173 protein-coding genes, 5 tRNA genes, 5 pseudogenes and 1 riboswitch (1 of these 184 cut by a window edge) are annotated in these 187620 nt (G+C 66.6%); of the genes and pseudogenes, 67 read left to right on the plus strand and 116 right to left on the minus strand.

What is annotated here, in order from left to right; genetic code table 11:
• Nucleotides 1-164, plus strand: partial view of a pilus assembly protein TadG-related protein gene (locus SMN802W_RS0107420; protein ID WP_019516274.1) — the end only. 1105 nt of this gene lie to the left of the window's left edge; 164 of the gene's 1269 nt are visible here — the last part of the coding sequence; its start codon lies off the left edge, out of view; the stop codon is at nucleotides 162-164.
• A 411-nt stretch (nucleotides 165-575) separates the two neighbouring features.
• Here SMN802W_RS0107420 and SMN802W_RS0107425 read toward each other — a convergent pair whose 3' ends face one another.
• Both SMN802W_RS0107425 and SMN802W_RS0107430 read right to left on the minus strand, forming a co-directional pair.
• Nucleotides 576-1832: a DUF2254 domain-containing protein gene (locus SMN802W_RS0107425; protein WP_156818773.1), complete on the minus strand. Its 1257-nt coding sequence runs from the start codon at nucleotides 1830-1832 to the stop codon at nucleotides 576-578.
• A gap of 150 nt (nucleotides 1833-1982) precedes the next feature.
• Nucleotides 1983-2768: a serine hydrolase gene (locus SMN802W_RS0107430; RefSeq protein ID WP_037523612.1), complete on the minus strand. Its 786-nt coding sequence runs from the start codon at nucleotides 2766-2768 to the stop codon at nucleotides 1983-1985.
• Nucleotides 2769-2972: 204 nt separating this feature from the next.
• Between SMN802W_RS0107430 and SMN802W_RS0107435 the strand changes: the two genes are divergently transcribed.
• Entirely contained in the window at nucleotides 2973-4361 is a 1389-nt protein-coding gene (locus SMN802W_RS0107435) for a glycoside hydrolase family 47 protein (RefSeq protein ID WP_026325872.1), read from the plus strand.
• A 54-nt stretch (nucleotides 4362-4415) separates the two neighbouring features.
• Here the strand turns inward: SMN802W_RS0107435 and SMN802W_RS18900 are convergent.
• A pseudogene (locus SMN802W_RS18900) lies at nucleotides 4416-4544 on the minus strand (IS6 family transposase); the annotation flags it as partial.
• A gap of 12 nt (nucleotides 4545-4556) precedes the next feature.
• Nucleotides 4557-4832 carry a transposase gene (locus SMN802W_RS17555; protein WP_156818774.1) on the minus strand — a complete coding sequence of 92 codons (276 nt, stop codon included), beginning with the start codon at nucleotides 4830-4832 and terminating at the stop codon, nucleotides 4557-4559.
• 687 nt (nucleotides 4833-5519) lie between these two features.
• On the opposite strand from SMN802W_RS17555, the gene SMN802W_RS18205 reads away from it, so the two are divergent.
• Nucleotides 5520-5705: a hypothetical protein gene (locus SMN802W_RS18205; RefSeq protein ID WP_156818775.1), complete on the plus strand. Its 186-nt coding sequence runs from the start codon at nucleotides 5520-5522 to the stop codon at nucleotides 5703-5705.
• A gap of 312 nt (nucleotides 5706-6017) precedes the next feature.
• Here SMN802W_RS18205 and SMN802W_RS0107455 read toward each other — a convergent pair.
• A tRNA-Ser gene (locus SMN802W_RS0107455) sits at nucleotides 6018-6108 on the minus strand.
• 87 nt (nucleotides 6109-6195) lie between these two features.
• On the opposite strand from SMN802W_RS0107455, the gene SMN802W_RS0107460 reads away from it, so the two are divergent.
• Nucleotides 6196-7152 carry a peptidylprolyl isomerase gene (locus tag SMN802W_RS0107460; RefSeq protein ID WP_019516281.1) on the plus strand — a complete coding sequence of 319 codons (957 nt, stop codon included), beginning with the start codon at nucleotides 6196-6198 and terminating at the stop codon, nucleotides 7150-7152.
• 77 nt (nucleotides 7153-7229) lie between these two features.
• Here the strand turns inward: SMN802W_RS0107460 and SMN802W_RS0107465 are convergent, their stop codons facing one another.
• From SMN802W_RS0107465 to SMN802W_RS0107495, 7 genes are all read right to left on the minus strand, one after another.
• Nucleotides 7230-7823, minus strand: coding sequence for an ABC-type transport auxiliary lipoprotein family protein (locus SMN802W_RS0107465; RefSeq protein ID WP_019516282.1), 594 nt, complete (start codon nucleotides 7821-7823; stop codon nucleotides 7230-7232).
• A 2-nt stretch (nucleotides 7824-7825) separates the two neighbouring features.
• Complete coding sequence (locus tag SMN802W_RS0107470; RefSeq protein ID WP_019516283.1) at nucleotides 7826-8788, minus strand: MlaD family protein; 963 nt, start codon at nucleotides 8786-8788, stop codon at nucleotides 7826-7828.
• On the minus strand, nucleotides 8788-9741 hold the full coding sequence (locus SMN802W_RS16645) for an ABC transporter ATP-binding protein (RefSeq protein WP_019516284.1): 954 nt from the start codon (nucleotides 9739-9741) through the stop codon (nucleotides 8788-8790). Before SMN802W_RS16645 ends, SMN802W_RS0107470 begins: the two co-directional genes overlap by 1 nt.
• Nucleotides 9741-10838: an ABC transporter permease gene (locus SMN802W_RS0107480; RefSeq protein ID WP_026325873.1), complete on the minus strand. Its 1098-nt coding sequence runs from the start codon at nucleotides 10836-10838 to the stop codon at nucleotides 9741-9743. Before SMN802W_RS0107480 ends, SMN802W_RS16645 begins: the two co-directional genes overlap by 1 nt.
• An 80-nt stretch (nucleotides 10839-10918) precedes the next feature.
• Entirely contained in the window at nucleotides 10919-12184 is a 1266-nt protein-coding gene (locus tag SMN802W_RS0107485) for a DUF445 domain-containing protein (RefSeq protein WP_019516286.1), read from the minus strand.
• 57 nt (nucleotides 12185-12241) lie between these two features.
• The gene (locus SMN802W_RS0107490; RefSeq protein WP_019516287.1) at nucleotides 12242-15457 is read right to left on the minus strand and encodes an efflux RND transporter permease subunit; all 3216 of its coding nucleotides are present in this window, start codon (nucleotides 15455-15457) and stop codon (nucleotides 12242-12244) included.
• Nucleotides 15458-15463: 6 nt separating this feature from the next.
• Nucleotides 15464-16633, minus strand: a complete 1170-nt coding sequence (locus SMN802W_RS0107495; protein ID WP_026325875.1) for an efflux RND transporter periplasmic adaptor subunit — start codon at nucleotides 16631-16633, stop codon at nucleotides 15464-15466.
• A gap of 132 nt (nucleotides 16634-16765) precedes the next feature.
• Between SMN802W_RS0107495 and SMN802W_RS0107500 the strand changes: the two genes are divergently transcribed.
• Nucleotides 16766-17509, plus strand: a complete 744-nt coding sequence (locus tag SMN802W_RS0107500; RefSeq protein ID WP_037523561.1) for an SIMPL domain-containing protein — start codon at nucleotides 16766-16768, stop codon at nucleotides 17507-17509.
• Between the two features lie 60 nt (nucleotides 17510-17569).
• Here SMN802W_RS0107500 and SMN802W_RS0107505 read toward each other — a convergent pair whose 3' ends face one another.
• Both SMN802W_RS0107505 and sciP read right to left on the minus strand, forming a co-directional pair.
• Nucleotides 17570-17827: a GlsB/YeaQ/YmgE family stress response membrane protein gene (locus SMN802W_RS0107505; protein ID WP_019516290.1), complete on the minus strand. Its 258-nt coding sequence runs from the start codon at nucleotides 17825-17827 to the stop codon at nucleotides 17570-17572.
• Nucleotides 17828-17918: 91 nt separating this feature from the next.
• Nucleotides 17919-18218 (minus strand): CtrA inhibitor SciP, encoded by a 300-nt coding sequence (sciP, locus tag SMN802W_RS0107510; RefSeq protein WP_019516291.1) that lies wholly within the window; start codon nucleotides 18216-18218, stop codon nucleotides 17919-17921.
• A gap of 265 nt (nucleotides 18219-18483) precedes the next feature.
• On the opposite strand from sciP, the gene mnmA reads away from it, so the two are divergent.
• The gene (gene mnmA / locus SMN802W_RS0107515; protein WP_019516292.1) at nucleotides 18484-19584 is read left to right on the plus strand and encodes a tRNA 2-thiouridine(34) synthase MnmA; all 1101 of its coding nucleotides are present in this window, start codon (nucleotides 18484-18486) and stop codon (nucleotides 19582-19584) included.
• Between the two features lie 125 nt (nucleotides 19585-19709).
• On the opposite strand, the gene nudC is transcribed toward mnmA, so the two are convergent.
• The 3 genes from nudC to SMN802W_RS0107530 are packed head-to-tail and all read right to left on the minus strand — an operon-like array spanning nucleotide 19710 to nucleotide 23100.
• Nucleotides 19710-20585, minus strand: coding sequence for an NAD(+) diphosphatase (gene nudC / locus SMN802W_RS0107520; RefSeq protein ID WP_026325876.1), 876 nt, complete (start codon nucleotides 20583-20585; stop codon nucleotides 19710-19712).
• An 11-nt stretch (nucleotides 20586-20596) separates the two neighbouring features.
• Nucleotides 20597-22006 carry a serine hydrolase domain-containing protein gene (locus tag SMN802W_RS0107525; protein ID WP_238560155.1) on the minus strand — a complete coding sequence of 470 codons (1410 nt, stop codon included), beginning with the start codon at nucleotides 22004-22006 and terminating at the stop codon, nucleotides 20597-20599.
• Complete coding sequence (locus tag SMN802W_RS0107530; RefSeq protein WP_019516295.1) at nucleotides 22006-23100, minus strand: NUDIX domain-containing protein; 1095 nt, start codon at nucleotides 23098-23100, stop codon at nucleotides 22006-22008. Before SMN802W_RS0107530 ends, SMN802W_RS0107525 begins: the two co-directional genes overlap by 1 nt.
• A gap of 26 nt (nucleotides 23101-23126) precedes the next feature.
• On the opposite strand from SMN802W_RS0107530, the gene SMN802W_RS0107535 reads away from it, so the two are divergent.
• From SMN802W_RS0107535 to smc, 4 genes are read left to right on the plus strand one after another with little or no spacing between them, the layout of a single operon-like run.
• Complete coding sequence (locus tag SMN802W_RS0107535) at nucleotides 23127-23639, plus strand: DUF721 domain-containing protein (RefSeq protein WP_238560141.1); 513 nt, start codon at nucleotides 23127-23129, stop codon at nucleotides 23637-23639.
• An 11-nt stretch (nucleotides 23640-23650) separates the two neighbouring features.
• Entirely contained in the window at nucleotides 23651-24319 is a 669-nt protein-coding gene (locus SMN802W_RS0107540) for a DsbA family protein (protein WP_019516297.1), read from the plus strand.
• Nucleotides 24320-24346: 27 nt separating this feature from the next.
• Nucleotides 24347-25075, plus strand: coding sequence for a thioredoxin domain-containing protein (locus SMN802W_RS0107545; RefSeq protein WP_037523620.1), 729 nt, complete (start codon nucleotides 24347-24349; stop codon nucleotides 25073-25075).
• 35 nt (nucleotides 25076-25110) lie between these two features.
• Nucleotides 25111-28530, plus strand: coding sequence for a chromosome segregation protein SMC (gene smc / locus SMN802W_RS0107550; RefSeq protein WP_019516299.1), 3420 nt, complete (start codon nucleotides 25111-25113; stop codon nucleotides 28528-28530).
• On the opposite strand, the gene SMN802W_RS0107555 is transcribed toward smc, so the two are convergent.
• The gene (locus tag SMN802W_RS0107555) at nucleotides 28472-29737 is read right to left on the minus strand and encodes a hypothetical protein (protein WP_019516300.1); all 1266 of its coding nucleotides are present in this window, start codon (nucleotides 29735-29737) and stop codon (nucleotides 28472-28474) included. The two genes, smc and SMN802W_RS0107555, sit on opposite strands and share 59 nt — an antisense overlap.
• Before the next feature lie 87 nt (nucleotides 29738-29824).
• Here SMN802W_RS0107555 and SMN802W_RS0107560 point away from each other — a divergent pair, with 87 nt between their 5' ends.
• Nucleotides 29825-31072 carry a putative DNA modification/repair radical SAM protein gene (locus SMN802W_RS0107560; protein ID WP_019516301.1) on the plus strand — a complete coding sequence of 416 codons (1248 nt, stop codon included), beginning with the start codon at nucleotides 29825-29827 and terminating at the stop codon, nucleotides 31070-31072.
• Nucleotides 31073-31076: 4 nt separating this feature from the next.
• Here SMN802W_RS0107560 and SMN802W_RS0107565 read toward each other — a convergent pair whose 3' ends face one another.
• The gene (locus SMN802W_RS0107565) at nucleotides 31077-31562 is read right to left on the minus strand and encodes a GNAT family N-acetyltransferase (RefSeq protein WP_026325879.1); all 486 of its coding nucleotides are present in this window, start codon (nucleotides 31560-31562) and stop codon (nucleotides 31077-31079) included.
• 91 nt (nucleotides 31563-31653) lie between these two features.
• Between SMN802W_RS0107565 and SMN802W_RS0107570 the strand changes: the two genes are divergently transcribed.
• Together SMN802W_RS0107570 and SMN802W_RS0107575 are read left to right on the plus strand one after the other, a co-directional pair.
• On the plus strand, nucleotides 31654-33057 hold the full coding sequence (locus tag SMN802W_RS0107570; RefSeq protein ID WP_019516303.1) for a UdgX family uracil-DNA binding protein: 1404 nt from the start codon (nucleotides 31654-31656) through the stop codon (nucleotides 33055-33057).
• Between the two features lie 167 nt (nucleotides 33058-33224).
• Entirely contained in the window at nucleotides 33225-33857 is a 633-nt protein-coding gene (locus tag SMN802W_RS0107575; RefSeq protein WP_019516304.1) for a DedA family protein, read from the plus strand.
• A 16-nt stretch (nucleotides 33858-33873) separates the two neighbouring features.
• Here the strand turns inward: SMN802W_RS0107575 and SMN802W_RS0107580 are convergent, their stop codons facing one another.
• The 10 genes and pseudogenes from SMN802W_RS0107580 to SMN802W_RS0107630 all read right to left on the minus strand — a co-directional run bounded on the left by SMN802W_RS0107580 (nucleotide 33874) and on the right by SMN802W_RS0107630 (nucleotide 41766).
• Nucleotides 33874-34560 carry a DJ-1/PfpI family protein gene (locus SMN802W_RS0107580; protein ID WP_019516305.1) on the minus strand — a complete coding sequence of 229 codons (687 nt, stop codon included), beginning with the start codon at nucleotides 34558-34560 and terminating at the stop codon, nucleotides 33874-33876.
• An 18-nt stretch (nucleotides 34561-34578) separates the two neighbouring features.
• A riboswitch (ZMP/ZTP riboswitch) is annotated at nucleotides 34579-34659 on the minus strand.
• Between the two features lie 135 nt (nucleotides 34660-34794).
• Nucleotides 34795-35247, minus strand: a complete 453-nt coding sequence (locus tag SMN802W_RS0107585; protein ID WP_019516306.1) for a hypothetical protein — start codon at nucleotides 35245-35247, stop codon at nucleotides 34795-34797.
• A gap of 9 nt (nucleotides 35248-35256) precedes the next feature.
• Nucleotides 35257-35790: a demethoxyubiquinone hydroxylase family protein gene (locus tag SMN802W_RS0107590; protein WP_019516307.1), complete on the minus strand. Its 534-nt coding sequence runs from the start codon at nucleotides 35788-35790 to the stop codon at nucleotides 35257-35259.
• Complete coding sequence (locus SMN802W_RS0107595; protein ID WP_019516308.1) at nucleotides 35787-36281, minus strand: disulfide bond formation protein B; 495 nt, start codon at nucleotides 36279-36281, stop codon at nucleotides 35787-35789. The genes SMN802W_RS0107590 and SMN802W_RS0107595 overlap by 4 nt, the downstream gene beginning before the upstream one ends.
• Nucleotides 36278-37662 (minus strand): annotated as a pseudogene (locus SMN802W_RS16650) (S41 family peptidase). Before SMN802W_RS16650 ends, SMN802W_RS0107595 begins: the two are co-directional and overlap by 4 nt.
• A 115-nt stretch (nucleotides 37663-37777) precedes the next feature.
• Complete coding sequence (locus SMN802W_RS16655) at nucleotides 37778-38920, minus strand: murein hydrolase activator EnvC family protein (protein WP_051083531.1); 1143 nt, start codon at nucleotides 38918-38920, stop codon at nucleotides 37778-37780.
• Nucleotides 38921-38923: 3 nt separating this feature from the next.
• Nucleotides 38924-39346 carry a 23S rRNA (pseudouridine(1915)-N(3))-methyltransferase RlmH gene (locus SMN802W_RS0107615; RefSeq protein WP_026325881.1) on the minus strand — a complete coding sequence of 141 codons (423 nt, stop codon included), beginning with the start codon at nucleotides 39344-39346 and terminating at the stop codon, nucleotides 38924-38926.
• Nucleotide 39347: 1 nt separating this feature from the next.
• Nucleotides 39348-39719, minus strand: coding sequence for a ribosome silencing factor (rsfS, locus tag SMN802W_RS0107620; protein WP_051083543.1), 372 nt, complete (start codon nucleotides 39717-39719; stop codon nucleotides 39348-39350).
• Between the two features lie 96 nt (nucleotides 39720-39815).
• The gene (locus SMN802W_RS0107625) at nucleotides 39816-40466 is read right to left on the minus strand and encodes a nicotinate-nucleotide adenylyltransferase (protein WP_019516314.1); all 651 of its coding nucleotides are present in this window, start codon (nucleotides 40464-40466) and stop codon (nucleotides 39816-39818) included.
• A gap of 19 nt (nucleotides 40467-40485) precedes the next feature.
• Entirely contained in the window at nucleotides 40486-41766 is a 1281-nt protein-coding gene (locus SMN802W_RS0107630) for a glutamate-5-semialdehyde dehydrogenase (RefSeq protein ID WP_019516315.1), read from the minus strand.
• 74 nt (nucleotides 41767-41840) lie between these two features.
• Between SMN802W_RS0107630 and msrB the strand changes: the two genes are divergently transcribed.
• Nucleotides 41841-42338: a peptide-methionine (R)-S-oxide reductase MsrB gene (gene msrB, locus SMN802W_RS0107635; RefSeq protein WP_037523564.1), complete on the plus strand. Its 498-nt coding sequence runs from the start codon at nucleotides 41841-41843 to the stop codon at nucleotides 42336-42338.
• Between the two features lie 6 nt (nucleotides 42339-42344).
• Here msrB and SMN802W_RS0107640 read toward each other — a convergent pair whose 3' ends face one another.
• The 3 genes from SMN802W_RS0107640 to SMN802W_RS0107650 all read right to left on the minus strand — a co-directional run bounded on the left by SMN802W_RS0107640 (nucleotide 42345) and on the right by SMN802W_RS0107650 (nucleotide 45369).
• Complete coding sequence (locus SMN802W_RS0107640) at nucleotides 42345-42845, minus strand: CHAP domain-containing protein (protein ID WP_156818788.1); 501 nt, start codon at nucleotides 42843-42845, stop codon at nucleotides 42345-42347.
• Nucleotides 42846-43060: 215 nt separating this feature from the next.
• On the minus strand, nucleotides 43061-44545 hold the full coding sequence (locus SMN802W_RS0107645) for an MFS transporter (RefSeq protein WP_019516318.1): 1485 nt from the start codon (nucleotides 44543-44545) through the stop codon (nucleotides 43061-43063).
• Nucleotides 44542-45369: an SDR family NAD(P)-dependent oxidoreductase gene (locus tag SMN802W_RS0107650; RefSeq protein ID WP_019516319.1), complete on the minus strand. Its 828-nt coding sequence runs from the start codon at nucleotides 45367-45369 to the stop codon at nucleotides 44542-44544. Before SMN802W_RS0107650 ends, SMN802W_RS0107645 begins: the two co-directional genes overlap by 4 nt.
• Nucleotides 45370-45526: 157 nt before the next feature.
• Between SMN802W_RS0107650 and SMN802W_RS0107655 the strand changes: the two genes are divergently transcribed.
• Both SMN802W_RS0107655 and SMN802W_RS0107660 read left to right on the plus strand, forming a co-directional pair.
• Entirely contained in the window at nucleotides 45527-46672 is a 1146-nt protein-coding gene (locus SMN802W_RS0107655; protein ID WP_019516320.1) for an acyl-CoA dehydrogenase family protein, read from the plus strand.
• Between the two features lie 36 nt (nucleotides 46673-46708).
• The gene (locus SMN802W_RS0107660; RefSeq protein WP_019516321.1) at nucleotides 46709-47497 is read left to right on the plus strand and encodes an SDR family oxidoreductase; all 789 of its coding nucleotides are present in this window, start codon (nucleotides 46709-46711) and stop codon (nucleotides 47495-47497) included.
• A gap of 152 nt (nucleotides 47498-47649) precedes the next feature.
• Here the strand turns inward: SMN802W_RS0107660 and SMN802W_RS18645 are convergent, their stop codons facing one another.
• The 6 genes from SMN802W_RS18645 to SMN802W_RS18215 all read right to left on the minus strand — a co-directional run bounded on the left by SMN802W_RS18645 (nucleotide 47650) and on the right by SMN802W_RS18215 (nucleotide 52273).
• Nucleotides 47650-48606 (minus strand): winged helix DNA-binding protein, encoded by a 957-nt coding sequence (locus SMN802W_RS18645; protein WP_019516322.1) that lies wholly within the window; start codon nucleotides 48604-48606, stop codon nucleotides 47650-47652.
• A 95-nt stretch (nucleotides 48607-48701) separates the two neighbouring features.
• Entirely contained in the window at nucleotides 48702-50198 is a 1497-nt protein-coding gene (locus tag SMN802W_RS0107670; protein ID WP_019516323.1) for an NAD(P)(+) transhydrogenase (Re/Si-specific) subunit beta, read from the minus strand.
• Between the two features lie 59 nt (nucleotides 50199-50257).
• Nucleotides 50258-50557 (minus strand): NAD(P) transhydrogenase subunit alpha, encoded by a 300-nt coding sequence (locus SMN802W_RS0107675; protein ID WP_019516324.1) that lies wholly within the window; start codon nucleotides 50555-50557, stop codon nucleotides 50258-50260.
• Complete coding sequence (locus SMN802W_RS17900) at nucleotides 50558-51022, minus strand: endonuclease domain-containing protein (protein ID WP_443208587.1); 465 nt, start codon at nucleotides 51020-51022, stop codon at nucleotides 50558-50560.
• Nucleotides 51019-52143, minus strand: a complete 1125-nt coding sequence (locus SMN802W_RS0107685) for an NAD(P) transhydrogenase subunit alpha (protein WP_019516326.1) — start codon at nucleotides 52141-52143, stop codon at nucleotides 51019-51021. Before SMN802W_RS0107685 ends, SMN802W_RS17900 begins: the two co-directional genes overlap by 4 nt.
• A 4-nt stretch (nucleotides 52144-52147) precedes the next feature.
• On the minus strand, nucleotides 52148-52273 hold the full coding sequence (locus SMN802W_RS18215; RefSeq protein ID WP_026325885.1) for a hypothetical protein: 126 nt from the start codon (nucleotides 52271-52273) through the stop codon (nucleotides 52148-52150).
• Between the two features lie 168 nt (nucleotides 52274-52441).
• Here SMN802W_RS18215 and SMN802W_RS16665 point away from each other — a divergent pair.
• Both SMN802W_RS16665 and SMN802W_RS0107700 read left to right on the plus strand, forming a co-directional pair.
• Nucleotides 52442-53859 (plus strand): annotated as a pseudogene (locus SMN802W_RS16665) (sigma-54-dependent transcriptional regulator).
• Between the two features lie 21 nt (nucleotides 53860-53880).
• Nucleotides 53881-54621: an SDR family NAD(P)-dependent oxidoreductase gene (locus tag SMN802W_RS0107700; RefSeq protein WP_019516328.1), complete on the plus strand. Its 741-nt coding sequence runs from the start codon at nucleotides 53881-53883 to the stop codon at nucleotides 54619-54621.
• 1 nt (nucleotide 54622) lies between these two features.
• On the opposite strand, the gene SMN802W_RS0107705 is transcribed toward SMN802W_RS0107700, so the two are convergent.
• From SMN802W_RS0107705 to glmM, 9 genes are all read right to left on the minus strand, one after another.
• Nucleotides 54623-55507: a bestrophin family protein gene (locus SMN802W_RS0107705; RefSeq protein ID WP_019516329.1), complete on the minus strand. Its 885-nt coding sequence runs from the start codon at nucleotides 55505-55507 to the stop codon at nucleotides 54623-54625.
• 135 nt (nucleotides 55508-55642) lie between these two features.
• On the minus strand, nucleotides 55643-56689 hold the full coding sequence (folP, locus tag SMN802W_RS0107710) for a dihydropteroate synthase (protein ID WP_019516330.1): 1047 nt from the start codon (nucleotides 56687-56689) through the stop codon (nucleotides 55643-55645).
• Nucleotides 56690-56699: 10 nt separating this feature from the next.
• A complete protein-coding gene (locus SMN802W_RS0107715) occupies nucleotides 56700-57830 on the minus strand; it encodes a site-specific DNA-methyltransferase (RefSeq protein WP_019516331.1) in 1131 nt (376 codons plus the stop codon).
• 151 nt (nucleotides 57831-57981) lie between these two features.
• Entirely contained in the window at nucleotides 57982-58635 is a 654-nt protein-coding gene (locus SMN802W_RS0107720) for a ribonuclease HII (protein WP_019516332.1), read from the minus strand.
• Complete coding sequence (gene thiD, locus SMN802W_RS0107725) at nucleotides 58635-59804, minus strand: bifunctional hydroxymethylpyrimidine kinase/phosphomethylpyrimidine kinase (RefSeq protein ID WP_019516333.1); 1170 nt, start codon at nucleotides 59802-59804, stop codon at nucleotides 58635-58637. The genes SMN802W_RS0107720 and thiD overlap by 1 nt, the downstream gene beginning before the upstream one ends.
• A 116-nt stretch (nucleotides 59805-59920) precedes the next feature.
• Nucleotides 59921-60148 (minus strand): DUF1272 domain-containing protein, encoded by a 228-nt coding sequence (locus SMN802W_RS0107730; protein WP_019516334.1) that lies wholly within the window; start codon nucleotides 60146-60148, stop codon nucleotides 59921-59923.
• 129 nt (nucleotides 60149-60277) lie between these two features.
• Nucleotides 60278-60937 carry an SdpI family protein gene (locus SMN802W_RS0107735; RefSeq protein ID WP_026325886.1) on the minus strand — a complete coding sequence of 220 codons (660 nt, stop codon included), beginning with the start codon at nucleotides 60935-60937 and terminating at the stop codon, nucleotides 60278-60280.
• The gene (locus SMN802W_RS0107740) at nucleotides 60916-61215 is read right to left on the minus strand and encodes a metalloregulator ArsR/SmtB family transcription factor (protein ID WP_019516336.1); all 300 of its coding nucleotides are present in this window, start codon (nucleotides 61213-61215) and stop codon (nucleotides 60916-60918) included. The genes SMN802W_RS0107735 and SMN802W_RS0107740 overlap by 22 nt, the downstream gene beginning before the upstream one ends.
• Nucleotides 61216-61373: 158 nt before the next feature.
• Entirely contained in the window at nucleotides 61374-62714 is a 1341-nt protein-coding gene (glmM, locus tag SMN802W_RS0107745; RefSeq protein ID WP_026325887.1) for a phosphoglucosamine mutase, read from the minus strand.
• Between the two features lie 61 nt (nucleotides 62715-62775).
• Between glmM and SMN802W_RS0107750 the strand changes: the two genes are divergently transcribed.
• The 8 genes from SMN802W_RS0107750 to SMN802W_RS0107785 all read left to right on the plus strand — a co-directional run bounded on the left by SMN802W_RS0107750 (nucleotide 62776) and on the right by SMN802W_RS0107785 (nucleotide 72947).
• On the plus strand, nucleotides 62776-64038 hold the full coding sequence (locus SMN802W_RS0107750; RefSeq protein WP_019516338.1) for a dicarboxylate/amino acid:cation symporter: 1263 nt from the start codon (nucleotides 62776-62778) through the stop codon (nucleotides 64036-64038).
• Nucleotides 64039-64093: 55 nt separating this feature from the next.
• Entirely contained in the window at nucleotides 64094-64891 is a 798-nt protein-coding gene (locus tag SMN802W_RS0107755) for a Coq4 family protein (RefSeq protein WP_019516339.1), read from the plus strand.
• A 77-nt stretch (nucleotides 64892-64968) separates the two neighbouring features.
• Nucleotides 64969-66006 (plus strand): DNA replication/repair protein RecF, encoded by a 1038-nt coding sequence (recF, locus tag SMN802W_RS0107760; protein ID WP_026325888.1) that lies wholly within the window; start codon nucleotides 64969-64971, stop codon nucleotides 66004-66006.
• A gap of 275 nt (nucleotides 66007-66281) precedes the next feature.
• The gene (locus tag SMN802W_RS0107765) at nucleotides 66282-67463 is read left to right on the plus strand and encodes an MFS transporter (protein WP_019516341.1); all 1182 of its coding nucleotides are present in this window, start codon (nucleotides 66282-66284) and stop codon (nucleotides 67461-67463) included.
• Nucleotides 67464-67540: 77 nt separating this feature from the next.
• Nucleotides 67541-68302 (plus strand): OmpA family protein, encoded by a 762-nt coding sequence (locus SMN802W_RS0107770; protein WP_019516342.1) that lies wholly within the window; start codon nucleotides 67541-67543, stop codon nucleotides 68300-68302.
• Nucleotides 68303-68378: 76 nt separating this feature from the next.
• Nucleotides 68379-70901: a DNA topoisomerase (ATP-hydrolyzing) subunit B gene (gene gyrB, locus SMN802W_RS0107775; RefSeq protein ID WP_443208590.1), complete on the plus strand. Its 2523-nt coding sequence runs from the start codon at nucleotides 68379-68381 to the stop codon at nucleotides 70899-70901.
• A 43-nt stretch (nucleotides 70902-70944) separates the two neighbouring features.
• The gene (locus SMN802W_RS16670) at nucleotides 70945-72027 is read left to right on the plus strand and encodes an FUSC family protein (protein ID WP_019516344.1); all 1083 of its coding nucleotides are present in this window, start codon (nucleotides 70945-70947) and stop codon (nucleotides 72025-72027) included.
• A 59-nt stretch (nucleotides 72028-72086) separates the two neighbouring features.
• On the plus strand, nucleotides 72087-72947 hold the full coding sequence (locus SMN802W_RS0107785; RefSeq protein ID WP_019516345.1) for an NAD(P)-dependent oxidoreductase: 861 nt from the start codon (nucleotides 72087-72089) through the stop codon (nucleotides 72945-72947).
• On the opposite strand, the gene SMN802W_RS0107790 is transcribed toward SMN802W_RS0107785, so the two are convergent.
• The 4 genes from SMN802W_RS0107790 to queF form a co-directional block, all read right to left on the minus strand.
• Nucleotides 72944-73333, minus strand: coding sequence for a hypothetical protein (locus SMN802W_RS0107790; RefSeq protein ID WP_019516346.1), 390 nt, complete (start codon nucleotides 73331-73333; stop codon nucleotides 72944-72946). The two genes, SMN802W_RS0107785 and SMN802W_RS0107790, sit on opposite strands and share 4 nt — an antisense overlap.
• A 99-nt stretch (nucleotides 73334-73432) precedes the next feature.
• The gene (locus tag SMN802W_RS0107795) at nucleotides 73433-74713 is read right to left on the minus strand and encodes a glycoside hydrolase family 130 protein (protein WP_019516347.1); all 1281 of its coding nucleotides are present in this window, start codon (nucleotides 74711-74713) and stop codon (nucleotides 73433-73435) included.
• A 54-nt stretch (nucleotides 74714-74767) separates the two neighbouring features.
• Complete coding sequence (locus tag SMN802W_RS0107800; protein ID WP_019516348.1) at nucleotides 74768-77041, minus strand: glycosyltransferase family 4 protein; 2274 nt, start codon at nucleotides 77039-77041, stop codon at nucleotides 74768-74770.
• 129 nt (nucleotides 77042-77170) lie between these two features.
• Nucleotides 77171-77623, minus strand: coding sequence for a preQ(1) synthase (queF, locus tag SMN802W_RS0107805; protein ID WP_026325890.1), 453 nt, complete (start codon nucleotides 77621-77623; stop codon nucleotides 77171-77173).
• 83 nt (nucleotides 77624-77706) lie between these two features.
• Here queF and ileS point away from each other — a divergent pair, with 83 nt between their 5' ends.
• Genes ileS through SMN802W_RS16675 form a run of 3 tightly spaced genes read left to right on the plus strand, consistent with a single transcriptional unit; the run spans nucleotide 77707 to nucleotide 81639 of the window.
• Nucleotides 77707-80640, plus strand: coding sequence for an isoleucine--tRNA ligase (ileS, locus tag SMN802W_RS0107810; protein WP_019516350.1), 2934 nt, complete (start codon nucleotides 77707-77709; stop codon nucleotides 80638-80640).
• The gene (gene lspA / locus SMN802W_RS0107815; protein WP_019516351.1) at nucleotides 80637-81161 is read left to right on the plus strand and encodes a signal peptidase II; all 525 of its coding nucleotides are present in this window, start codon (nucleotides 80637-80639) and stop codon (nucleotides 81159-81161) included. Before ileS ends, lspA begins: the two co-directional genes overlap by 4 nt.
• Nucleotides 81154-81639, plus strand: a complete 486-nt coding sequence (locus SMN802W_RS16675; RefSeq protein ID WP_019516352.1) for a DUF3035 domain-containing protein — start codon at nucleotides 81154-81156, stop codon at nucleotides 81637-81639. Before lspA ends, SMN802W_RS16675 begins: the two co-directional genes overlap by 8 nt.
• A gap of 181 nt (nucleotides 81640-81820) precedes the next feature.
• Here the strand turns inward: SMN802W_RS16675 and metC are convergent, their stop codons facing one another.
• Genes metC through SMN802W_RS0107865 form a run of 9 tightly spaced genes read right to left on the minus strand, consistent with a single transcriptional unit; the run spans nucleotide 81821 to nucleotide 89179 of the window.
• The gene (gene metC / locus SMN802W_RS0107825) at nucleotides 81821-83026 is read right to left on the minus strand and encodes a cystathionine beta-lyase (protein WP_019516353.1); all 1206 of its coding nucleotides are present in this window, start codon (nucleotides 83024-83026) and stop codon (nucleotides 81821-81823) included.
• The gene (locus SMN802W_RS0107830; RefSeq protein ID WP_019516354.1) at nucleotides 83023-83868 is read right to left on the minus strand and encodes a sulfurtransferase; all 846 of its coding nucleotides are present in this window, start codon (nucleotides 83866-83868) and stop codon (nucleotides 83023-83025) included. The genes metC and SMN802W_RS0107830 overlap by 4 nt, the downstream gene beginning before the upstream one ends.
• A gap of 45 nt (nucleotides 83869-83913) precedes the next feature.
• Nucleotides 83914-85455: a cryptochrome/photolyase family protein gene (locus tag SMN802W_RS0107835; protein WP_019516355.1), complete on the minus strand. Its 1542-nt coding sequence runs from the start codon at nucleotides 85453-85455 to the stop codon at nucleotides 83914-83916.
• Nucleotides 85456-85480: 25 nt separating this feature from the next.
• Entirely contained in the window at nucleotides 85481-86407 is a 927-nt protein-coding gene (locus tag SMN802W_RS0107840) for a bifunctional riboflavin kinase/FAD synthetase (protein WP_019516356.1), read from the minus strand.
• Nucleotides 86408-86456: 49 nt separating this feature from the next.
• On the minus strand, nucleotides 86457-86924 hold the full coding sequence (locus SMN802W_RS0107845; protein ID WP_019516357.1) for a dihydrofolate reductase: 468 nt from the start codon (nucleotides 86922-86924) through the stop codon (nucleotides 86457-86459).
• A 2-nt stretch (nucleotides 86925-86926) separates the two neighbouring features.
• Nucleotides 86927-87853, minus strand: a complete 927-nt coding sequence (thyA, locus tag SMN802W_RS0107850) for a thymidylate synthase (protein ID WP_026325891.1) — start codon at nucleotides 87851-87853, stop codon at nucleotides 86927-86929.
• A gap of 10 nt (nucleotides 87854-87863) precedes the next feature.
• On the minus strand, nucleotides 87864-88607 hold the full coding sequence (locus tag SMN802W_RS0107855; protein ID WP_019516359.1) for a 16S rRNA (uracil(1498)-N(3))-methyltransferase: 744 nt from the start codon (nucleotides 88605-88607) through the stop codon (nucleotides 87864-87866).
• Nucleotides 88607-88771, minus strand: a complete 165-nt coding sequence (locus SMN802W_RS18575) for a hypothetical protein (protein ID WP_019516360.1) — start codon at nucleotides 88769-88771, stop codon at nucleotides 88607-88609. The genes SMN802W_RS0107855 and SMN802W_RS18575 overlap by 1 nt, the downstream gene beginning before the upstream one ends.
• Before the next feature lie 3 nt (nucleotides 88772-88774).
• Nucleotides 88775-89179, minus strand: a complete 405-nt coding sequence (locus SMN802W_RS0107865) for a DUF2147 domain-containing protein (protein ID WP_026325892.1) — start codon at nucleotides 89177-89179, stop codon at nucleotides 88775-88777.
• Nucleotides 89180-89341: 162 nt separating this feature from the next.
• Between SMN802W_RS0107865 and ubiA the strand changes: the two genes are divergently transcribed.
• Genes ubiA through SMN802W_RS0107880 form a run of 3 tightly spaced genes read left to right on the plus strand, consistent with a single transcriptional unit; the run spans nucleotide 89342 to nucleotide 92398 of the window.
• Nucleotides 89342-90202, plus strand: coding sequence for a 4-hydroxybenzoate octaprenyltransferase (gene ubiA / locus SMN802W_RS0107870; RefSeq protein WP_019516362.1), 861 nt, complete (start codon nucleotides 89342-89344; stop codon nucleotides 90200-90202).
• Nucleotides 90203-90258: 56 nt separating this feature from the next.
• Nucleotides 90259-91605: a TldD/PmbA family protein gene (locus SMN802W_RS0107875; protein WP_019516363.1), complete on the plus strand. Its 1347-nt coding sequence runs from the start codon at nucleotides 90259-90261 to the stop codon at nucleotides 91603-91605.
• Nucleotides 91598-92398, plus strand: coding sequence for a 3'(2'),5'-bisphosphate nucleotidase CysQ (locus tag SMN802W_RS0107880; RefSeq protein WP_019516364.1), 801 nt, complete (start codon nucleotides 91598-91600; stop codon nucleotides 92396-92398). The genes SMN802W_RS0107875 and SMN802W_RS0107880 overlap by 8 nt, the downstream gene beginning before the upstream one ends.
• A 96-nt stretch (nucleotides 92399-92494) precedes the next feature.
• Here the strand turns inward: SMN802W_RS0107880 and SMN802W_RS0107885 are convergent, their stop codons facing one another.
• The 5 genes from SMN802W_RS0107885 to SMN802W_RS0107905 all read right to left on the minus strand — a co-directional run bounded on the left by SMN802W_RS0107885 (nucleotide 92495) and on the right by SMN802W_RS0107905 (nucleotide 97872).
• Nucleotides 92495-92860 carry a hypothetical protein gene (locus SMN802W_RS0107885; RefSeq protein ID WP_019516365.1) on the minus strand — a complete coding sequence of 122 codons (366 nt, stop codon included), beginning with the start codon at nucleotides 92858-92860 and terminating at the stop codon, nucleotides 92495-92497.
• Nucleotides 92861-92872: 12 nt separating this feature from the next.
• Nucleotides 92873-93619 (minus strand): HAD-IIB family hydrolase, encoded by a 747-nt coding sequence (locus SMN802W_RS0107890; RefSeq protein ID WP_019516366.1) that lies wholly within the window; start codon nucleotides 93617-93619, stop codon nucleotides 92873-92875.
• Nucleotides 93616-94452, minus strand: a complete 837-nt coding sequence (locus SMN802W_RS0107895) for a Cof-type HAD-IIB family hydrolase (RefSeq protein WP_019516367.1) — start codon at nucleotides 94450-94452, stop codon at nucleotides 93616-93618. The genes SMN802W_RS0107890 and SMN802W_RS0107895 overlap by 4 nt, the downstream gene beginning before the upstream one ends.
• On the minus strand, nucleotides 94452-95435 hold the full coding sequence (gnd, locus tag SMN802W_RS0107900) for a phosphogluconate dehydrogenase (NAD(+)-dependent, decarboxylating) (RefSeq protein ID WP_019516368.1): 984 nt from the start codon (nucleotides 95433-95435) through the stop codon (nucleotides 94452-94454). The genes SMN802W_RS0107895 and gnd overlap by 1 nt, the downstream gene beginning before the upstream one ends.
• Before the next feature lie 91 nt (nucleotides 95436-95526).
• Entirely contained in the window at nucleotides 95527-97872 is a 2346-nt protein-coding gene (locus SMN802W_RS0107905; protein WP_019516369.1) for a GH92 family glycosyl hydrolase, read from the minus strand.
• Between the two features lie 115 nt (nucleotides 97873-97987).
• Here SMN802W_RS0107905 and uvsE point away from each other — a divergent pair, with 115 nt between their 5' ends.
• Entirely contained in the window at nucleotides 97988-99145 is a 1158-nt protein-coding gene (gene uvsE, locus SMN802W_RS0107910; protein WP_026325895.1) for a UV DNA damage repair endonuclease UvsE, read from the plus strand.
• A 46-nt stretch (nucleotides 99146-99191) separates the two neighbouring features.
• On the opposite strand, the gene SMN802W_RS0107915 is transcribed toward uvsE, so the two are convergent.
• Genes SMN802W_RS0107915 through SMN802W_RS0107945 form a run of 7 tightly spaced genes read right to left on the minus strand, consistent with a single transcriptional unit; the run spans nucleotide 99192 to nucleotide 106727 of the window.
• Nucleotides 99192-100175 carry a UDP-glucuronic acid decarboxylase family protein gene (locus tag SMN802W_RS0107915; protein ID WP_019516371.1) on the minus strand — a complete coding sequence of 328 codons (984 nt, stop codon included), beginning with the start codon at nucleotides 100173-100175 and terminating at the stop codon, nucleotides 99192-99194.
• An 11-nt stretch (nucleotides 100176-100186) separates the two neighbouring features.
• Complete coding sequence (locus SMN802W_RS0107920; protein WP_019516372.1) at nucleotides 100187-101269, minus strand: CgeB family protein; 1083 nt, start codon at nucleotides 101267-101269, stop codon at nucleotides 100187-100189.
• A complete protein-coding gene (locus SMN802W_RS0107925; RefSeq protein WP_019516373.1) occupies nucleotides 101266-102354 on the minus strand; it encodes a CgeB family protein in 1089 nt (362 codons plus the stop codon). The genes SMN802W_RS0107920 and SMN802W_RS0107925 overlap by 4 nt, the downstream gene beginning before the upstream one ends.
• On the minus strand, nucleotides 102351-103460 hold the full coding sequence (locus SMN802W_RS0107930) for a CgeB family protein (RefSeq protein WP_019516374.1): 1110 nt from the start codon (nucleotides 103458-103460) through the stop codon (nucleotides 102351-102353). Before SMN802W_RS0107930 ends, SMN802W_RS0107925 begins: the two co-directional genes overlap by 4 nt.
• Complete coding sequence (locus SMN802W_RS0107935; protein WP_019516375.1) at nucleotides 103457-104539, minus strand: glycosyltransferase family 4 protein; 1083 nt, start codon at nucleotides 104537-104539, stop codon at nucleotides 103457-103459. The genes SMN802W_RS0107930 and SMN802W_RS0107935 overlap by 4 nt, the downstream gene beginning before the upstream one ends.
• Complete coding sequence (locus SMN802W_RS0107940; protein ID WP_019516376.1) at nucleotides 104536-105618, minus strand: SDR family NAD(P)-dependent oxidoreductase; 1083 nt, start codon at nucleotides 105616-105618, stop codon at nucleotides 104536-104538. Before SMN802W_RS0107940 ends, SMN802W_RS0107935 begins: the two co-directional genes overlap by 4 nt.
• Nucleotides 105615-106727 (minus strand): NAD-dependent epimerase/dehydratase family protein, encoded by a 1113-nt coding sequence (locus tag SMN802W_RS0107945; protein ID WP_019516377.1) that lies wholly within the window; start codon nucleotides 106725-106727, stop codon nucleotides 105615-105617. Before SMN802W_RS0107945 ends, SMN802W_RS0107940 begins: the two co-directional genes overlap by 4 nt.
• 194 nt (nucleotides 106728-106921) lie before the next feature.
• On the opposite strand from SMN802W_RS0107945, the gene SMN802W_RS0107950 reads away from it, so the two are divergent.
• Nucleotides 106922-107506, plus strand: a complete 585-nt coding sequence (locus SMN802W_RS0107950; RefSeq protein ID WP_019516378.1) for a histidine phosphatase family protein — start codon at nucleotides 106922-106924, stop codon at nucleotides 107504-107506.
• Here the strand turns inward: SMN802W_RS0107950 and SMN802W_RS0107955 are convergent.
• A complete protein-coding gene (locus SMN802W_RS0107955) occupies nucleotides 107490-107936 on the minus strand; it encodes a DUF6165 family protein (protein ID WP_051083533.1) in 447 nt (148 codons plus the stop codon). The genes SMN802W_RS0107950 and SMN802W_RS0107955 overlap by 17 nt on opposite strands.
• Nucleotides 107920-108846 (minus strand): glycosyltransferase family 9 protein, encoded by a 927-nt coding sequence (locus SMN802W_RS0107960; RefSeq protein WP_156818776.1) that lies wholly within the window; start codon nucleotides 108844-108846, stop codon nucleotides 107920-107922. Before SMN802W_RS0107960 ends, SMN802W_RS0107955 begins: the two co-directional genes overlap by 17 nt.
• 153 nt (nucleotides 108847-108999) lie before the next feature.
• Between SMN802W_RS0107960 and SMN802W_RS0107965 the strand changes: the two genes are divergently transcribed.
• Together SMN802W_RS0107965 and SMN802W_RS0107970 are read left to right on the plus strand one after the other, a co-directional pair.
• A complete protein-coding gene (locus SMN802W_RS0107965; RefSeq protein WP_019516381.1) occupies nucleotides 109000-109815 on the plus strand; it encodes a TIGR04290 family methyltransferase in 816 nt (271 codons plus the stop codon).
• Nucleotides 109812-110735: a glycosyl hydrolase gene (locus SMN802W_RS0107970; protein ID WP_019516382.1), complete on the plus strand. Its 924-nt coding sequence runs from the start codon at nucleotides 109812-109814 to the stop codon at nucleotides 110733-110735. The genes SMN802W_RS0107965 and SMN802W_RS0107970 overlap by 4 nt, the downstream gene beginning before the upstream one ends.
• A 3-nt stretch (nucleotides 110736-110738) precedes the next feature.
• On the opposite strand, the gene ygfZ is transcribed toward SMN802W_RS0107970, so the two are convergent.
• Nucleotides 110739-111461 carry a CAF17-like 4Fe-4S cluster assembly/insertion protein YgfZ gene (gene ygfZ / locus SMN802W_RS0107975; RefSeq protein ID WP_019516383.1) on the minus strand — a complete coding sequence of 241 codons (723 nt, stop codon included), beginning with the start codon at nucleotides 111459-111461 and terminating at the stop codon, nucleotides 110739-110741.
• Nucleotides 111462-111505: 44 nt separating this feature from the next.
• Between ygfZ and SMN802W_RS0107980 the strand changes: the two genes are divergently transcribed.
• The gene (locus SMN802W_RS0107980; protein WP_026325898.1) at nucleotides 111506-112834 is read left to right on the plus strand and encodes a dihydroorotase; all 1329 of its coding nucleotides are present in this window, start codon (nucleotides 111506-111508) and stop codon (nucleotides 112832-112834) included.
• 51 nt (nucleotides 112835-112885) lie between these two features.
• On the opposite strand, the gene SMN802W_RS0107985 is transcribed toward SMN802W_RS0107980, so the two are convergent.
• A complete protein-coding gene (locus tag SMN802W_RS0107985) occupies nucleotides 112886-113641 on the minus strand; it encodes a DUF1134 domain-containing protein (RefSeq protein WP_156818777.1) in 756 nt (251 codons plus the stop codon).
• A gap of 160 nt (nucleotides 113642-113801) precedes the next feature.
• Between SMN802W_RS0107985 and SMN802W_RS0107990 the strand changes: the two genes are divergently transcribed.
• The 3 genes from SMN802W_RS0107990 to SMN802W_RS0108000 all read left to right on the plus strand — a co-directional run bounded on the left by SMN802W_RS0107990 (nucleotide 113802) and on the right by SMN802W_RS0108000 (nucleotide 115558).
• Nucleotides 113802-113891, plus strand: a tRNA-Ser gene (locus tag SMN802W_RS0107990).
• A 140-nt stretch (nucleotides 113892-114031) separates the two neighbouring features.
• Nucleotides 114032-114748, plus strand: a complete 717-nt coding sequence (locus SMN802W_RS0107995) for a hypothetical protein (RefSeq protein ID WP_019516386.1) — start codon at nucleotides 114032-114034, stop codon at nucleotides 114746-114748.
• A gap of 294 nt (nucleotides 114749-115042) precedes the next feature.
• Nucleotides 115043-115558, plus strand: a complete 516-nt coding sequence (locus SMN802W_RS0108000; RefSeq protein ID WP_156818778.1) for a hypothetical protein — start codon at nucleotides 115043-115045, stop codon at nucleotides 115556-115558.
• A 126-nt stretch (nucleotides 115559-115684) separates the two neighbouring features.
• Here the strand turns inward: SMN802W_RS0108000 and SMN802W_RS0108005 are convergent, their stop codons facing one another.
• Nucleotides 115685-116410, minus strand: coding sequence for an SDR family oxidoreductase (locus SMN802W_RS0108005; RefSeq protein WP_019516388.1), 726 nt, complete (start codon nucleotides 116408-116410; stop codon nucleotides 115685-115687).
• A gap of 148 nt (nucleotides 116411-116558) precedes the next feature.
• Between SMN802W_RS0108005 and SMN802W_RS0108010 the strand changes: the two genes are divergently transcribed.
• Complete coding sequence (locus tag SMN802W_RS0108010; RefSeq protein WP_019516389.1) at nucleotides 116559-117455, plus strand: AraC family transcriptional regulator; 897 nt, start codon at nucleotides 116559-116561, stop codon at nucleotides 117453-117455.
• 470 nt (nucleotides 117456-117925) lie between these two features.
• On the opposite strand, the gene SMN802W_RS16680 is transcribed toward SMN802W_RS0108010, so the two are convergent.
• Nucleotides 117926-118621, minus strand: coding sequence for a zinc-binding dehydrogenase (locus SMN802W_RS16680; protein WP_443208627.1), 696 nt, complete (start codon nucleotides 118619-118621; stop codon nucleotides 117926-117928).
• Here SMN802W_RS16680 and SMN802W_RS18740 point away from each other — a divergent pair.
• Complete coding sequence (locus tag SMN802W_RS18740) at nucleotides 118511-118789, plus strand: hypothetical protein (RefSeq protein ID WP_238560145.1); 279 nt, start codon at nucleotides 118511-118513, stop codon at nucleotides 118787-118789. The genes SMN802W_RS16680 and SMN802W_RS18740 overlap by 111 nt on opposite strands.
• A 208-nt stretch (nucleotides 118790-118997) precedes the next feature.
• Here SMN802W_RS18740 and SMN802W_RS0108020 read toward each other — a convergent pair whose 3' ends face one another.
• The 4 genes from SMN802W_RS0108020 to SMN802W_RS0108035 are packed head-to-tail and all read right to left on the minus strand — an operon-like array spanning nucleotide 118998 to nucleotide 121239.
• On the minus strand, nucleotides 118998-119462 hold the full coding sequence (locus SMN802W_RS0108020; RefSeq protein WP_019516392.1) for a hypothetical protein: 465 nt from the start codon (nucleotides 119460-119462) through the stop codon (nucleotides 118998-119000).
• 23 nt (nucleotides 119463-119485) lie between these two features.
• Nucleotides 119486-120358 carry an SDR family NAD(P)-dependent oxidoreductase gene (locus tag SMN802W_RS0108025; protein ID WP_019516393.1) on the minus strand — a complete coding sequence of 291 codons (873 nt, stop codon included), beginning with the start codon at nucleotides 120356-120358 and terminating at the stop codon, nucleotides 119486-119488.
• Entirely contained in the window at nucleotides 120351-120986 is a 636-nt protein-coding gene (locus SMN802W_RS0108030) for a cupin domain-containing protein (RefSeq protein WP_083925663.1), read from the minus strand. The genes SMN802W_RS0108025 and SMN802W_RS0108030 overlap by 8 nt, the downstream gene beginning before the upstream one ends.
• A gap of 4 nt (nucleotides 120987-120990) precedes the next feature.
• Nucleotides 120991-121239 carry a hypothetical protein gene (locus SMN802W_RS0108035; RefSeq protein ID WP_019516394.1) on the minus strand — a complete coding sequence of 83 codons (249 nt, stop codon included), beginning with the start codon at nucleotides 121237-121239 and terminating at the stop codon, nucleotides 120991-120993.
• 293 nt (nucleotides 121240-121532) lie between these two features.
• Between SMN802W_RS0108035 and SMN802W_RS0108045 the strand changes: the two genes are divergently transcribed.
• Both SMN802W_RS0108045 and SMN802W_RS0108050 read left to right on the plus strand, forming a co-directional pair.
• Nucleotides 121533-123323, plus strand: coding sequence for a thiamine pyrophosphate-requiring protein (locus tag SMN802W_RS0108045; RefSeq protein ID WP_019516396.1), 1791 nt, complete (start codon nucleotides 121533-121535; stop codon nucleotides 123321-123323).
• Nucleotides 123324-123346: 23 nt separating this feature from the next.
• Nucleotides 123347-123790: a DUF2721 domain-containing protein gene (locus SMN802W_RS0108050; RefSeq protein ID WP_019516397.1), complete on the plus strand. Its 444-nt coding sequence runs from the start codon at nucleotides 123347-123349 to the stop codon at nucleotides 123788-123790.
• 526 nt (nucleotides 123791-124316) lie between these two features.
• Here the strand turns inward: SMN802W_RS0108050 and SMN802W_RS18655 are convergent.
• The 5 genes from SMN802W_RS18655 to SMN802W_RS0108070 all read right to left on the minus strand — a co-directional run bounded on the left by SMN802W_RS18655 (nucleotide 124317) and on the right by SMN802W_RS0108070 (nucleotide 130194).
• Entirely contained in the window at nucleotides 124317-124763 is a 447-nt protein-coding gene (locus SMN802W_RS18655) for a YncE family protein (protein WP_019516398.1), read from the minus strand.
• Between the two features lie 99 nt (nucleotides 124764-124862).
• The gene (locus tag SMN802W_RS18660; RefSeq protein ID WP_202951015.1) at nucleotides 124863-125339 is read right to left on the minus strand and encodes a YncE family protein; all 477 of its coding nucleotides are present in this window, start codon (nucleotides 125337-125339) and stop codon (nucleotides 124863-124865) included.
• 21 nt (nucleotides 125340-125360) lie between these two features.
• The gene (locus tag SMN802W_RS0108060; protein WP_026325900.1) at nucleotides 125361-126464 is read right to left on the minus strand and encodes an alkene reductase; all 1104 of its coding nucleotides are present in this window, start codon (nucleotides 126462-126464) and stop codon (nucleotides 125361-125363) included.
• Nucleotides 126465-126615: 151 nt separating this feature from the next.
• On the minus strand, nucleotides 126616-127251 hold the full coding sequence (locus SMN802W_RS0108065) for an alpha-ketoglutarate-dependent dioxygenase AlkB (protein WP_019516401.1): 636 nt from the start codon (nucleotides 127249-127251) through the stop codon (nucleotides 126616-126618).
• Between the two features lie 576 nt (nucleotides 127252-127827).
• On the minus strand, nucleotides 127828-130194 hold the full coding sequence (locus SMN802W_RS0108070) for a membrane-bound PQQ-dependent dehydrogenase, glucose/quinate/shikimate family (protein WP_019516402.1): 2367 nt from the start codon (nucleotides 130192-130194) through the stop codon (nucleotides 127828-127830).
• Nucleotides 130195-130397: 203 nt separating this feature from the next.
• Here SMN802W_RS0108070 and SMN802W_RS16690 point away from each other — a divergent pair, with 203 nt between their 5' ends.
• The 5 genes from SMN802W_RS16690 to SMN802W_RS18490 are packed head-to-tail and all read left to right on the plus strand — an operon-like array spanning nucleotide 130398 to nucleotide 134574.
• Nucleotides 130398-131279, plus strand: a complete 882-nt coding sequence (locus SMN802W_RS16690; RefSeq protein ID WP_019516403.1) for a hypothetical protein — start codon at nucleotides 130398-130400, stop codon at nucleotides 131277-131279.
• A 4-nt stretch (nucleotides 131280-131283) separates the two neighbouring features.
• On the plus strand, nucleotides 131284-133374 hold the full coding sequence (locus tag SMN802W_RS16695; RefSeq protein WP_156818779.1) for a cbb3-type cytochrome c oxidase subunit I: 2091 nt from the start codon (nucleotides 131284-131286) through the stop codon (nucleotides 133372-133374).
• Complete coding sequence (locus tag SMN802W_RS0108085) at nucleotides 133371-133997, plus strand: cytochrome c oxidase subunit 3 (RefSeq protein ID WP_019516405.1); 627 nt, start codon at nucleotides 133371-133373, stop codon at nucleotides 133995-133997. Before SMN802W_RS16695 ends, SMN802W_RS0108085 begins: the two co-directional genes overlap by 4 nt.
• Complete coding sequence (locus SMN802W_RS0108090) at nucleotides 133994-134296, plus strand: cytochrome o ubiquinol oxidase subunit IV (RefSeq protein ID WP_019516406.1); 303 nt, start codon at nucleotides 133994-133996, stop codon at nucleotides 134294-134296. The genes SMN802W_RS0108085 and SMN802W_RS0108090 overlap by 4 nt, the downstream gene beginning before the upstream one ends.
• Nucleotides 134297-134316: 20 nt before the next feature.
• Nucleotides 134317-134574 carry a hypothetical protein gene (locus SMN802W_RS18490; protein ID WP_162140007.1) on the plus strand — a complete coding sequence of 86 codons (258 nt, stop codon included), beginning with the start codon at nucleotides 134317-134319 and terminating at the stop codon, nucleotides 134572-134574.
• 43 nt (nucleotides 134575-134617) lie between these two features.
• On the opposite strand, the gene SMN802W_RS0108095 is transcribed toward SMN802W_RS18490, so the two are convergent.
• The 5 genes from SMN802W_RS0108095 to SMN802W_RS0108115 are packed head-to-tail and all read right to left on the minus strand — an operon-like array spanning nucleotide 134618 to nucleotide 143185.
• A complete protein-coding gene (locus SMN802W_RS0108095) occupies nucleotides 134618-136147 on the minus strand; it encodes an MFS transporter (protein WP_019516407.1) in 1530 nt (509 codons plus the stop codon).
• A 13-nt stretch (nucleotides 136148-136160) separates the two neighbouring features.
• A complete protein-coding gene (locus SMN802W_RS0108100) occupies nucleotides 136161-137654 on the minus strand; it encodes a tryptophan halogenase family protein (RefSeq protein ID WP_037523653.1) in 1494 nt (497 codons plus the stop codon).
• 8 nt (nucleotides 137655-137662) lie between these two features.
• Nucleotides 137663-139750 (minus strand): glycoside hydrolase family 97 catalytic domain-containing protein, encoded by a 2088-nt coding sequence (locus tag SMN802W_RS0108105; protein WP_019516409.1) that lies wholly within the window; start codon nucleotides 139748-139750, stop codon nucleotides 137663-137665.
• Nucleotides 139751-139754: 4 nt separating this feature from the next.
• Nucleotides 139755-141356: an alpha-glucosidase gene (locus SMN802W_RS0108110; protein ID WP_037523659.1), complete on the minus strand. Its 1602-nt coding sequence runs from the start codon at nucleotides 141354-141356 to the stop codon at nucleotides 139755-139757.
• Between the two features lie 8 nt (nucleotides 141357-141364).
• Nucleotides 141365-143185 (minus strand): alpha-amylase family glycosyl hydrolase, encoded by a 1821-nt coding sequence (locus SMN802W_RS0108115; RefSeq protein WP_019516411.1) that lies wholly within the window; start codon nucleotides 143183-143185, stop codon nucleotides 141365-141367.
• A gap of 164 nt (nucleotides 143186-143349) precedes the next feature.
• Between SMN802W_RS0108115 and SMN802W_RS0108120 the strand changes: the two genes are divergently transcribed.
• Entirely contained in the window at nucleotides 143350-144381 is a 1032-nt protein-coding gene (locus SMN802W_RS0108120) for a LacI family DNA-binding transcriptional regulator (protein WP_026325902.1), read from the plus strand.
• Here the strand turns inward: SMN802W_RS0108120 and SMN802W_RS0108125 are convergent.
• From SMN802W_RS0108125 to folK, 12 genes and pseudogenes are all read right to left on the minus strand, one after another.
• Entirely contained in the window at nucleotides 144378-145886 is a 1509-nt protein-coding gene (locus tag SMN802W_RS0108125) for a tryptophan halogenase family protein (protein WP_019516413.1), read from the minus strand. The two genes, SMN802W_RS0108120 and SMN802W_RS0108125, sit on opposite strands and share 4 nt — an antisense overlap.
• A 119-nt stretch (nucleotides 145887-146005) precedes the next feature.
• Nucleotides 146006-148882: a TonB-dependent receptor gene (locus tag SMN802W_RS0108130; protein ID WP_083925673.1), complete on the minus strand. Its 2877-nt coding sequence runs from the start codon at nucleotides 148880-148882 to the stop codon at nucleotides 146006-146008.
• Between the two features lie 264 nt (nucleotides 148883-149146).
• Nucleotides 149147-149854 (minus strand): DUF6445 family protein, encoded by a 708-nt coding sequence (locus SMN802W_RS0108135; protein WP_019516415.1) that lies wholly within the window; start codon nucleotides 149852-149854, stop codon nucleotides 149147-149149.
• 98 nt (nucleotides 149855-149952) lie between these two features.
• Complete coding sequence (locus SMN802W_RS17905; RefSeq protein ID WP_083925664.1) at nucleotides 149953-151137, minus strand: tyrosine-type recombinase/integrase; 1185 nt, start codon at nucleotides 151135-151137, stop codon at nucleotides 149953-149955.
• A gap of 625 nt (nucleotides 151138-151762) precedes the next feature.
• A pseudogene (locus SMN802W_RS16700) lies at nucleotides 151763-153291 on the minus strand (MFS transporter).
• A 254-nt stretch (nucleotides 153292-153545) separates the two neighbouring features.
• Nucleotides 153546-153818, minus strand: coding sequence for a tryptophan 7-halogenase (locus tag SMN802W_RS18495; protein WP_162140002.1), 273 nt, complete (start codon nucleotides 153816-153818; stop codon nucleotides 153546-153548).
• A gap of 138 nt (nucleotides 153819-153956) precedes the next feature.
• Nucleotides 153957-154310: a glycoside hydrolase family 97 N-terminal domain-containing protein gene (locus SMN802W_RS18960; RefSeq protein ID WP_083925666.1), complete on the minus strand. Its 354-nt coding sequence runs from the start codon at nucleotides 154308-154310 to the stop codon at nucleotides 153957-153959.
• Nucleotides 154311-154460 (minus strand): hypothetical protein, encoded by a 150-nt coding sequence (locus tag SMN802W_RS18965; RefSeq protein ID WP_019516418.1) that lies wholly within the window; start codon nucleotides 154458-154460, stop codon nucleotides 154311-154313.
• Complete coding sequence (locus SMN802W_RS0108155) at nucleotides 154453-156045, minus strand: alpha-glucosidase (protein ID WP_037523662.1); 1593 nt, start codon at nucleotides 156043-156045, stop codon at nucleotides 154453-154455. The genes SMN802W_RS18965 and SMN802W_RS0108155 overlap by 8 nt, the downstream gene beginning before the upstream one ends.
• Before the next feature lie 8 nt (nucleotides 156046-156053).
• A pseudogene (locus SMN802W_RS18970) lies at nucleotides 156054-157654 on the minus strand (alpha-amylase family glycosyl hydrolase).
• An 86-nt stretch (nucleotides 157655-157740) separates the two neighbouring features.
• Nucleotides 157741-157816: transfer RNA gene (locus SMN802W_RS0108185), tRNA-Lys, on the minus strand.
• Nucleotides 157807-158304, minus strand: a complete 498-nt coding sequence (gene folK / locus SMN802W_RS17560; protein WP_026325909.1) for a 2-amino-4-hydroxy-6-hydroxymethyldihydropteridine diphosphokinase — start codon at nucleotides 158302-158304, stop codon at nucleotides 157807-157809. Before folK ends, SMN802W_RS0108185 begins: the two co-directional genes overlap by 10 nt.
• Before the next feature lie 23 nt (nucleotides 158305-158327).
• Between folK and SMN802W_RS0108195 the strand changes: the two genes are divergently transcribed.
• Together SMN802W_RS0108195 and SMN802W_RS0108200 are read left to right on the plus strand one after the other, a co-directional pair.
• Complete coding sequence (locus SMN802W_RS0108195; protein WP_019516421.1) at nucleotides 158328-158996, plus strand: uracil-DNA glycosylase; 669 nt, start codon at nucleotides 158328-158330, stop codon at nucleotides 158994-158996.
• Between the two features lie 34 nt (nucleotides 158997-159030).
• Nucleotides 159031-159267 carry a hypothetical protein gene (locus SMN802W_RS0108200; RefSeq protein ID WP_019516422.1) on the plus strand — a complete coding sequence of 79 codons (237 nt, stop codon included), beginning with the start codon at nucleotides 159031-159033 and terminating at the stop codon, nucleotides 159265-159267.
• 9 nt (nucleotides 159268-159276) lie between these two features.
• Here SMN802W_RS0108200 and aguB read toward each other — a convergent pair whose 3' ends face one another.
• The 3 genes from aguB to SMN802W_RS0108215 form a co-directional block, all read right to left on the minus strand.
• Nucleotides 159277-160137 carry an N-carbamoylputrescine amidase gene (gene aguB / locus SMN802W_RS0108205; protein WP_019516423.1) on the minus strand — a complete coding sequence of 287 codons (861 nt, stop codon included), beginning with the start codon at nucleotides 160135-160137 and terminating at the stop codon, nucleotides 159277-159279.
• A gap of 6 nt (nucleotides 160138-160143) precedes the next feature.
• The gene (locus tag SMN802W_RS16715) at nucleotides 160144-161589 is read right to left on the minus strand and encodes a hypothetical protein (protein ID WP_019516424.1); all 1446 of its coding nucleotides are present in this window, start codon (nucleotides 161587-161589) and stop codon (nucleotides 160144-160146) included.
• A gap of 92 nt (nucleotides 161590-161681) precedes the next feature.
• Nucleotides 161682-163025 carry a NupC/NupG family nucleoside CNT transporter gene (locus tag SMN802W_RS0108215; protein ID WP_019516425.1) on the minus strand — a complete coding sequence of 448 codons (1344 nt, stop codon included), beginning with the start codon at nucleotides 163023-163025 and terminating at the stop codon, nucleotides 161682-161684.
• 210 nt (nucleotides 163026-163235) lie between these two features.
• Between SMN802W_RS0108215 and SMN802W_RS0108220 the strand changes: the two genes are divergently transcribed.
• The 3 genes from SMN802W_RS0108220 to SMN802W_RS0108230 all read left to right on the plus strand — a co-directional run bounded on the left by SMN802W_RS0108220 (nucleotide 163236) and on the right by SMN802W_RS0108230 (nucleotide 165084).
• The gene (locus SMN802W_RS0108220) at nucleotides 163236-163874 is read left to right on the plus strand and encodes a hypothetical protein (protein WP_019516426.1); all 639 of its coding nucleotides are present in this window, start codon (nucleotides 163236-163238) and stop codon (nucleotides 163872-163874) included.
• Nucleotides 163875-163945: 71 nt separating this feature from the next.
• On the plus strand, nucleotides 163946-164392 hold the full coding sequence (locus SMN802W_RS0108225) for a hypothetical protein (RefSeq protein ID WP_019516427.1): 447 nt from the start codon (nucleotides 163946-163948) through the stop codon (nucleotides 164390-164392).
• Between the two features lie 35 nt (nucleotides 164393-164427).
• Nucleotides 164428-165084 carry a queuosine precursor transporter gene (locus SMN802W_RS0108230; protein ID WP_019516428.1) on the plus strand — a complete coding sequence of 219 codons (657 nt, stop codon included), beginning with the start codon at nucleotides 164428-164430 and terminating at the stop codon, nucleotides 165082-165084.
• A gap of 12 nt (nucleotides 165085-165096) precedes the next feature.
• Here SMN802W_RS0108230 and SMN802W_RS0108235 read toward each other — a convergent pair whose 3' ends face one another.
• The gene (locus tag SMN802W_RS0108235; protein WP_019516429.1) at nucleotides 165097-166398 is read right to left on the minus strand and encodes a UDP-glucose dehydrogenase family protein; all 1302 of its coding nucleotides are present in this window, start codon (nucleotides 166396-166398) and stop codon (nucleotides 165097-165099) included.
• A gap of 192 nt (nucleotides 166399-166590) precedes the next feature.
• Nucleotides 166591-168666 carry a catalase gene (locus SMN802W_RS0108240; protein ID WP_026325910.1) on the minus strand — a complete coding sequence of 692 codons (2076 nt, stop codon included), beginning with the start codon at nucleotides 168664-168666 and terminating at the stop codon, nucleotides 166591-166593.
• 54 nt (nucleotides 168667-168720) lie between these two features.
• On the opposite strand from SMN802W_RS0108240, the gene SMN802W_RS0108245 reads away from it, so the two are divergent.
• From SMN802W_RS0108245 to SMN802W_RS0108255, 3 genes are all read left to right on the plus strand, one after another.
• Complete coding sequence (locus SMN802W_RS0108245) at nucleotides 168721-169251, plus strand: MaoC family dehydratase (protein WP_338010603.1); 531 nt, start codon at nucleotides 168721-168723, stop codon at nucleotides 169249-169251.
• Nucleotides 169252-169424: 173 nt separating this feature from the next.
• Nucleotides 169425-169610, plus strand: a complete 186-nt coding sequence (locus SMN802W_RS0108250) for a hypothetical protein (RefSeq protein ID WP_019516432.1) — start codon at nucleotides 169425-169427, stop codon at nucleotides 169608-169610.
• Nucleotides 169607-170152 carry a DUF924 family protein gene (locus tag SMN802W_RS0108255; RefSeq protein WP_019516433.1) on the plus strand — a complete coding sequence of 182 codons (546 nt, stop codon included), beginning with the start codon at nucleotides 169607-169609 and terminating at the stop codon, nucleotides 170150-170152. Before SMN802W_RS0108250 ends, SMN802W_RS0108255 begins: the two co-directional genes overlap by 4 nt.
• Before the next feature lie 31 nt (nucleotides 170153-170183).
• On the opposite strand, the gene SMN802W_RS0108260 is transcribed toward SMN802W_RS0108255, so the two are convergent.
• The 3 genes from SMN802W_RS0108260 to SMN802W_RS0108270 form a co-directional block, all read right to left on the minus strand.
• Nucleotides 170184-170259 (minus strand) — tRNA-Ala (locus tag SMN802W_RS0108260).
• Nucleotides 170260-170377: 118 nt separating this feature from the next.
• On the minus strand, nucleotides 170378-175021 hold the full coding sequence (locus SMN802W_RS0108265) for an NAD-glutamate dehydrogenase (RefSeq protein WP_019516434.1): 4644 nt from the start codon (nucleotides 175019-175021) through the stop codon (nucleotides 170378-170380).
• A gap of 86 nt (nucleotides 175022-175107) precedes the next feature.
• Nucleotides 175108-176349, minus strand: coding sequence for a PAS domain-containing protein (locus tag SMN802W_RS0108270; RefSeq protein ID WP_019516435.1), 1242 nt, complete (start codon nucleotides 176347-176349; stop codon nucleotides 175108-175110).
• A gap of 202 nt (nucleotides 176350-176551) precedes the next feature.
• Between SMN802W_RS0108270 and SMN802W_RS0108275 the strand changes: the two genes are divergently transcribed.
• Nucleotides 176552-176627 (plus strand) — tRNA-Thr (locus SMN802W_RS0108275).
• A gap of 377 nt (nucleotides 176628-177004) precedes the next feature.
• Here SMN802W_RS0108275 and SMN802W_RS0108280 read toward each other — a convergent pair.
• From SMN802W_RS0108280 to SMN802W_RS0108295, 3 genes are all read right to left on the minus strand, one after another.
• Nucleotides 177005-178681, minus strand: coding sequence for an AIPR family protein (locus SMN802W_RS0108280; protein WP_019516436.1), 1677 nt, complete (start codon nucleotides 178679-178681; stop codon nucleotides 177005-177007).
• Between the two features lie 437 nt (nucleotides 178682-179118).
• Entirely contained in the window at nucleotides 179119-180324 is a 1206-nt protein-coding gene (locus SMN802W_RS0108285) for a PIN domain-containing protein (protein WP_019516437.1), read from the minus strand.
• Nucleotides 180325-181126: 802 nt separating this feature from the next.
• A complete protein-coding gene (locus SMN802W_RS0108295) occupies nucleotides 181127-181333 on the minus strand; it encodes a helix-turn-helix domain-containing protein (protein ID WP_019516439.1) in 207 nt (68 codons plus the stop codon).
• Between the two features lie 167 nt (nucleotides 181334-181500).
• On the opposite strand from SMN802W_RS0108295, the gene SMN802W_RS17565 reads away from it, so the two are divergent.
• From SMN802W_RS17565 to SMN802W_RS0108315, 4 genes are all read left to right on the plus strand, one after another.
• Nucleotides 181501-181821: a hypothetical protein gene (locus SMN802W_RS17565; protein WP_019516440.1), complete on the plus strand. Its 321-nt coding sequence runs from the start codon at nucleotides 181501-181503 to the stop codon at nucleotides 181819-181821.
• A gap of 4 nt (nucleotides 181822-181825) precedes the next feature.
• A complete protein-coding gene (locus tag SMN802W_RS0108305) occupies nucleotides 181826-182092 on the plus strand; it encodes a hypothetical protein (protein WP_019516441.1) in 267 nt (88 codons plus the stop codon).
• 85 nt (nucleotides 182093-182177) lie between these two features.
• Nucleotides 182178-182591 (plus strand): hypothetical protein, encoded by a 414-nt coding sequence (locus SMN802W_RS0108310; RefSeq protein WP_019516442.1) that lies wholly within the window; start codon nucleotides 182178-182180, stop codon nucleotides 182589-182591.
• A gap of 126 nt (nucleotides 182592-182717) precedes the next feature.
• Nucleotides 182718-183083 (plus strand): hypothetical protein, encoded by a 366-nt coding sequence (locus SMN802W_RS0108315; RefSeq protein WP_019516443.1) that lies wholly within the window; start codon nucleotides 182718-182720, stop codon nucleotides 183081-183083.
• Between the two features lie 3 nt (nucleotides 183084-183086).
• Here SMN802W_RS0108315 and SMN802W_RS0108320 read toward each other — a convergent pair whose 3' ends face one another.
• Nucleotides 183087-184100 (minus strand): LysR family transcriptional regulator, encoded by a 1014-nt coding sequence (locus tag SMN802W_RS0108320; RefSeq protein ID WP_019516444.1) that lies wholly within the window; start codon nucleotides 184098-184100, stop codon nucleotides 183087-183089.
• A 224-nt stretch (nucleotides 184101-184324) separates the two neighbouring features.
• On the opposite strand from SMN802W_RS0108320, the gene SMN802W_RS0108325 reads away from it, so the two are divergent.
• The 4 genes from SMN802W_RS0108325 (at nucleotide 184325) to SMN802W_RS17570 (ending at nucleotide 187501) form a co-directional block, all read left to right on the plus strand.
• Nucleotides 184325-184711 (plus strand): hypothetical protein, encoded by a 387-nt coding sequence (locus tag SMN802W_RS0108325; protein WP_019516445.1) that lies wholly within the window; start codon nucleotides 184325-184327, stop codon nucleotides 184709-184711.
• Between the two features lie 249 nt (nucleotides 184712-184960).
• Complete coding sequence (locus SMN802W_RS0108335) at nucleotides 184961-185326, plus strand: hypothetical protein (protein WP_019516447.1); 366 nt, start codon at nucleotides 184961-184963, stop codon at nucleotides 185324-185326.
• A gap of 81 nt (nucleotides 185327-185407) precedes the next feature.
• On the plus strand, nucleotides 185408-185767 hold the full coding sequence (locus SMN802W_RS18230; RefSeq protein WP_156818783.1) for a hypothetical protein: 360 nt from the start codon (nucleotides 185408-185410) through the stop codon (nucleotides 185765-185767).
• Between the two features lie 240 nt (nucleotides 185768-186007).
• The gene (locus tag SMN802W_RS17570) at nucleotides 186008-187501 is read left to right on the plus strand and encodes an AAA family ATPase (RefSeq protein ID WP_019516448.1); all 1494 of its coding nucleotides are present in this window, start codon (nucleotides 186008-186010) and stop codon (nucleotides 187499-187501) included.
• Nucleotides 187502-187620: the final 119 nt, after the last annotated feature.

Below are 187620 nucleotides of genomic sequence, written 5' to 3' on the forward strand. Positions count from 1 at the left end.
GTGTCCGCGACCCGTTCCTGACACCTAAAGACGTCATCAGTCCGGCACTGACGGCTTGTGCCTCCCCCGGGCTGTTCCATGAAGTGAAAGTGCATGACGATCTCGCATCGTCGGCATCCCAGCTATTTCAGCGCGCTCTGAAAACGGCGCGGCTGGTTAATTAAAGACTGACGTATCAGAGAAGCAAGCGAGCTCTTCCGACTAAACGTCACGCCTGACTCAGACGTATTTTTAGTGTGTTATAAGAATGACTGCTGTCGGAAATAGGTGTTCAAACCTCTAAGCTTGGTTCCCAATAGTTTTCCTCGTAACCGACTCGCCTGGCCGCCCATACAGTGCCGCACGATCGTACCCTGCACTTTGATGCGTTATACAACTCCCGACTTCGCGCTGCCGAACGCACTTTCGGCATTTTAGATCTTGGCAAGAATGACAACACAGCGGCGAGCGTAGACCTCTTCGTCAGGGCCGGCATGGACCCGATTGCGGTCGCTCACGCCTCTATTCGCCTTTTCAGCAACCAACCGGTTATTACTGAGCACGAGACACATCGCTCAATGGTTACGGCCTCGACCTCAATGGATAGCGAGAGTTCTGGCAATGGCAGCCTTGCCACGCATCGCGCATTCCACATTGTCCTGCAGCTCGCTGGCCAACGCCTGCGTGATCTCACGAGCATGAGGCAACGCGTCACCAAGGGCCGCCAACACCTTGAAGGTGCGTATCGCAACCTCTTCTTCACCCGCACCTTCGCGCACGATCGGGGCAAAACCTGCGCGAACCAGCTCTTCGATGGAGGGACGGGGCACGTAGACCGGCGGCAGATCACCGATCGTTTTGGCTGCGTCCGCAGGCAGTTCGCTCAACGTGCGCAGCAGGGCATTCAAGACCTCGATCGCGGTGCCTGGGTCGTTGGTCGCCGGTGCAAGCGCGCGCCCCGCGATCTCCCCCAGAGCAACAAGGCCAAGCCGGGGGTCATGATCAAAGTCGCGGTGCCGCTCGATCGTGAACGCCCCAGCGAGTTCGCGATCGTATTGGTTGTCGCTTCCGACCACGTGAAATAACGCACGTCCTTTGTGCACCAACGTACCCGGGATGGCCGCGACATGAACGGCGATGCCATGGCGCTGTGACCATGACGACAGATGACCGACGTCGATGTGCGTCACGTAACCGATTGTCTCGGACAAGACCGGTCGCGCGTCGGCAGGAAGCGGCTCCGCTGGCCTGCCGCCACCATGAGGGTCTTTCGCGAAGACCAGCATCGCCGAACGCGCGGCATCCTCTACCCGGTCGATCACGTCCGACATACGTCCGAACGCGGCCAAATGCGCGATCCAGCGCAGCAAGGTCACCACAACCAACGCGACAAGGAACACGGTGGCAATCAGCAGCAGCACACGCCCTTGTCCGCCATATAACCGCGTCTGCAGCCCGATAATGCCGACGATGGCGAAGATGAACGCCCCCAGAAACGTCGACAGCGCGTTCTGCGACATGCGATCGGAGATGAGCAATTGCGTTGCTCGGGGCGTCGCCAGCTGGGTGGCGGACGAATATGCGCTGACCATCGCCGTCAGCGAGAAGGTGGTAACCGCCAGCATCGACGAGGCGATGATCTCCAGCACCGTGCCGACCGCGTCCTGGCCGATGTCGCCGGTAAAATGATAAGGCACCGCGCGTGCGACGATGCCGGCAAAGGCGGCAACAATCACGCTGGCTGCACTGATGAGCGCGGCACGGAACCAGATTTTCCGAGCGACACGACGGACGAGCCAAACGACGCGAGCTTGGGAAATCATCCCGACTTTTGCTCCCTTTTCCTGCCGCATGTCACCTTAGCAGGCTCCGCTTGAAGCCGCGGGGCCGCAAAGGCTACAGCCCAAGTGGATGGGTGGGTTCGGCTGGCTTGCATGACCAGCCGCTCGTCCAACAGGTTCTGTTCTTGCCATGTTCAAACTATCCGAGCGGAAGATGGCCGATCAACGCAAATCCATGAAAACCGCGAGTGCGTTACGCGTGGTGTCGGCGAAACGGTCGTAGACCAGCCGCGCGATGGCGGCGATGCCGGGCTGGCGGTCACGCCCCCCGCGCGCGAAGATCGCGATTGCGACGCGGTGGCCGTCTGGCATGGTGATGAACCCGACGTCGTTGGTGACGCCGTCAAGCGTGCCGGTCTTGTCCTCGACCGTAGTGCCCGGCGGCAGCAGCGCCCGGATGCGGCGCGTGCCCGTCGAACAACGGCGCATAAGACCAAACAGGAACCCGCTGCTGCGCGCTGTCAGTACCGTGGCATCCTCTAGCCTGCTCAACAGCGCAACCATCGCAATCGGCGTCGCGACATCCTTCACATCGGCCAGGTGACCGCGTTCACGCAGCAGCTGCGCAATGGTCCGGTCGACGCGAATGCCGGCAAAACCGTGCGCGTCCAGCCATTGTTGAACGACACCCGGCCCACCCACAGCGGCGAGAAGCTGATCGGCCGCCTGATTATCGCTTCGCACGATCATCAGCTCCATGACGCCGCTCGCCGGACGCCCGGCGACATGGTCGTCGAGGCTGCGGCGGCCCGCATCGACATCCGCCAAGAAGACGGCGGCGATCGCGAGCTTGACGGTACTTGCCATCGCGAAGGCAATGTCGCCGTTCACCGCAACACTTGCCCCATCGCGAAGATCGAGCGCGGCGACGCCATATTCGCCCGATCGGCCGCCCACCAACGTCCTGAGCTCGTTCTCCAGCGTGACGAGATCGGACGAGGTAGCCATCGCCGGCGTCGACAAAAGGCCGATGCCCACGCCAGCAAGGAGGAATCGGAACGGCAAGATGATGCGCATGATCGGCTTGGCTCTACGGTCTCGGCGGACGCCAGACAAATCGGCGCTCGCACGTCTATACCGGGGTCGGGCCCGCACACGATAGACACTTCAGGCCGACGCCGTCATGTGGGAACGTAGGCGGAGGGCGATCACATGAACGTGAACAGGCGAACGTTGCTGGGCGTCACTGCCGGACTCGCAGCCGCAGGCCGATCGGACATGGCGGGCGCATGGACGAGTCCAAACTGGCACGCGCTCGCCAATGACGTCAGAACGCAGATGGCGTGGGCCTGGGATCATTACCGGCAGCGCGCCTGGGGCAAGGACGAAATCAAGCCGGTCAGCGGCACCTTTTCCAGCTTTCCGCTCAAGACGCGTCATCTGGGTCTCAGCCTGATCGAGGCGCTGGACACGCTGTGGCTAATGGGCCTGGACACGCAATTCCAGGACGGTGTGGATTGGGTAAAAACCAGCTTCGACCCGAACGTCGATGGCGAGGTGTCGGTGTTCGAGACGTCGATCCGGCTTGTCGGCGGTTTGCTGTCCGCGCATCTGGCCTGCGGCGATGCCGTCCTTCTCGCCAAGGCACGCGATCTCGCGGACCGGCTGCTGCCAGCGTTCGCAACGCCGACCGGAATGCCGTACCGCTTCGTCAACCTGAAGACCGGCTCGGTGCGCGAACCCGTCACCAGCCCCGCGGACATCGCCACCTACCTACCTGAATGGGGTACGCTGAGTCGCCTGACCGGCGACCCGAGATACGCCGCCGCGGCCCGCCGGGCGATCGTGGCGGTGTTCGATCGCCGATCACGGCTAGATCTGGTGGCGACGAAGATCGACGTGCTGACCGGAGAATGGCAGTCGCGTACCGCGACCGTCGGGTCCTATTGCGACAGCTTCTTCGAATATTTGTGGGATAGCTGGCAGCTGTTCGGCGATGCCGATTGCAAGCGCATGTACGACGTGTGCACCGCCGCCATTCTGAAGCACCAGCAGGTCTGGAAGGATGGCAACTTCTGGATCGCCGATGTCGATTTCGAGACTGGCGCGATTGTAAGCACGGAGCAGGACGAACTCGCCTCCTTCTACGGTGGCTTGCTTGCGCAGGGTGGCGCCATTCAGCAAGGCGCTGCGTATACCGAAAGCTGGGCCAAGGTGCAGGCTCGATACGGGGTTCTGCCCGAAGGCTACGACTATGCGGCCTCGAAGCCGACGCAGGTCACCAACGCCTTGCGTCCCGAGCTGATCGACGCAGCGTTCAATCTGTGGCTCATCAATCGTGATCCACGTTGGCGTGAGATCGGGCGCCTGCATTTCGAAGCGATGAAGCGGTGGAACAAGGCGCAATTCGGCTACACCGACCTTGCCGACGTGACCGCCTCGCCCAAGCGTCAGGCAGATCACTGTCCGGGTTATTGGTGGTCCGAGCAAATGAAATATTATTATCTGATGTTCTCGGACACGGTGCGATTCGACTATCACGACAATTACCTGTCGACCGAGGGTAACGTGCTGAAAGGCTTCAAACGCGAGCTTGGTTGACGTTTGTTTGAGTGAGCAATCACGCAGCACGCGCTCAAAGCGCGTGCTGCGGCTGATGCGCAGGCCGTCGGTGGTGATCGATCGGGCCGAGTCGGGGTGCTTCATTGCCTTCGTCGCGAAAGCGAGCGCCGCACCCTTGTCGCGCGTTTTGGCGACATAGCTCTCCGGCACCTCGCCCTCGCGGTCGACCGCTCGTCACGGACAGACCTTTCCGCCGTTCAGCTTCGCGCCCTTCGCGTCCAGGTGCCAGCGCCAGCGACGACAACCACGCATGCGGCTGATCCGCTGGCGCCGGATGTCACCTGCGAACAACGAACTGAACTTGTTGCGCCACGGCCGTACCGTCTCATGGCAGATGTCGATCCCACACTCAAACAGCAGGTCCTGTATGTTGCTCAGGCTCGGCGGACAGCGCATGTACATGAGCACGGCCAGCCGAATCTCCGCAGATGATGAGTTGACGTAGCGCAACGGCGAAGCTGGTTTGCGACCACGGAGCATGCCGTTGCCCGACCCGCCCAGTTACTAGTGGGTGCGTCTGGTGGGACGATGCCTCCATTGTGTGTTCATCCCTCGTACTTGGACGAGGCGAGCTCGGCGATGATCTTCTGCGCCTCGGCGAATGCCATGTTCGCCGCCGGCACGCTGGCATCAAATCGCGGCCTGCATCAGCACTTCCTTCAGTTCGTCCTGCATGAACCCGCCCTGCGACAGCCCGACGCGGACGTGCAGCGCGAACTCCTCCCAGCGCCAGCGCACTGGTGATCGTCAGCACGATCAACGGACGCGTGCGATCGTCCAGCGGCACCCCCGCCACCGCCGCCCGCACGACGCCCACGTCCGCTATTACCGCGGCGACATCGTCCGCCGGTATCGCAAGGTGGTAGTCCTCCACCGGCGTGTCCGACCCGCCATGCTCGCGCGTCGATCCTGAGCAATCGGAACGCAGGGATCAACAACGGCACCGCCGCATCCCACAGCGCCGTATCGGTGCCGGTCGAGTTGAGCAGCACCAGCACAGGCCGCTCCACCGCGCTGTCCAGCCGCACACCGCTACGCGTCGTGAATGCCATGCCGTCAGTCCATCGTCTCCAGCAGCGCCGCGATAATAGCTCCGCTCTCGCCGATGTCGCCCATTCCGCATCGTGTAGGTTGCGCGTGATCGCGTCCTCATCGATCTCCAGCCCTTTGGTCACCTCCGCCAGCGCCACCGCGCTGCCCGAGGCGAGCAGGAACAGTTCCGCCAGCACCGGTGCCTCCACCTGCCAGCCGCCCAGCCCGCGCTCCTGCTCCTACGCCTGCGGCAATCGCGCCAGTGCGATCGTGGAGGAGACCGCCGCCTGATGCGCTGTCCTCTGCCGAGCTTCGGCTGCGCTCGGGGGCACTCACGGACGCGCCGGTGCCGCGCGTCAGCTTGGCGCTACTGCGCATCGCGCTCGCCTGAGCGCCGCGGGCGCGTGTCCGGGCAGCCTGTCGCTTGAGACGACGCGCACGCCTGACCAGCTTGCATGCGAAGCACCCAGCACACATCCGCAGTCAGCCCGCATGCGGCTGACACGCAAGCGGCAGGGCTGCGTGCATGCTTAGAGGTGAGATGAAGCTGCTAGCCCGCGTGGCACGCGGAAGCTGCAGAAACGACGCGCTATGAGCGCAGCGTGGCGGAGCGGGAGGGATTCGAACCCTCGATACGGTTTTGCCGTATACTCACTTTCCAGGCGAGCGCCTTCGACCACTCGGCCACCGCTCCGCATATCGCTGGGTGGTGTCGCCTACCGGGCGGCGCGCGGTTGTGCAAGCTGTTGCGTGCTCTGGGGCGCGGGGGCAAGATGCGCCGATGTTGCTCCCCGCCCTTCTCGCACTGTTCGGCGCCGCTTCGGTTGACGCGCCGCCGCCCAGCCCCGGACAGATCGCGGCGGCAGCGCCCGCGGTCGAGTGGATACCGATCCTGTCAGATGAACTGTTGGTGATGACGCTCGCACCGGCGGCGGGGCAGAAGGTCGTACGACGTGTCGTCATCCAGTTGATCCCGAGCCCACTGTCCGCCGGATGGGTCGCGAACATCCGACAACTGGTGGCGGCGCACTGGTGGGATGGCACCAGCGTCAATCGCGTGCAGGACAATTACGTCGCGCAATGGGGTGATGCGACGGAGAAGAAGCCGCTTCCGCCGGGACTGCGGACGATGACCTCCATCGACTATCCAACGCCGTGGCGGTCGCTCGCGTCTGACACCAACGGCCTTGCCAAGCCGATCGCACGTTGGGCCGCGGGAGGACAGTCGCCCGACGTCTATGCACCCGCGATCCTGTGGTATCGCGGCTTCCCGCTGGCGAGCGACGCGAAACGCGTGAGCGAGGGGCGACGCGTCTGGCCGGTTCACTGCTACGGCAGTGTCGGGGTGGGTCGAAATCTGGCGCCCGACACCGGATCGGGTGCCGAACTCTACGCCGTAATCGGGCACGCGCCGCGTCACCTCGATCGCAACATCGCCGTTGTCGGTCGCGTGATTGCGGGCATGGAGTTCCTGTCAAGCCTCCCGCGTGGCACCGGCGATCTCGGCTTCTACGAGCAGCCGAGCGAGCGTCTTGCGATCACCAGCGTCCGGTTGGCAAGCGAGCTACCCGCGGCCGAGCGCCCGCATTACGCGTATCTGTCCACCACCGGAGCCACCTGGCCACGCTACGTCGCGGCACGTCGAAATCGCGAACCGCCGTTCTTCGAGCAGCCGGCGGGTGCGGCGGACGTGTGCAACATTCCCGTGCCGATCAGGACAGAGCGGGCGGAAAAGTAACGTCGCCTAGCAGCGATCGACGGCGAGCATCCTTAGCGCGCCCGACGCTTGGGTCGCCAATTAGTCATGCTGTGCGACTAACGCGCCGCCACCCAGCTCGCCACCTCTGCTGCGACCTGATTAGCCGCCTGATTGAGCGACGCGCCCGCTGAGGCCGCATCGATCGCCGACACCGGCACGCGCGCCTCGAAGCGGCGCTTTTCCACCGCGGTCGCGTTCACGCGCGTCAGCGCGGCGTCGTAGATCACCACTGCCTGCCGCGTCGGCGCATCGAGCCCGAACGAACGGAGCTCGCCCGCCAAATTGCCGCTGGGATCGCTGACCGACTGCGCGGGGCTCAGCACGACGATGTTGGCGCGTGCCGTCAGCGTGTCCGATAGCAGCCGCGCGAACAGGCGGGCGGGCGGCTCGGTCCATTGCGCATCCTTGACGTAGGCGACGGTGCCCGCGGTCGCCTGCACCGGGACGCGCGCGGTGGCGAGCGCGGTGGAGACCGCCGGCGTCTGCACCACGATCGAGCGTGCATCGGCGGAGGATTGCGTCCGACCCGGTTGCGGCTGCGCCGTTGCGTTCAGTGTAAGCAGCGAGGGCGGCGGCTTCGCACCGAAGCTGATGCAGCCCGACAGCGCCAGCGCAGCGGCAATCGGAAATAATCGGAGAGAGTGCTGCACGCTTATTTCCCCTTATAGTCCGGCAGCTTCTGCTGGCCGATCAGCGAACTTGCTCCGCCCTGCTCAACCCGTTCGGAGATCGCCGACAAGGACGCGGAGGTGACGCGCAGGTCGCGAACCAGCTGGTTGATCTGCGGGATCGTCTGTTTCGAGAAAGTGGTGAGGCCCGGCCGCGCGTCGCCGATCGCACTGTTGAGCGTGTCCGCGCTCGCCTGCGCCGATTTGATCGCGCCGTTCAGGTTCTGGATCGTTGGCTGAATGTCATTGGCGAGCACGCCGTTGGTTGTCTGCGCCAGATTGCCGATCTGTTCCGCCGCAACACCCGCCTGCGCGATCGCAACGCGCGTCTGCGCCAGCGTGGCGGCGATCTCGGGCCCGCGATCGGCGAGCGCGGCCGACAGCCGGTTGGTGTTGTCGAGGATGCCCGCGATCGACGCCTGGTTGCGGTCGGACAACATGCCGGTCAGCCGCTCGGTCAGCGTCGACAACCGCTCGAGCAGCTGCGGCGCGGAATTGAGGATCGCGCCCAGACCGCCGGTCTTGGTCGGAATCACCGGCTTGCCGAGCGGGCAAACCTTGTTGGGGTCGGGATCTGGGCAGGTGATCGGCGGCTGACCCTTGACCGCGCCATCGAGGCTGACCGTGCTGGTGCCGGTGAAGCTGCCCTGGATCGTCGCGGTCGTGCCACGCAGCACCGGAATATCCTGTTTCAGGCTGACGCGGACGCGGACATATTGCGGATCGGGCTGCCACAGCGAGATCGATTTCACCTGCCCCGCCGGTACGCCAGAGAAGGTCACCGACGATCCCGTCGCCAGCCCATCGACCGACTGACGGAAGAAGATATCATACTCATGCTCCTCCGTGCCGCCGAAGCGCGCGATCCACACGGTGAAGATCGCCAGCATCGCCAGCAGGATCAGCACGACGGCACCGACGAGGACGTGGTTCGATCGCGTTTCCATCACTTGGTCCCTGTTGTGCGCGCGGCGTCGACGGACACGCCGCCGCCAGACGCCCCGCGTGCGGCATTGTCGGCGAGCGACCCTTGCGTGCGCTGCCCATCGACGCGGCGCATCACCTCGGTCGGATGCGCGCGTGCGTCGCCCTCAGCCGAGTGAGGTTGTCCATCCTCGGCACGACCTTGCGCGTCCACCGCGGCGCGCCCGCGCGGACCGTTGAAATATTCCTGGATCCACGGATGGTCGGTGGCGAGCAGTTCGGGGATCGTGCCGACCGCAATCACTTTCTTGTCGGCGAGCACCGCAACGCGGTCGCAGATCGCGTAAAGCGTATCGAGATCGTGCGTGATCAGGAACACGGTCAGCCCCAGCGTGCGCTGCAACCCTTGCGTCAGCTGGTCAAACGCCGCCGCGCCAATCGGATCGAGCCCGGCAGTCGGCTCGTCGAGGAACAGGAGCTCGGGATCGAGCGCCAGCGCCCGCGCGAGCCCGGCACGCTTGCGCATCCCGCCCGACAATTCGGCCGGATACTTGGGTCCCGCATCGGCGGGCAGCCCGGTCATCACCACCTTGTACGACGCGATTTCATCGAGCAGCGCGAGGTCGAGGTCGGGATAGAATTCGCGCAAGGGCACCTGCACGTTCTCCGCCACCGTCAGCGTCGAGAACAATGCCCCGCCCTGGAACAGCACGCCCCAGCGGCGCCGGATGTCGAGCGTCTCGGTTTCGTCGCGGCCGAGCGTGGGTTCGCCGAACACCTCGACCTCGCCCGCCTCCGGCGTCTGCAACCCGATGATCGAGCGCATCAGCACCGACTTGCCCGTCCCCGATCCGCCGACCACGCCCAAGATCTCACCACGGCGTACGTCTAGGTCGAGCCCGTCGTGGACGGTCTGGTCGCCGAAGCGGTTGACCAGCCCCTTGATGCGGATGATGTGATCGTCGGCGTCCGCCATCACAGCCACCCGATCTGTTCAAAGAAGACGGCGAAGAATGCGTCGAGCACGATCACCATGAAGATCGCCTGCACCACCGCGGAGGTGGTGCGCAGGCCGACCTGCTCGGCATCGCCCTTCACCTGCATTCCTTGGAAGCAGCCGGCGATCGCGATGATCGCACCAAACACGGGCGCCTTGATCAGCCCGACAAACAGATCGGTGATCGGCACCACCTCGCGAATGCGCGTGACATAGGCGGCGGGCGGGATGTCGAGCGACAGCCAGCACAACACGCCGCCGCCGATGATCGAGATGACCGACGCGTAGAAGCCGAGCAGCGGCATCAGCACGATCGACGCAATCGTGCGCGGTAGCACCAGCGCCTCCATCGGCGAGACGCCGATGACGCGTAGCGCGTCGACCTCCTCCGTCAGCTTCATGGTGCCGAGCTGCGCCGCGAACGCCGAGCCGGATCGCCCCGCGACCATGATCGCGGTCATCAGCACGCCCAGTTCGCGCAAGGTGATGCGCCCGACCAGATTGATCGTGAACGCCTCCGCGCCGAACTGCCGCAGCTGCACCGCGCCCTGTTGCGCGATGACGATGCCGATCAGGAAGCTCATCAGCCCGATGATGCCGAGCGCGGATACGCCGACCACCTCGAAGCGCTGCACCACCGCGTTGAAGCGGAAGCGACTGGGATGGCGGATCACGGTGCCAAGCGAGACGACCGTCGCGCCCATGAAGCCGAGCAGCCCGATCGCGGTTTGCCCCGCCAGCACCACCGCGTCGCCGATCTCGCCCATAACGCGGCGAAACGGCGCGACGCGGGTCGGTCGCATCTGCACCGGCTGGTCGGCGGCCTCGACATGTTCGAAGAGCGTGCGACTGTCGCCGCTCAATCCGTGAACCTGCGCATCCTTGTCACGCGCGAAGCGATGGATGACCCAGGCACCGATCGTGTCGATGCGGTTGATCTCGGACAGATCGATCGCCTTCACCGCGCCATCGTGCTGCGACAGGCGGTCGGGCAAAGTGCCGAGACGCGCCAGCGACAGGTCGCCGGAGAAGCGGATCACCCCCGCATCGTCGGTGAAATCGGCTGCCGCGCTCATGCGTCGATCCATGCGGCAAAGCTCATCATGTCACAAGCGTTTCAAGAGAACGATCGTTCCGCTTATGGAATCATCGCAGCTTACAACAACACGTCGACCGTGTGGATCAACACACCGACAAGACCGCCGACCAGCGTGCCGTTGACGCGGATGAATTGCAGATCCTTGCCGACCGCATTCTCCAGCCGCTCGGTGATGGTGCGCGTGTCCCAGCCGCGCACCGTCTCCGACACCAGCCGGACGATCGTGTCGCCGTAATCGGCCGCGGCGCCGACGACGGCGCGGCGCACGAACCGGTTGATCGTGCGCCCGAGTCGGGGATCGCGCTCCAACGTGTGGCCGAGCTGCTGCAACGCCTCGCCGAACTTGCCCGACAAGAGCGCCTGCGGATCGCGCGCCATCCTGAGCATCGCGGCACGCGCCTGCTCCCACAGGCCGTTGATCCAGTCCTGCATCGCCGGGTTCTCGAGCAGCTCGATCTTCAGCCGTTCGACCTTGTCGCGCATCTCCGGCGTGTGTTGGAGGTCGTGCGCCAGTTGCGCGAGACCTTCCTCGGCCTTCCGTCGCAGCGGATGTTCGCGGTTCTCAGCGATGTCGCCGATCAGCTTGTCGAGCCCATCGATCAGTTTGTTGGCAAGCGTCTCGTCGAGGCCGGTCCAGCGCAGGATCGAGCCCGCGCGGTCGTGCACCATCGCACGGATCAGATCCTCATTGCTGCGCAGCGCATCGCGGCCCCAGCCGATCAGGCTGTCGAGCACGGGGAGGTGCCGATCCTCCGCCACTGCGGCGGACAGCGCGCGCCCGATCATCGGCGACAGCTCGGTCTCGCGCACGCGCGACACCAGCATCGCGCGGACCATGCCGCCCAGCCGCTCTTGGTCGAGCTCCTGCAATATCTCAACCGCCAGCCGCGAGGTCCCGCGCGCCAGCCGCCCGCCCGATCCTTGCGGATTGGCGAGCCAGCGCCCGGCTGCCGACGCGACGTCGATCCGCGCCATCCGCCTCGCGACGACCGAGGGGATCAGGAAATAATCTCGCAGGAAGGTCGCCAACTGATCGCCGATCCGATCCTTGTTGCGCGGGATGATCGCGGTGTGCGGGATCGGCAGCGCCAGCGGGTGGCGGAACAATGCGGTGACCGCAAACCAATCGGCGAGGCCGCCGACCATCGCCGCCTCGCTGAACGCGCGCACGAAGCCCCAGGCGGGGTGGAGCGGCTGTAGCGACCTTGTGACGACAAAGGTCACTGCCATGACGACGAGCAGACCGGTCGCGATCAACCGCATCCGGCGCAGGCCCGGTGGTACCGGCGGGCGCGGTAGTCGGCGGCGGCTGGCGATCGTCATCCGTTGATCAAAGCGTGAGCGTAACGAAGGTTCATGCCCCTCCGCTCGGGCGTTCGGTCATTCAGCCGGATGCGTGCCCTCGCCGCCATAGCCGATCCGCCCCGCGGCGCCGGGCAGCGCGCCCGCAGGCGCGTCATGCTCGATCACCGGCTGGCGATCGTCGCCGGAGCGGTAGGTGAGCAGGCGACGCCCGATCCACGGACCGATCCGCCGTTCCGCGCCGATCGCGAGGCTGAACGCGGCGGGTACGATCAACAGCGTCAGCAACGTCGAAAGCGACAGGCCGCCGATCACGACAATGCCCATCGGCGCGCGGAACGAATTGTCGCCCGACAAGGACAAGGCAGTCGGCACCATGCCCGCGACCATCGCGATCGTGGTCATCAGAATCGGCTGCGCGCGCTTGTGCCCGGCATCGATGATCGCGGCGCGAAGCGGCACGCCCGCCTGCATCTCCTCCAGCGCGAAATCGATCAGCAGGATCGAGTTCTTGGCAACGATGCCGAGCAGCATCAGCAGACCGATGAACACCGGCAGCGACAAGGGCTGACCTGCGATCATCAGCGCGATCAGCCCGCCCAAGGGTGCCAGCAGCAGCGAGCCCATGTTGACGACCGGCGGCAGCAGCCGGCGGTAGAGCAGGATCAGCACCGCGAAGACGAGGAACACGCCCGCCAGCACCGCAAAGACGAAATTGACCAGCATCTCCATCTGCCACTTCGCCTGCCCGACCTGCAGTTCCTGCACGCCGATCGGCAGGTTCTTCATCACCGGCAGCGCCTTGATCTTCGCCATCACCTCACTGGCGACGAGGCCGGGCGACAGGTCCGCACCGACGGTCAGCTGACGCTGCTGGTTCAGGCGTGTGATGCGCGTCGGGCCCGAGCCGAAGCCGATCTCGGCGACGAGGCCGAGCGGCACCGATCCGCCGTTCGCGGTCGGCACCGGCAGATTCTGGATCGTGTCGAGCCGCGAGCGAGACGATTGCGCCAAAGCGACGCGGATCGGGATCTGGCGATCGGACAGCGAGAAGCGCGCGCTGTTCTGATCGAGGTCGCCCAAGGTCGCGATGCGGATCGCGCTGGACAGCGCCGCGGTCGTCACCCCCAAGTTGGCGGCGAGATCGAGCCGCGGCCTGATCTGGATTTCGGGCCGGTTGAGGTCGCCCGCGACGCGCGGGGCGACCACGCCGCGCACGCCCGCCATCTGTTTGACGAGGGTGTTGGCGGTCTGCGCCAGCTGCGCGGGATCATCCCCCGCGAGCGTCACCGACAGGTCGCGATTGTTGTCGCCCCAACCGAACTGCGATTCGAAATTGACGCGCGCGTCGGCGACCTTGGCAAGCAGCGGCGTCAGCTCGCGCTCGAACTCGGTCGAGGTCTTGTCACGCGGCTTCTTCAACTGCAGCACGAGACGACCCGACCCGACGCTAGTCGTCGCATAGACGCTTTCCACCAGCGGCTGGCGGTGCATCAGCTGATCGACCTGCTCGACCACGGCCTGAGTCGCCTCCAGCGTCGAGCCCGGCGGCATGGTCACGGTGACGACGCTACGGTCGCGGTCCTGCGCCGGCTGGAATGTCATCGGGATTTGCGTGAACAGGAACAAGGTCAGCGCAAAGGCGAGCGCGCCGATGCCGACCGTCCAGACGCGGTGATCGCGCAGGTACGCGGCCGCGCGACGCAGACGGCCGCGGGAGCGCACCGCCGGCGACTTGCCCTCCTGCAACGTCCAGACGAGCACGCGCTGATAAACGTCGAGCCAGCGACCGCCGCCATGCTCGGCATGGCCGGACGACTTCAGGAAATAGGCCGCGATCATCGGTGTGATCAGGCGCGCGACTGCGAGGCTCATCAGCACCGCGACGACGACCGTCAGACCGAAATTCTTGAAGAACTGCCCCGAGATGCCGGGCATCAGTCCAACGGGAAAGAACACCGCAACGATCGCCATCGTGGTCGCGAGCACGGCGAGCCCGATCTCGTCCGCGGCATCGATCGACGCCTGGAACGCCGATTTGCCCATCCGCATGTGGCGCACGATGTTCTCGATCTCGACGATCGCGTCATCGACGAGCACGCCCGCCACCAGGCTGAGCGCCAACATGGTCATGTTGTTGAGCGTGAAGCCCAGCATGTCCATGAACCAGAACGCGGGGATCGCCGACAAGGGGATCGCGAGCGCGGCGATAAAGGTCGCGCGCCAGTCGCGCAGGAACAGGAACACGACCAGCACCGCGAGCAGCGCACCCTCGATCATCGAGTGGATCGCCGCCTTGTACTGGACCAGGGCATATTCGGAGCCATCGACGCGCAGGCGGAACTTGACCTTGGGATTGCGCTTCTCAAGCGCTTCGAGCTTCGCCTTCGCCTCGCGAAAGACGGTAACGTCGGAGGCGCCCTTCGCGCGCTTGAAGTCGAACGAGATCACCGAGCGGCCATCAACCGCGGCGGCGGTGCGACGCTCGCCGTACAGGTCGCGCACCACCGCGATGTCGGCCAACCGGATGGTGCGGCCGCCGCCGACGTTGATCTGCGTCTGGCTCAGTTGATACGCTGTGTCGGCGTTGCCGATCACACGCACCGATTGTTCGGCACCCGCGATCTCGGCGCGGCCGCCCGGTGCGTTCAAATTCACCTGCCGCAATTGCTGGTTGATCTGGCTGGCGGTCAGTCCCTGCGCGGCGAGTTTCGCGGGATCGAGGATGACGCGGATTTCGCGGTCGACGCCGCCATTCCTCGTCACGCTGCCCATGCCCGACACCGACAGCAGCTCCTTCGCCACCGTATTGTCGATGTACCAGCTCAAATCCTCGATCGACATGTCGGTGCCGGTCGCGGTGTAGCTGCCCAGATTGAAGTCGTTGGCCTTGATCCGGCTGACCTGCGGCTCGGTGATGCCGTCGGGCAGGTCGGCACGGATCTGCGTGATCGCATCGCGCGCCTCGTTCACCGCACGGTCGACCGGCGTGCCGATCGCAAGCTGCACCACCGTGGTCGAATCGCCTTCGCTGACGTAGGAGTTGATCTCGTCGATCCCCTCCAGGCTGCGCACCGCCGCCTCGACCCGCTGCGTCACCTGGGTCTCCAGCTCGCTCGGCGCGGCACCCGGCTGGTTGATCGAGATAACCACGCCGGGAAAGTCGATGTCCGGCTGCTGGTTGATGTCCATGCGGATGAAACTGACCACGCCCATCACGGTCAGGATCAGGAACAGGACGATCGACGGCACCGGGTTGCGGATCGACCAGGCCGAGATGTTGCGGAAACCCATCGGTCGTCAGCTCCCCTGACGCCGCAGGATCGGCGTCACCTTCTGCCCCGGATTGAGGAAGGCACCGGCGGAGAGCACGACGCGCTCGTTGCCATTGAGCCCCGTGGCGATCGCGACCTGGTTGTTGTCGACCGGACCCAGCGTCACGTTGCGGCGCTGCGCCTTGTTGGCGGCATCGACGATGTAGACGTAATTGCCCTGCTCGTCGCTTTGCAGCGCGGACTGCGGCAGCTCGGGCGCGTTGCCCGCATTGGCGATGATCGATGTGGAGGCGAAACCGCCGGGGCGCAGCGCAGGATTGTACGCAAGCGCGATGCGCGCGATCCCCTGCCGCGTCTGCGGATCGATGATCGGCGCCACCTGCCACACTTGTCCTGCAAACTGGCGCGTGTCGCCGACCGGGGTCACGGTCGCGCGCGAACCGACGTGGATCGCCTGCAAGTCGCCTTCCGACAATTGCGCCCGCATCTCCATCTCGCCGCCCTTGGCCATGCGGAACAACACGCCCGACGCTGAACTGACGATCTGTCCCGGCTCCACGCCGCGGGTCAGCACCAGTCCCTCGGCGGGCGCGCGAATGTCGAGCCGGGCGTTGCGCGCGCGCTGTTCGGACAAGGCGGCGCGCGACACCTGCAACCGCGCGGCGGCGGCGTCGCGCGTCGCGATACGACGCTGCACGTCGGCTTTCGAGATGAAGCCGCGATCGACGAGGCTTTTCGCGCGCTGAAGTTCGGCCTGCGCGAGCGTCAGGTCGGATTGCGCGACGCTGATCTGCGCGGCCAAGCTGGCGGCGGTCTGCGCCTGGACCGAGCGGTCGACGGTGGCGAGCACCTGCCCTGCCTTCACCCACTGCCCCGGCTCGACCAGCACGCGCGACACCATGCCGCCCTCGCCCGCGACGCCCACCGGCATCTCGCGCCGCGCGGCGAGCGTGCCGGTCGCGCTGACGGTACGGTCGACCACCTGGCGGCCGGGCACGACCACGGTGACGTTGGGGGCGCCCGCGTCCGCCGACGCAGCGGCAGGCGGCGCTGCTTTTTCGTGCCTGAACACGAACCAGCCACCGACGAGCGCGAGCACGACCAGCGCGGCGATGATCCAGCGCCGCCGCCGCCGCGGCCGCTCGTCGGTCAGCAACAGCCGTTCGCCCTCCAAACTCCCCGGCTCGTACGTCATGCGCGCTTGTTATCCCTCGATTAGGCGCTGTATTATCCAGCTACGTCACCACGCGCAAGCCCGTGGATCATTCAGCTTGCGTTGGTTTTGGCGAACCTAGACGATCAAGCGTTAATGAACGGGAGGTCTTTCATGCGATCAACTTCACACTCAACCTTGTGGCTCGCGGGCGCGGCGGCACTCATGCTACCGACCGGCGCGATGGCACAGATGAACGCGACGCAAGCGACGCCGATCGACGGCACCGTGCTGGAGGTGAGCGCAACCGGCCGCGTGTCGCGCACGCCCGATCAGGCGGTGATCCGCGCCGGCGTGGTGACGCAGGCGGCGACTGCGGCGGCGGCGACGCAGGAGAATGCGGCGCGCATGGCGCAAGTGATCGCAAGCCTGAAATCCGCCGGGATCGCGCCGCGCGACCTGTCGACCAGCAACGTCTCGCTCCAGCCGCAATATCGCTATGCCGACAACCAGCCACCGGTCGTCACCGGCTATCAGGCGAACAACAGCGTGTCGGTCAAGTTCCGCGATATCGCGCGCAGCGGCGCGGTGCTCGACGCATTGGTAAAGGCCGGCGCGAACCAGATTGACGGCCCGTCGCTCTCGCTGTCGCAGCCCGACGCGGCGCTCGACGCAGCGCGGACCGACGCGGTGACGCGCGCCAAGGCACGCGCTGCGCTTTATGCGCAGGCAGCGGGTCTGCGGGTCGATCGCATCCTGTCGATCAACGAAGCGGGTGAGAATGACGGTGGGCAGCCGCAGCCGCCGGTCATGTTCCGCGCGCGCGCAATGGCGGCGGACAGCGGCCCAGCGACACAGGTACTTCCCGGTGAAACCGAGGTAACAGCGACGATCAACGTGCGCTTCGTCCTGAAATAACGCGAAACGGCCGCCCGATCGCTCGGGCGGCCGTTCTGCTTGTACCGGACGGCAGTGCGATTACCGCACGCGACCGCGACGGAACAGGTTGACGATCGCGAGCAGGACAACGGCGCCCAGCAACGAAATCAGGAACGAGTAAAGGTTAAGCGGGGCGTTGTTGATCGAACCGCCGGTGAAGATCAGACCACCGACGAATGCGCCGACGATGCCAACGATGATATTCAGGAAGATGCCCTGCTGTGCATCGGTGCGCATGATAATGCTGGCCAGCCAGCCAATGACACCGCCAACAATAAGCCAGATAATGAGGTTCATCGCAAACACTCCCCGTGGTTACTCGCCCAAGCCGGACGCTGGGGGTGAGACGCTTGACCACCAAATGTTGTTCCGCAGCCGAAACCTCGTCTCAGAATTTCTGCTGGCGTTCGTACAACGACTTGTAATGCTGGATCCGCGTCACGCGCAGCCCCGGCATACCGGAGCGATCGATCGCGCGCTGCCAGCCGGCGAATTCCTCGACCGTCAGGCCGTAGCGCGCGCAGACGTCATCGACCGACAACAGCCCGCCGTTCACCGCGGCGACCACCTCGGCCTTGCGCCGCACCACCCAGCGCGTCGTATCGGCCGGCGGCAGCGTGTCCAGCGTCAGCGGCTCGCCGAGCGGGCCGATGACTTTCGCGGGACGTATCTTCTGATTCTCGATCATTCCTAAACCTCGGCTGAGGGATTTGTGCCCCCGTTCCATCGTGCGGCCCTTGTAGGCGATGGCCTTGAACGGTGTTTAAAGCGGCGCGGTAAACAGGGTCTTCACAGCTTTGCCCGGTCTTCTGTTGCGATGTTCACACGTGGCCACCCCGTACCGTCGTTTGTTACAATCCCGCTTAGGTCCGAGAAGCTGAAGGAGCAGTAAAGCGCGGCGGTACGTGCGCCGACGAGTGGCGGGCGAACGACGAAATGCCTATAGTAGCGCCATGCACGACCTCGCCGATTTCCAATTGCCGCCGAGCGCGCGCCGGATCGTGGTCGCGATGTCGGGCGGCGTCGATAGTTCGGTAGTGGCGGCGCTGGCCGCGCGGACGGGCGTCGAGACGATCGGCGTGACGCTGCAATTGTACGATCACGGCGAGGCGACCAGCCGCGCGGGCGCGTGCTGCGCCGGGCGCGACATTCGCGACGCGCGCGCGGTGTGCGACCGGCTAGGCATCGCGCATTACGTGTTCGACCACGAGACGAGCTTTCGCGAACAGGTGGTCGACCGCTTCGCCGACGAGTATCTGGCGGGGCGGACGCCTATCCCGTGCGTCCAGTGCAACATGGGGCCGAAGTTCACCGACCTGTTCGCGCTCGCGCGTGACCTGGGCGCCGATGCGCTCGCGACCGGGCATTATGTCCGCCGGGTAGAGGGGACGGATGGCGCGGAGCTGCACCGCGGCGCCGATCCGGCGCGCGACCAAAGTTACTTCCTGTTTGCAACCACGACCGCGCAACTCGACTTCCTGCGCTTTCCGCTCGGCAATTTGCCCAAGGCGCGGGTGCGCGAGATCGCGGCCGAACTGGAACTGCTGGTCGCGGCCAAGCCTGACAGCCAGGACATCTGCTTCGTGCCCGACGGCGATTATGCCGGATTGGTGAAGAAGCTGCGGCCAGAGGCCGCGCAGGGCGGCGAGATCGTCGATCTCGATGGCCGTAAGCTCGGCGAACACCGCGGCATCATCCACTACACCGTGGGGCAGCGCCGCGGGCTCGAGATCGGCGGCAGTCCCGAGCCGCTCTACGTCGTGCGCGTGGAGCCCGAGGCGCAGCGCGTCGTCGTCGGTCCGCGCCGAGCGCTGGCGGTCAACGCGGCAAGGCTGGAGGACATGAACGTGCTCGTACCGCTGACGAGCGCGCTGACTGCCAAGGTGCGGTCGATGGCAAAGCCGGTGCCGGCGCGGATGCTGGGCGACCGGCTGGTGTTCGACGCGCCCGAATATGGCGTCGCGCCGGGACAGGCGGCGGTGCTGTATGACGGCGACCGCGTGCTGGGCGGCGGCTGGATCGCTGAGACGGAAGCGGCGATGGCGGCGGCGTGAGCCGTGGCGGGTATCGCCGCAACTCCGCCTATCGCCCGCTTCCTTCGTTTTGCCCGGCTTGAACCTTGTCCGGTCATCACCCGCATCTCCGGAGCGCAGGCGAACGCTTGCCCGCCTGGTGCGCGCTACGCCAGTTCGTGCGCCCAGGCGTGGAGCAATGTGTGCGCGATCGCATAAGGCGGCGGCGCGATGAACGCGTCGCCCGTGCCGGCAAGCACCGCCAGCACGTCGCCGCGGCTGATCCATTTCGCGTCCTCAAGCTCGTTGGTGTCGAGCGTGATCTGGTCGGTCACCGCCTGACCGATGCAGGCGATCATCAGCTGCGACGGGAACGGCCATGGCTGGCTGGCGACGTAGCGAACCGCACCGACCTCGACCCCGGCCTCCTCGCCGATTTCGCGCCGCACCGCTTCCTCGATGCTCTCGCCCGGTTCCAGAAAACCGGCGAGTGCGGAATAGCGACCGGCGGGGAAGCTCGGCTGCCGACCGATCAGCGCGCGGCCGTCATGCTCCGCAATCATGATGACGACAGGGTCGGTGCGTGGAAAATGCTCGGCATCGCAATTGGGGCATTTGCGGCCCCAGCCGGCGCGGAAGATCGCCGTGGCGGTGCCGCATCTCGCGCAGAAGCCATGCCGCGCATGCCAGTCGAGCAGCGAGCGCGCGGTGGCGAACGTCGCTGCCTCACCGGGCCGTAGCCGGTCAAGCGTGTGAAACAGGGTCGGAGAGCGGAACGGCGGCGGCGCACCCTGGCCGGCCAAGATCGCCGCAAAGCGTGGCCGGCCGTTGTCGAGGCCGAGCAGCACGAACTCGGCATCGTCGGGTGCTTCGGTCAGCATGGTCCAGCCGAGCCGACCGTCGTCGGTGACCTCGGGCTCCCAATGATGCAGGCTGAGCAGTCGCGCCTGCCAATTGCCCATCGCGGTGGCGAGTGCGGAGTCGTCGTGGCGCATCGCGTCGGCACGGTCGAGCAGGCCGCCGGTGAAGCCGGGCGTCAGGATCTCACCCACGCCTAACGGCGACCCTGCTGTTCGGCACGGCGCTCGGCATCGCGGCGCAGCGTGGCGCCGACCTGCTTGGCAAGGTCGAGGCTGCCGGGCGGGAAGATGTTGACCATCGCAGTGCCGCGCGTCCGGTCGACCGTGTTGACGAACGCGATCGTGTTGGCAGCGCCGCTCCACGCATAGGTGCCGCGCGGTGCGCCGCCGGGTACGTCCTCAAGCTGCACGTAGCCGCCCGCGCCGAACCCTGCGCCCGGCTGCGTGCCGGGCGTGTAGCCGGTGTAGCTGACGCCGGCGGGAAGCAGGTTTGAGGTCGCGAGCCGTACCGTCTCGGGCTTCATCACCTCGACGCCGTCGAGCGTGCCGCCATCCTGGATCATGTGCAGGAAGCGATCATAATCGCGTGCCGACGACACCAGCCCCGCACCACCATAGGGGAAGCTCGGCGGGTTGAGATAAGGCGAGGTCGCGGCCGGATCGAACGGCATCAGCCGGCCCGCTGCGGCAACGTAGAGCGTCACGAAGCGCCGCTGCTGCCCGGCGGGCACCTGCCACCCGGTCGAGGTCATGCGCAGCGGGGTGAGCAGCCGCGTCTGCACGAACCGCTCGAACGACATGCCGCTCGCGCGCTCGATCACCGCGCCCATCACGTCGAGCCCGATCGAATAGCTCCACTTCGTGCCCGGCTGCGCGATCAGCGGCAGCTGTGCCGCGCGGGTCGCAAATGCCTGGAGGCTGGTCGGGCGCGTGCGTCGCGCCTCGTGCTCCACCTCGGCATTGACCTGCGCCGGCACGACACCCAACCGCTCGGTTTCCTTGAGCAGCGGGCCTTTGGCGAGGATGTTGTAACTCAGCCCTGCCGAATGCGTCAGCAACATGCGGATTGTGATCGGCCTGACCGCCGGCACCGTGTCGAGCGAGGTGTCGGGATTGGTCAGCACGCGCATCTTCGCAAACGTCGGGATGTATTTCGACACCGGATCGTCGAGTCTGATGCGGCCGTCCTGCACCAGCAGCATCGCCGCCATGCCGGTGATCGGCTTGGTCATCGAATACACGCGCCACAGACTGTCGGGACCAGCGGCGGACGCGTCGGCATCGGTGGCGATCCGCCCGGCGGACAGATAGAGCGTCGGACCATCGCCGTGCCCGAACGCGCCGGCGATCCCGGGGGCGCGCCCGTCCGCGACGATGCGATCGAATAGCGCCTGTGTGGCTGGCAAAAAGATGCGGCCGAGCGTCTCGCCGGTCGGGATCGGCATGCGCGGACGCGGCATGGCCGATTGACGAGGTGGAGCCGCTGGTCGCGGGTTCGCCTGCGACGCCGCCTCGCGCGCGACCGTCAGCCCCGCGACGAGCGCAATCGCCGCGCCACCTGCCGCCATTACGGCGCGTCGTCCGCGCGACCAACGAACCAGCATCACCCTGCCTCCATCCCCATCGCCGCGCGCGCCGCCTTGGCGAAAACGGTCGGCAGACCGGCCTCGCCCAGCGTCGCGATCGGCCACCATTCGCCGGTGGCTTCCACTTTGCCATGCGCCTCGCCCGTGACCAGCGCAAGATCGAGCGTGAAGTGGGTGAAGCCGTGGCTCACCTGTACGTTGAGCGCGCACCAGTCCGCGTCGACAGGCGCGCCCGCGACGCCGGGTTGCGTGTCCTGCCACGGCCCGGTCGGCAGCGCACGCATGCCGCCGAGCAGGCCGGTGTCGGGGCGGCGGACGAGCAGCACCTCGCGCCCGTTCACGCCATCGCGCGTCAGCCAGAAGATCGTGCCGTGACGATGCGGACGCTCCGGCTTGGGCTTCTTGATCGGGTATCGTTCGGCCTCTCCGCTTGCCTGCGCGGCGCAGTGGGCGTTGAGTGGGCACAGCAGGCACTTGGGGCGTCGCACCGTGCAGACCGCTTGACCCAGATCCATCATCGCCTGCGCGAAGTCGCCGGCGCGATGCTCGGGAGTGATGGCATCGGTCGCGGCGCGGACTGCCGGGCGCGCGGCAGGAAGCGGCGTGGCGATCGCGAACAGCCGCGCGACCACGCGCTCGACATTGGCGTCGACCACCACCGCGCGCGCACCGAACGCGATCGCGGCGACCGCGGCAGCGGTATAGGCGCCGAAGCCCGGAAGGCCACGCAACGCCGCCTCGGTCCGCGGCAGTTCGCCGCCATGCTCCGCGGCGATGACGCGCGCCGCGGCGAGCAGGTTGCGCGCACGGGCGTAATAGCCGAGCCCGGCCCAGGCGGCCATCACGTCCGCCTCATCGGCAGCAGCAAGATCGGCAAAGGTCGGCCAGCGTTGCGTCCAGGCGATGAAGCGCGGCCGGACGGTCACGACGGTGGTCTGCTGGAGCATCACCTCCGACAGCCAGACACGATATGGTTCGGGCGTCTCACCCGGCTTTGCGCGCCATGGCAGGTCGCGGCGGTGGCGATCGTACCAGTCAAGCAGTGCCGGCGCGATCGCGCTTGGATCGGCAGGCTCATGCAACGAAGGTGCGATCGAATCCTTGGCGTCCACAGCCTCGCTATGGCATGGGCGAGCGGATGAGCAAGCGCCCGCGCGCCCCCCTGCCCCCGCCGGAGCGTCAGAACCGGTCACGTGCCGTGTCCGAACTGCTGCCCGCGATCGGCGGCGCGGCATTCCGGCGCTTCGGCTTCGTGCAGTCGGCGGTGGTGTCGCGCTGGCCCGAGATCGTCGGCGAGCGGCTGGCGGCGGTCAGTTCGCCCGAATCGATCCGCTTCCCGATGGGCAAGAAGCAGGACGGCACGCTGACGCTGACCTGCCGCGGCGCGCATGCGGTGATGATGCAGCACGTGCTGCCGGAAATCACCGAGCGGGTGAACCGCTTCTTCGGCTATCAGGCGGTGGCGCGGATCACGATCCGCCAGGGCGAGATCACCAAGCGCGCGCCACGCCGCGTGATGCCCGAACTCGCGCCCGCGCCGAGCGAGCTGGGTGCCAGTTTGAAGACGATCGTCGACCCCGAGCTGAAGGCGGTGCTGGAGGCGCTCGCCTCCGGCGTCGCCAACCGCCCGAGCCTGCCCCAGATCAAGTGAAAGCGGCTGCCATGAAGACGCTCTTGCCCATCCTTGTCGCGGCGATGCTCGCTGCCTCCACCGCCGGCGCGGCGCCACGATCGTGGACCGCGGTGGCGGCACCGGTCGCGGCCGGCAGCTACCTGATCGGCAACCCCAAGGCCAAGGTGCGGCTGGTCGAGATCCTGAGCTACACTTGCCCGCATTGCGCCCATTTCGCCGCCGAGTCGGAGCCTAGCATCAAGGCGATGGTGCGATCGGGCTCGCTCGCGGTCGAGGTACGCAACCAGCTGCACGACAAGATCGACCTCGCCGCCGCGACGCTGGCGCGGTGCGCTGGGGCGAAGGCGTTTCCGGCGGTCCATGCGGCCTTTTTCGCGCAACAGAAGGCGTGGATCGAACGCGCGTTAGAGTGGGACGGCGCCAATGCGGCGCGGATCGCGAGCTACCCGCAGACCGCGCAGTTGCGCGCGCTGGCGGACGGGGCCGGGCTAACCGCCATCGCGCGCACCGCGGGTGTCTCTCCGGCGGCGATCGACGCGTGCTTCGCCAACGAGACCGCGCTCAACGCCGCATTGAAGGTGTCGCAATCGACCGAAGTGGCGGCGGGCACGCCCGCGTTCATCCTGAACGGCAAGTTGATCCAGACGGTGACCTGGACGCAATTGCAGCCGATGCTGCGCGCCGCCGGTGCCCGTTGAGCAAGAAATAAACACATGGAGCTGTCTATGAAGCGTATCGCACTTCTCGCCGGCGCGCTGGCGCTGATGACTGGCTGCGGCGGCAGCAACGACGCGCCGAGCGCACCCGCCGGTTCGGTCAAGGCAGCAGCGGCGCCGACCGGGCAGGACTGGACGCAGACGGTGTCGCAAACGCCCGAGGGGGGCTTCGTCGCGGGCAATCCGAATGCACCGCTCAAGCTGGTCGAATATGGCTCGCGGCTGTGTCCGACATGCGGCGCGTTCGCCAACACCGGCATGCGTCCCCTGATGGATAAGTACGTAAAGACCGGAAAGGTCTCCTACGAATTCCGCGAGTTCCTCGTCCACGGCGCACCCGATTTCCCGCCGGCGTTGCTGGGCCGCTGCGGCGGGACACAGCCGTTCTTCCCGCTGCTGGAGGAGATGTTCGCGGCGCAACCGACCGTGCTGCCGAAGATGGAGGATGCGGGCGCATTCCAGCAGGCGCAGCAGGGCAAGAAGCCAGGGCAGATTTTCACTGCATGGGCCGAGAAGCTGGGCTTCATCGACTTCGTCAAGCAGCGCGGCATCCCCGAGGCGCAGGCACGCGCGTGCCTGACCGACGAGAAGCAGATCGAAGCGCTGACCAAGTACATGGATGCAGGCACCGAAAAGGGCGTGCAGGGAACGCCGACGTTCTTCCTGAACGGCAACAAGCTCGACAACGTCGTGACGTGGGACGGAGTCGAGGGCGCGTTGAAGACCGCGGGCGCCTGATGCCTACCTCACGCGCGTAAGGGGAGCGTCCGCGCGTGCAGATCAAGCGGCTGCGGTTGACGGGGTTCAAGAGCTTCGTCGACCCCGCCGACCTGGTGATCGAGCCCGGGCTGACCGGCGTGGTGGGCCCGAACGGGTGCGGCAAGTCGAACCTGCTCGAAGCGCTGCGCTGGACGATGGGCGAGAATTCTGCCCGGTCGATGCGCGGTGCCGGCATGGAGGACGTGATCTTCGCCGGCACGGCGACGCGGCCGCCGCGCGATTTCGCCGAGGTGTCGATCCTGCTGGAGCAGGAGGACGGCGAGGAGAGCGAGGTCGTACGGCGGATCGAGCGCGGCGCGGGCTCGGCCTATCGGATCGACGGGCGCGACGTGCGCGCGAAGGATGTGCAGCTGCTGTTCGCCGACGCCGCCACCGGCGCGCACAGCCCCGCACTCGTCAGCCAGAACCGGATCGGGGCGGTGATCGCGGCCAAGCCGGCCGATCGCCGCGCGATGCTGGAAGAGGCCGCGGGGATTGCCGGACTCCACGTCCGCCGCCGTGACGCGGAGGCTCGGCTGCGCGCGACCGAGGCGAACCTTGAACGGCTCGACGCCGTGATCGCCGAGAGCGACGCGCGGGCGGGCGCGCTCAGGCGGCAGGCGCGGGTTGCGGAACGCTATCGCACGCTCTCCGATGCGATCCGCACGGCCGAGGCGCGCGTGATCTTCGCGCGGTGGCGCGACGCGGATCGCGCCGCGGTTGCCGCACGCGGTGAGGCGAGTGACGCACAAGCCGCGGTAGCGGCGGCGCAAACCGCGTACTACGCGGCGGCGGCGGCGCAGGAAGACGCGATCGCGGCGCTGTCACAGGCGCGCACCGCCGCACTAGCGGCACGCGATGACGCGGCGGCGGCGGCGCAGGGGCTTGCGGCATTGCGCGCCGATGCAACCGCCGCCGAGCGGCGTGCCGGCGAACTCGAGCAGGCCGGCGCCCGGATCGCGACCGATCGCGAGCGCGAGGGTGACCTCGCGAACGAAGCGACGGCGGCACTCGCCACGCTCAGCCGCGACAGCAAGGCGCTGGAGCGCGCCGCTGCGGAGGCCGAAGCGAGTCTGCCCGGCCTGGAAGCCGCGCTGAGCGCAGCGGAGCGACTGGGACGCGATGCCGAGATCGCACTGGCGCATGCGCTCGCGGCGCAGGCGAGCGCACAGGCGGAGGCCCGGATTGCGCATGCCGCTCTCACGCAGGCGCGCGCTCGGCTGACCCGCGCCGAGCGGGAGCGTGCGGATGCGGCCACGGCGTGTAACGCGATTGCGCAAGCGGCCCCGATTGCGCAAGAACGCGAGGCAGCGACCGCTGCGCAGGCGGCGGCGCGTGGAAGTGCGGAGGAGGCGCGGACACGCCTGACCGCGGTCGAGGCGGCAGAGCATGCCGCGATCGCCCAGCGCGACGCAGCCGAGCAGGCGCGCGCGTCGACGCGGGCCGAACAGGCGGCGCTGGAGGCGGAGCAGGGGACGCTGACGCGCGCGCTACGGCGTAACGGTCGCACGCGGTTGCTCGACCACATCACGGTGGTGCCTGGGTATGAGCGCGCGCTGGCGGCGGCGCTGGGTGACGATCTGGAAGTCGGCCTCGATATCGGCGACGTGGCGCATTGGTCAGATGCGGCCGCGCGCGAAAACGATCCCGCTCCGCTCGCGGGTGCCAAGCCGCTGGGCTTGCATGTTCAGGCGCCGACGGTGCTGGGGCGGCGGCTGGCGCAGGTGTTCGTGGTGGAGGCGGATGACGGCGCGCCGCTCGCAGCGGGGCAGCGTGTGGTGACGCGCGCCGGTGTGATGCGGCGCTGGGACGGGCTTATCGTCACCGCCGGCGGCCTCGCCGCGGCCGAGCGGCTTGAGCGGCAGAACCGGCTGGTGACGATCGAGGCGGCGTTGCCGGCGGCACGTGACGCGGTAAGCGACGCGGCGGCGTCGCTCCGCGCGGTCAGCGACGCAATCGCCGCAGCGCAAGGCGACGCCAGCGCCGCGCGCGGTGAGATCGCGCGGGCGGAAGCGGCAAACCGCGAGGCGCAGGCGCGCCAAGCACGCGCGGAGACGATGCTCGAGCGGATCGAGGGGCAGCGAGCCGACGCCGATGCGCGCGAACGCCGCGCCATACGCGACAGTGACGAAGCGGCGGCGGACGTGGTGCGCGCCGAGGCAGCAAGCGCGGCGCTGCCGGACATGAGTGCCACGGCCGACACGATCGCGGCGTTGCGGCAGGAGGATGCGGCACGACGCCACTCGGTCGATGCCGCGCGGGGCAATAGGCAGGCCGGCGAGCGGCAGGCGGCGGTGCTGCGTGAGCGACTGGCAGGCATGCTGGGCGACGCGAAGAGCTGGCGCGCGCGCGCGGGCGATGCTGCGCGGCGGATCGCCGACATGGCGAAGCGCGAGGGCGAGATCGCGCGCGAGCTGGCTGCGATCACGCCGAGGCTGCCCGAACTTGCGCGCGCCGTGACGCAGGCGGACGCGGCATCGGATATGCTGCGTGCGGCGGTGACCCGCGCCGCGGCGGACGAACAGGCGTGCGAGCGCATGTTGCGGGAGGCGGAGGGCAACGCGCGGCGCGCGGGCGAGACGCTGGCCGCGATGCGCGAGCAGCGCGCAGGGGCAAGCGCGCGCGCCGATCACCACGAGGCGCACCGGATCGATCTCGGCCGTCGCGCCGGGGAGCGGTTCGAGTGCCCGGCGCCGGTTCTGCCCGAGCGGATCGGCTTCGCGCCCGACCAAGTCGGATCGGCGGACACGGAAACGGCGGCGTTCGAGCGGATGTTGCGCGAGCGCGAGCGGATCGGCCCGGTCAACCTCGTCGCGGCGCAGGAACTCGCCGAGCTGGAAGCGTCAGGCGCGGGCAACGCCGCCGAGCGCGCCGAACTGGGTCAGGCGGTCAATCGCCTGCGTGGATCGATCGGCACGCTCAACCGCGAGGGGCGGCAGCGCTTGCTCGCCGCGTTCGAGGCGGTCGACGGGCATTTCCGCCGGCTGTTCGCGACGCTGTTCGATGCCGGGGACGGTGTCGGCGGCCAGGCTCATCTGGAACTGGTCGACTCGGACGATCCTCTTGAAGCCGGGTTGGAGATCATGGCGCAGCCACCGGGCAAGCGGCTGCAATCGCTGACATTGCTGTCGGGGGGCGAGCAGGCGCTGACCGCGGTGGCGCTGATCTTCGGCCTGTTCCTGACCAACCCGGCGCCGATCTGCGTGCTCGACGAGGTCGACGCGCCATTGGACGATGCCAACATCGACCGCTTTTGCGCACTGCTCGACCGGATGACGCGCGAGACACGGACGCGCTACCTGATCGTCACGCACAATGCGGTGACGATGAGCCGGATGCACCGCCTGTTCGGCGTGACGATGGTCGAGCGCGGGGTCAGCCGGCTGGTATCGGTCGATCTCGGTCGCGCGGAACGGTTGCTCGCGGCGGAGTGACACGCGTGATCCATGCGGGAGCCTGATCGCGCACTGCCGCCCAGATGATCCACAGTACCGCGACCCCACGGATCGCCGCCGCGGTCGCGACATCGACCTGAGTGGCGGAAGGCCATGCGCCCTCCATGCCGGCGAATAGCCAGAATTCGGCGAAATAGGCGAACAGGTCGCCAAGCAGGAACAGCGCCAGCGGTCGCGCACGCGTTCCCGTCAGCACTAGGAGCGGCCACAGCCACAGGTCGAATTGCGGCGACCACACCTTGTTGGTGAGCAGGAACCAGGCGAGGACGGGCGTGAACAGCACCCATAAGTGCGCTGTGTGCCGCCTCCATCCTGCAATCACGACAGCGGCGGCACCGACGAAGAAGGCGATCAGCGCCAGCTCGTTACGCGCGGGAATGTCGGTCGGGTACCAGTTGAAGGTGTTGGCAAGCTCCCACACGCTTGCCGCGGTGCCGCTACGCTCCTGCGAGAAGGCGTAGAACTCGCTCCAGTTGGTGAAGGCGCTTGCCGCGACAGGCACGTTGACCACGCCCCAGGTGGCGACTGCAACCGAAACGAGCAGTGCGGCGCGCATGACGTTGGCGCCGATCTTACCACTGCGGTGCAACAGCGCGGCGAGGCCAAGCAGCGGAAGCAACAGCAACGGAAACAGCTTCGCCGCGCCGCCGAGTGCCGCGAGTGCTGTCGCGCGCACGTCCTGCCCGCGCGATGCGGCGATCACCGCCGCGACCGCCAGGCTGGCGGCGAGCAGGTCCCAATTGTGCGCGACGTACAGCACCAACGGCGGCGCGAGCGCCCAGCCATATTGCCGCAACCGGCCGACGCCTGCGCGTCGCATCAGGTGGAGGATCAGATAGGCGAAGGCGGTGTTGCCGAGCCACGTGGCAGTCAGGAAGTCGGCCGCATCGGCTCGCCCGAACCCGAGTACGCGCGCAACCAGCCCCTCCACCCAGATCAGCGCGCCGGTCAGCACCGGATATTCCATCCGTGCCTGAACATACGGCACCTGCCCCGCCGCTACCCCGCGCACCCCCCAGAACGGCACCGCGTCGCTGTAGCAGCCGGTGGTGTATTGCTCAGCCCCGACCCAGTAAGCACCGCAGTGAAGCTTGAACGCGAGCCCGGCGAGACAGGTCAGCGCAAGCGCCCAATAAGGCGCTTCGTCCCCCAGCCCGCGGGCCCAACGATCGATCGTTTCACGCATCACCGCACGTCTTGGCGAAGCATGGTGCGGGCGACAAGCGGACGCGTGCACCTCGACATTTCGCAGTAGCGAACATATATCGAACGGATGGCGCAGCTCGATGTCAAACAGAAGCTGGCGATCCTCGCCGACGCGGCGAAGTACGACGCGTCATGCGCCTCGTCGGGCACGTCGAAGCGCGACAGCCGCGACGGCAAGGGGCTGGGATCGACCGAGGGGATGGGCATTTGCCACGCCTATGCACCCGACGGACGCTGTATCTCGTTGCTCAAAATTTTGCTGACCAACAGCTGTATCTTTGATTGCCATTATTGCATCAATCGCAAAAGCTCGAACGTGCGGCGCGCACGATTTACCGCGGCCGAGGTCGTCAATCTCACGCTGTCCTTCTACCGGCGCAACTACATTGAGGGGCTGTTCCTGTCGTCGGGGATCATCTCGTCGCCCGATTACACGATGGAGCAGATCGTCGAGGTGGCGCGGTCTCTGCGCGAGGATCATCATTTCCGCGGCTACATCCACCTCAAGACGATTCCCGATGCCGACCCGGAGCTGGTGCATCAGGCCGGGCTCTACGCCGACCGCGTGTCGATCAACGTCGAGCTGCCGACCTCGTCGGGGCTGAAGCGGCTCGCGCCCGAGAAGGACGAGGCACGGATTGAGGGCGCGATGCGCGGGGTCAAGGCATCGATCGCCGACCTGACCGATGCGAAGGCGAAGTACAAATCCGCACCGCGCTTCGCGCCTGCCGGTCAGTCGACGCAGATGATTGTCGGCGCCGACGCGGCGACCGACGGCGATATCGTCGGTAAGGCATCGCAATTGTACGATCGCTTCAACCTGCGACGCGTCTATTATTCGGCGTTCAGCCCGATCCCGGATGCGAGTGCGGTGCTGCCACTACAGCGCCCGCCGTTGATGCGCGAGCATCGATTGTACCAGTCCGACTGGCTGATGCGCTTCTACGAGTTCCAGCCGCACGAGGTCGTCGCCGCCACCGACTCAGCGACGGGCATGCTGCCGCTCGACATTGATCCCAAGCTCGCCTGGGCGCTGAAGTTTCGCGAGCATTTCCCGGTCGACGTCAACCGGGCGCCGCGCGAGGCGCTGCTACGCGTGCCGGGACTGGGCACGAAGGCGGTAAAGAACATCCTAGCCTCGCGTCGTTGGCGGCGGTTGCGGCTCGACGATGTCGCGCGGCTGACCGTCTCGATCGCGAAGATCAGGCCCTTCATCGTCACCGACGACTGGCGACCGGTGTCGCTCACCGACCGCGCCGAGCTGAAGCCGCTGGTCGCGCCCAAAAAGCAGCAGCTGGAGCTGTTCGCGGCCTGAGCCGTCAGCGAAGTAAGCGCGTCATCAGATAATTGTGGATCGGCACGCCATTCAGGGCGACGTCGCGCCGCTGCACCAACGTGAAGTCGTGCCGCTCGAACAGGCTGCGCGCCAGTTCGCTCGCCTCGACATGCAGGTCGGTGATGCCCGCGGTGCGCGCATGGTCGAGCAGCGCTTCGACGATCCGCGATGCGACGCCGGTGCCGACCGCGTCGGGGTGGCAGTAAAGCAGGTCGATATGACCATTCGCCTCCAGATCGCCGAAGCCGAGCACGCAACCGTCAGTGTCGACCGCAACCAGCGTACGGCGGCCATCGCCAGCGCGCACGACGAACCGTTCGGGATCGGGCTCCTCGGGTGCCCAGGCCGCAACCTGCGCTCGTGTGTACCGGCGTGGACCCAGGTCACGGACCGCGAGAAAGTAGACCCGCGCCATCGCCGACGCGTCACCGGCCCGGTAATCGCGAAGAATGAAGGGCAAGGTGGTCATCCGGGCTGACTTGATCGCAACCGAGCCGCTTGTCACCACATGTTGATCGCTCCCCGCAACCGAGGCGTGCGGTTGCGGGTTGTTCGGATGCATGCGCGTCGTCACCCTGCCCGCCCCCGATGATTTCGACGCCTGGCGCGATGCGGCGCGCGGGCTGGCGGCCGACAACATGCCGCCGGATGAAGTCGTCTGGCAAATCGGCGATGTGCCGGGCGACCTGTTCGCCGCGGCGGGAAGTGATGCGCCCGCGCCGCGGCACGATCCGACCGAGCCGGCGCTCAAGGTGTCGCGGGCGTTCCTCGACCTCGCGCGCAGTGCCGCGCTCCACCACGATCCCGAGCGGTTTGCCCTTCTCTACACCGCGCTTTACCGCCTGCGGCGCGAGCCCAAGCTGGTCGAGGATCAGGCCGATCCGCTGGTCAGGCGACTTGACGGGCTCGCCAAGCATGTGCGGCGCGACATCCACAAGATGCGCGCATTCCTGCGCTTTCGCGAGGTGGAAGAGGACGGCGCCACGCGCTTTGTCGCCTGGTGGGAGCCCGATCACCATATCGTGCGCGCGAATGCCGCCTTCTTCGTCAACCGCTTCGCGTCGATGCGCTGGTCGATCCTGACCCCCGAGGTGTCGCTCCACTGGGACGGGGCGGCGCTGTCGCAAGGGCCGGGGGCGCAGCGCGGCGATGCGCCCGAGGGAGACCCGATCGAAGACGTATGGAAAACCTATTACGCCAGCATCTTCAATCCCGCGCGGGTCAAGGTCGGCGCGATGTTGAAGGAGATGCCACGCAAATATTGGAAGAACATGCCGGAAACCGCGCTCGTCCCTGAGCTGCTGGCGACTGCGCAGGCACGGGAGAGCGGAATGATCGCGCAGGCACGCACGGCAGTCGGCGGCAATGCGCAGGCGGCATGGGCAGCATTGCGTGAGGAGGCGATGAGCTGCACGCGCTGTCACCTGTACAAACACGCGACGCAGACCGTGTTCGGCGAGGGACCGATCGCGGCATCGATGATGTTCGTCGGCGAGCAGCCGGGCGATCAGGAGGATTTGGCCGGACACCCCTTCGTCGGCCCCGCGGGACAGGTGTTCAACCGTGCCCTCGCCGAGGCCGGGATCACACGCGAGGAAACTTACGTCACCAACGCGGTCAAGCATTTCAAATTCGAGCCGCGCGGCAAGCGGCGCATCCACGCCAAGCCCGACGCGGGCGAGATCACCGCGTGCCGCTGGTGGATTGAGCAGGAGCAGATGCTGCTCCGCCCCAAAGTGACGGTGGCACTGGGCGCGACCGCGGCGCGCAGCCTGTTCGGCAAGACGATGACGATCGGGCGCGAGCGCGGTCGCGCGCTGACGCTGCCGAGCGAGGGCGGCGGCATCGCATGGATCACGGTGCACCCGAGCTACCTCCTCCGGCTGCCCGACGAGGCGGCGCGCGAAACCGAATATGCAAAGTTCGTCGAGGACCTGCGCGCGGCGCACGCGCTTACCGGATGATGGTGACGGGGATGGTGTAGGAATGCCGGCGGCGTCGCGCTCGTCTACGATCAGCGCGGCGATCTTGCCCAACCACGCGCGTCGAAACGTTGCCGCCCGGCATGACCGGCAGACGTGCTCAGAAAAGCGGCTTCCTTTCGGCCGCCGTTTCGCGCAAGCGCGCGGCTATGGTCGAGAAGCTCCTAGCAACGCTTGCCGCATTCGCCATCGCCGTCATCTCCGGCATGGGCTATTTCGGCATCGTGCTGCTGATGGCGATTGAGAGCGCGTGCATTCCACTGCCCTCAGAAATCATCATGCCGTTCGCTGGCTATCTAGTGTCGACCGGGCGGTTCGAGCTGTTCGCCGCCGCGACCGCGGGCGCGATCGGGTGCAATTTGGGCTCGATCGTCGCCTATGAGATCGGCAAGCGTGGCGGGCGACCGCTGGCGGAGAAGTTCGGGCGCTACGTGTTGATCGGTCCGGGCGAGCTCGACCTCGCCGATCGGTTCTTCAACAAATGGGGTGGCTTCGCGATCCTGATCGGACGGATGCTGCCAGTGATCCGCACCTTTATCGCCTTTCCCGCAGGCGTCGCGCGAATGAAGCTGATCCCGTTCCACGTCTACACCTTCATCGGGTCATGGCCGTTTTGCCTGCTGCTCGCATGGATCGGCATGAAGCTGGGCGACCAGTGGAACAGCGATCCGCGGCTGAAAGCGTTCTTCCACCGCGCCGACGCAGTGATCGGCGTCGTGCTGGTGGCGGCAATCGCCCTCTACGTCTGGCACCGCATGCGCGGCATGAAGAAGCACGGCTGAGATAGCGGGCGCGCAATCAGGCGAAGTTGCGGCGTGCCGCCAGCGCGCGCAATTCGGCGTCGCGCTCTCCCGCCGCTGCCGCCGCTCGCCGGTGGTAGGCGGCGAGCAGCGCCGGATCGACCCGCTCAGGTGAACCGGCGTCGAACGGCGGCGCTGGGTCGTATTCGAGGCTGAGCTGCACCAATTCGGCGTGACGCTGCCCGCGAATCAGTGCGGTGAGCGTCAGCGCGAAGTCAATGCCGGCGGTCACGCCGCCGCCGGTCACGCGGTTGCGGTCGCACACGACGCGTTCGGCGACCGGCTCCGCGCCGAACAACGGCAGCATGTGGCGCTGCGCCCAGTGGCTCGTCGCGCGATGCCCGCACAGCAGCCCCGCCGCGCCGAGGATGAGCGAGCCGGTGCAGACGCTGGTCACCCACTCTGCCCCTTCACCAACCTGCGCGACCCACGCCATCGTCGCATCGTCGGCGATCGCGCCGTTCACACCCATGCCGCCGGGCACGCACAGGATATCGGCGCCTGGCACCTGGTCGAAGGCTGCCGTCGGCAGGATCGCGAAGCCGGCATCGGTCAGCACCGGATCGCGCGTCGCGGCGACTAAGTCGACCTGCGCGTCGCCAAGCCGCGACAGCACCTGTGCGGGGCCGGTCAGGTCCAGCTGCGTCACGTTCGAAAACAGCAGAAAGGCGATGCGGATCGGCATGGCGAGGGGCTCCTATCTAACGAGTGCCCAGGCGCGCGGCGGTAGCGACGTCGCGCTTCCCCGCGGTGCTCCGCGAATGCGCCAGTTACGCGAGTCTTGTCCAAGCGTAGAATAGGATGTGATCCGGCTCAACCCGCCGGTTGGGTTGGGTAAGGTGGCAACGCTACCACCATCGCACGGCAAAGAAACGTCACCGCGGATTGCGCGCAGGAGGACGAGGAACCCGCGGGTCGATCACGGCAGGTCGGGCGTCTCCGCCTTTCGCGTCGCCTGACGCTCGCGCTTCCATGCCGACAGGTCCTGCACGTTGCACCCGGTGGCGCCCGCCGCGCCGACTGCGGAGCAGGTGCCGACACCGGTGTTGCCGACGGTACGGTTCGCCTGCTCCTTCACCGCCCAGCTCGCATTCTCGGGCGTTACCTCGAAGTTGCGTAGTTCCTTGGGAATACGGAACTGCTCCTCGGCGGAGCGGCGGACGCAGACCACGATTTCCTCGTTGTTCGCGTTGGTCGGGCAGCGTTCGTTGCCGTAGAGGACAAGCACGCCGTTGACGGGCGCGCTCTTCGACACGCCGTCAGCCGCAGTCACCTTGGCAATGCGCGGCGTCGTCGGCGCGGGTGGGCCGGAGCCTTGCGCCATCGCAGTGTTCGCCGCGAGCATCAGTGGCAGGGCAATCAGAGCACGCATAGGCCTTCCTCAGATACGTTTCGCCGCGGCGATCGCGACGCGGCAGCCGAGCCGGATCGCGGCCGACATGATCGGATAGCCGAACGCCTGCTCGGCCCCGTGCGCGAGCGCGGTGTCGCGGTGCTCGAGTTCCTCGGCCTGGAATTCGCGGATCGCGTCGGACAGCTCGGGATCGCTGTCGCCCAATTCGGCGAGTTGCTCCTCATAATGCTTGTCGATCTCGGTCTCGACCGCGGCGGTGCACGCCATCGCGGCATTGGGGCCGATCGCGGCGGTGACTGCGCCGAGCGCGAAGCCCGCCGCGTCCCAGAACGGCGCGAGCAACGTCGGGCGAACGCCGCGCTCGGCGATCATGCGGTCGAAGAAGGCGCGGTGCTTTTCCTCCTGCAACGCCATGCCCGCGATCTCGCGCGCCACTGCGGTGCGGTGGCCCATGACCGCAAGTTGCCCCGCGTAGATGCGCGTCGCGCCGAACTCACCCGCCTGGTCGACGCGGATCATCGACTGGCTCTTGACCGGACGGTCACCCGGTTTCCACGTCATGCACGCCTCCTGAGCAGCCAGCCGATCACGCCCGCACCGACAAGCGACACCGCGGCATTCCATCCTGCGAGCGAGACGCCGAACAGCGTCCACTGCGCCGAATCGCAACGAACGATGGGGGCGGCGAGCAGATCCTTCAACATCGCATCAGTCGATCGGCCTGCGCCGCTGATCGTCATCGTGCAGGCGGTGATCCCCTGCCACCAGTGATATTCGACACCGGCATGGAAGATGCCGATCAGCCCGGAGATCGCGATCAGCGCCGCGGCACCCGCCACCAGCGTCGCCTTCGTCCGCGCACCGCCCGCAACGAACGACAGGACGGCGAGCACCAGCGCGCCGTAATGCGGCCAGCGTTGCCAGTGACACATCTCGCACGGGTAGAGATGCCCGATCAGCTGAAAGCTCCACGCGCCCGCCAGCAGCGCGGCAGGCACGAGGAGCGCGAGGATGCGCGCGCGCCGCTGCGATGCGTTGAGGATCGCGGTCACTTGCGCGGGGTTCCGGGCGCGCGGGTGGGGGTGGCGCCAGTGACGGGCTTCGCCATCGCGGCGGTGACCGCGGCGACCTGTTGCGCGCCGCCCAGCCGCGCGATGGTCTTGAGCGCATACCAGAGCTGGAAGTCCTTGATCCCCTGCTTCTCAAGGCTCGCGGGCGTGGCGGTGAAGCGCGGGTCCTCCTTGGTATCCTCCTCCAGCACCGCATTATCCGGCGACTTGATCTCGTTGATCAGGTGGCGGCGCAGATCGGCCTCGCGGAAGACGGGGCGCGTCTTGTAATCGGGGTCGGACAGCTGCGGCACGCGGATGTCGGGCTCGATCCCGCCCTCCTGCACGCTGCGCCCCGACGGCGTGAAATAGCGCGCGGTGGTGAGGCGGAGCGCGGTGCGTGGCCCGAGCGGCAGCAGCGTCTGCACCGACCCCTTGCCGAACGTCTTCTCACCCATGATCAGCGCACGGTGATGATCCTGCAGTGCGCCGGCGACGATCTCGCTGGCCGACGCGGTGCCGGAGTCGGTAAGCACGACGACTGGCAGCCCCTTGGCATCGTCGCCGGGCTTGGCGAAGTAACGTTCGATGTCTGCCTTGTCGCGGCCGCGCTGCGAAACGATCTCGCCGTGATCGAGGAACGCGTCCGACACCGCGATCGCCTGCGTCAGCAGGCCGCCGCCGTTCTCGCGCAGGTCGACGACATAGCCGAGCGGCTTGTGCCCCAGCGCCTTGTCGATCGCCATGATCGCCGCGCGCGTGTCGGCGCCGGTATTCTCGGAAAAGGTGTTGATGTTGACGTAGCCGACATCGCCCTTCACCTCCCATTTTACCGGGCGCTGGACGATCACCTCGCGCACGAGGGTCACGGCGATCGGCTTGTCGCGGCCGGGGCGGATCAGCGTCAGCGTGACCTTGCTGCCCGGCTTTCCGCGCATCTGCGACGTCGCCTCGTCGAGCGTGCCGCCGTAGATCAGCTTGCCGTTGATGTGAGTGATATAGTCGCCCGACTTGATCCCGGCACGGCCGGCAGGCGTATCCTCTTGCGGCGCGACGACCTTCACCGCACCGTCCTCCATCGAGACGGTGAGACCCAGGCCGCCGTAATTACCCTCCGTCATGATGCGGAGATTGTCGAAATCGGACGCGTCGACGTAGCTGGAATGCGGGTCTAGCGCGGCGAGCATGCCGTCGATCGCGCCCTTCACCAGTTGCTCGTCGGTAACCTTGTCGACGTAATCCGCCTTTACGCGGTTGTAGACGTCGAGGAACTTGTCGAGTTCGCGGTAGGTGCTTGTATCGGCGCGGCCATCGCGCCGGTGGCGACGGGCACGAGCGCGACCGTGGCGACGAGTGCGGTGGCCTGGAGCAGTTTCGACTTCATGCGGTGGGCGCTTGATCCTCGAGGGCGTAGGGCATGCGTGTAGCGGAAAACCGAGGTGTATCAAAGCAGCAGCGGGCTTAACCGCGGCTGAGCGGCGTGGCCGGACGCGCGCCGGTCAGATCAGCATCGTCAGGTCGACCGGACGGCCGCGGCGGCGGAGCTCGACGGTGACCTGCGGCGGCTCGCCGCCTCGGCCGACGGACGCGGCGGCACCGATCAGATCGCCCGCGGCGACCTGCGCATCGCGCGCAACGGCTAGCCTGCCGAGCCCGGTCAGCAGCGTGACCCAGCCTTGCCCATGATCGATGATGACGATCGTGCCGAAGCCGCGGAACGGCTGCGCGAAGACGATCCGCCCGGCGGCGGGCGCGACGACGCGCACGGCAGGCGCAACCGCGAAGGTCAGTCCGCGTGCGCGGACGCCATTGTCGGACAGCTCGCCTAAACCGGTGACGAGTTGCCCGCTGACCGGCAGCCGGTACGGCGCGCCCAACTGGCCCGCGGCTGCCGCGATCGGCGGGCCGGGCAGCGCGAGCAGGTTGGCGAGCGTCGCTTGCGCGTCGCCCGCACCGCGCAGCCGATCGACGATATCGCGCGCGCGCTCACCGAGCGCCACCGCGCGATCGGACGCACTACCCGCATCAAGCGGTTCGTCGCGCAGGGTCGCCAGCGCATGCCGTGCCGCCAGCAACTGCGCGCGCCCTGCCCCCAGTTCCGCCCCGGTCGCCGTGGCGCTGGCGTGCAGCGCGCGCGTCTGCGCCAACTCGCCGCGGATCGCCGCCGTGCGCTGCCGCACGATCGGCAGCGACGCGCCGAGCACCGCGCGGACATGGACCAGATCATCGAGGCTGCCGGGCTGGACGATCGCAATCGCGGCGGGGCGGCGCGCCAGCGCGGTCAGGCCGGTAAGCAACCGCGCGATCGGCCCCTGTTGCGCGGCGAGTTGTCGGCGCTGTTGTGCGAGCGCCTGGTCAGTCGCAGCCGCACGCAGGGCCGCGATCGTTATCTCCGCCTCCGCCATCTCGACCCGCGCCTCCAGCGCCGCCTCACGCAGACGGGCGCGGCGGGTGACGTTGCCCGAGGCGGCGGCCGCACGGTCGGCGCGGGCGGCTCGTCCTTGCGCGGCTGCGCGGTTCGCCGCGGCCGTGCGGATCGCCGGGGAAGCGACGTCCTTCGGCGCGGCGGTCGCCTGCGCGACGATGCCGAGCAATGAAGCACTGAACGCAAGCGCTGCACCGGCGGAGACAAGGCGACGCACCCGCTACCCCTCGCGGTGGTAGGGATGGTTGGCGAGGATGCTGGTGGCGCGGAACAGCTGTTCGGCCAGCATTGCCCGCGCGAGCAGGTGCGGCCAGGTCGCGCGGCCGAACGACACCAGCAGGTCGGCCTCCGCACGTTCGGTATCGCCGAACCCGTCGGCGGCACCCAGCAGGAAGCGCGCCTCGCGCACGCCGTCGTCGCGCCAGCGACCGAGCGTCTGCGCAAACGCGGTCGAGCCGAGCACCTCACCCTTCTCGTCAAGCAGCACGCGGCGGCTGTGCGCGACACGGTCGGGCTCGCGCCCGCCGCTATCGGGCAGTTCGGTCATCCGCGTCGGCCAGGCAATCCGCTTCAGGTAGCGATCGACCAGCTCCGCCTCGGGCGAGCGGCCGATCCGACCCCGCGCGACGATGTGGAGCAGCAGGTCAGGCGTTCCCCGGGGTCGATGCGGCGGAGGGCGTGGCGGTGTCGGCGGGCACCGCGGGCGCGTCGCCGAACGACCACATGCGCTCAAGGTTGTAGAAGGTCCGCACCTCGGGCCGGAACAGGTGGACGATCACGTCACCGCCATCGATCAGCACCCAATCGGCGGTCGGCAGCCCTTCGATCCGTGCGGAACGCCCGGTCTCGGCCTTGATCTTCTCGGCGATCTTCGCCGCCATCGAGGCGACCTGACGCGTCGACCGGCCCGAGGCGATCACCATGTAATCGGCGATCGACGACTTGCCCGCAAGCGGGATCGAGATCGTGTCGACCGCCTGATCATCGTCGAGCGATTGCAGAACAAGCCGATGCAGCGCCTCGACATGGTCGGGATCGAGCGTTCGGTTCGCGACGCTCGCCGATGAAACGGACGGGGCCGCGGAAACGGGGGTGGCGGGCAAGATTGCTCCTCAGTTTGCCGGTTCAGATGGGGATATGGGGGCACGAACCGTTGGTGCCACATGGTTGGCGGGCATGAAGCGTTCATACCACAAGGGATCGGCGGCGCGCTTCAGCGTCGCGGAGGTCGGGTCCGGGCGGAAACGCAGCAGCACCAGTGCCGGCACACTCCAGTCGGTCCATTCATCGGCACGGCGCGTCGGGTGAGCGAAGCGTCGAAGCCAAGCCATTGCGGGCGCCGCAACAGCACGCGCATCATATCCGGGCCGCGCGACAACCGCAATCGGCATCGTGCGCGCGATCTCGCGCCAGCGGTGCCAGGCGGAAAACTGCGCCAGATTATCCGCCCCCATGATCCAGACAAAGCGGTCACGCGGGTAGCGGCGCGTGAGGAGGCGAAGCGTATCGACGGTGTAGCGCGTGCCGAGCCGCGCCTCCACGTCGGTCGCGCGGATACGGCTGCGTCGCGCCATCGCCCGCGCCGAGGCGAGCCGGGCCGCGAACGCCGCCATCCCGGCTGCGGGCTTGAGCGGATTGCCGGGCGAGACGAGCCACCACAATTCATCAAGCGCGAGCGCCTCAATTGCGGCAAGCGAGATGCGGCGATGCCCGGCATGCGCCGGATTGAACGACCCGCCGAGAAGGCCGATGCGGCGCGTCATCGCCGCGGGTACCGGTCGCTCAACCGCGGACCTGCCCGCTGCCGCGCCCGAGCCATTTGTAGGTCGTCAGCCCTTCGAGCGCGACTGGCCCGCGCGCGTGCAGCCGACCGGTCGCGATGCCGATCTCAGCGCCCAACCCAAACTCGCCACCGTCGGCGAATTGCGTCGAGGCATTCCACAGCACGATTGCGCTGTCGCATCGCGCAAGGAAATGTTCGGCGATGGCCGCGTCAGCCGCCACGATCGCATCGGTATGGCCCGAGCCGTGACGCGCGATATGCGCCAGCGCCGCGTCGACGCCATCGACCAGCGCGACCGAGCAGATCGCGTCGAGATATTCGGTGTCCCAGTCGGCTGGCTCGACGGGCGTCACGATCTCACCGATCGACGCCTCAAAGGAATCGCCACGCACTTCGCATCCCGCCTGCTGCAATGCCTCAACCAACATCACGGGATCGACAAAATCGCGGTCGATCAGCAGCGTCTCCATCGCACCGCAGATGCCCGTGCGGCGCATCTTGGCATCGAGCACGATGCTGCGCGCCATGTCGGGGGCGGCGGAGGCGTGAACGAACACGTGGTTGATCCCGTCGAGGTGTGCCAACACCGGCACCCGCGCCTCGGCCTGGACGCGCGCGACCAGGCTCTTGCCGCCGCGCGGGACGATCAGGTCGATCAACCCGTCGGCGGCGAGCATCGCGCCGACCGCAGCACGGTCGGTGGTCGACACCAGTTGCACCGCCTCCGCAGGCAGCCCGGCCGCGGTGATCCCCTTCGTCATAGCGGCGTGGATCGCGCCGTTGCTCTCGATCGCTTCCGAGCCGCCGCGCAGAATCACCGCGTTGCCGGCGCGCACGCACAAGGCAGCCGCGTCGGCGGTGACGTTCGGGCGGCTCTCGTAGATGATGCCGATGACGCCGATCGGCACGCGCACACGTGACAGCGTCAGCCCGTTTGGACGCGTGGCGTAGTCGATCACCTGTCCGACCGGATCGGCGAGGTCGGCGACCGCGGCGACGCCGGCGGCGATCGCCTCGAATCGCGCTGGATCGAGCCGCAGCCGGTCGAGCATTGCGTCCGACAAGCCGGCCTCGTGCCCGCGCGCCACGTCGATTGCGTTTGCCGCGAGAATCATCGCGCCGTCAGCCCGCAGCGCATCGGCCGCGCGCCGCAACGCGTCTGCCTTGAGCGCGTCAGGCGCGGTCGCGAGAACCGCGGCCGCCTGCCGCGCGGCCCCGCCCATGCGCGCGATCAGCGTTGTCGAGGCGTCCGGGTCGAGCATCGCGGCCTGCGCTAGCATGAAATACGACGCCGCGCACGACGCGAACGCCGTGCTCCACTGGTGCCGCGCACGACGCTTCTTACATCGGGCCGATGACACAGCAGCTCGTTGATCGCCGCCGTTTCCTGACCCTCGCCGGGCTAGGCACGGCCGCCACTTCCTTAATGGCGTGCGGTGCGCACTCGGCATCGGCGGCGGAGCACTTTCCCCTGACGAAGACCGACGCGCAGTGGCGCGCGCAGCTGGGACCGGCCGCTTATCAGGTGTTGCGAGAGGAAGGGACCGAGCGGCCCTACTCCAGCCCGCTCAACGGCGAGCATCGCGCCGGCGTGTTCGCATGCAAGGGCTGCGCGCGGCCACTGTATTCAAGCAAGACCAAGTTCGAGAGCGGCACCGGCTGGCCGAGCTTCTGGGCACCGTTGAAGGGGGCAGTGGCGACGCGTCGCGATTCGACGTTGGGAATGGTCAGGACCGAGGTGCATTGCCCACGCTGCGGCGGGCATCTGGGTCACGTGTTCGACGATGGTCCGAAGCCCACCGGGCTTCGTTATTGCATGAACGGCGTGGCGATGACGTTCCGCCCCGCCTGAGCGAGATCAGTTGATCGCGACGCCGCCCGAGACATGGACCGGGGCGTTGGTGGCGATGGTAACGGTCGGCATCGCAGGCTCGGCAACCGCAGGCTCGACGCTGCGCGAACCGTGCGCGTAGATGAAGCCGGACACCGGGTTCACCGAGGTGCCGAGGTCGTGGTTGGCGGCATACCAGACGCGGACCTGGCTCCAGTCGCCGGCGGGCGACACGTCGACCGCGCGGACATCGCGCTCGATCCCGCCGCGCGTCGACCAATTGGCGTGGGTCAACAGGACCTCGCGGTCGCTGACGACCCGGCTGACCATCGCGACATGGCCGACCCGCATCCGCGACGTCGCCTTGAACGCCATCACCGCGCCGACCTGCGGCGTGCTGCCACGATCGTAGCGACCCGCGGCCTGGCCCCACCAGGTGTTGGCGTTGCCGCGCAGGTCGATGCCCGACACCTCGCGTGCGAACGGCACGCATTGCAGGACGCGAGCCGAGGCGGGAACCGCCGTCATCACGGCGCACGACAACACCAGCGCAAAACGCGCTGCGAAATTCTTCACGTTCAAGGGATGACCCCCCGGTCAGATGAGTAACTTGAGGTTCAGCTAGCGGGGTGTTTCCGAAAGAACAAACGCGCCTGGAACCTTTTCCGACGAAGTGAGTAGCCGCGACGACGAGCCGCATCCGGGCGCATTAAACGCGCAGAAACACTGTCCTTTTTACGCGGTCAGGCGACGGGTTCGCGCAGGCCGGAATCGATCACGACAGCGCCGCTCAGCCGCTCCATCCGGAGCGCGTGTTCGGCACGGCCGAACGGAAAGCGCGTGTAGAAGAACGCGGCAAGACAGCCGAGCAGCACGTAGCAGCCGGCGTAGATCAGCGTCAGCCGGTCGAGCACCGCCACCGGCACCTGTCCCGGCTGCGCCTTGGCCGGGAAGCCGGCCGCGGTCAGGATCAGCCCGCCGAGGAAGATGCCGACCCCGCTGGTGCACTTCTGGATGAAAAAGCCGCCGGAGAAGAACACGCCTTCGGAGCGACGCCCGGTCGTGACCTCCGAATCCTCCACCACGTCGGCGAGCATCGAGGCGCCGAGGATGAAGGCCGTCACCCCGCAGGCGGTGGCGCTGGCGGCGAAGGCGAACAACAGCGGCAGCGCGACCGACGCATCGATCGCGGGAAAGAGGCCGGCGAGGCGAAGCCAGTAGGGCGTGGTCCCGATCGCCATGCCGAGCAGCGCCGCGAGCGCCGCGCCGCGCGGCTTGCTGCCGATCGCGCCGATCCGCGGCGCCGCGACGAAGGCGACCGCCACACCGGCGAACAGCGACACGCTTAGCCACACGAACGAGAAGCCGCGCAGACCCCAGACGTAGCTGTATAGGTAGTTGGTCATCGCATAGGTGATGCCTTGCGAGGTATAGGCGAACAGTCCTGCGAGCATCAGGATCGCGAAGGCGCGGTTCTTCACCGTTTCGCGCATCTCGCGGAAATTGTCGGCGAGCGACTGGCGCGTGGCCGGCGGCCTGGGCAGGTTGAGGATCTCCTTGTGCGTGCCCCACGCGGAGATCAGGATCGTTGCGCCCATGAAGAGTGCGCCCGCGATCGCGAAACCGGTGTAGCCGGCGCGGCTTAGCAAGCCGTTGGGGAAAGCGGGTGTCGGCGCGAGGAAATACACATAGGCGCCGACCAGCATCAGCAACCCGCCCGCCCAGCCGAACAGGTAGCGATACGCCATGATGCGCGTGCGCTCGTCGTAATCGCCCGACAATTCGGCGGCGAGCGCCTGGCTCGGCACCTCATAGGCGCTGACCGCGGAGCGGACGAGCACCGCGACTGCGAACAGCCAGCCGAGAATCACCTGCTCGGACGCGTGCGGCGGGTTCCACAGCATCAGCCAGCCGAGCATGATCGGCAGCGCGGCACCGTACATCCATGGATGACGCCGCCCCCAACGCGTACGCGTCCGGTCGGAGAAGAAGCCCACGGTCGGGTCGACGAACGCGTCGATGATGAGCGCGCACATAATGACAAGTCCGACCGTCGCCGCGGGCACGCCCACCACCTGATTGTAGAACAACAGCAGGAAGGTGCCGAAGCCTGAGTCCTTCACGCCGTAAGCCGCGGCACCGATGCCGTAGCTCGCCATCGTCGCAGGAGACAGCCGACGCTGCCGGGGCGCGCTGCTTGCCGTGGCGGGCGGTGCGGCATCGCTCACTGGAAAGCCTCCAGCGCCGCGAAGAGCGACGGCTGCGTCGCATCCCAGCTCGCGCGCGTACCGATCGTCAGGCCGCCGTCGACGACGATTGAGGTCCCGGTGACGAAGCTGGCGTCGTCGCTGGCGAGATAGGCGACCGCAGCGGCGATATCCTCCGCACGACCCGCGCGCCTGACCGGCTGCGCATGCGCCGCCATGCCGGCAATCGCCTCGTTCGCCTGCGCCCGCTTCTCCTCGGACACATCAAGGTGGCGCGTGAAGATGTTGGTCGTGATGAAGCCTGGGATCACCGCGTTGACGCGAATGTCGTGCTGCGCGAGATCGGCGGCGGCCAGCCTAGTCAGGTGGAGCACACCCGCCTTCGCGGTCGAGTAGGCAGTGGGCGCGTAGCCCGAACCCAGCGCCGAGACGCTGGACGTGTTGATGATCGCGCCGCCGCCGCGCTTCGCCATCATCGGCGCGGCGTAGCGGATGCCGAGCGCGACCGAGCGCAGCAGCAGCGCCTGCGTGTAGTCCCAATCCTCGGGCGCAATCGCGTCGATCGCCGCGCGAGCACCGCCCGCGCCTGCGTTGTTGAACAGGATGTCGAGCCCGCCTGCGTCTTCGGCCATGTGCAGCAAGGCGGCGATCGCGTCGGCGCTGGTCACGTCGGTGTGCTGAAAGTGGATGCGCCCATTCCAGGTTGCGGCGACCTCCTCGCCCGCGACCGCGTCGATGTCGCCGATCCACACCTCGGCGCCTTCCTCGACCAACCGGATTGCAGTTGCGCGACCGATGCCCGATGCGCCGCCCGTCACGACCGCACGCTTGCCCTGCAACCGCATCACACTCTCCTCTTGTCCGATCGCGCCGGCGTTTTCAGCATCATAGTATGGGGCATTTGCCCGTCAACACGCTACGGTTCGAATGTTCGGTTTGCCGGCCTTGTCTCTGCCGACATCGCACGATAGAGCGCGAAAGCTTCTTTACGGCGGACAGGACATGGCTCTCGACACCGAAACCTTCGACGCGCTGATCGACCATCTGCGCCGCTTCGTCGCCGACCGGCTGCGCCCGCTCGAGGGTGAGGTAGAGGAGAACGACGCCATCCCAGACAGCGTCGTGCAGGAAATGCGCGACATGGGGCTGTTCGGGCTCTCGATCGCGGAGGAATATGGCGGACTTGGGCTCACCATGCTGGAGGAAGCCAAGGTCGCCATCGAAATGGGTCGCACGACGCCCGCGTTCCGGTCGACCTTCGGCACCAACGTCGGGATCGGTAGCCAGGGGTTGGTGATGGCGGGAACCCCGGCGCAAAAGGCCGAGTGGCTGCCGCGGATCGCGAGCGGGGAGATCGTCACCAGCTTTGCGCTGACCGAACCCGATGTCGGCTCCGATTCGGGAGCTGTGAAGACGCGAGCGGTACGCGACGGTGACGTGTACCGGCTGTCGGGCACCAAGCGCTACATCACCAACGCCGACAAGGCCGACCTGTTGACCGTCATGGCACGCACCGGCGACGATCCCGGCGCACGCGGCGTCTCGGCGTTCCTTGTGCCCAAGTCGCTCTCCGGCATTACGATCGGCGAGCCGGAAAAGAAGATGGGGCAAAAGGGCGCCAAGGTCGCCGACGTCAATTTCGACGATGTCGCGGTGCCGGTCGCTAATCGGTTGGGCGCGGAGGGAGAGGGCTTCAAGATCGCGATGCGCGTGCTCGACCGCGGGCGGTTGCACATCAGCGCGGTCTGCGTCGGGGTCGCCGAGCGGTTGATTGCCGACTGCGTCGCCTATGCCGCGGAGCGCAAACAGTTCGGCAAGCCGCTTGCTGACCATCAACTGATCCAGGCGATGATCGCCGACAGCAAGACCGAGGCGCTCGCCGCGCGCGCACTGGTGCTGGAAACCGCCAAGTCGAAGGACGCCGGCAAGGACGTGGTCATGGAAAGCGCGGCGGCAAAGTATTTCGCCTCCGAGATGGTTGGCCGCGTCGCCGACCGCGCGGTGCAGATCTACGGTGGCGCCGGTTACATCGCGGATTACGGGATCGAGCGGCTGTACCGCGACGTGCGGCTGTTCCGCATCTACGAAGGGACGAGCCAAATCCAGCAGATCATCATCGCGCGCGAGACGATGAAGCGCGGCGGCTGACCGCGTTCCGGTTGATCAGAAAAAGGGGAGTAGGTGATGGATACGAGCAAGCTTTTCCGTTTGGATGGCCGCGTCGCGCTGGTGACCGGGGGTAGCCGCGGCATCGGCAAGATGATCGCCGCCGGCTTCATCGCGCAGGGCGCGACCGTCTACGTATCGAGCCGCAAGGCGCCTGCGTGCGACGAGACCGCGGCGGAACTAGGCGACAAGTGCATCAGCCTGCCCGCCGACGTGTCGACCGTCGATGGCTGCCGCGACCTGGCGGCGAAGCTGGCCGAGCGCGAGCAGCGGCTAGACATCCTCGTCAACAATGCAGGCGCCGCCTGGGGGGCACCCTTCACCGAGTTTCCCGAAAGCGGATGGGACAAGGTGATGGACCTGAACGTCAAATCGCCGTTCTTCCTGACGCAGGCGCTGCATCCCTTGCTGAAGGCGGCGGCTAGTCCCGAACGGCCGGCCAAGGTCATCAACATCACCTCGATCGACGGGCTGCGGCTCAACCCCTGGGACACGTACAGCTATCACGCATCCAAGTCGGCGCTGATCTACCTGACCAAGCGGATGGCGGCCGAACTGGTCAAGGACGCGATCAACGTCACCTCGATCGCACCGGGGGCGTTCGCGAGCGAAATGAACCGCGCCGCCCGCGACCACGGCGATGCGGTGGCGAAGCGCATCCCGGCGCAGCGGATCGGTGTCGACCAAGACATGGCAGGAACCGCGATCTTCCTCGCCAGCCGCGCGGGCGATTACGTCGTTGGCGAGACGATCGCGGTCGACGGCGGCGTCGTCAACGCCAGCCTGCACAGCTCGATCGACGCCTGACCCGGCGCGTGGCGGCGGCAGGACGGCCTGTAATCAGGTGCCTGCCGCCCGCTCAAGGCACATGCACGAGGCCGATCGGTCACCAGCGTGATCGTGTCCCCCAGCCCGAAGCCGCAGTGCAGGACCGCGCCGATCGCCCTCGTTCGCTTGCTTCAGACGAACGGGATCTTCGCCTCGCGCACCGCGGCGACGTAGCGGTGCATCGCGTTGCCGCCGTCTGGTGACAGCCGCAGAAAGGCGCGACGCCGGTCGAACGGATCGGCTTCGCGCTCCACCAGGCCAGCGTCGGTCAGCCGGGTGATCCAGCGCAGCGCGGTTGTCGGCGGCACCGCGGAGGCGATGCACAGGCTCGATACCGAGACCTGCCCACGCTCCATCTGCGCCGCAAGCAGGTCGAGCAGCATGTCCCATGCAGGGTCCTCGAACAGCCCGCCTTCGAAGAAGCGATCGCGCATCCGTCGCGCGCGGATCACCTCGCGCACCTGCGCGGCGGAAATGTCGTAATCGGGCGTCGGTGGCGTGAACGCCTGAACGCGCGCCTCGTTCTGCCGACGCTTGGTGGCCTCGCTCTGCCGGCTGAGCCGTGCGACGACCTCCGCGATGCGAGCGACCTCGCTATTCAACCGCTGGAGCCGCGCCACTTCGCTTTCGCCGACGCGCTCGGCCAAGCCGACGTCGTTACCCTCCGCCGCGATCGCGAAGGTCGCGATCCACTCGGCCACTTCCGGCTCGCACAGGAGGTGCGTGCCCGAGCGGGTGCAGATGGCGGCGACCGGATCGATGTGTCGGGTCGGAAAAGCGACAACGAGCGGCCAGTCGCGTGAAGCCGCAAGCGCGTCGGCACGCTCGAGCAGGTCGATCGACGGGTCGTCCTGGCCGATCAGGTCCACGATCATCACCCCCCGGCCCATCCCCTCGGCGAGCGCGGTCAGATCCGCATCGAGCGGCAGTTCACGCACGACCTCGGCATCCAGCGCGTCGAGTGCAGCCGAGCGGGTGTCGGCGTCGTGCGCGTCGCGACCCATGACGATCGCGCGGAAACGAGCCGGCGGCTCGATAGCGGAGCCGACGTGCCACCCTGTCGTGGCACCAATCGGGTTAGCGCCCATGCTCACGTCCTGTTCTCCCGTGATCCGTGATGAGACAGCAGCGTAACGCAACAACACTCGCTATGTGGAGAAAACAGCCAAAATGGAGCAGATGCTCAGTCGAGCGACTTCACGATCTCCTCGACCATCTTCTTCGCGTCGGCGAGCAGCATCATGGTGTTGTCCATGTAGAAGACGTCGTTGTCGACGCCGGCGTAGCCGACGCCGCCCATGCTGCGCTTGACGAACAGCACGGTTTTGGCCTTCTCCACGTCGAGCACGGGCATGCCGTAGATCGGGGAGGTCGTGTCGGTCTTCGCCGCCGGGTTGGTCACGTCGTTGGCGCCGATCACGAAGGCGACATCGGTCTGCGCGAATTCGGAGTTGATGTCCTCGAGCTCGAACACCTCGTCGTACGGCACGTTCGCCTCGGCGAGCAGGACGTTCATGTGGCCGGGCATGCGGCCTGCGACCGGGTGGATCGCGTATTTGACGCGGACGCCGTGTTCCTTGAGCTTGTCGCCCATCTCGCGCAGCACGTGCTGCGCCTGCGCCACCGCCATGCCGTAGCCGGGCACGATGATGACCTGTTCGGCCTGGCTCATCAGGAACGCCGCGTCCTCGGCCGAGCCGCGCTTCCACGGACGATCGACCTTGGCGCCGCCACCGCTGCCACTTTCCGCCGACTGACCGAAGCCGCCCGCGATCACGCTGATGAAGCTGCGGTTCATCGCGCGGCACATGATGTAGCTGAGGATCCCGCCCGAGCTGCCCACCAGCGCGCCGGTGATGATCATCGCGGTGTTGTGGAGCGTGAAGCCCATCGCCGCCGCGGCCCAGCCGGAGTAGCTGTTGAGCATCGAGACGACGACCGGCATGTCCGCGCCGCCGATCGGCACGATCAGCAGGAAACCGATCGCAAAGGAGAGGAGCACGACGAGCCAGAAATCGAACGGCGACTGCGTCAGCCAGAAGTGGAAGGCGAACCACGCGATGGCGAGCGCCACGCCCAAATTGATCGCGTGGCGCGCGGGCAGCAGGATCGGCGCGCCGCCCATGTTGCCGTTGAGCTTGAGGAAGGCGATCACGCTCCCTGAGAAGGTGATAGCGCCGATCGCTACCCCTAAGATCATCTCGATCCGGCTGACCGCGTGGATGACGGCGAACGGCTGGCCGATCAACGGGGTAACGACATCGGCGATGCCGAACGCGACCGGGTTGAGATAGGCGGCAACCGCAACCAGCACCGCGGCGAGCCCCACGAGCGAGTGGAACGCGGCGACGAGCTGCGGCATCGCGGTCATCGCGATCCGCCGCGCGGTGATGATGCCGATCGCGGCGCCGACGCCGATCGCGAGAAGGATCTCGAACACCGCAGACTTGTCGACGCGCGAGAAGATTGCGGCGTAATCGTCACCCTCGACGATCAGCGACACGGTGGGAATGTGCGTCAGCAGCGTGGTCACGACCGCCAACCCCATGCCGATCATGCCGTAGCGGTTGCCCTGCTGGCTGGTCGTCGGGCTGGAGAGGCCACGCAGCGCCAGGATGAAGCACACGCCGGAGACGAGGTAGGCGAGCGCCACCCAGGGATTGACCGCGACCTGTTCCACTTGCCCTTGCTCCCCCCGATAAGTCCGTCACCCGTCCGCGTGGTCGCGAACGGCGCGCGTCAGTGCTTCGCGACCGCTGGTCGCTCCTTCTTCTTGTACATCGCCAGCATCCGGCTGGTGACCGCGAAGCCGCCGAAGATGTTGATGCTGGCAAGCACGACGCCGAGCAGCCCCAGCCACTTCGACCCCGTGCTTCCGGCCGCCGCGCTGGCGATCAATGCGCCGACGATGATGACGGAGGAGATCGCGTTGGTCACTGCCATCAACGGCGTATGCAGCGCGGGCGTCACCGACCAGACGACATAATAGCCGACGAAACACGCCAGCACGAAGATCGACAGGATCGCAACGAAGTCCATTTAAGCAGCTCCGGCAAGATCCTCCCCATGCGGCGCATGGGGAGGGGAACCGCCCATAGGGCGGTGGAGGGGCGATGCGGCACGCATCATTGCGTCTGCCACCGCGTCTGGATCGCGCAGGACGTCGACGGCGGCGAGGTGCAGGACGGTCAGTCCGTTCGCGTCCAAGATTGCGTCGCGGCGTGTGTCGCGCTGCGGACGGTCGCCGCGGTCGTGCGCCTCACCGCCCACTTCAACCGCCAAGCGCAACGCGGGACAGTAGAAGTCGAGAACATAGCCCGCGATCGGATGCTGGCGGCGAAACTTTACGCCGGCCGCACGGCGGCGCAGACGCTGCCACAACCGCACTTCAGGCAGGGTCATCGATCGGCGCAGCGCGCGTGCATGGCGGACGGGCGATATCCCTCCACCGTGCTGCGCACGGTCCCCCTCCCCATGCGGGGCATGGGGAGGATTTAAAGTCACGCGCTGAGCAGCCGCTGGTTGACGATCTGTCCACCCTTGGTCAGCCGCACCGCGTCGCCGATCTCCTCGTCGAGCACCGGCCTGCCCTGCTCCTTGTCCCAGAAGGTCGACAGGAAATTGTACAGGTTGCGCGCGAACAGCGCCGAGGCATCGGTCGCCAGCCGGCCGGCGACGTTCCTGTGGCCAATGATCTTCACGCCGTGACGCTCGACGATTTCGCCCGCGACCGCGCCCTCGACGTTGCCGCCCTGCTCGACCGCCAGGTCGACCAGCACGCTGCCGGCGCGCATCGTCGCCAGCTGCGCATCGCTGACGAGCCGCGGCGCCGGGCGGCCGGGGATCAGTGCCGTCGTGATGACGATGTCCTGCTTGGCGATGTGCGCGGAAACGAGCTCGGCCTGCGCGGCCTGATATTCCGGCGACATCTCCCCGGCGTAACCGCCCGAGCCCTCGCCCTCGATGCCCTTCACATGCTCGACGAAGATCGGCTTGGCGCCGAGCGACTGGATCTGCTCGCGCGTGGCGGAGCGCACGTCGGTCGCCGATACCTGCGCACCCAGCCGCCTAGCGGTCGCGATCGCCTGTAGCCCGGCGACGCCGACGCCCATCACGAACACCTTGGCGGCACTGACCGTGCCCGCTGCGGTCATCATCATCGGGAACGCACGACCATATTCCGCCGCGGCGTCGAGCACCGCCTTGTACCCCGCCAGGTTCGACTGCGACGACAGGATGTCCATCGACTGCGCGCGCGTGATGCGCGGCATGAACTCCATCGCCAGCGCCTCGAACCCCGCATCGGCGTAAGCCTCGACCCGCGCACGCTCGCCGAAGGGATTGAGCCCCGCGACGATCCACGCGCCTGGCGCCGCGCCCGCGATCGTCGCGACGTTGGGCCCCTGCACGCCGAGCAGGATGTCTGCGCCCGCCACCGTGGCCGTGCGGTCGCCAATGCTCGCACCCGCGGCGGCATAATCGGCATCGGCATAGGACGCCTGCGCACCCGCCCCTGCCTCCACCGCGACCTCGGCACCGAGCGCGGCGAACTTCTTCACCGTCTCCGGCGTTGCAGCAACGCGACGCTCTCCGTCGGCTCCCTCCGCGAGGACCGCGATCTTCATCGCGTCAGGCGATCAGCCAGATGACGAAGAAGGCGAGGATGAAACATGCGACAGCACCCCATTTGAGCATCCCGATCATGCGATCGTAGGTGGAGACGCGCGCCTTCATCTCCGAGGGTAGGGCAGCCATGACGGTCCTCTCTGGCATTGTCGTTTCACCTGCGACCCTATGCACGCGCGTGCGTGCTGGCAACGGGCGATCTGCGCGAACCCGCATGTCTAATCATGGGACGGTTTAAGCTCAGCTTTACTCCGTTACGCTATTTACATGCTCGAAAGACCGGTCGGGGACGAGAGAATGACGCGCAACGGGCAGCGCTTATTGATGCTGATCGACGAGGAACCGGCGCAGCGGCGGCTGGTCGCGGCCTTAGCCGCGCGCGGCGGATGGCGCACCTTGTTCGCGAACGACGGCGAGATGGCGCTGGCGATGCTGGGCACGCACGAGGGGATGCAGCTCGACGCGATCCTGCTCGACCACTGGTCGGACGATCCCGCCGCCGCCGACCTGATCGCGGAGCTGCGCGCCAATCGCCCGTCGTTGCCGATTCTGATGCTGACCGCGAACGGGTCGGTCGCGCATGCGGTGTCGGCGATGCGCGCGGGCGCAACCGATTTCCTGGTCAAGCCGCTGGCACCCGAGCGGCTGCTCCAAGCGCTCGACGCCGCGGTTGCGGGGAGTGCGGCAGGGGAACTGCGCCCGTTGACCGAGAAGATCCCGGCGATGCTCGGCTTTGACGAGATCGTCGGCTCCGCGCCCGAGTTCCGCGCCGCGCTCGCCATCGCGGCAAAGGCGGCGCGCGCGCGCGTCTGCGTGCTGATCGAGGGCGAGGCAGGCGTCGGCAAGGAAGTGGTGGCGGAGGCGATCCACAATGCTTCCCCCGCGCGCGCGCGCAGATGGTGACGATCGACTGCGGCGCGCTGCCCGCCAATCTGATCGAAAGCGAATTGTTTGGGCACGAGAAGGGCGCGTTCACCGGCGCATTCGAGCGCAAGGTCGGCAAGTTGGTGGAGGCGGATGGCGGCACGGTGTTCCTCGACCATGTCGATGCGATCCCGCTTGATGCGCAGGCGAAGCTGCTTCACGTGCTGCAGACCGGGGAGGTTCACCCGATCGGCGCGCGCCACCCGCGTGAGGTCGACGTGCGCGTGCTGGCGGCGAGCGACAAGAACCTGACCGAGCATGTCGCCGCCGAGCAGATGCGCGAGGACCTGTTCTACCGCCTGAACGCGGTGCAGGTCGCGATCCCGCCGCTACGGGCACGACCGGGCGACATCCCCGCGTTGTCGCGCCACCTGCTTGCGCGGATCGCGGGGCAGCCGGGCTTGCGTGAGCTCGGCATCACCGACGATGCGCTGGCGCTGCTGGTGGATTATCACTGGCCCGGCAACGTGCGGCAGTTGCAGGACGCGTTGTTCCGCGCCGCGGTGCTGTGTGAGGGCGACGCGCTGACCCGCGCCGACTTTCCGCAGATCGCGCAATTGGGTGGCCGGGCGATGCGCGGAACGAGCAAGCCGGTCGCACAATCGGGCGGTGTGACGCTGTTTCTGGCCGACGGCAACCTGCGCCCGCTCGAGCAGATCGAGGCCGACGTGATCCGGCTGGCGATCGGGCATTATCGCGGGCGGATGACCGAGGTCGCGCGGCGATTGGGGATCGGGCGTTCGACATTATACCGCAAGCTGAGCGAATTGGGGATCGACAGCGCCGCCTGACCGGCTGCTAGAACAAGCGGCATGGTCAGGCACATTCTTATCACCGGCGCAGGCTCCGGCATCGGGCTCGCCTGCGCGCAGCATTTCGCTTCGCATGGCGCCGAGCGGCTGGTGTTGGTCGACCGCGATGACGATGCGCTGACGCGGGTCGATTTGCCTGTTGTGATCGATCGCATCGCCGGCGACGTACGTGACGAGGCACTGTGGGACAGCGCGGTGCCGCTGCTCGCCGGGATCGATGCAGCGGTGGTCAATGCGGGCGTCGCGGGCGCGGGTGCGATCACCGACCTGTCGCTTGCCGAGTGGCAGCGGATCGTCTCGGTCAATCTCGACGGCGCATTCCTGACGATCCGCGCCGCGATGCGCGCGATGAAGCACGGCGGCGGCACGATCGTCGCGACCAGCTCGGCGGCAGGGATCAAGCCGGAGGCAGGCGTGTCGGCATATGGAGCATCGAAGGCAGCATTGATCCATTTGGTGAAGGTCGCCGCGAAGGAAGGTGCCGCCGACCGCATCCGCGTCAACGCGATTGCCCCGGCGGGCGTCGAGACACCCGTATGGGATGCTGTGCCGATGTTCGCCGACCGTGCGGCCGAGATCGGGCACGATGCCGCTTTCGCGGAACTGGCGGCAATGGCGACACCACTCGGCCGCTATGCAAAGCCCGGGGAGATCGCTGCGCAGGTCGCCTTCCTGCTATCCGACGCAGCGGCGCTGATCACCGGCGCGACCCTCGTGTGCGACGGCGGCTACACGCTCTAGCCTACCAGAGCACGCCCTTCTCCGGTTGGAGCGGCTTGGGTGCCTCGTCGCCGATCGATTGCAGCAGGTCGATCTCGATCGTGCGGCACATGCCCGTAAGCGGCACGTCGTGGACGGTGTTGGCGAACGGATCGACCAGATCCTCGCCGATCGCGAGCACAGCGAGGAACATGAGGCTAGCAACCGTCGAGCCGAGTGGGGTCGCGTAGCCGAGCGTCTCGACCAGCCCGATCGGCAGCAGGATCGCGAACACGTGCGTGAACAGCGTCGGCAGGAAGCGGTACTGGTTGGGCAGTGGCGTGTTCTTGATCCGCTCCATGCCGCCCTGCGCATTGGCGATGTCGACCAGCACCGCCTCCATTTGCGTCTGCTGAATGGTGTCGATCCAGCCGTTGCGCCGCGCGATGTCAATGCGGCGACCGGTCCCGTCGAGCAGCCCGTTAGCGACGTTGGTGCGCGCAAGCGAGGGATGCGCCTCATCCTCCGATAGATATTTCAGCACGACCTCATCAACCGGCTGCTTGCGCAATTGGCAACGCAGCGCGTTCACGTAGGCGATCTGGCGCAGGACGATCGTGCGGATCATGTCGCGCGCATCCGGATCGGGCAGGAAGTTGCGCGCGGCACGCGCGATGCTGCGCGATGCGTTGATCATCGCACCCCACAAGGTGCGCGCCTCCCACCAGCGATCATAGGCCGAATTGACGCGAAAGCCGAGGAACAGTGCCAGCACCGAGCCGAACAGCGTCAGCGGCAGCGACGGCGCGCGGAACGGGAAGCGCATGTAGATGATCGTGACGATCACGTCCCAGATGAACAGGACGGTGAGCGGCTTCCATACTTCACGGAAGATCTGCTTGGCGCGGGGAACGGAAGTGACGATCATGGTGCGCCCATAACCGGTCGGGTGCGAAACGGATGCATGGTTATTGCCGTCGGATGCCTGCAGAAACGTATTGAAACGGCCCGATCGGAAAGCGACAATCAGGCGGCAAGGTCGCAGCCAACTTGTCGCGGCTGGCTAACTGACCAGCGCGCGGTCGCGCAGGCCCCGCCAGACGCGGAGTGCCTGCATCGTTTCCGCCACGTCGTGGACACGCAACAACTGCACGCCCGCCTCCGCGCCCTTGAGCGCGAGCGCGACCGATCCACCAAGCCGTTCGGACGCCGGCGCCTCGTTCGACAACGCGCCGATCAGGCGCTTGCGGCTGGCACCCAGCATGACCGGACAGCCGAGCGCGTGGAAGATGGTCAGGTTATTGAGGAGCGCGAGATTGTCCGACAGCGATTTGCCGAAGCCGATGCCAGGATCGACCATGATCCGCGCGCGATCGACCTCGCCTGCCGCCACCGCGTCGATGCGCGCCTCCAGCCAGTCGAACACCTCCGTCACGACGTTGGCATAACCCTGCCCGCCGTGCGGCCCCGATTTCGGGTCGGGCGAGTGCATCAGGGTGACCGGTGCGCCGCTGCGTGCGACCACCTCAAGCGCGCGATCGTCCCACAGCAATGCGGCGACATCGTTGACGATCGCGGCACCTGCCTCAAGCGCGGCTTCCATCACCACCGCCTTGCGCGTGTCGATCGAGACGAGCGCACCCGCCGCGGCCAGACGCTCGACCACCGGCCTGACGCGGCGCGCTTCGTCCTCTTCCCACACCAGTGCCGCGCCCGGACGGGTTGATTCACCTCCAACATCGATCAGCGCGGCACCCTGACCTGCCATCACAACCCCGGCGGCTGCGGCCCCTGCCGGATCGTCGGCGCGCGCGCCGCCGTCGGAGAAGCTGTCGGGCGTGACGTTCAGGATGCCGGCGACCTGCGGCTGGTCGAAGCGAAGCGTGCGCGCGCCGAGTTGCCACGCGGGCCGCGGAGAAATGACGCGCGCATGGAGCGTTGCGGCACGCTCTCCCAGGTTGGCGACCTGCGCCACCGGCACGGTGAAGCGACGGCCGGCGTCGAGCACCTCATAGGCGGCGAACCACTGCATCCCGCCCGCTAGCCGCGCCACGGCGCCATCCTCGTGCGCGGCGGGGGTGTCGACGAACTGGACCGGGCGCAGGTGCATCTAATATCCGTTACGGCTGCGTGGCGAGCAGGTAGGTCTGCCGCACCGCGTCGATCGGGCGGAGCGCGCCGTCGATCTCCTGATGCCAGAAGGTCCAGCCGTTGCACGCCGGCGCATTTTGCACCGCGGAGCCGAGCTTGTGGATCGATCCGCTGGCGCCGCACGCCGACAGCAGGCTCCCGTCGGCGCGGACGGTGGCGGTGAAGCGACGCTTGGCGTCGAACAGCATTGTGCCGGGTTCGAAATAGCCGTTCTCCACCAGCACGCCGAACGCGACCTTGGGCGCGCTGCGCGAGCTTTGCATGGTGGCGAGCGCGGATTCGTCGAGCGGCAGCGCGGCGGCGATCCGCTCCATCGCGGCATCGACGTAGCCCAGTTCACGCTCGATCCCGATCCAGCGCCGCCCAAGCCGCCGCGCGACCGCGCCGGTGGTGCCGGTGCCGAAGAAGGGGTCGAGCACGACATCGCCCGGCTTCGTGCTGGCGAGCAGGATGCGGTACAGCAGCGCCTCGGGCTTCTGCGTCGGGTGGACCTTGACCCCACCCTTCTTCAACCGCTCCTGTCCGCCGCAGATCGGGAACTCCCAGTCGGAGCGCATCTGCAATTCGTCGTTTAGCGTCTTCATGCTGCGATAGTTGAACGTGTATTTCGCCTTCTCGCCCTTCGACGCCCAGATCAGCGTTTCATGCGCGTTGGTGAAGCGGGTGCCACGAAAGTTCGGCATCGGATTGGCCTTGCGCCAGACGATGTCGTTGAGGATCCAGTAGCCGAGATCCTGCACCGCCGCGCCGACGCGAAAGATGTTGTGGTAGCTGCCGATCACCCACAGCGTCCCGTCGTCCTTCAGGATACGCCGCGCCTCGGTCAGCCAGGCGCGGGTGAACGCGTCATAGGAGGCGAAGCTGTCAAACTTGTCCCACTCGTCGGTGACCGCGTCGACGTGACTGCCGTCCGGACGGTTGAGGTCGCCGCCGAGTTGCAGATTGTAGGGCGGATCGGCGAAGATCATGTCGACCGACTTCGCGGGCAGCGCACGCATTGCGGCGACGCAATCGCCCATTACGATCTGATCGAGCGGGAGCGTCGACTCCGCATCGCCAGCCGCACACCCGGCCGGCGCGACCTTTGTTAACACACCCATCACCCAGGCCCCCTTGAACGACCCCTATCGTGCGGGAAAGCAGGACTCCGTCAAGCACACTTTGTTGACGAAGGTGGTTGAGATTGCGTCAACGCGGCGGAACGGAAGCGGACCGCGGCCAGATGTTGAGTCAAGCCGCTGCGCGCAGGCTCTAGCTATTGTGGTGTGTCGCGAAAGACTCAGTCGCGTCGCCACGTGCGAACGGCAGCTCGGCCTGCGTGACGGGGGCGAAGCTGCGGCGATGAATCGGCGCAGGGCCATGTTCGCGCAGCGCGCGCAGGTGCGCCGCACAGCCATAGCCCTTGTTCGAATGCCAGCCGTAATGCGGGTAAGCCTCCGCGTGCGCGATCATGATGCGGTCGCGCGTGTGCTTGGCGACGATCGAGGCGGCGGCGATCGAGGTGCTGACCGCGTCGCCGCCGACGATCGGCGTCGCGGCGTAGCTCCAGCGCGGCAGGCGGTTGCCGTCGACCAGCACGTGGCCGGGCGCGCGGCCGAGCAGCGCCGTCACCTGATCGACCGCGAGCGTCATCGCCTTCATCGTCGCCCAGTAGATGTTCAACCGGTCGATCTCGTCCGCCTCGACCACGCCGATACCGACCACCGCGCAGCCGAGCAGCCGATCGTGAAGCCGCTGGCGTTCGGCCGCGGGCAGCTTCTTCGAATCGTTGATGCCGCGTGGGATGCCCTTCGCCGGCAGCACAACCGCGGCAGCGACGACGGGACCGGCAAGCGGCCCCCTGCCCGCCTCGTCGACACCCGCGACCGGCGGCAGGCAGAGTTTCTCGTGTTTCAACCCCGGCATCAGAGCCGCCACGGCGGAAAGCGGCGCTGCTCGCCCGCGGTGTAGAGGCGCAGCGCGTTGCCAGCCGGGTCGGTAAGCGACGCCTCGCGCCAGCCCCACGGCTGATCGATCGGATCAGTGACCACGATCCCCTCTGCGCGCGCATCGGCGACCGCGGCGTCGAGGTCGGCGATTTCGAGATAGACGATCGCGCGCCCGCCGATCTCGGCCGCGGCCTCGACCGACAAAGTGGTGCCGCCCGCGGTTTCGAACCGCGCATAGCGTCCGCCGCTGTCGACGATCCGGGTCAGCCCGACCGACTGGTAGAAGGCGACGCTGGCGGCATGGTCGGTCGTGGGCAACGTGACGTGGTTGAACGTCGGGCGCGCGCCCGGCACATCGCGGACCTGCGCGTGACCCATCGGGCCATGGCCGCGGCCAAGCCCGGGTGCTTGCCGCAACGCCAGGCGAACGAGCAGACGCGCGCGCGCGATCGCATCGTTGAGCGCCAGCCCGCGCCCAAGCCCTTCCGCGATCGCACTCGCCAGCGTGCAGCCGGTACCGTGCGTGTGGATCGTGTCGATGCGCGCGCCCGACCAACGTGTGATCGCACCGTCGGGCGAGAACAGGCGGTCGACAATCGTGTCGCCCTCGGCGTGGCCACCCTTGACCAGCAGGTGCGTGTTGACGCGCGCGGCGTAGGCGGACGCTTCGGACTCCCATGCCGCGTCGCTCAGGTCGGGGAGGCCGCACAGCACGCGAAATTCGGGCAGGTTCGGTGTGACGAGTGTAGCCAATCTCGCCAGCCGCTGCATCGCGGCGGTCGTGTCCGCATCGGCGAGCACCGCGCCGCTTGTCGCGACCATGACGGGATCGAGCACGATGTGCGTGCCGTAGCGGCCGCTCTCCAGCTCGTCGGCGACCGCGTGCGCGACCTCTACACCGCCCAGCATGCCGATCTTGACCGCGTCGACGCCGATGTCGCTGGCGACGCACGCCATCTGTTGCACGACGAAGGCGGGCGGGACCGGGTGGACGCCCTCGACCCCCAGCGTGTTCTGCACCGTGAGCGCGGTGATGGCCGTCATCGCGTGCCCGCCGAGCATCGTCACGGTCTTGATGTCGGCCTGGATACCGGCACCGCCGCCTGAATCCGAGCCGGCGACAACGAGGATGCGCGGGATCGTCATGCGGCGAAGTTGAGAAAGTTGACAGTCACGCGCGCACTCTCAACTTCGCGGGAACAGGGGTTGATGGTCATGTGGGTGCGATAGCGGCAAGGGTGTGGGTAGGACAGCGCCCGACCTCAATGTGCGCGGGCGTGGCGGGTGGTGGAGGCGGGGTGCTGCGTCAACGCCTTGCCGACACGCGCCGGGCGATCGAGCAGCTCGCCGCCGCAATCAGGGCAGCGTTCATCGAGCGCGTCGGCGCAATCGGCGCAGAAGGTATTCTCCAGCGAACAGATGAACGCGCCGCCTTCATCGGCGGGCAGGTCAACGCCGCAGCGTTCGCAATCTGGGCGCATCTCGAGCATGGGGGCGAGATAGCGACAGGAGGGTACGGGGGAAAGTGGAAGCGACGTGCGCTACCCGAGCGGCGGTACCTCGATCATGGTGCGCGCGTTAGCAGCCGTCGTCCTGCCAGGATCACCGCACTTTCCGGGTTATGACGAAACCTGGGCGCGGCGCCAGTGCAGGTAGGAGTAAAGAACCGGCGGTACAACAACCGTCGCTATCGCCAACCAGAACAGGAGCGCGCGCGTGGTGGGCGGCAACGGCAGCAGCGTGCCCAAAACAATCATTCCGCCCGCCGCCATCATCGTTCTAGAGCCGAGGCGGTGAGTTGCTATCCAATTATCCTCATCGATCAGCGCCCACGGCGTACGGATGCCGATGAAGAAGCCGGGGCGAGATTTCGGAAGTGCGTTACCGATTGCGACCAATAGCAAGCCCACGCCGACGATTGGCAGGCCGGTGGGTAGCGACAGGCCGAAGGCGGGTGCCGCGACGCAGAGCTCGATCAACGCCATCAACCCGAGCAGGCTCGCCCATGTGGTGCGAAGCAGTGAAACGCTGCGGTCCAACCCTGGTTGTAGTGGTTCAAGTTTCGGGACTGCGAACAGCAGACCGGAGAAAAGTACGCACAGCAGCACCGGCAGCGCCAGCGCGAGCGATGCGTCGGCCATGCGGTCCGGCTCGCCTGTTACCCCCCAGTGCACCGGCAGCAGCGTTCCCGCCGGCAGACGCTCATACGCGCGCGTCGCGACATACGAGAGCCCGAGGATTGTCCCGGCTGATGCGATCAGCAACTCTCGGTTGCGCATGCCTGCTCCCCTTTATCTTCCCCGACACCGAGCCGCCCCATGAAGCCCATGACGACCTCTTCAATTGCCGACAGGTTGAGTGAATAGATGATGCTGCCCTGGCGGCTTTCGCTTTGGATCAGCCCTGCTCCCTTGAGCTTCGCGAAGTGCGCCGACATCGTCGGCTTCGACACCGGGAACGCCTGGGCCAATGCGCCAGCGCTCATGCTACCGCCGCGCAGCATTTCCAGCACCTTGCGGCGGATCGGGTGCGCCAACGCGTCAAAAACCTCGTTCATCCAAGCCTCACTAATTAGCCTATTAGCTAATAGGCTATGACGCCTGATTCAAGCTTAGATGCCGACCGTCACTCGCAGGTTCGCGGGTACGCGCCCGCAGAGCTTCGCTCTTGCTCGCGTGCTTGCCCCGACCCCGCAACGTGGCCGAGGCGCGTCCCTTATCCCGCGCGCCTGACGGCGTCGCAGATCGTGTCGACGATCTGTTCGACCTGGGCGCGGTCGTCGCCTTCGGCCATGACGCGGATGACGGGTTCGGTGCCGGAGGGACGGATGACGAGGCGGCCGGTGCCGGCAAGTTCGGCCTCGGCGCGCGCGATCTCGGCCTTGACCGCGTCGTGCTCGAGCGGCTTGCCGCCGGCGAAGCGGACGTTCTTGAGGATCTGCGGCACCGCCTCGAAGCGGTGGAGCACCCGGCTGGCGGGCGCGCTCGCGCGCTTGACCTCGGCGAGCACCTGAAGTGCGGCGACGAGGCCATCGCCGGTGGTGGCGTAGTCGGACAGGATGATGTGCCCCGACTGCTCGCCGCCGACATTGTAGCCGCTGCTGCGCATGCGTTCGAGCACGTGGCGGTCGCCGACCTTGGTGCGGACGAGGCCGAGGCCGTGCTCCGCCAGGTGGCGTTCGAGGCCGAGGTTGGACATGACCGTGGCGACGAGGCCGTCGCCCTTCAGCCGCCCGGTGCGCGCCCAGCCCTCCGCGATCGTCGCCATCAACTGGTCGCCGTCGATCACGCGGCCGCGCTCGTCGACGACGATCAGGCGGTCGGCGTCACCGTCGAGCGCGATGCCGATGTCGGCGCGGGTTTCCAGCACCTTGGCCGAGAGCGCGGCGGGGTGGGTCGAGCCGATCTTGTCGTTAATGTTGAGGCCGTTGGGGGTGACGCCGATCGAGATCACCTCCGCGCCAAGTTCCCACAATGCCTCGGGCGCGACGTTATAGGCGGCACCGTTGGCGCAATCGACGACGACGCGCAGGCCATCGAGGCGCAGGTCGGCGGGGAAGGTCGTCTTGGCGAAGTGGATATAGCGCCCGCGCGCGTCGTCGATCCGCTTGGCACGGCCGATCTCGGCGGGCTGCGCAAGTTCGGCGTCACCCGCGTCGATCAGCGCCTCGATCGCTTCCTCGTCCTCGTCCGACAATTTGAACCCGTCCGGGCCGAACAGCTTGATGCCGTTGTCGCCAAACGGATTATGGCTGGCGGAGATCATCACGCCCATGTCGGCGCGCATCGACGCGGTCAGCATCGCGACCGCGGGCGTCGGGATCGGGCCGACGAGCGTCACATCCATGCCCACGGACGTGAAGCCCGCCTGCAATGCGCTTTCCAGCATATAGCCCGACAGGCGCGTGTCCTTGCCGATCACGACGCGGTGACGGTGCTGCCCGCGCAGGAAGTGGCGGCCCGCTGCCATGCCGACGCGCATCGCCATCTCGGCGGTCATCGCACCCGCATTGGTAAGCCCGCGTATGCCGTCGGTGCCGAAATACTTTCTTGCCATCACGCCTTCCATCCGCTTGCGCTGTTCGGCTCCATAACGAACGTCGGTGAAAAGGGCGATAATGTCGCAGGCGACCCGAATATTACTATCGCTGATCGTCGGACTGTCGGCGGGGATCGCGCTTGCCGCCTTCGCCCCCGCTTTCGTGCCGGGCGTGGCGAGCGTGGCCGAACCGATCGGCTCGGCGTGGCTGCACGGGTTGCAGATGACGATCGTGCCGCTGGTCGTGTCGCTGCTGGTGACCGGCGTTGCCGCGACCGCGGAGGCGGCGAAGGCAGGGCGGCTCGCCGCGCGCGCGATCGCGCTCTACGTCGTTCTGCTGTTCTGCTCGGCCGCGGCGGCGGCAGTGCTGACGCCGTTGTTCCTCGAACTGGTGCCGCTGCCCGCGGCATCGGCGGCGGCGCTGCGCAGCGCGCTGACGGGGGCGCAGGCGATCCCGGAGGTGCCGCCCTTGGGCGAGTTCCTGGCGGGCGTGGTGCCGTCGAACGTCGTCAAGGCGGCGGGCGACAATGCGTTTCTGTCGCTGATCATCTTCACGCTCGTCTTCGCGTTCGCGCTGGGGCGGATCGAGCCCGAGTTGCGCGTGCTGCTGACGAAGTTCTTCACCGCGCTGCGCGACACGATGCTGGTGGTGATCGACTGGGTGCTGTGGATCGCGCCGGTCGGCGTGTTCGCGCTGGCGCTGGTGGTCGGCGCGCGCGCAGGCACGGGCGCGTTCGGGGCGCTGGTGCATTACATCCTGACCGTGGTCGCGGTCGGCGTGGTCGTATCGCTGTTCGCCTATCCGCTCGCGCTGCTGGGTGCGCGATTGCCGCTGGGGCGGTTCGTGCGTGCCGCGCTGCCGGCGCAGGTGGTCGCGATCAGCACGCAATCCTCGCTCGCGTCATTGCCGGCGATGCTGGAGGGCACGCGCGTGGCGGGGGTGCCGGTGCGCGTCGGGGGCGTGACCTTGCCGCTGGCGGTCGCGGTGTTCCGTGCCACGGGGCCGGCGATGAACCTGGCGGTGGCGATCTATGTCGCGCGCTGGTTCGGGGTCGAGCTGACGTTCGGCACGATCGCGACGGCGACCGTAGTCGCGACGCTGACCTCGCTCGGTTCGGTCAGCCTGCCGGGTACGGTCAGCTACGTCAGCGCGATCGCGCCGGTGGCCGCGACGCTGGGCGCGCCCGTCGCGCCGCTCGGCCTGCTGGTGGCGGTGGAGACGATCCCCGACATCATCCGCACCGTCGGCAACGTGACGATGGATATCGCCACGACCGCATTGCTGGGACGCGGCGCCGAACCGGTGGAGGACGACGAACTGGTCGAGCTGCCCGCCGCTTGATTGACGGCGCGACGGAAACAACTTATTGACACTGGTGTCAGTAAGGAGTCGACTCATGGCTACCCTCCCCCCGTTTCCGGGCACCAACGGCAAGCGCGACTGGCGCAGCGCGATCGATGCGATCAGGAAGCTGATGAACAACGGTGACGACACGCAGCAGGTGTTCCGCATCATGCGCGCGCTGAACGTCGGCAACGCGCCGGAGAATTACGCACGGCTGATCGCGACCGAGAAAGGTGGCCGGATCGCGCAGGAACATGTCGAACTGGCCGAGCGCTTCACCGACGCTGCCTTTGTCGCGAGCTTCGCGCCGGGCACGGTGGGTGCGGCGTACCGGCACTTTCTCGAGAGCACCGGCTATTCCGCCGACGGGCTGGTCGCGGTGAGCAAGCTCGCGCCCGATGAGGACGACATGGCGCACCCCTACGCCTGGATGGGGCGACGCATCCGCGACACGCACGACATCTGGCACGTGCTGACGGGTTATCAGGCGGACGAGAGCCTGGGCGAGGCGGCGCTGGTCGCGTTCAGTTATGCGCAGGTCGGCGGGCTCGGCTGGGCGTTCATCGCCACGGCGGCGTCGTTGAAGAGCCTGAACGTGACCAAGGGCACGCTGTTCGCAAAGGCAGTGATCGAGGGTTATCGCCATGGCCGCACGGCGAAGTGGATCTCGGGCGAGGACTATCTCGAGCTGCTGCACGAGCCGATAGACGCGGCGCGCCGACGGCTGAACATCAAGAAGCCGGTGGCGTACCGACACGCGCAGGCCGAGCTTGGCCCGGCGTTGGCATCGTACCTGAGCGCGCAAAAGGAACGCGCCGGTGCGACAGAAGCGGAGCGGCTGGCGGCGTAAAGGCGTAGCGCGCGGGGCGGGTCGATGACGCGCGCCGGGGTGTCGTGACGCCCGAAAGCGCGCTAGGCACGCCCGCGATGCTGTCGCGGCTGGTGCTCACCGACTTTCGCAACCATGCCGACCTGGGCGTGACGCCGGGCGACGGCTTCGTCGTGCTGACCGGGCATAACGGCGCGGGCAAGACCAACGTGCTGGAGGCGGTGTCGCTGCTGGCGCCCGGCCGCGGCCTGCGCCGTGCGAGCCTGTCGCAGATGGCGCGGAACGACGGGCCGGGCGGGTTCGGGGTGGCGGCGACGCTCACCGATGGGGTCGAGGTCGCGACCGGCACGCTTGCCGCCTCGCCCGAGCGGCGCGTGGTGCGCGTGAGCGGCGCGAATGCGAACGCGGGCGCGCTGGCGGAACGATTGTCGCTGTTGTGGCTGACGCCCGCGATGGACCGGCTGTTCGTCGAGCCGGCGGGCGAGCGGCGGCGCTTCCTAGATCGGCTGACACTGGCGCTGCTGCCGGGACACGCGGCCGAGACGCAGCGCTACGACCGCGCGATGCGCGACCGCAACCGGCTGCTGGCGGAAGATGCGCCCGAGCCCGCCTGGCTCGACGCGGTCGAGGCGCAGATGGTGCGACACGGGCTGGCGCTCGATGCGGCGCGGCGGACCAGTGTGGCGGCGCTGGAGGAGCGGCTGCGCGATGCGCCGGCGCTCGACTTCCCGCGCGCGTCGATCGCGCTCGATGGGTGGGAGGATGACGCCGACGCGTTCGCCGCCGCGCTGCGCCAGGGTCGTGCGCGCGACGCCGCGGCGGGCCGCGCGCTTACCGGACCGCACCGCGTCGACCTGAACGTCACCCACGTCGACAAGCGTGCGCCCGCCGCGCTTGCCTCTACGGGCGAGCAGAAGGCCCTGCTGCTCGGCATGGTGCTGGCGCACGCCGATCTGGTGGCGGAGCGGCGTGGGAGCCCACCGGTGCTGCTGCTGGATGAGGTGGCGGCGCACCTCGACCCGGCGCGGCGCGCGGCGCTGTTCATGCGGCTGGCGGGGCGCGGACAGGTGTGGATGACGGGGACCGAGCGCGCGTTGTTCGACGCCGCGGCGGACGCGATGCACATCGCGCTATGACCGGCGCAAGGTGCCCCTTCCTCAAGATAATCGCGGAACGTAGCCTTGGCCAAGCCGGTTGGATGATCGGGCGTCGGTGGCGAGCCGGTGATATCGGAAAGGTGGATGCGTGGCGATGATCGATCAGGCTATGATCCCGGCGATCGCACCGCGGCCGGCAGAGGTCATTCAGCATCGAACCTGATCCCGCTCCATCCCCCAGGATCGCGCACGACCGCGCGTCTGCGCCGCCGCAGGCGGAGTGGCGGCGCGGTTGGCGGGTCGTCGTCGCGGCCTTGCTGGGTGCAGGGTTCGGGCCGGGACTGTACCAGAATCTGTCGAGCCTCTTCACGCCGGGGCTGGAGCGCGAGTTCGGCTGGTCGCGCGGTGACATTTCGACTGCGGCTGGCCTGGCGCTCGTCGGCGTGCTGATCGCGCCGTTCGTCGGGCGTATCGCGGACCGCGTCGGCGTGCGCCCGGTGATCGTCGCCTCGTCGGCGGTGATGGTCGCGGCCTATCTGCTGCTGGCGAGCATCGGCGGTGCGATCTGGCATTATCAGGCGTGCATCGTCGTGCTGGTGCTGGCGGTGCCGGGCACGAGCAGCCTGGTCTATGGCAAGATGATCGCGCTGCGTTTTCGCGAGCATCGCGGCACCGCGCTGGCGATCGCGACGTCGGGACTGGCTGTCATGACGATCATCGCCGCACCCGCGCTCGGCTGGGTGATCGACGGTTGGGGCTGGCGGCGCGGCTTCGTCGCGCTGGCACTGGCGAGCGCGGCGGCATTGCCCGTCATCCTGCTGGTGATCCGCGCATCGTCCTCGGTCGTGCAGCCGACGATCGTCGAGGACGGCACGCCCTCCGTCATCGTCGCCGGCCTGACCGCAGCCGAGGCGCGGCGCGATCCCCGGTTCTGGCGCATCGTCGTCGGCGCGATGCTGGTCAATCTGGCGACCACCGGGCTTGTCACGCAGATCGTACCGCTGGGGCTGGAGATGGGGCTGAACAGTAGCGAAGCGGCGGTGCTGTTGACCGCGTTCGGCGCGAGCGCGATCGCGGGACGATTGCTGATCGGCGCGCTGATCGACCGATACCGTCCGCAGCCTGCCGCCGCCGCCTTCGCGCTCGTCTCCGCATTCGCCTTCGCGGCGCTCGCATGGGGATCATCAAATATAGCGGTCGCACTCGCGCTGGTGTTCCTTGCCGGGTTGATGAACGGGGCGGAGAACGACCTGCTGCCGTTCCTTGCCGCGCGGTTGTTCGGGTTGCGCGCGTTCGGCGAAATCTACGGCAGCGCGATGCCGCTGACGTTGGTCGGAACCGCGATCGGAATCATCGGCTTCGGTCGGCTGCACGATCTGTTCGGCGACTATGACGCGGCGCTGATCGCGGGTGCGGTGGCGCTCGTGGGTGCGGGAGTGTGCTTCCTGTCGCTGCGCGATCGCGCGCTGCCGGCCGATCCGGTGAACGTCGCCTGACAAGTTCGGCCAAGCGCGGTTAAACCGAATCAAGCGATAAGCGTTCGCCTGCGGGGGTTTTGCAGGAGTAATATTGCGTGAAGCATCTGTCTTTCCTGGTCGCTACGGCCGCAACACTCGCCGCGGCCCTTCCTGCCGGCGCGCAGGGACGCTGGGACTATCGCCCCGGTGACTACCGACTGGTGGGCGCGGGCGTGCCGCTGCTGTTTCCCGAGTTGCGCAACAGCGCGCGCGGGCAGGCGTTCGTGATGCGCAATTTCGACTACAACCGCGATGGTCGGGTCCAGCCGCGGGAGGCGGAGGCCGCCAATGACGCGTTCGTCGCGATCGCAGGGCCGAACCGCGCGCGTTATGCCTGGCCCGCCGCCGAGCGCGTGACGGTCATCGAGGAAACGCGCGTGGTGCCGGGGCGCGGTGGCTGGGATCGCCGCGCGATGCACGATTATGGCTTCCGCCAGACGCCGCGCGGCGCGACGCTGACGCTGCAGGAGGATGTGCTGTTCGCGACCGACAGCGACCGGCTGCGTCCCGGCGCGGTTCAGAAGCTGCAGCCGCTCGCCGGCTATCTGCGCGACAATCCGGGCGTACGCGTCGCGATCGACGGTTTCACCGATTCGCGCGGCACCGATGCGCACAACCAGGACCTGTCGGAGCGCCGCGCAGGCAGCGTGCGCGCGGCGTTCGACCAGATGGGCGTGACCCGCGCGCGCTTCTCGGTCGTCGGGCACGGCGAGCGCGATCCGGTCGCAACCAACGCGATCGCGGCGGGGATGCGGCAGAACCGCCGCGTCGAGGTGACGCTGCTCGGCCGCCGCGCAAGCGAGTTCGCGCGCTACTGACCAGAAGGTATGCTCCTGCCCTCGGACGAGGGCGGGAGCGCCCATTTCGCTTCCGTTCCGGGCGCGAAATCCCTACATGCTTGATATGGCAAGCGAACCGCAGAACAGTAATTCCAACGAATATGGCGCCTCCTCGATCAAGGTGCTCAAGGGCCTGGACGCGGTGCGCAAGCGGCCGGGCATGTACATCGGCGACACCGACGATGGATCGGGCCTTCACCACATGGTGTTCGAGGTCAGCGACAATGCGATCGACGAGGCGCTGGCCGGGCATTGCGACCGGATCGACATCCAGCTGAACGCCGACGGATCGGTCAGCGTGACCGACAACGGCCGCGGCATCCCGACCGGCATCCACCCCGAGGAGGGCGTGTCGGCGGCCGAGGTCATCATGACGCAGCTGCACGCCGGCGGTAAGTTCGAGAACACCAGCGATACGAACGCCTACAAGGTGTCGGGCGGGCTGCACGGCGTCGGCGTGAGCGTGGTCAATGCGCTGTCCGAGTTCCTTGACCTGACGATCTGGCGCGATGGCCAGGAGCACTACATGCGCTTCGCGCACGGCGATGCGGTAGCACCCTTGAAGGTCGTCGGTCCGGCGGAGGAAGGGCAGAAGGGGACGCGCGTCACCTTCCTGCCCTCGCCTTCCACCTTCAAGATCACCGAGTTTGACTTCGAGAAGCTGGAGCACCGCTACCGCGAGCTCGCCTTCCTCAACTCGGGCGTGCGGCTGTTCCTGACCGATGCGCGGCATGAGGAGCCGAAGTCGGTCGAATTGTTCTACGAGGGCGGGATCGCCGCGTTCGTGAAATACCTCGACCGCAACAAGGCGGCGTTGATGCCCGAGCCGATCGCGATCAACGGCAGCCGCGACGATGTCGGCATCGACGTCGCGCTGGAGTGGAACGACTCTTATTACGAGAACGTACTGGCGTTCACCAACAACATCCCCCAGCGCGACGGCGGCACGCATATCGCCGCGTTCCGTGCCGCGCTGACGCGCACGCTCAACAATTACGCCGACAAGACCGGGCTCCTGAAGAAGGAGAAGGTCACGCTGACCGGCGACGACATGCGCGAAGGGTTGACCGCGATCGTCTCGGTGAAATTGCCCGATCCGAAATTCTCGTCGCAGACCAAGGACAAGTTGGTGTCGTCCGAGGTGCGCCAGCCGCTGGAAAGCCTGATGGCGGACAAGCTCGCCGAGTGGCTGGAGGAGAACCCGGCGCATGGCCGCGCGATCATCGGCAAGGTGATCGACGCCGCAGCAGCGCGCGAGGCGGCGAAGAAGGCGCGCGAGCTGACGCGGCGCAAGGGCGTGATGGACATCGCCAGCCTGCCCGGCAAGCTGGCCGACTGTCAGGAGCGCGATCCGGCCAAGTCCGAGCTGTTCCTGGTCGAGGGAGACTCCGCCGGTGGTTCGGCCAAGCAGGGTCGTGACCGGCATTTTCAGGCGATCCTGCCGCTCCGGGGCAAGATCCTGAACGTCGAGCGCGCGCGCTTCGACCGGATGCTCGCCAGCCGCGAGATCGGCACGCTCATTCAGGCGATGGGGACGGGCATCGGCCGCGACGACTTCAACCTCGCCAAGCTGCGCTACCACAAGGTCGTCATCATGACCGACGCCGACGTCGATGGCGCGCATATCCGCACGCTGCTGCTGACGTTCTTCTACCGCCAAATGCCCGAGATCATCGAGGCCGGGCATCTCTACATCGCGCAGCCGCCGCTCTACAAGGCGACCAAGGCGCGCAGCGAAGTGTATCTGAAGGACGATGCCGCGCTCGACGAATATCTGGTCGAGGCGGGCGTCGGTGCGACCATGCTGGAGACGGCGGGCGGCACGCGCTTCGACGCCGACCTGCGTGCGTTGGTCGACCATGCGCGGCGGATGCGGACGCTGATGCGCTACGTGCCCAGGCGCTACGATCCCGCGATCATCGAGACGCTCGCGTTGGGCGGCGCGCTCGATCCCGAGGGGTCGCGTGAGGACCGGGTTTGCGCCGTCGCCGAAGTGACACGCCGATTGGATCAGGGCGATACGGAGGCGACGTGGAGCGCGCAGGTGACCGAGGAAGGCGGCATTCACTTCCAGCGGCTGTGGCGCGGGGTCACTGACCACCACATCGTCGAGGCGGCGTTCCTGTCCTCGGCCGAGGCGCGCAAGCTCCACACGCTCGCCGCCGAGCAGGCCGAGGCTTACACCCATGCGGCCAAGCTGGTCCGCTCGAAGGCGGCAGCGACGGAGGTAGTGGAGACATCGACCGATGCCGAGCCGACCGACGAGAACGGCGAGGAAACCGTCACGATCGCGAAAGGCGAGACACTCGTTGCGCGACCGTCGCAGTTGCTCGACGCGATCCTGCTGTCAGGGCGGCGCGGGCTGTCGATCCAGCGCTACAAGGGGCTGGGCGAAATGAACGCCGAGCAGCTCTGGGAAACCACGCTCGATCCGTCGAACCGCTCGATGCTGCGCGTCGAGATCGCGGCGGCGGATGCGGCGGACGACATCTTCACGCGCCTGATGGGCGACGTGGTCGAGCCGCGGCGCGAGTTCATCCAGGACAATGCGCTGTCGGTCGCCAACCTGGACGTGTGAGCGCGAGAGGGCCGCTACCCGTCCCTGACCCTAGCGGGCGTAGGTGACCGCGCTGCGCATTCGCGTGCCGCTCGACGCACGGCGGGTCGATGCGATCGAGTGCGTCGTGTCGGTGCTGCTCGCGATCGCGCTGGCGCATTGGACGGGCGCGCGCAACATCAGCTGGGCGGCGTTCTCCGGCTATATGGTCATGCGCGGGCACGTGTCGGAGACGATGCTGCGCGGGCTGCTGCGGATCGTCGGAACGGTGACGGGGGCGGCGCTTGCGCTGCTGCTAGTGCCGTGGACGGCGCATGGGCCGGTGGCGATGTCGCTGCTGCTGGCGTTGGTGACGCTGCCGACGCTTTACGCCGCGCTGACCGCCAGGCGCGCCTATGCATGGCTGTTCGTCGCGCTGACCTTTGCGATGGTCGTCCTCGACGCCGCCGAGCATCCCGGCGCGGACGTGCATGCGCTGGTCGCGACGCGAGTGCTGGAGGTGGCGGTCGGCACGCTCGCCTGCGTTATGGTGAGCCTTGCCTCGACGCTGACGCTGCGGCGCTGGTGGCCGGCGGCGAAGGCCGGGCGCGCGACGCGACAGCCGTGGCACCCCGACGCGCTGCGCCACGCCGCGCAAGGAACGCTCGCGGTGGCGTTGCTGCCATGGATCGCGCGCGCCATCGACGTGCCCGAGATCGCGCAAGGCGCGGTGACGATCCTGGCGGTGATGATGGTGCCGCTCAAAGGGTTGGAAGCGGGCGGATTGCGGCTCGTATCCGCGCGGCTGGGGCAGCGCGTGGTCGGCTGCGTCGCCGGGGCCGGCTACGCGGGTGTGGTGCTGCTGCTCCACGTCTCAGCCGGCGTGCTGCTGCTGGCGGTGGCGATCGGTGTCGCGATCGGGCGGATGGCGGAGAACGGCTGGCGCGCGCGCAGCTATGTCGGCACGCAGTTCGTTCTGGCGGTGCTGGTCACGCTGGTGCCCGACCGCGTCGAGGATGTCGCGGTCGCGCCGGCGCTGGCGCGGCTGGAGGGCATCGCGGTCGGTCTGGCGATCCTGGAGCCGGTGGTGGTGGCGTGGCACCTGATCGCGCGACCGCGTGTCTCGACCGCACACGGCGCGGTGTTGAGCGAGCCGGGCGGTCCGTAGAACCCGCCGGGCGCCTGCGCGTTCACGCACGCGCATCAGAAAGCGCAGGGATAACGGACATGGATATCGGTTGCGTCGGGCTCGGTCGCATGGGGATCGGCATGGCGCGCAACCTTGCCGCGGCGGGGCATCATGTGCGCGCCTGGAATCGCTCGCCGGTCGATGCGGCCGAGCTGCCGGGCGTGGAACTGCTCGAGCAGGCAGCGGACGCGTTCGAGAGCGAGGTCGTGTTCACGATGGTGGCCGACGACGCCGCGATCCGGCAGGTGGTGCTGGAGCCTGACCTGCTGTCGCGCGCGCGGGCGGGACTGGTGCATGTGGTGAGCGCGACGATCGCGGTCGACTTCGCGCGCGAGCTGGCCGCGGCGCATGAGGCGGCTGGGATCGGCTATGTCTCGGCACCCGTATTCGGGCGACCGGACGCGGCGGCAGCGGCGAAGCTCAACGTCGTCGCCGCGGGCAAGCATGATGCAGTCGCGCGCGTGCGCCCGCTGCTCGACACGATCGGGCAGCGCACCTTCGTGCTGGGTGACGAGCCGCACCAGGCGAACGCCGCCAAAGTCGCGGGCAACATGCTGATCGCGATGACGATCGAGGCGCTGGGCGAGGCCATGACGCTGACCGAGGCGCATGGACTGTCGCGCGCCGACTTCCTTCAGATCGCGACGGATACGTTGTTTGGTTGCCCGGCCTATCACACCTATGGCGGGAAGATCGTGGCGGAGGATTACGAACCTGGTTTCGTGATGCAGCTGGGATTGAAGGACCTGCGGCTGGCGACTGCGGCCGGCGAAGCGTCGGGGCGCACGCTGCCGATGCTGGATGCGGTGCGCGGGCAGATGGAGCGGGCGGTCGATGCTGGCATGGCGGCTCGCGACTGGAGCGCAGTGGCGGATTATACGATCAATGGCGAGCGCTAGCGATCAGGGCTGAGCGCCTCAGCGCCGCCGGTACGCCGATCCTTTGACCGCCGCAGCAATGCGCCGGCCGCCCCGGCCACCCCGGCCGCCCCGGCCGCGACCGCGCCATAATAGAGGACGATCGAACCGAGCAACATCGCGATCGCGGGTACGAGTGCGAGCCCGAGACCTGGCGGACCCTCGCCATCGTCGTGCGCGGCGAAGAAGAGCATGTTGCCCGACGCCCAAGCGAGCAGCAGCGCCAAAGGGAGGTAGAGCAGGTGCGCAAGCCAGCGCGGAATACGCTGGCCGGCCTGATGCCAGAACCATAACCCCAGCAGGGACGGTCCGAAGAGCGCGGTGACATATGCGCCAGCGCCAAGCATGAAGAACGCTAAACCAACCATCAGGAGAGCTTGTCACGCCGGTAACGCTCGATCGAGGGGGCGGGCATCGTCACCGCCGTCCTGACATTGCAGCGGTGCCCGAGAGCACCGCCGCGCGTCTCACATCGCTTTCAGCAGCTCCGCGATCTCGACGAAGGCGAAGCCGACCGAGCTATCGGCAATGCCATAGGGCATGAACAACTTGTCGCCGTGCCGCATCGCGCCGCAGGTATAGACGACGTTCGGAACGTAGCCTTCGCGGTCCTGATCGGCGGCGGCGAGGATCGGTTGCTGCGTGCGGCCGATCACCTTCGACGGGTCGTCCTTGTCGAGAAGCGCCGCGCCGATCGAATATTTGCGCATCGCGCCGACGCCGTGCGTCAGCAGCAACCAGCCCTCGTCGAGCTCGATCGGCGGACCGCAATTGCCGATCTGGACGAACTCCCATGGGTATTCGGGCTTGAGGATCAGCTGCCCGTCGTCCCAGTGCGTTAGGTCGTCGGTCGAGAGCAGGTACAGATTCTCGCCGTCCTGCCGGCCGATCGACAGATAGCGTCCGCCGACCTTGCGCGGGAACAGCGCGATCCCCTTGTTGCGCGCCGCGGTGCCCGTCATCGGCACTAGGTCGAACGCGCGGAAGTCGCGCGTGCGCAGCAGCTCCGACTGGATCGTCGCGCCGTTATACGCAGTATAGGTGCCGAGCCACTCGACCTCGCCGTCGTCGTGCGTGAAGTGAACGAGGCGCAGGTCCTCCAGCCCCTTCGACTGCGCGTCGGTGATCGGGAAGATGACGGTGCCCGACAACGTGCTGTCGCGGTGACGGTAGACGGTGACGGGGCCGACCGGCGGCGCTTCCTCGTCGTTGCCAATCGCGTCGGCGGCGGTGGCGAACGGCGGCTCGGGCGCGAGCTTCAGCTCGTTGTCCTCGCCGATGATACCTTCGCGGAAGGCGACGGAGGAGATGTGCCCTTCCCCCACCGAGCGGAGCGACATCAGTATCCGCTGAGAACCCGGCGACATGCCCGACTGATCGGGATGCGGCACGGCGCTCGGGTTCATCAGCGCGGCGGCGGCGTAGCTGTATTCGTGGCAGAAATAGGCGCCGATCAGCTGGCGCTTTTCGTCATCGATCGCGCTGCCGTCGAGACCGTGGGCGGAGGCAATCTCGTCGTAGCGCGTCATGAAGACACGCCGCGTCTGCCAATGGCGCGCCTCGAAATCCTTGAGCACCAGCGTCAGTTGATCGCGCGCCTGCTCAGTGCTCATCTCGAGCACTTCGTTGATCAGCCGCTCCGAACGGCTGATGCCGCTGCCGTTGGCAAGCCAGCCGATGTGGAACGGACGAACCACGACGCGCGAAGGGTCGGCATGCAGACGCAGCCGGTGATTGAACAAATCCAAGGGAACGACGCCTCGCGAAGTAACTCGTCTGTGCGATGCGCGCCGCGTAGGGGTCTACGCGGCGACGCGTTCCTTCCCTGCCACGCCTGCGGCCCGTTTTGAAAGCCCTGAAATCGCGCACGACGCCAATTGCAGCGCAAGGATGCTTTCCGCGCCCTGGTTGCGGTTGAGCCCGGCGGGCATCAGGCCGTCGAAACAGCCGCCGTCCTTCGCGGTGGCGAGCGGCAGGTCGAGGTCGTTGACGCCCAGGAACCAGTTATATCCGCGCGTCGCCTCGGCGAGCCAGTGGCGGTCGCCGGTGGCGTCGAACGCCGCCGCACATGCCTCGACCGTCGCCTGTGCCTCGAGCGGCTGCTGATCGTGCGGTAGCGGCTCGGCATATTCGCGACCGAAACTCTCCGAGCCGACGGCGCGGAAGTGACCCTCGGGCGAGGTCTGCTTCGACATGATCCACGTCAGCGTCTCGATCCCGCAATCGACCAGATCCTGACGGCCGAGCGCATGGCCGGCGCGGATCAGCGCCTCGGGCAGGCGCGCATTGTCGTAGGCCAGCACGATCTCGAACCAGCCCCATTCTGGACGGCGCGCGGCATCGAGCAGCGCGAGGTGCTGGTCGGGAAAGCGCTCAAGGATCTCGAGCGCGAGCGGGTGGTTGGGCGACGCCTGCAACATCGCTGCTGCGCCGAGCATCGCGAACGACTGCGCGCGCGGGCTGCCGAGTTCGAACGCGAGGCTGGCCGTCATGTCGAACATCGCGGTCGCCCAGTCGCGGTGCTTGAGCTCGGCGGCATCGCGCGCGGTGACGCCGAGTGCCCAGAGCGTGCGGCCGTTCGAATCCTCCGATCCCACGTCCTCGCACCATGTCCGGTCGAAGTTCATGAAATTACGGAAGCGGCGCTGGTCGGGGTTCCAGGCGTATTGCACGAACGACGCGTAGATCGTGGTCCACTTGTCCCGCGTCACCGTGTCGACATCGGCCATCTGGCTCATGAGGATCAACGCACGGGCATTGTCGTCGATGCAGTAACCGTGACGACGATCGGGAATCGAAAAGATCGAATGCTGGAGCATGCCGGTCGAATCGCTCATCCGTTCTACCGCGGCGAGATCGGGAGGTAACACCTTTGGCGTCGGCATCGTGCCCGATGACAGGCGCTTGGGCTGCGCCTCGATGCTGCGTGCGACTTCGATCATGGCCTTCTCCGCCACGGCGGGCCAGATCATCGTGCGCCCCCGTGCATAGGCGCGCTGCGAGAGCCGGCCCAGGTTGCGCTCGCTGCCGAGCAGGTCGTTGATCTCGCGCGCGAAGGCGGCGACATCCTTGAAATCGACGAGGACGCCGTGTCCGTCGGCGAGGATTTCGGTCGCGTGGACATAGGGCGTGGATACCACCGCCTTGCCGACGCCGACCGCGTAGGAGAGCGTGCCGCTCGTGATCTGCGCGGGGTTGAGATACGGCGTCGCGTAGATGTCGGCGGCCTGAAGATAGTCGATCAGGTCGTCGTGATCGACGAAGGCGTCGATGAAGGCGACGTTGGTGTCAACGCCGAGGTCGCGCGCCTGCGCCTTCAGCCGGTCGCGATAAAGCTCGCCTTCGTGCGCGACGAGGCTGGGGTGGGTCGCGCCGAGCACGACATAGACCGCATCGGGGTGCTGCGCGACGACCGCGGGCATCGCCTCGATCACGGTTTCGATACCCTTGCCCGGGCTCAGCAGGCCGAAGGTCAGGATGATGCGCTTGCCCTGCCATCCGAAGCGCGCCTTGAACGTGTCCGGCGACACGAACACGCGGTCGGGCACGCCGTGCGGGATCACTGCAATCGACGCCGGGTTGGCGCCGTAGACGCGCTGCAGGATGTCGCGGCCACGCTCCGCCATCACGATCACCTTGGCGGCGCGGCGCAACAACCCCTCGAGCACGTCGCGTTCCTGCGTGCTCGGCTTTTCCAGCACGGTATGCAGCGTGACGATCAGCGGCACGGTGGTGCGGTCGAGCAGGTCGAAGATATGCGCGCCGGCGTCACCGCCGAAAATGCCGTATTCGTGCTGAAGCCACAAAGCCTGCGCGCCGCTTGCCTCGATCGCGCGCGCGGTGGCGATATAGGCGGCGCGGTCGTGCTGCGGGATCGCGCCGGTCACCGCTTCGGGATAATCGTAGCGGCCGGGATGGTCGTCCATCGCGTAGACGTCGACGCGAAGATCAGGGTAACGCTTTCGCAGGGCCTCATACGTGTCGGTCGTGAACGTGGCGATGCCGCACTTGCGCGGCAGGAAATTACCGATCAGGGCAATATGCTTGATCGCGCCCGGTTCGACCGACTGCTTCATCCTTCAACCTTTACTGGCTTGGCTCTTGGTCGTGACAGACCCTCGCTTGTCTACCCAACGGGCATGTGAAGGTTTGGTTGCACTGCCGCATGCCGCAGTGCAACAAAGCTTTCCTACAAGGCTGACTGCTCAACCGCGGCCACGGTAGCCGGGGACGCCCTGATCGGGGAGCCAAAGTCCCTCGGGCGGCGCGCCCGATTGCCAGAACACGTCGATTGGCATTCCGCCGCGCGGATACCAGTAACCGCCGATCCGCAGCCAGCGCGGGCGCATCTCGCGGAACAGCCGCTCGCCGATGCCGACGGTGCAATCCTCGTGAAAGGCATTGTGGTTGCGGAACGAGCCGAGGAACAGCTTCAACGACTTCGACTCGACGATCGTCTCGGCCGGCACATAGTCGATGACGAGATGCGCGAAATCGGGCTGGCTCGTCACCGGGCAGAGCGAGGTGAACTCGGGCTGGGTGAAGCGGATCAGATAGGTCTGGTTCGGACGCGGATTGGGCACGTAGTCGAGCACCGCTTCTTGCGGAGAAGTGGGCAGCGGCACGGACTGGCCGAGATGGGTCGGGGCGAGTGTCATGCGCGGCGAGATAGGTGCACGTGTGGTCCGCGTCACCTGCCGTTTGTTTCGCGCTTCCTCCCGCGCTAAGGCGCGACCCGATCATGGCCGACCAACCCGACACCAAGCGCGACTGGCGCGACACCGTCTTCCTGCCGAAGACCGACTTCCCGATGAAGGCAGGCCTCGCGCAGAAGGAGCCCGCGATCCTGGAGCGGTGGCAGCAGATGGGGCTGTACGACCGGTTGCGGCGCGAGCGTGCCGGGCGCGAGCGTTGGATCCTGCACGACGGCCCGCCCTACGCCAACGGCGACATCCACATGGGCCACGCGATGAACAAGGTGCTGAAGGACGTGATCGTCCGCAGCCGCTCGCTGATGGGCTATGACGCGCCCTACGTGCCGGGCTGGGACTGCCACGGCCTGCCGATCGAATGGAAGGTCGAGGAAGCCTATCGCGCCAAGAAGCTCGACAAGGATCAGGTGCCGGTCGACCAGTTCCGTGCCGAGTGCCGCGCGTATGCCGACAAATGGGTTGCGGTGCAGGCGGACGAGTTCCAGCGGCTGGGCGTGATGGGCGACTGGGCCGACCCGTACCTCACCATGAAGTACGAGGCCGAAGCGACGATCGCGGGCGAATTGCTCAAGTTCGCCGAGAGCGGCCAGCTCTACCGCGGCGCCAAGCCGGTGATGTGGAGCCCGGTCGAGAAGACCGCGCTCGCCGAGGCCGAGGTCGAATATGAGGACGTCGTGTCGACGCAGATCGACGTGGCGTTCGAGATCACCGAGGCGCCCAACGCACCCGAGCTGGTCGGCGCGCACGCGGTCATCTGGACGACGACGCCGTGGACGATCCCGGTGAACCAGGCGTTGGCGTACGGGGAGGATGTTGAGTACGTCCTATTGCCTTATGAGGGCCGCAAATACTTAGTTGCCCAGCGACTAGCACAGCAGTTTGCAGATCGAGCAGGTCTCGGCTTTGCCGATGTAACAGAAACCTTCGACGCATTTATCGCCGATCGCGGCAGCTTCATCACAGCTAACGACCTCGCCGGTGCGCTCGCCCGCCATCCGATGGATCACCTCGGCGGATTCTTCGCCAAGCCGCGGCCGTTGCTGCCCGGCGACTTCGTGACCACCGATGCGGGCACCGGCCTCGTCCACATGGCGCCCGATCACGGCGAGGACGATTTCCTCCTATGCAAGCAATACGGAATCGAGCCGGTGTTCGCGGTCGACGGCGCGGGCTTCTACCGCGCGGATTGGGCGTGGCTGGGCGGCCAGGGCAGCGTCATCAACAAGAAGTTCGTGTCCGCCGAAGGGCCGATCTGCGCCGACCTGCGTGAGGCGGACGCGCTCTTGGCGGCGTCGGACGATTTTAAGCACTCTTATCCGCATTCGTGGCGGTCGAAGGCGAAGGTGATCCAGCGCGCGACGCCGCAGTGGTTTATTCCAATGGATCTGCCGGCGGGACAAGCACGCGCGGCGGGTGTCGCAGGGGAACAGGGTCAGGCGGACCGTGCGCAACAGCCCCTCTCTCAACCCTCTCTCCAGCGGGGTGGGAGCGTTGGCGGCGACAACGCTCCGACGCTACGCAACCTCGCGCTCGACGCGATCGCGCGGACGCGGTGGGTGCCGGCGCGTGCCGAGAACCGGATCACCGCGATGGTCGAGGGACGACCCGACTGGGTGATCTCGCGCCAGCGCGCCTGGGGCGTTCCGATCGCGCTCTACGTGCACCGCGCGACAGGTCAGTATCTCGCTGATCCGGCGGTGAACGCGCGCATTCTGAGCGCCTTCAAGGCGGGTGGCGCGGACGCATGGTTCACGGCGGACCACCAGACGCTGCTCGGCAACGGCTACGACCTCGCCGACTACGAACCGGTCAACGACATCCTCGACGTATGGTTCGATAGCGGCTCGACGCACGCCTTCGTGGTCGAGGCGCGCTACGGCGCCAAAGATAATCCTGGGGGCACGCGCGCGAACCTGTACGTCGAGGGGTCGGACCAGCATCGCGGCTGGTTCCAATCGTCGCTGCTGGAGAGCTGCGGCACACGCGGGCGGGCACCATACGACGCGGTGCTGACGCACGGCTTCGCGCTCGACGGAAAAGGACGCAAGATGTCCAAGTCGCTCGGCAACGTCGTCGATCCGCTGAAGATCATCGGCGAGAGCGGCGCGGACATCCTGCGGCTGTGGGCGGTGTCGACCGATTATTTCGACGACATCCGCATCGGCAAGGAAGTGCTGGCGACCGCGTCGGACGCGTATCGCAAGCTGCGCAACACGTTCCGCTACCTGCTCGGCGCGCTCGACGGCTTCACCGACGGCGAGCGCGTCGCGGTGGCGGACATGCCCGAACTGGAGCGCTACGTGCTCCACCTGCTGCACAAGCTTGACCTGGAGCTGCGCAGCGCGGCGGAGGGGTTCGAGTTCAACCGCTACACCCGCGCGCTGACCGACTTCTGCAACGAGGACCTGTCGGCGTTCTTCTTCGACGTGCGCAAGGACTCGCTCTACTGCGACGCACCCGGCGATCTGAAGCGGCGGGCGTATCGGACGATGCTCGACACGCTGTTCCACGCACTGGTCCGCTACGCCGCGCCGGTGCTGGTGTTCACCGCCGAGGAGGTGTGGCAGGCGCGCTTCCCGGACGCGGACGCGTCGGTCCACCTGCTCGAATGGCCCGAGCTGCCCGAGCAGGCGTCGGAGGACATCGCGCAACGCTGGCACGAGGTTCGGCGCCTGCGCGAGCGCGTGACCGAGGCGATCGAGCCGCTGCGGCGCGAGAAGACGGTGCGATCGAGCCTGGAGGCCGAGGTAACGGTGCCGGAGACGCCGCTGCCTACCGACGCGCTGGCCGAGGTGTTCATTGTCGCGAAGGTGAGCGAGGCGGGCACGGTCGACGTGACGCGCACCGACTACCACAAGTGCGGGCGCTGCTGGCGGCACCTGCCCGAGGTCGACGAGGACGGCGATCTGTGCGCGCGGTGCGAGGATGTGGTGGCGACGGTATCAGACGGGGTGTCGGCATGACGCGGGTGACGCCGCGCGCCGGGCTGGCGCTTGCCGCAATCGTGCTGGTGGTGGATCAGCTGGTGAAGTGGCTCGTCACCGGGCCGCTCGGACTCGACTTTCTCGGCGCGTCGCGCAACCTGCTGCCGATCTTCGACCTGCGTTTCGTGCAGAACAATGGCGTGTCGCTGGGCATGTTGCGCGCGGAAACGGCGACGATGCGCTGGGTGCTGGTCGCCTTCACGGCTGCGATCGCGGCGGCGGTGCTGGTGTGGATGTGGCGTGAGCCCAAGCGCGGCGACCAGCTGGCGCTCGGCCTCGTGCTGGGCGGGGCGATCGGCAACATCCTCGATCGCGTTCGGTTGGGCTATGTGGTCGATTTCGCCGACCTGCATTTCGGCGAATGGCGACCGTTCCTCGTCTTCAACATCGCGGACGCGGCGATTACGATCGGCGTGCTGATTCTGCTGGTGCGCGCGCTCGTGATCCGCGACAAGCCGGACGAGATCGCGAAGAATTCCTCGGAGAACGTACATGCGTAAGTTGTTGGTCGTGGGCGTCGCACTCGCCGCGATGACGTCGCTGTCGGCGTGCGGCAAGAGCGGCTACGACCGTGCGCGCCCCGACGAGTTCGCGGTGGCGCGCCAGGCGCCGCTGGTGATCCCGCCCGACTTCTCGCTGGTCCCGCCGCAGCCGGGCGCTGCGCGGACGCAAGGGACGAACACGCAGGGCCAGACGCTGGAGGCGCTGTTCGGCACCCCCGCACCGCGCAGCCAGGCAGAGGCGGGCGTCGTCGATCAGGCGGGCGGCGACGTCGCGCAGCCCGGCATCCGGAGCGCCGTCGGCGATCCGCAGACCAACGTGATCGACAAGGGCCAGACGACGCGCGACATCATCGCGGCACCGCAGGGCGACGGCCAGGGCGCGCGCGCAGTCACGGGCGGCGCTGCCGGTGCGACGCAGGCGACCGCTCCCTCGCCCGCCGCAACGCCGACTCCCGCCGCCACGCCGCAGCCGTAAGCGGGGTCGCCGCGCGGCCGGTCGCGCGATATCGTTCTGGCCCAGCCGTGCTTGTCATTCCGGCACAATTTCGGGGTGACGGATGGATGGGCATTCCCTTGCTTCCTGCGCGTGGCGGCTACGGCACGCTCAGCTGTCGAGGCTGACGCCCCCTCCTGCGGGGAAGGGGAAGGTTTGGGCCTCACCCCCGCGCCGCGCGGAACGCGGCCAACCCGCGGGCGAGGTCCGCGATCAGGTCGGCCGGGTCCTCCAATCCGATCTGCAGGCGGACGAGCGGGCCGGCGAAGTCGGCCGTTGTCGCGGTGCGATGGCGTGCGGGGTCGATCGGCAGCGCCAGGCTCTCATACCCGCCCCAGCTGTAGCCGATGCCGAAATGGTCGAGCGCGTCGATCAGCGCGGCGCGCGACCGCTCATCGCCGCCGTTCAGCGCGAACGAGAACAGGCCAGACGAGCCGAGGAAGTCGCGCGCGAACGTCTCGTGGCCGCGGCATGACGGCAGTGCGGGGTGCAACACACGCGATACCTCGGGCTGGTCGGCCAGCCAGCGCGCGACGCGGAGCGCGCTCGCCTGATGCTGGCGCAGGCGAACCGACATGGTGCGCAGGCCGCGGCTGCCAAGCCAGGCGTCGTCGGGGCTGGTGACCTGCCCGAGCTGGAAGCTCGTCTCGCGCAAGCGCGCAAAGCGGTCGGGGCCGGCGGTGACCGAGCCGAGCATCACGTCGGAGTGGCCGACGACATATTTGGTGCAGGCAAGGACCGAGTAATCGACGCCCCTCTGTATCGCGGGGAAGAACAAGGGCGTCGCCCAAGTGTTGTCTAGGATCGTCACGATCCCGCGTGCCTTTGCCGCCGCGACGATCGCGGGCACATCCTGCACTTCGAAGGTCAGGCTGCCGGGCGACTCGATGAAGATCGCCTTCGTGTCGGGTCCGATCAGTTCGGCGATCCCTGCGCCGACCAGCGGATCGTAGAAACGCGCGGCGATACCGAAGCGCTTGAGCAGCCCGGTCGCCATCGACCGCGTCGGATCATAGGCGCTGTCGGGCACGAGCAGTTCGTCGCCGGGCGACAGCACCGCCAACAGGCAAGCGGCGATCGCGGCGACACCGGACGGATAAAGGAACGTGCCCTCCGCGCCGGGCTCCAGGCTGGTCAGCGCATCGGCGAGGCTCCACTGCGTGGGGGTGCCGCGGCGGCCGTAGAACAGGCGGTGGTGCGTGTCCGCCGCGCCGCTCGCGCGCAAATGCGCGACATCGTCGTAGAGGATCGTCGAGGCGCGCCAGACGGGGGTGTTGACGACGCCCGCGGTCCATTCCGGGCGGCGGCCGGCGGTGACGACCTGCGTGTCGGGGCGCGCGTCGGAACGGGGGTCCTGATCGTCGCTCATGCCTCACCTGTCGCTTTGGGGGTGGAAGGGTCGGCGCCCCACTCGCTCCAGCTGCCGTCATAGACCGCGGCCTCGGGTCCTAACAGGTGCGCGGCAAAGGCGAGCACGCTGGCGGTAATGCCCGAGCCGCAGGTTATCATCATCGGCCGCGATGGATCCACGCCGGCGTCGGCAAAGGCGGCGCGCAGCGCGTCGCCGCGCTTCCACGTGCCGTCGGGGTTGAAGACATGCTTGTACGGCAGGTTCCGCGCGCCGGGGATGTGACCGGCGGCGACGCCCGGCCGCGGGTCGGCCCCCGCACCGGTGAAGCGAGCCGCCCCGCGTGCATCGACGATCTGCGTGTCGGTGTTCATCGCGGTGCGGACCTGCGCCATGTCGACGATGCCCCGGCCCTGCTCGCGCGGGGTCGCATGGCGGGGGCGCACGACGTGCTCGCCCGCGTCCAGCGCGCGTCCCTCCGCGCGCCACTTGGCCACGCCGCCGTCAAGGATCGCGACATCGGTGAAGCCGAACGCGCGTAGCATCACCCAGGCGCGTGCGGCGGTGAAATGCGATGCGTCGTCGTAGAGCACGATCCGCACCCCGTCGCCAAGCCCCACCCGCGTCATCCGGCTGGCAAAGCGCGCAGCGCCCGGCATGGTCGAGGGAAGCGGGCTGTCAGGATCGGAGAAGGCCGCCAGGTCCATGAACACGGCGCCCGGCACGTGCGCCACCGCGAATTCTGCAGCGGCATCGCGCTTCGGCTCGCCCGGCAGGTCGATATGGTAGCTGGCATCGGCGACGCGCAGATCGCGATCGTTCAGGTGGTCGGCGAGCCATTGGGTGGAGACGAGTGGGTCCATGTCCGCAGCATAACGCGTGGCAGCGAACGCGTCAGCAGGTCCAACCTAATATGGCGGACCGCTCGCGTCGAGCTCGTCAAGGAACGCCGCCGCCTGCGCGCGCGTCTCGGCGCGGGTCTCAGGCTTCATGCGGTCCCAGGTGCGATACGGCATCGCCATGCGGCGGTTGGGACGCAGCTTGTCCTCGTTGCGGGCGAGGAAGTCCCAGTAGAGCGCGTTGAACGGGCAGGCGTCCTCGCCCACACGCTTCGTCACACCGTAGCGGCAGTGGCCGCAATAGTCCGACATGCGGTTGATGTACGCGCCCGAGCCTGCATAGGGTTTCGAGCCGAGCAGCCCGCCGTCGCCGAACTGGCTCATGCCGAGCGTGTTGGGCAGTTCGACCCATTCATAGGCGTCGATATAGACCTCCAGGTACCACAGGTGGACCGCCTTCGGATCGGCGCCGATCAGCAGCGCGAAATTACCGGTGACCATGAGGCGCTGGATATGATGTGCGTGCGCGGTGGCGAGCGTCTGGCCGAGCGCCTGCGCCAAGCAATGCATGTCGGTGTCGCCGGTCCAGTACCAGTCGGGCAACTGCCGGGTGTTTCCGAAGTAATTGCGATCGACGTAGTCCGGCCCCTCACGCCAGTAGATGCCGCGCATATATTCGCGCCAGCCGAGGATTTGGCGGACATAGCCCTCGACCGAATTGATCGGTGCCTTGCCGGCGCGGTACGCCGCCTCGGCGCGGCGGCAGAGGTCGAGGGGCAAGAGCAGCCCGGCGTTCAGATACGGCGACAGGATCGAATGCCATAAATGGCGCTCGCCGGTCAGCATCGCGTCCTCATAATCGCCGAATTTCTCCAGCGCGTGCGCGAAGAAGGTATCGGCCTGCCGCTCCGCGTCCTTCGCCGTCGTGGCATAGTCGAAGCCGTCGAGATCGCCTGGATGATCGGCGAAGCGTGCCGCGACAAGGTCGATCACCTCGCACGTCACCTTGTCGGGTTTGAAGGCGAGCGGTTGCGGCATGAACAGGTCCTTGTTCGCCGGCTTGCGATTGTCCTTGTCGTAGTTCCACTGGCCGCCGGCCGGCTCCTTGCCGTCCATCAGCACGCCGGTCCGCTGACGCATGGCGCGATAGAAATACTCCATCGTGAGCACCTTGCGCGACGCCGCCCATTGCTCAAAATCGCTGTGCGTGGCGATGAAGCGATCGTCGCTCAGGATATCGACGGGCACGCCGAACAGCGTTTCCCAAGCGTCGAGCATCGCACGGACGCGCCACTCGCCCGCCTCGGTCACGATGATGCGATCGGGCGCGTGGCGTTCGACCGCACGCGCGACCTCGCCGGTGAAGCTGCCGCTGTTGTCCGGGTCGTCGAGACGGACGTAGTCGACCGTCCATCCGGCCGTGTTGAGGGCGGCGGCGTGGTGGCGCATTGCGGACAGGATGAAGGCGATCTTCTGCTTGTGATGACGGACATAGGTCGTCTCGTCGGCAACCTCCATCATCAGCACGACGGTGTCCGCCTTGTCTGCGGCAGCAAGCGACGAGATCGTCGGGGTGAGTTGATCGCCGAGGACGGGTACGAGCGTGGTCATGCCCGTGTTAACGCATGTTGGTACGTCAGCGCTCCAGGATCGCGCGTGCGCGCGCGCAATCGGCGTCCATCTGCGCCATCAACGCGTCGAGGCTGTCGAACTTCGCCTCGGGCCGTAGGAACTCGATCAACTCGACCTCGATCGCCTGCCCATAGAGGTCACCCGAGAAGTCGAAGAAATAGGGCTCGAGCAACTCCTTCGGCGGCTCGAACTGCGGGCGGATGCCGAGGTTCGCCGCGCCGTTCAGCAGGCGTCCGTCCGCTAGCCGCCCGCGCACCGCGTAGATGCCATAGGCCGGGCGCAGGTAGCGGCCCATGTCGAGGTTGGCGGTCGGATAGCCGATGGTGCGGCCGACCTTGTCGCCGTGCTGCACCACGCCTTCAATCGCGAACGGGCGCGTAAGCAGGCGCGCGGCACCGGCGGGATCGCCGGCGCGCAGCAGATCGCGGATGCGGGTGGAGGACACCGGCTCGCCCCCCAGAGTCACCGCGTCGACCGTCTCGGCGGTGAAGCCGTGCGCCTTGCCGAACGCCCGCAGCCCGGCGGTGTCGCCCGCCTTGCCCTTGCCGAAGGTGAAATCAGCGCCGGTGACGACGCCTGCGACGCGCAGGCAATCTACCAGCCGCTCGGTCACGAATGCTTCCGCGGTCAGCGCGGCGAAGGCGGCGTCGAAGGAAAAGACCACGGTCGCGTCGATTCCTGCGGCGGCGAACAGGCGCTCGCGCTGATCTAGCGTCGACAGACGGAACGGTGGAGCGTCGGGGCGGAAGAAGCGCACCGGGTGCGGATCGAAGGTCGCGACCAGCACAGGGCGTCCTTCCACCCGCGCGCGCTCGACCGCGCACGCGACCACAGCCTGATGCCCGAGGTGAAATCCGTCGAAATTGCCGAGCGCGACGATTCCGCCGGCGAGATGCGGCGGCACCGCGGCGCTGCCGTCGAGGCGCTCCATGGTTGTGCGCTCTACGGCCGGGCGCGCGGGGCGACAAGTATGCGCGCGCTCACCGCTCGAGCCGGACGAAGCTGTAGGCGGGGCGTCCAGCTTCCGCGGCGTGATCCTCGCGCGCTACCTCGCGCCAGCCGGTGAAGGACGGGACAATCGCATCGCCAACGGGTGCGGCGTGCACCTCGGTCAGCTCGACCGCGTCGGCGTAGGGCAGCAGCAGCGCGAAGATCTCCGCGCCGCCGATCACCGCAACGCGTGCGCCGGCGATGCGAAGCGCGGCGGCGGGATCGTGGACGACCTCCGCTCCCGCCGACTGCCAATGCGGGTCACGCGTCAGCACGATGTGGCGGCGACCGGGCAAGGGTGAAGGGAAACTCTCGAACGTCTTGCGCCCCATCACCATCGCGCAGCCGGTGGTCAGCGCCTTGAAATGGCGCAGGTCGGCCGGCAGGTGCCACGGCAGCTTGCCGTCGACGCCGATCACACCATTCTCCGCACGCGCGAGAACGAAGGTAACACTCATGCTCAGACCGCGACCGGTGCTGCGATATGCGGATGCGGATCGTAGTCGACAACGCGGAAATCATCGATGGTGTAGTCAAAGATCGAGGCGGGCCGGCGCAGCAGTTCGAGTCGCGGATGGCCGCGGGGTTCGCGTGCCAATTGCTCGCGCACCAGATGCTCGTGGTTCAAATAGACGTGCGCGTCGCCGCCGCTCCACACCAGTTCGCCGGGCAACAGGTCGCATTGCTGCGCGAGCATGTGGACCAGCATCGCAGCGGAGAAGGCGTTGAACGCGAAGCCGAGGCCGAGATCGCACGAGCGCTGCCACAGCAGCCCCGAGAGGCAGCCGTCGTTCACGAAGAACTGGTAGGTCATGTGGCACGGCGGCAACGCCATGCGGTTCAGCTCCGCGACGTTCCAGCCGGTGAACAACAGCCGGCGCGAGGTCGGGTTGGTGCGGATCGCCTCGACCAGCTCCGCAATCTGGTTGATGCCCGCGCCGCGGCGATAAAGGTCGTCGCCTGCGGGTTCGTAGGTCGGCCAGTCGACCCATTGCTTGCCATAGACTGGGCCTAGGTCACCCCATTCGGCCGCGAACGCAGCGTCGGAAAGGATGCGCGCCTCGAACACGTCGCGGTCGATCGCCTTGCCGGTCGCGCGGCGGTAACGGTCGAGCGGCCAGTCGGTCCAGATATGCACCTTCTGTTCGACCAGCGAACGAATGTTGGTGTCGCCCGACAGGAACCAGAGCATCTCGCGCGCGGCGGTCTTCCACGCCACGCGCTTGGTGGTGAGGAGCGGCACCGCGCCGCCCTCAAGCGAGAAACGCAGCTGCGGGCCGAAGACCGCGCGGGTGCCGATGCCGGTGCGGTCGCGGCGCTCGTCGCCATGCTCCCACACGCGGCGGAGCAGATCGAGATACTGGTGTTCGTAATGCGAGTCGGTCACGGCGGCCGTGCTACCGCCAGTCACCCGCGGACGCCATCCACAGCGCGATCGCCGCCGCGGCGGCGGTGTCGGCGCGCAGGATGCGGGGGCCGAGCGCGATCGGCACCGCCTCAGGCAGCGCGCGGATCGCGGCGCGCTCGTCGTCGTCGAAGCCGCCCTCGGGTCCGATCAGGATCGCCGCAGGGCCGGGTGTCGCGCGCATCGCCTCGGCCGCGGGCGCGCCGCCAAGCTCGTCGGCGAAGAACAGGTGACGCTCTGCCGGCCAGTCGCGCAACAGGGCGGTGAGCTTCACCGGCTCGGCGACCTGCGGCACCGCGGTGCGGCCGCATTGCTCGGCCGCCTCGATCATGTGCGCCAACAACCGCTCGGTGTTGGGCTTGTCGACCACGGTTCGTCTGGTGACGACGGGAACGAGCCGCGCGACGCCGAGCTCGCACGCCTTTTCCGCCATCCAGTCGACACGGCCCTTCTTCAGCGGCGCGGCGCAGAGCCACAGGTCGGGGACGTGTTCGAGCGGGGCGAGCTGCTGCTGCACGTCGAGCGTCACGTTCCGGCGCGCGACGTCGGTCGCGACCGCGAGCCATTCGCCGCTTCTCCCGTCGAATAGCTTGACCGGATCGCCTGGCTTCATCCGCATGACCGAGCCGAGGTAGTGCGCCTGCGGTCCAGACAATGTCAGCGCGCCGGCGCCAAGGGCTGCGTCAACGAACAGCCGCGGGGTCGAGCGCGGTGGCCAGGCAGGGGTTGCTCCCATCATTTCCTCCGTCCGCGCACGATCAGCCAGCGCGCGGTGAGAAACAGGATGGCGCCCGCGAGCACAACCCCCAGCACGACGCCGGTGACGACGCCAGCGACGCGAACGATCGCGAAGAACAACGCCTCAAAGAAGCGGCCGATCGCAACCGAGATATGAACCACGCGCTATTTGGCCGCGACGCGGGTCCAAGTCTGCGACTTGCACAATCCCGGCAGCACGCAGCCGGTGCCGACCAGCGTGTTCGCGCCTTGCAGCGACAGCGTACCGTCGAACTCCTGTCCCAGATCGGGGACGAACACGGTGCCTTGCCACGCGCCATCCGCGCCGCGGCGGAAATCGCGGAACAGCTGCGTGCCGATCAGCCGCTCGGTCCCGCCCGCTGCGGCGTCGTCGCGCGCGCGCTGGTCGGCAGCGACGACGGTACCGCACAGGCCGGCGCCGCAGGGAGCGACGCGGATGCGCACGCTGTCGCGCGCGTTGCGCCACGTACCCGCGGGCGTGGCGGCGGGAGCAGCGGAGGCAGGCGCTGCGACGGCGACCGCAAGGGCGGCAAGGATCAGGCGCTTCATGTGGACGAACATAGGCAGGCAATCGGACCGATTTAAGGCCGCAAACGCGCGCGCTGCCGTTGGCTTGGCGCGAACGTCCGATTGACGATAAGGGCTGACCGGGTGACCGCCTCCCCTGCCCCCGACCTTACCCCCGACAGCGAGCATCGCGGGCTTGTCGCCATGCTGCCGCCACGCTTGCGCGGGTTCGCGTTGCTGGCGCGGTTTGATCGGCCGATCGGCTGGTGGCTGCTGTTCTGGCCCGGTGCATGGGCGGTGGCGCTCGCGGGCGGCGCAGTGCAACGCTGGTCGCTGATCCTGTGGCTGCTCGTCGGCGCGATCGCGATGCGCGGCGCAGGCTGCGTCTACAACGATATCGTCGACCGCGACCTTGATGCGAGCGTGGAACGGACGCGCAACCGGCCGCTGGCGTCGGGGGCGGTGTCGATGCGCGCGGCATGGGCGTGGTTGCTGCTCTTGTGCCTTATCGGGCTGGTCGTGCTGTTGCAACTGCACTGGCCTGCGGCGATCGCCTCGATCGCGGCGATCCTGCCGGTCGCGGCCTATCCGTTCATGAAACGGATTACGTGGTGGCCGCAGGTGTGGCTCGGGCTGGTGTTTTCCTGGGCGGCGCTGGTGGGGTGGAGCGAGGCTTGGGAAACGCTGAGCGCGGGCGGCGTGCTGCTGTACGCCGGCGGTATCTGCTGGGTTGTCGGCTACGACACGATCTACGCGTTGCAGGACCGCGAGGACGATGCGCTGGTCGGCATCCGCTCATCGGCGTTGCGGATGGGGCGGCACGTCCGCGGTGGCGTCACACTGTGCTACGCGGGCGCGGTGGTGCTGTGGGCGACCGCCTTCTGGCAAGTGCGCGCCGATCCACTCGCGCTCGCGGCACTGCTGCCGGTCGCGGCGCATCTGGCGTGGCAAGTCGCGACGCTCGTGCCCGATGATGGTGCGAGCGCACTGGCACGGTTCCGGTCAAATCGCACCGCGGGACTGCTGATGTTCCTTGCCTGCGTGGTGGTCGGCACGCCGCTCTAGCACCGCGGTTCACGCGGGGAGTGGTAATCGCCCCCCCTGCCACCTAAGTCGCCGGCATGCTTACCCCCGATCAGGCGCAGGAGCGCGCCCACGACATCGTCCGCCGTGCCACCGCCGCCGGGGGCGATGCCGCCGACGCGGTCTTCGCCGCCGATGCGTCGACCGAAGTGTCGGTGCGGCTCGGCAAGCTGGAGGATGTCGGCCGGTCGGAGGCGGAGGAGCTGGGCCTGCGCGTCTTTGTCGGGCAACGTTCGGCGAGCGTGTCGACCTCCGACTTGTCGTCGCAGGCGATGGATGCGCTGGTCGAACGCGCGGTTGCGATGGCGCGCGAGGCGCCGGAGGATCAATGGGCCGGGCTCGCGCCCAACGAGCGATTGATGCACGGCGCCGCGCCGCTGCTCGACCTGGCCGACGACGGCGCGGTGACGCCGGCGGAATTGCGCGAGCTGGCGTCGCAGGCGGAGGAAGCCGCGCGCGCGGTGCCGGGCGTGACCAACAGCGAGGGCGGCGGCGCGGGTGCCTCGTCAAGCGTCTGGGCGCTGGCCACCAGCCACGGCTTCGCGGGCGCTTATGCGACGACCGGTTACAGCGTGTCGGCGAGCGTGATCGCGGGCGAAGGCGGGGGCATGCAGCGTGACTATGCGTTCCACTCCGCACGGCATCGCCAGCGGCTCGACGCGCCGCACGAGATCGGACAGCGCGCGGGCGAGCGCGCGGTGGCACGGCTCAATCCCGGACGGGTGGCGAGCGGCGCGGTGCCGGTGGTGTTCGATCCGCGCGTCGGATCGAGCCTGCTCGGCCACCTGACCGGCGCGATCTCGGGTCAGGCGATCACGCGCAAGACCAGCTTCCTGCTCGATGCGATGGGCACCGAGGTGTTCGCGCCCGGCGTCACGATCTGCGACGATCCGCATCGCCCGCATGGTCTGCGCTCACGCCCGTTCGATGGCGAGGGTCTGCCGGTGTCGCCGTGCTCGATCATCGAGAACGGGATGCTGGAGACGTGGCTGCTCGACTCGGCGTCGGCGCGGCAGTTGGGGCTGGCGCCGACCGGCCACGCCGCGCGCGGGGTGAACGGCGCGCCGGGTGTCACGACGAGCAACCTGTTCATGCAGGCGGGCCACGTGCCGGTCGCGACGCTGATCGAGGATATCACGCTCGGCATCTACGTGACCGAGTTGATCGGACAGGGCGTCAACCCGGTGACGGGCGACTATAGCCGCGGCGCGGCGGGCTTCCTGATCGAGCATGGCGAGATCACGCGGCCGGTCGCCGAGTTCACGATCGCGGGCAACCTGCGCGACATGTTCCGCAGCCTCGTGCCGGCGAAAGACCTCGAGTTCCGCCACGGCATCAACGTGCCGACGATCCGCGTCGACGGGATGACGGTCGCGGGTGGCTGACGCGGGCGGCGCCCCCGATCTGTACGCGCTGGCGGAGGCGGTCGCCGCCGCCGCTCGCGAGGCCGCGGCGATGGCGATGGCGCGCTGGCGCACCGATTTCGCGCGGACCGAGAAGAGCGACGGGAGCCCGGTGTGCGAGGTCGATCTCGACGTCGACCGGATGCTCCACGCGCGACTGTCGGCGCTGTTACCGCAGGCGGGATGGCTGTCTGAGGAGACGGCGGACAATCCCGAGCGGCTGTCCGCCCGCTACGTCTGGGTGGTCGATCCGATCGACGGCACGCGCGATTACGTGCGCGGGCGGAGTGGCTGGTGCGTGTCGGTCGCGCTGGTCGAGGAAGGGCGCGTGGTCATCGCGGTACTCGATGCGCCGGCACGCGGTGAGGTGTGGCGCGCGATGGCGGGCGGCGGCGCGACGCTGAACGGTGCGCCGACACGGGCCGGCGAGCGCGGCGAGATCACCGGCGCGCGCGTGCCCGCGGACGCACTGCCCAAGGTCGACCGCGACCTGACCGCGGTGGAGAAGCCCAATTCGATCGCGCTGCGCATGGCGATGGTCGCCGCCGACCGTGCCGATCTGGTCGCCACGCTGCGCTGGGGCAACGAATGGGACATCGCCGCCGCCGCGCTGGTCGCGGAGGAAGCCGGTGCCAGCATCACCGACGCGCTGGGTCGGCCGCTCAGGTTCAACAAGCCCGCGCCGCGCGCGTTCGGCGTGCTGACCAGCACGCGCGGCATCCACGCGGCCGCGGTTGAGCGGCTGTCTGCGCGAGCGCGAGCGGCGATCCACTAAGGTTCAGGCTGGTCCGCTCGCCCGTGTGCGCCGTCTCGGGCTTGGTCCGGCCCGTTCGGTACCCAGCCGCACCTGATCGCGCAGCGTTCGGGCGCGTTATCTGGCCTGCACGTCAGCAACGGCAGCGGGTTCCTGACTGTGCCGTACCGCGTCGCGCGACGCCATCGGGCGCAGGCGTACCGCGAGGCAGATGACCGCGGGCCAGAACAAGGTGTTGCCGATGTCGCTGAGCGTGTCGGCCCAGCGCCATGATCCGTAGTGCAGCCGGTCGAGGATCTCGTTCCCCGCCTCTGCCGCGATGACGACCGACAACGGGATCAGCGTGCCGAGCGAGCGCCCGGTCGCGAGCCGAGCGAGCAGCAGCACCGCCATGCCGGCGTGGATGTGCAGGATCGTGTCGGGCAGCCCGGTACCGTCACCGATCCACCCGATGAACCGCGCCCATAATGCGGGAACATCCACGCCCGCCTCGCCTTATTTCTGGCAGGCGACGATCGTCGCGATCACCGACAGCGTGTCGTGCGGATCGCGCACGCGGACGGTGTCGAGCCCCAGTTCCTTCGCCGGATAGTCGTTGCCGCCGGGGAAGATCGCGTCGCCGATGAACATCATCTTGTCGAGCGCGATGCCGCTCTCGTCACGCAGCCGCTTCAGGCCGTACGCCTTGTCGACGCCCTTCTGCGTGATGTCGATCGAGGTGGCGCCACCCATGTTGATCGACAGGTCGGGCAGCCGCTTCTTCAGGTCGGCCTGGATCACTTTGCGCTTGGCGAAATCGGGATCCCACTTCTCCTTCGCCTCGACGGGCGCCTGCTGACCGAGCGCGGAGAAGGTGATCTGCGAGCCACGATCCTCGATCCGCTCGCCCCAGGTCTGCTCGGGCTTGAACCCGGTATCCTCGAGGCTCCTGTTGAACGAGTCGATGATGTTCTTCTTGGTCTCGTCATCGAACAGCTCGGCGTAGACCGCCTTCCACTCGCCCGACTGGTGCGTGTAGAGCTTGGTGCCAGTCGTCGGCATCAGCCACAGCTTCGACAGGTCGGCGCGCGCGGGCAGACGGCTCGCGACCTGCTTGTCGAACTGCGGCCAGTCACCGCCGGAGATGACCGCGACGTGCGCGACCTGCAGCAGATCGGCCAGCGCCTCGCCCATATCCTCCTTGATCGCCTGCTTGCTCTCGGCGAGCGTTCCGTCGAGGTCGAAGGCGACGAGTTCTTTCACTTGGCATTCTCCGTGGAGGGAAGGATGATCGTATCGATGGCGTGCGCTACGCCATCCTCGTCGTTTGATCGAGTGACTTTGCTTGCCTGCGCCTTCACGTCGTCGGGCGCGTTGCCCATCGCGATCGGCAGCCCGGCGCGGCGCAGCATCGGCAGGTCGTTGCGCTGATCGCCGATCACTGCCGTGTCGGACAGATCGACGCCGTTCGACCTGGCGAGCGCGGCGACGCCGTCGCCCTTGTTCGCCGCAAGCGCGGTGACGTCGAGATAATAGGTCTGCGACTGCGCGATCGTCGCCTGCTCACCGTATCTGCCGTGCGCGCGTTCGTAGAGCGCGCGAAGCCGGTCCTCGTCGTCGCTGACGAAGGTGATCTTGTCGGCGCGATCGAGCAGATCGTCGAAGTCGGCGCGGATTACCGGTTCCTGGTTCGAGCTGACGCGCTCGCTCTTGGTATGTGGCCCCTCGCCGTCGGTCGCGAACCATTGGTCGTCGGCGAAGACCCAGGTGTCGACCTGTTCGTCGGCCACCATCTCGATCACGCCGCGCGCCACGTCCGCGTCGATCGTGTGATGGCTGACGATCGTGCCATCGCGGCGAAAGACGATGCCGCCGTTGAACGCGCCGACGTCCTCGTCGAGCTTGAGCGGTTCGAGCAACGGCTGGATGCCCGACATCGGCCGCGCGCTGATGACGGTGAAGGCAATGCCCCTGTCGCGCAACCGCTTCACCGCCGCGATCGTCGCGTCGGTCAGCTTCTTGTCCTTGTCGACGAGCGTGCCGTCGATGTCGGACACCACCAACCTGACGGCCTTTGCGGCTTTCTCTGCCGCCATTACTGCGGCATCTCGACGTGACCGCCGAAGCCGAAGCGCATTGCGGAGAGTACCTTGTCGCCGAAGGTATGGTCGACGCGGCTGCGGTAGCGCGCGAACAGGGCCGCGCTCAGCACGTTGAGCGGCACCGCCTCCTCCATTGCGGCATCGATGGTCCAGCGGCCCTCGCCCGAATCGGCGACGTTGCCCGAGAAATGCTCGAGTTTCCCGTCCTTGGCGAGCGCGAGCGCGGTCAGGTCGAGCAGCCACGACGAGATCACGCTGCCACGACGCCACACCTCGGCAATGTCGGTCAGGTTGAGGTCATAGCGCTGATCCTCGGGCAGTTTGTCCGACGCCTTGCCCTTCAGCACGTCGAACCCCTCGGCATAGGCCTGCATCAGCCCGTATTCGATGCCGTTGTGGACCATCTTGACGAAGTGCCCCGCGCCAGCGGGGCCGGCGTGGATGTAGCCGTTCTCCGCGCGCGGATCGGTCACATCGCCGAGCCGACCCTCGGTCCGCTCGATCGTGCCCATGCCGGGCGCGAGCGTCGAGAAGATCGGGTCGAGTTGACGCACGATCTCGTCGGGGCCGCCGATCATCATGCAGTATCCACGCTCGCGCCCCCAGACCCCGCCCGAGGTGCCGACGTCGACATAGTGGACGCCCTTCTCCGCCAGAGTTTTCGCGCGGCGGATGTCGTCCTTGTAGAAGGAATTGCCGCCGTCGATGACGATCTCCCCCTCTGCCGCCTTCTCGCAGATGCTGCTGATGACGCTCTCGGTGACCTCGCCCGCGGGCACCATCACCCACCACACGACCGGCGAGCCCGCCTTGGCGCGTGCGTCGTCGACCGAGGTCGCGGCCTCGGCGCCCGCCTCGACCAGCTTGGCGACCGCATCGGCATCGCGGTCGAAGGCGACGATCTCGTGCCCCTTTTCCATCAACCGGCGCGCCATGTTGCCGCCCATCCGGCCGAGGCCGATCATCACCATCTTCATCGCGAAACGCTCCTGCTCGATGCCGCGGTAAATCGGCGGGATGGGGCAATGTTCCCGCCCTAGCCCGCGCGCTGCGGCCGGATGCGGGCGCTCAGCGCTTGACCGAGGCGGAGAAGGGACGCGCGTGTTTGTCGGTCGCCCATTTGTAATTGGGCTCGGCCGACATGGCGAAGCGGAGTTCGCCGCCCGCCACGATCTCGGCGTGGGTCAGATAGCTCCGCTCGAGCGGGCGGCCGTTGAGCATGACGGCGCCGATGTACGGGCGCGACTGGCCGAAATTGTCGGCGACGATCGTGAAGCGCTTGCCGTTCGGCAGGTCGAGCGCGGCGCGGCGCACGAACGGGCGACCGATTGCATACTCCAGGCTGCCCGGCGTCACCGGATAGAAACCGAGCGCGGTGAAGACGAGCCACGCCGACATCTGTCCCAGATCGTCGTTGCCGGCGAGCCCGTCGGGCGTCGGCTTGTATTGCGAATTGACGATCTGCGTCAGCCGGTATTGCGTGCGCCATGGTTGCCCTGCGTGATCGTAGAGATAGGCGACGTGATGGCTCGGTTCGTTGCCGTGGATGTATTGGCCGATCAGCCCGGCGATGTCCTCCGCGTGGGAATAGTCGAGCTTGGAATTGTCATAGTCGAACATCTGGTCGAGCTTGGCGACGGCTGCCTGATCGCCGCCCATCGCCTCGAACAAGGCGGCCTGATCCTGCGGCACGAACCACGAGTACTGCCACGCATTCCCCTCGGTATAGTCGGAGCCGTAGTTGATCGCGGTTGGATCGAACGGCTCGCGAAACGATCCGTCGGCCTTGCGCGCGCGGACGAAGCCGGTCTTTGAGTCAAAGGTGTTGCGCCAGTAACCGCTGCGCGCGTCGAACCACGTCGCCACGTCGTCACGCCCCATCGCGCGCGCCATTTGCGCGATCGTCCAGTCGTCATAGGCGTATTCGACCGTCTTCGACGCCGCCTCGGGCTCGTGATCGATCGGGATGTAGTGGAGCACCGGCAGGTCGGCGAGCCCGCCGTAGGGCGCGTAGGTCGCGCTCTTGATCATCGCGGCGAGCGCCTGCGTCGCGTCGAACCCGCGTATGCCTTTCAGATAGGCGTCGGCGATGACGGGTACCGCGTGATAGCCGATCATCGTCCAGGTCTCGCGTCCCTGGAACTGCCACACCGGCAGGATACCGTCCGGGCTAACCTGCTGGCTGGCGATCAGCGAGCGGATGATCTCAGAATTGACCGCGGCCGGCTGTATGAGCGTGAGGAGCGGATGTTCGGCGCGGAACGTGTCCCATAGCGAGAAGGTCGAGCGCTGCATGTACCCTTCCGCGCGGTGGACCTGATTGTCGGGGCCGCGCCAGCGCCCGTCGACATCGCTCGTCACCGACGGCGCGATCAGGCTGTGATATAGCGCGGTCATGACGTTCTTGCGCATCGACACGTCGCCATCGACGTCGAGCACGCCGAGCGCCTGTCTCCACGCCGCCGTCGTGGATTTGCGCACTGCATCGAAGCCGACGCTCTCCGCCTTCAAGTTCGCGATCGCGCCTTCCTCGTCGACGCTCGAGATCGCGACGGTGACTTCGAGCGGCTTGTCGAGCTTGCCGAAGTCTAAGCGCCCGACCAGCGCGCGCCCGCTCCGCTCGGCGAGCCGGTCGCTGCCGCGCCCCGGCCCTTGAAACCCCTTGTAGGTCACGTCGGTCTCGGTGCTGACGAAGGCGTGACTGGTGAGCGGCCGCGAGAAGCGCATCGCGAAGAACAACTGCCGGTCGGGTGCCCAGCCGCGTGTCTGACGGCTACCGGTGATCGTGCCGTCGGGGCGCAGGCGGATCGACGACCAGAGCGTCTTGCCGGGGTAATTGTAGAGGCCGGAGCGCAGGTCGAGGATTAGATGCGCCTCGTCGCCGCTGCGAAAGGTGTAGCGGTGGACGCCGACGCGCGTGCCCGCGGTCAGCTCGGCGCGAACGTGCGCGTCGTCGAGCTGGACCGAGTAATAGCCGGGGGTCGCCTGCTCGTTCCGGTGCGAGAAGCGCGAGCGATAGCCCGAGCCCGGCTGTTTCGCGTCTCCGGGTTCCAGCTTTACCGCGTCGGCCGCACCAATTGCGGGCATCAGCAGGAAGTCGCCCAAGTCGCTGTGCCCCGCGCCCGAGAAATGCGTGTGCGAGAAGCCCTGGATCGTCGGGTCCTCGTAGCGATAGCCCGCCGCGTGCGAATAGCAGTCGCGGATGATGCAGGTCGTGTCGGTGTCGGGCGACAGCTGCACCATGCCGAACGGCGCCACCGCGCCCGGAAAGGTATGCCCCTCCCCGCCCGTACCGATGAACGGGTCGACCGCGGCGAGCGGATCGGCCTCACGTTGCGCGAGGGCCGGCGTGGAGAACGATGTCGTCAACGACAGGGCGAGAAGCGCGGACAGGCAGCGGCGGGCGAGGGTCATGCCGCCCCTTGTGCCTTGCGCGACGCACGCGGGAAAGATGTTGTCGCACCTGGGTGCGCGCAACATGCGGGCGCGGCGGCGCGTTAGCTGGTTCAATCAGCACGAGTAGATCACGATGACCGACCCTGCCCGCCCGATGCGCCTCGGCTTTCCCGTCAAGGTGATGGGCAAGCCCGGCTTCAAAAGCAACGACACGCGGCGCTGGCAGAAGAATCCGCATCTGAAATGCTCGCTGGAAGAGGTGTCGAAGATCCTCGACTATCTCGCCAAGGAAAAGCTCGACATGTACCGGCTGTCGTCGGACTTGGCGCCCTACGCGACGCACCCCGACATGCCGCAGTTCCACAACATGGTGGCGGAGAGCGACGCCGATCTCGCCGCGTTCGGGAAGAAGGCGCGCGAACTCGACATACGGCTGTCGTTCCACCCGTCGCAGTACGTGCTGCTCAACAGCCCCGACGCGGCGTTGACGGAGAAGAGCATCTGGGACCTATCGAGCCAGGCGGAAATGCTCGACCGTATGGGGCTGGACGACGAGGCGGTGATGATCACGCACGTCGGCGGCGTCTACGACGACCACGACGCGAGCCGCGCGCGCTGGATCGAGGGGTGGGAGAAATGTCCCGAGCACGTCCAGCGCCGGCTGGTGCTGGAGAACGACGACATCCGCTTCTCGGCCGCCGACGCCTTGTGGATTCACGAGCGGACCGGCGTGCGACTGGTGTTCGATTACCAGCACTTCTGGTGCCTGAACCCCGAGCGGCTCGACATGCGCGACACGTTCGAAAAGTTTCTAGCGACCTGGCCCGAGGGCGTGCGCCCGAAGATGCATTTCTCCTCACCCCGCACCGAGATGCGCGAGGTGAAGCAGAAAATCACCGCGAAACAGCGCGCAAGCGGCAAGACCACGAAGAAGGGCGAGCTCACCAAGGCGCCGGTGAAGGCCAACGCGCGGGTGAAAACGGTGCTGCGCCCGCCGATCTGGACCGGACACGCCGACTTCACCAACCCGTTCGAGTTCGCGACCTTCATGCGAATGGCCGAGGGGCTGGTCTTCGACGTGATGATGGAGGGTAAGTCGAAGGACGTGAGCCTGCTGAAGCTGCGCCCCGACCTGCTGCGTTTCGCCCCCGACGTGGCGGCGCGCTTCGGCATCTATCCCGAGGACGCCGACGCGCTGGCGGCGGATGAGGCGGAACTCGACGACGGCGTCGACGCGGACGAGACGCCCGACGTAGATGAGGGGGACGCGATGCTTGAGGCGGCGGAGTAACCCGCTGCCGGGCGAGAGGCGGCGGAGTGATCCGCCACCCGCGCAATCATTCCGCTGCTTCGCGCACCGCCATTTCCGCACCGACTTCCTCCGCGAACCATTCGGCGGTCATCGGCAGCCCCTCGCTCAAGGGCACGCGCGGTGACCAGTCGAGCACGTCTCGCGCGCGGCTGATGTCGGGTCGCCGTCGGCGGGGGTCGTCCTGCGGCAGCGGCGTGTTCACGACCTTGCCCGCGTGCGGCACCAGTTCCAGCACCATGTCGAGCAGTTCGTTGATCGTGAACTCGTCCGGATTGCCGATGTTGACCGGCTCCGTTCCGTCGATGTCGCTCTCCATCAGCGCCATCAACCCGCGTACCATGTCGGACACGTAGCAGAAGCTGCGCGTCTGCGTGCCGTCGCCGTGGACGGTGATGTCGCGGCCCGTGAGCGCCTGGCAGATCAGGTTGGAGACGACGCGCCCGTCATCGGGGTGCATGTGCGGACCATAGGTGTTGAAGATGCGCGCCACGCGCACCTGGGCGCGACCCATCCGCGCGAAGTCGAACGTCATCGCCTCCGCCGCGCGCTTGCCCTCATCGTAGCAGGCGCGAGGACCGGTGCAGCTGACCCAGCCGCGATAACCCTCGACCTGCGGATGCACCTCGGGGTCGCCGTAGACCTCGCTGGTGGAGGTCAGCAGGAAACGTGCGCCGGTCTTTTCGGCTAGGCGCAGCAAGTGGTTGGTGCCGACCACGTTGGTCAGCATCGTGTGTTCAGGATCAGCCTGATACTGCGGCGGCGACGCGGCGCAGGCGCAATTATAGATGCGCGTCAGGTTGGGCGCTTCCGTCACGCTCGCGGGCAGCGCGTTGACGATGTCCGCCTCGACGAAGGTGAAGTTCGGCAGGTCCTCGAGCAGCTTCAGGTTCGAGGGCCGTGCGGTCTGCAGATTGTCGAGGCAGATGACGCGGTTGCCGGCGTCGCTCAGCGCGCGGCACAGATGCGACCCGATGAAGCCCGCGCCCCCGGCGACCAGAATGGTGTCCATGTTCTTCTCCCTCATGCCGTTACGCGCTCGCGGATGCGCGCATGTTCGGCGGCTTCGTTCAGGTGGCGCTCGAGCTCTGCGGCCCGGTGCGCGGCGGTATGTTCGGCGAGCACGCGCGCGCGTCCCGCCTGTCCGATCTGTTCGAGATCGCGGCGGCCGAGCGCGGCGAGCATGTCGGCGCAGGTATCGACCAGCAGGATTTCGCGTCCGTCGCCCAGCAGCTCCGTCAGCCCGTCCCAGCGATCGGAGATGATCGGCGTGCCGCACGCTGCCGCCTCGAAGATCCGCACCGAGGGCGACCAGCCCGCCGCGATCATGTCGGCGCGAGTTACGTTCAGCGTCGCACGGCTTGCGCCGTAGAAGGCGGCGTGCTCGGCAGGTGGCAGATGCTCGATCCGCTCGACATTGTTGGGCCACTGGATCGTGTCGGGGTATTGCGGACCCGCGACCGCAAAGCGGCGGCTGGGCGCGGCGCGCGCGACGTAGAGCAGCAGGCGTTCGAGCGTCGGCTGGCGATCGTCGCTGTAGGTGCCGAGATAGGTCAGGTCCCACTTCTTCGGCACGTCGAGCGGCACGTAGGCGTCTGCGTCGACCGAGCAGTAGAGCGCGCGCGCCATCGGCGAGCCGTAATGCTCCTCCAAATGGGTGAGCGTCGGGCCGCCGGTGAACGACAAATAGACGTCGTAGCCGGGGATGACGGCGGGGGAGAGATACTCGAAATCGCCGCGCGCCAGCTTGGCGAGCGTGACGGGCGTGTCGATGTCGTAGAAGGCGGTGGTGCCTTCCGCCCATCCCTGCACGAGCCTGCCGACCGCTACCCCGTCGGGAACGTAGCTGCCGACGATCACCGCGTCGGCCTGCGCGATCTCGTCCCGCCAGTCGGCCAGATGATCGAGATCGCGGTAGTAATTGAGCCGGCACCAGTCGGGATCGACGAGGTCGCGGTGCGCGCCGGCGTACCACGGCACCTCGCGTTCGAGGAACACGACCTCGTGCCCGCGCGCAGCATAAGCCTTCAACAGCGCGCGGAAGGTGGTGGCGTGGCCGTTGCCCCAGGACGAGCCGAGGCTGAGGCCGAGAACGACGAGCTTCATGCCGGCGTCACCTCACGCGCCGCGTGGACCTTGAACAGCGCGTCAACCTGTTCGCCGCGCAAATCGTAGGTGTGTTCGGCGAGGACGCGCTTGAGCGCTGCCTGCCCGATCGCTGCCGCGCGCTCTGTCGTGAGCGCCGACAGGTGATCCGCCACGTCCTGCCCGTCGCGCGCGACCAGCACTTCCTCGTCGGGCTTGAGGAAAAGCTCGATCCCTTCCCACGCGTCGGTGATGAGGCAGGCAGCGGCGCCCGCGGCCTCGAACACGCGCGTGGCGGGGGAGAAACCGATGTGCGCCATCGAGTCGCGCGCCACGTTCAGCACCGCGCGCGGCGTGCAGTTGAACGCGTTGTGCTCGGCGGTGAAGACGTGGCCGCGGTGACGCACGTTGCCGGGCATCGCCTTCGTGTCCCAGCCGTTGCCGCCGATCAGGAACTGCTGGTCTGCGAGGAGCGACGCGGGGCGCAGGAAGAACTCCTCCACGCGCGCCTCACGATCGGGCAGGCGATTGCCGAGGAATGCAAGGTCGCAGGCGAAGCGCGGGTCGGGGTCGACCGGGTAATGCGTCTGCGGATCGAGCGCGTTGTAGACCGGCACGCAGTCCTTCGCGCCGAACCCGGTGTAAGCGTCGACGACGGGTGCGCCGCCGCCGTAGGTCAGCACCATGTCGAGGCCCGGGAGCGCGGCGCGTACCGGATGACTCGCGTCGGCGCGCATCTCGTCGAGCGTCGCGGCGGCGTCGACGTCCCAGAAGATCTTGAGCGCGTGCGGGTTCGCATTCGCGATCACGCCTTCGAGCAGCTCGGCGTCGAACACGCCAACGCCGTTCGCCTTGACGACGATGTCCGCAGCCCCAGCCTCCGCCAGCACGCCGCGCATCGCATCGACGGTGGCCGGGTAGACGACGACCTTGGCGTATTCGGGCGGGTCGATGTCGCGGTGCTGCTGGCGATCGAACGCGTCGGGTTCGTAGAAGGTGATGTCGTAGCCGCGCTCGCCGAGCGCACGCAGGATGCCGCGATAATAGGTCGCCGCGCCGTTCCAGTAAGACGACAACAGGCTCGATCCGTAGAAAGCGATCTTCATGCGGCAACTCCCACGCCAGGGTTGGTGCCCAACGTGTCCAGGATGGTCATCAATTCGTCGACGCGGTGCGCGCAGGTGTGGCGGGCGCGGATCGTCTCGATCCCCGAGGCGATCAGCGATTGCCGCAGGTCGGCGTCGTCGCGGATGCTACGCAGCACGTCCGCCATCTGCTCGCCGTCGGTGGCGTAGAGGAAGTCCTGCCCCGGGCGAAACAGCCCTTCCGCGTCGTCCCACGGCGCGCTGGCGAGCGGAATGCCGCAGGCGAGCGCCTCGAACACGCGGATCGTCGGGATGCCGGGCAGGATCGTACGGTAGTAATTGCGCGGCACGTGGACGGTAGCGAGCGCCCGCGCAAAGATCTCGGGTGCGCGCGCATTGGGTGCCCACCCGTGATAGCCGGCACCGTAGCGCGCGAGCATCGCCTTTGCCTCGTCCGGGTAGCGGACGCCGTAGATGTCGAGTGGCAGCCGTCCGACCTGCGCGGGGCGGAGGAGGTAATCCTCGATCTCGCGCGTGCGCTCGCCGTCGCCCCAGTTGCCGATCCATACGACGCCTTCACGGGCATCGCTGTCGAGTGGATGGAAGCGGCGCGTGTCGGCGGCCTCGTGCCACGTCCACACGCGCTTGCCCCAGCCGCGTGCGCGATACTGTTCCGACAGCGTCTCGCCGAACGCGAGGACGCCGTCGTAACCCGACAGGTCGTACGCATCCATCTCATGGGCCGCACTGACGATGCGGTGGTGCGTGTCGTGGAACAGCAATGTCCACGGCGCGCCCCCTTTGCGCAGGCGACCTACCTCGGCGACCAGATCGTGCGCGTTCCACTCGTGGACGATGACGAGGTCGGCGCCGTCGACCATCGCCGCTACATCATCGCCGGGCGCGTAGCTCGCGGACGACAATTCGGGATAGGCGCGGGTATAGGGCGCGAGTGCGTCCTCGCCGCCATCGGCGAGAAGGTTCTGCAGGCTCCAGCTGTCCGCCGGCTCCCACGCACGAACGTCGTGACCGCGCGCGATCAGTTCGGACAGCACGCCGCGGACGAAATGCGCGTTGCCGTGGTTCCAGCATGAGGCGAGACTGTGGGTGAAATAGACGATCCTCATGCCGCCGCCCGCTTCTCGGGTGCAGCCGCGCGCGCGTAGATCGCCGCCATGCCGCGCGCGTTGGCGGCAGGGGTGTAGCGCGCGGCGCGGACGCGGGCGCGCTCGCCCGCCTCGTGGCGTCCAACCGGGTCGGCGGCGAGCGCTTCGATCGCGAGCGCGAAGCCAGCGTCGTCGCCGGCCGCGACGAAACGCGCCGCGCCGTCCCACAATTCGCGAAACGTCGGAATGTCGGACAGCACCAGCGCGCAGCCCGCCGACGCGGCCTCAAGCACCGCGAGCCCGAACGGTTCGTAGCGCGCGGCCGACGCGAAGATCGGGCGCGACGACAGCTGTCCGGCGACGCCCTCATCCGACAGCGCGCCGAGCGTGTGCAGGTGCGCGAACGCGACCTGCTCGCCGTTCGGTCCGGCAAGCGGTCCGGCAGCCTTGAACGGCAGCGACATGCGCGCGGCGGCGCGGTCGAGCGTTGCCACATCCTTGCCGCGATCCCACAGACGCCCGGCGGTGAACGCGAAACCCGCCATCTCGCCCGACGCCGTTATCGCACTGCGGCCGTTATGCACGACGTGCGGGCGACGCGGCAGCGCATAGAGGCGCGCAAGCGTGTCGGCGAGTGCGGCCGAGGGGCAGACGCTCACGTCGGAGCGGGCAAGGCCATCGCCGGTCAGCGCCGCCTGCCACGCGAGATCGGCCGGCAGCGGGCCGTGCTCGACCGCGTCCCACCATGACGCGACGCAAGAGTGCGCGACCGCGACGACCGGCATCGCATAGTCGGCAAGCGCGAAGGCGGGCTGGTTCACCTGCACCACGTCGGCGCCGTGCAGCGCGGCGATGCGGGCGAGCGCGTCGGCGGTGCGTCGCACCTCGCCCGCGTGACGCGCAAGCCAGTCGAGCGGCAGGCCCGTCTCGGTCACGTCGATGCCGAGCGCGGCGGCACGGTCGCGTTGCGCCGATGACAGCGCAGGCCCGAGCACCGCCAGATGCGCCTCGACCCCCATCGGGCTGAGCGCAGCGGCCAGTTCGAGCGCGTATTGCCACACGCCGCCGACCGCATCCGCCGTCATCAGCAGACGCGTCACGCAGCGACCTCGACCGGGGCGGCGGCATGTTCCGTGCTCAACCAATCGGCAAGACGTGCGACCCCGTCGCGCCAATCAACGCGGCGCTTGAGCCCGAGCGCTTCCTCCGCCGCGCGCGTGTCGGCGACGAAGTAGCGCTGGTCGCCCGCGCGCCAATCGTCGTGGCGCACGTCGACCGAGCGGCCGGTCACCTCGGCGATATGATCGAGCAGGACACGCAGGCTGACGGCATTGTCGGGCCCGCCGCCCAGGTTGAACGCGCGGCCCTTGACCTCGTCGATCCGCGCCCAGGCGGCGAGATAGGCGTCGACCGCGTCCGACACGTCGAGGATGTCGCGTACCTGGCAGCCGTCGCCGTAAAGCGTGATCGGCCGGCCCTTCAGCGCACTGATCAGGAAATGCGCGACCCAGCCCTGATCCTCGGTCCCCATCTGGCGCTGGCCGTAGATGCAGCTCATCCGCATCACCGCGCTGCGCAAACCGTAGCTGCGCGCATAGTCGAGCACGTACTGGTCGGCCGCACCCTTCGACACGCCGTAGGGGGTGTGGAAATCGAGCGGCCGCGCTTCAGAAATGCCGTGTGCGCGCACATCGGCGTCGACGGGCACGTACCGATCGCCCTCCAGCGCGAAATCGAGGTCGGTCAGGTCGCCGTAGACCTTGTTGGTCGACGCGAAGATGACGGGCGCTTGCGGAGCGTGATGGCGCACCGCCTCCAGCACGTTGAGGGTTCCTGCAATGTTGGTCGCAAAATCGTCCATCGGGTCGGCGAGGCTGGTGGTGACCGCGACCTGTGCGGCGAAGTGGAACACCGCTGATGCGCCCTTGACCGCCTCCGTGACCCGCTCCGCGTCGCGTACGTCGGCCTCGACGAAGCGGACGCGATTGCCGTGGCGGCTGCGCAGCCAGTCGAGGTTGCGGCGCACGCCCGCGCGCGCGAGCGCATCGTACACGATCACGTCGCGTCCGCTCTCCGCCAGTCGCCACGCGAGATTGGCGCCGATGAACCCCGCGCCGCCGGTGACGAGGACCGGCCCCGCTCCTGTCTCGCTCGCGTCAGCCGCCCCCCCGGACGTCACGCGACCAGCCCGCGCTTGTCGAGTTCGGCGCGCATCTTCTCGACCTTGTCCTCGGCGGTCTGCTGCGCGACCCAGTCGGCGAGCACGGCGAGACCGGCCTGGAAGTCCTGCGTCGCCTCGAATCCGAGCTGCTCGCGCGCAAGCGACGTGTCGCAGAAGCAGTGGCGGATGTCGCCGATCCGCGCCTTGCCGACCACCTGCGGCGAGATGTCGTTCTTGCCCATCGCCTGCGCCAGTTCAGTCGCAACCTCGCGCACCGAGCGGTGGTGGCCCGAACCGATATTGAACGTGCCGCCGGCCGCTTGCGGCAGCGTCAGCGCATCGGCGAAGGCGCGCGCCACGTCGGAGACGTGGACGAAGTCACGCCGCTGCTCGCCATCCTCGAAGATCATCGGCTGCTGGCCGTTCAGCAGCCGCGAGGCAAAGATCGCGAGCACGCCGGTGTACGGGTTCGACAGCGCTTGTCCGGGGCCATAAACGTTGAACAGCCGTAGACAGACGCCCTCCATGCCGTAGGGCGCGGCCATGATGTGGGTGGTGCGCTCCTGCACGTATTTGTTGAGCGCGTAGATCGATGACAGATTGGGACGCTTCCACTCCGGCGTCGCGACGGCTTCGAGCGGTCGGCCCTCCGCGTCGACGGGCTCCCAGTTGGTCAGGCCATCACGCAGGCCTTTGCGCTCCGCATCCTGCACCAGCTTGCCATCCGCGTCGCGGTACAGCCCCTCGCCGTAGATCGACATCGACGAGGCGGTGACGACGCGGCGCACCGGTTGGTCGATCAGCTTTTCAAACAGCACCGCGGTGCCGACATCGTTGGTCGAGGTGTAGCGCTCGACCTCGTACATCGACTGACCCACGCCGACCTCGGCCGCGAGATGGACGACGCTGTCGACGCCCTGCAATGCCTTTGCCACCACGTCGCCGTTACGCACGTCGCCGCGGATCAGCTCGACCTCGTCGTTGAGGAGCGGCGGCCGCTCAACATCGCCGTGAACCTGCTCGATCAAACTGTCGAGCACGCGCACCTTGTTGCCGCGCGCGAGCAGTTCATCCGCGACGAAGCGCCCGATGAACCCCGCGCCCCCCGTGATCAGCACCGTTTCCATATATTCTCCCACCCCGGTCAGTGTCGGTGGGCGAAAACGACATTGATCTGGATCAACGACGCGGCACGGCCACCAACGCCATACAAGAAGAAGAACATCTTCTACTTAGCTTTGTTCCGAAAAATTGTTGCATGCTCGCAACTTTTTTCCTCGATCGTGGTTGCAGCCGGCTTGCCGCTCGCCGACGAGGGATAATGACCCGTACGATATTGCTCGCCCGTCACGGTGTCCACGCCGAGGTCGGCCATATCCTGAGCGGTCGCTCGGAGATCGCATTGTCGCCCGATGGTCACGCGCAGGCCGAGCGACTGGCCGCGTGGCTCGATCGCACGCCGCTCGCCTCGATCCACGTCAGCCCACGGGCGCGGACGCGCCAGACTGCCGAGCCGGTCGCTCGCCGACGCGGCCTCACGCCGGTGATCGCCCCCGCGCTCGACGAGATCGACTTTGGTACGTTTACGGGTCAGTCCTTTGCGGCGCTTGGAGACGATCCTGCATGGACCCGGTGGAATGCGGAGCGAGACACAGCGCGCTGTCCGGATGGGGAGACGATGTCGCAGGCGGTGGAGCGCGCGTGGCGCCACATCCATACCATTCCGGCAAGCGACGCTCCTGCATTGTGCGTCACCCACTGCGACGTGATCCGCGGGGTGATCGCATGGCATTTCGGCCTGCCGTTCACCGCCATCTACGGCGTCGACTGCGATCCGGGCTCGGTCACGACGCTCGAGCTGAGCGACACGGGCACGCGGCTGGTGGCGCTCAACGAGCGGCCATGAACATCGGCACCTGCTGCACGGCGGCCGGCACCGCGTGCATGTCGGCGTAGCTCTTTTCCTCGATCAATTCCGAGCCGAGTTGCAGGTTGATCGCACGCTTGATGCCGGCGCGTTCGTCGTTCTTGTGATAGACCGCGCGGGCGAGATGGACGAACTCGGCACCGAACGTGCCCGCGGCCTCCTGCTCACGGATCGCGTCCTCGATCTCCCACAGATCCTCGTTAACCGCCTTCAGCGTCGCATAGAGCGGTGCAATGCCGTCGCTGCGAAGCGCCATGTCGCCGAATTCGCTCAGCAGCCGGTGCTCGTTCGCGACATTCGCGCGTGCGTCGGCGCGGACGATCCGCTCGCACTTGATCTCGAGGATGCTGATCTTGTCGAGCAGCTCGCCCCAGGAAACGGGAACCATCGGGCTAACCTTGGACGCCATATACCGCTCCTTCGTTGATTTGGTGGGTTCGTGTGTCGAGCGCGTCCGCGATCCTCGCGACAACGCCGGTCCAGTCGCCGGCGCGTGGCTGCACGAACAGGCGCATCGTCGGGTACCACGGCGTGTCGGTGCGATCGGGTGACCAGCGCCAGTCGGGTTCGGCCTTGAGCATCAGCCACGTCGGACGCCCGAGGGCGCCCGCCAGATGCGCGATCATCGTGTCGACGGTGATGACGAGCGAGCACGCGGCGATCAGCGAGGCGGTGGCATTGATGTCGAACCGGCAACCGGCGGAATTGAGGACTGGGAGGTCGGTCGGCTCGGCGACGAGCGACAGGCAGCGGCGACCGGCGCATAAAGGCGCCAGCAACGTCGCGGGCACGCGGCGATCGTGGTCCCAGTCGCCGGCGGAATAGCACAAGCCGATCGTGTTCGCGGGCAGCGCGGCGGGGCTGGCGTGCAGATAGGGCGCGCGCGCGTCTTCCGGCGTCACGCGCAGCGCCTGCGGCAGTTCGGTGATCTCAATGTCGCACGCGGACGGTTTCGCCGGGCGGGCGTGGTCGAAGGCGAGCAGCCGGTCGACGCCTGCGATCCCGCCGAGCAGGCCATGCAGCCGCACCGGTGCCTCGACCGTCACCGATCGTGCCCGGCGGGCAAGCAGCGGCAGGAAACGCGCGAACTGGATCGTATCGCCCAGCCCGTGATAGCAGCGCACCAGCACGTCCTGGTCGTCGAACGCGCGCCCGTCCCATACCCAGCGGCGGTGGTAATCGACACGTGGATCGTCGCGCTCGGCCAAACTGCGCCCGGCGATCACCGCCTCGCCGATCGCGAACGCTGCCGCGTAATCGCCGCGCCGCATCGCCGCGGTCCACGGGTCGACATCGGATCGAGGGGCGGCTTCTACCATCCATCGCTCAATCCTCAGCTGTCTGCACGAGTTCCGTCGTTGCGCATGCGTAATGCAATAAGCTTTGTTGCTTACCGCCCGGAACGCGGCCAAACGACGATTGTTGGCGCAAGGATTACCAAAGCGCGATCACGCGTCATCAAGGGGGCTCGATTGACCGATATCGAACAACGCGACGATGCGCGTGCGGCATTACGCGAGGAGGTGCGCGCGCTGGCGCCGTGGTTCCACAACATCGATCTGGGGGGCGGGCTCCACACCGCGCCCGAGCATTTTCTGGGCGACTATCCCAATTTCAAGTTCGCGATGTTCCGCGACTGCGTGCCCGCCGACCTGACCGGGAAAACCGTGCTCGACATCGGCTGCAACGCCGGCTTCTACTCGATGGAAATGAAGCGTCGTGGAGCGGCACGCGTCGTCGGGATCGATTCGGACCAGCGTTATCTGGCGCAGGCGCGCGTCGCGGCGCGCGCGCTCGGGTTTCAGGATTCGGTCGAGTTCCGCAACCTGTCGGTCTACGATGTCGCGAAGCTGGGCGAGCGGTTCGACCTCGTGATCTTCATGGGCGTGCTCTACCACCTGCGCCACCCGCTCTTGGCGCTCGACCTGATCCGTGAGCATGTCGCGCGCGACCTGATGCTGTTCCAGACGATGCAGCAGGGCTCCACGCAAGTGTCCGACGTGCCGGAGGATCACCCTTTCTTCTTGCCCGACAGCTATACGCCGCCCCCGTACTTCGACGAGCCGGGTTATCCCAAAATGCATTTCATCGAACGCAGGTTCGCGGGCGACTGGACCAATTGGTGGGCGCCCAACCGTGCGGGATCGATGGCAATGCTGCGCGCGGCGGGGTTCGAGATCGTGGAAAGCCCACAGGACGACGTGTTTCTTTGCCGCGCCACCGACGTGCCTTATGCGCAATTCGGTCCGGCTGCGGTCTATCCGGCCAATGAAGGGGTGAATGCGTGATCGAAGCGGCGATGATCTGGAACGAGCCGAACAACAAGTCGCACTGGGACCCCGAGGTCGATCCCGACTGGTCGAAGTTCGCCGACACCGTCAGCCGCACCGGCGCCGCGATCCACGCGGTCAATCCGGGCGTGACGCGTGTATTGGGCGGCATGTCGCCGATCGATCCGATGTGGGTGAAGCGGCTTGAGGGGCACGGCTGCCTGGACGCCGTCGACGTGCTGGCGGTGCACGGCTTCCCGCTCGACTGGAACCTGTGGTCGATCCACGAATGGCCCAACAAGATCGCGGAGATAGAGGCGGTTACGACCAAGCCCGTCTGGGTGACCGAGGTCGGCGTCGGATCGTTCGGCGCGGAGGAAGTGCAGGTGTTCGGGGTCGAGAAGACCGCCGAGCTGCTGATTGGCCGCGTGCCGCGCATCTATTGGTATTCGCTGTTCGACCTGCCGCAGGAATGGGGCGCGACGACGCGCCACCGCGAAGCGGAAGGATCGAGCTACTACCGCCATTTCTACATGGGGCTGATCCGCGCCGACGGCACGCCCAAGCCGTCGCTCGACTCCTATGCCAAGGTGGCGGGCGAGATGGGACTGATGCAGTGGTTCCATTATCACGATCCGCGGCTGGACGACGCGGTCGAGTGGATGAAGCGGCTGGGCACCAAGAAACTGCGCACCGGTTTGTCATGGGCCGACAGCTTCCGCCCCGACGCGATCGGCTGGTTCGACCGGCAGATGGAGGCGCTGCAGGATTTCGACACCACCGTCACCTTCTGCTTCACGCCCGAGCATTTGGGCATCCAGCCGCACCATTCGAGCGCCGCGCGCGAGCCGCAGGCATTCGCCGATTTCTGCGCGCAGATGATCGAACGCTACGCACCCAAGATGGCGACGCCGGTGAGCGAAACGGTCGCGGCTTGACGATCAGGCGGTGGTGTCGGGCGGCACCACCGCATTGCCGAGGTCCTCGGCGCGGCGAACGGTGACCATGACGCCTAGTTCCGGGTAAGCGATGCGCCGCTTCGGATCGGTCACGTCGTCGGGGGCGACCGCCAGGCGTCGGCTCACCTTGCTGCGGTGGTGCATCCGCGCGGTGTTCTCCTGACCGACATAGCAGCCCTTGGTGAAGCTGAGGCCGTTCAGCTCGCGCGCATTGGCCTCCAGCCACAACGTCTCACCCGAGCCGAGTTCGGCCAGCCCTTCCGTCACGCCGAGCGACAGGCGATGCGCGTGCCAGCCGGTCGCGGGCGCGTTCGGCGGCGCGATCCAGCGGTTGCCGAGCGTGGGCGACCGCGGATCGGGCGACGCGCCGGCCACGGGCTCGCGCGACCAGTGCACCGCCAACGCTTCGTCGCGCGCGATCGATATCACACGACGCAGGCGATAGATCGACAGGCGTCGTGCCAGCGCGTCGGCCTGTTCGGCCTCGACATCGAGCAGCACGTCCTCGCCGTCCGGCCACATGATGAAGTCGAACAACGCCTTTCCCTGCGGCGTCAGCAGCGCGGCATAGGCGGGTAAGTGCCCCGTATCGTTCGTGACCAGCCCTTGCAGAAAGCCGCGCACGTCCTCGCCGGACACGCGCAACACCGCGCGGTCGGTCAGGGTGGTGCCAGCTGGCGCGGTCGTCGGGGTGGCATCGCTCATGCCCCCGAGTTAGGGAGGCGCCTCACGTGACGAAAGGGCTGGCGATGGCGACCTGTGACCTGAAACTGACGGGCGGCACCGTTCACACGCCGGGTGGTCCCGTGCGCGCCGATTTAGGCGTGTCAGGCGGACGCATCGTCGCGATCGGGAGCATCGGCGACGCCGGCCGCACGATCGACTGCACCGGGCTCGACATCCTGCCGGGTGTCATCGACACGCAGGTCCACTTCCGTGAACCGGGCCTCGTCCACAAGGAGGATCTGGAAAGCGGCAGCGTCGCCGCCGTCATGGGCGGCGTGACGGGCGTGTTCGAGATGCCCAACACCAAGCCCAACACCGACAGCGCGGAGGCGATCGCCGACAAGCTCGCGCGCGCGAAGGACCGGATGTGGTGCGACCACGCCTTCTACGTCGGCGCGACGCACCACAATCCACAGGCGCTCGCCGAACTGGAGCGGATGCCGGGCACCGCAGGCGTCAAGATTTTCATGGGTGCGTCGACCGGCGACCTGCTGGTCAGTGACGACGCCACCTTGTCGCAGGTGCTGGCGCACGGCACCCGCCGCGTCGCGATCCACGCCGAGGACGAGGACCGGATGAACGCACGCGAAGGCGAGCGCGTGACCGGCGATGCGTCCTCGCACCCCGTCTGGCGCGACGACGAGAGCGCGATCCTCGCCACGCGCCGAATCCTTGGGCTGGCGCGTGCGGCGGGACGGCGCATTCACGTGCTCCACGTGACGACCCCGGCCGAGCTCGAACTGCTGGGGCAGAACAAGGACATCGCCACCTGCGAGGTGACGCCGCAGCACCTGACGCTGGCGGGCGAGGAAGCCTATCCGCGGCTCGGCACGCTGGCGCAGATGAACCCGCCGATTCGCTCGGGCGCGCACCGCGATGGCTTGTGGCACTGGCTCAACCAGGGCGTGCCCGACGTGATCGGCTCCGACCATGCGCCGCACACGCTGGAGGAGAAGTCGAAGCCCTACCCCGCTTCGCCCAGCGGGATGCCGGGGGTGCAGACGCTGCTGCCGCTGCTGCTCGACCATGCGGCGAACGGGCGATTGACGCTCCAGCGCGTGATCGAGCTGACCAGCGCAGGCGCGCAGCGCATCTTCGGGATCGTCGGCAAGGGGCGCATCGTCGCCGGCTACGACGCCGACTTCACGGTGGTTGACCTCAAGAAGCGCTGGACAATCGAGGACCGCTGGCTCGCCTCGCGCAGCGGCTGGTCGCCGTTCACGGGCATGGAGCTGACCGGCAAGCCGATCGGCACGATCGTGCGCGGTCAGGTCGCGATGTGGGAGGACCAGCTCGGCGAGCGTGCGCAGGGCGCGCCGATCCGCTTCGAGGCCACCGCGTTCGGGCGCTGAGCCTCCGTCACCGTCAACCGGCGCGGCACCTGTTGCGCCGCGCCGTCTGCCTCAGAACGGCATCCACTTCGACTTCTCGCTGAACTTCATCCAGCCGACGTTGACGCCCGCGCGCCACCCGACGCCGAGCCGCACCGGGATCAGCACCACATTGCCCCGACGCAGGTAGGTCGCAGCGAACCCGCCGACGAAATAAAGCCGCCCCTCTGCACCCGGAAAGCGCTTGAACAGCTCCTGCGTGTCATAGAGGTTGTAGACCAGCACGAAGACCTTGTTGGCGTCGCCACCGACGTCGAAGCCGACCGACGGACCGGTCCAGTAAACCGGGCGCTGCCCCTCGACCTTGTGCGTCATGATCCCCGAGCCATAACGAAGCCCCAGGATGAACGCGCCCGACGCCTCGCGCCCGGCGATATAAGCGTTGGGCTCGCCCTGTTCCTTCAGGATCTTCTCGATGATCGACGCAAAGCCTTCCGCGCCCTTGCCGAACACATCCTCGCCCGCGCCGATCAGGTCGTCGCGCTTGAACGTGTCGGCAGCCGCAGTCGTCTGTGTCGGATCAACCGGCGCGCCGCTGCGTGCGGTGTTGCCCGTCACCGTCGCGCTGGAGGCAGGCGGCGGCGTCGCCGGCGCATCGGGATAACGTGGCGAGGTGTCGCGCGGCGCTTCCTGTGGGCCGCGAACATCGGCGTCGATCGCGGCGTTCGGATCGATCGAGCGCACCTGCGCTAGCGCCGGTCCGACCTGCATCCCTGTGATCGCCACCACGGCGATGAGGTTTCCGAACCCACGCATCCACTTACCCATGACACTCTCGCCCCATCGCCCGTTATCGCAGTGTATCCGCGGCGCGCCTGTCCCGGCAATGAACGTTCGACGGTGCGGCACGATTTCACGTCTGATCGATACGCAACGCCGGTTGATCACGCCCCCATGCCTCGCTATAGCCCGCCTTCGCGCCGCATCCGGAGACGTGGGTGAGTGGCTGAAACCAACGCTTTGCTAAAGCGTCGTACGGGAAACTGTACCGAGGGTTCGAATCCCTCCGTCTCCGCCATTCCATAGATGTAGCTGTTTCAGATCGTGCTATTTTTCTAGTTTAGGTGTGCCCGGCCCCACCTGTTCGATCACCTGAAAGCTGATCCAGCCGTACGTGTTTTCTTTTTCACGTACAGCCCAACTGTCGGCTTCAGCGACGTGCTCGCGCCCGTTGTGAACGCAGCAGCGCTCGAGCGCAAAACACGTCGTTTGCTGAAGAAGGCCGACCTCGAGGGCTTATGTGCGATCGAGTTCGACGTGCTAGCGAAAAAGTTGGACGGTGAGGACGTACGGCGCCTCATCATGCACGTGCACGGCATTGTGTGGACGCGCGATCATGCCTTCAAGCCCACAGTCATGAGCCAAGCGCTGTCAGAGCTGTCTGCAAACGCCAATCCGCTCGGCATGCCGGGCGTGTTGTTTCAATCCCGTGCGATGGCCAGAACGCACGCGAAGCCCGACGCCGCGCACTGGGAGGCGGTGAACAAGCACCCTGAGCGCGATCAGACAGCGCGGTCGATGGCGTGGATGGCGCAGTATATGCTCAAGTCACCTACTTACGCAAAAAACGTGTATGTGGGTCACGACGGCCGCTTGAGAAGCCGCTCGGACAAGGGGCATTTTAGTTTGAAGTTGGTGTTGCGCCTGTACGAACTTTGGACGCACTTTCATCCTGAACGAGCTGTGTTTGCAATCGGTGAAGAAGCTAATCGCTTCCGCATCGCTTATCGCTCGATCATTCGCGCGGCGTACGGCAGCCAAGGAGACGCTCAACAGCGTAAGCGTGACCGGGTTCGTTGGAGCAACGCGTGGCACAGCTACTTCGCGCAATATTCTGAGCTGAAGATGCAACCATCAACCGTGAAATTCGACTGAGAACCGGTTTGATGCACCACGCGGCTCATCAGGCGGCGTGGTGACCTTTTCCGCCTTTTACAACGAGTGCGCGTAATAAGCATCTACGCTTGAGCTCCGACAATTGGATCATACGCAGCAGACCTGAGCCTTCGCTTTGATGCTGTTTGCAGGTGCGAGCCAGTGAGACCCAAAGTCAGTCACTCAAGGTGCCCTTCCCGCGTTCAGATTTCTGCCGTACGCTCACCTTGCCAAAGGCATATCGTCCACGGCGGATCTGCACGAGGGAACGGTTGGCATAGGAGGGAGATCCGCTTGCAACATTCCGTGTCGCAGCGGGTGCTCTCTGTACGGCCGCGCCCACTGAGCGTACCCTTCGAGATCATCAGCTTCAGCGGAAGTATATTCATGCGTCTAGCTATCGTTGTCGGCCTGTCGGCTACCCTTCTCTCCGCGCCTATAATGGCCGCGTCCAAGGTCGAGCGGTGGACGGCGACTAGCAGCACCGCAATGGGGATCACCGGCGACATCGCGCTTTCCCCAACTCGGCTGGTCGCAGCCGGTAAGGCATTCTCGCTCGCTGTCGCGGCTGACATCACGAACTTCGCCACCAACGAAGGGCCGCAAGCGGCAAGGATCCTGCGTGTCACGCGGCCGATCAATCCAATCCTGAAAAATGGCAACAAGCTGTGCGGTACGGCGGTGAGATGGATCGCGGTCTATCATAGCGATCGCGGCAAAAGCCTGAACATGGTGGCGTTCACAGGCAAATCGCGGCCAAATGGCGAGAGGGGTTCAGACCTTTGTGGAACGTTCCTCTACACGCGTTGATCGGTACCACTGACCCAGAAGCCGTCAAATCAGCCTCTCTTCTAGGTGCCTCATAGCTGCCGCTCGTTCATCGGAAAGAACTAAGGGTTTGGGCGCGCCGGTTACAGCACCAGCACGCCCAAGCGCTCACATGTCCGCGGCCGTGGGTCGGATGATCACCTCGTTGATGTCAACGCCCTCGGGCTGTTCGAGCGCGTAGCGGACGGCTCGCGCAATGGCGTCTGGGGTCAGCGACTTCTTGCGCCATCCGGTCAGCGCCGTTGCGACGTCGGGATCGGTGATGTCGTGTCCCAGTTCGGTCGCAACCACACCCGGCGAGATCAGGGTGGAGCAAATTTCGTCATGCTCCTGCCGCAGTCCCTCGGTGATCGCGCGCACCGCATGTTTGGTGCCGCAATAGACGGCCGCAGTCGGCACCACCATGTGCGCGGCTACCGAGGCGACGTTGACGACGTGCCCGCTGCCTTGCGCCAAGAACCGCGGCAGCACCGCCGCGATGCCGTTCAGGACGCCGTGAATGTTGACGTCGATCATCCTCTTCCACTCGTCACGCTTGACCGCAGCCAGTGGCGAGAGCGGCATGACGCCAGCGTTGTTGATCAGCACGTCGATGCGCCCGAACCGCGCTTCGGCAGCCTCGACGAACGCGTCGAAGTCGGCGCCGTCGGTGACGTCGAGTTCGCGCCAGGCAACGGTTTCTCCCAATTGCTCCGCCAGCGCCCTTAACCGCTCTCCGCGGCGCGCGCCGATGAACAGCCGGGCACCGGCTTTCGCGAGTTCGCGCGCGGTTGCCTCGCCGATCCCGCTCGAGGCACCGGTGATGAGGACGACCTTGTTGATGCTTCCTGCCATGATGCGATCCTTTCGTTGCGGTGACGGCAGACAGATGGTCCAATGCCCGTGGCGTGCGGTAGAGCGATCGTCCGAATGGCTTGCACGATCCTCCAAGGTCGAGGCCGAGTGCTTGCCCCTGCCCTTCGATTGGGAAAGAAAGGTCGGCATGAACCGGATCGCGGAACTCGCCACCGTCATCGATCGGCACATCGTGGGCACCGGTATCTGCACCACGGCGATACCGCATGTTTCGCTGATCCGCGCCGACGCGCCGAGCACCCCCACGCCCGCGGTCTACGAGGCCTCGATTTGCCTGATCGCCCAGGGGTCGAAGCGTGTGTCGATCGGGGAACACAGCGTCGTCTATGACGCCGCCCATTATCTTCTCGTCTCGGTTGACCTGCCCCTGGTCGGCCATGTCCTCGATGCGAGCCCAGAGCAACCTTATCTCTGCTGCAAGGTCGATCTCGATCGCGCGATGCTGGCTGATCTCATGGTCAGTGAGGGTGGCGCGGTGCCTCGGACAGACTTGCCCGTGCTCGGCGTCTATCCAAGCGATCCGGATCTGGTCGACGCGGCGTGCCGGCTGGTTGCGCTGCTAGACCGGCCCGAAACGATCCGCCCGCTCGCACCGCTCATCGAGCGCGAGATCCTGTATCGACTACTCACCGGTCCGCACGGCCCGATGCTCCGACACGTCGCGACCGCCGGCAGCCACCTTAATCAGGTCAGCCGCGCGATCGCCACCATCCGTCATCGTTTCGATGCGCCGATCCGGATCGACGACGTTGCCGCCGAGGCGGGCATGAGCCCGTCATCGCTCCACGCGCACTTCAAGGCGATCACGCGCATGACGCCGTTGGAATTCCAGAAGCAGTTGCGGTTGCAGGAGGCAAGGCGATTGATGCTAGCGCAGGGCGCTACGGCGAGCGCGGCAGGCTTTGCCGTTGGCTACGAGAGCCCGTCGCAATTCAACCGTGAATATAGGCGTCTTTTTGGCGCGCCTCCCCGTACGGACATCGAACGCCTTCACGCCACGCCCGAGGCAGCTATGGCGCTCTAACGAGAGCCGAGCTGCGTGCGACCCTTAGCTTTTCTTGTCGAGCCTTAGCTACGCTAAGACCCACTTCCGGCCGTTCGAAAGGCAAGTTTGCCGCTCCAGCTTCGGACATTCGATCATCGGTTGCAGTATGCTCTTACTCCTTCCTCTGACACTCTCCGGCATCGTGCGCCGAAACATTGAGATCCTAAGCTCTTTCGCTTCTGTGGCTCGACGGGAAGCATGACGATGTTGGGATTGATGTAGGCGAGGAAATGGCGGCAAGGGGAAGCGCTCGCATATGAGCACGATCAGCCGGATGACGAAGGGTGAGGAGCTGAAGCGCCGCAGGAAGTAGGCGGCTTGGCTCCGGATAAGGCATTTGGCCATGCTATCAGCCGGAATAGGCGCCTGCCACCTTGGTTCAATAGCACCCCGATCAGAAGGTGCCTGTTTCCTCTCCCGTTGGTGATCAGGATGGTCAGCCGATGGATCTAGATTGTCAGCACAACTTTCCCGCCCCCGCCGTTCTCTAGAAGCTCATGCGCCGCTCGAGCCTCACTAAGCGGCATGCGCCGGTTGATCGGCAGCACGAACTTGCCGTCGCGAAGATCGTCGGCGAACTCACGAAGCTTTGCGGGGTCTGGCTGCGCAAAGACCCGACTGATCTCGATCAAAGCATGCTTGGCGGCGTCCTCTGGCAGCACCGAGGTATAGCCGAACCGACCTCCTGCCTTGACCTTCCTGAGGAGCCTCGCCGCCGTGTCACCGCCCACTGTGTCGGCAACGCCGTCGACTTGAGAGAGCGCAGCCAGCGCGTCCTCGTCGTCAATCGCGACGGTCGCCGACGCGCCGAGGCTGTCCGCTTCCGCGATCTGACGCCCTCGGACGCCAGCGATAACGGTGGCGCCGAGCTTCATCGCCGAATGAACGGCCGCCCGCCCGACGCTGCCAAGCGCACCACTGACCAGGATCGTCTGGCCCGCCATGGCCTGCGTCGCGACCCGCACGAGCTGGTCGCCCGTCATCGATACCAGCGGCAGTGCCGCCGCATCGATCGGATCGACGTCGTCAGGCAGATGGGTCACGAGCTTACCCGGCACCGCCACCTGCTCGGCATAGGTCGCATCGGTGAGTGCGATCGTGCGATCGCCGACGACGACGTGGCGAACGTCGCGTCCGACCGCCAGTACCGTGCCACTGACGTCCTTGCCGAGAATGGCGGGCAGCTTGAGCGGAAGTCTTTCTGCCGCTTACCCGAGCGGATCTTCCAGTCGATCGGGTTCACACTGGTTGCAACCGCAGCGATCAGCACGTCGTCGGCGCCAATGACGGGATCGGCGACGTTTTCATCATAGTCGAGGACCTCAGGACCACCGTATCGGTGAATACGTACCGCTCTCATCGCCTGCCCTCAAAAAGCTTAGCCTATCGCCTAACGCGCACCGCCGTATGGCGATGCGCGCTAGGCGGGTTTACCGTCATCTATCTTGTCGGAGGCGCACCGCTTCGCCCGCACCGATCACCCTCGCGGCAGGGTCGTCCTTACCGTTTGATCCACCGCGATCACGCCTTGGCAGCGAGCTTCGCGCCCGCTGCCGTCGCGATACCGAAGGCAACATGGTTGGCGGCGTGCATGCCGATGGTGCCGGCGTCCGCCTGCCACTCAGGCTTCTTCACGCCCAGGAGTGGTCCGGCGATCCAATGCATGGCGGCGTAGAAGGCGAGTCCAAAGGTCACGCCGGACGGGATCACGCCGGCGTCCTCATCTACCGTCGCCGCGAACACCGCGCCTGCTGCCGCGGAGAGCAGCAGATGGCCGCCCTGGATGAATGCCTGCTCGGCTGCATCGGGCAGGCGCTCCGCCCGAGGCACAGGGTGAACTCCGAACCGGCGTGCGCTTGTGCGCTCAAGATCGGCAAGTTCAGACGGCTTGCCGCTCTTTCGCTCGCCTGCGATCATCAGCGCGGTGATCCTAAGTCCGGCGACGAGCCCGCCCGCGATCGCGCCGGCCATGCGCATTCCGTTCATCTCGCTCTCTTTCTCTCTCACCATCAGGCCACGCCGTGCGCGCTGTCGCCGCCGGTCACCGAGTAGGTGCCGCCGCTCGCCATTCGCGCCGCGTCGGAGGCGAGGAAGACGACCATCGGCGCGACGTCCGCTGGGTCAATCCACGGCACGCCGAGCGGCGTCTTGGCAATCATCGCCTGCCTAGCTAGTTGCTCATCCTTCGCCTCGTCCCCGGTCGGCTGCTTGCCGCCGTCCTCTATTGCCTGAGCGTATCGGTCCTCGTGCCGGGTCAGCGCGGTGTCGATCAGCCCGGGGATCAGGGCATTGACGGTGATGCCATACTCGCCGAACTCCAGCGCGGCGGATTTCATGAGCCCGATGATCCCCCATTTCGACGCAGAATAGGCCGCGCCGTGCTTGGTGCCGTGCTGCCCCTGCGTCGAGCTGGTGACGATGATCCGGCCGTGGCCTGTCACCTTCGCGCGGTCGCGGATCGATGGAGCGAAAGCGCGCACGGCATTCATCGTGCCGGTCAGGTTCACATCGATCTGGTCGTGCCAATCCTGGTCCTCCATCTCCAGAATCGGCTTGAACGCCTGGATGCCGGCGTTGGCGAACAGAATGTCGATCGTCCCGAAGGTCTCGACGACCTTGCTAGCGGCCTCGCGGAGCACCGGCAGATCGCGCTGATCGAGCGTGATTGCCAGCCAGCGCCGCCCCGTCGCTTCGATCACGCGGCCGGTCGCGCAGAGTTCCTCGGGCGTAGCGGCCGCCAAGTCGAGAATGGGGCTGACCGGCCCCGCGATGTCGATCCCGACAACGTCGGCACCAGCCTTTGCGAGCGCTTCGGCTGCGGCCCGGCCAATCCCTCTCGCCGCGCCCGTCACCACGGCTACCTTGCCTGACAGATCAGCCATTCGCCGGCTCCTTGTTCTTGGATGCGATCACAACGCGATCGGGGTTTTTAGGGATGGCCTTGAACGTGTCGGCCGGCACGCCGAAGATCGCGCCAAGTACGTCGGGCGGGATCGCTGACAGCGATTCCACCAGTCCAATGTCGTCGTCGGGCTCGGCCACGCTGGTGTTGAAAACGATTAGAACAACGAGGTCATCGGTTTCGCTGGCGTTCTCAAAATAGTGGAGATGACCCTGCGGCGCGAAGACAAGATCGCCCGCCTTGCCCTCGAACGCGTCGCCGGTGCCGCCCGGCCCAACCAGGCTCCAGCGAACCTTACCCGAGACGACGAAATTCATTTCCCAGGCAGACGGGTGCCAGTGCGGCTCGCGCACGCCACCGGGCGCGAGACGCGCGAGATATACCGACCCCTGCTGCCCCTTCAGGACCGACCAGTTATCCGCCACAGCACCGCGCAGGTCGCCACCGTCGAAGCGGCTCGGCGCTGCCCCCGCAAGGTGGAACAGGTGCTGATGTGTGGGGTCAGCTCCGCCACCATCCGTCATTGCGAAGCTCGGCTTGCCGCCGGGTTTGCTGGCGGCGTGATGCACCGCGGCGTTGTCGGCCGCCTGCGTGTCGAGATCGTCCATCTGCTCAGCGCCGCCCGATGCGGACGGCCGCGAACGCGACCGGCAGCGGCTGCCCGTTCTCGACCTTGCCGGGCCAGGAAGCGGCATTGGCGAGCGTCGAGGCGATCGCATGCTCCTCATCGGGGCTGTCGACCGGAAGCACGAACTCCTGCCCGCTCGCCGGCCCCTGCGCCGGGTCAAAGCGGCAAATGGTGACGTCGAATTTCGACAGTTCGTCCGCGCTCCGGATGGGCTGTAGTGCCGAGGGCGTCATGCAGCCTCCACCATCTCGCGTGTCGTTGAGGCCTTGTCGATGGCGCAAACGGTGTCCACCCCAAAACTCATTACATCGGTCGCCATCGATCTCTCCTGTTCCAGCGGCGCTCCGCCGTCCCCTGCACAAACCCTTGGAACTGTGGCGGGTTCACGGGTTTGGTAGAATTGCGAGACGACGAACCGCATGCACCGCCGATCAGGATGGCATCGTCGAAGGCACACGCGCGCCGACCGCGAAGAACCCGTAGGCTCGTCACGCGTTTACCACGTGCTGCCCATAAAGGATTTTCCATGACCCGCCTCACCAGCGACTTCTTCGTAGAACGGCTCAAGGCGTGGGGCGTGACCCGCATCTATGGCTACTCGGGCGACGGCATCAACGGTGTGCTCGGTGCGCTCCAGCGCGCGGAGGGCACCGAGGGCGAAATCGAATTCATTCAGGTGCGGCACGAGGAAATGGCCGCGTTCATGGCGACCGCGCACGCGAAGTTCACCGGCGAGCTCGGCGTCTGCCTTTCGACCGGCGGGCCAGGGGCGACACACCTCATCACCGGTCTATACGACGCCAAGAGCGACCACATGCCCGTCCTCGCCATCGCGGGGCAGGCGGAGACGACGGTGCGCGGCGCGAGCTACCAGCAGGAGCTGAACCTCGACCGGATGTTCGCCGACGTGGCCGACTTCGTGCAGGAGGCCGCCGCCCCCGCGCAGCTGCGCCATCTCGTCGACCGCGGGCTGCGCGTCGCCAAGGCACGTAACGGCGTAACCGTACTGATCCTGCCCAAGGACGTGCAGGACATGGTTTGGAAGGAGCCCAAGCGCGCGCACGGCTTCACCCGTTCGGGTCCGGGCTACTCGGCTCCCCGCATCGTGCCGCACGAGGCCGATCTTCGCCGGGCGGCCGAGGTGCTGAATGCCGGCCGCAAGGTCGCGATCGTCATCGGTGCGGGCGCACGCGACGCCGCCGACGAAGTCGTCGCCGTCGCCGAGCGGCTGGGCGCGGGCGTCGCCAAAGCGCTGCTCGGCAAGGACGTGCTGCCCGACGACCTGCCATTAGTCACCGGGTCGATTGGACTGCTCGGCACCAAGCCGTCGTCCGACATGATGGAGGGATGCGACACGCTGCTGATGATCGGCACCGGCTTTCCCTGGGCGGAGTTCCTGCCCGCCGACGGACAGGTGCGCGCCGTCCAGATCGACATCGCACCCGAGATGCTGGGCCTGCGCTACCCGGTCGAGGTCAACCTCCACGGCGATGCCGGCGAGACGTTGCGGGCGCTGTTGCCGCTGCTCACGCAGCAGCAGGATCGCGACTGGCAGGAGGGCATCGTCGCCGGCATGGATGAATGGCGCGAGACGCTGAAGGGCCGCGCCATGGCCGATGCCTCGCCAGTCAATCCGCAGCGCGTGGTATACGAGATGTCGCCGCGCCTACCCGCCGACGCGATCGTCACCTCGGACTCGGGGTCGTGCGCCAACTGGTACGCACGCGACTGGCAGGTGAAGCGCGGTCAGCGCGGCTCGCTGTCGGGCGGGCTTGCCTCGATGGGCGCAGCCGTCCCCTACGCGATCGCCGCCAAGTTCGCGCACCCGACGCGGCCGGTCGTCGCGCTGGTCGGCGATGGCGCGATGCAGATGAACAACATGGCCGAGCTCATCACCGTCCAGAAATACTGGCAGCGCTGGACCGACCCGCGGCTGATCGTCTGCGTCTTCAACAACGAGGACCTCAACGAAGTGACGTGGGAGCAGCGGATCATGGAAGGCAATCCACGCTTCCCGACGACGCAGTCGCTGCCAGACGTGCGCTACTCGCGCTTCGCCGAGATGCTGGGACTGACCGGCATCTTCGTCGACGATCCCGCGCAGCTCGGCGCTGCCTGGGACCGGGCGCTCGCCGCCGACCGGCCGGTAGTGCTGGAGGTGAAGACCGATCCCAACGTCGCCCCGCTGCCGCCGCACGTCACGATCGAGCAGGCCAAGGCGTTCATGTCTTCGATGGCCAAGGGCGATCGGAGCGCGGCGCAGGTCGTCGCCGACACCGCGCGGCAGATCATCGGCGGCGTGCGCGAGCGGCTCTGACCGGCGTCGTTCGGAGAGCGCCCATGTCGCCCAACGCCGACAGCGCCGCGCACGTGGTCCAGCTCGCGCTGACGCCGGCGTTCCTGCTCACGGGCATCGCCTCGCTGCTGAACGTCTTCACGCAGCGGCTCGCACGGATCTCCGACCAAGTGAGCCGGCTCGCTGCCGAGCCGACGCAGCGGCCCCGGCGGCTCGTCCGTTTGCGGCTGCGGTCACGATTGCTCGATGCGGCGGTCCTGCTCGCGGCGATCGCGGGGGCGCTCACCTGCTGCGCGGCGCTGACCCTGTTCCTGCGCGCGCTCCGCAGCGGTGGCAGAGACACCGTCCTGTTCGCGCTGTTCGGCGGAGCGCTGGTGTGCGCGGTCGCGGGGTTGGCAGTGTTCGCGATGGAAATGGTGCTCGCCGGCCGCACCGTGCGCGAGATGGTCGACTCCGAAGATCCCGCTGCGCCGCCACCAGCTTTGTGAGCAGAGGATGGCTGCAATATCGACACCCCGAGCCGTCGCGAAAGCATCTCGAGCGGTTGGCGGCTGTGCGGCCGGGGAAATGCCGTGTCGAGCGTCGCGAGGTCAGCGTCGGCGAGAACGATGTTCGCGGCCGCACGGTTCTCTAGCATATGGTCGCAGCCGTTGTCGTGACATCGAGCTACGTGGTTCCAGCCGCAAGACCTATGTACAAAGCCGCACAGTCGTTCGTGATTTCTCATGCTTCGGTGAACGGCAGCTCAGCTGGCCAGTATGTCGTTCCCAAAAAGCGCGGCCACGGCTCACTGACCGACCCGTTAGCTGACAACCGGCTGCTGTTAGGCCCCGCCAAGCTGAGATCGTTCGTTCACTCGCTTCATCAGCTGTCTAATCATTGCTGACCATCTTACTCAATCACGAAGAATTGCACTCCCCTGCCGTTCGGCACTGTTCCAGGATCGTCCGGTTACGTTGTCGTCGTCATCCGCTAGTTGATCCGAGGAGCGACAAGCTCCCATGTCGCAGGCAGTCACAAGACCACTCCGGCATCCGGTGCTGCACCGGCTGCGAACTGGCCAGTGATTGCCCAGGTGCGAAGGTCTATAATCGCTACATGGTCGTTTTCGAGCGAGGCGTAGAGCATGTCGCCCGCGAGATTGAGGCCCGGCGCGCCGGTGCCGAGCGGCAGCCGCGCGTCCTCGGCGAGCGTGACGGGATCGAGGCGCGACAGGCTCTTGTCCGCTAGGTTCGACACAATCAACCGGCCGTCCGCCTGCGTAATCACGCGCACCGCCTCACCGCGCATCGTCCGTCGTGCGCGTTCCTCGAGCGTCGCGGCGTCGAGCGCGTGGATCGTGCCGTTCGGTCGGTCGATGACGTAGAGCGTCCGCTCGTCGCGGCCAAGGGTCATGCCCTCGGGCGCGGTGCCGATCCGCCGGCGCAGCGGTGCGACGCCCATATCCTCGGGATCGACCATGATGACCGCGCCGCTCAGCGTGTCGGCGACATAGGCGCGCGCGCCGTCGCGGCGGACAACGAGGTAGTGGCTGCGCGCGCCCTCGACCGGGATCAGCCGCTAGGGCGCGTTGTCCTGCACCGGATCGTCGAAGCGGATCAGCATGCTGTCCTTCTCCGACAGGACGTACAGTCGGCCGGCATCGTCGACGCGGACGGCGTGCAGTCGCCCGAACGGTGCCAGATCGATCGTCCGGGCGAGCGTGCGCTGCGCGAGATCGATGACCCACAGCTCGCTCCCGCCCGCGCCCGGTGCCTTCCAGCTCTCGACCCCGTAGTGGCCGATGAAGGCGTAGCGCCCGCTGCGATCCGCGACGATCTCGTGCGGCTGGGTGCCGAGCGCCACGGTGCCGGTGCGGTTGCCGCCGGGCAACGCGTAGAAGGCGACGCGTCCCGCGCCTTTCTCGACCAGCGCCAGCGTGCCGCCAATCGGTGAGGAGGACCCGGCCCTCGCCACCGCCCGTGCGCCGACCGCCGTTGCCGCGACGAGGCCGCCGGCCAGTATCCACAATCCCTGACGGCGATCAACCCGTGGCATCCGCCTGCTCTCCCCCAAGGTTCAGTCGCGATCGTCGGGCATCGTCGGCCAGTCAGAATAACCGACCGATCCGCCACCGTACCAATATTGCTTGGGCGCCTCGGCGAGCGGCGCGCCGGTGCGCAGGCGGTCGATGAGGTCGGGGTTGGCGATGAACGGCCGCCCCATGCTGAACAGGTCGGCATCGCCCTTCTCCAGCACCGTCTCCGCAAGGTCGAGCGTGTACTGGTTGTTTGCAATATACGCGCCGTTGAACCGCTGGCGGAGCGCCGGAAAGTCGACGCCGTCCGCCTCGCGCGTCTGCTGCGTCACGCCCTCGATATCGTGAACATACAGCAGGCCGCGCTGCGACAGCGCATCGACGTAGGTGCCGAAGGTTTCCATGACCTGGCTGTCGAGCGGCGTCTCTCCGGGCATCGTCGTGGCCGGCGACAGGCGGATGCCGACGCGCCCCGCGCCCCAGACGCCGACGACCGCGTCGACCACCTCGAGCGGGAAGCGCAGCCGGTTCTCGATCGATCCGCCGTAGCGATCGGTGCGCTGGTTAGTGCTGTCGCGGATGAATTGTTCGAGCAGGTAATTGTTGGCTGAATGGACCTCAACCCCGTCGAAACCTGCCGCCTTGGCGTTGGCGGCGGCGCGGCGATAATCCTCGACGATCGCGGGGATCTCGTCCGTCTCGAGCGCGCGCGGGGTGACGTGGTCCTTCATCCCGTCCTTGGTGAACGCCTGCCCCACCGGCTTGATAGCCGAGGGAGCAACAGGCAGCTCGCCGCCCTGCAAGTCGGGATGCGAGATGCGGCCGGTATGCCAGAGCTGAAGGAAGATCAGGCCGCCACGATCGTGCACGGCCTGAACGATCGGCCGCCATGCCTCGACCTGTCGATCATTCCAGATGCCCGGCGTCAGCGCGTAGCCGATCGCCTGCGGCGAGATGTTCGTTGCCTCACTGATGATGAGCCCAGCCCCCGCGCGCTGCCCGTAATAGTCCGCGGCGAAGGCGGGAGGAATACCCTCGTCGTCGGATCGGCTGCGGGTGAGCGGCGCCATGACGATACGGTTGCGCAGCGAGAGGTCGCCGATCTTAACGGGCTGCAATACAGGGGACGACGAGTGGTCGGGCATGTCTGGTATGTCCATCTGACGTAAAAGAGTCGCCGGCTAAACGGTCGAGAAGTCGCATCGGTCCGGCGTTCGCCCGTGATCGCGATCGGCGACTGGCGCAAACCCTTGCTGACCGGCTGACGTAGGGACAGGCGGTCGATCGGTGACTTGTTTACGTCGTTTCGTCGGAAGGGCGGTCGATCCGTCGCAAAGTCAGATTGATGCGGACTCCGTCGGCAAGTTCTTCGTCCGTCAGCAACGATGAAGAACCGGGCACGATGCCCTCCACGCCGTGATAGATAAGCCGGGCCGGACCACCGAACCAGACGACATCGCCGCTGTGCAGACGCAGTCGGCGCACGGGATCCTTCCTGCTCATACCGCCGACGAGAAACGTCGCATCGTCTCCGAGCGACACAGACACGACCGGCGCATCAAGGCTGGACTGACCCTTGTCCTGATGAAGCCCAAGCCGAGCCTCAGTGTCGTAGAAGTTAATAAGGCAGAGATTAGGCGGGATCACCTCCCCAGTCAGCTCCTGCCATAGTTCCAGCAGGCTTGAGGGGATTGCTGGCCACTGTTTTCCGGTTGTAGGATGACGAGATTGGTAGCGATAGCCGCCCTCGCGATCCGTCACCCACCCGAACGTGCCGGCGTTGCTCATCTTCACACTGAGCGGCGCCCCGGTTTTCGGCATGGCCTGTTGAAAGAGCGGTGCCTCCGCGAGTACCGTGCGGATGTCCGCCAGAATAGCGCGCTGTCCGGCCGCATCGTAGAAGCCAGGCAGGTGGTGGAAACCCGGCGGCAAATCGGCTGCCTCGCTGTCGAAAAGAGTAGGATGCCGGCTTCGCGATCTGTGGGCCATAGCGGGGAACTCCTGGGCGTCGCCGTCACTGTTCTACACTTGAATATGTAGGGCGCTCGGGGTTGACGCGCCACATCGGTGACAGACAGCATGCCTGCACCAATTACGCTTAATGATCACGCAGGTCGCAAACAGATCCGGTGATTGCTTTTTTGACACTTCTCGATTGGTGAGCTGCTATTGTATTAGTTACTCACCTGAAGACCCCCAATTAACCGTTATAACAAGTAGCGCTGCTCCGGAGATCGAACATTCGTTCATCTATACGGTCTGATCAAGACAATGACAGACGCTCCGTTGAGCCACTTCGCTGCGGATGCTGCAACAGGCGCATCGAAAAGGTGCGTAGCCGCCTATTTGCCCAATGCTTCACCTCGCCAAGCTATGTCGGGCGTCGAAATGTGTGTCATTCTGACAAGATACCTTAAGGTGCCGCAAACAGAGATTTGATCACTCTGTCGAGCCATACTTTTTCTGTTTAAGGGCATGTGGGCAGTGAAAGCGGCACGGCAACGTGCTTCAGCTTTTCGGTAACGCGTATGCGAGCGTGTAGTCGCCGTAGCGCGTGCCCAGTGCGCCGTGGCCGCCCGCGGTGATGACGACGTACTGCCGCCCGTCACGCCCGCGATAGGTCATCGGCGTCGCCTGCGCACCAGCGGGCAGCCGCGCCTTCCACACGACCCGTCCGGTGTTGAGGTCAAACGCGCGCAGGTACTGGTCGGTCGTCGCGCCGATGAAGGCGAGCCCACCCGCAGTGATGATCGACCCGCCCAGATTGGGCACGCCCGTCTTGATCGGCACCCCCAGGTGCGAGCCGAACAACCCGGTGTCGCGCGCGGTGCCTAGCACTTTCTTCCACAGCACCTTGCGGGTGCCGAGGTCGACCGCGGTCAGGTGACCCCAAGGCGGCGCAACGCAGGGTGCACCGAAGATGCCGACCCACGCCTTCACTACCGCGACATAGGGCGTGTTGTACTGCGTCTGCAGCTGCGCCTGCATCGCGTTCTCGCCGCCCTGCTTCTGCTTCATCAGTTCGGCGACGCGCGGATCGTCGCGGCGCATCAGCCACAGCTTGAACGGCATCTCCATCGTGTTGACCGTCATCACGCCGCGCACCGGATCGACCGCCGCGCCGCCCCAATCGGTGACACCGTCGAAGGCGGGATGGCCGATGATCGGCTTCAGCCCCATCGGCTGGTAGATGCCGGTGCCCTGCGCACGGCGGATGTCGATGCGGCAGAACAGCTGGTCGATCGGCGTTGCCCCCCAGGTCGCGACCTCGGTCGGGGCCGCCGGCGTGAAGCTCGGCATTCCGGTGGAAAAAGGCTGCGTCGGCGACACGCGCACGCCTGGCGTCGCGCCATCGGTGCGCACCGGGCGCTCGGTGATCGCCGCGAGCGGCGCGCCGGTCAGCCGGTTTAGGAAGAACACCTGGCCCATCTTGGTCGTCTGGATCAGTGCCGGGATCACCTGCCCGTTCGGCGCGCGATAGTCGAACAGCGACGGGCCGATCGGCAGGTCCATGTCCCACATGTCGCGGTGGACGAGCTGCCGCGTCCAGCGCAGCTTGCCGGTTGCTATGTCGAGCGCGACGATCGAGGAGCCGAACCGGTCGTCGAACGGCCGGCGGTAACCGATCCAGTAATCGGGCGATGCATTGCCGGTGCCCAGATAGACAAGGCCGTTGGCCGCGTCAGCGGTGATCGCACCCCAGACATTGGGCGTGCCACGCGTGTAGGTCTGTCCCGCCGGCAGCGGCGCGATCGCGTCGGGCGAACGACCGACGTCCCAGGCCCAGATCGGCGCGCCCGACACCGGATCGTAGGCGCGCACGACGCCCGACGGGATGTTGCGATTGACGTTGTCGATAATCCGCTCACCGATGATCAGCCGGTTGTTGACGACCACAGGCGGCGTGGTGCCGATCTGATCGGACGGCTTCGACGTGCCCATGTTGGTGCGCAAATCGATCGCGCCGTTGTTGGCGAAACTGGAACACGGGCGTCCTGTGTCGGCGTCGAGCGCGATCATCCGCGCGTTGAACGTCGGCGCGAAGATGCGACGCGGACACGGCGTTCCGGCGGGCGCTTCGAAATAGGTCACCCCGCGGCAGACCAGATAGTTGTTGCCGGCGATCGGTGCGTCCTCGTGCCAGCTCCACTTCGTCTTGCCGGTGGTCGCGTCGATCGCCTGAACGAACGAGTGCGGCGTGCAGGTGTAAAGCGTGTCGCCGATGTGGATCGGCGTCGCCTCCGAATGATACTCTCGCTTATGCTCGTCCGATTCCGCCGCCATTGGCAAGTCGCCGGTGCGCTGCGTCCAGGCCAGCTGCAACCGGCCGACGTTCTGCGGCGTGAGGTCGGCCAGCGCTGAATAGCGGCGTCCCGACAACGTCCCGCCGTAGTCACGCCAGTCGGCGTCAGCCTCGCCGGTCGGCGCGGCGGGAAGTAGGGCGGTAGCGGACGCATCCTGCGCGCGCGCCCCGTCGCCGTGGAGTGCGACGCCGCCGATACCGAGTCCGAGCAGCACCGCCGCCGCTGCGGGCACCGCGTGTGCGTGCGACCGCCACGAGCGCGTCCGCCACCCGGTCAGCAGGACGAGCGCCAGCAGAACGGTGGGCGCGACCAACCGTGGGACGAGTTGCAGGCCATCGAAGCCGACTTCCCACAGTGCCCAGATCAGCGTGCCGACCCAGATCGCGACAAACAGCAAGCGTCCGATCCGAGCGTTGCGGCCGAGCAACGCACCGCTGACCACCATCGCAATGCCGGCGACCAGATAGTAGAGCGATCCCCCTAGCGCCACGAGAACGCCACCCGCGACCGCGAAGAAACCGCCAAGAATGGCCACGCACCACGCGACGATCAGCCGGTACAGCCGAGCCATTGCGGTTTCCTTTCAGAATATTGCTGGCTAGACGCTAGGGCGGGATGACGCTTCACGCAAGCTCCTCAACTCGTGCCAAGTCGTTCTGGCAACAATGCCAGATACGATCCATTTTCGACCTGGTTAGGTGGCAAAGAAGAAGCGTTGTGACTTTCCCACCCACACAGCGACCAACAACGCCGCTCCGCCATCCGCCACTCGCAATGAAGAGCGTTCGAGCCGTTCTTTCCGTCGCAGCGCTTGCGGTCCTGCCCGGTTGTGCCGCACTGGATCGGGGCATCCTGAACGCGCAAGGCCCGGTCGCCGGGCACGAGCGGCACCTGCTGCTGGTCGTGTCGGCCATCCTGCTGTTCGTCTGGGTGCCGGTCGTGATCCTGGTTCCGCTGATGGCGTGGCATTACCGACGGTCCAACACCAACGATGCCTATCGGCCCAAATGGGCGTTCTCCTGGCCGCTCGAAGGATTCATCTGGATACCGCCGATCGGCATCGTCATCCTGCTCGCCTTCCTGCTGTGGCCGGCGACGCAGCGCGACGATCCGTACACGCGCCGCGCCGGACAAGGCGAGCCCGTGCGCGTCCAGGCGATCGCGCTCGATTGGAAATGGGTATTCATCTACCCCGACGAAGGCGTCGCAACCGTGAACCAGCTCGCAGTACCGGCGGGGCGTCCGGTCCAGCTCTCGCTGACCAGCGGTACCGTGATGCAGTCGTTGCTGCTGCCGCAATTGGCGGGCCAGGTCTACGCGATGGCGGGCATGCGCACGCGAATGAACTTTGCCGCCGACCGCCCTGGCACGTTTCGCGGCGAGAACACCCAGTTCAGCGGCCGGGGGTTCGCGCATCAGAAATTTTCGATCGTCAGCATGACGCCCGGTGCTTATGCCGCGTGGCTGGCGCGGGCGCACTCGGTCGGGCGCCCGCTCGACGTAGAGGCCTGGGCCACCTTGTCGAGGCCCGACACCACTGGTCCGCAGACCTTCTCTGCCGTGCCTCCGCGCTTCTTCGACCGCGTCATCGCCGCGACTAACGGTGCTTCCCACCCGCACGCCGACCACCAACCAGCCACGCGAAAGGCGCCCTGAGCCCGTGCAGACCGCGCATCCTCCGATCTGGCCCGAGCTACTCGGTCGCTTCACCTGGCACGACCTGCCGTTCGTGCGCGCGTGGGAGAACCCGAGTGCGAGCGAGATCATCGGCGCGGCTGCCGGCGCACTGGTGATCGTCGGCTTCCTCGCCACTGTCACGCTGCTGACCCATTATCGCCGCTGGCGCACGTTGCTGAACTGGGTGACCAGCCTCGACCACAAGAAGATCGGCATCATGTACGTTGTCATCGCGCTGATCATGCTGTCGCGCGCGGTAGTGGAAGCAATCCTGATGCGGATGCAGCAGGCTGCGGCGATCGGCGAACCGGGCTTTCTGTCGTCCGATCACTTTGCGCAGCTGTTCTCCACTCACGGCTCGATAATGGTGTTCTTCATGGCCATGCCGTTCCTGACCGGCGTCATCAACTACGTCATGCCGCTGCAGATCGGCGCGCGCGACATGGCGTTTCCGTGGACGAATTCGGTCGCGCTGTCGCTGACGGGCGGCGGCGCAGTACTGATGATGGTTAGCCTGGTGGTTGGACAATTCTCGACCGGTGGCTGGAGCGGCTATCCACCGTATACTGGGCTCGCCTTTAGCCCCGACGTCGGACCGGATTACTGGATCTGGACGGTGACGCTCGGCTCGATCGGGTCGACGCTCGGCGGCATCAACATCGCCTGCACCATTTTCAAGCTGCGCGCGCCCGGCATGTCCTTCATGCGCATGCCGTTGTTCTGCTGGACCAGCCTGTGCACCAGTATCCTGATGATCTTCGCGATGCCGCCGCTGACGGTCGCGACCGCGCTGCTGGCACTCGATCGCTACCTGGGATTTCACTTCTTCACCAACGACCTCGGCGGCAACATGATGAACTACGCCAACCTGTTCTGGCTGTTCGGTCACCCCGAGGTCTACATCCTGATCCTGCCAGCGTTCGGCATCTACTCGGAAGTCGTCTCGACCTTCTCGTCGAAGGAGCTGTACGGTTACGTCTCGCTCGTGTGGGCGACGATGGCGATCGCGGTGCTAAGCTTCACCGTCTGGGTCCACCATTTCTTCACGATGGGACAATCAGCCAACATCAACGCGGTGTTCGGCATCGCGACGATGACCATCGGCGTGCCGACGGGAGTGAAGATCTACGACTGGATCTGGACCATGTTCCGTGGCGAAGTGCGCTTCGCGGTGCCGATGCTCTACTCGCTGGCGTTTATGGTGACCTTCGTCATTGGCGGGTTTACCGGGATCATCCTCGCCATTCCACCGCTCGACTACGTGTTCCACAACACGCTATTCCTCGTCGCGCATTTTCATAACATGCTGATCCCCGGCCTGCTCTACGGCCTGCTCGCGGGCTATACCTTCTGGTTTCCCAAGGCGTTCGGCTTCCGGCTGAATGAGCGCTGGGGACGCATTGCCTTCACCTGCTGGGTGATCGGCTTCTATCTCGCCTTTATGCCGCTCTACGTGCTGGGCGCGAGCGGCATGGCGCGGCGAACCAGCGAAATCTACGAGCCCGATTTCCGTCCCTGGCTCTACGTCGCGGGCGTCGGCGCACTGGTCGTCCTGTGTGCGCTCGCCTCACTGGTCGTGCAACTGGTGGTCAGCATCCGTGAGCGCGACGCCAACCGCGTGTTCGGGGGCGATCCATGGGACGCGCGCGGGCTCGAATGGTCGACCTCGGCCCCGCCGCCCGAGTATAATTTCGCGGTCATCCCGCACGTCGACGGACGCGACCCGTTCTACGACGGCAAGCGCGACGACGGTTACTATCGTCGGCACGCGCACTATGACCCGATCAGCGTGCCGCGCAACAGCGTGACCGGGACGACCATCGGTATCGCCGCGACGGCAGCGGCGTTCGCGCTCGTCTGGCACATGTGGTGGCTGGCGATCGTCGCCAGCCTAGGCATCGTCGCTGCGCTGGTCCTGCGCAGCTTCGTGCGCGACACGGACCGCACCATTTCGGCGTCGGAGGTCACGGCTACCGAGCACCGCTGGCATGACGCACTCGACGCCGCGACGCCTATCGAGCGCGCATGCGAGCTGACGCCGTGCAATCAGGGGCTGGCGGAGACCACGGCATGAGCGAGCCGTCGCTGCAACACGCCGGGATCAACCTGGGCGGAACCGAAAATCACCCGGACGCCTATGCCGAGAGCGGCATCTTCGGCTTCTGGGTGTTCCTGATGAGCGACGCGGTGATCTTCGCACTGCTGTTCGCTGTCTACGGCACGGCCCTCGCCGCCACCGCGGGTGGACCGACGCCTGCGAGCGAGTTCAAGCTAGACGCCGCGCTCGCCGAAACGCTTCTGCTGCTCACCAGCAGCTTGACGATCGGGCTCACCGTGCTGGCAATGAAGTACGACAGGACCAGACGGCCCGTGTTGGCATGGATGGGTGTCACCCTCCTCTTAGGTGTCACCTTTCTCGCGATGGAAGGGCACGATTTCGCGACCATGTTCGCTCACGGCGCCTATCCGACGCGTAGCGCGTTCCTGTCCGCGTTCTTCGCGCTCGTGCCCCTGCACGGTATCCACGTCCTCGCGGGCTGCGTGTGGATGCTGGTAGCGGCGGCGCAGATCCTCGCCTACGGCTTCGACGCGCGCGTGCGCATCAACATACTCCGTTTGAGCCTATTCTGGCACTTTCTCGACGTGATCTGGGTCGCGATCCTGAGCGTCGTCTACCTGCAGGCGCATCTGCCATGAACGACCGCCGGCATGAGACGCTGACCTATCTGACCGGCTTCATGCTCGCGCTAGCGCTGACGCTTGCCGCCTTCACCGCAGTGCACTGGCCGGTCGCGTCTGCGGGCACCACGCTCGCGCTCATTCTCGGGCTCGGTTTGGTGCAGGTGGTCGTGCAGTTCCGCTGCTTTCTTCACATCAGTCTCGCCAGATCGTCCCGCGACGACCTGCTGCTGGTGTTGTTCTCGACGTTGATTGTCACGCTGATGGTGTCGGGTACGCTCGTCATCCTGTTCAACCTGCGCGGACGCATGATGTAACAACCCACCTATGCGTGAATGTGCACACCATCGGTACGGGCGGTAACGGCCGGTCCGGCAAAACGGCGCGCAATGGCGAGACGCTGTTCCGCGCCAGTCGAACGAGCTTCCTGCCAGTGCTCGAGCGCTGCCTAAAAACGGACAGGCAAATCACTCCCATCGGCGGGCGTTTGCAGTCATTATCCTACGAGCTGAACGAACGTACGCTTCTTCGCTATGCCCGCTTGAAAGCTGATGGGCCGCTCACCACCCACTATCGCTTGTGCGCAACGTGGTGACCTTTCACGTCTTTTGTAACGAGTGACCCCACGATACTCGAACTCAAACCGCCTTTACCCGCGTCATCGCCGCGGCAGCGACCAGCATCGTCGCGGCGGCGAACGCCATTGTCCAGATCGGCTCGCTTGGAAAGAAGTGCTTGGTGATAGACCCCATCACGGTCGCGATCAGCAATTGCGGCACCACCACAAACACATTGAACAGTCCCATGTAGACGCCCAGCTTGCGCTGCGGCAGCGCGGAGGCGAGGATCGCGTAGGGCATGGCGAGGATCGTCGACCAGGCGATTCCAATCCCAACCTCGCTTAAGAGCAGCCAACGGTAATTGGGCACGAGGAAGATGCTTGCGAAGCCCGCCGCCCCGCAGACCAGCCCGACGATGTGCGTGCGCGCCTGCCCGATGCGCCGCGCGAGCAGCGGGATCAGCACCAGCGCCGACACTGCCGCGACCCCGTTGTACGTCGCGAACAGCACGTCGACCCAGCTCGCGCCCTCCTGATAGGCCGCACTACCCGCATCCGCCGCGCCGAAGAAGCGCCGGGTCACCACCGGCGTCGTGTTGATCCACATGATGAACAGCGCAGACCAGCTGAAGAACTGCACCAGCGCTAGCCGCTTCATCAGCGTCGGCATGCCTGAGAAATCGCCGACGATATGCCCCAGCATGCCCGCAGTCTGCCCACCGCGCGCGCGCCGGACCGCAACCAGGCTGGCGAGGCCGTAAGCGGCAAGCAGCCCGCCCAGCAGATACACTTCCTTCTCCAGTCCGCTTGCCGCGACCAGCACGATCACCGCGGCACCAGCGGCAATCCACGCAACGCACGCCGCATCGCTGCGCGCCGCGAGCACGCGCAGCACGTGCGCCTCCTCGCCCGCGTCGGCCGCGCCGTCGAACCGTGCCAGCTCGTCGGGTGAATATTCACGTGTCGACACGACGGTCCAGATCACGCTCGCCAGCAATGCCGCGCCGCCGAACCAGAAGGCGTAGCGCACCGAATCGGGGATTGTCCCCGCCGCAGCGACGTTCGACACGCCCAGCCGCTCAAGCATCCAGGGGAAGATCGAGCCCACCACCGCGCCCGCACCGATGAACGCGGTCTGCACGCCGTACCCGGCGGCGTGCTGATCCTTGTCGAGCATGTCGCCGACGAAGGCGCGGAACGGCTCCATCGACACGTTGAGCGACGCATCGAGCACCCACAGCATGACAGCGGCGACCAGCAGCACCGGGCTCTCGGGCATGACCAGCAGCGCGATTGCAGCAAGCAGCGCGCCGGCGAGGAAATACGGCCGCCGCCGCCCCAGCCGCCCCAGCCACGTGCGGTCGCTCAAATGCCCGATCACCGGCTGCACCAACAGTCCGGTCAGCGGCGCCGCCACCCAGAGCGCGGGCAGGTCATCGAGGCTGGTGCCGAGCGACTGGAAGATCCGGCTCATGTTCGCGTTCTGGAGCGCAAAGCCGATCTGGATGCCGAAGAAGCCGAACGAGATGTTGAGCAAGCCGAGCAGACTTTGTCGCTTGCGCCGCTGCAGCGCACCCTCCGCTTGAACCGCTGCCGCTACGCTGACCATCCCGTGTTCTCCGTTACGTGCGCGCGAGCGCGGCGGCGTGATCGCCGAAATTGAGCAAACAGCCGTCCAGCAGCCGGTCGATCGCAGCCGTATTGGTCGGCGCGGGCGCGGGCCTGAGCCGCGCGTCGTCGGGGAACGTACCGTACCCTGCGAACAGCACCTCCCACGACAGGGCCGAGTAGAAACCTGCTAAGTCGCGCCGTGTCACCTCCGCGGCGACGTCGCGCCCGGTGAACCACGCGGTCATGATCGCCTTCAGATCATCCGACAGGTGATCGTTGGCGGCGTTGCAGCGCCAGAAGTCGGTGTCGCCGCGACTGTTCAGCCGGTAATGCGCGACGATGTAATCACGTACGCCTTCGAACCGCCGCGCGATCTCGGCGTTGAACGCGTCGCGTCGCGCGGGCGTGCCCTGCCCCTTCTCGTACGCGTCGATGAACCGCTCGACCATCGTCTGCGTCAGGTGCAGCGCCGTTGCCTCCAGCGGCTCGATGAAGCCTTGCGCGAGGCCGATGGCGAGGCAGTTGGCGTGCCACGCGTGCTCGACGCGCCCGACCTTCAAAGCCAGGTGCCGCGCGCTCACATCAGCGTCTAGCAGTCGCAGATGCCGCCTAAGTTCGGTTTCGGCCGCGTCCGCCGACAGGTAATCGGACGCATAGACGTAGCCGTTGCCCGTCCGCGACGTGAGCGGAATTGCCCACGCCCAGCCGCTCGACAGCGCGGTCGCGGTGGTGTGCGCGTTAATCGGCGCACCAGCCTCGCGCGGCGTCGGCAGCGTCACCGCGCGGTCGCAGAACAGGTTACTCGCGAACGGCACGAAACGCACGCCGAGCGCGCCTTGCGCGATCACCGAGCGGAACCCGCTCGCATCGACGAAGGTGTCGGCCGTCACCCGCGCGCCGTCCCCGAGCACCAGCGCCGCAACCTCGCCGCTGGAATTTACGTCCACCATATCGACGCGCGCCGCGACGTGCGCGACACCGTGCGCCAGCGCGTGATTGCGCAGCACCGCGCCGACCTTGTGCGCGTCGAAGTGATAGCCGTAGCCGACCTCGAACGGGAAATTGTCCGGCGCGACCGGCGCGCGCTGCGCCTCGGCAAGCCGCGTGTTGAGGAAGAACCGGTCAGGACGCGCCGCTACGTCGAGGCCGGTCCGCCGCGCCAGCGCGTGCGCATGGAACGCGCCCGCGGTATGCAGGTCGATCGCGCTCGCGAACGGGTGAAAATAGCTGGTGTAGCCGGCGCGCGTCGACCAGCCATCGAAGCGGATCCCGGTCTTGTAGGTCGCGTCTGCCGCGGGCATCCAGTCCGCCTCGGCGATACCGAGACGCGCGAACAGCGCGCGCAGCTGCGGGGTCGATCCCTCGCCGACCCCGACAATGCCGATCTCGGGCGCCTCGATCACTGTCACGCGCGCCTGCGGCCAGGCGCTCGCGAACAGGCACGCCGCCATCCACCCCGCAGTACCGCCGCCGAGTACGACGACGCGCGGGGAGAGAGGCGGCATGTTGCTCATCAGCGGCGAATACGCCCGCCCGGCGCGACGAAGCGGATCGCCTGCCCGCCGCCCGGCGCGAGCTTGATCGTCAGCGGGTCGCCCCCGCGCACCTTGATCGTCTCAATCTTGATCGAGTGGCGCGCCTCCGTCTTGTAGTCGGCATCGTCACCGTCGCGGTACACCTGCGCGGTGTAGGTCTTGCCCTTGTCCAGGAAGTCGGTCGCGACGGTCAGCGTGCGCGCATTCTCGTCGGTGATGCTCCCCAGGTACCAGTCGTTCGACGCGCGGTCCTTGCGCGCGACGGTCACGTAATCGCCGACCTCGCCGTTCAGCACGCGCGTGTCCGACCAGTCGACCGGCACGTCGCGGATGAACTGGAACGCGTCCATGTGCTTGGCATAATTCTCCGGCGTATCCGCCGCCATCGCGACGGGCGAGTAGATCACGACATAGAGCGCCAGCTGCTTCGCCTCGGTCGACTGGAGCGGGCTGCCCTCCGATCCCGTCAGGCTCAGCACGCCCGGCGTGAAGTCCATCGGCCCGCCCAGCCACTGGGTGAAGAACATGTTCGCCTCGTGCTCGGGCGGGTTCTTGCCCGGCCAGGCGTTGTACTCCATGCCCCGACCGCCCTCGCGGCTCAGCCAGTTCGGGTAGGTGCGGCGCAGCCCGGTATCCTTGACCGGCTCGTGGCTGTCGATCCCGATGCGGTATTTGGCGGCGGTCTCGACCACGCGGGAATAGTGGTTCACCATCCACTGCCCCTCGTGCCACTCGCGGTGCTTCGACCCGTCAGGGTCGACGCGCTCGATCTCGCCCGCGTCGGTGACGTAGCCGGTCTTGATCGCGGGGATGCCGTGGTCGCGCGCGAACTTGAACGCGCGGTCGAGCTGGCTGTCATAGTGACTCGCCGACCCGCCCGTTTCATTGTGTCCGATTAGATACACGCCCTTCGACTTGGCATAGCGCGCCAGCTCGTCCGCGTTGAAATCGGGCGTCGGCTGGTCGAACTGCATCGCGTTGCCATCGCCAAACCAGTCGCCGTTCCAGCCGACGTTCCACCCCTCGACCAGCACGCCCGGTATCCGGTTCGCCGCAGCAAAATCGATGTAGCGTTTGACGTTCGCGGTGGTGGCGCCGTGTTTGGGCCCGGTCGCCCAGGTCCAGTCGCCCTTGATCATGTTCCACCACACGCCGACGAACTTGCCCGGCTTGATCCATGACACGTCGCCCAGCTTATTGGGCTCATTCAGATTGAGCTCGATGTGGCTCATGTAGAGGCCCGGCGCGTCGTCGGCGATGATGATCGTGCGCCACGGCGTCGCGAACGGCGCGTCGCGACTGACCTTGGGCGCGCCCGAGCCCGGCGTCAGCACCGCCTTCAGCGTCGTGGTGCCCGCCACCTGCGCCAGGTTCATCGCCGAATAATCGACCAGCGCCGCTTCATGGATCGCTACGTGCGTGCCGCTCGCGAGCTTGGCGGTGAACACCGTCTGCGCGGTGCCGACCGCACTGATCGGGGTCTTGTTGTAGAGGTACTCCTCGCGGTTCCACTCGAACGCGGGCTTCCACCACGCGGTGCCGTCTTCTGCGAGCGCGAACTGCGTCAGCTCCTCCGCGATGTTGGCGTGGTGCAGATTGGGCTGGTCGGGGAAGGAGTAACGGAAACCGACGCCATCGTCGAAGATGCGGAAGGTGACCACCATCTCGCGGTTCAGGTTCTTGGTCTCGCGCAGGCGCACGACCAGCTCGTTGTGATTATCGCGGATCGTCTTCCACTCGCCGAACGGCTGCGTCCACGACGTGTCGCTCTTGCTCTGCGAGGTGGAGACGAGCGCCAGCGCACGGTCGATCTTGCGTGCATCGGTGAACAGGAAGCCCAGCGCGCTGGGGCGGATCACCGGCTTGCCGCGCCGCGCGATCGCGTAGGTCGCGCGCCCGTCGCCGTCGATCGCGACCGACACGGTGATCGACCCGTCGGGCGAGGCACCGCGCGCGACGACGTTGTCGCCCGGCGATGGCACGACCGCGCGCGTATCCTGCGCGAGCGCGATCGCGGGGGTCATCGCGGAGGTGGCGGCGGCGAGCGCCAGCAGAAGGGTCTTCATGTGGTTAGTCCTTTCGCGCGACCAGCGCGCCGTAGGGGGCAAAGTCGGCGCCGTTGACGCCAATCGAAATGAGGCGGGAGAGGTCGGCCGCGCCCGCCCACACCTGCGGCTCGGGCGACAGGTTGAAGACGCAGACGACGCGGTCGTTGCGATACGGCCGCGCGAACACCAGCAGCGCGTCGTCGGCGTGGAGCACCTCGAACCCGCCCAGCCTGAGCGCCGCCTCGTCGCGCCTGAGTGCCAGCACGGCCCTCGTCCAGTGGAGCAGCGAGTCCGCGTCCGCTTCCTGCACGTCAACCGCGAGCGTGCCGTGATCCCCGCCGAGCGGCAGCCATGGTTGGACGGTGGAGAAGCCGAGCTGCGCGGCATCGTGCTTCCACGGCATCGGCGTGCGGGCGCCGTCGCGTGACAGCGTCAGCGGCCAGTTGGCGATCGCCTCGGGGTCCTGCAGCAGCTCGAACGGCACGTCGACCTGCGTCAGCCCCAGTTCCTCGCCGTAATAGAGGATCGGATTGCCGCGAAGCGCGCCCAGCAGCAGCATCTTCATCCGCGCGAAGGCGCCGCGAACCTCAGGCGCGTGTTCGGGTGCTACCCAACGCGAGATCGCGCGCGGCGCGTCGTGGTTCTCGAACGCCCAGCTCGGCCACCCCACACCCGCTTCATCGGGCCATTTCGTCACCGCCTCCGCCACCACCGCGGGCGTCAGCGCGGGCGCGTAGAGGAAGTCGAACCCGTAGGAGCTGTTCAAGCGCCGGTCGTCGGCGGTGAACAGCTTGCGCTCGCGGTCGCTGTCGGTGCCGCCCACCTCGGCCACCGTGAAGCGATCGTCATATTCGTCGAACACCGCGCGGATGCGTTCGATGAACACCGGGATGTCGGCGTGGCTCTGGTTGTAGCGGTGCTCCTGGAAATCGAACGGTCGCGTGCGCGGACCGTCGTCGGTCGCGGGCGGATTGTCCGGGAACGCGGGGTCGTACATCAGGAAGTTGAGCGCATCGAGGCGGTAGCCGTCCGCGCCGCGATCGAGCCAGAACCGCGCGACGTCTAGCAGCGCGGCCTGCACGTCGGCGTTGTGGCCGTTGATCTGCGGCTGTTCCTTCAGGAAATTGTGCAGGTAATATTGCCCGCGCCGCGCGTCCCACGTCCACGCCGGGCCGCCGAACACCGACTGCCAGTTGTTGGGCGGGCTGCCGTCCGGCTTCGCGTCACGCCACACGTACCAGTCGGCGTGCGCGCTCGTCCGGCTGGCGCGGCTGTCCTTGAACCACGGATGCTGGTCGGAGGTATGCGCCCACACCTGATCGAGCAGCACCTTCAATCCCAGCGCATGCGCGCGCGCGACCAGCGCGTCGAAGTCGGCGAGCGTGCCGAACACCGGATCGACGTCGCAGTAATCCGACACGTCATAGCCGAAATCGGCCATCGGCGAGGTGAAGAAGGGCGAGATCCACACCGCGTCGACGCCCAGCGACGCGACATAATCCAAGTGCGCGGTGATCCCGGCGAGGTCGCCCACCCCGTCGCCGTTCGCGTCGGCGAAGCTGCGCGGGTAGATCTGGTAGATCACCGCGCCCTTCCACCAGGCGCCGTCGCTCTTGTTCGTCATCGCATCGCTCACTTTGTTCCCCCAAGCGCGCACACCGCGTAGCCGAACGCGGGCAGCGTGACACGCAGCGATCCGGGCGCGGCGACCGCGGCGGCGCACCCGCTTCCCGCCAGCACGCGCGCGCTGGCGGCACCGGGCTCGACCTCGATCAACCGTTCGATCGGCGTCGCGCCCGTGTTGAAGGCGAGCAGCACCTCGGCGTTCGTCACGGGATCGAAGCGCGAGATCGCGAGCAGCCCCGGCTTCTCCTCGCGCGCGCGCAAGCGCTGCCGCCCGCGCGTCAGCGCCGGCGTCGCGACGCGCACCCGTGCGAGCGCGGCGGTCTGCCTGAACAGCGGATTGTCCTGCCCGAAATGCGCGGTCGCGGTGGTCGTCGTCGTGCCGAGCAGGCGGTTGTCGTTGTAGCTCGCCACTTTGCTCGCGAACATGTCCTCGCGCGCGTCCTGGTCATTGCCGTCGCCGGTGAAGCCCTGCTCGTCGCCCGAATAGACCGTCGGCACGCCGCGCAGGCTCAGCAGCATGGCGTTGCCCAGCATCACGCGGCGCATGACCTCGTCATCGCTCGCCTTCGGGAACGCCTGCCGGACGTAATAAGCGAAACGGCCGTTGTCGTGATTGCTGATGAAGGTCGGCAATTGCTGCGCAGCATCCGCGCCGCCCTCGTATAACGCGTCGCCGCGGAACAGTCGCTCGAACGCGTCGGTGCCGCGCGTGCCCGCGACCGTCAGCAGCACCGCCTCGCGGAACGAGAAGTCGAGCACCGCGGGGAATTGGTCGACGCGGGTATGGATTGCCTGCGGGCCGGGATCGAGGTTGGTGTTCGACACCTCGCCGAAGATGTGGAAGTTCGGAATGCCCTTGGCGTGCGCGCGCGCCAGCATCGCGGGGACGAACGCTTGCCAGAACTCCGGATTGACGTGGCGCGCGGTGTCGATGCGATACCCGTCGACGCCGAACCGGTCGATCCAGCCGCCAAAGATGTCGATCATCCCCGACACCACGCGCGGGTTCTCTGTCATCAGATCGTCGAGTCCGACGAAATCGCCCATCGTCGCGCTCTCGTTCTCGAACGTGGTGTTGCCGCGATTATGGTACAGGCGGATGTCGTTGAGCCAATCGGGCGACTTGGCGTGCTCGTCGCCTTTCGCCAGGAACGGCGTATAGGCGTAAGTCGGATCGTTGAGCTTGGCGAAATTTGCCGCGGTCTGCACGTCGTCGCCCGCGAAACCCGCATTGATCGCGGGGCCGTTCACCCCGCCGCGGCGCTGGTAGGGATAGTCCGCGCGGCTGCGGTACGTGCACGCGCCGCACTCGCGATACTGGATCACGTCGGCGGTGTGGTTGACGATGATGTCCATATACACCTTGATCCCGCGCGCGTGCGCGGCATCGACCAGGGCCTTGAACTCGGCATCGGTCCCCAGATGCGGGTCGACGTGGTTAAAGTCGGTGATCCAGTAGCCGTGATAACCCGCGCTTTCCTGCCCCGGCGCGCCCTGAACGGGCTTGTTCCTGAACACCGGCCCGACCCAAATCGCGGTCGCGCCGAGCGACTGGATGTAGGGCAGCCGCCGCATCAATCCGGTCAGGTCGCCGCCGTGATAGAAGCCTTTCGAGGTCGGATCATAGCCGGTGCGCAACCGGTCGCCGGTCAACCCGCCGCGGTCGTTGGAAGGGTCGGCATTGTCGAACCGGTCGGGCAGCGCGAAATAGATCACCTCGTCCTGCGGCAACCGCGCGCGCAGCGCTTTGAGCGTCGCATCGACATTTTGCGCCGAACCAGCCGCGGGCGCGCCCAGCAGCAGCGCTGCCGACATCGCCGCGAGCATCGCCCGCCTCATCCTGCTCCGCGTCATCGTCTAACCCCTCCCGGCTTGGCGCGCGGTTTGCGGCGCGAGGGCGTGCTTGCCAAGCGCGCAGCATACGTATTCACACGCGGCACAGACCCGCCTACACTGCCGGCAACATATTGAGAGGAAAGACCGCCGCCGTCATGGCGCGTACCCCCCGCCCTTCCAGTGACCGCCCGACCTCGTTCGACATCGCCGAGTTGGCCGGCGTGTCGCAGCCGACCGTGTCGCGCGCGCTGCGCGGCGACAAGACGGTCAGCGAACGCACGCGGATGCGGATCGAGGCGATCGCGCAGCAGCTCAATTACCGTGTCGACCGCGCCGCCTCGTCGCTCCGCCGCGGTGAGGTGAAGACGCTGGCACTGCTGTTTTTCGAGGACCCGCTGCCCGACGGTTCGAACATCAACCCGTTCTTCCTCGCGATGCTCGGCTCGATCCTGAAGACGTGCAGCCAGCGCGGCTACGACCTGCTCACCTCGTTCCAGCGCTGGTCGGCCGACTGGCACATCGATTACGAGGACGCGCGCCGCGCCGACGGCGTCATCCTGCTCGGCTACGGCGACTGGGAGGATTACCGCGCCCGCGTCGAGCAACTCGTCGCGCAGCGCACGCGCTTCGTGCGCTGGGGCGCGCCGAGCGAGGTGGGTACGACGATCGGATGCGACAACATTGCCGGCGGGCGCATGGCCGGCGAGCATCTGATCGCCCGCGGGTGCCGCCGCATTGCCTATATCGGCGCGGCGAGCCACCACTACCCCGAGTTCCGCGACCGCTACGCCGGACTTGCCGAGGCGCTGCGCCACGCCGGGCTGCCGGTCGATCCTGCGCTTCACGTCGACGCGCTGTCGGTCGAGCAGAAGGGCTACGAGGCAGTGCAGCGGCTGATCGCGCGCGGGATCGCGTTCGACTCCGTCTTCTGCGCCTCCGACCTGATCGCACTGGGTGCCTTGCGCGCGCTTGCCGAGGCCGGGCGGTCGGTTCCTGCCGACGTCGCGCTTATTGGATTTGATGACATTCCCGCCGCCAGCCACACGCACCCGCCGCTGACCACCGTGGCGCAGGATTACGGCCGCGGCGGCGCCGCGCTGGTCGACACGCTGATCCGCCAGGTCGCGGGCGAGCCGACCGAGGACCTGCTGCTGCCCTCGCGCCTGGTGGTACGCGCCTCCGCCTAGACGCTGGCGCGCGCTGCGCAATGCTGCGCAACAAAGGCGTCGTGCCGCGGCATCTGCGCCGCCTCGCGCGCGATTAGCTGCCGCATCAGCTCCAGATACTCGTCATTCTCCGCACGCGTTTCCGCGTCCGCGATCGGGTGATAGCCGCGCGGGATCACGCCCTGCCCGATCAGCACCTGAATCCACGCGACCTCGGTGAACAATTCCTCGTGCTCGCGCGTCACGTGCGCCTGCTCCTGCCAGACCTCGACCTTGTGGCGGAGCGTGTCGGGCAGGTCGGCGGCGCGGCGTTCCTGCCAGAACGGCTCGTCGCGCGCGTTTGCCCAGTAATGCAGGATCAGGAAGTCGCGAACACGCTCGTATTCGAAATCAGCCTGTCGGTTGTACTCGTCGCGCTGTACCTGGCCTGTGGCACGCCCCGGCAGCATCTTGAGCAGCCGCGCGATCGCGGTCTGGACGAGGTGCAGGCTGGTCGACTCGAGCGGCTCCATGAAGCCCGACGCGAGGCCCACCGCGACGACATTGCCGCGCCACATCTCTCGCCGCTTGCCGGTCGTGAAGCGGATCGGCTGCGGATTGCCCTCGGCCACACCGTCGAGATTGGCGAGCAACTGCGCCGCCGCCGCATCGTCGGAGAGATGCGCAGAGGAGTAGACGATGCCGTTGCCGGTGCGATGCTGCAGCGGGATGCGCCACTGCCAACCCGCACCGTGCGCGGTCGCGCGCGTGTAGGGCGTGAAGTCGGCCGCTCGCGCCGACGGCACCGCCAGCGCACGGTCGCACGGCAGCCAGCGCGTCCAGTCATCCAACCCGACGCCCACCGCCTCGCCGATCAACAGCCCGCGAAACCCGGTGCAGTCGACGAACAGCGCACCCTCGACGCGCGCGCCGCCGTCCAGCACCAGCGCGGCGACATCGCCCGTCTCGCCGTTCCGCTCGACCGAGACGATCCGCCCCTCGATCCGCTCCACCCCGCGCGCTTCCGCGAAGCGCCGCAACAGCCGCGCGTAGAGTGCGGCGTCAAAGTGAAACGCGTAGGGCATCGCCGGCAGCATCGCGGCGGTGCGCGCCGGTCCGCGCTGCATCCGGCTCGCGCGCGCCGCCACCTCGTTGAGCGAATAATCACCCAGAGCTGCGATCTCGTCGCCGCGCTCGGCGTGTGCGCGCAACCAGCGGTGGTGAAAGCCCAGCAGCCCTGACTCGCGCCCGACATCGCCGAACGCGTGCATGTAGCGGTCACCCGGGCGCGTCCAGCCGGCAAACTCGATGCCCAGCTTGAACGTGCCGCTGGTTGCCCGCAGGAACGCGTCCTCGTCCAGTCCCAGCGCCTGGTTGAACAGCTGGATCTGCGGGATCGTCGCCTCGCCGACGCCGATCGTGCCGATCGCCTCCGATTCAACCAGCCGTATGCGGTAGGCGTTAGGCGGCAGGAAATGCGCGAACGCGGCGGCGACCATCCAGCCCGCGCTGCCGCCGCCGGCGATGACGATATCGGTCGGGGTCATGCCATTCTCCTAGCCGAGCGCTTGGCCGGCTTCAAAGAAAAGGCCGCCGACATCGGGGGGCGATGCCGACGGCCAATGTCCGGATCAGTACGATCGAACGCGGATCAGAGCCGGACGGCTCAGAACTTATACGTCACCCCGACGTAGTAATCGCGGCCGTAGCGCTGGTAATCGATCACCTGACGCTCGTCGCCGTTCTGATAGGTGACGAACGGGCGATCGGTCAGGTTCTTGCCCTGCACCATCACCGACAGGCCGCTCAGCGGACCGTCCTTGAACTCGTACCCGATCTGCGCGTCGAGGATCGCTTCCTCCTTCGCGGTGCGGAACGTCGGGCTCGCCGACAGGCCTGCGACCTCCGCCAGGAACGACGAGCGGTAGCGATAGTTGGCGCGCGCCTGGAAACCCCACTTCTCGAAATAGATCGTGCCGCTTCCGGTCCAGTCGGACAGGCCCGGCAGCGTGATCGGGCTGGGGTTGTTGGCGTAACGGATCGTCGAGTCGGTGTAGTTGCCAGTTACGAACGCGCCGAACCCGTCGAGCGCCGGCGTGATCATGCGGAACGGCAGCGACAGCGTCGCCTCGACGCCCAGCACCTCGCCGCGGCCCGAATTGTCCGGGCGGCTGACGGTGCCGATCTGCTGCCCCGCCGCGATCGCCTGCGCCTGCTGCGCCGGCGTCAGTGCGCCGAGCAGGTCGGAGAAGTCGAACGCGATCGTGGTCGCCGGATTTACGAAATCGTCGAGCTTCTTGAAATAGCCCGACAGCGCTACGTAGCCGCCGCCGCTGCCGAAATATTTCTCCAGCGACACGTCGATGTTGGTCGACTGATACGGACGCAGCGACGTGTTGCCGCCGTTCGAGCTGAACACCGGATTGAGGGCGATCGGCAGCACGCCGACGTTCGCCGGATTGACCGTCACGTCCTGCGTCACGCGCTCCTGGTCCAGACGTGGGCGCACCATCGTGCGCGACGCGCCGAGCTTGACGTAGCCGCCCTCAATCAGCTCGACCGAGAAGGTGGCGGACGGCAGCACGCGCCAGAACTTCGCGCCTTCGTTCGCCGGCGCGATCGTGACGACGCCGTTCGTCAGCCCCGCGATCTGCCCGTCCGAACTCTGGTCGGTATAGACCGCCTGCACGCCCAATGCGCCCTTCAGCGCCTTGCCGCTCACCTCGCCGTCGATGTTGAGCTTGGCGTAACCGGTGTACACGTTCTCGGTCACCGTGTTGTCGCGCACCAGCGACCCCGGGCGCCCGTCGAACGCGGCGTTGAGCGAATTGTTGTACAGGTACAAGGGGTTAAGCGTCAGCATCGCCGGGATGCCGAGGTAGCTGAGCGGGATGTTGTTCCCCAGCTGCGCCTCCGCCGGCACGTCGGCGCTGCGCGGCGTGCCGCTCGCCACGGTGCAGCCCGTGCCCGTGCCCTTGGGGCACAGGAAGAACGAGGTATACTCGCTGGTCTTCTTGCGACGGCTGTAGTTGGCGCCGACTTCCCAGCCCTTGATGACGCTGTCCTCGAACTCGCCATTCAGGCTCGCGCGCAGCGACTTCAGGTCGTCCTTGAACTTAGGCCGGTTAAGAAAGCCTGACTGGACCACCTGCTGCGTGCCGTTGTTGCCCCAGCCTTGCGGGTCAGTCAGCTTGAAGATGCTGGTGTCGGTGTAGTCGAGCGTCGGCGAGAAGGAATAGGTGCCATCGCCGTTCTGGCTGACGCCGACCGTGTCGGGACGACCGCTCTTCTGGAACCCGGTCCCGGTGTTCGTTTCCAGCAGGAAGTCGGTGCGCGTCGCGCGGCTCCAGCTCGCGTCGACGTTGAAGTGCGTCGTCTCGCCGATCTTGAAATCGTTGTTCCAGCCGAGCGACAGGTTGTCGGCCTTGCGCTGATTGTAGTCGTTGCGCTGCACCGCGAACACGTTGGAGAACGTGCCCGAGGTCAGGAAGCCATTCGACACCGTGGTGTTGCTCAGCACCGTGCCATTGTCGGTCGGGTTGGTGGGATCGTCGGCCGCGCCGTTGAGCGGGAATTCGATGCCACGCAGGTACTGCGTTTCTTGGAAGTGCGAGTAGAGTGCGTCGAAGGTAGAGTGGAAATTATCGCTCGGCTGCCATTCCAGCGTCGCGACCGCGCCGTAGCGCTTCAGCTCGTTTGACTGAACGTAAGGCTTGGCGCCGTTCAGCCGGTACGGGTCCGTCGCGGTACCGGTGCCGTTATAGCCCCACGCATTGTAGCGCTCGTTCTGCGACGGCGTCTGCGTTGCCGATACGCCCAGCGCGACGCCGAACGTGTCGTCGGCGAACTTGTCGACGTAGGTCGCCGAGGCACGATAACCGTAGCGCGACATTTCCGGGTTGAGGTTGTCGATGCCGTTCATCTGCCCGCGCGCATTGATTGCGAACACGCGCTGTGACTGGTCGAGCGGGCGCAGCATGCGCAGGTCGACCGTGCCCGAGATACCGGCGGCGATCAGCGACGCGTCGGCCGACTTGTAGACGTTCACGTTGCGGAAGAACTCGGACGGATATTGGTCATACTCGACGCCGCGGTTGTCGCCGACCGTCACCTGCTCGCGCCCGTTCAATAGCGTGGTGGAGAAATCCGGGCCCAGGCCGCGGATCGACAGCCGCTGGTCGCGCCCTTCCAGACGCTGCGCGGTGACGCCCGGAATACGCGCGAGCGAGTCGGCGATCGACACGTCGGGCAGCTTGCCCACGTCCTCCGCCGACACCGAGTCGACGATCAGCGTCGAGCGGCGCTTGATGTCCGCCGATTTGGCGAGGCCGGCGCGGATGCCGGTGACGACGATGTCGGTGCCCTCGCCCACGTCGCTCGCGTCGCTGGTCGGCGTCGCTTCGGCGGTCGGATCGGGGTTGGCGCTCGCGTCAGGCGTGGGATCGGCGGGCTGGGCCGGCTGCGTTTCGGTGATCGCGCCCGTCGGGTTGGCGGTCGCGGTGCCCGCCTGCTGCGCCCAGGCATTGCCGCTGGCGAGCAGCATGACGCCCGCGATGGTCAGCGCGCTGGCACGCAGGCCCAACTGGGCACGAACGGACGATGATTGAAGCGAAACGGTCAAGAGAACCTCCCCCAGGCCACACCTCTGCGCGATCTTGCGCGAGGTGCTTATGCGGCGTGATGACGGCGGATTAGGCCCGCCCAGGGCTTAGTCACAACAAAGCCACATACGTATTCAGGGGTATGCGAGCGCGCTCTGCCCGCCTGCTGTGGCAGCGATGTCACAGCGCAGCGCTCCCTTAGCGCCTCACAGCGCCACCGCATCCAGGAACGTGTTGACCGTCAACCGTCCGTTGAACGGGTCGGCGCTCAGCGGCATGCCGGCGGGAATGTCGGCGCAGTGCAGCGTATTCGACCGGTACAGGATCGCGCGGTTGAACCGCCCGGTGTGTCGCGCGACGCGTTCGAACATGGGTGAGTCTCCGCCGATATACCCCGCGTTCGGAATGCCGTGCGCCGCGAGATCATCGGCCAGCGCGGCGCGGTACGCCGGCAGTCGCGCGGCGTCGACCGACTCATACCCGGTCGAGCGCTGGCGAAAGAAGGCGGTGCCGCCGATATCCTCGTCCGACCGCTCGCCGTCGTCGGCCAGATAGTGCAGCAGCGCGAGCCGCGTCGGCGAAACCTCGTCAAAATGCGGCAATCGCTGGATCGGCGCCAGCGCGTCCGGCGGCGTGGTGACCAGCGAGTAGAAACTGTCGACGACGCTCAAGTCGCCCAGCCCGAACACATCGCGAACAACAGGCGCCAGCGCGGCGACGATCGGGCGCAGCATCGCTTCAGGCACCACGGCGCGGATGCCCGGATAATGTTCGCCTATTTGAGAGAACGACAGGAACGACGCATCCTCGCGCAGGCCGTGCGGGTCAGACACGAACGCGTCGATCACGACAACGGGTTGATTCTCAGACCCATGATTCATGACTTGAAGCTGCCAGCAGTCCTTGCCGCTCATTCTCAGTCTCGCCGTTTGCCAGAGGAGCGGTTACAAAATGATGCTTTTTACTCTACACATAGTAACACATAGCACCATGTGACGATGAACATTCTAGACTACGCCCTTTCTAAATCAAAATATTGCGCCCAAGCTTCCATAAGTTTGCGGCGTTTATCAAATAGATCACCTCGCCGATAAGCTGCTTCGGCTCTGTTTGCGATCGTATGCGCTAGTGCTATTTCGCACACCTCGTGAGGAAAGTCCGTCGTTTCACTAGCCCAGTCTCGAAACGCTGACCTAAAGCCGTGAACCGTAACATCTACCCGCATACGTCGCATCAGCATAGCCATTGCCATTCCCGATAGCGGCTTGCCGGTCGCGGCACTAGCAAACACTGCGTCTGCTGGAGACGCTCGCTCGACGTCTCGCGCGGCATCAAGCCGTTGTAGCAGGTCTACAGCAGCCTGGGACAATGGGACCCTGTGTTCACGTCCTGCCTTCATGCGGGTTGCAGGCACGGTCCACGCGGCACCGCTCAGATCGATTTCAGCCCAACTGGCGCCAAGCACTTCCCCTGAACGGGCAGCTGTCAGAATGGTAAATTCCAGCGCTCTTGCCGCTGTCGCATCACGTTCGCGTAGGTCATTCATGAATTTGGGCATAGCCGCGTACGGCAATGCTGCGTGGTGGCCGCGGGTCAGCCGCTGCCGTTTCGGTAGCAATTGATCTAGGTGGCCACGCCAGCGGGCTGGATTATCGCCCGTCCGCAGCCCCTTGGCCTTTGCTGCATCCAAGACGTTCTCGATACGACCACGCAGGCGCTCGGCCGTTTCTGGCGTTCGCTGCCAGAGCGGCTGCAGCACTTCCAGAACATCGCGAGTGCTGACACTCTCAACGCTTTTAGGCCTGAGAGGAGCGGCGTATTTCGTTAGGGTCATGGCCCACTGCGCGGCATGCTTCGCGTTGCGCCACGAGGGTCGCATCGTCTCAACATACGCGTCAGCACATTCGCCGAAGGTCTGTCGCTCCTGCTTCTCGCGCGATGATCGAGGATCACCTCCGCTTGTCAGCACAGCTCTAAGAGTTCCTGCTTCTTTACGGGCATTCGCTAGCGAGAGGTTACGCCCGCCCCCCAAGCCCAGCTCGGTCCGCTTGCCATTCCGCGTGTACATGAACACCCAGCGTCGACGCCCTTGCGGATCGATAGACAGGTAGAGCCCACCACCGTCGGAATGACGGCCTGGCGTCTTGATGGTTGCCGCTGTGCGAGCATCCAGCTTGTTCAGCGTTCGCGATGTCATACCGGTCCTACGTCGGCCCCATTTACGGCCCCACTTTATAGGCCGACTTCAGACGAACGTCTACATTCACCAGCGAACACGCCTAAGTGCTACATGGCTGTGAGAGAGCATTTTTGCGCACCCCCACGGTCCTCGACGAACACTAGTGAACAGGGAGTTTGGCGGCCTCCGTCTCCGCCATACTGTAGCCGTCGCACGTTGTTGCGCGTTGCTTTTGGGGCTCCGCTTAAAGGAGCCGATTACGGTTTCCGCTCTTATCGACCTGCAAACGCCGTTTATGACAGCGATGGTGAGCGGCGAGTCCAGTACCGTTCATTCATTCACGCAGGCTCTTATGACAGCAAAGCGCCTTTGTTTCGGCAAATTCGGAGGGCAAGCCTGGCTTCCTGAATGCGAACGTCCTCTTGCATACGCTATGCCGCGCAAGTGCTGGCATCTTCAACTTAGCTCGATCAAGCTTTTCCGCGACACGTAGAGCGGCACACCGGATCGAAGAAGCCGAGGTTCGTATTGCACTTATTCGGTGCATGCGCCGTGGCTGTCACCGGCAATCGCAAGGACATGTACCACGCTGCTCACCTTGCAGCACGGTGACCTTCCCCGTCGTTTGTGACATGTGATGCAATCAGATCCCAGCCCAAGGCCCTTCTACCCGCAGCATCGCCGCGGCGGCGGCTAGCATCGTCCAGATCGGCTCACCGGAGAAGAAATGCTTGGTGATCGATCCCATCACGGTCGCTACCAGCAAGCGTGACACCACCACGAACACGTTGAACAGCACCATGTAGACGCCCAGCTTGCGCTGCGGCAGCGCGGAGGCAAGGATTGCGTAGGGCATGGCGAGCATCGTCGACCACGCGTTGCCGATCCCGACCTCGCTCAACAGCAGCCAGCAGCCAGCAGTCAGCAGTCAGCGGTAGTTGGGCACCAGAAAGATGCTCGCGAACCCAGCCGCCCCGCACGCCAGCCCGACGATGTGCGTGCGCGCCGACCCCACGCGACGGGCGAGGAACGGGATCAGCACCAGAGCCGATACCGCCGCGACACCGTTGTCGGTCGCGAACAGGACGTCGACCCGGCTCGCTCCCTCCTGGTATGCCGCACTGCCCGCATCCGACGCCGCGAAGAAGCGCCCGTTACGATGGGCTTGTTGTTGATCCACATGATGAACAACGGCGACCAGCTGAAGAACTGCACCAGCGTCAACCGCTTCATCAGGACCGGCATTCCTGAGGAATTGCCGACGATATGACCCAGCATGCCCGCGCCCTGCCCGCCGCGTGCGCGCTTGACCGCGATCAGGCTGGCAACATCCTAGGCGGCGAGCAGCGCGCCCAGCAGATACACTTCCTTCTTCAGCTACGTCAGCGCCACGAGCGCGATCACCACCGCACCCGCGCCGATCCAGCCGAGGTACGCCGCGTTTCTCCATGCAGCGAGTACGCTGAGCACGCGCTCGCCTCTGCTACACCCTCGAAACATGCCAGCTCGTCGGGCGAATATTCGCGCGTCAAGACGACGGTCCAGAGCACACTCGCCAGCAGAGCCGCGCCGCCGAACCAGAAGGCGTAGCGCACCGAACCGAGGATCATCCCCGCCGCCGCCACATTCGATACGCCCGGCCGCTCAAGCACCCAGGGAAAGATCGATCCCACTACCACGCCCGCGCCGATGAACGCGGTCCGCACGCCGTAGCCCGCGGCGTGCTGGTCTTTGTCGAGCATGTCGCCGACGAAGGCGCGGAACGGCTTCATCGACAGGTTCAGCGACGCATGGAGCACCCACAGCATGACGGCAGCGACCAGCAGCACCGGGCTTTCGGGCATGACCAACAGCGCGATTGCGGCCAGCAGCGTGCCGGCGAGGGAGTACGGCCGCCGCCGTCCCAGTCGACCAAGCCACATGCGGTCGCTCAAATGCCCGATCACCGGCTGGACCAGCAATCGCGTCAGCGGCGCGGCCACCCACAAGGCGGACAGGTGGTCGAGGCTGGTGCCGAGCGACTGGAAAATCCGGCTCATGTTCACATGCTTCAGTGCGAGGCCGATCTGGATGCCGAAGAAGCCCAAGGATGTCGAGCAGCCAAGCAAGGCTCTGCCGCTTGCGCCGCTGGAGCGCACCTTCGGCGTCGATTGCTGCCGCTACGCTGGCCATCCGCTCTCTCCGTTTACGTTCGCGCGAGCGCGGCGGCGTGACCGCCGAAACTGAGCAAACACCCGTTCAGCAGCCGATCGATCGCGGCCGTGTCGGCAGGTAATCGCGCAGGCTTGAGCCACGTGTCGTCGGAGAAGGTGCCGTAGCCTGCGAGTAATATCTTTCACAACAGGGCCGAGGAGAAGCCGCCCAGGTCGCGCCGCGCCACTTACCGACGACGTCGTGGCCGGTGAACCACGCGGTCATGGTCGCCTTCAAGTCGGGTGATGTTGGCGGCGTTGGCGCATCACAAGTCGGTGTCGCCGCGCTGGTTGAATAGATGATGCGCGACGATGTAATCGCGCACCTGCCTCTCGCGGCGACGGCAACGTCACCGCGCGATCGCAGAACAGCTTGTCGGCGAACGGCACAAAGCGCACGCCGAGCGCGGCTTGTGCGATCACCGACCCGAAGCCGCACGCATCGACAAATACGTCAGCCACTACGCGTTCAATCCCTGTGAGCACCAGCGCCGCCACATCGACCACGTCGTTCAGTTCGACCGGGTCGACGCGCGCTGCCTCGGCCGTTCGCGCATTGAGGAAGAACCGGTGCGTGCCGCTCGCCAGCTTGGCGGTAAAGACGGTCTGCGCGGTGCCGTCCTCAGCGAGCGCGAACTGCGTCAGCTACTCCGCGATGTTAGCGTGGTGCAGATCGGGCTGGTCGGGGAAGGAGTAGCGCAAACCCACGCCGTCGTCGAAGATGCGGAAAGTGACCGCCATCTCGCGGTTCAGGTTCTTGGTCTCGCGCAGCCGCACGATTAGCTCGTTGTAGTTGTCGCGGATCGTCTTCCACTCCCCGAACGGCTGCGTCCACGACGTGTCGCTCTTCGCCTGCGAGGTGGAGACGAGCGCCAGCGCACGGTCGATCTTGCGCGAGTCGGTGAACAGGAAGCCCAGCGCGCTTGGGCGGATCACCGGCTTGCCGCGCCGCGCGATCGCGTAGGTCGCGCGCCCGTCGCCGTCGATCGCGACGGTGATCTACCCATCGGGCGATGCGCCTCGCGCGACGACATTGTCGCCCGGCGATGGCACGCCCGCGCACGTGTCCTGCGCGCACGCGATGGTGGGCGTGAGCGCGGAAGTAGCGGCGGCAAGCGCCAGCAGCAGGGTCTTTACGTCGTCAGTCATGTCGCGCGATCAGCGCGGCATAAGGGGCAAAGTCGGCGCCCGTGACGCCGATCGAAAGCAAGGGTGTAAGGTCGGCCGCATCCGCCCACAGCTGTGCCGCGGCCGACAGGTTGAAGGCGCAGATGACGCGGTCGTTGTGGTGGTTGCGCGCGAACACCAGCAACGCGGCGTCGGCGTGGAGCACCTCGAAATCGCCGAGCCTAAGCACCGGCTCGTCACGGCGGAGCGCCAGCACGCCGCGCGTCCAGTGGAGCAGCGAGCCCGCGTCGGCTTCCTGCACATCGACCGCCAGGCCCGCGTGATCGTCGCCCGGCGGCAACCACGGCTGCGCGGTCGAGAAACCGAGCTGCGGCGCGTGCCGTTTCCACGGCATCGGCGTGCGCGCGCCGTCACGGCTCAGCGTCTGCGGCCAGTTGGCGATCGCCTCCGGGTCCTGCAGCAGCTCGAACGGCACGTCGACCTGCGTCAGCCCAAGCTCCTCGCCGTAATAAAGGATCGGATTGCCGCGCAAGGTACCCAGCAGCAGCATCTTCATTCGCGCGAAGGCAGGGGCATGCTCGGGCGCGCACCAGCGCGAGATCGCGCGCGGCGCGTCATGGTTCTCGAACGCCCAGCTAGGCCAGCCCACGCCTGCCTCGTCGGGCCATTTCGTCACCGCGTCGACCACGACGTGCGGGGTCAGCGCGGGCGCATAGAGGAAGTCGAAACCGTAGGAGCTGTTGAGCCGGCGATCCCCCGCGGTGAACTGCTGCCGCTCGCGGTCGCTGTCGGGGCCGCCGACCTCGGCTACGGTGAAGCGGTCGTCATAGTCGTCGAACACCGCGCGGACGCGCTCGATGAAAACCGGAATGTCGGCGTGGCTCTGGTTGTAGCGGTGCTCCTGGAAGTCGAACGGCCGCGTACGGGGACCATCGTCGGTCGCGGGCGGATTGTCGGTGAACGCGGGATCGTACATCAGGAAGTTGAGCGCATCGAGGCGGTAGCCGTCCGCGCCGCGATCCAGCCAGAACCGCGCCACGTCGAGCAGCGCGGCCTGTACATCGGGGTTGTGCCCGTTGATCTGCGGCTGTTCCTTCAGGAAATTGTGCAGGTAATATTGCCCGCGCCGCGCGTCCCACGTCCATGCCGGGCCGCCGAACACCGACTGCCAGTTGTTGGGTGGGTTGCCGTCCGCTTTTGCATCGCGCCACACGTACCAGTCGCCGTGCACGCCGTCGCGGCCCCTGCGGCTGTCCTTGAACCACGGGTGCTGGTCGGACGTGTGCGCCCACACCTGATCAAGCAGCACCTTCAATCCCAGCGCATGCGCACGCGCGACCAGCGCGTCGAAGTCGGCGAGCGTCCCGAACACCGGATCGACGTCGCAGTAATCCGACACGTCATAGCCGAAATCGGCCATCGGCGAGGTGAAGAAGGGTGAAATCCACACCGCATCGACGCCGAGCGAAGCGACGTAATCCAGATGCGCGGTGATCCCGGCGAGATCGCCCACCCCGTCGCCGTTCGCATCGGCGAAGCTGCGCGGGTAGATCTGGTACACCACCGCGCCCTTCCACCAGGGCTGGCCTTCGCTGTTCCTGTTCATCGTATCGATCACTTCGTTCCCCCAAGCGTGCGCACCGCGTAGCCGAACGCGGGCAGCGTGACACGCAGCGATCCAAGCGCGGCGACGCGCGCGGCGCACCCGCTGCCGGTCAAAACGCGCGCGGTGGCGGCACCCGGCTCGCCCTCGATCAGCCGCTCGTATTGAAGGCCAGCAGCACCTCGGCATTGCTGGTCAGATCGAAGCACGAGATCGCGAGCAAGCCCGGCTTCTCCTCGCGTGCGCGCAACACCCGGGCGCCAGCGCCGCGTTTTGCTTGAACAACAGATTTGCCTGTCCGAAGTGCGCCACCGTGCCCGTCGTCGTCGTGCCGAGCAGGCTCCCGATGTTCGCGACCGGCACCTCGCTGGCGAACATGTCCTGACGCGAATCCTGGTCGTTGCCGTCGCCGATGAAGCCCTGTTCGTCGCCCGAATAGATCGTCGGCACTCCACGCCCACCCCGGCAGGCTCAGCAGCGTCGCGTTGCGCAGCATCACGCGCCGCATGCCCTTGTCGTCGCACGCCTGCGGAAATGCCTTGCGACGTAACAAGCGAAGCGGCAGTTGTCGTGATTGCTGACGAACGTCGGCAATTGCTGCGCAGCATCCATGCCGCCCTCATACAGCGCGTCGCCCTTGAACAGCACCTCGAACGCGTCGGTGCCGCGCGTGCCCGCGACCGTTTCAATCACCGCCTGACGGAACGCGAAGTCGAGCACCGCAGGCAGCTTGTCGACGCGGGTGTGCCCGGCCAGCGCGCCCGGGTCGACCGAACCGTGCGACACCGCGCCGGAGCCGTGAAAGTTGAAAACACACTTCGCCTTTGCGCGTGCCAGCATCGCGGGCACGAATGCCGCCAGAACTCCGGGTTGACGTGACGCGCGATGTCGCTGCCATATCCATCGACGCCTAACCGGCCGATCCAGCCGCCGAAGATATCGATCATGCCCGCCACCATGCGCGGGTTCTCCATCGTCCGATCGTCGAGCCCGCCGAAGTCGCCCATCGTCGAACTCTCGTTCTCGAACGTGGTGTTGCCGCGGTTGCGGTACAGGCGATGTCGTTCAGCCGGTCGGGCGATTTCGCATGCTCGTCACCCTTCGTCAGGAACGGCGATTTGGCGTAGGTCGGGTCGGTCAGCTTCGCGAAATTGGTCGCGATCCGCACGTCATCGCCTGCGAAGCCGGGGTTGATCGCCGCACCCTGCACCCCGCCGCGGCGCTGGTACGGATAATCTGCGCGGGCACGATAATCACACGCGCCGCAATGGCGGTACTGGATCACGTCGGCGGTGTGGTTGGACTAGGTTACCCGATAGCCGTGATACCCCGCGCGCTCGTGTCCGGGCGCGCCCTGCACGGGCTTGTTCTTGAACACCGGCCCGACCCGGATCGCGGTCGCGCCGAGCGAATGGATGTAGGGCAAGCGCCGCCTCAATCCTTTCAGGTCGCCGCCGTGATAGAAGCCCCTGGCGGTGGGATTATAACCGATGCGCAGGCGGTCGCCGGTCAACCCGCCGCGATCGTTGGTCGGATCGGCATTGTCGAACACCTCGGGCAGCGCGAAATAGATCACCTCGCTTCGCAACAACCGCACGCGTATCGCCTGCACCGAAAACCCAGCGGCAGAGAAAACAGCGTGGCGCTCCGTTGATCCGAGGCGATCGACCGATCAGCATGGCGACGTCGCCGATACACTGGTGGGTCCGCCGGGGCTCGAACCCGGGACCTCTCGATTAAAAGTCGCTTGCTCTACCGACTGAGCTACGGACCCCAACAGCGTTTGCGCGACCTAGGGGCGGGGCGACGCCTGGTCAACCGCGCGTGAAGCTGGCGGAGCGTCAACCCGCTTACCGGATCGCGCCAGCCGGGCACGAGATCGAGCGCCGGGACCAGCACAAACGCGCGCTCACGGAACGCACGATGCGGCACGGTGAGCAGCCGTGTCTCGATGCCCCCCAGCGACCACAGGATAATGTCGAGGTCAATCACCCGCGCGCCCCAGCGTTGCCCGCGCTGACGCCCGAACGCGCGCTCGATCGCCTTCAACCGCGCAAGTAGCGCCGCGGGTGCCTCATCGCTCTCTATCAGCACCGCGGCGTTGGCGAAGGTCCGGGTCGATGGCCCGACCGGCGCGCTCGCGATGATCGGCGACCCGACCCCGCCCAGCAGTCGCAGCGCCGCCGCCACCTCGTCGCGTGGGCCACCATGGCGTCCGGCGCGATTCGATCCCACTGCGATGAGATAGGTTGAGCGACGCATGGCGATGCGCCTATCGCACGCGCATGTATTTCGCACCCTCCCCGCTGCCTGAAACCGAGCCGCCGCGCGACTGCCCGCGTTGCCCGCGCCTTGTCGCCTTTCGCGAAGAACTGCGGCTAGAATATCCCGATTGGTGGAACGCGCCGGTCAACGCGTTCGGGGATCCCAGCGCCTGGCTTGCGATCATCGGTCTTGCACCCGGCAAGCACGGCGCCAATCGCACCGGACGACCGTTCACGGGCGATTACGCGGGTGAGTTGCTCTACAGCACGCTTGGCAAATACGGCCTTGCCACCGGCCAGTTCGAGGCGCGCGCCGACGACACGCTGCACCTTCACGGCGCGGTCATCATCAATGCGGTCAAATGCCTGCCGCCCGCGAACAAGCCGACGCCGGAGGAAATCCGCACCTGCCGTAGCTTTCTCGAGGCGCAGGCGACCGATTTGCCGGGCGCCCGCGTGTTCGTGGCGCTAGGACAAATTGCGCATCAATCCGCGGTCAAGATGCTCGGCGGACGGCTGCCCAAGGCGAAGTTCGGGCATCTGGCGGAACACGTTATGCCCGACGGGCGCATCCTGCTCGATAGCTACCATTGCTCGCGCTACAACCAGAACACCGGGCGGCTGACGACGGAAATGTTCGAGGCGGTGTTCGCCCGCGCGCTCGAACTTCGTGACGCGGCGAAGGCGTGATAGGCTAGCGCTGACGCAACGAAAGGACCCGACCATGTCGCTTCTCCTGCTCGCCGCGCTGGCCGCCGCTGCCGCGCCCGCCGAGACCCCCGATGCGCAGCCGGTGTGTCAGGACAAGCACGCGCGCCTCGTCGCGTCCACGCGCCGCGGCACGATCCACCCGCTCGCGCAGGAGCCGAACGCCGACGCGGTGCTGACCGTGCTGCGCAGCGAGAACGGCTGCTCGCGCCCGGTCAAGGTGCGCGAGGATATCGGCGCGCGGCAGCGCTAGGCCGACTCCTCAGACGTCGGCGACAAGCCGCCCGTACAATTCCGGGCGGCGATCGCGGAAGAACCCGAACGCCGCGCGGTGACGCTTGACCCGCGCGAGGTCGAGCGTCGCGGTAATCACCCCTTCCTCTTCACGATCAAGCTCGGCCAGGATGTCGCCGCGCTCGTCGGTGATGAACGACGTGCCGTAGAACGTCTGACCGTGTTCCTCGCCAACGCGGTTGGCCGCGATCACCGGCACGACGTTCGACACCGCATGCCCCACCATCGCGCGCCGCCACAGCCGCGCGGTGTCGAGGCTGGTGTCATGCGGCTCGCTGCCGATCGCGGTGGGATAGAACAGCAGCTCCGCCCCCATCAGCATCATCGCGCGCGCGGTCTCGGGATACCATTGGTCCCAGCATACGCCGACGCCAAGCTTCCACCCCGGCGCGGCCGGCGGTGCGGGCCACACCTTGAATCCGCTGTTGCCGGGACGAAAATAGAACTTCTCCTCGTAACCCGGCCCGTCGGGAATATGGCTCTTGCGGTACACGCCCTGCACCTCGCCGTCAGGCCCGATCATTGCGAGCGAGTTATAGTAGTGCGGGCCATCGGCTTCGAAGAAGCTGGTCGGGATCGTGACCTTCAACGCCTCGGCCAGTGCCTGCATCGCCAGCACCGCCTTGTGCTCACCGACCGGCGCGGCGTTGGCGAACAGCCCCTCGTCCTCGACGCGGCAGAAATATTCGCCCTCGAACAATTCGGGCGGCAGGATCACCTGCGCCCCGCGCGCATGCGCCTCACGCACGGCTTGCGACACCTTGGCGATGTTGGCGTCGATGTCAGCGGAGAAGGACAGCTGGAGCGCGGCGACGGTGATCTCGGTCATGCCGCGTCAGATAGTCGCTCGGGCTCCACTGCGCAAAGGCATTGCCGGCCGCCTCGTCGGTACGCGCGCACCACCCCGCTCGCGTGCGAGCGCAACCGCGAGCAGCAGGAACGGCACCACGAACGCGCGATGCCGCTCGCCGAACTCGAACGGCGCGCCCAGCAGCAGCAATTGCGCGAAGCACATCGCCACCAGCCCGATCGCGACGCGCCCGCTCGTGCCGCACCCGCGCAGCCGCATCGTCGCCGCGCCCGCCAGCGCGAGCAGCAGCACGTACGACCCGTGCAGCGTTGGCAGCAGCAGCGCGCCCGTCTCTGGTGCGAGCCCCGGCCGCATCGCCGCCAGCCGCTTCAGTCCCGCCTGACCGATCGCGGCGGCGCGCACGAACTTGGCGAGCGTCAACCGTATGGCGTCGACGGGATGCGCCGCGATCCAGTCGAGCGCGAGGCCACCCGCCGCGCGCGAAAACGCGAGCTCGGGCAATCCATAGAGCGCGTGCGGCGGCGGCATCCAATTGCCCGTCGCGGCCGGATTGTTGCCGATCCACAGGCTGTAGCCACCCGCGCTCGTCAGCGGCACGAACGCGTGGAGCAACGCGTCATTGCGCCACCACCATGGCAGCATCGCGAGCAACGCGACGCTCCCCGCCGCCGCACCGATCCGCATCACGCGCGCGAAGCCCAGCCGCCGCCATTGCAGCAACGCGAACAACAGGCTCAGCAACGCCTCGCCCGGCTGCGTCAACGCCAGCGCAGCCGATCCGACGCCGATCAGCACCACCTCACGCATGCGCCCCGTCGTCACAATCCATCCATAGGCGAGCAGCAGCACCAGCAGCGTCGCCAGGCTCTCCTTCTGCGCCAGCGGCGCGTCGAGCAGCTGCGAGGGCCAGACGAGAAACAGGCACGCCGCCGCCACGCCTGCGCGCGGCGCACCCAGCCGCCTTGCCAGCAGCACGATCACGCTCGCCGATGCGAGATCGAGCAGGCTCGACAGCACCAGCAGTGCCGCGGTCGATAGCCCGAACATCGCGCCCCAGCCTGCCAGCAGCAGCGGATACACCGGGGGGAACAGCGCCACCGCGCGCGTCCCCATGTACGGCTCGACCAGCCCAAGTCCGTGCCCGTCGAGCAACCCTTGCGCGAGCACCAGATACCAGTGCGGATCCCCCGGCGACACGCGCCCGTCGCTCAACACCGCCGCCGCGATGCGCAAGGCGATTGCGCCCGCAGCGAACACGCCCCACGCACGCGCGTCAGTCGTCTGCGGCAACCGCGTGACCGACCAGCCCGCGAACGCCAGCCACACGCCGAACAGCGCCATGCCGGCCAGATCGGCCGACAAGCCCGCGCGCCAGTGCGCCGCCAGCCCTGGCGCACTTAGCACGCCGTACGCCGCCAGCATCAACAGCAGCGCTGCCACGCCGACATTCAGGACTCGTCCGCTCGTCATCGCAAGCTGAACGCTACGCCCCGTTCACCGTCGCACAAGCGTGCGGATCGGCGAGAAGCGGCCGATCCGTCCCCGATCAGGGCAGCTTGTGGTTAACCGATCAACAATCCCGCCAGTGCCGCGCTCATCAGATTGGCGAGGCTCCCCGCCAGCAGCGCGCGCAGGCCAAGCTTCGCGATCGTCGGTCGCTGGTTGGGCGCGAGCCCGCCGGTCACCGCCATCTGGATCGCGATCGAGGAAAAGTTGGCGAACCCGCACAACGCGAACGTGATGACGGCCACCGTTCGCGGCGACAGCTGCGCAGCCTGCTTACCTAGATCGATATAGGCGACGAATTCGTTCAGCACGATCTTCTCGCCGAACAGCCCACCCGCGATGCCCGCCTCGCCCCAAGGCACGTTGAGCAGGAACATGACCGGCTGGAAGACCTTACCCAGCAGCCCCTGGAAGCTCAGCCCCGGCAGGCCGACCAGATTGCCCAGACCCCCAAGGATACCGTTGGCGAGCGCCACCAGCGCCACAAACGCCAGCACCATCGCGCCGACCGCGACCGCCAGCTTGACGCCCGTCTGCGCACCCTGCGCCGCCGCCATGATGAGGTTGGCGGGCTTTTCCTCGTCGTGCGTCGCGTCCGGCAGCGGCTCGCCCGGCGTCTCTGACGGCAGGACGGCTGGGCCGCGCGCGTCCAACCGCCCTTCCGCGATCGCGATCTGTCGGCCCTCAATGCTCAAGGGGTCGTTGGGATCGTCGAGCGGCAGTTCGCCGGCGCGCGGGGCGAGCCGGTCGGGCATGATGATCTTCGCCATCAGGATGCCGCCCGGCGCCGCCATGAAACTCGCCGCCAGCAGATAGTCGATGCTGATCCCCATCGACGCATAGGCCGCCAGGATCGTCCCCGCGACGCCGGCCATCCCGCTGGTCATCACCGTGAACACCTGCGGCGGGGTGAGGCCCGCCAGGTACGGGCGGATCACCAGCGGCGATTCGCTCTGCCCGACGAAGATGTTCGCCGCCGCGCATAGGCTTTCGACCTTGCTGACGCCGATGACCTTCTCGATCGCGCCGCCCAGCCAGCGCACCACGAGCTGCATGATTCCCAGATGGTACAGGATCGAGACCAGCGCGGCGAAGAAGATGATCACCGGCAGCGCCGCGATCGCGAAGCTGGTGCCGCCGATCTCGGGCTTGGCGAGCGGCCCGAACAGGAACTCGACTCCTGCGTGCGCGTAGCCGAGCAGCGCCGCGACCCCGCCCGACGCGCCGGCCAGCGCGGCGCGTCCCGGCGACCAGTACAGCACGATCACCGCGATCGCGGCCTGCAACGCGAACGCGGAGCCGACCACGCGCAACCGGATCGCGCGGCGGTCGGTGGACAGCAGCAGCGCGATCCCTAGGATCACGGCGACGCCGGCAAGGCCGATGAGGATACGCTGCATGAAACTTCCGCGTCAGTGGTGAGTGGAACGCGGCCCCCCGCGCCAACCGGCATCATACACGCCGGCCGGGGCGGTGTCATACATGCTTGCCCGGCTCGACAAAAGCATTGTCGATGACGGTGCTTGCCGGCCGCGCCCCTTTGCCCGGTTGGTCCTGCGGCGGTAAGGAAGCCGCGGCACGGCCGCGCGACGACGGAGTTTTTGCGTCCAATGAACGAACAATATCGGAGCGAGGGCTACGCCCACCTGCCCGCGCTCTTCGCGCGCGAGGTGCTGCTCGCGCTCTACGCGCGGATGCAGGCCGATCTGAAGTCTGCGGGTCGCCCGCTCAGCAGCTTCGCCGCGCAGGGGCCGTTGCTCAAGCGCCCGGCGCTGGAGGTCTATGGCTACCAATATGCCCCGCTGCTCGGGTTCCTGTGGGGACTCACCCCGCGGATCGCGGCCGAGGTCGGGGCCGAGCTGCTGCCGACCTATGCTTACTTCCGCGCCTATCAGCAGGGCGATGTCTGCCGCATCCACCATGATCGCCCGGCGTGCGAGCACAGCGTGTCGCTCACGATCGCCTACGGCGATGACCGGCCCTGGGCGCTCAGCGTGCAGACCACGCCGACCTTGACGCCCAAGCCGGAAGTGACCGAGGATTTCGGCGCCGAACCCTACGGTTCGGTCGCGATGCAGCCGGGCGACGGCGTCCTCTACCAGGGCACGCACCACCGCCACGGTCGGCTCGACGCCAATCCCAATAGCTGGTCGGCGCACCTCTTCCTTCACTGGGTCGAAAAGGATGGCCGCTACGCCGACCACGCCTTCGACCGCCCGGCGATGGAGCGCGCGGCGCGAGCACGCTAGCCGACGCCCCCTTCCTTGCGCGGCACGTCGTGGCCGTGCTCAATGCGCTTTGATTGGAGGATCAAGCGACAATGACGATTTGGACGCGCGCCACGTTGGTTTCGGGGCTGCTGCTGCTGACGGCGCAGGCGGGCCCTGCCGCGTTTGATGGTGACTTCTGCACGCGCCTCGCCGCGAACGCCGGGATCGAGCGACCCGTGCCGCCGCCCGCCGGACCGACCGAGTGGACCGTCAACGCGCTCAACTTCGGTCAGCGTTTCCTTTTCGGCGGTGCGGTCGCCACCGGCGTCGGCGTGACGCCCGCCGAGCCTGCGACCGCGGAGGAATATCGCCGCATGGAGGATAGCTGCATGCCCGAGGACAAGGGCGCGACCTGCAACCTCGTCGGCCCGCTCAACTTCAAGTTCATCTGGAAGGGCAAAAAGGTCATCACGTCGATGCGGCCGGGCGAGCGCGCGACGATCATCGTCGCCGGCACGCGCACCACCTGCCGCTCCGGACCGCCTGCAACGGCGTAGATTGACCCGCCGTCGTTTCGCGCTAGCAGTCGACCATGCCGATCCCGCCGACCCCCGTCGCCCATCCTACCCCTGCGATTCCGCGCTCGCTGTTCGTCTTCTCGATCTTCTACGGCGGGATGACGTGCATCGCGGGTGTGCTCGGCAACAAGCAGGTGGCGCTCGGCCCCCTGGCGGTGGAGGCGGGCATCTTCGCCTTCCTGCTGCTCGTCGTCACCTCCAGCGCAGTGGCGGAACTGCACGGCCGCGCGATCGCTGGCCGGCTGGTACTCTTCGGCTTCGTGCCGCTGCTCGTCTCGATCCTCTTGTCGGGGATCGTCCACGCGCTCCCCGCCTCGCCCGAGATGCAGCCCGCCAACCGCGACGCGATCCAGCTCGTGCTCGGCTCGACGTGGCGGATCTGGCTCGGCGGCATCATCGCCTACGGCATCTCGCAAACGCTCAACATCACCATCTTCTCGTGGCTGAAGGGTCGCGAGGGGTCGAGCCTGTTGTGGCTGCGCGCGGGGCTCGCCAGCATGCTGTCGCAGGTCGTCGACACGCTCCTGTTCGTCACCATCGCGTTCGGCGGCGTGTTCCCGATCGCCGAGCTGCTCGCCGGGCAGATGATCTCGAAGGTTGTGCTCTCGGCGGTGCTGGTACCGCCGCTCATCTACCTCGCGGTCGCGATCGGGCGCCGGCTCGACGCCTGATCGCTTGAGTGCTCACCGCCCGACTGCGGTATATTCGAACCCTGCCTCCTCGACCTGCTCGCGGTTGTAGATGTTGCGTAGGTCAACCAGCACGGGTGCGTTCAGCAGCGACTTGACGCGTTTGAGGTCGAGCGCACGGAACGCGTTCCACTCGGTCAGGATGACGAGCGCGTCGGCGCCCTCCATCGTCTGGTACGCGCCGTCGCAGTAGGTGACGTTCTCCAGCACCTTCTTCGCCTGCTCGTGGCCTTCTGGGTCGAACGCACGCACGCTCGCGCCCGCGTCCTGCAACGCCTGGATCACCGCGATCGCGGGTGAGTCGCGCATGTCGTCGGTGTTGGGCTTGAACGTGAGCCCCAGGATCGCGACCGTCTTGCCACGCACGTCGCCGCCCATCGCCGCGATCACCTTGCGCCCCATCGCGCGCTTGCGGTTGTCGTTGACCGCGACCACCGCCTCGACGATCCGCTGCGGCGCTTCGTAATCCTGCGCGGTCTTGAGCAGCGCGAGCGTGTCCTTCGGGAAGCACGACCCGCCGTAGCCCGGCCCGGCGTGCAGGAACTTGTCGCCGATCCGCCCGTCGAGCCCGATGCCGCGCGCAACGTCCTGCACGTTCGCGCCGACCTTCTCGCACAGGTCCGCGATTTCGTTGATGAAAGTGATCTTGGTCGCGAGGAACGCGTTGCCGGCGTACTTGGTCAGCTCGGCTGCGCGCCGGCTCATCTCCACGATCGGCGACTTGTTGAGGTAAAGCGGGCGATAAACATCGCGCAGCACGGCGAGCGCGCGCGGGTCGTCCGACCCGATGACGATGCGGTCGGGGCGCTTGAAGTCGTCGATCGCCGCGCCCTCGCGCAGGAACTCGGGATTGGAGGCGACCGCGAAGTCCGCGTCCGCGTTTGCCTCGCGGATGATCCGCTCGACCTCGTCGCCGGTGCCCACCGGCACGGTGGACTTGTCAACGATGACGGTGAAGCCCGTCAGCGCGCGGCCTATCTCCTCGGCGGCGGCGTGGACGTACGACAAATCGGCATGCCCGTCGCCGCGACGCGAGGGCGTGCCGACCGCGATGAACACCGCGTCGGCGTCCTTCACCCCCGCCGCCAGATCGGTCGTGAAGCGCAGCCGTCCCGCCTCCACGTTGCGCGCGACCAAACCTTCCAGCCCCGGCTCGAAGATCGGCATCACGCCCGCCAGCAGCTTGTCGATCTTGCCCTGGTCCTTGTCGACGCAGCACACGTCGTGGCCGAAATCGGCGAAACAGGCGCCCGAGACGAGGCCGACATAGCCCGAGCCGATCATGGTGACGCGCATGATGGTGATGTTACCCCCGTTTGAACGCAGCGCCGCATCGATGCGACGGATCAGCGCGGCTGCTTAGCTTTGTAGCAGGCCAAGCGCCAGACACGACCCGCTCTATCCGCTTGATCCCAATGATGTGCTAACGTCAGACGCCGGGCACACATGCGCCCGGCGTCCGATCGTCAACGTCGACACGCGATCGTGTCAGGCGAGCATGCGCACCTTCGGCTCGCGATCGTAGAAGCGGTGCTTGGCCGCCTCGATGAAGGTCGAGCCCGCGTCGGTGACGCCTGCGTCCGGCTCGACACCGGCCTTGTCGAGCAACGGCTTGGCCCCGGCATTTGCGCCGATCGCCTTCAGATGCCCGAACGCGTCCATCGCGAACTGCACCGCGGCGGCTTCCTTCACCAATGCCGCTGCGCCGTCGTCCGACAGCAGGATCGCGACCGCGTCGAAGATCTGGCTCGGCGATCCGGCGAGTTGCCCATCCGCCTTGCGCATCGATCCGTCCGACAGCTTCGCGCCGCCGACCTTAGGCGCGACGATCACGGCCTTGCCCTGTTCCGCCTCGACGGCCTTGACCAGCTCGTCCAGCGCGCTCGCGTCGGTGCCGTCGTGGATCAGGATGCCGACACTCCGGCCCTCCAGCGTCGGCTTCATGTTCTTGTGGATCGACAGCGCGTCGGATGGCGCCATGTCGACCGGCTCCTTCGCCGCTTTCGCCTTGTCGGGTAGCGGGATGCCGAGGCCATCGGCGACACGCTGCGCCAAATCCTCGTCGACGTTGCGAAGGTTTGCGACCATGCGCGGGGGCACCTGTTCCAACACGCCGACCTTGGACAGCTCAAACACGAACGATGATGCGATATGCGCCTGCTCATGCGCGTCCTGCGAGCGGTAGAACAGCCGCGCCTGGCTGTAATGGTCGGCGAACGTTTCCGAGCGCACGCGCAGCTTGTTGCCCTGCTCGTGCGCACCAGTCGCGGCATTGACGGTCGCGAACCCCGCCTTGCTCTCGCGCGGCCCACCATCCTCGCCATGCTCGGCGAGACTGTTGGGCTCGTAGTTCGCACGCCCCTTTGGCACGTGGACCTGCATTTTCCCGTCGCGCTGGAAATTGTGCATCGGGCAACGCGGGGCGTTGATCGGGATCTGGTGGAAGTTGGTCGTCCCCAGCCGCGAGTTCTGCGTGTCAAGGTAACTGAACAGCCGCCCCTGCAAAAGCGGATCGTTCGAGAAATCGATGCCGGGCACGATGTTCGTCGGCAGGAACGCGACCTGCTCGGTTTCGGCGAAGAAATTGTCGGGATTGCGGTTGAGCGTCATCGTGCCGATCACGCGGACAGGCACGTCGTCTTCCGGGATCAGCTTGGTCGAATCGAGCACGTCATACGGCTGCGCGTCGGCGAACGCCTGATCGAACACCTGGATGCCCAGGTCCCATTGCGGGAACGCGCCGGTGTCGATCGCCTCCCACAGGTCGCGGCGATGGTAGTCATTGTCGGCGGCCTGCAGCTTCAGCGCTTCGTCCCAGATCGTCGACTGCAACCCCAGCCGCGGCTTCCAGTGGAACTTGACGAAGCTGCCCTTGCCCTCATCGTTGACGAGTTTGAAGGTGTGAACGCCGAACCCTTCCATCATGCGAAGCGAGCGCGGCAGCGTGCGGTCGGACATCGCCCACATCAGCATGTGCGTCGCCTCCGGCATCAGCGACGCCCAGTCCCAGAAGGTGTCATGCGCGCTGCCGGCCTGCGGATAGGCGCGGTCGGCCTCCATCTTCACCGCGTGGATCAGGTCGGGAAACTTGATCGCATCCTGGATGAAGAAGACGGGAATATTGTTGCCGACAAGATCCCAATTGCCCTCGGTCGTGTAGAATTTCACTGCAAAGCCGCGTACGTCGCGCGGCGTGTCGACCGAGCCCGCACCGCCTGCCACGGTGGAGAAGCGCACAAACACCTCGGTCTGCGTGCCCTTCTCGAATACTTTCGCCTTCGACAGCTCGGAGATGTCGGCGGTCGCCTTGAACACGCCGTGCGCCCCCGATCCGCGCGCGTGGACGATCCGTTCGGGGATACGTTCGTGATCGAAGTGGAATATCTTTTCGCGCAGCACGAAATCCTCGAGCAGCGTTGGGCCGCGCTTGCCCGATTTGAGGCTGTTCTGATTGTCGCTGATCGGCACGCCGTGGTTGGTGGTCAGCACCGCGTCGGCCTGCTCGCCGGACACCTGCTGGTGCGTCTCGCCGCCGGTGCCGGGCGAGGTCGTGAAATCGGTCATGGTGGTGCGCACTCCGTTGAGTTTGCTTAACTCCTCCACGCGCGTCTTCGTTGCGTGCCGCGCCGGAAGCACTGGCGCGCGGCGACATGGCGGGGCACAGCCGCGTCGAAGCGACAAGGAGGCGAAACGATGGGTTTGTGGTTCGAGGAGTTTTCAGTCGGTCAGACCTTCACGCATCCGCTGCGCCGCACGGTGACCGAATATGACAACATGAGCTTCAGCCTGCTGACGATGAACCCGCAGCCGCTGCACATCGATTTCGACTTCGCGGAGAAGAGCGAGTGGGGCAAGCCGCTGGTCAACAGCCTGTTCACGCTCGGGCTGATGATCGGGATGTCGGTACAGGACACGACGCTTGGCACCACGGTCGGCAATCTCGGCATGAGCGACACGCGCTTTCCCAAACCGGTTTTCCACGGCGACACGTTGCAGGCCGCAAGCGAGGTCGTGTCGATCCGCGAGAGCAAGTCGAACCCTGCGGTAGGTATCGTCGAGTTCGAGCACCGAATGACCAACCAGCGCGGCGAGCTGGTCGCGATCTGCCGCCGTGCCGCGATGATGAAGCGCCGCCCGGCGGAGGGATGAGCTGCTTCCGTCAAAGCTGGATGGCTTTTGCATCTGGCCTTGATACCGGAACCGGACGCTTGCCGTCAGCGTATCGAGACATCTGCCTGCATGCGCGCGATCGATCTGCCCGACGGGATTGATCGCGCCGGTCGGGCGAGGGTACGATCTGTTGGCAGAGGAAGGCTCAGCGCATGTTCGTCGACAACCGCGATTGGCCCGCGCCCGCGCCGTGGCAGCCCGACCGGCCGGCGCGTCGGTTGTCGGTCAGACAGGCGCGGGTGATGCGCAACATCGTGGTGTTCAACCTCGTCATGCTGATCTTCGGACCGCTCGCCGGCGTTACCCTGTTCGACGCGGTCGCGGCGGCACTGCGATGAGCACCGCGCCGCAGGACGTGCTCGATTTCTGGTCCGATCGCGTCACGCCCGAGCAGCGCTTCGCCAAGGACGACGCGTTAGACCGTATGATCGCGACCCGTTTCGGCGCAACGCGCGACGCGGTGCTGGCGAGCGACGCCGCCGGCTGGCGCGACACGCCCGAGGCGTTGCTTGCCGCGATCATCCTGCTCGACCAGTTCTCGCGCAACATCCACCGCGGGAAAGCGGAGGCGTTCGCCGCCGACGGCCTCGCGCGCGACCTGACGCTGGAGGCGATCAGGCGCGGGTGGGAGGATCGCTACACGCCCGAACAGCGCCAGTTCCTCTACATGCCGCTGATGCACGCCGAGGACGCCGAGCTACAGGCGCTGTCGGTCGAGAAGTTCGAGCAACTCGGTGACGAGGAGGCACTCAGCTTCGCGCGCGATCACCGCGATGTGCAGGCGCGCTACGGCCGCTTTCCGTCACGCAACGCCGCGCTCGGCCGCACATCGTCGCCCGAGGAACAGGAATATCTCAGCCAGCCCGCTGCCGGTTGGTGACTGAAAACTAATGATGGGGAAAGTGGCGGGGTGGTGGAGCTGAGGGGAATCGAACCCCTGACCTCTGCAGTGCGATTGCAGCGCTCTCCCATCTGAGCTACAGCCCCGCCCGGCCCGGCCGCAGCGCGGCCGAGCGCTGCCACTAGCGACGTTGCTCGCACGGCGCAACAGCCTTTCGTGATGCTGGAGCCGGTCGATCGCGCGCCGCACGACCGACCCGATGCGTTACCGCCCCAGCAGCACCCGCGCCTGCCCCGCGATCTGCGCCAGCATCGCCGCATTGGGCGCGGGCGCGTGGCGCGCACGGTCGACCACCGCCTTGAACTGACCCACACGGCCCGCATTTTCGCCCAGCCAGCGCGCCACCGCCTCCTCCGGCGCGCCATTCGCGGTGCGTCCGAGGAAGTCGAGCCGCAGCTGCTGGAAGTCGCGCGCCAGCCCCGCGATCAGCAACCGCTCCCACGGATCGCTCGACGTGATCCGCGCCGCGGTGGACTGCGCCCAGTCGAGCCCAAGCGCCTGCCCCAGATGCGTGAACGCGCGCGCCAGCCGCGTCTCGTCGACCTGCGACCGCCCGCCCAGATCGGCGAGGCCAACGACGCCGTCGAGCTCGAACAGCCGTACCACGCGCGTGACCAGATCGGCCGGAGCGCCCGTTGCCTCCAGCGTCGCGGCGATCCGCCGACTCTGCGCCTGCGCCTCATCGAGCAGCAGGTCGCGCGCGGCGGCGTCGAGCCGCGCGATCCCCTGCCCCAGACGCTCCAGCACCGCCGACGGCATCGTCCCCGGCGCCTCGACGCGCAACAGGTCGGCGATGTGCGAGCGGGTCGCGACCGCCACCTCGTCGAACAGCGCATAGCGTGCCGCCTCGGGCATCGCGGTCTGCTCGATCTCACGCCACAGCTCGGCCAGGCCGAACTGCCGCTCCGCCACCACGAACATCGCCGCGATGTCGGACAGCGCCGCGCCTTCCTCCTCGGCCAGCTCGAACGGGTGCAGCACGCCGATCCGGTTGACGATGCGGTTGGCGAGCTTGGTCGCGACGATCTCGCCGCGCAGCCGATGCTGGTCGATCGCGGCTGCGAACCGCTCCTGCATCGCGGTCGGGAAAGCGGCGTGCAGGTCGGGCAGCATCGCCGGGTCGGCACCCAGCGCGCTATGCTCGATCGCGTCCTGCAGCGCGAGCTTCGCGGTCGCGAGCAGCACCGCCAGCTCGGGCCGCGTCAATCCGCGCCCGTCGACGCCGCGGCGCAGGAAATCGACATTGGAGGCGAGCCCCTCGACCTTGCGATCGAGCCGCCCGGCCTCCTCGAACACCTCCATGACGCGGACATAGCTCGGCACCGCCTGCGCGGCCTCGTTGCCCGATCCTTCCGCGATCGACAGCGCCAGCGTTTGCAGGCGATTGTCCTCCAGCACCAGGTGCGCGACATCGTCGGTCATGCTGGCGAGCAATTCGTTGCGATCCTCGTAGGCCAGCCGGCCCTCGGTCATCTCGCGGTTCAATGCGATCTTGATGTTGACCTCGTTGTCCGAACAATCGACGCCGGCCGAATTGTCGATGAAGTCGGTATTGATCCGTCCCCCGCGCGCGGCAAAGGCGATGCGCGCCGCCTGCGTCACGCCCAGGTTCGCGCCCTCGCCGATCGCGATCGCGCGCAGTTCCTCGGCATCGACGCGCTGGCGGTCGTTGGCGGGATCACCGACGGTCGCATTATTTTCCGCCGCCGCCTTCACGTAGGTGCCGATGCCGCCGAACCAGATCAGGTCGACCGGCGACTTCAGGATCGCCGCGATCAGCAGCGACGGCTCCATCTCGCCGACCGGCACGTCGAGCGCGGCCGCGACCTCGGGCGTGATCGTGATCGACTTGGCGGCGCGACTGTGGATGCCACCGCCTGCGGACACCGGCGCCGCATAATCCGCCCAGGATGAGCGCGGCAGCGCGAACATGCGCGCGCGCTCGTTCCAGCTCGTCTCGGGATCGGGATTGGGGTCGAGGAAGATGTGACGGTGGTCGAACGCCGCGACCAGCTTGATCGCCTTCGACAGCAACATGCCGTTGCCGAAAACGTCGCCCGACATGTCGCCGCAGCCGACGACGCGAATGGACTGCGTCTGTACGTCCACCCCGCGCTCGGCGAAGTGGCGCTGTACCGACACCCACGCGCCCTTGGCGGTGATGCCCATCGCCTTGTGGTCGTAGCCGACGCTGCCGCCGCTGGCGAAGGCGTCGCCCAGCCAGAAGTCGCGCTCGAGCGCCAGCGCATTGGCGACGTCGCTGAACGTCGCGGTGCCCTTGTCGGCGGCGACGACGAAATACGGGTCCTCGCCGTCGCGGATCACGACGCCTTGCGGATGCACCACGCCGGTGCCGACGATATTGTCGGTGATCGACAGGAGCGTGCGGATGAAGATGCGATACGCCTCGGTGCCTTCCGCCAGCCACGCGTCGCGGTTCGACGGGGCGGGAAGCTGCTTGGCGTAGAAGCCGCCCTTGGCGCCCGTCGGCACGATCACCGCGTTCTTGACGCGCTGCGCCTTCATCAGCCCCAGGATCTCGGTGCGGAAATCGTCGCGGCGGTCGGACCAGCGCAGCCCACCGCGCGCGACAGGCCCGGCGCGCAGGTGGATGCCCTCGACGCGTGGGGAATAGACCCACACCTCGCGCCACGGCAGCGGCTTGGGCAGGCCCGGTACCAGCGCGCTGTCAAGCTTGAACGCCAGCGCTTCGTCCGCTGCCGGCGTGAAGGCGTTGGTGCGCAGCGTCGCGTCGATCACCGCGCGGAAACTGCGCAGGATGCGGTCGTCGTCGATCGCCGACACGGCATCCAATGCGCGAACGATCTCGTCGTCGCTCGCGTTCGCGTCGCCGCCGAACGACGGATCGTGCAGCGCGTGGAACCGCGCGATCAGCGTCTGTGCGAGCCCCGCGTTGCGCGATAACGCATCGACCACCGTCGACATCGTGTAAGTGAGCCCCGCCTGACGCAGGTAACGGTACCAGGCGCGGAACAGCACGGTCGCGCGCGGCGTCAGTCCGGCGGAGACGACCAGGCTGTTGAACGCGTCATTCTCCGCGTGTCCGCGCAAGCTGGCCGCGATCGCCGCCTCAAGCACCTGCGGCTCGTGATCGAACGCCACGTCGGGCGCCTCGACGACGAAATCGTGGACAAAGGCGTTGTCCGCCTCGCGCAACCGTGTCGGCAGCTCGCCGACGACGCGGAAGCCAAAATTCTCCAGCACCGGCACCGCGTCCGACAGCGCCAGCGCGCCGTTCAGCTTGTAGATCTTGAGCCGGTGGTCCTCGCCCGCCACTGTCGGGTATAGGTGAACCTGCCGATCGCTGTCGCCGTCCAGCTGCGACAGGCGCACGATGTCCTCCGCCGCCTCGTCCGCACTCGACACGTTGCGGTAATTCGCCGGGAAGGCCGCCGCCCAACGCAGCGCGAGCCGCGCCGCACGCGTCGCCGGCATCCGCTCGACCAGCGCCGCCTCGACATCGGGCACCCAGCCGCGCACCATCCGCGCCAGCCGCTGGTCGAGCGGCTCGACTTCGGGCATCCGCCCGCCTTCGCGCAGGTCGATCGTGAAGCGCAACAGCGCGACGACCTGATCCTCCAGGCTGATCGCCCAGTTGATGACGCGCCCGCCCGCGGCCTCGGACAGCATGTCGCCGATCGCGCGACGTCGCGCGGTGGTCGCATCCTCGCGCGGCAGCCACACGAACGCGAACAGGTGTCGGCCGAGCGGCGAGCGCACCAGCACCAGCTTGGGGCGCGGGCGATCGGCGATGCTCATCGCGCTCAGCGCCAGTTGCTCGACCGAGGCGCTGTCGAACCCGGTGACGAGGTCGTGCGGCAGCGACGCCAGCGCGTGCATCAACGCCTTGCCGGTGTGTCCGGCGGGGTCAAACCCGAACTTGGCCTCGAACTCCGCGAGCCGCTGGCGCAGCACGGGGACGCTGCGCGGCGGCGCGTTGAGCGCGGCGGAGGTCCACAACCCCGCGGTGATCGACAGTCCCGTGACCCGCCCGGCCTGCATCACCGGCACGACGACCAAGTCGAGCGGCACGCGGCGGTGGACGGGCGAGATCAGGCTCGATTTCAGCAGCAGCGGCGCCTTGTTCCCGGCCTGGAACCATTCGACCGCCAGATGGCGCGAGCGATCGGCGAGAATCGGCACCGACTGCTCCAGCCGCATGATGCCCAGCGCGCTCGCCTGATCGGCGCCGTCGGTGGCGCTCCAGCGCTGGTGACCCAGCAGGGTGAAGTGCCGGTCGAGGAACCAGCGCAGCAGGTTCGCGCCCTCACCGTCGCCGCCGGTATCGTCCAGCGTGCCCGCGTCGTGCGCGACCGCCGCCTGCATCGCGCGCCAATCGCGCGTCGCCGCGCGCACGTTGGCCAGCACGGCGGTCAGTTCCTCGATCAACTCGCGCCGGTCGCGCGCGTCGGCGCGGTCCATCTCGAGGTAGATCATCGACTCGCGTCGCGATCCCGGCTCGGCGTCGCCCACGTCGACCGCGGTCAGCGTGCCGCCCTCGTCGCGCGTGACCTGCACCACCGGGTGGATGATTCGCTCGATCGCGATGTCGCGCGCGCCGATCGCGCCGGCGATCGAATCGACCAGGAACGGCATGTCGTCATTGACGATCGCGACGCGCATCCGGCGCGGTCCGCCGTCGCCGGGCAGCGGCTCCAGCGCGATCGCGGGCGTCTCCGCCGCACGGGTCTCGCCGGTCGCGATCAGGAACTCGGCCGCGCTCGCCTGCTCGGGACCGGCAAAGCCGTGGAGCTCGTCCGGCAACGCGCGGTGGGTGAGCCGCGCCGACAGCGCGTCCGACAGTATCGTTTGCAACTTCCTCGCCATGCGCCGGGCTATGCGCCCGTCACGATCAATCCTCAACCCCGCGAACGGCCTGATCGCTCACCCTCGTTCACAGCGTATTGTCAGCCTCACCGCAACCGTGCGAGCACCCGCTCGGCAAGCCTGCGATCGCTGCTCGCACCGATGACATCGAGCTCGCCGGTCGCCGCCACGCGCCCAAGCAGAACGACCGGCGCACCAACGTCGCCCTCGACCTCCAAGATCGCCGGCGCAAAGGTTCCTAGCGATCGACGCTCGCCAAGCGGCACCATGTCGCTCTGCGCAGCGCCGCGCCGACGACGTGCGCGCTCCTCGGCCACGATGTCTTGGACACCGCCGGGCAGCGCCTCGATCACGCGCGCGAGCTGACCCTCGGCCACCTCACGGCGGCGCGCATAGGCCAGAACCGTCGCGGCCTGGCGGACGACCGCCTCGTCGCCGCCGAACACCAGCCGGGCGATCGCCTCCAGCGGCGCACGCGTTCGCACGGCCGCGTCATCTGCGTCCAGCAACTCGGCGTAGGCAAAGGGCGCGCAGGCAGCGGCACAGGCGAAATCATGCGCGCGCGACAGCGCGCGGCGAAACGCCGCCTCGCTGCGCGACCGCGCGGTACGCGCGCCCTCGGCACTCTCCCGCGCAAGGGTCAGCAGCTCGGCCAGATCGACCTCGTCGTTCGCGGATGCCGGCAACGCGGCGCTCGGGCCATCGGCCCACACCGCCGAACGATCGCCGGCGCGCGGCGCGACACGCACCGCCTGCGCCAGCTCGGCGTCGAGACGCGCCTGCGTGTCGCTGCTCACCATCTCCTTCCAGTTGATGACGCCGTAGATATAGTCGATCGCCGCGCCATCGGAGGAAAACGGCATCAGGATGCCGCGGTAGAAGGTGTTGTGCCCGCGGATGCCGACGAACTCGGCCTCGAACCCGACCGGCGCACGATTGGCGATGATCTGTAGGTAATGATCGGTCAATCGCGACAGCAGCGAGCGCGGCGGCACCTGCGCGATGTTGGTGATCGACTGATCGACCCCGCATTCGGCACGCAAGGCCGCGCCCAGGAACGGAATCGCGGGGTTTTCCAGCCCGTCGCTGAAATCGAGCAGCACGCTGTGCGGTCCGAAATCGGCGATCCGAGCGGGGTCCAGGTCCGCGATCGTCGGAAACGGTCGGTCGGCCAGCAGCGACACCCAATGATTGTACGCGCGCACGTGCATGCGCCGCTCGTCGCTGCCGATCGCGATCTGCGCCTCGCCGACACCCGCCTCGGTCGGATCATTGTCCTGCCGGATGCCGGCATTCTCGGAACCATCACTGCCGCGCGCGCTGTCCATAACCCGTTCTTTCCCGACGGGTTCGCCAGGCATGCGATGCGACCCGTTCGGATAAGGCCATGCACCGCCGCGCGTAAACGGCGCGTAAACCGTCAAGCGTCCGGCCTGCGCCAGCGGTGTGGCGCAGCGACCCATGATCCCGCTTGCCACCCCCACCTCCGCCTGCTAAGCGCCGCGCCTCGCCCAGGCACGGGCGCACCAGGCCGCTTTAGCTCAGCTGGTAGAGCATCGCATTCGTAATGCGGGGGTCACAGGTTCGAGTCCTGTAAGCGGCACCATCCTTCTTTATGGCATTCAAACAAGCCCAAGCCGGCGCTCCCTTGCGAAAGGGCGTTCGATTGGGTTGGCGTTTGGGTCCTTCGTGGGGCGCTTTCGGCAGGCTTTTGGATGCGACCTACGCTGAACCCGATCCAACAATGTTCCGGAAGCCGCCACGTTCGGGCGGCAGATGAGCTGCGGACCGCTATCCGGTTGTTGATGGCGCATGTGGACGATTGGCTAAAGTCGATCGCATCACGGCGGCGGCTCGCGACCAAAGCCGGTCATTCCCGGCTCTCTCGCTGAACGGCGGTTTGAGCTGAAACCTGCCAGAGAATGACGCTGAAGGCGGTCTGGCGGTAGTTGGCGTTGCCGGCGAACGACATGGGTTGGCGGTCTAGAGTAGGCTCAGTTGCTGGGGTTGCTCGCTCAGCGAAGCCCGAAACAGGTTTTGTTTCGTGGCTGCATTTCTGAAGAGGCGGTAGGTCGAGATGTTCGGGCGGTCCTTGACGAACTCGGCCAACCGCCGCTCCGCCTCTGGGATTAGAGGGCTGACTTGGTTGAAATCGAAGATATCAATGTTGGCGCCGTCCGCTAGTTTCCTGACCGCGAAGGCCAGATGATACAAACCCTCGACGATCCACGCGGATTCGATTTCCTGCTCCGCGACCCGCCTTGATGCCCTGCGTGCTTCATGCAACTTGGCGCGGCGATGCTTCTCGATCTCGGTGTAGACGCTCCAAACCGCTATCACGCGCTTTGCATCCATCTCCGAAGGATCGAAGACCAGCGGAAAATACTCTCCGAATATTCGATCCGAAGCAGTCTTCGCCTTATCGGGCTCAGCGCGGACGTAGGCCAGCCAGACCTGCCCGAGCTTTAGAGCATCTATGCGCTTGCTTTCGTCAATCCTAGAATGCTGGTCACGCTTTCGATCCAGATGCCACTCGTGACTCAGTAGCGATGCCTCAAGGCGGACGAGTACGGGATCGTTCGATCTTAGGTCGCGGCTTCGTATCGGAGTCTGACTGTTTGTTGCCTCGGCAACCTTAGCATAGAGGCTCTTGTCCTGTGTCTCAATAATGCGGACGAGAAGCCGAACACGCTGCACAGAAGAGAAGCTGGTGCGGGATGCCTGGAAAAGCGCGTGCGAGGTCTGGCCGCCGTTCACCACCTGAGGATTCAGAAGGCGCAATGGCGCATTCTTGAAGCCCGGCTGATAGCTGAACCGCTCGCAAACAATAGTAATGCCATTGTTAAAATACCAGAACATGCCGGCTTCGTTGGAAACGGCGGTATCGTAGATGCGCCGGTTAATGTCGTTCTGCTCGCCGAGGTAGACACGGACGTTCTCCTCAAACAGATCGGGGTCGAGCTGCGTGGGCTTGGTGGGGTCTGTCAGCGCCGCGATAAATTCATCGCCGCAGACCGTCCCGATGACAGCCCGCACGTTGCCGTCGGTGCGTTCATACACCTGTTCCTCCACGATCCGGAGGTGAATCTCCCGTTCTGTTGCTGTCCGGTGCGAGACTGTGTCAGACAGGGAATCAAGATCGGCCTCATGGAGCTGGAAGAACTTGAACCGGGCAAGCGATGATTCAAAGCGAGCCTTGTGGTCAGGGACGAGCCGCTCCCCGTTAGAGCAAAGGTGGACTTCGACCTGGCAAGCCCCCGAATTCACGAAATCCCAGATGTCCAACACCTTCTGCCGCAAAAGCGGATTGCATGTGTCAAGAAATCCGTCGACCTGTCCGAAGCAGTCCCCGATGAAGGCAAGAAGTTTGTCGATCTCAGTCGACGGGAAATTTCGGTTGTTGCTATTGAATTTGGTGTAGCACTTGAACTGGAAGAGATGGATTACACGGCGACCGAAACGCTCGTCGAGATAGACCGCGTCCACGCCCCTGTCCTCCCCGCCATCGGTGATCGAGCCTCTCGCCTCATCGAAGTCGATGCGTAGTAGAGATGTAACGCAGAGTAGGGAGAACGCTTCCCGTCGGGTTTCGAGATTGAGGGCCCTCTCAATCTGAGCGGCAGCCGCGTCTACGTTTCCCCAGTCAAGAAGTGTTGCCATGTAATACTTCTTGCCCTGTGACTCCGTCCATTTCAACCTTGCCGGCGATATGGCGCTTCAGCCGCCTTTATGGAATCCCGCGCACGGTACCCAACGTCGCCAGATAGTCCCCAGCGATACCGGCCGTTGTCGATCAGAGACCGCCATTCGTTGAGGCCAGCTTAAACGGAAATTTATGCCAACAGCAAATATAGGCACCGTGGCCTGTGATAAACGACGAGTGACGTTCTTTGACTACCATCCGTGTTTTGCAAAAAAGGAGGACGTCACCGTATCGCCTGTGCAGGAGGGCTGCGAACCTATCCCCTTATCCACCTTAGTTTACGTAGTTGAGAAGGCATGCGGCAATTTTCATGCCGTGTGTGATGCCGCCGTGTTTGTCGCCGCCATTAGCAATCGGACTGGGTCACAGGGGGGCGACGGGTTGGGTCAGACGCTCAGAACGCAGCACTTCCATTTCCCTCAGCATCAAGCGCGCTTTCGGCACCATTACCCTCGACTTCAAGCATTAGCTGCAGCTGGTTGTAGTCATCGAAGTCTTCACGGCCCCCGTAATCTAGGTGGATCTCACCCATGTCGACGCTCCCAAGACCCTCGACGACTTCGACTTCTATTACTTCGAGGTCGGCGACTGCCCCGTCGATCGAACCAGCGATAGTGATTAGCAGGGCCGCGTCAAATGTCTCCTCGCTGGCGGCGGCCGTCCCGCCCATCCCGATCTCTTCGCGGTCGATGCTGTCCCAGGCGAAAAGGGAGAACTCCACGTGCGCCATGGCGGTGATCTCCACGTCGACCCTGACGACGACCTCCTCGGCTGCAAGCCGGACAACGGTGACGCCGTAGTCACCATCCTTCTCGTTCAGCTCCAGGCTTTCCAGACGCAGTTCGGTCGCGTCGACTTCGTAGCGATACGGGGCGGTCGCCTCGACGTCGAAGTCCCATTCGACAAGCGCGTCAGCCAGCATCGCGTGCAGAGACTTTTCGTCCTCCGGCAGGTCTCCCTCGGAAATCCTGCGTAGAAACGTGTTCACCTTCTCGGCAGCAGTTTCGGCATGGGCCTGAACGATCTGAAGGGCGGCGGCGAGATCTCCCTCCACGAAAACGTAGTTGGATGTCTCCGCGAACGACTGCCACCCCTTGTCGGCGCTCGCGGCGAGTACCGTTTTTCCGCCGGCCTTGGCCCACGCCTCAAGACTGAGCAGCGCAAGGGCGTCAGGAAATTCGTTCTTTTTGTCGCCAGCCCCCTCGAACGGCGGCGTCGGATCGAAGTACGATTTAAGGAGCGCGTCGATAGCGCAGAGGTTGGCCGGAACTGTTTCAGCGCCGGTTGCCTCCAAGAACGCGGCAACCCTATTCCGGGCAACGGCGCGCGAGTCCGCGAGCGCATCGGTCGCCGCCTTGGCGGCCTCGGGGGCGATGAGGCCTAGGTGAACCGCCCGGTCCATCGCGGCGCGGGTGGAATCCCGAGCCTTCTTGGTGTTCGCCTGCAGGTGCTTCAGCGTCTCCCGGACCACGATCTCCGAGATGACGAACTGGATCGGACCGTCTTTGAACTGGTCAAGCTGCGCTAGCAGTCCGGCATCGAAGTTGATGCCGCCCTGAATAATGGCGTTGGTGTCAATAGTGAACGCGTCATAGGGCATCCGAGCAAAGTAGCATTTCGTTTGGCGCGTGCCGAGCCAACAAATTTACATCAGACGTGAGGTCGTACTCTGCCTCCAATCCGCCTCGCATCGACCCAGCGCGCGCTGTTCTAGCCATTAAGTGGCGGGCATCAGCGCCCACCCTTCAGCAGCGTAGGCAAAAATCACAGGAAATTCCCACGACCTCCTGGCAATAGGCGACTAATCCTCGTCGTTCATCTGGCGGCGTCGCGACGACCGGTTCTGATTGAACCGATTCTTTATGCCGACAGCGCAAAAAGTCAGCGCCTGACGGTCCTCAGTCGCGGCGAAAGCGCCCGCGGCTCCGTGCCACTCAGGTCCCGCTGCGTCCGCTGGGCGGTCCCCCCTTGTAGTGGCGGAACGTGTCCTGAAAGTTCGGATCGTCGAAAAAGCCGACGAGGTAAACTGGTCCTGAGCCGAGAAGGGGACCGCAAAAGCAAAGACGTAACAGCCCAACCTGGACTCGCCGACGACGTGCGGCAGGCGCGGATGCGGTGCCCTGCGGACGTAGACGGTGATCTGCGCTGACGGGTCGGGCGGCAGGTTGGTAGTCGCCATTGCCACCGTAGGCAGTGGCTGGTCTACATGCATGGCGTATCGCACCCATTCCATGGTCTCAGTCAGTTCTGGAAGGCGCTCCTCGTTGAGGATTTCCATCCAGAAGTTCAGATGGAAGGTCTGCGATCTTGGCGGCCACATTCAAAATGCGTCCGCGGGGGTCACTCACGACGCGCTTTGCAAACGAGCAGTCTCAGCCATCTTATATGTAGGTAAGCGATACTTACCTATTTAGGAGCTCGTGTGGCTGAACCTTGAGCGCGTCGGCAAGCCTACCAAGCGCTCGCACGGACGGGTTTCTCGTACCACGTTCAAGGTCGCTGAGATAGCTGCGCTTCATCCCAGCCTCGAGCGACAGCTCCTCCTGCGACATGCCCGCTAGCTTCCGATAGCGGCGCACGTTCGCGCCAAGCAGCTGCACCACGTCCATGTCTCGACTTGGCCGCAGACGCACGTCTACGTCTGTCCACTAGGCGTGTCATTTTTGCTTGCGGCCGCAATCCAAAGCGGGAACGATCCCGCTCAACCGCCCGCCACGGGCACAACAGGAGAATAGATATGATGCTACGATCACGGGCGGGGTGCATCCTCGCCACGTTGCTGACGCTTGCCGCTTGCGGACGCGACCGCTCAGGCGCCGAAGCAGCCGTCAAAGAAGCCCTGAAGGACCCTGAGTCAGCGCGCTTTGGCGAGTTCTACTTCAACAGCAAGACCGGCAAAGCTTGCCTTGAGACCAACGCGAAGAACTCGATGGGTGGGTACACCGGCGACAAGCAGGTCCAGCTCGTCAAGAACGGCAGCGGCTGGGAGTACATCGGCGAAACTGAGGAGACAGCGGACGAGTGTCGAAAGACACACGCCGATGAGACGCGCGATCCGCAACAGGTGCTCGACGACCGCCTAAAGAACCTGGAGTAGCCGGGTGGTACAGATCATCCTAGCCCTGCTCGCGATCGCCGCCGCCATTTACGCGGTGAAGGTCGCGCTCCTGCTCATCATCCTGGTCGGACTGATCTTCCGTACCAGAACGACGGTCAGCATCCTGGTGATGCTGGGCGCGTGGGCGCTACTCGGCCGCTACCCGGTCGCCGGCATCGCACTGATCGCGCTGGTCGCCTTCATGACGATCAAGCGCGCGCTCGCCAGCGAGGAGAGCGGCGACAACCTACCGGACAAGCCGTCCGGCTGACCACCATCCACTACCCGAACCATCAACCCACCAAAGCCCTCGGCCTCACCGCCGGGGGCTTTTCTCGTTTCAGGAGACAAGAACGATGCTCACCATCGACACCGACGCTCGGCTCTCCCGCGCGCTCGACCAGCCGCTCGGTGGCGCCGTCCACCGCGTGCTGGCGCTCAGGCGGCAACAGCTCGCAAGCATCGAGGGCACCGCCGCCTTCCACCTCGTGGAGGCAGGCGACATGCTCGCCGACGCCGAAGCGGCGTTAGGCTTCCCGATCGCCACCGACCTAGTCGAGGGCACCAGCTACCCCGACCCGGACTTCGTGCCCTCCTGGGAGAGCGCGGAGCGGCACTCGGGCGGCGTGTACGAGATCGTCTACGTCCTCACCGACGACGGCTACGCGCACGTGCTGCTCGTGCCCGACCGCGACGACACCGACCCCGTGCTCAGGTCGCTCCTTCGCGACCACGTCGACCAAGCCGAGGGTGCCGTTCCAGCCCCTTAGCTGTCCCCGCCGCCACGCTCTCGAAGCGGAAACAGCGGAAAACCTCACCCCCTCACGCACCCCGCACCCGCAGCGCCCCGGCAGACCCGCCACGGGCGCTTTTCTCATGCCAGAAGGACAAGAGCCATGCTCCACCTGACCGACCGTGCCGCGATCACCGCCGCGCTCGCCTCCGAGATCGACCCTGCCTTGCGCGACCTCTTGGCCACGCGCGCCGCCGCCCTGGTGACCAACAACTACGACCTGACCGACTGCACCGAGTTCCTCATTGTCGAGGAGGGCGACACCGAGGCCGACATCGTCGCGGCCGTCGGCTTCTCGCCGCTGGTCGACCCGGTCGACGGCTACCGCCTCGGCGAGCCCGACTTTCAGCCCGGATGGGACTGGTTAGCCGATCGGGGCGACTGGCTCGAGCTAAGCTTCAGCTTCGGTGCTGACCACGCTGTGATCATACTCATAGCGAGAGACAACAGCGCCGCCGACCTGCTTTAGCCTTTACGCCGCCCTTCCCTGTAGGTCAGGCCCCATGCTTGGTTCGATCTCATCGATGCCTTCGGGTTGCGCTTCCTCAACAAAAATAGTCTCCTCCTTCACCCATAGTTCCTCGATCGACGTTAGCGCCTCTTCACTAGCTGCCACCCGATCCTTCTCAAGCTTGTCCGGGTATTTGGCTACCAGCTTAGCAAGTTCATCATCGAGAACTTCGATTTGGACTAGCTGCGAGCGCAATCCCGCAATCCTCTCAGCCTTTTCGTCGTTACTCCGCTTCGTGAGACTAACCCGCTTGATTTCCTCGATAATGGCTGGCTTCAAACGACTGTAGTATTTCCTGATTATCGTCAGAGACCTTGCGACGTTTCGGACATGTCGATCCTGAGAGTCCGCTGCTTCGTATCTGATCTCAATACCGCCTTTGAACTTGCAAAGACGGCCGAGCAGAACTTTGCAAGCACGCACAACCTCCTTGCCCTGAGGTGTTAACGTGACGATCGGCGATTTCTCGAACAGCATGCCCCTTCCGAAGGCCAGTTCCACATCAGACAGCCTTCGGCTCAGCGTCGACTCATCAATGTGAAGTTGGTCTGCCGCCTCTTGCCGCTTGGCCATCCCAGCCTTTTCAGAAACCAGAACCAAGGTCCTCAGGGTGTCGACGCTGAGATTTCGCAGCCTCTTCTTCTCATCCTGAGTTCCTGCAAACAATTTACCACCAGACACATCGTCCAAGAGCTTCAACAGACTCTCGGATAGATGCTTGAAGCGGCGACCATCGATGGAAGTCGTGGCTGCATCGACCCTTTCGTCGAAGATCACGTAACCTAAGGCGGCTTCCAGCTTATCGATCCTCTTGTGCACCGCCTTGGAGCCAACGTTCAGCACACCGGCTGCGTCTGCATACGAGGTATAGCTCTCGAGGCTGACGAACGTTTGAAGCCAGGACATTTTCACGTCAGCCAAGCGACGGGCAGACGCGACGAGGCTTTCAGGATCCGGGGCGGCAGGCACGGTCATCGTTCTTCTCTCCTAAGGGGCGTCGGAGATGGTTAACGAGCCGCCATCTGCAAGCCCCCCCCGAAACAGCCTGACGCGCCTTTTATGCAACGCGCTGCCTCTTCGCAGCCGCCGCGCAACCTCTATTCCTGCAACCACGCCCCAAACACCGGCGGCGTGAACACAGATAGTAGTCTCGGCGTAAGCGGCGCCGCGACTCGCAAGAAAACCTTGAAGGAGGAAATATGCGTTTATTAGACAAGCCGGGCCTCATCCGCGGAAAAGCCATCATCGACTGCGCTTTCAGCGGTGATGAAACACCTGAGGATTTTGAGCTAGCTGATATTGTCGGCCTCGTAGCGGCATACGTGAACATCCGCGAGCCAACTCATGAGATGTTCAAAGTAATGCACAAGCGTGTGGGCGTTGGCCTAGCTCGTGACATGGAGCAGGTTTTCCACATGTTTGACGACCTTGGTGGACGTGGTTTGTGGTCACAAGGCCCGGATATCGCGGACGTACAGTTTACTCATCGGAAGCTACACAAGCATTACCCACACTTTGAGAAGAACACTCAAGCCTTACTGAACCGGGAGCGCGATCACCGCCATGGGGATAGCACTCCTTTCTAGGTCGGGTATCCACCACGATGACGGGCAGCCTTCCCTTCCGAACGACCTCTCAGAAGGCAGCTAACCCGTTCACTTAGTAGAGCGTGCCCTAAGCCCCCTGCGGGAACGCCCTGAAACCTCCATCGCCGAGCTGAAGCCGATGCGCGAGCAGTACCTGCGCGTCGCTGCATTCGTGCGCCTGGAGAACACCGCTGCCGCCGTTTCGGACCACCCGAGCGGCGGCGGCATCTACCTTCTTGGAGAACAGGAATGACCATGCGACCCTACACCAAAGACGAACTGCTCAAGGGCATCGGCGCCTTCGAGCACGCCATGAACGCTCAGACCGATGTACCGGGCTTCCGCAAGCGGACCTCGCCAGCCACCGCCATCGGCATCCTCGCCTCCATGATGCGCAGCGGCCTGTCGGCGACCAAGATCGACCAGGTCATCGACAGCGAGTTCGCCGCGGACGCGCCCCTCCTGCGCAAGGTGCTGGCCATGTATGAGGGCAGCAACTGGGACATGGACATGTGGCACCTCCAGCCCAGCGGCCAGTACAAGGTCTGCACCGACCTGTGCAGCGCGGTCGATCCCAACTGGCGCTACGCCCCCAACATCAGCCTGATGGACTGAGCCTTCCCGGCGCTCGGCCTACCGGGTCGCTCAAGTTTTGCATCAACATTGATCCATCCGGCTCAAAAAGGATTAAACAACGTGAACTTTATCAAGATAGATCATCAGGTGCTCGATCAAGGCAAAGAAGTCTTCAAAGTCTACTCTCGCGCCGCAATCTGTGGCGGAGATGATCGAGAGGGTCACGCGGCCAGCAGACGACGGGTTGGTGGCTTAGCCACTCTGCCGGGCGCGGCAGTCGCCTGTTTTGACAGCGGCATCATAAACAAGAGAGCAGCCGCCTCCGCAATCGCACGAGCGACCCGATGCCGCGTATGGACGGTAGAATCGTTCCTCTCGGCCTTCCTCAGCGAGGCTGACGAAACGGGTACGTACGACGAGATGAGCGGATACCTTTTGGAAAAGAGGCTTCTCTCCAACTCGACCATGCTCGCAGCTTAGCACCGAACGCCCCCGGTATCGCAGCCGGGGGCACCCCCTCAGTCGAGAGGAGAAAGGGTGATCGCCGCAGACATCCAAGACCCTACAGGTCCGGTCTGACAGCACTAGCCCAGACGCGTTACCCAGCCGCACTGCGTCCCGCCGTCGGCTCAATCCAACACAGACCCGGTCATCCAAGGGTTCGCGAGCGCCGTGCTCTCGGGCCGCTGGACAGCCGCGTCTCGTCACCGAGAAACAAACATGAACGACAATGAACAATCTGCCCAGGCACCGACACCTACCGACAGCCCGCTCGTCGCTAACGACGACGACAACCCGGCGGCTGCCGATCGCTGGTCAGCCCTCGGCTTCACGCCCGCGGACGGCGGCGGTTACCTGACACCAGCCGACCTGATCGTTTTCGAGATCAGCGACGCCGCCGCCCGGCCTGCCATCGTGCAGACGCTGATGCACATGGGCGAGCCACCACGCCTCAACGTCAAGGCGGGTGCAGGCGAGCAGACCTTCTTCCGGCTCGCCGATCCCGAGCTCGCCGCGACGCTGAAGCGGAGCGTGCCGGCGGGTGTCCACGTGCGCACCGGCGGCGACACCATCCAGCTGCCCGACACCGCCGCATGGGCGACGCCAACCAGCTTCCCCGCCACCGCCGCCGACCTGTCGGCGATCACGGCGGTGGAGGTCAGCCGCATCGCCAAGGCGGAGATGCCGACGGCACAGCCGCTGATCGAGCGGACACCACTCACAGCCATGAGCCTGCGCGGCATGTCCGCCGAGTTCCGCGCCCGAGCGGTGGAAGCGAAGCCACTCCTCGCCGACCTGTGCTTCAGCGGGCAGGTCACGACGTGGTACGCGGCACCCAACACCGGCAAGACGCTGATCACGCTCAATCTGCTCGTCGACGCGGTCAGGGAGGGACGCGTGACCGGTGGCAACGTCTACTACATTAATGCAGACGACGGCAGCGACGGCATCGCCACCAAGATGGAGATCCTCGATCCTCTCAACGTGCACACGCTCGTGCCGGGTTTCCGCGAGTTCAACGCGACGGAGCTCGCGGGCAAGCTCACGAGAATGGGCGCGAAGGAGCAGGCCAGAGGCGTCTTCGTCATCATCGACACGACGAAGAAGTTCGTGTCGCTGATGGACAAGCGCGAGGCGTCGGCCTTCGGCACCGCTTGCCGGCAGGTGGCGATGAACGGCGGCGCGGTGCTCAACCTCGCGCATACCAACAAGAACCCGAACGCGGACGGCACACCGCGCTATTCGGGCACCACCGACCTCCTCGAAGACGCCGACGCGGCCTACACCATTGCCAAGGTCGACAGCGGCGGCGAGGCAAGCGAGCGCGTGGTCGAGTTCAAGTGCTTCAAGCAGCGCGGCCCCAACGCGGAGACAGCGGCCTATGCCTACGATGCCGCGCCGGACACGTCCTACCTCGACCGGTTCGCCTCGGTGCGCCGCGTAGAGATCGAGGCGCTCGACCAGTTCAAGCGCGTCGAGGCTCAGCGTGCCGACGCCGAGGTGATCGAGATCGTGCGCAAGTGCATCGCCGAGGGCTACAACTCCAAGATGGTGCTCGGGAAGGAAGCCGCCACGCGTGCCGGCGTGAGCGCGCGGCAGGCCTACCTGCTGGTGGAACGCTACACCGGCACCGACCCCGCCCAGCACCGCTGGAACTTCAGCGTCGGCGATCGCGGCATCCACCGCTTCGAGCTGCTGCCGCTCGCCGCCTGAGCCAGCCCGGCGTCACCGGTCGGGCAGCGTCGCAGGTTCGCAGTTTTTCAGTTTTTCAACGTTGCGGGTGCCCCCCGCCCGCAGTGCAGCGCTGCGGAACTGCGAAACTGCAGAACTGG

This window comes from Sphingomonas sp. Mn802worker, assembly GCF_000382485.1.
Classification (GTDB): Bacteria; Pseudomonadota; Alphaproteobacteria; order Sphingomonadales; family Sphingomonadaceae; genus Sphingomonas.

Excerpts from the sequence above, each read along its gene's own strand:
- SMN802W_RS0107485 (WP_019516286.1), bottom strand. The coding sequence starts at position 12,184 with ATGACGATCGCCAGCCGCCGCCGACTACCGCGCCCGCCGGTACCACCG.
- SMN802W_RS18655 (WP_019516398.1), bottom strand. The coding sequence starts at position 124,763 with ATGGTCGATCCCGAGGATATGGGCGTCGCACCGCTGCGCCGGCGGATC.
- SMN802W_RS0107540 (WP_019516297.1), top strand. The coding sequence starts at position 23,651 with ATGAAGACGCTCTTGCCCATCCTTGTCGCGGCGATGCTCGCTGCCTCC.
- SMN802W_RS16675 (WP_019516352.1), top strand. The coding sequence starts at position 81,154 with ATGCGTAAGTTGTTGGTCGTGGGCGTCGCACTCGCCGCGATGACGTCG.
- ubiA (WP_019516362.1), top strand. The coding sequence starts at position 89,342 with ATGCTGCCGCCACGCTTGCGCGGGTTCGCGTTGCTGGCGCGGTTTGAT.
- SMN802W_RS0108255 (WP_019516433.1), top strand. The coding sequence starts at position 169,607 with ATGAGCACCGCGCCGCAGGACGTGCTCGATTTCTGGTCCGATCGCGTC.
- SMN802W_RS0107930 (WP_019516374.1), bottom strand. The coding sequence starts at position 103,460 with ATGAGGATCGTCTATTTCACCCACAGTCTCGCCTCATGCTGGAACCAC.
- SMN802W_RS0108225 (WP_019516427.1), top strand. The coding sequence starts at position 163,946 with ATGACGATTTGGACGCGCGCCACGTTGGTTTCGGGGCTGCTGCTGCTG.
- SMN802W_RS16715 (WP_019516424.1), bottom strand. The coding sequence starts at position 161,589 with ATGACGAGCGGACGAGTCCTGAATGTCGGCGTGGCAGCGCTGCTGTTG.
- SMN802W_RS17905 (WP_083925664.1), bottom strand. The coding sequence starts at position 151,137 with ATGACATCGCGAACGCTGAACAAGCTGGATGCTCGCACAGCGGCAACC.
- SMN802W_RS0108310 (WP_019516442.1), top strand. The coding sequence starts at position 182,178 with ATGCTCACCATCGACACCGACGCTCGGCTCTCCCGCGCGCTCGACCAG.
- SMN802W_RS0107470 (WP_019516283.1), bottom strand. The coding sequence starts at position 8,788 with ATGGAAACGCGATCGAACCACGTCCTCGTCGGTGCCGTCGTGCTGATC.
- SMN802W_RS0107785 (WP_019516345.1), top strand. The coding sequence starts at position 72,087 with ATGGATATCGGTTGCGTCGGGCTCGGTCGCATGGGGATCGGCATGGCG.
- SMN802W_RS0108115 (WP_019516411.1), bottom strand. The coding sequence starts at position 143,185 with ATGCTCGCGGCGATGTCGGCAGCGCTGCTGCTGGGCGCGCCCGCGGCT.
- SMN802W_RS0108025 (WP_019516393.1), bottom strand. The coding sequence starts at position 120,358 with ATGGCTGATCTGTCAGGCAAGGTAGCCGTGGTGACGGGCGCGGCGAGA.
- SMN802W_RS0108020 (WP_019516392.1), bottom strand. The coding sequence starts at position 119,462 with ATGAACGGAATGCGCATGGCCGGCGCGATCGCGGGCGGGCTCGTCGCC.
- SMN802W_RS0108285 (WP_019516437.1), bottom strand. The coding sequence starts at position 180,324 with ATGCCCTATGACGCGTTCACTATTGACACCAACGCCATTATTCAGGGC.
- SMN802W_RS0107985 (WP_156818777.1), bottom strand. The coding sequence starts at position 113,641 with ATGGGTAAGTGGATGCGTGGGTTCGGAAACCTCATCGCCGTGGTGGCG.
- SMN802W_RS0107845 (WP_019516357.1), bottom strand. The coding sequence starts at position 86,924 with ATGAGTGTTACCTTCGTTCTCGCGCGTGCGGAGAATGGTGTGATCGGC.
- SMN802W_RS0107660 (WP_019516321.1), top strand. The coding sequence starts at position 46,709 with ATGGATACGAGCAAGCTTTTCCGTTTGGATGGCCGCGTCGCGCTGGTG.
- mnmA (WP_019516292.1), top strand. The coding sequence starts at position 18,484 with ATGCACGACCTCGCCGATTTCCAATTGCCGCCGAGCGCGCGCCGGATC.
- SMN802W_RS0107700 (WP_019516328.1), top strand. The coding sequence starts at position 53,881 with ATGGTCAGGCACATTCTTATCACCGGCGCAGGCTCCGGCATCGGGCTC.
- SMN802W_RS0107590 (WP_019516307.1), bottom strand. The coding sequence starts at position 35,790 with ATGACGTGGAAACCGGGTGACCGTCCGGTCAAGAGCCAGTCGATGATC.
- SMN802W_RS18660 (WP_202951015.1), bottom strand. The coding sequence starts at position 125,339 with ATGCCACGGGTTGATCGCCGTCAGGGATTGTGGATACTGGCCGGCGGC.
- folP (WP_019516330.1), bottom strand. The coding sequence starts at position 56,689 with ATGCACCTGCGCCCGGTCCAGTTCGTCGACACCCCCGCCGCGCACGAG.
- SMN802W_RS0107555 (WP_019516300.1), bottom strand. The coding sequence starts at position 29,737 with ATGCGTGAAACGATCGATCGTTGGGCCCGCGGGCTGGGGGACGAAGCG.
- SMN802W_RS0108315 (WP_019516443.1), top strand. The coding sequence starts at position 182,718 with ATGCTCCACCTGACCGACCGTGCCGCGATCACCGCCGCGCTCGCCTCC.
- SMN802W_RS0108135 (WP_019516415.1), bottom strand. The coding sequence starts at position 149,854 with ATGAGCGGCAAGGACTGCTGGCAGCTTCAAGTCATGAATCATGGGTCT.
- SMN802W_RS0107855 (WP_019516359.1), bottom strand. The coding sequence starts at position 88,607 with ATGGGAGCAACCCCTGCCTGGCCACCGCGCTCGACCCCGCGGCTGTTC.
- SMN802W_RS0108125 (WP_019516413.1), bottom strand. The coding sequence starts at position 145,886 with ATGACCCCGACCGATATCGTCATCGCCGGCGGCGGCAGCGCGGGCTGG.
- SMN802W_RS0108200 (WP_019516422.1), top strand. The coding sequence starts at position 159,031 with ATGTCGCTTCTCCTGCTCGCCGCGCTGGCCGCCGCTGCCGCGCCCGCC.
- SMN802W_RS0107630 (WP_019516315.1), bottom strand. The coding sequence starts at position 41,766 with ATGCTAGCGCAGGCCGCGATGCTCGACCCGGACGCCTCGACAACGCTG.
- SMN802W_RS0108155 (WP_037523662.1), bottom strand. The coding sequence starts at position 156,045 with ATGAACAGGAACAGCGAAGGCCAGCCCTGGTGGAAGGGCGCGGTGGTG.
- SMN802W_RS0107905 (WP_019516369.1), bottom strand. The coding sequence starts at position 97,872 with ATGACCCTCGCCCGCCGCTGCCTGTCCGCGCTTCTCGCCCTGTCGTTG.
- SMN802W_RS0107640 (WP_156818788.1), bottom strand. The coding sequence starts at position 42,845 with ATGACGGCGGTTCCCGCCTCGGCTCGCGTCCTGCAATGCGTGCCGTTC.
- SMN802W_RS0108220 (WP_019516426.1), top strand. The coding sequence starts at position 163,236 with ATGAACGAACAATATCGGAGCGAGGGCTACGCCCACCTGCCCGCGCTC.
- SMN802W_RS0107840 (WP_019516356.1), bottom strand. The coding sequence starts at position 86,407 with ATGGAGCGCCTCGACGGCAGCGCCGCGGTGCCGCCGCATCTCGCCGGC.
- SMN802W_RS0107715 (WP_019516331.1), bottom strand. The coding sequence starts at position 57,830 with ATGGGTGTGTTAACAAAGGTCGCGCCGGCCGGGTGTGCGGCTGGCGAT.
- queF (WP_026325890.1), bottom strand. The coding sequence starts at position 77,623 with ATGACACTCGCCCCGACCCATCTCGGCCAGTCCGTGCCGCTGCCCACT.
- SMN802W_RS0107720 (WP_019516332.1), bottom strand. The coding sequence starts at position 58,635 with ATGCCGGGGTTGAAACACGAGAAACTCTGCCTGCCGCCGGTCGCGGGT.
- SMN802W_RS0107535 (WP_238560141.1), top strand. The coding sequence starts at position 23,127 with ATGAGCAAGCGCCCGCGCGCCCCCCTGCCCCCGCCGGAGCGTCAGAAC.
- SMN802W_RS0108090 (WP_019516406.1), top strand. The coding sequence starts at position 133,994 with ATGAACGACCGCCGGCATGAGACGCTGACCTATCTGACCGGCTTCATG.
- SMN802W_RS0108235 (WP_019516429.1), bottom strand. The coding sequence starts at position 166,398 with ATGCGCGTCACCATGATCGGCTCGGGCTATGTCGGCCTCGTCTCGGGC.
- SMN802W_RS0107685 (WP_019516326.1), bottom strand. The coding sequence starts at position 52,143 with ATGAAGATCGCGGTCCTCGCGGAGGGAGCCGACGGAGAGCGTCGCGTT.
- SMN802W_RS0107755 (WP_019516339.1), top strand. The coding sequence starts at position 64,094 with ATGGCTACCCTCCCCCCGTTTCCGGGCACCAACGGCAAGCGCGACTGG.
- SMN802W_RS16690 (WP_019516403.1), top strand. The coding sequence starts at position 130,398 with ATGAAGAGCGTTCGAGCCGTTCTTTCCGTCGCAGCGCTTGCGGTCCTG.
- SMN802W_RS0108085 (WP_019516405.1), top strand. The coding sequence starts at position 133,371 with ATGAGCGAGCCGTCGCTGCAACACGCCGGGATCAACCTGGGCGGAACC.
- SMN802W_RS0108195 (WP_019516421.1), top strand. The coding sequence starts at position 158,328 with ATGTATTTCGCACCCTCCCCGCTGCCTGAAACCGAGCCGCCGCGCGAC.
- recF (WP_026325888.1), top strand. The coding sequence starts at position 64,969 with ATGCTGTCGCGGCTGGTGCTCACCGACTTTCGCAACCATGCCGACCTG.
- SMN802W_RS18215 (WP_026325885.1), bottom strand. The coding sequence starts at position 52,273 with ATGGCTGCCCTACCCTCGGAGATGAAGGCGCGCGTCTCCACCTACGAT.
- SMN802W_RS18965 (WP_019516418.1), bottom strand. The coding sequence starts at position 154,460 with ATGACTGACGACGTAAAGACCCTGCTGCTGGCGCTTGCCGCCGCTACT.
- ileS (WP_019516350.1), top strand. The coding sequence starts at position 77,707 with ATGGCCGACCAACCCGACACCAAGCGCGACTGGCGCGACACCGTCTTC.
- SMN802W_RS0107575 (WP_019516304.1), top strand. The coding sequence starts at position 33,225 with ATGGTCGAGAAGCTCCTAGCAACGCTTGCCGCATTCGCCATCGCCGTC.
- SMN802W_RS0107735 (WP_026325886.1), bottom strand. The coding sequence starts at position 60,937 with ATGCGCAACCGAGAGTTGCTGATCGCATCAGCCGGGACAATCCTCGGG.
- SMN802W_RS0108215 (WP_019516425.1), bottom strand. The coding sequence starts at position 163,025 with ATGCAGCGTATCCTCATCGGCCTTGCCGGCGTCGCCGTGATCCTAGGG.
- SMN802W_RS18740 (WP_238560145.1), top strand. The coding sequence starts at position 118,511 with ATGGGTCACGAGCTTACCCGGCACCGCCACCTGCTCGGCATAGGTCGC.
- SMN802W_RS0107915 (WP_019516371.1), bottom strand. The coding sequence starts at position 100,175 with ATGGACACCATTCTGGTCGCCGGGGGCGCGGGCTTCATCGGGTCGCAT.
- SMN802W_RS18645 (WP_019516322.1), bottom strand. The coding sequence starts at position 48,606 with ATGGGCGCTAACCCGATTGGTGCCACGACAGGGTGGCACGTCGGCTCC.
- SMN802W_RS0108325 (WP_019516445.1), top strand. The coding sequence starts at position 184,325 with ATGCGTTTATTAGACAAGCCGGGCCTCATCCGCGGAAAAGCCATCATC.
- SMN802W_RS0107500 (WP_037523561.1), top strand. The coding sequence starts at position 16,766 with ATGCGATCAACTTCACACTCAACCTTGTGGCTCGCGGGCGCGGCGGCA.
- SMN802W_RS0107955 (WP_051083533.1), bottom strand. The coding sequence starts at position 107,936 with ATGGCGTCCAAGGTTAGCCCGATGGTTCCCGTTTCCTGGGGCGAGCTG.
- SMN802W_RS0108095 (WP_019516407.1), bottom strand. The coding sequence starts at position 136,147 with ATGGTCAGCGTAGCGGCAGCGGTTCAAGCGGAGGGTGCGCTGCAGCGG.
- SMN802W_RS0107740 (WP_019516336.1), bottom strand. The coding sequence starts at position 61,215 with ATGAACGAGGTTTTTGACGCGTTGGCGCACCCGATCCGCCGCAAGGTG.
- SMN802W_RS0107545 (WP_037523620.1), top strand. The coding sequence starts at position 24,347 with ATGAAGCGTATCGCACTTCTCGCCGGCGCGCTGGCGCTGATGACTGGC.
- SMN802W_RS0107750 (WP_019516338.1), top strand. The coding sequence starts at position 62,776 with ATGTCGCAGGCGACCCGAATATTACTATCGCTGATCGTCGGACTGTCG.
- SMN802W_RS0107525 (WP_238560155.1), bottom strand. The coding sequence starts at position 22,006 with ATGCTGGTTCGTTGGTCGCGCGGACGACGCGCCGTAATGGCGGCAGGT.
- SMN802W_RS0107490 (WP_019516287.1), bottom strand. The coding sequence starts at position 15,457 with ATGGGTTTCCGCAACATCTCGGCCTGGTCGATCCGCAACCCGGTGCCG.
- SMN802W_RS0108035 (WP_019516394.1), bottom strand. The coding sequence starts at position 121,239 with ATGACGCCCTCGGCACTACAGCCCATCCGGAGCGCGGACGAACTGTCG.
- SMN802W_RS0107650 (WP_019516319.1), bottom strand. The coding sequence starts at position 45,369 with ATGCGGTTGCAGGGCAAGCGTGCGGTCGTGACGGGCGGCGCATCGGGC.
- lspA (WP_019516351.1), top strand. The coding sequence starts at position 80,637 with ATGACGCGGGTGACGCCGCGCGCCGGGCTGGCGCTTGCCGCAATCGTG.
- SMN802W_RS0108030 (WP_083925663.1), bottom strand. The coding sequence starts at position 120,986 with ATGGACGATCTCGACACGCAGGCGGCCGACAACGCCGCGGTGCATCAC.
- SMN802W_RS0107920 (WP_019516372.1), bottom strand. The coding sequence starts at position 101,269 with ATGAAGCTCGTCGTTCTCGGCCTCAGCCTCGGCTCGTCCTGGGGCAAC.
- SMN802W_RS0107730 (WP_019516334.1), bottom strand. The coding sequence starts at position 60,148 with ATGCTCGAGATGCGCCCAGATTGCGAACGCTGCGGCGTTGACCTGCCC.
- SMN802W_RS16645 (WP_019516284.1), bottom strand. The coding sequence starts at position 9,741 with ATGGCGGACGCCGACGATCACATCATCCGCATCAAGGGGCTGGTCAAC.
- SMN802W_RS0108105 (WP_019516409.1), bottom strand. The coding sequence starts at position 139,750 with ATGAAGACCCTTCTGCTGGCGCTCGCCGCCGCCACCTCCGCGATGACC.
- SMN802W_RS0107570 (WP_019516303.1), top strand. The coding sequence starts at position 31,654 with ATGCGCGTCGTCACCCTGCCCGCCCCCGATGATTTCGACGCCTGGCGC.
- SMN802W_RS0108050 (WP_019516397.1), top strand. The coding sequence starts at position 123,347 with ATGTCGCCCAACGCCGACAGCGCCGCGCACGTGGTCCAGCTCGCGCTG.
- aguB (WP_019516423.1), bottom strand. The coding sequence starts at position 160,137 with ATGACCGAGATCACCGTCGCCGCGCTCCAGCTGTCCTTCTCCGCTGAC.
- gyrB (WP_443208590.1), top strand. The coding sequence starts at position 68,379 with ATGCTTGATATGGCAAGCGAACCGCAGAACAGTAATTCCAACGAATAT.
- SMN802W_RS0107675 (WP_019516324.1), bottom strand. The coding sequence starts at position 50,557 with ATGGACTTCGTTGCGATCCTGTCGATCTTCGTGCTGGCGTGTTTCGTC.
- SMN802W_RS0107460 (WP_019516281.1), top strand. The coding sequence starts at position 6,196 with ATGTTGCTCCCCGCCCTTCTCGCACTGTTCGGCGCCGCTTCGGTTGAC.
- SMN802W_RS0107980 (WP_026325898.1), top strand. The coding sequence starts at position 111,506 with ATGGCGACCTGTGACCTGAAACTGACGGGCGGCACCGTTCACACGCCG.
- SMN802W_RS0108265 (WP_019516434.1), bottom strand. The coding sequence starts at position 175,021 with ATGGCGAGGAAGTTGCAAACGATACTGTCGGACGCGCTGTCGGCGCGG.
- SMN802W_RS0108320 (WP_019516444.1), bottom strand. The coding sequence starts at position 184,100 with ATGACCGTGCCTGCCGCCCCGGATCCTGAAAGCCTCGTCGCGTCTGCC.
- SMN802W_RS0107875 (WP_019516363.1), top strand. The coding sequence starts at position 90,259 with ATGCTTACCCCCGATCAGGCGCAGGAGCGCGCCCACGACATCGTCCGC.
- SMN802W_RS0107925 (WP_019516373.1), bottom strand. The coding sequence starts at position 102,354 with ATGAAGATCGCTTTCTACGGATCGAGCCTGTTGTCGTCTTACTGGAAC.
- SMN802W_RS0108120 (WP_026325902.1), top strand. The coding sequence starts at position 143,350 with ATGGCGCGTACCCCCCGCCCTTCCAGTGACCGCCCGACCTCGTTCGAC.
- SMN802W_RS0107430 (WP_037523612.1), bottom strand. The coding sequence starts at position 2,768 with ATGGCTACCTCGTCCGATCTCGTCACGCTGGAGAACGAGCTCAGGACG.
- SMN802W_RS0107790 (WP_019516346.1), bottom strand. The coding sequence starts at position 73,333 with ATGGTTGGTTTAGCGTTCTTCATGCTTGGCGCTGGCGCATATGTCACC.
- SMN802W_RS0108295 (WP_019516439.1), bottom strand. The coding sequence starts at position 181,333 with ATGGACGTGGTGCAGCTGCTTGGCGCGAACGTGCGCCGCTATCGGAAG.
- SMN802W_RS0107565 (WP_026325879.1), bottom strand. The coding sequence starts at position 31,562 with ATGACCACCTTGCCCTTCATTCTTCGCGATTACCGGGCCGGTGACGCG.
- SMN802W_RS0108335 (WP_019516447.1), top strand. The coding sequence starts at position 184,961 with ATGACCATGCGACCCTACACCAAAGACGAACTGCTCAAGGGCATCGGC.
- SMN802W_RS0107425 (WP_156818773.1), bottom strand. The coding sequence starts at position 1,832 with ATGCGGCAGGAAAAGGGAGCAAAAGTCGGGATGATTTCCCAAGCTCGC.
- SMN802W_RS0107560 (WP_019516301.1), top strand. The coding sequence starts at position 29,825 with ATGGCGCAGCTCGATGTCAAACAGAAGCTGGCGATCCTCGCCGACGCG.
- SMN802W_RS0107625 (WP_019516314.1), bottom strand. The coding sequence starts at position 40,466 with ATGACGCGCCGCATCGGCCTTCTCGGCGGGTCGTTCAATCCGGCGCAT.
- SMN802W_RS0107960 (WP_156818776.1), bottom strand. The coding sequence starts at position 108,846 with ATGGTAGAAGCCGCCCCTCGATCCGATGTCGACCCGTGGACCGCGGCG.
- SMN802W_RS0107830 (WP_019516354.1), bottom strand. The coding sequence starts at position 83,868 with ATGGACCCACTCGTCTCCACCCAATGGCTCGCCGACCACCTGAACGAT.
- SMN802W_RS0107945 (WP_019516377.1), bottom strand. The coding sequence starts at position 106,727 with ATGGAAACGGTGCTGATCACGGGGGGCGCGGGGTTCATCGGGCGCTTC.
- thiD (WP_019516333.1), bottom strand. The coding sequence starts at position 59,804 with ATGACGATCCCGCGCATCCTCGTTGTCGCCGGCTCGGATTCAGGCGGC.
- SMN802W_RS0107835 (WP_019516355.1), bottom strand. The coding sequence starts at position 85,455 with ATGACCACGCTCGTACCCGTCCTCGGCGATCAACTCACCCCGACGATC.
- SMN802W_RS0107705 (WP_019516329.1), bottom strand. The coding sequence starts at position 55,507 with ATGATCGTCACTTCCGTTCCCCGCGCCAAGCAGATCTTCCGTGAAGTA.
- SMN802W_RS0107655 (WP_019516320.1), top strand. The coding sequence starts at position 45,527 with ATGGCTCTCGACACCGAAACCTTCGACGCGCTGATCGACCATCTGCGC.
- ygfZ (WP_019516383.1), bottom strand. The coding sequence starts at position 111,461 with ATGAGCGATGCCACCCCGACGACCGCGCCAGCTGGCACCACCCTGACC.
- SMN802W_RS0107480 (WP_026325873.1), bottom strand. The coding sequence starts at position 10,838 with ATGAGCGCGGCAGCCGATTTCACCGACGATGCGGGGGTGATCCGCTTC.
- SMN802W_RS0108005 (WP_019516388.1), bottom strand. The coding sequence starts at position 116,410 with ATGGCAGGAAGCATCAACAAGGTCGTCCTCATCACCGGTGCCTCGAGC.
- SMN802W_RS0108070 (WP_019516402.1), bottom strand. The coding sequence starts at position 130,194 with ATGGCTCGGCTGTACCGGCTGATCGTCGCGTGGTGCGTGGCCATTCTT.
- uvsE (WP_026325895.1), top strand. The coding sequence starts at position 97,988 with ATGACCGACCCTGCCCGCCCGATGCGCCTCGGCTTTCCCGTCAAGGTG.
- SMN802W_RS0107950 (WP_019516378.1), top strand. The coding sequence starts at position 106,922 with ATGACCCGTACGATATTGCTCGCCCGTCACGGTGTCCACGCCGAGGTC.
- SMN802W_RS0107505 (WP_019516290.1), bottom strand. The coding sequence starts at position 17,827 with ATGAACCTCATTATCTGGCTTATTGTTGGCGGTGTCATTGGCTGGCTG.
- SMN802W_RS0108010 (WP_019516389.1), top strand. The coding sequence starts at position 116,559 with ATGAACCGGATCGCGGAACTCGCCACCGTCATCGATCGGCACATCGTG.
- glmM (WP_026325887.1), bottom strand. The coding sequence starts at position 62,714 with ATGGCAAGAAAGTATTTCGGCACCGACGGCATACGCGGGCTTACCAAT.
- folK (WP_026325909.1), bottom strand. The coding sequence starts at position 158,304 with ATGCGTCGCTCAACCTATCTCATCGCAGTGGGATCGAATCGCGCCGGA.
- sciP (WP_019516291.1), bottom strand. The coding sequence starts at position 18,218 with ATGATCGAGAATCAGAAGATACGTCCCGCGAAAGTCATCGGCCCGCTC.
- SMN802W_RS0108230 (WP_019516428.1), top strand. The coding sequence starts at position 164,428 with ATGCCGATCCCGCCGACCCCCGTCGCCCATCCTACCCCTGCGATTCCG.
- SMN802W_RS0108280 (WP_019516436.1), bottom strand. The coding sequence starts at position 178,681 with ATGGCAACACTTCTTGACTGGGGAAACGTAGACGCGGCTGCCGCTCAG.
- gnd (WP_019516368.1), bottom strand. The coding sequence starts at position 95,435 with ATGAAGATGGTGATGATCGGCCTCGGCCGGATGGGCGGCAACATGGCG.
- SMN802W_RS0107585 (WP_019516306.1), bottom strand. The coding sequence starts at position 35,247 with ATGCGTGCTCTGATTGCCCTGCCACTGATGCTCGCGGCGAACACTGCG.
- SMN802W_RS17570 (WP_019516448.1), top strand. The coding sequence starts at position 186,008 with ATGAACGACAATGAACAATCTGCCCAGGCACCGACACCTACCGACAGC.
- SMN802W_RS0107865 (WP_026325892.1), bottom strand. The coding sequence starts at position 89,179 with ATGAAGCGCCTGATCCTTGCCGCCCTTGCGGTCGCCGTCGCAGCGCCT.
- SMN802W_RS0107495 (WP_026325875.1), bottom strand. The coding sequence starts at position 16,633 with ATGACGTACGAGCCGGGGAGTTTGGAGGGCGAACGGCTGTTGCTGACC.
- SMN802W_RS0108100 (WP_037523653.1), bottom strand. The coding sequence starts at position 137,654 with ATGCCGCCTCTCTCCCCGCGCGTCGTCGTACTCGGCGGCGGTACTGCG.
- SMN802W_RS0108110 (WP_037523659.1), bottom strand. The coding sequence starts at position 141,356 with ATGACGAACAAGAGCGACGGCGCCTGGTGGAAGGGCGCGGTGATCTAC.
- SMN802W_RS0108250 (WP_019516432.1), top strand. The coding sequence starts at position 169,425 with ATGTTCGTCGACAACCGCGATTGGCCCGCGCCCGCGCCGTGGCAGCCC.
- SMN802W_RS0108060 (WP_026325900.1), bottom strand. The coding sequence starts at position 126,464 with ATGCCCGACCACTCGTCGTCCCCTGTATTGCAGCCCGTTAAGATCGGC.
- metC (WP_019516353.1), bottom strand. The coding sequence starts at position 83,026 with ATGAGCGACGATCAGGACCCCCGTTCCGACGCGCGCCCCGACACGCAG.
- SMN802W_RS0107435 (WP_026325872.1), top strand. The coding sequence starts at position 2,973 with ATGAACGTGAACAGGCGAACGTTGCTGGGCGTCACTGCCGGACTCGCA.
- SMN802W_RS0108130 (WP_083925673.1), bottom strand. The coding sequence starts at position 148,882 with ATGCTGCTCGCCAGCGGCAATGCCTGGGCGCAGCAGGCGGGCACCGCG.
- SMN802W_RS0107800 (WP_019516348.1), bottom strand. The coding sequence starts at position 77,041 with ATGAAGCAGTCGGTCGAACCGGGCGCGATCAAGCATATTGCCCTGATC.
- SMN802W_RS0107895 (WP_019516367.1), bottom strand. The coding sequence starts at position 94,452 with ATGGCGGCAGAGAAAGCCGCAAAGGCCGTCAGGTTGGTGGTGTCCGAC.
- SMN802W_RS0107580 (WP_019516305.1), bottom strand. The coding sequence starts at position 34,560 with ATGCCGATCCGCATCGCCTTTCTGCTGTTTTCGAACGTGACGCAGCTG.
- SMN802W_RS0108045 (WP_019516396.1), top strand. The coding sequence starts at position 121,533 with ATGACCCGCCTCACCAGCGACTTCTTCGTAGAACGGCTCAAGGCGTGG.
- SMN802W_RS0108240 (WP_026325910.1), bottom strand. The coding sequence starts at position 168,666 with ATGACCGATTTCACGACCTCGCCCGGCACCGGCGGCGAGACGCACCAG.
- SMN802W_RS0108270 (WP_019516435.1), bottom strand. The coding sequence starts at position 176,349 with ATGGACAGCGCGCGCGGCAGTGATGGTTCCGAGAATGCCGGCATCCGG.
- msrB (WP_037523564.1), top strand. The coding sequence starts at position 41,841 with ATGACACAGCAGCTCGTTGATCGCCGCCGTTTCCTGACCCTCGCCGGG.